This is a genomic window from Nonomuraea sp. NPDC049625 (genome assembly GCF_040675285.1).
In the GTDB taxonomy this organism is placed as follows: Bacteria; Actinomycetota; Actinomycetes; order Streptosporangiales; family Streptosporangiaceae; genus Nonomuraea; species Nonomuraea angiospora_A.
In genome coordinates, this window is sequence record NZ_JBFAOQ010000018.1 from 92,628 (window position 1) to 292,598 (window position 199,971).

194 protein-coding genes and 8 pseudogenes are annotated in these 199,971 nt (G+C 71.1%); 96 read left to right on the forward strand and 106 right to left on the reverse strand.

The features are described from left to right. A partial coding sequence (locus tag AB0J87_RS51070; RefSeq protein ID WP_363980054.1) for a LacI family DNA-binding transcriptional regulator occupies positions 1 to 617 on the reverse strand: 617 nt, incomplete at its 3' end. 112 nt (positions 618 to 729) lie between these two features. Here AB0J87_RS51070 and AB0J87_RS51075 point away from each other — a divergent pair. Continuing rightward, the gene (locus AB0J87_RS51075) at positions 730 to 1,815 is read left to right on the forward strand and encodes a helix-turn-helix domain-containing protein (protein WP_363980057.1); all 1,086 of its coding nucleotides are present in this window, start codon (positions 730 to 732) and stop codon (positions 1,813 to 1,815) included. A gap of 4 nt (positions 1,816 to 1,819) precedes the next feature. Here the strand turns inward: AB0J87_RS51075 and AB0J87_RS51080 are convergent, their stop codons facing one another. The 6 genes from AB0J87_RS51080 to AB0J87_RS51105 all read right to left on the reverse strand — a co-directional run bounded on the left by AB0J87_RS51080 (position 1,820) and on the right by AB0J87_RS51105 (position 11,107). Further along, positions 1,820 to 3,646 carry a rhamnogalacturonan lyase gene (locus AB0J87_RS51080; RefSeq protein WP_363980060.1) on the reverse strand — a complete coding sequence of 609 codons (1,827 nt, stop codon included), beginning with the start codon at positions 3,644 to 3,646 and terminating at the stop codon, positions 1,820 to 1,822. Between the two features lie 243 nt (positions 3,647 to 3,889). Further along, the gene (locus AB0J87_RS51085; protein WP_363980063.1) at positions 3,890 to 4,906 is read right to left on the reverse strand and encodes an aminotransferase class V-fold PLP-dependent enzyme; all 1,017 of its coding nucleotides are present in this window, start codon (positions 4,904 to 4,906) and stop codon (positions 3,890 to 3,892) included. Positions 4,907 to 4,937: 31 nt separating this feature from the next. Beyond that, entirely contained in the window at positions 4,938 to 6,443 is a 1,506-nt protein-coding gene (locus tag AB0J87_RS51090) for a serine/threonine-protein kinase (RefSeq protein WP_363980066.1), read from the reverse strand. Next, the gene (locus AB0J87_RS51095) at positions 6,440 to 7,774 is read right to left on the reverse strand and encodes a serine/threonine-protein kinase (RefSeq protein ID WP_363980069.1); all 1,335 of its coding nucleotides are present in this window, start codon (positions 7,772 to 7,774) and stop codon (positions 6,440 to 6,442) included. The genes AB0J87_RS51090 and AB0J87_RS51095 overlap by 4 nt, the downstream gene beginning before the upstream one ends. After that, positions 7,771 to 9,537 (reverse strand): protein kinase, encoded by a 1,767-nt coding sequence (locus AB0J87_RS51100; RefSeq protein ID WP_363980072.1) that lies wholly within the window; start codon positions 9,535 to 9,537, stop codon positions 7,771 to 7,773. Before AB0J87_RS51100 ends, AB0J87_RS51095 begins: the two co-directional genes overlap by 4 nt. Position 9,538: 1 nt before the next feature. After that, positions 9,539 to 11,107, reverse strand: a complete 1,569-nt coding sequence (locus tag AB0J87_RS51105; RefSeq protein WP_363980075.1) for a serine/threonine-protein kinase — start codon at positions 11,105 to 11,107, stop codon at positions 9,539 to 9,541. Between the two features lie 96 nt (positions 11,108 to 11,203). On the opposite strand from AB0J87_RS51105, the gene AB0J87_RS51110 reads away from it, so the two are divergent. After that, positions 11,204 to 12,202, forward strand: a complete 999-nt coding sequence (locus AB0J87_RS51110; protein ID WP_363980078.1) for a winged helix-turn-helix domain-containing protein — start codon at positions 11,204 to 11,206, stop codon at positions 12,200 to 12,202. A gap of 126 nt (positions 12,203 to 12,328) precedes the next feature. Here the strand turns inward: AB0J87_RS51110 and AB0J87_RS51115 are convergent, their stop codons facing one another. The 7 genes from AB0J87_RS51115 to AB0J87_RS51145 form a co-directional block, all read right to left on the reverse strand. After that, entirely contained in the window at positions 12,329 to 13,081 is a 753-nt protein-coding gene (locus tag AB0J87_RS51115; protein ID WP_363980081.1) for a helix-turn-helix domain-containing protein, read from the reverse strand. Beyond that, on the reverse strand, positions 13,081 to 13,758 hold the full coding sequence (locus tag AB0J87_RS51120) for a carboxylesterase family protein (RefSeq protein ID WP_363980083.1): 678 nt from the start codon (positions 13,756 to 13,758) through the stop codon (positions 13,081 to 13,083). Before AB0J87_RS51120 ends, AB0J87_RS51115 begins: the two co-directional genes overlap by 1 nt. 154 nt (positions 13,759 to 13,912) lie before the next feature. After that, complete coding sequence (locus tag AB0J87_RS51125; RefSeq protein ID WP_363980086.1) at positions 13,913 to 16,684, reverse strand: discoidin domain-containing protein; 2,772 nt, start codon at positions 16,682 to 16,684, stop codon at positions 13,913 to 13,915. Further along, positions 16,681 to 17,973 carry a Gfo/Idh/MocA family oxidoreductase gene (locus AB0J87_RS51130; protein ID WP_363980089.1) on the reverse strand — a complete coding sequence of 431 codons (1,293 nt, stop codon included), beginning with the start codon at positions 17,971 to 17,973 and terminating at the stop codon, positions 16,681 to 16,683. The genes AB0J87_RS51125 and AB0J87_RS51130 overlap by 4 nt, the downstream gene beginning before the upstream one ends. Positions 17,974 to 17,978: 5 nt before the next feature. Continuing rightward, complete coding sequence (locus AB0J87_RS51135) at positions 17,979 to 18,794, reverse strand: carbohydrate ABC transporter permease (RefSeq protein ID WP_363980092.1); 816 nt, start codon at positions 18,792 to 18,794, stop codon at positions 17,979 to 17,981. Further along, positions 18,791 to 19,690 carry a sugar ABC transporter permease gene (locus tag AB0J87_RS51140; RefSeq protein WP_363980094.1) on the reverse strand — a complete coding sequence of 300 codons (900 nt, stop codon included), beginning with the start codon at positions 19,688 to 19,690 and terminating at the stop codon, positions 18,791 to 18,793. Before AB0J87_RS51140 ends, AB0J87_RS51135 begins: the two co-directional genes overlap by 4 nt. Beyond that, a complete protein-coding gene (locus AB0J87_RS51145; RefSeq protein WP_363980097.1) occupies positions 19,691 to 20,959 on the reverse strand; it encodes an extracellular solute-binding protein in 1,269 nt (422 codons plus the stop codon). 103 nt (positions 20,960 to 21,062) lie between these two features. Between AB0J87_RS51145 and AB0J87_RS51150 the strand changes: the two genes are divergently transcribed. Genes AB0J87_RS51150 through AB0J87_RS51160 form a run of 3 tightly spaced genes read left to right on the forward strand, consistent with a single transcriptional unit; the run spans position 21,063 to position 24,497 of the window. Beyond that, positions 21,063 to 22,193: an ROK family protein gene (locus AB0J87_RS51150; RefSeq protein WP_363980100.1), complete on the forward strand. Its 1,131-nt coding sequence runs from the start codon at positions 21,063 to 21,065 to the stop codon at positions 22,191 to 22,193. Continuing rightward, entirely contained in the window at positions 22,190 to 23,302 is a 1,113-nt protein-coding gene (locus AB0J87_RS51155; RefSeq protein WP_363980103.1) for an ABC transporter substrate-binding protein, read from the forward strand. Before AB0J87_RS51150 ends, AB0J87_RS51155 begins: the two co-directional genes overlap by 4 nt. Positions 23,303 to 23,354: 52 nt before the next feature. Beyond that, positions 23,355 to 24,497 carry an FAD-dependent oxidoreductase gene (locus AB0J87_RS51160; protein WP_363980106.1) on the forward strand — a complete coding sequence of 381 codons (1,143 nt, stop codon included), beginning with the start codon at positions 23,355 to 23,357 and terminating at the stop codon, positions 24,495 to 24,497. Positions 24,498 to 24,516: 19 nt separating this feature from the next. On the opposite strand, the gene AB0J87_RS51165 is transcribed toward AB0J87_RS51160, so the two are convergent. Further along, positions 24,517 to 25,722: an erythromycin esterase family protein gene (locus AB0J87_RS51165; RefSeq protein WP_363980109.1), complete on the reverse strand. Its 1,206-nt coding sequence runs from the start codon at positions 25,720 to 25,722 to the stop codon at positions 24,517 to 24,519. A 42-nt stretch (positions 25,723 to 25,764) separates the two neighbouring features. Between AB0J87_RS51165 and AB0J87_RS51170 the strand changes: the two genes are divergently transcribed. Both AB0J87_RS51170 and rph read left to right on the forward strand, forming a co-directional pair. Further along, entirely contained in the window at positions 25,765 to 26,517 is a 753-nt protein-coding gene (locus tag AB0J87_RS51170; protein ID WP_363980112.1) for a TioE family transcriptional regulator, read from the forward strand. A 31-nt stretch (positions 26,518 to 26,548) separates the two neighbouring features. Continuing rightward, entirely contained in the window at positions 26,549 to 29,203 is a 2,655-nt protein-coding gene (rph, locus tag AB0J87_RS51175) for a rifamycin-inactivating phosphotransferase (protein WP_363980115.1), read from the forward strand. 43 nt (positions 29,204 to 29,246) lie between these two features. On the opposite strand, the gene AB0J87_RS51180 is transcribed toward rph, so the two are convergent. Then, complete coding sequence (locus tag AB0J87_RS51180; protein WP_363980118.1) at positions 29,247 to 30,380, reverse strand: epoxide hydrolase; 1,134 nt, start codon at positions 30,378 to 30,380, stop codon at positions 29,247 to 29,249. Positions 30,381 to 30,468: 88 nt separating this feature from the next. Between AB0J87_RS51180 and AB0J87_RS51185 the strand changes: the two genes are divergently transcribed. Together AB0J87_RS51185 and AB0J87_RS51190 are read left to right on the forward strand one after the other, a co-directional pair. Beyond that, complete coding sequence (locus tag AB0J87_RS51185; RefSeq protein ID WP_363980121.1) at positions 30,469 to 31,449, forward strand: YafY family protein; 981 nt, start codon at positions 30,469 to 30,471, stop codon at positions 31,447 to 31,449. Positions 31,450 to 31,459: 10 nt separating this feature from the next. Beyond that, positions 31,460 to 32,035 carry a TetR/AcrR family transcriptional regulator gene (locus AB0J87_RS51190; protein ID WP_363980124.1) on the forward strand — a complete coding sequence of 192 codons (576 nt, stop codon included), beginning with the start codon at positions 31,460 to 31,462 and terminating at the stop codon, positions 32,033 to 32,035. A 3-nt stretch (positions 32,036 to 32,038) separates the two neighbouring features. Here AB0J87_RS51190 and AB0J87_RS51195 read toward each other — a convergent pair whose 3' ends face one another. Then, positions 32,039 to 33,016, reverse strand: coding sequence for an Lrp/AsnC family transcriptional regulator (locus tag AB0J87_RS51195; RefSeq protein WP_363980127.1), 978 nt, complete (start codon positions 33,014 to 33,016; stop codon positions 32,039 to 32,041). A 131-nt stretch (positions 33,017 to 33,147) separates the two neighbouring features. Between AB0J87_RS51195 and AB0J87_RS51200 the strand changes: the two genes are divergently transcribed. The 3 genes from AB0J87_RS51200 (at position 33,148) to AB0J87_RS51210 (ending at position 38,377) form a co-directional block, all read left to right on the forward strand. Further along, positions 33,148 to 34,602 (forward strand): MFS transporter, encoded by a 1,455-nt coding sequence (locus tag AB0J87_RS51200; protein ID WP_363980130.1) that lies wholly within the window; start codon positions 33,148 to 33,150, stop codon positions 34,600 to 34,602. A gap of 132 nt (positions 34,603 to 34,734) precedes the next feature. Further along, positions 34,735 to 37,245 carry a DUF6493 family protein gene (locus tag AB0J87_RS51205; protein WP_363980133.1) on the forward strand — a complete coding sequence of 837 codons (2,511 nt, stop codon included), beginning with the start codon at positions 34,735 to 34,737 and terminating at the stop codon, positions 37,243 to 37,245. Between the two features lie 13 nt (positions 37,246 to 37,258). Beyond that, positions 37,259 to 38,377: a phosphotransferase gene (locus AB0J87_RS51210; RefSeq protein ID WP_363980136.1), complete on the forward strand. Its 1,119-nt coding sequence runs from the start codon at positions 37,259 to 37,261 to the stop codon at positions 38,375 to 38,377. Between the two features lie 166 nt (positions 38,378 to 38,543). Here the strand turns inward: AB0J87_RS51210 and AB0J87_RS51215 are convergent, their stop codons facing one another. After that, a complete protein-coding gene (locus AB0J87_RS51215) occupies positions 38,544 to 39,551 on the reverse strand; it encodes a hypothetical protein (protein WP_363980139.1) in 1,008 nt (335 codons plus the stop codon). Positions 39,552 to 39,892: 341 nt separating this feature from the next. Here AB0J87_RS51215 and AB0J87_RS51220 point away from each other — a divergent pair, with 341 nt between their 5' ends. Further along, positions 39,893 to 40,204 carry a hypothetical protein gene (locus tag AB0J87_RS51220; protein WP_363980142.1) on the forward strand — a complete coding sequence of 104 codons (312 nt, stop codon included), beginning with the start codon at positions 39,893 to 39,895 and terminating at the stop codon, positions 40,202 to 40,204. 16 nt (positions 40,205 to 40,220) lie between these two features. Here AB0J87_RS51220 and AB0J87_RS51225 read toward each other — a convergent pair whose 3' ends face one another. Further along, complete coding sequence (locus AB0J87_RS51225) at positions 40,221 to 41,198, reverse strand: NmrA/HSCARG family protein (RefSeq protein ID WP_363980145.1); 978 nt, start codon at positions 41,196 to 41,198, stop codon at positions 40,221 to 40,223. Positions 41,199 to 41,298: 100 nt separating this feature from the next. Between AB0J87_RS51225 and AB0J87_RS51230 the strand changes: the two genes are divergently transcribed. Beyond that, positions 41,299 to 42,120: a helix-turn-helix transcriptional regulator gene (locus AB0J87_RS51230; RefSeq protein WP_363980148.1), complete on the forward strand. Its 822-nt coding sequence runs from the start codon at positions 41,299 to 41,301 to the stop codon at positions 42,118 to 42,120. 304 nt (positions 42,121 to 42,424) lie between these two features. Continuing rightward, the gene (locus AB0J87_RS51235) at positions 42,425 to 43,321 is read left to right on the forward strand and encodes a LysR substrate-binding domain-containing protein (RefSeq protein WP_363980151.1); all 897 of its coding nucleotides are present in this window, start codon (positions 42,425 to 42,427) and stop codon (positions 43,319 to 43,321) included. A gap of 188 nt (positions 43,322 to 43,509) precedes the next feature. Here AB0J87_RS51235 and AB0J87_RS51240 read toward each other — a convergent pair whose 3' ends face one another. The 4 genes from AB0J87_RS51240 to AB0J87_RS51255 form a co-directional block, all read right to left on the reverse strand. Beyond that, positions 43,510 to 44,757 carry an FAD-dependent oxidoreductase gene (locus tag AB0J87_RS51240; protein WP_363980154.1) on the reverse strand — a complete coding sequence of 416 codons (1,248 nt, stop codon included), beginning with the start codon at positions 44,755 to 44,757 and terminating at the stop codon, positions 43,510 to 43,512. A 132-nt stretch (positions 44,758 to 44,889) separates the two neighbouring features. Next, positions 44,890 to 45,453 (reverse strand): YceI family protein, encoded by a 564-nt coding sequence (locus AB0J87_RS51245; protein WP_363980157.1) that lies wholly within the window; start codon positions 45,451 to 45,453, stop codon positions 44,890 to 44,892. A 62-nt stretch (positions 45,454 to 45,515) separates the two neighbouring features. After that, positions 45,516 to 45,956 carry a nuclear transport factor 2 family protein gene (locus tag AB0J87_RS51250; protein WP_363980160.1) on the reverse strand — a complete coding sequence of 147 codons (441 nt, stop codon included), beginning with the start codon at positions 45,954 to 45,956 and terminating at the stop codon, positions 45,516 to 45,518. A 188-nt stretch (positions 45,957 to 46,144) separates the two neighbouring features. Then, complete coding sequence (locus tag AB0J87_RS51255; protein WP_363980163.1) at positions 46,145 to 46,381, reverse strand: hypothetical protein; 237 nt, start codon at positions 46,379 to 46,381, stop codon at positions 46,145 to 46,147. Positions 46,382 to 46,558: 177 nt separating this feature from the next. Here AB0J87_RS51255 and AB0J87_RS51260 point away from each other — a divergent pair, with 177 nt between their 5' ends. Then, on the forward strand, positions 46,559 to 46,987 hold the full coding sequence (locus AB0J87_RS51260; protein ID WP_363980166.1) for a MerR family transcriptional regulator: 429 nt from the start codon (positions 46,559 to 46,561) through the stop codon (positions 46,985 to 46,987). Positions 46,988 to 47,068: 81 nt separating this feature from the next. Then, positions 47,069 to 47,632, forward strand: coding sequence for a dihydrofolate reductase family protein (locus tag AB0J87_RS51265; protein ID WP_363980169.1), 564 nt, complete (start codon positions 47,069 to 47,071; stop codon positions 47,630 to 47,632). A 173-nt stretch (positions 47,633 to 47,805) separates the two neighbouring features. Here the strand turns inward: AB0J87_RS51265 and AB0J87_RS51270 are convergent, their stop codons facing one another. The 3 genes from AB0J87_RS51270 to AB0J87_RS51280 form a co-directional block, all read right to left on the reverse strand. Continuing rightward, positions 47,806 to 48,834 carry a methyltransferase gene (locus tag AB0J87_RS51270; protein WP_363980172.1) on the reverse strand — a complete coding sequence of 343 codons (1,029 nt, stop codon included), beginning with the start codon at positions 48,832 to 48,834 and terminating at the stop codon, positions 47,806 to 47,808. A 123-nt stretch (positions 48,835 to 48,957) separates the two neighbouring features. Then, the gene (locus AB0J87_RS51275) at positions 48,958 to 49,374 is read right to left on the reverse strand and encodes a VOC family protein (RefSeq protein ID WP_350736462.1); all 417 of its coding nucleotides are present in this window, start codon (positions 49,372 to 49,374) and stop codon (positions 48,958 to 48,960) included. A gap of 10 nt (positions 49,375 to 49,384) precedes the next feature. Then, positions 49,385 to 49,759: a helix-turn-helix transcriptional regulator gene (locus AB0J87_RS51280; protein ID WP_363980582.1), complete on the reverse strand. Its 375-nt coding sequence runs from the start codon at positions 49,757 to 49,759 to the stop codon at positions 49,385 to 49,387. A 170-nt stretch (positions 49,760 to 49,929) separates the two neighbouring features. Here AB0J87_RS51280 and AB0J87_RS51285 point away from each other — a divergent pair, with 170 nt between their 5' ends. From AB0J87_RS51285 to AB0J87_RS51305, 5 genes are all read left to right on the forward strand, one after another. Next, positions 49,930 to 50,286: a VOC family protein gene (locus AB0J87_RS51285; RefSeq protein ID WP_363980176.1), complete on the forward strand. Its 357-nt coding sequence runs from the start codon at positions 49,930 to 49,932 to the stop codon at positions 50,284 to 50,286. A gap of 102 nt (positions 50,287 to 50,388) precedes the next feature. Continuing rightward, positions 50,389 to 52,782: an excinuclease ABC subunit UvrA gene (locus AB0J87_RS51290; RefSeq protein ID WP_363980179.1), complete on the forward strand. Its 2,394-nt coding sequence runs from the start codon at positions 50,389 to 50,391 to the stop codon at positions 52,780 to 52,782. Between the two features lie 72 nt (positions 52,783 to 52,854). Further along, entirely contained in the window at positions 52,855 to 54,285 is a 1,431-nt protein-coding gene (purB, locus tag AB0J87_RS51295; protein WP_363980182.1) for an adenylosuccinate lyase, read from the forward strand. Between the two features lie 6 nt (positions 54,286 to 54,291). Next, positions 54,292 to 55,023, forward strand: coding sequence for a GNAT family N-acetyltransferase (locus AB0J87_RS51300; RefSeq protein WP_363980185.1), 732 nt, complete (start codon positions 54,292 to 54,294; stop codon positions 55,021 to 55,023). 90 nt (positions 55,024 to 55,113) lie between these two features. Then, positions 55,114 to 56,166: a DUF4037 domain-containing protein gene (locus AB0J87_RS51305; RefSeq protein WP_363980188.1), complete on the forward strand. Its 1,053-nt coding sequence runs from the start codon at positions 55,114 to 55,116 to the stop codon at positions 56,164 to 56,166. A 56-nt stretch (positions 56,167 to 56,222) separates the two neighbouring features. Here the strand turns inward: AB0J87_RS51305 and AB0J87_RS51310 are convergent, their stop codons facing one another. Beyond that, a complete protein-coding gene (locus AB0J87_RS51310; protein WP_363980191.1) occupies positions 56,223 to 57,023 on the reverse strand; it encodes an SRPBCC family protein in 801 nt (266 codons plus the stop codon). Continuing rightward, complete coding sequence (locus tag AB0J87_RS51315; RefSeq protein ID WP_350736441.1) at positions 57,020 to 57,334, reverse strand: metalloregulator ArsR/SmtB family transcription factor; 315 nt, start codon at positions 57,332 to 57,334, stop codon at positions 57,020 to 57,022. Before AB0J87_RS51315 ends, AB0J87_RS51310 begins: the two co-directional genes overlap by 4 nt. 89 nt (positions 57,335 to 57,423) lie before the next feature. Between AB0J87_RS51315 and AB0J87_RS51320 the strand changes: the two genes are divergently transcribed. The 5 genes from AB0J87_RS51320 (at position 57,424) to AB0J87_RS51340 (ending at position 60,710) form a co-directional block, all read left to right on the forward strand. Then, positions 57,424 to 58,209, forward strand: coding sequence for a MerR family transcriptional regulator (locus AB0J87_RS51320; protein WP_363980196.1), 786 nt, complete (start codon positions 57,424 to 57,426; stop codon positions 58,207 to 58,209). Beyond that, the gene (locus AB0J87_RS51325) at positions 58,206 to 58,718 is read left to right on the forward strand and encodes a hypothetical protein (protein ID WP_363980199.1); all 513 of its coding nucleotides are present in this window, start codon (positions 58,206 to 58,208) and stop codon (positions 58,716 to 58,718) included. The genes AB0J87_RS51320 and AB0J87_RS51325 overlap by 4 nt, the downstream gene beginning before the upstream one ends. Before the next feature lie 203 nt (positions 58,719 to 58,921). Then, entirely contained in the window at positions 58,922 to 60,025 is a 1,104-nt protein-coding gene (locus tag AB0J87_RS51330) for a hypothetical protein (RefSeq protein WP_363980202.1), read from the forward strand. A 104-nt stretch (positions 60,026 to 60,129) separates the two neighbouring features. After that, the gene (locus AB0J87_RS51335) at positions 60,130 to 60,321 is read left to right on the forward strand and encodes a DUF5999 family protein (protein WP_363980205.1); all 192 of its coding nucleotides are present in this window, start codon (positions 60,130 to 60,132) and stop codon (positions 60,319 to 60,321) included. Continuing rightward, positions 60,318 to 60,710 carry an ATP-binding protein gene (locus AB0J87_RS51340; RefSeq protein WP_363980208.1) on the forward strand — a complete coding sequence of 131 codons (393 nt, stop codon included), beginning with the start codon at positions 60,318 to 60,320 and terminating at the stop codon, positions 60,708 to 60,710. Before AB0J87_RS51335 ends, AB0J87_RS51340 begins: the two co-directional genes overlap by 4 nt. Before the next feature lie 4 nt (positions 60,711 to 60,714). Here the strand turns inward: AB0J87_RS51340 and AB0J87_RS51345 are convergent, their stop codons facing one another. Beyond that, complete coding sequence (locus AB0J87_RS51345) at positions 60,715 to 61,323, reverse strand: hypothetical protein (protein ID WP_363980211.1); 609 nt, start codon at positions 61,321 to 61,323, stop codon at positions 60,715 to 60,717. Between the two features lie 205 nt (positions 61,324 to 61,528). Here AB0J87_RS51345 and AB0J87_RS51350 point away from each other — a divergent pair, with 205 nt between their 5' ends. After that, positions 61,529 to 63,853 (forward strand): LuxR C-terminal-related transcriptional regulator, encoded by a 2,325-nt coding sequence (locus AB0J87_RS51350; RefSeq protein WP_363980214.1) that lies wholly within the window; start codon positions 61,529 to 61,531, stop codon positions 63,851 to 63,853. Between the two features lie 230 nt (positions 63,854 to 64,083). On the opposite strand, the gene AB0J87_RS51355 is transcribed toward AB0J87_RS51350, so the two are convergent. Further along, positions 64,084 to 64,593, reverse strand: coding sequence for a hypothetical protein (locus AB0J87_RS51355; protein WP_363980217.1), 510 nt, complete (start codon positions 64,591 to 64,593; stop codon positions 64,084 to 64,086). A gap of 229 nt (positions 64,594 to 64,822) precedes the next feature. Here AB0J87_RS51355 and AB0J87_RS51360 point away from each other — a divergent pair, with 229 nt between their 5' ends. Then, positions 64,823 to 65,443: a TetR/AcrR family transcriptional regulator gene (locus AB0J87_RS51360; protein ID WP_363980220.1), complete on the forward strand. Its 621-nt coding sequence runs from the start codon at positions 64,823 to 64,825 to the stop codon at positions 65,441 to 65,443. Between the two features lie 348 nt (positions 65,444 to 65,791). Beyond that, positions 65,792 to 66,325 (forward strand): DUF1062 domain-containing protein, encoded by a 534-nt coding sequence (locus AB0J87_RS51365; protein ID WP_363980223.1) that lies wholly within the window; start codon positions 65,792 to 65,794, stop codon positions 66,323 to 66,325. A 122-nt stretch (positions 66,326 to 66,447) separates the two neighbouring features. Here the strand turns inward: AB0J87_RS51365 and AB0J87_RS51370 are convergent, their stop codons facing one another. After that, complete coding sequence (locus tag AB0J87_RS51370; protein WP_363980226.1) at positions 66,448 to 66,822, reverse strand: VOC family protein; 375 nt, start codon at positions 66,820 to 66,822, stop codon at positions 66,448 to 66,450. A gap of 316 nt (positions 66,823 to 67,138) precedes the next feature. Between AB0J87_RS51370 and rox the strand changes: the two genes are divergently transcribed. Next, entirely contained in the window at positions 67,139 to 68,665 is a 1,527-nt protein-coding gene (rox, locus tag AB0J87_RS51375; protein WP_363980229.1) for a rifampin monooxygenase, read from the forward strand. 64 nt (positions 68,666 to 68,729) lie between these two features. On the opposite strand, the gene AB0J87_RS51380 is transcribed toward rox, so the two are convergent. The 6 genes from AB0J87_RS51380 to AB0J87_RS51405 form a co-directional block, all read right to left on the reverse strand. Further along, a complete protein-coding gene (locus AB0J87_RS51380) occupies positions 68,730 to 69,014 on the reverse strand; it encodes a hypothetical protein (protein ID WP_363980231.1) in 285 nt (94 codons plus the stop codon). Positions 69,015 to 69,219: 205 nt separating this feature from the next. Continuing rightward, complete coding sequence (locus AB0J87_RS51385) at positions 69,220 to 69,921, reverse strand: hypothetical protein (protein WP_363980234.1); 702 nt, start codon at positions 69,919 to 69,921, stop codon at positions 69,220 to 69,222. Beyond that, a complete protein-coding gene (locus AB0J87_RS51390) occupies positions 69,912 to 71,354 on the reverse strand; it encodes a hypothetical protein (protein ID WP_363980236.1) in 1,443 nt (480 codons plus the stop codon). The genes AB0J87_RS51385 and AB0J87_RS51390 overlap by 10 nt, the downstream gene beginning before the upstream one ends. Further along, positions 71,351 to 72,187, reverse strand: coding sequence for an ABC transporter ATP-binding protein (locus AB0J87_RS51395; RefSeq protein WP_363980239.1), 837 nt, complete (start codon positions 72,185 to 72,187; stop codon positions 71,351 to 71,353). The genes AB0J87_RS51390 and AB0J87_RS51395 overlap by 4 nt, the downstream gene beginning before the upstream one ends. Then, entirely contained in the window at positions 72,184 to 72,972 is a 789-nt protein-coding gene (locus AB0J87_RS51400) for a zf-HC2 domain-containing protein (RefSeq protein ID WP_363980241.1), read from the reverse strand. Before AB0J87_RS51400 ends, AB0J87_RS51395 begins: the two co-directional genes overlap by 4 nt. Beyond that, a complete protein-coding gene (locus AB0J87_RS51405; RefSeq protein ID WP_363980244.1) occupies positions 72,969 to 73,541 on the reverse strand; it encodes an RNA polymerase sigma factor in 573 nt (190 codons plus the stop codon). The genes AB0J87_RS51400 and AB0J87_RS51405 overlap by 4 nt, the downstream gene beginning before the upstream one ends. Positions 73,542 to 73,809: 268 nt before the next feature. Here AB0J87_RS51405 and AB0J87_RS51410 point away from each other — a divergent pair, with 268 nt between their 5' ends. The 3 genes from AB0J87_RS51410 (at position 73,810) to AB0J87_RS51420 (ending at position 75,954) form a co-directional block, all read left to right on the forward strand. Next, positions 73,810 to 74,517, forward strand: a complete 708-nt coding sequence (locus AB0J87_RS51410) for an SDR family oxidoreductase (protein WP_363980247.1) — start codon at positions 73,810 to 73,812, stop codon at positions 74,515 to 74,517. A gap of 14 nt (positions 74,518 to 74,531) precedes the next feature. Further along, on the forward strand, positions 74,532 to 74,894 hold the full coding sequence (locus tag AB0J87_RS51415; protein ID WP_363980250.1) for a hypothetical protein: 363 nt from the start codon (positions 74,532 to 74,534) through the stop codon (positions 74,892 to 74,894). 85 nt (positions 74,895 to 74,979) lie between these two features. Continuing rightward, the gene (locus AB0J87_RS51420) at positions 74,980 to 75,954 is read left to right on the forward strand and encodes an aldo/keto reductase (RefSeq protein WP_363980253.1); all 975 of its coding nucleotides are present in this window, start codon (positions 74,980 to 74,982) and stop codon (positions 75,952 to 75,954) included. A gap of 51 nt (positions 75,955 to 76,005) precedes the next feature. Here the strand turns inward: AB0J87_RS51420 and AB0J87_RS51425 are convergent, their stop codons facing one another. Next, the gene (locus tag AB0J87_RS51425) at positions 76,006 to 76,491 is read right to left on the reverse strand and encodes a hypothetical protein (RefSeq protein ID WP_363980256.1); all 486 of its coding nucleotides are present in this window, start codon (positions 76,489 to 76,491) and stop codon (positions 76,006 to 76,008) included. Between the two features lie 92 nt (positions 76,492 to 76,583). Here AB0J87_RS51425 and AB0J87_RS51430 point away from each other — a divergent pair, with 92 nt between their 5' ends. The 7 genes from AB0J87_RS51430 (at position 76,584) to AB0J87_RS51460 (ending at position 83,007) form a co-directional block, all read left to right on the forward strand. Continuing rightward, positions 76,584 to 76,730 carry a hypothetical protein gene (locus AB0J87_RS51430; protein WP_363980259.1) on the forward strand — a complete coding sequence of 49 codons (147 nt, stop codon included), beginning with the start codon at positions 76,584 to 76,586 and terminating at the stop codon, positions 76,728 to 76,730. Positions 76,731 to 76,886: 156 nt separating this feature from the next. Next, entirely contained in the window at positions 76,887 to 78,623 is a 1,737-nt protein-coding gene (locus tag AB0J87_RS51435) for an NAD-dependent malic enzyme (RefSeq protein ID WP_363980262.1), read from the forward strand. Beyond that, entirely contained in the window at positions 78,620 to 80,080 is a 1,461-nt protein-coding gene (locus AB0J87_RS51440) for a class II fumarate hydratase (RefSeq protein WP_363980265.1), read from the forward strand. Before AB0J87_RS51435 ends, AB0J87_RS51440 begins: the two co-directional genes overlap by 4 nt. A gap of 146 nt (positions 80,081 to 80,226) precedes the next feature. Next, positions 80,227 to 80,982 carry a hypothetical protein gene (locus AB0J87_RS51445; protein WP_363980268.1) on the forward strand — a complete coding sequence of 252 codons (756 nt, stop codon included), beginning with the start codon at positions 80,227 to 80,229 and terminating at the stop codon, positions 80,980 to 80,982. 8 nt (positions 80,983 to 80,990) lie between these two features. Continuing rightward, the gene (locus AB0J87_RS51450) at positions 80,991 to 81,143 is read left to right on the forward strand and encodes a hypothetical protein (RefSeq protein ID WP_363980271.1); all 153 of its coding nucleotides are present in this window, start codon (positions 80,991 to 80,993) and stop codon (positions 81,141 to 81,143) included. Positions 81,144 to 81,292: 149 nt separating this feature from the next. Then, complete coding sequence (locus AB0J87_RS51455; protein ID WP_363980274.1) at positions 81,293 to 82,159, forward strand: hypothetical protein; 867 nt, start codon at positions 81,293 to 81,295, stop codon at positions 82,157 to 82,159. After that, positions 82,156 to 83,007 carry a hypothetical protein gene (locus AB0J87_RS51460; RefSeq protein WP_363980277.1) on the forward strand — a complete coding sequence of 284 codons (852 nt, stop codon included), beginning with the start codon at positions 82,156 to 82,158 and terminating at the stop codon, positions 83,005 to 83,007. Before AB0J87_RS51455 ends, AB0J87_RS51460 begins: the two co-directional genes overlap by 4 nt. A 311-nt stretch (positions 83,008 to 83,318) precedes the next feature. Here the strand turns inward: AB0J87_RS51460 and AB0J87_RS51465 are convergent, their stop codons facing one another. After that, the gene (locus tag AB0J87_RS51465; RefSeq protein WP_363980280.1) at positions 83,319 to 84,278 is read right to left on the reverse strand and encodes a zinc-binding alcohol dehydrogenase family protein; all 960 of its coding nucleotides are present in this window, start codon (positions 84,276 to 84,278) and stop codon (positions 83,319 to 83,321) included. Then, complete coding sequence (locus AB0J87_RS51470; protein ID WP_363980283.1) at positions 84,275 to 84,535, reverse strand: hypothetical protein; 261 nt, start codon at positions 84,533 to 84,535, stop codon at positions 84,275 to 84,277. Before AB0J87_RS51470 ends, AB0J87_RS51465 begins: the two co-directional genes overlap by 4 nt. Positions 84,536 to 84,616: 81 nt before the next feature. Here AB0J87_RS51470 and AB0J87_RS51475 point away from each other — a divergent pair, with 81 nt between their 5' ends. Next, positions 84,617 to 85,249: a TetR/AcrR family transcriptional regulator C-terminal domain-containing protein gene (locus AB0J87_RS51475; protein WP_363980286.1), complete on the forward strand. Its 633-nt coding sequence runs from the start codon at positions 84,617 to 84,619 to the stop codon at positions 85,247 to 85,249. Positions 85,250 to 85,296: 47 nt separating this feature from the next. Next, positions 85,297 to 85,482, forward strand: a complete 186-nt coding sequence (locus AB0J87_RS51480; protein WP_363980289.1) for a hypothetical protein — start codon at positions 85,297 to 85,299, stop codon at positions 85,480 to 85,482. 132 nt (positions 85,483 to 85,614) lie between these two features. Here AB0J87_RS51480 and AB0J87_RS51485 read toward each other — a convergent pair whose 3' ends face one another. From AB0J87_RS51485 to AB0J87_RS51545, 13 genes are all read right to left on the reverse strand, one after another. Next, on the reverse strand, positions 85,615 to 86,415 hold the full coding sequence (locus AB0J87_RS51485; protein ID WP_363980292.1) for a MerR family transcriptional regulator: 801 nt from the start codon (positions 86,413 to 86,415) through the stop codon (positions 85,615 to 85,617). A gap of 9 nt (positions 86,416 to 86,424) precedes the next feature. Then, complete coding sequence (locus AB0J87_RS51490) at positions 86,425 to 87,219, reverse strand: ABC transporter permease (protein WP_363980295.1); 795 nt, start codon at positions 87,217 to 87,219, stop codon at positions 86,425 to 86,427. Beyond that, positions 87,216 to 88,163, reverse strand: coding sequence for an ATP-binding cassette domain-containing protein (locus AB0J87_RS51495; protein WP_355203496.1), 948 nt, complete (start codon positions 88,161 to 88,163; stop codon positions 87,216 to 87,218). The genes AB0J87_RS51490 and AB0J87_RS51495 overlap by 4 nt, the downstream gene beginning before the upstream one ends. Positions 88,164 to 88,296: 133 nt before the next feature. Then, positions 88,297 to 88,548: a helix-turn-helix transcriptional regulator gene (locus tag AB0J87_RS51500; RefSeq protein WP_350736367.1), complete on the reverse strand. Its 252-nt coding sequence runs from the start codon at positions 88,546 to 88,548 to the stop codon at positions 88,297 to 88,299. Between the two features lie 77 nt (positions 88,549 to 88,625). After that, positions 88,626 to 89,630 (reverse strand): tyrosine-type recombinase/integrase, encoded by a 1,005-nt coding sequence (locus AB0J87_RS51505; RefSeq protein WP_350736364.1) that lies wholly within the window; start codon positions 89,628 to 89,630, stop codon positions 88,626 to 88,628. A 123-nt stretch (positions 89,631 to 89,753) separates the two neighbouring features. Further along, positions 89,754 to 91,352 carry a UDP-N-acetylglucosamine 1-carboxyvinyltransferase gene (locus tag AB0J87_RS51510; RefSeq protein ID WP_363980300.1) on the reverse strand — a complete coding sequence of 533 codons (1,599 nt, stop codon included), beginning with the start codon at positions 91,350 to 91,352 and terminating at the stop codon, positions 89,754 to 89,756. Further along, positions 91,300 to 93,003 (reverse strand): hydrogenase maturation protein, encoded by a 1,704-nt coding sequence (locus AB0J87_RS51515; RefSeq protein ID WP_363980303.1) that lies wholly within the window; start codon positions 93,001 to 93,003, stop codon positions 91,300 to 91,302. The genes AB0J87_RS51510 and AB0J87_RS51515 overlap by 53 nt, the downstream gene beginning before the upstream one ends. 521 nt (positions 93,004 to 93,524) lie before the next feature. After that, a complete protein-coding gene (locus AB0J87_RS51520; RefSeq protein WP_350736356.1) occupies positions 93,525 to 93,779 on the reverse strand; it encodes a hypothetical protein in 255 nt (84 codons plus the stop codon). A 663-nt stretch (positions 93,780 to 94,442) separates the two neighbouring features. Then, positions 94,443 to 94,817 (reverse strand): nuclear transport factor 2 family protein, encoded by a 375-nt coding sequence (locus AB0J87_RS51525; protein WP_363980306.1) that lies wholly within the window; start codon positions 94,815 to 94,817, stop codon positions 94,443 to 94,445. Between the two features lie 110 nt (positions 94,818 to 94,927). Then, positions 94,928 to 95,221, reverse strand: a complete 294-nt coding sequence (locus tag AB0J87_RS51530; RefSeq protein ID WP_363980309.1) for a DUF952 domain-containing protein — start codon at positions 95,219 to 95,221, stop codon at positions 94,928 to 94,930. Next, entirely contained in the window at positions 95,218 to 95,772 is a 555-nt protein-coding gene (locus AB0J87_RS51535; RefSeq protein WP_363980312.1) for a GNAT family N-acetyltransferase, read from the reverse strand. The genes AB0J87_RS51530 and AB0J87_RS51535 overlap by 4 nt, the downstream gene beginning before the upstream one ends. Positions 95,773 to 95,792: 20 nt before the next feature. Then, complete coding sequence (locus tag AB0J87_RS51540; protein WP_363980315.1) at positions 95,793 to 96,392, reverse strand: TetR family transcriptional regulator; 600 nt, start codon at positions 96,390 to 96,392, stop codon at positions 95,793 to 95,795. After that, positions 96,389 to 96,712 (reverse strand): multidrug efflux SMR transporter, encoded by a 324-nt coding sequence (locus AB0J87_RS51545; RefSeq protein WP_363980318.1) that lies wholly within the window; start codon positions 96,710 to 96,712, stop codon positions 96,389 to 96,391. Before AB0J87_RS51545 ends, AB0J87_RS51540 begins: the two co-directional genes overlap by 4 nt. 106 nt (positions 96,713 to 96,818) lie before the next feature. Here AB0J87_RS51545 and AB0J87_RS51550 point away from each other — a divergent pair, with 106 nt between their 5' ends. Continuing rightward, the gene (locus tag AB0J87_RS51550) at positions 96,819 to 97,796 is read left to right on the forward strand and encodes a radical SAM protein (protein WP_350736340.1); all 978 of its coding nucleotides are present in this window, start codon (positions 96,819 to 96,821) and stop codon (positions 97,794 to 97,796) included. 55 nt (positions 97,797 to 97,851) lie between these two features. Here AB0J87_RS51550 and AB0J87_RS51555 read toward each other — a convergent pair whose 3' ends face one another. From AB0J87_RS51555 to AB0J87_RS51585, 7 genes and pseudogenes are all read right to left on the reverse strand, one after another. Then, positions 97,852 to 98,133, reverse strand: coding sequence for a response regulator transcription factor (locus AB0J87_RS51555; protein WP_363980322.1), 282 nt, complete (start codon positions 98,131 to 98,133; stop codon positions 97,852 to 97,854). Between the two features lie 109 nt (positions 98,134 to 98,242). Next, positions 98,243 to 98,524, reverse strand: a pseudogene (locus AB0J87_RS51560) (response regulator); the annotation flags it as partial. A gap of 113 nt (positions 98,525 to 98,637) precedes the next feature. After that, on the reverse strand, positions 98,638 to 99,612 hold the full coding sequence (locus AB0J87_RS51565; protein WP_363980585.1) for a M20/M25/M40 family metallo-hydrolase: 975 nt from the start codon (positions 99,610 to 99,612) through the stop codon (positions 98,638 to 98,640). Next, positions 99,542 to 100,657 (reverse strand): AfsR/SARP family transcriptional regulator, encoded by a 1,116-nt coding sequence (locus AB0J87_RS51570; RefSeq protein WP_363980588.1) that lies wholly within the window; start codon positions 100,655 to 100,657, stop codon positions 99,542 to 99,544. The genes AB0J87_RS51565 and AB0J87_RS51570 overlap by 71 nt, the downstream gene beginning before the upstream one ends. A gap of 61 nt (positions 100,658 to 100,718) precedes the next feature. Further along, on the reverse strand, positions 100,719 to 101,237 hold the full coding sequence (locus AB0J87_RS51575; protein ID WP_363980325.1) for a GNAT family N-acetyltransferase: 519 nt from the start codon (positions 101,235 to 101,237) through the stop codon (positions 100,719 to 100,721). A 1-nt stretch (position 101,238) separates the two neighbouring features. Further along, positions 101,239 to 102,447 carry an Ig-like domain-containing protein gene (locus tag AB0J87_RS51580; RefSeq protein ID WP_363980328.1) on the reverse strand — a complete coding sequence of 403 codons (1,209 nt, stop codon included), beginning with the start codon at positions 102,445 to 102,447 and terminating at the stop codon, positions 101,239 to 101,241. Positions 102,448 to 102,569: 122 nt separating this feature from the next. Next, complete coding sequence (locus tag AB0J87_RS51585; protein ID WP_363980331.1) at positions 102,570 to 104,774, reverse strand: ATP-dependent RecD-like DNA helicase; 2,205 nt, start codon at positions 104,772 to 104,774, stop codon at positions 102,570 to 102,572. 554 nt (positions 104,775 to 105,328) lie between these two features. Here AB0J87_RS51585 and AB0J87_RS51590 point away from each other — a divergent pair. From AB0J87_RS51590 to AB0J87_RS51610, 5 genes and pseudogenes are all read left to right on the forward strand, one after another. Continuing rightward, complete coding sequence (locus tag AB0J87_RS51590; RefSeq protein ID WP_363980334.1) at positions 105,329 to 105,718, forward strand: hypothetical protein; 390 nt, start codon at positions 105,329 to 105,331, stop codon at positions 105,716 to 105,718. 743 nt (positions 105,719 to 106,461) lie between these two features. Then, positions 106,462 to 106,935, forward strand: a complete 474-nt coding sequence (locus AB0J87_RS51595) for a hypothetical protein (protein WP_363980337.1) — start codon at positions 106,462 to 106,464, stop codon at positions 106,933 to 106,935. A 398-nt stretch (positions 106,936 to 107,333) separates the two neighbouring features. Continuing rightward, positions 107,334 to 107,654, forward strand: coding sequence for a hypothetical protein (locus AB0J87_RS51600; protein ID WP_363980340.1), 321 nt, complete (start codon positions 107,334 to 107,336; stop codon positions 107,652 to 107,654). A 2-nt stretch (positions 107,655 to 107,656) separates the two neighbouring features. Continuing rightward, positions 107,657 to 107,959: pseudogene (locus AB0J87_RS51605) on the forward strand (SLC13 family permease); the annotation flags it as partial. A 30-nt stretch (positions 107,960 to 107,989) separates the two neighbouring features. Next, positions 107,990 to 108,088 (forward strand): annotated as a pseudogene (locus AB0J87_RS51610) (Tn3 family transposase); the annotation flags it as partial. Between the two features lie 329 nt (positions 108,089 to 108,417). On the opposite strand, the gene AB0J87_RS51615 reads toward AB0J87_RS51610, so the two are convergent. Next, positions 108,418 to 108,774, reverse strand: coding sequence for a metalloregulator ArsR/SmtB family transcription factor (locus AB0J87_RS51615; protein ID WP_363980343.1), 357 nt, complete (start codon positions 108,772 to 108,774; stop codon positions 108,418 to 108,420). After that, positions 108,771 to 109,685, reverse strand: a complete 915-nt coding sequence (locus tag AB0J87_RS51620; RefSeq protein WP_363980345.1) for a 2-dehydropantoate 2-reductase N-terminal domain-containing protein — start codon at positions 109,683 to 109,685, stop codon at positions 108,771 to 108,773. Before AB0J87_RS51620 ends, AB0J87_RS51615 begins: the two co-directional genes overlap by 4 nt. Before the next feature lie 133 nt (positions 109,686 to 109,818). Here AB0J87_RS51620 and AB0J87_RS51625 point away from each other — a divergent pair, with 133 nt between their 5' ends. Further along, on the forward strand, positions 109,819 to 110,139 hold the full coding sequence (locus AB0J87_RS51625; RefSeq protein WP_363980348.1) for a hypothetical protein: 321 nt from the start codon (positions 109,819 to 109,821) through the stop codon (positions 110,137 to 110,139). Positions 110,140 to 110,550: 411 nt separating this feature from the next. Here the strand turns inward: AB0J87_RS51625 and AB0J87_RS51630 are convergent, their stop codons facing one another. Next, positions 110,551 to 111,120, reverse strand: coding sequence for a TetR/AcrR family transcriptional regulator (locus AB0J87_RS51630; protein WP_363980351.1), 570 nt, complete (start codon positions 111,118 to 111,120; stop codon positions 110,551 to 110,553). 90 nt (positions 111,121 to 111,210) lie between these two features. Between AB0J87_RS51630 and AB0J87_RS51635 the strand changes: the two genes are divergently transcribed. Together AB0J87_RS51635 and AB0J87_RS51640 are read left to right on the forward strand one after the other, a co-directional pair. Next, positions 111,211 to 112,176 carry a 2-dehydropantoate 2-reductase N-terminal domain-containing protein gene (locus tag AB0J87_RS51635; RefSeq protein ID WP_363980354.1) on the forward strand — a complete coding sequence of 322 codons (966 nt, stop codon included), beginning with the start codon at positions 111,211 to 111,213 and terminating at the stop codon, positions 112,174 to 112,176. A gap of 135 nt (positions 112,177 to 112,311) precedes the next feature. After that, positions 112,312 to 112,950, forward strand: coding sequence for a hypothetical protein (locus AB0J87_RS51640; RefSeq protein ID WP_363980357.1), 639 nt, complete (start codon positions 112,312 to 112,314; stop codon positions 112,948 to 112,950). Here AB0J87_RS51640 and AB0J87_RS51645 read toward each other — a convergent pair. Then, the gene (locus tag AB0J87_RS51645) at positions 112,866 to 113,417 is read right to left on the reverse strand and encodes a tyrosine-type recombinase/integrase (protein ID WP_363980360.1); all 552 of its coding nucleotides are present in this window, start codon (positions 113,415 to 113,417) and stop codon (positions 112,866 to 112,868) included. The two genes, AB0J87_RS51640 and AB0J87_RS51645, sit on opposite strands and share 85 nt — an antisense overlap. A gap of 6 nt (positions 113,418 to 113,423) precedes the next feature. Beyond that, a complete protein-coding gene (locus tag AB0J87_RS51650) occupies positions 113,424 to 113,840 on the reverse strand; it encodes a hypothetical protein (protein ID WP_363980362.1) in 417 nt (138 codons plus the stop codon). Between the two features lie 478 nt (positions 113,841 to 114,318). On the opposite strand from AB0J87_RS51650, the gene AB0J87_RS51655 reads away from it, so the two are divergent. Next, on the forward strand, positions 114,319 to 115,716 hold the full coding sequence (locus tag AB0J87_RS51655; RefSeq protein ID WP_363980365.1) for an MFS transporter: 1,398 nt from the start codon (positions 114,319 to 114,321) through the stop codon (positions 115,714 to 115,716). A 38-nt stretch (positions 115,717 to 115,754) separates the two neighbouring features. Further along, a complete protein-coding gene (locus AB0J87_RS51660) occupies positions 115,755 to 116,144 on the forward strand; it encodes a cupin (RefSeq protein ID WP_350736276.1) in 390 nt (129 codons plus the stop codon). A 20-nt stretch (positions 116,145 to 116,164) separates the two neighbouring features. Here AB0J87_RS51660 and AB0J87_RS51665 read toward each other — a convergent pair whose 3' ends face one another. Then, positions 116,165 to 116,914, reverse strand: coding sequence for a hypothetical protein (locus AB0J87_RS51665; protein WP_363980368.1), 750 nt, complete (start codon positions 116,912 to 116,914; stop codon positions 116,165 to 116,167). Positions 116,915 to 117,172: 258 nt separating this feature from the next. Here AB0J87_RS51665 and AB0J87_RS51670 point away from each other — a divergent pair, with 258 nt between their 5' ends. Then, on the forward strand, positions 117,173 to 117,364 hold the full coding sequence (locus AB0J87_RS51670; RefSeq protein ID WP_363980371.1) for a hypothetical protein: 192 nt from the start codon (positions 117,173 to 117,175) through the stop codon (positions 117,362 to 117,364). A 163-nt stretch (positions 117,365 to 117,527) separates the two neighbouring features. Here AB0J87_RS51670 and AB0J87_RS51675 read toward each other — a convergent pair whose 3' ends face one another. After that, complete coding sequence (locus tag AB0J87_RS51675) at positions 117,528 to 118,133, reverse strand: YdeI/OmpD-associated family protein (protein WP_363980374.1); 606 nt, start codon at positions 118,131 to 118,133, stop codon at positions 117,528 to 117,530. Positions 118,134 to 118,303: 170 nt separating this feature from the next. After that, positions 118,304 to 118,741 (reverse strand): carboxymuconolactone decarboxylase family protein, encoded by a 438-nt coding sequence (locus tag AB0J87_RS51680; protein ID WP_363980377.1) that lies wholly within the window; start codon positions 118,739 to 118,741, stop codon positions 118,304 to 118,306. A 187-nt stretch (positions 118,742 to 118,928) separates the two neighbouring features. Here AB0J87_RS51680 and AB0J87_RS51685 point away from each other — a divergent pair, with 187 nt between their 5' ends. The 3 genes and pseudogenes from AB0J87_RS51685 (at position 118,929) to AB0J87_RS51695 (ending at position 120,443) form a co-directional block, all read left to right on the forward strand. Further along, positions 118,929 to 119,942: a YafY family protein gene (locus tag AB0J87_RS51685; protein WP_363980380.1), complete on the forward strand. Its 1,014-nt coding sequence runs from the start codon at positions 118,929 to 118,931 to the stop codon at positions 119,940 to 119,942. A 19-nt stretch (positions 119,943 to 119,961) separates the two neighbouring features. Next, a pseudogene (locus AB0J87_RS51690) lies at positions 119,962 to 120,024 on the forward strand (hypothetical protein); the annotation flags it as partial. A gap of 209 nt (positions 120,025 to 120,233) precedes the next feature. Then, complete coding sequence (locus tag AB0J87_RS51695) at positions 120,234 to 120,443, forward strand: helix-turn-helix domain-containing protein (protein WP_363980383.1); 210 nt, start codon at positions 120,234 to 120,236, stop codon at positions 120,441 to 120,443. Positions 120,444 to 120,473: 30 nt separating this feature from the next. Here AB0J87_RS51695 and AB0J87_RS51700 read toward each other — a convergent pair whose 3' ends face one another. Then, positions 120,474 to 123,272, reverse strand: coding sequence for a LuxR C-terminal-related transcriptional regulator (locus AB0J87_RS51700; RefSeq protein WP_363980385.1), 2,799 nt, complete (start codon positions 123,270 to 123,272; stop codon positions 120,474 to 120,476). Between the two features lie 204 nt (positions 123,273 to 123,476). Between AB0J87_RS51700 and AB0J87_RS51705 the strand changes: the two genes are divergently transcribed. From AB0J87_RS51705 to AB0J87_RS51715, 3 genes are all read left to right on the forward strand, one after another. After that, positions 123,477 to 123,833, forward strand: a complete 357-nt coding sequence (locus AB0J87_RS51705; protein WP_363980388.1) for a VOC family protein — start codon at positions 123,477 to 123,479, stop codon at positions 123,831 to 123,833. 80 nt (positions 123,834 to 123,913) lie between these two features. Then, complete coding sequence (locus AB0J87_RS51710) at positions 123,914 to 124,525, forward strand: glyoxalase (protein WP_363980391.1); 612 nt, start codon at positions 123,914 to 123,916, stop codon at positions 124,523 to 124,525. A 306-nt stretch (positions 124,526 to 124,831) separates the two neighbouring features. Beyond that, positions 124,832 to 125,056: an RICIN domain-containing protein gene (locus tag AB0J87_RS51715; RefSeq protein ID WP_363980394.1), complete on the forward strand. Its 225-nt coding sequence runs from the start codon at positions 124,832 to 124,834 to the stop codon at positions 125,054 to 125,056. Between the two features lie 191 nt (positions 125,057 to 125,247). Here AB0J87_RS51715 and AB0J87_RS51720 read toward each other — a convergent pair whose 3' ends face one another. After that, positions 125,248 to 126,540 carry a PQQ-binding-like beta-propeller repeat protein gene (locus AB0J87_RS51720; RefSeq protein WP_363980397.1) on the reverse strand — a complete coding sequence of 431 codons (1,293 nt, stop codon included), beginning with the start codon at positions 126,538 to 126,540 and terminating at the stop codon, positions 125,248 to 125,250. 1,527 nt (positions 126,541 to 128,067) lie between these two features. On the opposite strand from AB0J87_RS51720, the gene AB0J87_RS51725 reads away from it, so the two are divergent. After that, positions 128,068 to 128,403 carry a hypothetical protein gene (locus AB0J87_RS51725; RefSeq protein WP_363980400.1) on the forward strand — a complete coding sequence of 112 codons (336 nt, stop codon included), beginning with the start codon at positions 128,068 to 128,070 and terminating at the stop codon, positions 128,401 to 128,403. Between the two features lie 471 nt (positions 128,404 to 128,874). Further along, complete coding sequence (locus AB0J87_RS51730; RefSeq protein WP_363980403.1) at positions 128,875 to 130,170, forward strand: hypothetical protein; 1,296 nt, start codon at positions 128,875 to 128,877, stop codon at positions 130,168 to 130,170. On the opposite strand, the gene AB0J87_RS51735 is transcribed toward AB0J87_RS51730, so the two are convergent. After that, a complete protein-coding gene (locus tag AB0J87_RS51735) occupies positions 130,148 to 130,663 on the reverse strand; it encodes a DUF4158 domain-containing protein (RefSeq protein ID WP_363980406.1) in 516 nt (171 codons plus the stop codon). The two genes, AB0J87_RS51730 and AB0J87_RS51735, sit on opposite strands and share 23 nt — an antisense overlap. Before the next feature lie 194 nt (positions 130,664 to 130,857). On the opposite strand from AB0J87_RS51735, the gene AB0J87_RS51740 reads away from it, so the two are divergent. Beyond that, a complete protein-coding gene (locus AB0J87_RS51740) occupies positions 130,858 to 131,226 on the forward strand; it encodes a hypothetical protein (RefSeq protein ID WP_363980409.1) in 369 nt (122 codons plus the stop codon). A 9-nt stretch (positions 131,227 to 131,235) separates the two neighbouring features. On the opposite strand, the gene AB0J87_RS51745 is transcribed toward AB0J87_RS51740, so the two are convergent. Then, the gene (locus tag AB0J87_RS51745; protein WP_363980412.1) at positions 131,236 to 131,385 is read right to left on the reverse strand and encodes a hypothetical protein; all 150 of its coding nucleotides are present in this window, start codon (positions 131,383 to 131,385) and stop codon (positions 131,236 to 131,238) included. After that, the gene (locus AB0J87_RS51750; RefSeq protein WP_363980415.1) at positions 131,382 to 131,981 is read right to left on the reverse strand and encodes a helix-turn-helix domain-containing protein; all 600 of its coding nucleotides are present in this window, start codon (positions 131,979 to 131,981) and stop codon (positions 131,382 to 131,384) included. The genes AB0J87_RS51745 and AB0J87_RS51750 overlap by 4 nt, the downstream gene beginning before the upstream one ends. A 111-nt stretch (positions 131,982 to 132,092) precedes the next feature. Here AB0J87_RS51750 and AB0J87_RS51755 point away from each other — a divergent pair, with 111 nt between their 5' ends. From AB0J87_RS51755 to AB0J87_RS51770, 4 genes are all read left to right on the forward strand, one after another. Further along, positions 132,093 to 132,995, forward strand: a complete 903-nt coding sequence (locus tag AB0J87_RS51755) for an NmrA/HSCARG family protein (RefSeq protein ID WP_363980418.1) — start codon at positions 132,093 to 132,095, stop codon at positions 132,993 to 132,995. Then, the gene (locus AB0J87_RS51760) at positions 132,992 to 133,858 is read left to right on the forward strand and encodes a TIGR03620 family F420-dependent LLM class oxidoreductase (protein ID WP_363980421.1); all 867 of its coding nucleotides are present in this window, start codon (positions 132,992 to 132,994) and stop codon (positions 133,856 to 133,858) included. Before AB0J87_RS51755 ends, AB0J87_RS51760 begins: the two co-directional genes overlap by 4 nt. A 564-nt stretch (positions 133,859 to 134,422) precedes the next feature. Then, positions 134,423 to 135,988, forward strand: a complete 1,566-nt coding sequence (locus tag AB0J87_RS51765; protein WP_363980424.1) for a serine hydrolase domain-containing protein — start codon at positions 134,423 to 134,425, stop codon at positions 135,986 to 135,988. 131 nt (positions 135,989 to 136,119) lie between these two features. After that, complete coding sequence (locus AB0J87_RS51770) at positions 136,120 to 136,902, forward strand: MerR family transcriptional regulator (RefSeq protein ID WP_363980427.1); 783 nt, start codon at positions 136,120 to 136,122, stop codon at positions 136,900 to 136,902. 20 nt (positions 136,903 to 136,922) lie between these two features. Here the strand turns inward: AB0J87_RS51770 and AB0J87_RS51775 are convergent. The 15 genes and pseudogenes from AB0J87_RS51775 to AB0J87_RS51845 form a co-directional block, all read right to left on the reverse strand. Further along, positions 136,923 to 137,389 (reverse strand): annotated as a pseudogene (locus tag AB0J87_RS51775) (Tn3 family transposase); the annotation flags it as partial. A gap of 22 nt (positions 137,390 to 137,411) precedes the next feature. Beyond that, the gene (locus AB0J87_RS51780) at positions 137,412 to 138,320 is read right to left on the reverse strand and encodes a MerR family transcriptional regulator (protein ID WP_363980430.1); all 909 of its coding nucleotides are present in this window, start codon (positions 138,318 to 138,320) and stop codon (positions 137,412 to 137,414) included. 119 nt (positions 138,321 to 138,439) lie between these two features. Then, entirely contained in the window at positions 138,440 to 139,852 is a 1,413-nt protein-coding gene (locus AB0J87_RS51785) for an MFS transporter (protein WP_363980433.1), read from the reverse strand. A gap of 119 nt (positions 139,853 to 139,971) precedes the next feature. Continuing rightward, entirely contained in the window at positions 139,972 to 140,958 is a 987-nt protein-coding gene (locus tag AB0J87_RS51790; RefSeq protein WP_363980436.1) for an NAD-dependent epimerase/dehydratase family protein, read from the reverse strand. A gap of 124 nt (positions 140,959 to 141,082) precedes the next feature. Continuing rightward, complete coding sequence (locus tag AB0J87_RS51795; protein ID WP_363980591.1) at positions 141,083 to 141,592, reverse strand: N-acetyltransferase; 510 nt, start codon at positions 141,590 to 141,592, stop codon at positions 141,083 to 141,085. Positions 141,593 to 141,981: 389 nt separating this feature from the next. Beyond that, on the reverse strand, positions 141,982 to 143,064 hold the full coding sequence (gene rsgA, locus AB0J87_RS51800) for a ribosome small subunit-dependent GTPase A (RefSeq protein WP_363980439.1): 1,083 nt from the start codon (positions 143,062 to 143,064) through the stop codon (positions 141,982 to 141,984). A gap of 237 nt (positions 143,065 to 143,301) precedes the next feature. Next, positions 143,302 to 143,790 carry an Ohr family peroxiredoxin gene (locus AB0J87_RS51805; RefSeq protein ID WP_355203658.1) on the reverse strand — a complete coding sequence of 163 codons (489 nt, stop codon included), beginning with the start codon at positions 143,788 to 143,790 and terminating at the stop codon, positions 143,302 to 143,304. Between the two features lie 50 nt (positions 143,791 to 143,840). After that, positions 143,841 to 144,551, reverse strand: coding sequence for a hypothetical protein (locus tag AB0J87_RS51810; protein WP_363980442.1), 711 nt, complete (start codon positions 144,549 to 144,551; stop codon positions 143,841 to 143,843). Between the two features lie 168 nt (positions 144,552 to 144,719). Further along, the gene (locus tag AB0J87_RS51815) at positions 144,720 to 145,616 is read right to left on the reverse strand and encodes an RNA polymerase sigma-70 factor (protein ID WP_363980445.1); all 897 of its coding nucleotides are present in this window, start codon (positions 145,614 to 145,616) and stop codon (positions 144,720 to 144,722) included. 64 nt (positions 145,617 to 145,680) lie between these two features. After that, the gene (locus AB0J87_RS51820) at positions 145,681 to 146,400 is read right to left on the reverse strand and encodes an alpha/beta hydrolase (protein ID WP_363980448.1); all 720 of its coding nucleotides are present in this window, start codon (positions 146,398 to 146,400) and stop codon (positions 145,681 to 145,683) included. Next, on the reverse strand, positions 146,397 to 148,169 hold the full coding sequence (locus AB0J87_RS51825; protein ID WP_363980451.1) for a ferritin-like domain-containing protein: 1,773 nt from the start codon (positions 148,167 to 148,169) through the stop codon (positions 146,397 to 146,399). The genes AB0J87_RS51820 and AB0J87_RS51825 overlap by 4 nt, the downstream gene beginning before the upstream one ends. Before the next feature lie 34 nt (positions 148,170 to 148,203). After that, positions 148,204 to 148,434, reverse strand: coding sequence for a hypothetical protein (locus AB0J87_RS51830; protein WP_363980454.1), 231 nt, complete (start codon positions 148,432 to 148,434; stop codon positions 148,204 to 148,206). Further along, complete coding sequence (locus AB0J87_RS51835; protein ID WP_363980457.1) at positions 148,431 to 149,222, reverse strand: class I SAM-dependent methyltransferase; 792 nt, start codon at positions 149,220 to 149,222, stop codon at positions 148,431 to 148,433. Before AB0J87_RS51835 ends, AB0J87_RS51830 begins: the two co-directional genes overlap by 4 nt. Positions 149,223 to 149,377: 155 nt before the next feature. After that, entirely contained in the window at positions 149,378 to 150,133 is a 756-nt protein-coding gene (locus AB0J87_RS51840) for an SDR family oxidoreductase (protein ID WP_363980460.1), read from the reverse strand. A 140-nt stretch (positions 150,134 to 150,273) separates the two neighbouring features. Further along, positions 150,274 to 152,004, reverse strand: coding sequence for an FAD-dependent oxidoreductase (locus AB0J87_RS51845; RefSeq protein ID WP_363980463.1), 1,731 nt, complete (start codon positions 152,002 to 152,004; stop codon positions 150,274 to 150,276). A 179-nt stretch (positions 152,005 to 152,183) separates the two neighbouring features. On the opposite strand from AB0J87_RS51845, the gene AB0J87_RS51850 reads away from it, so the two are divergent. After that, entirely contained in the window at positions 152,184 to 153,041 is an 858-nt protein-coding gene (locus AB0J87_RS51850; protein ID WP_363980466.1) for a sigma-70 family RNA polymerase sigma factor, read from the forward strand. Here the strand turns inward: AB0J87_RS51850 and AB0J87_RS51855 are convergent. The 7 genes and pseudogenes from AB0J87_RS51855 to AB0J87_RS51885 form a co-directional block, all read right to left on the reverse strand. Next, positions 152,995 to 154,056, reverse strand: a pseudogene (locus AB0J87_RS51855) (adenosylhomocysteinase); the annotation flags it as partial. The gene AB0J87_RS51850 and the pseudogene AB0J87_RS51855 overlap by 47 nt on opposite strands. Before the next feature lie 18 nt (positions 154,057 to 154,074). Then, on the reverse strand, positions 154,075 to 154,872 hold the full coding sequence (locus tag AB0J87_RS51860; protein ID WP_363980469.1) for a Cof-type HAD-IIB family hydrolase: 798 nt from the start codon (positions 154,870 to 154,872) through the stop codon (positions 154,075 to 154,077). Next, a complete protein-coding gene (locus tag AB0J87_RS51865; protein ID WP_363980472.1) occupies positions 154,869 to 156,071 on the reverse strand; it encodes an MFS transporter in 1,203 nt (400 codons plus the stop codon). Before AB0J87_RS51865 ends, AB0J87_RS51860 begins: the two co-directional genes overlap by 4 nt. Next, positions 156,071 to 157,027, reverse strand: a complete 957-nt coding sequence (locus AB0J87_RS51870; protein ID WP_363980475.1) for a hypothetical protein — start codon at positions 157,025 to 157,027, stop codon at positions 156,071 to 156,073. Before AB0J87_RS51870 ends, AB0J87_RS51865 begins: the two co-directional genes overlap by 1 nt. Further along, positions 157,024 to 158,178, reverse strand: a complete 1,155-nt coding sequence (locus AB0J87_RS51875) for an NAD(P)-dependent oxidoreductase (protein WP_363980478.1) — start codon at positions 158,176 to 158,178, stop codon at positions 157,024 to 157,026. Before AB0J87_RS51875 ends, AB0J87_RS51870 begins: the two co-directional genes overlap by 4 nt. A 61-nt stretch (positions 158,179 to 158,239) precedes the next feature. Further along, positions 158,240 to 158,941, reverse strand: a complete 702-nt coding sequence (locus tag AB0J87_RS51880; protein ID WP_350742618.1) for an SDR family NAD(P)-dependent oxidoreductase — start codon at positions 158,939 to 158,941, stop codon at positions 158,240 to 158,242. Then, positions 158,938 to 159,627: a phosphoribosylaminoimidazolesuccinocarboxamide synthase gene (locus AB0J87_RS51885; RefSeq protein WP_363980482.1), complete on the reverse strand. Its 690-nt coding sequence runs from the start codon at positions 159,625 to 159,627 to the stop codon at positions 158,938 to 158,940. Before AB0J87_RS51885 ends, AB0J87_RS51880 begins: the two co-directional genes overlap by 4 nt. Before the next feature lie 290 nt (positions 159,628 to 159,917). Between AB0J87_RS51885 and AB0J87_RS51890 the strand changes: the two genes are divergently transcribed. The 4 genes from AB0J87_RS51890 to AB0J87_RS51905 are packed head-to-tail and all read left to right on the forward strand — an operon-like array spanning position 159,918 to position 166,390. Continuing rightward, positions 159,918 to 161,471 (forward strand): hypothetical protein, encoded by a 1,554-nt coding sequence (locus AB0J87_RS51890; RefSeq protein ID WP_363980485.1) that lies wholly within the window; start codon positions 159,918 to 159,920, stop codon positions 161,469 to 161,471. 18 nt (positions 161,472 to 161,489) lie between these two features. Next, a complete protein-coding gene (locus tag AB0J87_RS51895) occupies positions 161,490 to 162,821 on the forward strand; it encodes a serine hydrolase domain-containing protein (protein ID WP_363980488.1) in 1,332 nt (443 codons plus the stop codon). Between the two features lie 39 nt (positions 162,822 to 162,860). After that, entirely contained in the window at positions 162,861 to 165,944 is a 3,084-nt protein-coding gene (locus AB0J87_RS51900; protein ID WP_363980491.1) for a BTAD domain-containing putative transcriptional regulator, read from the forward strand. Next, entirely contained in the window at positions 165,938 to 166,390 is a 453-nt protein-coding gene (locus AB0J87_RS51905; RefSeq protein WP_363980494.1) for an SRPBCC family protein, read from the forward strand. The genes AB0J87_RS51900 and AB0J87_RS51905 overlap by 7 nt, the downstream gene beginning before the upstream one ends. Before the next feature lie 3 nt (positions 166,391 to 166,393). Here AB0J87_RS51905 and AB0J87_RS51910 read toward each other — a convergent pair whose 3' ends face one another. Then, positions 166,394 to 167,080 carry a gamma-glutamyl-gamma-aminobutyrate hydrolase family protein gene (locus AB0J87_RS51910; protein ID WP_363980497.1) on the reverse strand — a complete coding sequence of 229 codons (687 nt, stop codon included), beginning with the start codon at positions 167,078 to 167,080 and terminating at the stop codon, positions 166,394 to 166,396. Positions 167,081 to 167,150: 70 nt separating this feature from the next. On the opposite strand from AB0J87_RS51910, the gene AB0J87_RS51915 reads away from it, so the two are divergent. From AB0J87_RS51915 to AB0J87_RS51925, 3 genes are all read left to right on the forward strand, one after another. After that, a complete protein-coding gene (locus tag AB0J87_RS51915; RefSeq protein ID WP_363980500.1) occupies positions 167,151 to 168,017 on the forward strand; it encodes a LysR family transcriptional regulator in 867 nt (288 codons plus the stop codon). A gap of 72 nt (positions 168,018 to 168,089) precedes the next feature. Next, entirely contained in the window at positions 168,090 to 169,037 is a 948-nt protein-coding gene (locus AB0J87_RS51920; RefSeq protein ID WP_363980503.1) for an ATP-binding cassette domain-containing protein, read from the forward strand. Continuing rightward, positions 169,034 to 169,864 (forward strand): ABC transporter permease, encoded by an 831-nt coding sequence (locus tag AB0J87_RS51925; protein ID WP_363980505.1) that lies wholly within the window; start codon positions 169,034 to 169,036, stop codon positions 169,862 to 169,864. The genes AB0J87_RS51920 and AB0J87_RS51925 overlap by 4 nt, the downstream gene beginning before the upstream one ends. A 4-nt stretch (positions 169,865 to 169,868) precedes the next feature. Here the strand turns inward: AB0J87_RS51925 and AB0J87_RS51930 are convergent, their stop codons facing one another. Together AB0J87_RS51930 and AB0J87_RS51935 are read right to left on the reverse strand one after the other, a co-directional pair. Further along, entirely contained in the window at positions 169,869 to 170,984 is a 1,116-nt protein-coding gene (locus tag AB0J87_RS51930) for an SWIM zinc finger family protein (RefSeq protein ID WP_363980508.1), read from the reverse strand. Further along, on the reverse strand, positions 170,981 to 173,710 hold the full coding sequence (locus AB0J87_RS51935; protein ID WP_363980511.1) for a DEAD/DEAH box helicase: 2,730 nt from the start codon (positions 173,708 to 173,710) through the stop codon (positions 170,981 to 170,983). Before AB0J87_RS51935 ends, AB0J87_RS51930 begins: the two co-directional genes overlap by 4 nt. Before the next feature lie 101 nt (positions 173,711 to 173,811). On the opposite strand from AB0J87_RS51935, the gene AB0J87_RS51940 reads away from it, so the two are divergent. Genes AB0J87_RS51940 through AB0J87_RS51950 form a run of 3 tightly spaced genes read left to right on the forward strand, consistent with a single transcriptional unit; the run spans position 173,812 to position 176,133 of the window. Beyond that, on the forward strand, positions 173,812 to 174,429 hold the full coding sequence (locus AB0J87_RS51940) for a DedA family protein (protein ID WP_363980514.1): 618 nt from the start codon (positions 173,812 to 173,814) through the stop codon (positions 174,427 to 174,429). Beyond that, positions 174,413 to 175,498 carry a histidine kinase gene (locus AB0J87_RS51945; protein WP_363980517.1) on the forward strand — a complete coding sequence of 362 codons (1,086 nt, stop codon included), beginning with the start codon at positions 174,413 to 174,415 and terminating at the stop codon, positions 175,496 to 175,498. Before AB0J87_RS51940 ends, AB0J87_RS51945 begins: the two co-directional genes overlap by 17 nt. Continuing rightward, entirely contained in the window at positions 175,489 to 176,133 is a 645-nt protein-coding gene (locus tag AB0J87_RS51950; RefSeq protein WP_192784190.1) for a response regulator transcription factor, read from the forward strand. The genes AB0J87_RS51945 and AB0J87_RS51950 overlap by 10 nt, the downstream gene beginning before the upstream one ends. Positions 176,134 to 176,183: 50 nt before the next feature. Here the strand turns inward: AB0J87_RS51950 and AB0J87_RS51955 are convergent, their stop codons facing one another. Next, positions 176,184 to 177,686, reverse strand: coding sequence for an FAD-dependent oxidoreductase (locus AB0J87_RS51955; protein WP_363980521.1), 1,503 nt, complete (start codon positions 177,684 to 177,686; stop codon positions 176,184 to 176,186). Positions 177,687 to 177,811: 125 nt separating this feature from the next. On the opposite strand from AB0J87_RS51955, the gene AB0J87_RS51960 reads away from it, so the two are divergent. Next, on the forward strand, positions 177,812 to 181,012 hold the full coding sequence (locus AB0J87_RS51960; protein ID WP_363980524.1) for a BTAD domain-containing putative transcriptional regulator: 3,201 nt from the start codon (positions 177,812 to 177,814) through the stop codon (positions 181,010 to 181,012). Positions 181,013 to 181,085: 73 nt separating this feature from the next. Here AB0J87_RS51960 and AB0J87_RS51965 read toward each other — a convergent pair whose 3' ends face one another. Both AB0J87_RS51965 and AB0J87_RS51970 read right to left on the reverse strand, forming a co-directional pair. Continuing rightward, positions 181,086 to 181,298, reverse strand: a complete 213-nt coding sequence (locus AB0J87_RS51965) for a hypothetical protein (RefSeq protein WP_363980597.1) — start codon at positions 181,296 to 181,298, stop codon at positions 181,086 to 181,088. Between the two features lie 199 nt (positions 181,299 to 181,497). Next, positions 181,498 to 181,956 (reverse strand): annotated as a pseudogene (locus AB0J87_RS51970) (SDR family NAD(P)-dependent oxidoreductase); the annotation flags it as partial. 413 nt (positions 181,957 to 182,369) lie between these two features. On the opposite strand from AB0J87_RS51970, the gene AB0J87_RS51975 reads away from it, so the two are divergent. The 4 genes from AB0J87_RS51975 (at position 182,370) to AB0J87_RS51990 (ending at position 187,122) form a co-directional block, all read left to right on the forward strand. Next, on the forward strand, positions 182,370 to 184,775 hold the full coding sequence (locus AB0J87_RS51975) for a xanthine dehydrogenase family protein molybdopterin-binding subunit (RefSeq protein ID WP_363980527.1): 2,406 nt from the start codon (positions 182,370 to 182,372) through the stop codon (positions 184,773 to 184,775). Continuing rightward, positions 184,772 to 185,710: an FAD binding domain-containing protein gene (locus tag AB0J87_RS51980; RefSeq protein ID WP_363980530.1), complete on the forward strand. Its 939-nt coding sequence runs from the start codon at positions 184,772 to 184,774 to the stop codon at positions 185,708 to 185,710. Before AB0J87_RS51975 ends, AB0J87_RS51980 begins: the two co-directional genes overlap by 4 nt. Beyond that, positions 185,710 to 186,192, forward strand: a complete 483-nt coding sequence (locus AB0J87_RS51985) for a (2Fe-2S)-binding protein (RefSeq protein WP_363980533.1) — start codon at positions 185,710 to 185,712, stop codon at positions 186,190 to 186,192. The genes AB0J87_RS51980 and AB0J87_RS51985 overlap by 1 nt, the downstream gene beginning before the upstream one ends. 576 nt (positions 186,193 to 186,768) lie before the next feature. Continuing rightward, positions 186,769 to 187,122 (forward strand): transposase, encoded by a 354-nt coding sequence (locus tag AB0J87_RS51990; protein ID WP_363980535.1) that lies wholly within the window; start codon positions 186,769 to 186,771, stop codon positions 187,120 to 187,122. Positions 187,123 to 187,144: 22 nt separating this feature from the next. Here AB0J87_RS51990 and AB0J87_RS51995 read toward each other — a convergent pair whose 3' ends face one another. Continuing rightward, complete coding sequence (locus AB0J87_RS51995) at positions 187,145 to 187,927, reverse strand: SDR family oxidoreductase (protein ID WP_363980538.1); 783 nt, start codon at positions 187,925 to 187,927, stop codon at positions 187,145 to 187,147. Positions 187,928 to 188,037: 110 nt separating this feature from the next. Here AB0J87_RS51995 and AB0J87_RS52000 point away from each other — a divergent pair, with 110 nt between their 5' ends. The 4 genes from AB0J87_RS52000 to AB0J87_RS52015 all read left to right on the forward strand — a co-directional run bounded on the left by AB0J87_RS52000 (position 188,038) and on the right by AB0J87_RS52015 (position 190,573). After that, positions 188,038 to 188,445, forward strand: a complete 408-nt coding sequence (locus AB0J87_RS52000) for a helix-turn-helix domain-containing protein (RefSeq protein WP_363980539.1) — start codon at positions 188,038 to 188,040, stop codon at positions 188,443 to 188,445. A gap of 468 nt (positions 188,446 to 188,913) precedes the next feature. After that, on the forward strand, positions 188,914 to 189,453 hold the full coding sequence (locus AB0J87_RS52005; protein WP_363980542.1) for a winged helix-turn-helix domain-containing protein: 540 nt from the start codon (positions 188,914 to 188,916) through the stop codon (positions 189,451 to 189,453). Beyond that, positions 189,378 to 189,989: a transposase gene (locus tag AB0J87_RS52010; protein ID WP_363980545.1), complete on the forward strand. Its 612-nt coding sequence runs from the start codon at positions 189,378 to 189,380 to the stop codon at positions 189,987 to 189,989. The genes AB0J87_RS52005 and AB0J87_RS52010 overlap by 76 nt, the downstream gene beginning before the upstream one ends. Before the next feature lie 356 nt (positions 189,990 to 190,345). After that, positions 190,346 to 190,573 carry a hypothetical protein gene (locus AB0J87_RS52015; RefSeq protein WP_363980548.1) on the forward strand — a complete coding sequence of 76 codons (228 nt, stop codon included), beginning with the start codon at positions 190,346 to 190,348 and terminating at the stop codon, positions 190,571 to 190,573. A gap of 458 nt (positions 190,574 to 191,031) precedes the next feature. On the opposite strand, the gene AB0J87_RS52020 is transcribed toward AB0J87_RS52015, so the two are convergent. Further along, entirely contained in the window at positions 191,032 to 191,277 is a 246-nt protein-coding gene (locus tag AB0J87_RS52020; protein WP_363980551.1) for a hypothetical protein, read from the reverse strand. 58 nt (positions 191,278 to 191,335) lie between these two features. Then, positions 191,336 to 192,358, reverse strand: a complete 1,023-nt coding sequence (locus AB0J87_RS52025) for a hypothetical protein (protein ID WP_363980553.1) — start codon at positions 192,356 to 192,358, stop codon at positions 191,336 to 191,338. Positions 192,359 to 192,481: 123 nt separating this feature from the next. On the opposite strand from AB0J87_RS52025, the gene AB0J87_RS52030 reads away from it, so the two are divergent. The 5 genes from AB0J87_RS52030 (at position 192,482) to AB0J87_RS52050 (ending at position 195,478) form a co-directional block, all read left to right on the forward strand. Then, complete coding sequence (locus AB0J87_RS52030) at positions 192,482 to 192,778, forward strand: helix-turn-helix domain-containing protein (RefSeq protein WP_363980594.1); 297 nt, start codon at positions 192,482 to 192,484, stop codon at positions 192,776 to 192,778. A gap of 44 nt (positions 192,779 to 192,822) precedes the next feature. Next, positions 192,823 to 193,221 (forward strand): hypothetical protein, encoded by a 399-nt coding sequence (locus AB0J87_RS52035; RefSeq protein ID WP_363980556.1) that lies wholly within the window; start codon positions 192,823 to 192,825, stop codon positions 193,219 to 193,221. Next, positions 193,218 to 193,484, forward strand: coding sequence for a hypothetical protein (locus tag AB0J87_RS52040; RefSeq protein ID WP_363980559.1), 267 nt, complete (start codon positions 193,218 to 193,220; stop codon positions 193,482 to 193,484). Before AB0J87_RS52035 ends, AB0J87_RS52040 begins: the two co-directional genes overlap by 4 nt. 559 nt (positions 193,485 to 194,043) lie before the next feature. Beyond that, positions 194,044 to 194,445: a hypothetical protein gene (locus AB0J87_RS52045; RefSeq protein WP_363980562.1), complete on the forward strand. Its 402-nt coding sequence runs from the start codon at positions 194,044 to 194,046 to the stop codon at positions 194,443 to 194,445. 112 nt (positions 194,446 to 194,557) lie between these two features. Then, positions 194,558 to 195,478, forward strand: a complete 921-nt coding sequence (locus AB0J87_RS52050) for a hypothetical protein (protein WP_363980565.1) — start codon at positions 194,558 to 194,560, stop codon at positions 195,476 to 195,478. Between the two features lie 262 nt (positions 195,479 to 195,740). Here the strand turns inward: AB0J87_RS52050 and AB0J87_RS52055 are convergent, their stop codons facing one another. Beyond that, a complete protein-coding gene (locus tag AB0J87_RS52055) occupies positions 195,741 to 196,715 on the reverse strand; it encodes a helix-turn-helix domain-containing protein (protein WP_363980567.1) in 975 nt (324 codons plus the stop codon). A 95-nt stretch (positions 196,716 to 196,810) separates the two neighbouring features. Between AB0J87_RS52055 and AB0J87_RS52060 the strand changes: the two genes are divergently transcribed. Beyond that, positions 196,811 to 197,656, forward strand: coding sequence for a dienelactone hydrolase family protein (locus tag AB0J87_RS52060; RefSeq protein WP_363980570.1), 846 nt, complete (start codon positions 196,811 to 196,813; stop codon positions 197,654 to 197,656). A 149-nt stretch (positions 197,657 to 197,805) separates the two neighbouring features. Next, a pseudogene (locus AB0J87_RS52065) lies at positions 197,806 to 198,643 on the forward strand (Tn3 family transposase); the annotation flags it as partial. Between the two features lie 100 nt (positions 198,644 to 198,743). Here AB0J87_RS52065 and AB0J87_RS52070 read toward each other — a convergent pair. Then, complete coding sequence (locus tag AB0J87_RS52070; RefSeq protein ID WP_363980573.1) at positions 198,744 to 199,328, reverse strand: DinB family protein; 585 nt, start codon at positions 199,326 to 199,328, stop codon at positions 198,744 to 198,746. A gap of 155 nt (positions 199,329 to 199,483) precedes the next feature. On the opposite strand from AB0J87_RS52070, the gene AB0J87_RS52075 reads away from it, so the two are divergent. Beyond that, the gene (locus AB0J87_RS52075) at positions 199,484 to 199,882 is read left to right on the forward strand and encodes a hypothetical protein (RefSeq protein ID WP_363980576.1); all 399 of its coding nucleotides are present in this window, start codon (positions 199,484 to 199,486) and stop codon (positions 199,880 to 199,882) included. Positions 199,883 to 199,971 lie beyond the last annotated feature (89 nt).

A 199,971-nucleotide genomic window follows, 5' to 3' on the forward strand; every position in this document is an offset into this window, starting at 1 on the left:
TCCCGCCAGCCGCGCGCCCGGTCGCGCGCCGCCGGCCACCGGTGCGGCCCCGCGACGTGCCAGACGGTGGCGTGCCCCAGGCCGAGCAGGTGCTCGGTCGCCTGCCTGCCCGCCTCCACGCCGGACGGGCCGGTGACCACCACGCGCGGCCCGTCGAGCCCGGGGATCGGCCGGAAGCTCAGCACGGGGACGTCCGGGTCGACGCGCAGGTCCTGGTCCCCGTCGATCGGGTCGGAGATCACGACGGCGTCCACGCCCTGGGCCAGCAGGGACTCGACCGCGTTCGTGACGGCGGCGCCCTCGCCCGCGTAGGCGACCGCGAACGCGTACCCGACCTGCCTGGCCTGCCGCTCCAGGGCGACGAGCAGGGATGCCGGGCCGTAGAGCGAGCTGCCGATCGAGGCGACCCCGATGCGGTGGAAGCGGCCCAGGTGGAGCGCCCTGGCCGCGGTGTTGCGGCGGTAGCCGAGCTCGCGCGCCGCGGCCAGCACCCGCTCGCGGACCTCCTCGGTGACGTACGGCTCGCCGTTCAGCACGCGCGAGACCGTCTTCTGCGACACGCCCGCGAGGGCGGCGACGTCGGTGCTGCTCGGGGGCTTTCGCCTGGCGTCGGACACTCGCGGCTCCTGGGTTATGACTACGTAGTCAGATTCGCCCGTGGTACGCGTCGATGTCAAGAGCGCTATCATTCAGATGATGTGAACATCTGAATGTTGGGAGTGTGGCTCGATGGTCAGGCTGACCCGGGCGCAGCAGCAGGAACGCACCCGAGCGGCCGTGCTGGCGGCCGCGAGGGAGGAGTTCGCCGAGCGCGGATACGCCGAGGCCAAGGTCGACCGGATCGCTGAACGGGCCGAGCTGACCCGCGGCGCGGTCTATTCGAACTTCCCGAGCAAGCGCGCCCTCTACCTGGCGGTCCTGGTCGGCTCGATCGGGCCCGTGGCGGCCGAGGAGGGCCCGCCGCCGTCCGGCGTGGCCGAGGCGCTGGGGGCCTTCGCCCGCGTGTGGCTCGAACGGCTGCCCCTGACCGGCGACACGTCCGCCGGGGGCAGGCTGCAGTCGCGCTCGCTGGCCGGGGTGTTCGACGACGAACCCGGCCGCGCCGCGCTGGGGCAGCTCGGCAGGCTGGAGGCGCTGCTGCTCGCCCTCGCGCTGGAGCCGCGCGCGCCGGGCCACGCGCGGCGGGTGCGGCTGGCCGAGCTGGTCCTCACGCTGCTGAGCGGAGCCGCTCACCTGGCCGAGACGGCGCCCGGCTTCGGCGACCCCTTCGACGTGGCCCGCGCCTGCCGGCACCTGGCCGGCCTCGACCTCGCCGACACGTGGGACCCGCCCCACCTGCCCTACGTCACCCCCGCGCGAGCCGTCCAGGACGCCTGGGAGTCGCCCGCGGAGCTACCGGACGAGCTCACCGGCCGCCGGACGGGGTTCGACGCCGACGGCGTGATCGCCGTCCTGGGGACCGGCCGGCTGGAGGCGGCCGAGGAGGCCGTCCGTGCCGCCCGCCCGGAGGATCGCGTCACCATCGCCGTGGTGACCGGCGATCCCGCCGAACTGGGGCGGCTCGTACGGCTCAGGATCGGCGACCTCGCCGGCAGCCTGCGCCGGGTGTTCGGCCCGGATCCCCGGCCGGGCCTGCACCTCGTCCTCGACGAGCACGCCGCCGTCGCCTCGGCCGCCGGGATCCCGGACGCGGACGACGCCACCGAGGCCGCGGTACGCGTCCAGGCGGGCCGGATCGTCGCCCGCGCCCACGGCCGGGGAGCCGCCCACGCCGCGGCCGTCACCAGACCCGCCCTCCCCCGTACCGACCGGTAGTGCGTCAGCGGACGTAGATGTTCGGCCTGGGCGGGGTGGGCATGCCGTCGCCGATGAAGAAGCTCGTGTGCGGCGGCTGGTTGTAGGCCGTGTTCTGCCACGCGACCGACACCCGGTAGAGCGGGTCGTGCATCAGGGTGTAGATGCGGCGGTCCGTGGGCGTGGTCGTGGCGTAGATCCGCAGGGCGCGGTTGTCGCTGGTGGGCCAGACGACCTCTTCGCGCCAGTCGCCGAACAGGTCCGCCGACAGCGACGGGGTGGCCTTGGTGCCGTTGTTGGAGTGCACGCCGGAGGCGGTCAGCAGGCGGGTGTCGCCGCTGGTGCCGTACTTGTCGATCCTGGTCTGGTCGAGCAGCTCCCGGAGCGGGTCGGCGTCCCACCAGACGAGGAAGTTGACCGAGGACGGCTTGCGGCCGGCGTTGTTGCCGGTGACGCTGCGCAGGTTGCCGTCGGCCGCGGACCAGAACTCACTGGCGATCCTGACCGTCGAGATGTCGCCGGCCACGCCGCGGCCGTTGTCGCCGTTGGCGGGGGTGGACCAGAGGATCTGGCCGGTGCGCGGGTCGATGTAGAGCGAGGACGGCTGGGAGCCCGACTCGCTCACCTTGAAGTACTCCAGGCCCGCCCTGCCCGGGTCGAAGTCGCCCAGGTGCTGGGCGTCGCCGTGGCCGGTGCCCGTGGTCCACATGCCGGTGCCGTTGTCGTTGACGGCCATGGCGCCGTACACGATCTCGTCCCTGCCGTCCTGGTCGACGTCCCCGACGGACAGGCTGTGGCTGCCCTGGCCGGTCCACTGGGAGCCCGCCGAGTTGCTGTCGAACGTCCAGCGCTTGGTGAGCGTGCCGTTGCGGAAGTCCCAGGCGGCGATGACGGAACGCGTGTAGTAGCCGCGGGCCATGATCAGCGAGGGGCGTTCGCCGTCCAGGTACGCGGTGCCGGCGAGGAAGCGGTCCACGCGGTTGCCGTACGAGTCGCCCCAGCTCGACACGGTGCCCCGGGGCGGGTCGTAGGAGACCGTGGACCTGGCGGCGCCGGTCTGGCCGTCGAACATCGTCAGGTATTCGGGGCCGGACAGGACGTAGCCGCTGGAGTTGCGGTAGTCGGCCGACGCGTTGCCGATGACCGTGCCCACGCCGTCCCTGGTGCCGTCGGCGGTCTTCATCGCGACCTCGGCCCGGCCGTCGCCGTCGTAGTCGTACACCTGGAACTGGGTGTAGTGGGCGCCCGCGCGGATGTTGCGGCCCAGGTCGATGCGCCACAGGCGGGTGCCGTCCAGCCGGTACGCGTCCACGTACACGTTGCCGGTGTAGCCCGACTGGGAGTTGTCCTTGGCGTTGGTCGGGTCCCACTTGAGCACGATCTCGTACCGGCCGTCGCCGTCCACGTCGCCCACGCCGGCGTCGTTGGCGTTGTAGGTGTAGGCGACCCCGTCCGGCGTCGTGCCGCCCGACGGCGGCTGGATCGGCACGTCGAGGTACGAGCCGCCGGTGAAGCGGAGCGAGGCGGGCGAGGCGGCCTGCTCGGCCCCGCCGACCACCGCCCTGACCGTGTACGAGGCGTCGGCGGCGGCGCCGTTGTCGAGGTAGTTGGTGGAGGCGGTGAGGTTCGTGGCGACCCTGGTCGAGCCCCGGTACACGTTGAAGGCCACGCCGTCGGGGTCGGTGCCGAGCAGCCGCCAGGACACGAGGTTGCCCGAACCGGACCGGACACTGGTCAGGCCGCGGTCGAGGTCCTCCATCTGCTTCGTGGGCGGGGCGGCGTGGGCGGGGACACCGCTGATCGTCGTAGCCAGGGCGAGGACTGCCGCCGCGCCGGCCAGTCGTAAGCGCATTCGCTCGGTTCCCTTCTTGGTAAGCGCTTTCCCGATGGGCGAAAAAGAAAGTTTCATCGGGGTGTTAGCGTTAACGGACGCAGGCCGGGACCGCGGATGTCAGGGACGAATGTCAGACCTGCGGAAATGGCCACAATGTCTCCTCGCCGGCAAACGGGGTCGCCGCGTCCGCGGCCCGGCGTATTAAAGCGGCCCCGTCTCCCGCTCGCAAGGGTCCGCTGTCACGGCCGAGTCATGCCCGGGTCAGGTGAGGGCGTCCAGCGCGCGGTCGACGTCGTCGGCGGTGGTGTAGACGTGGAAGCTGGCCCGCACCTTGCCCGCCCGCACGGCCGCGCGGATGCCGGCCGCCTCCAGGCGCTCGCCGGGGGCGTCCACGGAGACGATGGCCGAGTCGGACGGTTCGAGGCCGAGCCCGGCCCTGAAACGGTTGGCGAGGGCGACGTTGTGGTCGCGGATCCGCTCGACGCCGAGCTCGTCGAGCAGCTCGATGGCCGGGGCGGCGCCGACGTAGGAGAACCAGGCCGGCGACAGGTCGAACGCGCGGGCGTCCGGCGCGAGCCGCAGCGGCGGGCCGTAGTAGGAGCCGCCCTCGTCGGCCCCGGCGTACCAGTTGGCGGCCAGCGGGCGCATGCGCTCGCGCAGGCGGGGCGACAGGTAGCCGAACGCGGCCCCGCGCGGCGCCATCAGCCACTTGTACGCGGCGCAGGCCAGCGCGTCGATGCCCTCGACCCGGACCGGCAGCCAGCCGCAGGCCTGGGAGGCGTCGGCGATGACCAGCGCGTCGTGGGCCCGGGCGGCGGCCACGACGTCCTGGAGCGGGGCGACGTACCCGGTGGCGGACTGGACGAGGCTGAAGGCGACGGCGTCGGTGGAGCCGGTGACGGCGTCGGCCAGCCGGTCGGCGGGCACGGTCTCGACCTCGGCGGCCACCGCCCACGGGAACAGGTTGCTGGTGAACTCGATCTCCGGCACCACGACGCGCGCGCCCGGCGGCAGCGCGGTGGCGACCGTGGACATGATCTGGGAGGCGGTGGAGCTGACGGTGACGTCGGCGACGGGCGCGCCGATGAGCCGGGCGAAGGCGGCGCGGGAACGGCCCACCGAGGCGTCCCATGGTTTCCAGTCGCCGCTGCCGTGCCGCCATTCGGTGAGGACGGCTTGGAGCTCTTCGAAGGCGTGGCGAGGGGGCAGGCCGTAGGAGGCGGTGTTGAGCCAGCCGGGAGCGGCGTCCCAGAGCTCGTGCGCCGAGGCGATGTCCATGGGGCCAGCCTAAGGTCGCCGGCCGCCGGTTTCAGTTGGGGCGTTTCAGCAGCCGGCCGATGACCAGGCGGGTGAGCTTCTCGGCGTTCCCGGCGATGGAGCCGTCCGGGTCGACGCCCACCGAGCGGCCGTACTCGACCGTTCCGTGGAGGTTGCTCAGCCGGAACTCGTACGTCACCTTGTACCGTCGGAGGCTGCTCGTCGCGGCGTCGGTGTAGGTGAACGCGTCGTGGGCCAGGCCGTCGACCTCGCGGTAGTTCGTGTGCAGCCGGGACGCGACCCGCTTCGAGATGTCGAACGTGGCGTCCGACATCGTCTCGCTGTCCAGCGTGTTCAGCGTGATGGACAGCTCGCCGCGCTTGGCCTCCGGGATCGCGTAGTCGCTCTTCCACGAGCATGAGGTGAAGTCGCCCTTGACGTACGTGAACGGTTTGCCCGCCGAGGGGGCGAGCTCCCGTACGAGGTCGTCGGAGACCAGCTTGCACGGTTCGGGGGGTTTGGCGAACGGCGGGATGTCGTCCGGCACGGGCGCGGCGGCCGGGCCCGTGCCGGAGGCGGCGGCCGGGGGCGCCGCGGTGGTGCCGACGGGGACGAGCAGCGCGAGGCCCGCGCCCAGCACCGCGGCGACGGCCACGGCAGGGACGAGGGCGGCCGGCCTGACGCGCGGCGAGCTCTTGGCCGGGGCCGGGGGAGGGACGGGGGCGTCGGCGGGGACGGGCCGGCCGACGATCTCGACGCCGCCGACCGTGACGGTCGCGACCTCGAAGGCCGGCCGCGCGGCGGCGCCCCGCAGGGCCGCGTGGACGGCGGCCGCGTCCGGGCGGCGGGCCGGGTCGGGGTCGAGGAGGTCGCGCAGGAGGGCGGTGAACGGGTCCTTCGCCTCGATCGCGATCCCCTGCCGGACGGCCTCCGCGGTGGCGGCGGGTGTGGCCCGGACGAAGGGCGGCCTGCCGAGCGCCGCCGCGTAGAGGATCGCGCCGAGCGCCCAAAGGTCGGCGGCAGGCCCCGTCATGCCCCCGTCACCGTCGTGGGGGGTGAGCTCCGGTGCCGTGAAGCCGGGCAGCCTGGCGGCCGTTTCGGTGGCCAGGGCCGGGATGGCGAAGTCGTTCAGCACCACGTGGCCGCCCGGGGCCAGCAGGACGTTGCCCGGGTGCAGGTTGCCGTGGGTGACGCCGTGCCGGTGCGCGTACGTCAGCGCGTCCAGCACGCGCAGGCCGATCGCGGCGGCCGCGGCCGGGCCGAGGGCGGCGCGCTGGTGGAGTTCGGCGCGCAGGGACCAGCCGTTGACGATCGGGGAGAGGATCCACACCTCGGCGCCGGCGCCGACGACCTCGTGGATGGGGTGGATCGACGGGTGCCGCAGGCTCCCCGCGGCCATGGCCTGCCGGCGTACCTCGTCGAAGCCGGCCCGGCCCTCCGGGAGCGGCAGGCGCTTGGCCGCCACCTCCATGCCGGTGCGGCGGTCGAACACCCGCAGAGCGCGGCCGGGCGCGCCCTGGGCGAGGGGGCCGATCGGGTGGAAGCGGTCGCCGCTCATGATTTCCCCTGGAGTCTGGCCGCGGTGGTGCGTGCCGCGCGCATGGCGGTGTCCCGCATCTCGGAGGTGACCGCGGAGCCGTTCCCCATCACGGACACCTCGATCACCATCGTGCGGACACGCAGCCAGACGTTGCTGCTCACGCTGGACAGGATGCCCACGGTGGTGTCCTGGGAGAAGCACTCGTCGCCGAGGCCGGGCACGTTCTTGACGGGGGTGGTGACCGCGCGCTCCACCTTCGAGGTGCCGGTCTGCGACTGCCGGCGTTTGCGGAGGGCGTCGAACACCTTGCGCGCGGTGTCCACGTTCGGCTGGGTCTTGATCGTGACGCCGGCGCCGTCCACGGTGACGGAGCACGTGGACGACTTGCTCGGCAGTACCCGGTCGGTGGGGACGACCACCGCGCACGGGTCGGGGGAGGGGGCCGCCGCCGCGGTCCGGGACCGGCTCGGGGTCGCGGGGGTGGTGGTGGCGGGGGTGGTGGCGGCGGCCGAGCCGCGGGTCGCGGTGCCGGGTCTGGCGATGGCGAGGGCCGCCACGGTGGCGACGAGCGCGGTCGCGGCGGTGACGGCCACCCACAGCGTACGGCGCCCGCTCGCGGACCTGACCTCGGTGGGCACGGTCCGCACCTCGGCCGCGACGGCCGCCGCGCGGGCCGCCGCCTCGGCGAGGACGGCACGGACCTCCGCCCCGTCGCGCGCCCGGTCGAGCGCGGCCCGGAACGCGGCCGCCTCCCGCAGCTGGGGAAGGAGCGCTGGGGAGGCGGCCGCGTTGCCCGGGTGGGGCGTGGAGCCCCCGTCCAGGGCGAACATGAGGGTGGTGACGAGCATGCGCACATCGACGGCGGGGGCGGCGTCCGGCCTGGTGGTGCCGAGGCCCGCGAGGACGGTCTCGCCGGTCGCGGCGATGAGGACGTTGCCCGGCGTGACCGCGCCGTGCACGTGCCCGTGCGCGTGGACGACGGCCAGCGCGTCGAGCAGCCGCAGCCCCATCGCCGCGACCCGGCCCGGCTCCAGCGGTCCCTCGGCGGCGGTGACCCGGTCGAGCGAACCGCCCCTGATGAGGTCCATGACGACCCAGGGCTGAGGGCCGGAGGCGAGGACGTCGTGCACGGTGACGAGCCCGGGATGGCTCAGCGACGCCGCGAACCTGGCCTCGGCCAGCACCCGCTCCCGCTCGCCCGCCCCCGAGCCCGGCCGGGCGGTGGTGAGGGGGATTCGCTTGACCGCCACGTCGCGGTGCAGGACCTCGTCCCTGGCCAGCCAGGTGCCGCCACCTGGGCCGAGCGGCTCGACCAGGGTGTAGCGTCCCGCCAGTACGGTGCCCCTCATCGCGTCAGCGCCTCGACGACCGAACGGGCCGCGGCACCCGCCTGCTCGGGCAGGGCGGGGTCCTGGGCGACCTCACGCCGCAGCGTCAGCTTGGCCACCAGGTTGCTCACCCGGAAGACGATCGCGACCTCGGTCTGCGGCCGGCGATCGTCGGTGACGGTCCATGTCATCGCCTCGTCGCCGAGCCCCTTGAGGTCGGTGATCTCGGAGCTCTTGCCCAGGGAGGAGTATTTCCTGCTCCGTTCGGCCTCGTCCCGCCGCGAGTCGAAGTCGTCGGCGGCCAGCGCGATCTCCGCGTGGGTGCCGGTCGGCTCCTGCATCTCCAGTTCGAGCCGCAGCGACCGGGATTCCTTGGCCAGGCTCTGATGCCAGGTGCATTCGGCGTTCTCCCTCGGCATGATCAACGCCTTCGGGACGGCTTTGGCGGCCTGCTCCGGGGTGAGGAGGCCGCACGCGCGCGGCAGGGCGGCGAACCGCCCCGCCCCGTCCGTCGCCGACGGTGCGGCGGCGACGGACGCGGGGGCCGCCGCGGAGGTTCTCCCGAGCTGGGGTACGACGACCGCGCCCGCGCCGACCAGGGCCGCGACGGCCAGGGCGCCCAGCACGACCGGCAGCCGCACTCCGGGCGGGGTGGCCCGCGGCGGTTCGGGAAGTACGGCTGTAGCGGCCGGCCCCTGCACGACCGCCTCCAGCCAGCCCCGGAGCCGTTCTGCACCGGGACGCTTGTGTGGATCCTTGTCCAGCGCGGCGGCCAGCACCGGCCACAGCACGCTCCCCGAGGGGGCGGGCGGCTCGGTGAGGACGGCGCTCAGCGTGGCGACGGCGCTGTCCCTGGCGAACGGGCCGCGCCCTTCGACGGCGGTGTAGAGGGTGGCGGCCAGCGACCACAGATCCGAGGCCGGTCCCGCGGCCCCTGACCAGGCATCCGAGCCGGGCCCGGCGGCTCGTGGCGACGTCGGGCCGGTCGGCTGGATGGCGGTCCGATCCGCAGGACCCGCACCGGTCGGGTCGGTGGGTGGAACCACGGTCCGGTCGGTGGCGTGACCATCGGTCGGGCCTGTGGGCTGGATGAGGGTGTGGTCCGTGGCGGGGACGTGGTCTGTGGTGCGGGCATGGTCCGCACTGGGAGCCTGCTCTGTACTGGGAGCGTGGCCTGTACTGGGAGCGTGGCCTGTGCTGGGAGCGTGGCCTGTGCTGGGGGCGTGCTCTGTGCCGGGAGGGTGCAGGCATTCGGGAGCCGTGTAGCCCGGGGTGCCGACCGGTGTGCCGGGCAGGCCGCCGACCAGGGTGGCGATGCCGAAGTCCGTCAGCACCACGCGCCCGTCCCCCGCCAGCAGCACGTTGGCCGGCTTGACGTCCCGATGCAGCACCCCCGCCGCGTGCGTGGCCGCCAGTGCGGACAGCACCCGCAGCCCGATCTCGGCCGCGCGGCGCGCGGGCAGCGGCCCGTTCTCGCGGAGGACCTGCTCCAGGGACGGCCCGTGGACCAGCTCCATCACGATCGCCGGATCCCCGTCCTCGACGATCAGGTCGTGCACGGCCACGATCGAGGGATGCCGCAGCGCGGCGGCCGTCCTCGCCTCGGCCAGCGCGCGGTCGCACAGGGCGGCCCGCGACGCGGCGTCCAGCCCGGGGGCCAGCCGCACCCGCTTGACCGCCACCTCCCGCCCCAGGCTCTCGTCGCGGGCGCGCCAGACGACGCCCATGCCGCCCTCGCCGACGGGCTCGATGAGCCGGTACCTGCCTCCGATCAGCGACGTCATGTCACCCCCGCCTGCTCAGCGCGGCGGCCGTCAGCTTGGCGGCCCGCAGCGCGGCCGAGCGCACCCGCGCCGCCTCCGTGCCGTCGAAGTCGACGTACTCGACCTCCACCACCATGTTGCTGACCCGGAACACGACGTTGGACCTCACCATGGTCCCCGACTTCCGCTCGGAGACGTCGTACTGGAACGCCTCCTCACCGACCCCGGCGACCGGGGCGGCGGCGGTGGACGTGGTGCCGATCGGCCACTGCATCCCGACGGCGCCCCACTGCCACACCCCGCCGCTGGACCCGTCGCCGTTGATGGTCCGCTTGTTGAGGAACTCCTCGTGGGCCTCCACGGGGAGGGCCTCCCAGTAGTCCTTGTTCTGGGCCTTCGTGGGCTTGACGGAGAGCCCGACCTTCCGTTTCGTCCAGGCGCAGCCGTCCTCCTCGTGGTCGCGCTTCAGCTCGCGCCCGTACGCCGTCTCCTTGACCTGCGCGCCGGTGAGCAGCGTGCAGAAGTCGACCGGCACCGTGAACCTGCCCTTCGCCGGCTCTTTCGACGGCGGGGTTGCGGCCGGGGGAGCGGCGGCGGACGCGGGCGGGGCGGCCGCGCGGGGCGGCGGCGGGTCAGGGGTGTCGCGGGCGACGCCGTACCAGGCGAGGGTCCCGACGACGGCGAGCCCGGTGACGGCGGCGGCCACCGGGACGGCCCTGCCGAGGTGCGGGCGCGGACGCCGGGGACGGTCCATGGGAGCCGGTGCACCGGAGGCGGCGGCCTCCAGCCACCGGCCCGCCAGCGCGGGGTCCGGGCGGTCGGCGGCCTCGCGCGACAACATGCGCAGCAGCACCGGCCCCAGCGCCGCACCCGCCCGCGCGGACGGCCGCGGATCCTCGGTGAGCACCCGGTGCAGCGTCGCCAGCGGTGACGCGGTGTGGAACGGCGAGGTGCCCTCCACCGCCGTGTACAGCGTGGCGGCCAGCGACCACAGGTCCGACTGCGGCCCGCCGCGTTCGCCCCGCAACCGCTCGGGCGCGATGAACCCCGGCGAGCCGATCAGCAGCCCCGACTGCGTGATGGTGACCTGGCCGTCGATCCTGGCGATGCCGAAGTCCGTCAGCACGGCCCGGCCGTCGTCACACAGGAACACGTTGCCGGGCTTGACGTCGCGGTGCTGGATGCCCTGCCGGTGCGCGACCGACAGGGCCGTCAGCAGGTCGGCGCCGAGCCGGGCCACCCGCTGCGGCGCCCACGGGCCGTCGTCGCGGATCGAGTCCTGCAGCGTGCGCCCGCGCAGCAGCTCCATGACGATCCACGGGCGGCCGTCCTGGGAGAACACGTCGTGGACGGTGGCGATGCCCGGATGGCTCAGCCGCGCCGCCGCGTACGCCTCCCGCACCGTGCGCTCGCACAGCTCGGCGCGCTCCTCCGCCGCGATGTCGGGCGAGAGCAGCACCTCCTTGACCGCGACCTCGCGGTTGAGCGTCTCGTCACGGGCGAGCCAGACGGTGCCCATGCCGCCTCGGCCGAGCGCCCGGATCAGCCGGTAGCGCTCGGATAACAGGGACTCGGGGGGATTGTCGATCATCGTTGGTCACATGGTGGTCGTTGGTACGATGCCTCGGCCAGACCCTTTGCAGCCTAGTGAAAACAAGCTGCTCGCCGGTGTCCGAGAAGAGGGTTCGTGGGGCTGCTGCGCATTCATTTCACGGCGGACGACGTGGCGCGCACGACAGTGGCCGCGGGCGCGGACCCGTTGTGGGAGGTCGTGCTCAGCAGTTTCCGGCTGCAGGACAAGGACAAGGCGCCGGCCTTCCGGCCCTGGGAGCGCGCCCTGCGCGAGAGCCCGGCCAGGCTTTCCAGGATGGCCTCCGGGCTGCGCTGGCTGACCGCGCTGGCGCCCGAGGCGCCGTACTTCCCCGACTTCCTCACGCCGGCGGCGGCCCGCGACGGGCTGCAGGCCGGGCTCGACGCGTTGCGCGCCACCCCGAGCCGCCGGTTCCGCCACGAGCTGGAGTTGCTCGCCCGGCACGTGCCCATCCCCGCCTGGCTGGGCGCGCTCGCCGACCGCCCGTCCGCGCCCGTGGCCGAGCTGGCCGCCGCCCTGGCCGGCTACCACGCCGCGGCCATCGCCCCGTACCACGACCTCATCCAGCCCGCGGTGGAGGCCGACCGGGCCTGGCGCGCCGGCCGCCTGCTCAACTCCGGCGTGGAGGGCCTGCTGAGCAGCATGAAGCCGATGATGCGCTGGCGCTCGCCGGTGCTGGAGGTCGACTACAGCGTGGACCGCGACCTGCACCTGCGCGGCCGGGGGCTGACGCTGGTGCCGTCCTTCTTCTGCCGCCGCGTGCCGGTCTCGCTGGCCGACCCCGAACTGCCGCCGGTGCTGATCTATCCCATCGACGCCGCGTTCCGGTGGCAGCCGGGCGAGCGGACGCCTGGCTCGGTGGAGGCGCTGATCGGCGCCGCCCGCGCCGCCGTCCTGCAGGCCGCCGACGGCGGGGCCACCACCACGGAGCTGGCGCGGCGGGCGGGCGTGTCGCTGGCGGCGGCCAGCCGGCACGCGAAGGTGCTGCGGGAGGCGGGCCTGATCAGGAGCGTGCGCCGGGGCCCCGCCGTGCTCAACCTGCTGACCCCGCTGGGCAGCGGCCTGCTCGGGCCTGTGCCGCCGGCCTCGAAGTAGCGGTCCTGTTCGACGTGCTGACCCTCCCCGCCGAAGGCCCCGCTTCCGACGAGACGAACGTCGCCTTGCTTCTCGATGGAGTCAGCCGGGTTGCCGCGTCGCTGCGGAAGGTGCCCATGCGGGAGTTCATCGATGGCGCCACGCGACGTCGTCGAGTGCGAGGAACGGCGAGAGCGCGACCGCGGTCGGCGTCATCCCGGCGAAGGCCACGACGTCTCTGTGAAGGTGCGACTGGTCGGCGTAGCCGCTTTCCGCCGCCACCGAGGCGGCACGGTGGCCGGCGGCGAGACGGTGGGCCGCGTGGTCGAAGCGGATGAGCTGGGCGACCCGCTTGGGGGTGAGGCCGACCTGGGCGCGGAACCGAGACCAGAGGCGCTTACGGCTCCATCCGGTCTCGGTGACCAGTCGTTCGACCCGGATCCGCCCCCGGGTGGCCACCATCTGCCCCCAGGAGAAGGCGACTTCCGGGTCGACAGCGCGGCCCGCTTCCTCCCGCCGGGCCAGCGCGGCCTCCGCGATCGCGAATCGCTCCTCCCACGACCCGGCGGCACGCAATTGCTCCTGGATTCGTACGGCGTCTCGTCCCCAGAGGTCATCGAGGGCGACCACCGTCCCGCTCAGCTCCGAGGAGGCGCCCAGGACCGCGTGCGCGACCATCGGCGAAAGCCGCAACTGCAGGCACTCGGAACTCCTGGCCATCCCCCGCCCTCGGGCCCCGTTGGGTGCGAGTCCGGCGACGACGCGTTCTCGCTGCCGCGCGCCACGGCCGTCCTCGACGACGAACGGCTGGTCGCCGAGGTCGAAGATCACCGTGACCGCGGGGTGCGGGACCAGCGCGACGTCGCGGAACTCGTTCGCCCGGTCGCTGAACCCCGCCATCACGACCCTCGGCAGCCGGCCGGGCCGCGACCGACCGCCTGGCGGAACAGTCCTCGGGCACGGGGCATGGCCATGAGAGTGACGACGCTCATGGCCCCGGCGGACTGGCCGGCGACGGTCACCCGCCCCGGATCGCCGCCGAACGCGGCGATGTTGTCCTGGACCCACTCGAGCGCGGCGATCTGGTCCAGCAGTCCCAGGTTGGCGGTGCCGTCATCGAGGTGGAGAAAGCCCTCGGCGCCGAGCCGGTAGTCGATCGTGACGCACACGACCCCGTCGCGGGCGAAGGACGTGCCTCGGTAGCCGGCGACGGATCCGGACCCCTGCGTGAACATGCCGCCGTGGATCCAGACCAGCACCGGCAGGCCGGATCCCCCGGGATCGGGGGTCCACACGTTGAGGTTCAGGCATTCCTCGCCAGGGATCACGACCTCCGGGAACAGCGCCGCGCTCTCCAGGCCGCCGTCGCCTTTCGGGCAGGTCGGCCCGTAATCGGCAGCGCGGCGCTCGCCTGCCCACCGCGCGGGTGGCTCCGGAGGCCGCATGTGGCGCGCCCCGAAGGGCGGGGCGGCGTACGGGATCCCGAGGAACGCCGCCACGCCCCGGTCCGTCCGGCCCCGCAGCCGGCCACTCGCCACCTGAACCCCTGGCGCGCTGTCCACGGTGTTCGTCATCATCTCTCCTGTCGCTCGGAGCTCCGCGGCCGTCGCACGTGGAGCCGTGCCTGACGCGAGATCGAGCATCACAAGCGCGGGGCCAGGGTGTCTTGGACGAATATTCCGTCGCGGGAGACGGCGCGGGCCCGCGAACGGGCCCGCGCAGGGGGCGTGGTCAGCGGGCGGAGGCGGTGTAGGTGTGGCCCGGCCGGGTGTCGAAGGCGAAGGTCGTCTCGCCGGTGTTCGCGGCGCGGCCGAAGGTGAGCGGCACGGGCCGGTGCGTGGCGGTGTCCACCACGACCGGGCGGCCCGAGCGCCACGGGCTCGCCAGGGTCGCCCGCCCGCCCTTCTCGCTGGTCAGCGTGATGGACGAGACCTCGCGTCCGGCCCGCCGCTCGGCGGAGAGCAGGAACGCGCCCTTGGCGCGCAGCCGTACGAACTTGCCGTCACGGCCGGCGGGCCAGTCCGGGAAGACCCGGATCACGTCCTCGAACCTCTGCAGGAACATCGAGTTCACGGTTTCGAGCGAGCCCGAGGTCTCCAGGCCGCCGCCCGACTGCGCCACGGTCAGGTTCGGCCGCCACAGAAGCTTGATCACGGCCGTGAACCTGCCGATGAGGTCCTCGGGATCCCAGCCCGCGCGGGCCGCGATGGTGAACGTCTTCGGGAACCCGTTGATGGAGGAACCACGTGATCCCGGCAGGAACGGATCCACCCAGTCCAGGGTGTTCCGGACCTTCCGCAGCTGTTCCGGGTCACCGCCGATGGCCAGGTTGTCGCTCGGGTGGACGACGCCCTCCAGGTTGATGGGCTGGTCGTTCTTGTTGAGCAGCGCATTGCCCTTGATCGGATTCTCGATCTTGGTGGCGAGCAGGATGACGTCCAGGCCGTCCATGGTCGCCGTCGGGTACGGCGCCAGGTCGTCCAGGTAGCCCTGCCAGACCGGCCGCAGCTCCGCGTCCACCCCGAGCACCCGGCTGTACTCGATCAGCGCGGTCAGCGTCCGCCGGATGTAGCCGAGGTCGTAGGTCGAGTCGACGTCGTCGCCGCCCTCGTTCACGGCGCTGTTCAGGACGTGGTACTTGCCGTCGTCGCCCTTGACCACGTAATCCATCCAGAACTCACCCAGTTCCTTGAGGAACGGGTAGGCCGTGGTGCGCAGGAACTCCTCGTCCCGGGTGTACTCCCAGTTCCACAGGAACGGGATGGCGGCGAATGTCCCGTTGGTCTTCTGGTCGGCGAGCTTCTTCGGCGACTTGGGGCCGGTCACCGGGACCTCGGCGGGGGCGGGACGGGTCTGGTTGTACGGGTAGATGGTCCGGCTGAAGGTCAGCCCCTTGTACCCGGCGGCATGAGTGGTGTTGCGTTGGTACGGAAGCTCGGCCACCACCGTCTTGTAGTAGGGGGCGGCCAGCTCGGGCCGGTTGGCGGAGTAGACGCCGTAGAACGGGGCCTGGGTGTTGTAGTTCAGCCAGTAGCGGTTGGAGCCGCCGGTCTGGTCGATGGTGCGCCACGGCGAATAGGTGCCGGGCAGGAACGAGCCCGCGCGGCTGGCGGCGCCCATCGCGTACAGGGCGCCGTAGTAGTACTTGTTGAGGATCGGGTCGCCGGTGTCGACGTACGACTTCAGCCAGAACCGCTTCCACCACTCGCGGTGCGCGGACCGGGCCCGGTCGAGGTCGCGGCCGTCGAGGCCGTGCACCCGGTCCACCGCCTCGGTGACGAAGTCGTTCAGCGGCGTGGGGTTGGCGTAGCCGCCGTTGCCGTGCAGCGTCGTGACCAGTCGCACGGGCCGGCCGGGGGCCAGCTCGAAGGCGAGGCGGGCGAGGTTGCCCGACGGCGTGCTCGCGGTGACCGGGGTGCGCGAGCCGATGACCCTGGCCGACGCGGCCGCCTTGGACACCCAGCCGCTCTCGCCGTCCGCGCCGGTCGTGCGGGTGATCCACACCTGACCGTCCCCGGCGACCCCCGTCGTGCCGGCGGGCACGGTCAGGTCGGCCTGGAGCGGCAGCGGCTGCGCGCCGTCGGGGATCGACAGCTCGGTGACCAGCAGGTTCTCGCCGTCGGCGGTCCAGGTGCGGGTGCTCAGCACCCGGCCGTCAACCGTCTGGGAGCCGCGGACCTCCCCGTTGAGGATGTCCTGCCGCTGGCGGTAGTTCGGGTCGTCGCCGAGTGCGCCGGTGAGGACGTTCCTCTGGCCGCCGAACAGCTGCAGGTCCCGGACGAAGGCCTTCTGGTTCGGGTCGGCGGGGTCGCGCACCGCACCCGTGACCAGCAGGCGCACGTGGCGGGCGGTGAAGGCGGGCACGGTCCGGTCGGTCAGCTCGGCCGTGTTGTCCGTGACCGTGTCCACGTCGGTCCAGGTGACGCCGTCGTCGCTCTTCTGCAGGGCGAAGCTCCGGGTGTTGAGCGCCTGGAAGTTGGCGGCCCTGCCCTGGTAGCCGTTGTGCCTGACCACCCAGCGGTCGACCGTCTTCACCCCGCCCAGGTCGACGGCGACCCATTGCGGGTCGGACGCGCTCGCGCCGGTCCGCGACACCCAGCGGGTCTCGGGGTCTCCGTCGGTCACGCAGGCGGCGGTGCACTCGAGGGTGTCCTTGGCGGCGGGGGTGGCCGCGGCGTGCGCGGGGCCGATGGAGATCGTGCCGAACGGCAGCTGCCCGTTGCCGCTGTGCCAGAAGTCGGACTTGGACAGGTAGTACGTCTGCCGCTGGTCGCGGGCGTCGGACGTGACGTGCAGGTCGCCGTTGCCCAGGAGCAGACCGGCGGTGTAGCGGGCGGTCTGCACGGCGTTGAGGGCCGGGGGAGCGGTGTAGGCGTCGTCGATGGCCGACAGGAGCCTGCGGATGTCCTGCCACTCCGACGCGCCGGCCTGGGCGGGCGCCGGGGTGAGGCCGACCACCGAGGTGGTCAGCACGGCGAGGGCGAGCAGGGCGCGGTGCCTCATAGGGGGTGCTCTCCGTTCAAGAGGGTTTGTACGGTCGCGGTACGGCGGGCCCGTTCGGCGGCGAAGACCACGCGGTGGCTGTCGACGCTCTCCTGGATCCCGGACAGGATCAGCTCGGGCCGCCCCTCGTGCAGGGCGGTGACGAACGACTCGATCAGGGCGGCGTCGCCGCCGGCGTGGCCTTCCGCCGCGCTGGAGCCGTCCAGCGAGGTGTCGATGATGGTCGTTTCTTCCGACAAAAAGTCATAAATGTGGATAAAGCGGCCGTCGCCGGTCAGCTGGCCCGCGGTGCCGAACAGCTTGGTGTGCCGGTTCTCCAGCGGCGTGAACGCGGTCATCGTGAACGACGCGGTGACCCCGCCCTCGTACTCGATGGTCACCACCTGGTGGTCCACCACGTCGTTGTCGCTGGCGTACACGCAGCGCCCGTAGGGGCCCTCGGCCAGCGCCGCGGTGACCGCCTCCTCGGTGAGCGGGCCGCCGGTCATGACCCGGGTGAAGTACTGCTTGGTGCCGCCGTCGCGCAGCCCGTCGCGGTAGAGCCGCACGGCCGAGTACGGGCACCCGGGCTCGATCGGGCACTCCAGGCACCGGTCGGCGGCGCCCGGAGGCCGCTGGTCGGCGCGGAAGTGGCGCAGCCCGCCGAAGGACGACACGCGCTCGGCCCTGCGCCCCACGACGTGGCCCAGCCAGTCGATGTCGTGACACGACTTGGCCAGCAGCGCGAACGTGGCCTCGTCCGCGCGCCGCCAGTTGCCGCGGACGAACGAGTGCGCGAAGTGGTACCACCCGACCGGCTCCAGGTGCTCCACGCTGACGACGTCGCCGATCCGGGGGAGCACCTCGCGGAGCCTGCGCGTGTAGGGGGTGTATCGCATGACGTGGCAGATCGCGATCATGGCGCCGGTACGGGCCGCCGCCTCGCCGATGGCCACCGTGTCCGCCTCGGTGGGGGCGATGGGCTTCTCCAGCAGGATGTCGTAGCCCTGCTCGGCGAAGACCTCGGCCGGCGCCAGGTGATCGGCGTCCAGCGTGGCCACGATCACCGCGTCGGCGATCCTGCCGAGGCCGGCCAGCTCCTTCCAGTCGCGGAATACCCGCTCGGGCGGGAGCGCGTGGCGTGCCGCGAACTCCTGCCGGGCGGCCGCGCGCGGCTCCGCCACCGCCACGACCCGCGCCCGGTCCGGCCGGCGCGCGGCCAGCTCGGCGTAGGCCGTGCCGCGCGCGCCCGCGCCCACCACGGCCAGAGTGATCGGCCGGTCGAGGGCCTCCCCGATGTGGTCCCTCAAGTTGATCATCCTTTGACCGCTCCCCCGGTGAGTCCCTTGACGAAGTGCTTCTGCAGCGCGAAGTAGAAGATGAGGATGGGCAGGGCCGACAGCACCATCAGGCCGAACATGTCGCCGTAGTCCCGCTGGAACTGGCCGAGCGCGCGGTAGACGCCCACGGTGACCGTGGTGCCGCCGGCCGGGCCGAGGATGATGAGCGGGTTGAGGAAGTCGTTCCAGATCCACACGCCCAGGAAGATCAGCACGCTGGCCGTGGCCGGGCGCAGCAGCGGGAAGACCACCCGCCAGAACGTGCCGAACGGGCCCGCCCCGTCGATCGAGGCGGCCTGCTCCAGCTCGACCGGGATGGCCCGGATGAAACCGGAGAAGACGAACACCCCGAACGGCACGTAGTACCCGACGTTGAACAGCACCAGCCCGCTGATCGTGCCCATCAGGCCGGTCAGGTTGAGCACCTGCGTGACCGGGACCAGGATCACCTGCGGCGGGATCATCAGCCCGGCCAGCAGCACCAGCAGCGTGATCCGCGCGAAGCGCGACGGGGTGCGGCAGATGTAGTGGCCCAGCATGGCCGACACGACCGTGAGGATCACGATCGACAGCAGGGTCACGGAGACGCTGTTGATCAGCCCGTTCCAGAACAGGTGGTCGGGGCGCGTCAGCGCCTGCGTGAGGTTGTCCAGCGTCGGCGGGATCGGCGGCGCCGCCGGGGAGGCGGTGATGTCCGGCCCGTGCTTGAAGACGTTGGCCACGACCAGGTAGAGCGGCAGGAAGAACGCGCCGGCCACCACGGTCGAGACCAGCGGGCGCAGCCACCTCACAGGTCCACCTCCCTGCGGTTGAGCAGGCGCAGCGCGACGGCGGAGACCGTCGCGACGATCACGAGCATGAGGATCGCCATCGCCGAGGACTCGCCCGTGCGGTTGGCGGTGAAGCCGACCTGGATGACGTCGAAGGCCACGGTCGCCGTGGTGCCCAGCCCCGGACCGCCCGCCGTCAGCACCTGGATGTGGTCGTACGCCTTGAACCCGGTGATCAGCAGCATCACCGTGTTCGTGGTCAGCGCGGGCGCCAGGAGCGGCCAGGTGACCTTGCGGAAGCGCGTCCAGGAGCCCGCGCCGTCGATGGCCGCCGCCTCGTGCAGCGACTGGGGCACGCCCTGCAGCGCGGCCAGGTAGACCACCGAGCAGAAGCCGAGCATCTGCCAGCTGATGATGAAGCCGATGGAGTACAGCGCCAGGTCGGGGTCCGACAGCCAGCCGACGCGGACCCCGAGCAGCCGGTTGACCAGGCCCTCGTCCTGCAGCATGGCCATCCACACCACGCTCACCACCACCGAGCTCAGCACGACGGGGACGAAGAAGACGCTGCGCAGCGCCCGGTAGAGCCAGCCGGCGCGGTCGAGCAGCACGGCCACGCCGACGCCGGCCACGTTGGGCACGATCACGATGATCAGCGTCAGGATCGTGGTCACCTTCAACGAGGTCAGGAAGGACGGGTCGGCCAGCAGGCGCAGGTAGTTGTCCGGCCCGACGAAGCGCGTCCGCGTGGCGAACAGGCTGGCGTCGGTGAGGCTGTAGCCGAAGCTGAGCAGGATCGGCGCGAGCACGAAGCAGGCGTAGACCAGCACGCCCGGGGCGACGAAGCTCAGCAGGTACGTCAGCCGCTGCCAGGGGACGGCCGCGGTGCGCGCGGCGGCCCGCTTGTCGAGGAACATCTACCGGCCGCCCGCCTTGACCCACTCCGCGTCCAGCGCCTTCGCCGCCGCGGCGCCGTCGGTCTTGCCCGCGATGATCTCCTGGGCCAGCGCGAACACCTTGTCGCCCATGCCCGGCAGCAGCGAGTCGTCGCCGGTCTCGACCGTGAAGGCGTTGACCGCCCTGCCCGCCTTGAACACCTCGAGCGTGGCGTTGTAGACCGGGCCCATCGGCGGCGGCCGATAGCCGTTGATCGCGATGATGGCCGCGTCGCTCCTGACGAGCACGTCGTTGTTGGCGGCGTCCTGATTGAACTCCAGCGCGAACGTCCTGGCCGCCTCGAGGTTCTTGGATCTGGCGTTCACGATGGGGCCGCCGCCCGTGTACAAGGGCACCACCACCTGGCCGTCGTCGGTGGGCCAGGCGAAGACGCCGATCTCGAACGGCGGCTTGCCTGCGTCGGCTGCGGCGGCGAACCAGGACCCCATCGGGTACATGGCGCCCTTGCCGTCCAGGAACGCCTTCTCGGTCGACGGGTAGTCGCGCGACAGCCCGGCCTTGTCGACGTACCCCTTCCCGACCAGGTCGGCGAACTTCTGGGTCGCCTTGACGAAGGCCGGGTCGCCGAACCTGACCTGCCCGGCGCGCCGCTTGACCAGGAAGTCCGGCTGCCGGGCGTAGACGTCGGCGCCGACGAGCGCGATCCAGATGTAGCCGGCCGCGAACGCGTCCTTGCCGCCGCCGCCCACCACGAACGGGTTGATTCCCTTGGCCTTGAGCCTGGCCGAGACGTCGAGCAGCTCCGCGTAGGTCTTCGGCGGCGCGTCGACGCCGGCCTCGGCGAAGAGCTTCTTGTTGTAGTAGACCAGCGGGGTCGGCTGGGAGTTGTAGGGGAGCTGGTAGATCTTGCCGCCCAGCGGGTTGGAGCGCGGGTGGGCGTAGTTCTTCAGCTCCTCCTCGCTCCAGGCGTACAGGTTGCCGCTCTCCGCGAGCCCGCTGGGCGCGATGGCCTGCATGACGTCGGGCAGCTGATCCGAGGCGAGCAGTTGCTTGGCGTAGGCGTTGCGCTCGCCCGCGCTCGGCGCCACGAGCTTCTTCACCGCGATGTCGGGGTGCTTGTCGGTGACGCGCTTGATGGCCGCGTCCCAGTACTCCGGCGTCAGGTTGGGCGTCTCGAACACCAGGAAGGAGATCTCCTTCTTGCCGTTCGCCACTGGCTGCTGTGACCCTGCCGGCGCGCATGCGGCGAGTGTCAGGGCAGCGGTGGCCAGCACGATGGCCTTGTTCACCTGGGGTCCTCTCTAGGGGGTGGCCGACCGGCGGCACCGCGCCGCGGGTGGGTCTTATTTTTAGTAGTTCCTCAAATAATTCGCAATGCCCTACCATCGGATCGTGACCTTGACCGGACAGGATCCGGCGCTCCTGCGCCGCCTCAACGCCGCCGCCGTGCTGCGCACGCTGCACGCCGCGGACGAGCTGACCCTGACGCAGCTCGTGAAGACCACCTCCATCTCCCGGGCGACCGTCGAGGACGTCATCGCCGGGCTCGACGAGCTCGTCGAGGAGGTCGGCATCAAGGTCGGGGATCCGCGCCCGGTCGGCCGGCCGGCCAAGCGCTACCGCTTCCGCGCGGAGGCCGGCCACGTCGTCGGCCTCGACATCGGCCCGCACAAGGTCCTGGCGCTCACCGCCGACCTCAAGGGGCGCATCGTCGACCGCAGGCGCACGGTCGTCACCCCCGAGACCGGCACCGCCGACAGGATCGCCGCGGCCAGGTCGGTGGTGCGCAGGACGCTCCGCGCGGTCGGCGTCGAGCCCGGCCAGGTACGCGCGCTGGGAGTGGCCACGACGGGCGTGGTCGACCCCGCCGACGGCCGGATACTGATCAGCGACCGGCTGCCCGGCTGGGCGGGCGTCGACCTGCCCGCCGCGCTTGACGGCCTCGCGGACGGCCCGGTCCTGGTGGGCAACGACACCAACCTGGCCGCGCTGGCCGAGCACTGGTGCGGCGCCGCCGTCGGGGCGAAGGACGTGATCTGCCTGCTGGCCGGGCGTAGCGTCGCGGCGGGCCTGCTCATCGGAGGCAAGCTGCACGCGGGCCGCAACGGCGCGGCGGGGGAGATCGGCGTCATGCGCGCCTTCGGGTGGTACACCGCGTTCGACCGATTCCTCGCCTACGGCGGGGACGCCCCCTCCGGGGAGGCGGCCAAGCGGGTGTTCGAGGCCGTGCGGGAGGGCGACGCGGAGGCCGCGGCCATCGTCCGCGCCTTCGCCCGCGACCTGGCCAAGGGCGTCGGCGCCGCCGTGCTCACGATGGACCCGGAACTGGTCGTCCTGGGCGGCGGCCTGTCGGGCGCGGGTGAGCTGCTGGCCGCGCCCCTGCGCGAGGAACTCGCCGAGCTCTGCCTGTTCCCCGTACGCGTGGAGAGCTCGGAGCTGGGCGGCGAGTCCGTCGCGCTCGGGGCGGTACGGCTGGCGCTCGACCACGCCGAGCACGCGATGTTCGGCGTGGGCCCCGCATGACCGGCGGCCCATCGTCACCTGGAGCGGAGCGGACCGACGGATCACCCGTCCAGATCGGCGCTCTCGTTCCGCTGACCCGGCCGGGCTGGGTCGAGGCGGGCCGGCACTTGCTCGCCGGACTCGAGCTGGCCGTTCGCGAGGTCAACGACGACGGCGGGATCGCCGGAAGACCGCTCGAGCTGGTGGTCCGAGACACCGCGGCTGATCCGCAGAAGGCCGCGGCGTCCGTGGACGAACTCGCCGGCCTGGGCGTGGCCGCCTTGGCGGGGGAGTATCACAGCGTCGTCGCGCGCGCCGCCGCCGCCCGGGCCGACGCCCTCGGCCTGCCGTTCCTCTGCTCGTCGGCGGTTCTCGACGCCCTCACCGAACAGCCGACGCGATGGGTCGCGCGCCTGGCCCCGGCGCAGTCCCACGGCTGGCAGATCTACGCGGACTTCCTCCTCGGCGCCGGCCACAGCCGCATCGCCGTAGCAGCCGACCCGAGCGTCTACTGGGCATCCGGGACCCGCATCCTGCGGGACCACCTCGCTCCACGCGGCGGCACCGTCATCGAGCTCGACATGCGCGCGCTCACCCCCGCGGCCGTGTGCGACGAACTCGCCGGCAATCGCGCGACCGCCCTCCTTCTTCTGGTCGGCCACCCGGAGCCGGCGGTGCCGATCGTCAAGTCCGTCCGCCGCGACCGGCGCCTCGCCGAGATCATGATCGGTGCTCCTGCCGGGCAACCGGAGTTCGCCGGATGGGCGAGGTCGCTGGGCGGCGACGGCGCCGCGATCCCGTTCCTGCGCTACCTGCCCGAGCGCCTCGGCCCACTCGGTACGCGAGTCGAGACGGCCCTGCGCGAGCGGCTGGCCGAAGTGCCCTCCTTCGTCGCCTTCGAGGGCTACGACACCATCACGGTCCTGGCCGAGACGCTGCGTACGTACGGCGCGGACCGGGCGCGCACCGCCGGATCCTGGCCGCACGTCGCGGTCGAAGGCACCCGCGGGCAGATCCGGTTCTCCCGCACGCCGGGCATCAGCGTCTGGCAATGGGCCTGGACGCCGGTCCAGGTCGTTGATAGAGATCCGGCGGAACCGGATCGCTTTCGGGTCCTTCACGCCGGCTGAGAGAGTACAGACGGTCACAATCGACCTCTGAGCGGAAGCGGAAGGAGTCAGCGTGCGAATCGTCGTCATCGGTGCGGGGGTGGTCGGAGCGGCGGTCGCGGCGGGACTCACCCGGCGCGGCGCGCAGGTCACCGTCCTGGAGGCGCGTACTCCGGGATCCGGTACGACCTCCACGTCCCTGGCGTGGGTCAATGCCAACGACAAGACGCCCAAGGAGTACTTCGACCTCAACCACGCCGCCGTCCGGGCGCACCACCGGCTCTCCGGCGACTGGTTCTTCCCCACGGGCAACCTCGAGTGCGCGGTCTCCGACGAGCACAAGGAACGCCTGGAGGCCCGCGTACAGCGGCTGACCGGCATGGGCTACCCGGTCGAGCGGATCACCGCCGCGCGCGCCTTGACCCTGGAGCCCGACCTGGTGCCTCCGCCTCCCGGCACCGAGTACGTGTTCTTCCCCGAGGAGGCGCACGTGCACCCGCTGCGCCTGCTCGGGAGCCTGCTCGGCGAGGCCCGCGACGCCGGGGCCGCGCTCGCGTGCGGGGCCGAGGTGACCGCGATCGAGACCTCGTCGTCGGGCGTCACGGTGACGGCGGCCGACGGGCGGGCCTTCGACGGCGACGTGGTGGTCACCTGCGCCGGTCGCTGGACGCAGGGGGTGGCGGCGCTGGCCGGGGCCGAGGTGCCCATGCTCGACCCGGCGGTGTCCGGCGCGATCACCAACGGTTTCCTCGTCACCACGACCCCGGTGCCCGCCCGCCTGTCCCGCGTGCTCCACTCCGACGGGCTCAACCTGCGGCCGGACGGGGGCGGGCGGCTGCTGCTGCAGTCGCTGCCGCTGGACGGGCGGGCGGACCCGGCGGTCCCGGTGCCCGGCGACGTCCAGGACTCGATCCTGGCCCTGATGGCGCGCGTGCTGCGGGCCGTGGACGGGGCCACGGTGGAGCGGGCGGTGGTCGGCCGGCGGGCGATGCCGGGCGACGGGCTCACGGTGGCGGGTTTCGCGGACGCGGAGCGGCGCGTGTACACGGTGGCCACGCACAGCGGGGTCACGCTGGCGCCGCTGCTCATGGGGGAGGTGGCGGGGGAGGTGTACGGCGAGGAGTCGCCGCTGCTGGCGCCGTTCCGGCCGTCCCGCTTCGCCGACGGCACCGCCGGGCCCGCCCCTGCCCCGGCACGGCGGCCGGGACAGCAGTAGGGTCCCCGGAAAGGCGTGGTCACCCGGCCGGCGGGATGTTCTTGAGAAAGAGGATGCCGTCGGTCGTGTGCACCTGGCCGGGGTCCAGGGCGAAGTAGCCGGAGCTCGTGTCGGTCTGGGGAGCCAGCTCGATGCCCTCCAGCGCCCCGGCCAGGCGTTCGGAGGCGATGAGGTAACCGCCGTGCGGCAGTGCGGCGTGCAGGACGCCTTCCAGGGTGTCCGGCGGGGTCGCCGCGCCGCCCATGGTCGAGGCGATGAAGGCGTACGCGTCGCCCAGCTGCGCCGCGACGATCGAGCCGGCGCTCCACCACTCCAGCAGCAGGTCGCCGCCCTGCCAGCCCGCCGTCTGCCAGACGCTCCTGTCCCGCTGGAGGTGCCGGTTGTGGGCGTAAACCAGCGTCGGGCCGTAGCGGAGTGCGATCGCCAGGAGGTTCTCGGCCATCATCGTGTCCCGCAGCCCCATGAGGCGCATGACCCTGGCCGGCGACGTGTCCGCCATCCCCGCGTGGTAGCGGAGCAGGCCCGTGGCCGTACGCCCGAACAGGCAGGCCCGCCACCACGCCTCCCGCGAGGTCGCGGCGATCAGGCGCGGTGACTCCGCCGTGAGCAGGGCCACGAGGTCGTCCGCCATGAGGCGCAGCTCGACGGCGTCGGGCGAGCGGCCGACGGACTGCGCGGGGTCCATGGTTGCGGCGGGGTTCGTCCACCGGGAGTCGGCGCCGAGCAGCCGGTCGACGGCGTCGAAGGACGGCACGTCGAGGTGGGCGGCGAGATAGCCGTGCAGCCCGGCGAGGGCCGGACGGGGGCTGCCGGGCCCGGCCAGCTCGAGCGGCCCGTCGAAGCCGAAGAAGCGGATCCGCTCGGCCGCGGGCCGGTGCCGGTTGTGCTCCCGCATCCAGCTCACGAGCTCCCGGTCGGCGGCCGAGCCGCCGAGCCCGTGACTGAAGCCGCGCCGCATGACGTCGTCGAGCGTCCCCACACCCTCCGTGACGTACGCGTCCACGACCAGCGCCGCGAGGCAGTCGCTCTCGATCGCGATCGACCGATGGCCCTCGTGCTCCACGAGGTGGCGGAAGGCCTCGTTGCGCTGCCGGAGGAACGCCTCCTCGCCGTGCGTGGGCTCGCCGAGGCCGAGCAGGCGCGGCGGGGCCGGGAACGACCTGAGCAGCTTCGTGATCGCGGCGCCCTCGAAGGACCAGCCGGAGTCAAGGATCGCGGATTCCATGCCTTCAACCGTATCGTTGAACCTTCTGTGTAAACTTTGCCCATGCCCCGCGAGCGACTCCGGCCCGTGGATCTGGCGCGCGAGCACGGCCTGTCCACGCAGGCGATCCGCAACTACGAAGAGGCGGGCATCCTCCCGCCGGCCGCGCGCACTCCCCACGGCTACCGCACCTATACCCCCGTCCACCGGGAGGCCCTGCGCGCCTTCCTCGCCCTCATCCCCGGCCACGGCCACCAGACGGCCACCTCGATCATGCGGGAGGTGAACGGAGGCGCGGTCGAGGAGGCCCTGCGGCTCATCGACGAGAGCCACGCGCAGCTGCTCGACGACCGCCGGACGCTGCAGGCCGTGGAGCGGGCGCTGCGCGACCTGACGGCGGAGGAGAGGCCCGGAGCGCCGGCGCCGGTGGAGCGGCCCGGGCCCGGCGGCGTCACCTTCATCGGCCCGCTGGCCAGGAGGCTCGGCATCAGGCCCGCGACGCTGCGCAAGTGGGAGCGCGCCGGGCTGGTCAACCCGAGCCGCGACCCTCAAACCGGCTACCGCGTCTACACGGCCGCCGACGTGCGCGACGCCCGGCTGGCCCACCAGCTCAGGCGCGGCGGCTACCTGCTCGAGCAGATCGCCCCGCTGCTCGCCCAGGTGCGCTCCGCCGGGGGGATCGCGCCCCTGGAGGCGACCCTGCGCGACTGGCGGACCCGGCTGACGGCCCGTGGCCGCGCCATGCTGACCGGCGCCGCCGGGCTCGACGCGTACCTGGGTCACCCCGGAGGTCCCGCCGCGGTCGCGGAGGATTAAGATACAGGTCAGCTCTGTATCCTAATTGGCCATGACAGGCAGACGGGAACACGCCATGGGTGCCTACGTGCTCGGCTTCCACGACATCGACAAGACGCTTCTCCCCCTGGTCGGCGGCAAGGGGGCCAACCTCGGCGAGCTGTCCGCCGTCGAGGGGGTGCGGGTGCCGCCGGGCTTCTGCGTCACCACCGAGGCCTACCGCGCGGTCGTCGAGTCGGACGCGACGATCGCCGCGCTGATCGACGGGCTCTCCGGGCTGCGCGCGGACGACCGTGCCGGGATCGCCGAGGCGTCCGCCCGTCTCCGGGAGGCCGTGGAGACGCTGCCCGTACCGGCCGAGATCGAGGACGACATCCTGCGCCGCCTCGGGGAGCTCGGCGACGTGCCCTGCGCGGTGCGCTCCAGCGCCACCGCCGAGGACCTGCCGTCCAGCTCGTTCGCCGGGCAGCAGGACACGTACCTGAACGTCAGGGGAGCCCCTGCGGTGCTCGCGAGCGTGCGGCGCTGCTGGGCGTCGCTGTTCACCGACCGGGCGGTGGCGTACCGGATCAAGAGCGGCTTCGAGCACCGCGCGGTGCGCGTGTCCGTGGTCGTGCAGCAGATGGTCTTCCCCGAGGCGGCGGGCATCATGTTCACCGCCGACCCGGTGACGTGCAACCGGAAGGTGGTCTCGATCGACGCCGGGTTCGGCCTCGGGGAGGCGTTCGTGTCGGGCGTGGCGAACGCCGACAACTACCGCGTACGCGCGGGCGAGATCACCGCGCGCAACGTCGTCACCCAGGACATCGAGCTGCGCCCGTCCCCGGACGGCGGCACGGAGGAGCGGGAGATCGAGCCCGCGCGCCGGCACGTGCAGACCCTGAGCGACGAGCAGATCCTCCGCCTCGAACGCCTCGGCCGCCGCATCGAGAGCCACTTCGGCCGCCCGCAGGACATCGAGTGGGGCGTGGCCGGCGGCGAGTTCCAGATCCTGCAGAGCCGCCCGATCACCACCCTCTACCCGGTGCCCGGGACGGCCGACGGCAAGAACCACGTCTTCATGTCGTACGGCCACCGCCAGATGATGACCGACGCCTTCAAGCCCCTGGGCCTGTCGCTGTTCGCGCTCCTGCACGACCGGCTGGGGCGCTCGGCGGGGACGGTGTCCGGCAGCCGGTTCTACAAGGACGTCTCACCCGAGCTGTCCTCGTCGTGGGCGCGCGCGGTCACGCTCAAGAGCCTCGGCCAGGTGGACGTCCTCATGGCCAACGCCCTGCGCCAGGTCCTGACCAGGAAGGACTTCGTGCGCGACCTGGCCCACGGCAAGACCTCGATGCTGGACTTCGGCGAGGGCGGGCTGCTGCCGATGGCCCGCCAATATCTGAAGATGTCCGGCAAGGACGACACCGAGGCCGTGCCCGAGCTGATCGCCGAGAACGAGCGGACCGTCGAGGAGCTGCGCCGCGGCATCGCGGGCAAGTCGGGGGACGGGCTGTTCGCGTACATCCTGGACGACCACGACGTGCTGGCCCGGCTCACCTTCGACCCGCGCAGCGTGGCGGCGGCCTTCGTCGGCATCCAGGCGGTGAACTGGGTCAACAAGCGCATGAAGGCCTGGCTCGGCGTGCAGAACGCCGCCGACGCCATCGCCCAGTCCGCCGACCACAACGTGGTGGCCGCCATGGGCCTCGACCTGCTGGACGTCGCGGACGCCGTCCGCCCGTACCCGGCGGTGGTCGAGCACCTCGAACGCGCCGGCCGGGACACGCTCCTCACCGGGCTCGACGGCCTGGAGGGCGGTCCCGAGGCCCGCCGCGCCCTTGAGGGCTACCTGCGCACGTACGGGATGCACTGCTCGGGTGACATCGACATCACCCGGACCCGGTGGAGCGAGGACCCCACCCAGCTCGTCCCGCTCCTGCTGAGCAACGTCCGCAACTTCGCGCCCGGCGAGCGCGCCCGCAAGGTCGAACGCGGCCGCGCCGAGGCCGAGAGCACCATCGCCGGCCTGCTGGAACGCCTCAGGGCGCTGCCGGGCGGCGAGCGGAAGGCGAAGAAGGCGGCCCGGCAGATGAGCCTCATCCGCCACTTCATCGGCTACCGCGAGTACTCCAAGCACGCCCTGCTCCAGCGCTACGAGCTGTACAAGCGGGCGCTGCTGGCCGAGGCCGCCGAGCTCGTCGCCCGCGGGGTGATCAGGGAGCCGCAGGACGTGTACTTCCTGTCGCTGGAGGAGTTCAGGGAGGTCGTGCGGAGCGGGAGGATCGACCCCGCGCTCGTCGACGGGCGGCGGGAGGCGTTCGAGGAGGACCGGAAGCTGACGCCGCCGCGCGTCATCACCTCCGAGGGCGAGGTGATCTCCGGCGAGTACGACACCGGCGCCCTGCCCGAAGGCGCGCTGGCGGGCATCGCCGTGTCGTCGGGCGTCGTCGAGGGGCGCGCCCGCATCGTGCTGAGCATGGACGAGGCGGACGTCGAGGAGGGCGACATCCTCGTCACCGTCTACACCGACCCGAGCTGGTCGCCGCTGTTCGTCTCGGTCAAGGGCGTCGTGATGGAGGTTGGCGGGGTGATGACCCACGGCGCCGTGGTCGCCAGGGAGTACGGCCTGCCCGCGGTCGTCGGCGTGGAGAACGCCACCCGGCGCATCGAGGACGGCCGGCTCATCCGCGTCAACGGCACCGAGGGCTACGTCGAACTGCTCTGACCCCGGTGCGGCCGCGTCACCGAACGCGCCGCACCAGGAAAGCTCAGCGGACCTTGGCGAAGAACGCGCGCAGGTCGGCCGCGAGGCGGCCGGGCTGCTCCATGGCGACGAAGTGGTGTCCGGCCGTGTTGTCCTCGGGCCAGTGCAGGATGGTGTTGTGCCGCTCGGCGAGCCGCCGGATCCCGGGCGGCCCGCTGTAGACGCCGGTCGGCGCCGCCGTCTGCCCCTTCGGCCAGCCGAAGCCCGTGCTCTCGTAGTAGGGCCAGGACGAGGTGCCGAAGGTTCCGGTGAGCCAGTAGAGGCTCACGTTCGTCAGGAGGAGGTCGCGGTCGATCACCTCGTCCGGCGTCTTGGCCGCGACGGTGAACTCCTTGAACTTGTGCGTCATCCAGGCCAGCGCCGCGACCGGGGAGTCGTGCCAGCCGTAGGCGAAGGTCGCCGGCGCCGCGCGCAGCAGCCCATGGTGGTCCACGCCGTTCATCCAGTCCTGCTCCTGCAGCCGCGCGAACGCCGCCCGCTCGTCCTCGGTCATCTCCGGGACGTCGTCCTGGGTGGGGAAGCCGAGCCCGCTGATGACGTAGACGCCGATCACGTGCTCCGGGTCGGTCGTGGCGACCTCCGGGGCGACGTACGCGCCGTAATCGCCGCCCTGGGCGCCGTAGCGGTCGTACCCGAGGCGGCGCATCAGCTCCGCCCAGATCCGCGCCACGCGCGTGACGTCCCAGCCCGTCTCGCGCGGCGGCGCGGAGAACCCGAACCCGGGCAGCGACGGCACGACGACGTGGAACGCCTGGGCGGGGTCGCCGCCGTGCGCGCGGGGGTCGGTGAGAAGCTCGATCAGGTCGGCGAACTCCACGAAGGAGTTCGGCCAGCCGTGCGTGAGGATGAGCGGCAGGGCGTCCGGCTCGGCGGAGCGCACGTGCAGGAAGTGGATGTCCTGGCCGTCGATCTCCGTCATGAACTGCGGGAACCCGTTCAGCCGCGCCTCGTGCCGGCGCCAGTCGTAGCCGTCGCGCCAGTAGGCGGCCAGCTCCTCGAGGTGGGCGGCGGGGACGCCGCGGCTCCAGCCCTCACCCGGCAGCTGCCGGGACCACCGGGTACGGGCCAGCCGGTCGTTCAGGTCGTCCAGGTCGGCCTGGGGGATGTCGATGCGAAAAGGGCGGATCTCGGTGCCCATGATTGTCCTCCTGCGGTCGCGATGACGTGCCGACAGTAGGAGCCATCTAGGTCGATCCATGTCCTACATGACGCCCATACTTGGAGTCATGAGCGACACCCCCGCACGGCTGCTCGCGCTGCTGTCGTTGCTGCAGACCCCGCGCGAATGGCCCGGCAGCGAGCTGGCCGAGCGGCTGGAGGTCAGCCCTCGCACGGTCCGCCGCGACATCGACCGCCTGCGCGAGCTCGGCTACCCGGTGCAGGCGACGATGGGGGCGGCGGGCGGCTACCGGCTCATCGCCGGCAAGGCCATGCCGCCGCTGCTGCTGGACGACGAGGAGGCGGTGGCCATCGCGGTGGGCCTGCGCATGGCGGCCGGGCAGCCGGTGGACGGCATGGAGGAGGCCTCCGTACGCGCTCTGGCCAAGCTGGAGCAGGTGCTGCCGGCGCGGCTGCGGCAGCGCGTCGGCGCGCTCGGGGCCGCCACGGTGTCGATGACGGCCGCGAACGGGCCGAGCGTCGATCCGCAGAACCTGGCGGTGCTCGCCTGGACGGCCGCCAACCGCGAACGCCTGCGCTTCGACTACCAGGCGAACGACGGCAGCCGGTCCAGCCGGCTGGTCGAGCCCTACCGCCTGGTGGCCGGCGGGCGCCGCTGGTATCTGCTCGCGTACGACAACGACCGCGACGACTGGCGGATCTTCCGCGTCGACCGGCTCAGCGCCCCGCGCCCGACCGGCGTCCGGTTCGCGCCCCGCGAACCGCCCGAGCCCGACGCGGCCGCCTTCATCACCCGCAAGATCTACTCGCTCGCCCCCACCTACGAGGTGCGGGCCACCCTGCGCCTGCCGGCCGAGGAGGCGATCGAGCGGCTCGGCGCCGCTCCGGGCGACGTCCGGCCCCTCGACGGGCACAGCTGCGAGCTGCACGGGCACGCCGACACCCTGGAGTGGCTGGCCGCGCGGCTGCTCATGCTCGGCTGCGAGTTCGAGGTGCACGAGCCGCCGGAGCTGCAGGCGTACCTGCGGGCGGTGGGCGGCCGCGCCGTCCGGGCCGCCGGTGTTGCCGCGGGCTTTACTGACCTGTAAGTATGAGCGGATGGAGGATCGGCGGCTCAGCCCGGGCGGGCAGCGGTTGCTGGAGGTGGCGACCGAGGTCTTCTACGCCGAGGGCATCCGCGCGACCGGCGTCGACACGCTGGTGGAGCGGGCCGGGGTGTCCAAGCCGACCCTGTACGCCCAGTTCGGGTCCAAGGAGAACCTCGTGGCTGCGGTCCTCGCCCGCCGCAGCGCCGCCCGGCAGGCAGCCCTGAGCGCGTACCTGGCCGGCAGCGATGTCCGGGGCGGGCAGGCGGTGCTGGCGGTCTTCGACTGGCTGGCCGAGGGACACGGCCGCGAGGGCTTTCGCGGGTGCCCGTTCACCAACGCGGCGGTCGAGCTGCCCGATCCCGGGCACCCGGCGCGGGCGGTGATCTCGGCCTACAAGTCGTGGCTGCGCGGGACGCTCGCCACGCTGGCCGGGCAGGCGGGCCTGGCGCGGCCCGAAGAGGTGGGCGACGCGTTGCTGCTGCTCATCGACGGAGCCAACGCGCGCGTGGTGGTCGACGACGACCGTACGGCGATGCTGCGCGCCAGGGCGGCGGCGGCCAGGCTGATCGGCGCGGCCGGCTCGTGAGGGTCAGACGCCGGGCCGGAGCGGTCCGGCGTGCTTGACGGTCTGCAGGACGGGGGCGGTCTCGATGGTGCGGATCTCGGGCAACGCCCCCAGCCGGTGGGTGATGTAGCGGTGCAGGTGATCGGTGCCGGAGCACAGCGCGTGGGCCAGCAGGTTGGTGGGGCCGGTGGTGTGGGCGACGGCGGCGAGCTCGTCGTGGCCCGCCAGGGCGGTGGCCACCTGGTCGAGGTGCGCCGGCGCGATCGCCATCCAGAGCAGCGCCTGGGTCGCGACGCCGAGGGAAACGGGGTCGATCTCGAGGTCGAAGAAGATCGTGCCGTGGGCGCGCAGGTCGGCCAGGCGCCGCGCCACCGTGGCCTCGGACCAGCCCGTGCTCCTGGCGAGGTCGGCGTAGCCGGCCCGGCCGTCATGGCGCAGGGCATCCAGCAGGGCCTGGTCGGCGCGGTCCAGTGACGGCCGGCCCGACGGCGCGGCGGGCACGTCAGCCGCGGCCGGCCTGAGCTGCCGCTGCTGTCCCTCGTCGAGGGTCTGGGCGATGCCCTGCCACGCGGTGGGCCCGCCCCGGTAGGGGTGGAGCAGGTACTGGGCGGAGACCGACGTGATCCCCGCCTTCCTGGGCAGGTCGTGCAGCAGCATCGAGGGCGGGTCGTCCACGCCGTGCGGGACGTGGACCATGGCGAAGATCTCGGTGCCGCCGGACAGCAGCTTGATCCATGACGTGTCGGGCCGCCGGGCCAGGGCCTGGGCGAGGGTACGGGTCGCGACCGGGCTGGTGGTGAGGCGGACCACCCACTGGCTGCGCCCCACCCGGGACGGGTCGGGCAGCCCGACGACGCGCAGGGAGGCGTTCGCGCGCAGCCGCTGGTAGCGGCGGGCCACGGTCTGGGTGGACACGCCCAGCACCCGGGCGATGCCGCTGAACGGCGCCCGCCCGTCGATGTGCAGGGCATGGATCAAAGCGCGGTCCAGGTCGTCGAGCATGAGCAAATCATGCATGAGATCCGGCTTCGTGGAAAAATTGCCCGAACATCTCGGGCATTGTGGAATCGCCGATGCCGGTGGCCGCAGCCTTGGTCGCGGAAGTCATCCGTACGACTGAGGGGGACTGGGACATGCCGGTTCGGGAGGATCCGACGGTGGCCTACCGGTGGCGGTGGGTCGTGCTGGGCGCGCTGCTGACCGCTGAGGCGATGAACGTGCTGGACTCGACGATCGTGCAGGTCGCGGCGCCGGTGATCCGCGCCGGGCTCGGCGGCTCCGAGTCCGCCATCCAGTGGTTCAGCTCGGCCTACACGCTGCCGTTCGCGGCGTTCCTGATCCTGGGTGGCCGGTTGGGGGACATGATCGGCCGCAAGCGGGTGTTCCTGGTCGGGATCGCGGGGTTCACGCTGGCGTCGTTGTGCTGCGCGCTGGCGCCCGGCGCGGGCGTGCTGATCGGGGCGCGGGCGCTCCAGGGCACGGCCGCCGCCTTGATCATCCCGCAGACGATCGGGTTGATCCGCTCGATGTTCGCCGGAGCCGAGCTGGCCAGGGCGATGAGCACCATCGGGCCCGTCATGGGTCTGTCGGTGATCTTCGGGCCCGTGCTCGGGGCCGTGCTCACCCACGCCGACCTGTTCGGCTCGTCGTGGCGGGCGGCGTTCCTGGTCAACGTGCCCCTCGCCGTCGCCGTGCTCGCCACCGGCCCCCTGCTCCGCGAGGACCGGGCCGCGCGGCCGCCCCGCCTGGACCTGCCCGGGACCGCGCTGGCGGTACTGGGCGCCGGGCTGGTGGTCTACCCGCTCATCGAGGGCGGCGACGCCGTCCCGCCGGGGTGGGGCGCGGTCCTGCTCGTCGCCGGGGTCCTCGTCCTGGTGGCGTTCGGGCTCCACCAGCGCCGCCGGGCCCGGCGCGGGCGTGCTCCCCTGGTCGAGCCGAGCCTGTTCGGCGAGCGGGTCTTCCCGGCCGCGCTGGCGACCTCGACGCTGCTGTTCGCGGTGACCAACGGGCTGATGCTGGTCGTCGTGCTGCAGGTGCAGCTCGGCCTGGGCCGCGACGTCCTGACCGCCGGGCTGACCCTGCTCCCGTGGTCGGCCGGGCTGGCGATCTCCTCCGGGATCGTGGGCGCGCGGATGACGCCGCGCCGCCTGTCACGGGTCATGTTCGCCGGGCTCGCCGTCCTGTTCGCCGGGGTCCTCGGGGCTCTGGCCGCCTACGCGGGCGCGTACTCGTGGCCGCTGCTCGTGGCGCTGGCGGTGTGCGGGGCCGGGAACGGCATGGTCACCGTCCCGTTCTTCACCGCCGCCCTGGCGCGTCTGCACCCCCATCAGGTCGGGTCGGCGGCCGGCCTGCTCAACGCCGTCCAGCAGTTCGGCGGCACGCTGGGGATCGCGCTGCTCGGCAGCGTCTTCCTGCACGGCCTGGGCGGCGGCTCGGACGGGAACGCCGCGGCGGTGCCGGCGTTCGGGCTCGGTCTCGTGCTGCTGGCCGCCACGGCCGTCGCGGCGGCGTTCATGAGAGCCCCCGTCGCTCCCACGCCGGAGCGGGAGCGCGCGGCCATGGGCGAGCCGACCCGATCCAGGCTCTGACCCCATCGAAGGGCTGGTCGACGCGCGGGGCCCGAGATTGTCGTGGGTGATCGCTAGGGTCACCGTCATGGTTGACGCAGCGGAGGTGTGGTCATGCGCCGGTTCTTTCCGGTCCGCATCGGAGGTGGCCGGATGAGCGCGTGGGAGCGCCTGGTCAAGCCGGCCAAGGGCGGTGACGTGGCCCGCGTCTTCCGCCTGCTCCTGGAGTTGGACGCCGACGATCGCAAGGCGGTGGCGGCGCAGCTGCCGCGCCACCTGTCGGGGCTGCGGATGGAGGATTGGTGGTCCTGGCGGCACCAGCTCAGGCCGTTGCGGCTGGCGGGCGTGGCGTGCCTGGGCGGCGCGGCGGCCGTCACGGCGTGGCTGTTCAGACGCGAGTTCCAGTGGGTCGAGAGCGACGACGAGCGCGTGATCCTGCTGCTGCGGCAGCGGCCGGCCGAGTGGCGGGCCGACGTGGCCCGCCGCATCGCCGGCCGCCTGCGCCTCAACGACATGCGCTACTGGGAGGTGGCCGCGGCGCTCGTGCGCGAGACCGGGATCGAGCCGCCGGACGGCGACGCGTTCATGGTGGGCTGGTTACGCGCGCTCCACCTGGGGACGGCGGCCACCGATCCGCTGTTCACCGCGTTCGCGCCGCGGCTCTTCGAGGTCGACGGCCTGGGCGAGGCCCTTCCCGCGCAGGTGGGGACCGTCGCCCGGCTCGTCGAGGACGGCCTGCTGGAGCGCAAACCGGTCATCGACGGCATCGTGGGGCGGCTGCTGCGTGACGGGCCGTCGGCGCTGAGCGCCCTGGCCGTCCTGCACGATCGGCTCGACCTCGACATCGACGAGTCCGCCGAGCGGGCCAGAGACTACACCCGGCTGCTGCCCGCCGGGCCGGTGGCGGTGGCCGACCTGGCGCTGGCGCAGCTGCGGCGGCTGGAGGAGGCGGGGCGGCTGGAGGAGGAGCTGTTCGCCGAGGCGATGGAGGCGCTGGCGTTCCGGCCGGAGAAGAAGCTGCTGCGCGCGGCCCTGTCGTGGGCGGGCGACGCCGTGCTGCGTGACGCCCGCCGCGCGGACGTCGTGCTGGCCGCCATGTCCCTGATCTTCGCGCAGGACACGCTGGCGTTGCAGGAGCGGGCCGTGCGGCTGGTCGTCAAGCTGGCCCCGCGGGCGGGGGAGGCCGGCCGGGAGGCGGTGCGGCAGGCGGCGGCCGGGCTGCCCGAGGAGCTGCTGGAGCGGGTCTCGGCGGCGTACGGGGGTGACATCGCCGCCGAGGAGGTGATCGTCACGCCGCTGCCGGCGGTGGGGCAAGGGCCGGCGTTGCCGCCGCCGTACGCCTCGCCCGACCAGCTCGTACGCGCGGTGAGCGTCCCCGAGGTGGACCCGCACACGTACGAACGCCTGCTGGCCGGGCTGGTCGAGTGGTCGCATCGGGCGCCCGACGCGCTGCGCGAGGCGTTACGTCCCTGGCTGGAGCCGTTCGATTCGATCTTCTTCGGTCACAACCGGGAGGACCCGGTCCATGCCGTGCGCCGGGCGTTCCTGGCGTTCGCCGCGCCCGGGGATGCGCTGCCCAAGGATGCCATCCGGCAGCCGCCGACCCTGGGCGGGTTCAAGCGGCTCTACTTCGGCCGCGCGGCCGAGCTCGCGCGCTCGTTCGAGGAGGGTGAGGGCTACCCGGTCCTGCTGGCCACGCCCACGGAGGGCAGCGGCCACGTCGATCCCGGGGTGCTGCTCGACCGCCTCGAGCTGCTGGAGGCCGCCGGGGCGCGGGCACTGCCCGGCGACCTGGTCCAGGCCCTGCTGCGGCTGCCCCGCGACCTCCCCGACGCGTGCGTGCGGCGGGCGCGGCGGCTGACCTCCGAGGCGGGCCGCACGTGCGCCGCCTGGATGCGCGACGGCGGGGCCCCCGATCCGCGGGTGACGGTCCACCTGCGCACCGAGCGCAACGGCTACTACCTGTCGGGTATGCCCGCCCTGCGCCCCGTGCTGGACGTGCCGGACGATCTTCCCGAGGAGCTCCGCCCGCTCTACCGGCCGGAGGCCGGCTACGCGTTCACGCTCGAATGGTGGCCGCTCGCCATGCCCTCGCACCCGGAGATCGTGGCCGCCCACATGGTCTGGATGATGTCGATCTGCATCGACTCCAGCGAGGCGCAGACGCAGTCGCTGGTCGGCCTGGCCCACGCCGACGGGCCGCTCGGCAGCGCCGTGGCACACGCGCTCGCCTGCGGCATGGGCCACGAGAACGCCGCCGACCGCGCCGCGGCCACCGACGCCCTCCTGACGCTGGCCGCCCGCGGCCGGGTGCCGGCGCAGGCGCTGGCGGAGACGCTCACCAAGCTGGTTGCCGAGGGGTTCCTCAAGCTCAACCGGGTGGTGTCGGTGCTCGACGACGCCACGCAGGCCGGGGCGCACGAGGCGGTGTGGGAGGTGGTCGTGCGGCTCCTGCCCGGGCTGCTGCCCCAGGAGGGCGAACGGCCCCGCGCGGGCGCGGCCGACCTCCTGGCGGCGGGGGCTCGGGCGGCCAGGATCGCCGGCGTACGGGCCGAGCTGCCGGACGTGGCGGCGGTGGCGGCCCGCAAGGGGCCGAGCAGGCTGGTCCAGGAGGCGCGGCGGCTGCAGCACCTGGTCGCCCTCCCTAAGAAATCTACTTTGTAAAGGCGCCGGGCCGATGATCATCCTCGATCCCACAGAGAACAGCCTTGTCAGCAAGGTGGAGAAACTGCTGTCGCCTGCCACCGTCGTCGGGTGGCGGCGGCTGGAGCCCTGGGCGGTCGCGCGGGCGGAGCTGAGCGGCTCGCACGGCTCGGTGATCGTGAAGTGGATGCGGCCCCATGCACCCGGCCCCGACCGCTCGGAGCCGTGGCGGCTGCGGAGCGAGGTGGCCGCCCTGGGGTTCCTGTCCGACGATCTCGGCGTGCGGCTGGCGCCGAGGGTGGTGGCCGCGGATCCGGCGGCGGGGCTGGTGGTGCTGGAGGATCTGGCGCCGCGGGTGGCGCTGGACGGCCTGCTGCGGGCGGACGGGGCGGCGGCGCACGGGGAGCGGCTGGCGGCGTTCGCCCGGGTGCGGGGTGAGCTCAACGCCGTGACCGCCGGCCGGGCGGAGGTCTATTACGCGCGCAGGGCGGCTCTGGGGGCGGTCGATCGGGTGGCGGACTGCGCGGGGAGGTTCGCCGGGTTCCGGGAGGAGGGGCGGCTGCAGGTCGCGGCCTTGGGAGTGGAGGTCTCCGGTGGTGCTGAGCGGGAGCTGGCGGTGGTGCTGGAGGAGCTGGGGGATCCGGGGCCTTTTCTGGCGTTGAGCAACGGGGATCCGGAGGCGAACAACGTACTGGTGCGGGCGTCGGGGGCGCCGGACGCGCGGGTGATCGATTTCGAGTTCGCCGGGTTCACGCATGCGCTGCATGACGCGGTCTGCCTGTACGTTCCGGGTCCCGCGTGGCTGTCGGTGGACGGGGGGATGGGGGAGGCGTATCGGCGGGCTCTGGCCGTGGGGGTGCCGGAGGCGGAGGATGATCGGCGGTTCGGGTTCGGGCTGGCGGCGGCGTGTTTCTCCTACGTGTTGCTGCGGTTGCAGCGGTTGTCGCAGGTGGATGGGCGGGCGGCGGGTGATGACAGCCGGGTTCAGCTGGTGGCGACGGTGGAGGCGGCGGCCCGGGTGGCGGAGTCGTTCGGCGTGCTGCTGGGGCTGGCCGGGTGGGGCTGGCGGGTGGGCGAGGCGCTGCGGCGGCGGTGGCCGGACGCGGATGTGGATGTGGCGGGGTTACCGCCGTTCGTGCCGCGCCGCCGGTGAGAGGACCGTCTGCGGTGTAGCGGTCCCGGTGGGGGCGGCCGTCCGCGGTATCGCCTGCGTGGTGTGGCAGGTCGTGCCGGAGCGGCCGTCCCTGGTACGGGAGCGCAGGCGGGGGTGGCGCTGCTGGTCGACGATGATCGCGGTGGTCAGCCCGTCCGGTACGGGGTCAGGTCGTGATGTCGGCTTCGATGTGGGTGACGGCGGTCATGGCGCCGTAGGCGAGCAGGAAGACGGTGCAGTGGTCGCTGAAGCGGCGGTCGGTGGCGCGCCAGGCGGCGACGTGCTCGTCGGTGATGGCGTGCGGCGCCAGGCCGGCGAGGACCGCGACCCGCGCCCCCGCCCGCTCGTCCGGTGTCAGGCCCGCCAGCGGCCGGTCGAGCCAGTCGCCGACCGGCAGCAGGCGGCCCCGGTGCTCGGCGATCACCTCGGCCGTCACGTCCGCGGCCTCAGGGGTGAGCAGGCCGGCGCCCTGGGCGGCGGTGGCGGTGAGGGCGGCGTACGCGGCGCCGATCGGGTGGTCGGCCGCCCACGGCGGGGGTGGCGCGGTGGGCAGCCCGTCCAGCAGGGGGAGCGTGGCGCCGGGGCGCAGGTCCTGGTCGAGCGGGCGCAGGACGGGGGCGCCGTCGAAGGGCGGTTCGTCGTCGGGGGCCAGGGTGCCGGGGGTCAGCCCGGCGGGCAGCATGGCGGCCGCGACCCGGTCGACGAAGTGCGTGAACAGGAGCGTGCCGAGGAATTCGGCGGCTTCGGGTCCGGCGGGGAACGGGGGCCGTTGCGGCTCCCGGGCGGCCACTCCGGTGGAGGCGGCCCAGTCCAGCAGGGCGGCGAGCCTGGCGTCGGCGGGCGGGTCGCCGCGTTCGATGGCCCCGGCCAGGTGCGGCTCGCCCAGCAGGCGCAGCACCGACAGGAACGCCTGGATGTCGTAGTCGAGGTCGTTGGCCTGTGCCGCGCCCAGCGCCACGACGGCCTTCTCCAGCGCAGGGACGTCGCCGGCCAGTTGGCTCTCGCGCATGAGCGACCAGCCCGCGGCCATGAGCTCGGGGGAGGGCGACATCATCATCACGGCCGGTCCGATGCTGCTGAACTCGGCGTTGACCTGCGCGTACACCTCGGCCACCACGCCGCGGGCGCGGTGCGGGAGGACGGGGGTGATGTGCCGTACCAGGGTCGATGACATGAGGCGATGCCTTTCTTCCGGATGAGGTGTCGAGCATCGCGGTCCGGGCGTGGTGGTGTCGTCGTCCCGGTGACGTCACCGCCCTATACTCCCCGGGGGGTATCGGGAGGTGCGGCTACGGCGGGTGGAGTACGGGACGACGACACCGCCATCGAGGGTCGGGCGTGGCCGGGCAGGCGACGGCGCTCGGCCACGCCGTCGGGTTCGCCCTCGACATGCCGTGGGAGAGGCTGCGGGCGCGACACCGCCCCTGCGCTTGAGGCGTCGAGGAGGGTCGTGGCCGGGCGTCCGTGAAAGGATCGTGGGTGGACGCCGTCGTCTCCCGTGAAGGACGTGGTCGGATGCGCCGTTACAGGAACGGCAAGGTCGCGGCTGTGCTCGCCGTCGTCTACGCCGCTCTGGTGCTGGTTCTCGGCGTGGTCTCGGTGGTGATCCTGCTGACGGTGCGGGATCCGATCCTGCTGAGCGGCGTCGCGCTCGTCGGCGTCACCTTCCCCCTCGGCTGGCTGATCTGGTGGGGATGGGACCTGGTGCCGCCTCAGATCGCGAACCCGGTGCTGCTCACCGTGGTCCTGGCCGGCGCCGGTCTGCTGCAGGCGTGGTTGATCTGGCGGATCTTCCGGGGGCGTCCGGTCCCCGGAGACGGAGTGTGATCGTAGGCCGCGGCCGTCAGATGGCGGCCGTGATCTCGTCGCGGTGCTCGTTCAGCCAGTCGTCGAGGGAGCGCAGCCGGGGGTTGAGCTCGCGTACCAGGCCGAGGTCGCGTACGCCGGTGAAGTAGGCGGACGCCTCGGAGTAGAACTCGAACATGTTGCCGATCTCGACGGCGCCGGGGAATCCGGCGGCCCGCATCTGGTCGTAGGTCAGCGGCGCGTAGGTCACCGGCTCGCCGAGCAACGTGGTGAACTTCTCCGCGAGCTCCTTGCCGTCGGCGTGCTCCCCGGCGATGCTCACGGTGCGGCCGACGAACTCCGGGCCCCGCCGGAAGATGCCGAGTGCGGTACGGCCGATGTCCTCGGCGGCGATCATGGACATCGGGTTGCCCGCCATGGGCAGGGTCAGCACGAGGCGGCCGCTCGCGTCGCGGTGCGGGCCCTGTCCCTGGAGGAAGGCCTCGTAGTAGAAGGTGGTCTGCAGGAACGTGGTCGGCACGCCGAGACCGGTGAAGGCGGCGTTGGCCTCGGCCTTGGCGTCGAAGTGCGGCACCGCGTACTCCCCGAGCAGCGTCGGCACCCGGCGGCCCAGGTGGGCGAAGTGCGGCCGGGTGTCCTCGAGCGTGGACCACACGACGTGCCTGAGCGCGGCGGCCCTGGCGGCGCGGGCGGCCGCGTGCGCCTGGTCGATCTCCATGCGGGCGGCATCGCGGGCGGCCTCCTGCTCGGGGGTGCGCCGGGCCCAGAAGTTGGTCACGACGTAGGCGCCCCAGGCCCCGGCGAAGGCGTGGTGCGCGCTGTCCTCGTCGTCGAGGTCGGCGTACACGACCTCGGCGCCCTGCTCGGCCAGGGCGCGGGCCTGCGGGGAGGCGGTGTCGCGGGTGAGGGCGCGGACGGTGAACGGTCCGTCGGGGTCGGCGAGGATGGCCCGGACCAGTCCGCCGCCCTGCGCTCCGGTGGCCCCGACCACAGCGATGATCTTCTTGTCGGTCATGCCTTCACCTTGGCGGCGTTCTCGCGCGGGCGCCTGCCCCTGTCCTGGGTACCCATGCCAGGGGATGGGAGCGCCCGGCGGATGCGGCGACAATGGGGGCATGGGAGAGCAGCTGGGGGAGTTCCTTCGCGCCCGCCGTGCCGCGTTGACGCCCGAGGCCGGCGGCGTGCCGACCTACGGCACGGCGCGCCGGGTGCCGGGCCTGCGCCGCGACGAGGTGGCGCAGCTGGCCGGGATCAGCGTGAACTACTACACGCGCCTGGAACAGGGCGAGAGCCATCAGATGTCGGACTCGGTGCTGGAGGCGCTGGGCAACGCCTTCCGGCTGACCGCCGATGAGCGCATGCACCTGGTGCGGCTCGCCCGTCCCGAACAGGTGCAGGTGGCGCGCCGTCCCTACGGCCCCGAGCAGCTGCGCCCGTCGGTGGTGGCGCTGGTGGAGGGGGTCGCCGACCAGGCGGCGATCATCCTCGGCAGGTACTTCGACCTGCTCGGCGGCAACCGGCTCGGCTACGCGCTGTACGGCCTGAACCCCGGTCAGCGGGTGAACCTGGCCAAGACGATGTTCCTCGACCCGGCCATGCGCGACCTGTATCCCGACTGGGAGACGCACGCCGACGAGGTCGCCGCCTACCTGCGCATGGCCACCGGCGACATGCCGGACGATCCCCTGCTGGCCGAGCTGATCGGCGAGCTGAGCATCAAGAGCCCCGACTTCACCCGCGTCTGGGGCGGCCAGCGGGTCGCCGAGTGCACCTACTCGGTACGGCGGATCAACCATCCCCTCGTCGGGCCGCTGGAGCTCAACGAGGAGACCATGCGCGTGCCCGACGACCCCGGCCAGCGGATCATCTTTTTCGGCGCGGCGCCCGGGACGGACTCGGCCGAGCGCCTGCGGCTGCTCGACTCGCTGAGCGCCTGACCGCGGGGCGAGGGCAGCAGCGCCACCAGCGTGGACGGACGCCGTGGCCGAGGTGGTGGCGGCCAGATCCGCACGTACGGACTGCCGGGTCCAGGCGGCTCAGCAGCGCAAATGTCACATCTGCGCTCCGTCCGGCTACCGTGATCGGGATGTGTTCGGTCTCATCCGACCCGTGGCATGTCGCACCGATCCTGAGGCATTCGCCGCATGCCTCCTCGATGTGCGAACAGATCCAGACACTATGGCTCACAGGCTATCTTGACTATGGTTGATATCGCCGGAGCGCTATGTATCTGGAGACGTGATGGAGTTGAACTCGCTCAGGCAGTTCCTGGTGGTGGCGCGGCTGGAACACCTCAGCGGCGCGGCCGAGGAGCTTCGCGTCGCCCAGCCGTCGCTGAGCCGTACCATCGCCCGGCTGGAGAGCGAGCTGCGCACACCGCTGTTCGACCGGAGCGGCCGGCTGCGGCTGAATGACGCGGGCAAGCTCTTCCGCGATTACGTCGAACGCTCCCTGGGGGAGCTGGATGCGGGGCGGCGAGCCGTCGCCGAGGCCGTCAGCGAGGGTGTGGGCACCGTACGACTTGCGTCGGAGACCTTCCTCACGCTCACCGGGCCGCTGGCGGCCTTCAAACGAGCTCACCCGACCATCGAGGTCGAACTCCGCTGGATGGCGGCCGAGGAGATGGGCCGTCACCTGCGGGCCCAGGACGTTGACCTGTGCGTCGCCTCCCAGCCGATTTCCGCTGAGGGCCTGGAGGCGGTCCAGCTGCTCGATGAGGCGGTTGGTCTGGCCACGCCGCTCGACCATCCGCTGGCGAGCCGTACGTCGGTGAGCATCGACGAGCTCACCGGCCAGCCCTTCGTCAGCGCCCGCAAAGGGCACTGGCAACGGCGCCTCCTGGACCGGCTCTTCGCCGCACGAGACCATACCCCGAAGATCGTCTGCGAGGTTGACGAGCCCAGCGCCATCGCGGCCCTGATCAGCGCGGGGCTCGGCATCGGTCTCGTCCCCGCATTCGCCCGGACCGGCTCCACGCGGGTCCCCGCCGCCTGGGTCCCCATCGACAGCCCTGACTGCCGACGCGCGGTCACCCTGTACTGGGGCGCCGGCAGCCACCTGTCCACCGCCGCCCGCCTGATGCGCACCACGATCGCCAACTGGAACTGGATCACCGGCGAACCACAGGAGAAGCGTTAAGGGGGTCCGGCCGGCGACGTCGACGATGTGAGGCGTGATCCGCTCGCCGCTTCGATCGGGCGGTGCGCGGTGACGACCGGCCCTCCGCCGTCGGTAGCCGCCCGCGGGGCTCGCAGCCGAGAGAGCAGCCTGGTACTCACGCCGCCCTGGCCTGGTTCGGCCCCTTTGGCCTGTCGTACGAAAGGGTCTCACGAGGTACGGCTCGGCGCGTTCGGCAGGAGGTTCGGCAAGGGGGTGTCGGGGTCGGCGAGCTGTTGCGGGTCGGCGGGGTGCCCGGTGGCGATGAGGGTGCGCAGGTGGTCGGCGGCGCCCCGGTTGTCGATGGTCAGGGCGGCCACGGGGATGCGGCGGTCGAGCCAGAACGCGGTGAATCCGTGAGTGGCGTGCTCGACGCGGGTGATGATGCGGTCCCAGGTCGTGGGGAGTCCGAGGTATTCGAGGGTGGAACCGTACTGGGTGGAGAAGAAGTAGGGGACGTGGCCGATGGTCGAGGGCTTGCCGACCATGGTGGCCGCGGCGGCGGTGCCGTGGATCACGGCGTTGTCCCAGTGTTCGATCCGTACGGGGTTCAGGTAGCGCGGGTGCTGGTGGCGGGCGACGTCGCCGGCGGCCACGGCGGCCGGGTGCGAGGTGCGCAGGTGCTCGTCGGTGAGGACGCCGCCGTCGACGTGCAGTCCCGCTGCCTGGGCGAGTTCGGTGTTGGGGGCGGCGCCGACGCCGACGATGACGAGGTCGGCGGGGATCGTCCGTCCGGTGATGGTCTGGACGGCTTCGACCGAGCGCGTGCCGAGGATGGCCTCGACGCCGTCGCCGAGGAGCAGGCTCACGCCGTGGTCGCGGTGCCGGCGGGCGATGAGGTCCCCGATCCGGTCGCCCAGCACGTGGTAGAGCGGTGTGGGCAGGGGGTCGATGACGGTGGTGTGGTTGCCGAAGGTACGACTGGCGGCCGCGAGTTCGGAGCCGAGCCAGCCGGCGCCGATGACGACGACATCACCGGCCGCGCTCAGGGCCGTGGCCAGGCGTTCGCTGTCGTCGCGGTTGCGCAGGTAGCAGACGCCGTCGAGATCGGCGCCCGGCACCTGGAGGCGGCGCGGGCGGGCGCCGGTGGCGATCAGCACCCGGGCGAAGGGGAACTCCGTGCCGTCGCCCAGCCGTACGCGCCGGGCGTCCAGGTCGAGGGCGGTGGCGGGGACGCCGAGTGCCAGAGTGACGTCCTGGTCGGCGTAGAACTGCGGCTTCAGGACATCGAGGTCGGCGGGCCCCGTGGTGCCCAGGAGGTAGCCCTTGGACAGGGCAGGGCGCTGGTACGGCAGGTGGGGTTCGTCGCCGACGAGGGTGATCGGCCCGTCGTAGCCGTGGTCGAGCCGCAGGGCCTGGGCGGCCTTCGCGCCGGCCAGGCTCGCTCCGATGATGACGATGCCGGGATCAGTGCTCATGGCGATCCTCCTGAGCTCGACGAGGCGCTGAACCGCAGGGGCGGTGTCCCGATCCCGCTCGGTCGAACCGCGGAATCGGGACACCACACGATCGGTGGATGGGGGCCTTGCGCGCCGCCCGTCCGGGCCGGGTCACTTCTGGAGAACGGCCTGGACCTCGAGGCTGATCGACACCTTGTCGCCGACCACGACGCCACCGGCCTCCATCGGGGTACTGATGTCAATGCCGAAGTCGCGCCGGTTGATCTCCGCGGTCGCGGAGAAGCCGGCCCGCTGTGCACCCCACTGGTCCGAGCCGAACCCGTTCACCTCGACGGCCAGCGGTACCTGCCGCGTGACGCCGTGCAACGTCAGCTCACCGTCGATGGCCCAACCGTCGCGGGTCTGGCGGATGCCGGTCGAGCGGTAGCTCATCGTCGGGTACTTGTCGATCTCGAGGTAGTCGGCGGTGCGCAGGTGGTTGTCACGAATTTCGTGGCCGGTGTCGATGGACGCGAGGTCGATCGTCGCGGCCACCGACGAGGCCAGCAGGTCCTCGCTTGTAACGATCGTGACGTCGTAGGTGGTGAACCGGCCACGCGTCTTGCTGATCATGAGATGACGGACGGTGAAAGCGATCTCGGAGTGCACCGGGTCGGCTTTCCAGGTGCCGACCAGATAACCCGGGATCTCGACGGTCGCGGGGACGGGGATCATGGCTTTCCTCCATGGATGGGGTGCCGCGGCGACGCGGCGCAGGCGGGAGTGGGGTGGCAGGATCAGGGCTCGAGATCGACGACGCCTTTGCCGCTGGAGATGTCGAGCGGCACCGAGACCTGGTCGTGCACGATCAACCAGGTGCCGTCGATCTTCTGGAGGCAGTAGGTGACCCTGACCCACATACCGCTCGTCGCCGTCCCGTACTTCAGCGTGCCGCTGAGACGAGCGAACGCGTGCCCGAACGCCACATCATCGCCCACAGTGAGCGCCAGGTCGCGAACCTCATAAGTCACACGCTCGAAGAACGTGAACACGGGCGCCCAGTTCTTGAGCTTCGCCTCGATCCCCACATGCTGGAGCGGCGGCTCGATGTCGAAGGACACGATGTCCGTTGCGTAAAGCCGCTTCAGACCCTCGAGATCCTTGCCTTGGAGCCCTTCGACGATCTTGCCGACCAGCTGGCGGATCTTGGCTTCATCTACCTCGCGTTGCGTGGGCATCGCTACCCCAGCCCTTCCCTTCGCGGCGGAATCTTGGCTTCTCACACCTCCGACGCTATGGCTCTGGAGTTATCTTGTCTAAGATTAATATTGCTATGGCGTTATGCTCTGGGTGGCATGATGGCGTGTGCAGTTCGAGTTATCTGTTCATGGCAAAGCCGGTCTTTGAAGGCATAAGCGCTTGTCCTCTACGGTCGCGATGGCCCCCACACCACGCCACTGCACCAGGAAGGCCGCTGGTCCGCGCCGGTCACCGCGACGTGCTTGCCGGCGCACTGGTAGCCGTGGCAGTACGGGCAGTGGAAGGCGGAGCGGCCCCACGGCGCCCGCATCCCGCGCGGGCCGGGCAGCTCGTCGGCCGGCCCGGTGGTGGTGGCAGGCAGCGGCCGCCGCGCCCAGGCCGTCTTGCCACCGGGCAGCTCCACGTGGAAGCCCGGGCAGCTCCAGCCGCCTGGAAGCCGCCGTCGTCCAGGGCGCGCGCCCCGGTGACCGTGCCGTGCCGCGCCTGGACCGACGGGCAGGCGGCCGGCTCCGCGCGGCCGAGCTCGCCTCCAAAGCGATGATCGCTTGACGTGGAGGCAACTCTGCAAGTTAATGTCAACATGAGGTCAAGCGAGTTCATGCAGATCGGAGAGCTGGCCGAGCGGTTCGATCTCGCGCCGCATGTCCTGCGCCACTGGGAGGCGATGGGCCTGCTGACCCCGGCCGCCCGGGTGAGCGGCCGCCGCCGCTACACCCGCGACCACGTCATCCGCGTCCTGACGATCATCCGCGCGAAGGCGGGCGGGATGAGCCTGGAGCAGATCCGGGAGATGCTCGGCGCCTACGGCCTGGCCGAACGCCAGGCGCTCCTCCAGCGCCATCACGCCGAGCTGGAGGAACGTCAGCGGGAGCTCGCGGCGTCCAAGGCGCTGATCGAGCACCTCATGCGGTGCACGGCCGACGACTTCACCCAGTGCCCCGACTACCGGCGCATCGTGGAGAGCGCGGCCGGGCTCCATGACCAGGGCCAGGACGGGTGCCTGGTCTGAGCGGAGGGAATCTCGAGCGAGTCGTACGGGCGCGCCGCTACGCTCTGGATCACCACCCCTCGGTCCGGAAGGAAGCACCTCGTGCGCACGTTCAAACTCCAGGTCCAGATGACCGTCGACGGCTACATGGCCGGCCCGAAGGGCGAGATGGACTGGCTGAACTTCCCGTGGACCGACGACATCAACGCCTACATCGACGCGCTCACCGACCCCGTCGACTGCATCGTGCTGGGCCGCAGGCTCGCCGAGGGGTTCATCCCCGCGTGGGCGGCCGGGCCGGAGGGCGAGGACCAGAAGTCCATCGACAAGATGAACGACACGCCCAAGGTCGTCATCTCCAACACCCTCACCGAGTCGCCCTGGGAGAACGCCGTGGTCGCGGGCGGCGACCTCGCCGAGATCGTCAACGGGCTCAAGGCCCGGCCGGGCGGCGACATGATCGCCTATGGTGGTGGCACGCTCGTGTCGAGCCTGATCGCCCAGGGGCTGCTCGACGAGCTCCACCTGTTCGTCAACCCGGTCGCCATCGGCTCCGGGATGCCGGTGTTCGGCGACGCCGGCGACTACAAGCGGCTGCGCCTGGTCGCGGCCCGGCCGTTCGACTGCGGGATCACCGCGCTGCACTACGAACCGAAGCGCGCCTGAACCCGCCGCCAACAGGCCCGGCGGCTTCCGCGCCGGCCTAACCGACGAGGTCGGCAAGCTCGTGCGCGGTGGCCCGGATGTGCCGCTGTCCGTTCTCCGTCTGCACCGTGATCGCGAACATGGCGCCCACTCTGGCACAGGCCACCGAGAATCCGGGCCGCGCGCGAGGATCGTCAGGTGGCGGGGACGCACTCGATGACGGTGTGCCACGGTGGGATGTCGTGCACGGCGGCGACCCGCAGTTCGGCGGCCGCGGCCAGCGTCCGGTAGTCGTCGACCGTCCGTTCCCGGCCGCCGGTCAGGACCAGCATCCGCAGGTTCATCTCCGCGAACATGGCCGGATCGACCTCCGAGGTGCTGGGCGACTCGAGGATCAGCACCCGTCCGTGCGGGCCCGCGGCGCCGGCGCAGCGGCGCAGGATGGCGGTCGCCTCGGCGTCGGCCCAGTCGTGCAGCACCCGGTTGAGGACGTACGCGTCGGCGCCGGTGGGCAGTTCGTCGAAGAAGCTGCGCCCGACCGTCTCGCACCGGTCCGCCAGCCCGTGCTCGGCCAGGTAGCGCTGTCCGCGTGAGACGGTGTCCGGCAGGTCGATCAGCAGACCGCGCAGGCCGTCGTGGCGCAGCAGCAGTTCGGCCAGCAGCCTGCCGGTGCCGCCGCCGACGTCGGCCACCCGGCCCAGCGCCGGCCAGTCGTAGCCCTCCGCCAGCTCGCGGCCCGCGGCGTTGACCGCCATCGTCGCGTCGAAGGACGCGCTCAGCTCGGGATCGGCGTCGAGGTGGTCCCAGAACGGCGCCCCGAACACCGCCGGCCAGGCGGGCAGGCCGGTCCGCACCGTGTCCTGCAGGCCGGTGAAGGCCAGGTCCATCCGGCCGCCGAACCCGTCCAGGTCCAGCCACCGCCACGCCGCGGACGGGTGGTCGCGGCGCAGCAGGGCGGCGGTCGCGTTCACCGCGAACGTGCCGGGCCGGGGCTCGGTGAACACGCCGCGGCCGACGAGGTGGCGCAGCACCCGGCCCAGCGCGTCGGGGTCGGCGCCGGCGCGGGAGGCCAGGTCGTCGAGGCCGGAGCCGTGCTCGTCCACCAGGTCGGGCAGCCGCAGGGTCACGGCCACCCGGAGTGCCATCGGGGTCATCAGGTCCATCAGCGGCGTCAGGGCCCGCCATGCGGCGGCCCCGTCCAGGGGGGTGTCGTCGCTCGTCATGCACTTATCATGCGCCCCAGCTTACGAATCTACATTGTAAAGGGCGTGGGGCTGTGGACAACCGACCGCACAAGACCAACCCCCAAAGCCCCGACATGAGGCGGCTGTGCTGCTCCGCGGGGCTTACTTGGCGAGAGTCTGGTTGAAGCGCAGCATGTTGCCGGCGGGGTCGCGGAAGGCGCAGTCGCGGACGCCGTAGAACTGGTCCATCGGCTCCTGCAGCACCTCGCCACCGGCGGCGCTGATGCGCTCGAAGGTGGCGTCGCAGTCGTCCGTGGTGAAGATGATGCCGCGCAGCAGGCCTTTGGCCATCAGCTCGGCCATGGCCTGTTTGTCGGCCGGTGAGGCGTTGGGGTCGGCGAGTGGTGGTTCGAGGACGATGTCCACGTCCGGCTGGGAGGGTGACCCGATGGTCACCCAGCGCATTCCCTCGTATCCGACGTCGTTGCGTACCTCAAGACCGAGGACGTCGCGGTAGAAGGCGAGCGCCTTGTCGTGGTCGTCGACGGCGATGAAGCAGGTGGAGAGCTTGATGTCCATGCGCTTCACTTTATGGGCGGGTGGAGGGGCCCGCTTCTCCGTTCCTGACCGGTCGCGTGTAGATCTTGGCCATGCAGGCGGGGATGTCGGCGGCGTGGTCGTGGTCGCGGGCCCGGTAGGCGCTGGGGCTCTCGCCGACCAGCTGGGTGAATCGGGTGCTGAACGACCCGAGTGACGTACAGCCGACCGCGAAGCAGACCTCGGTGACGGAGAGGTCGCCGCGCCGCAGCAGTGCCTTGGCGCGCTCGATGCGGCGGGTCATCAGGTAGCTGTAGGGCGTCTCGCCGAAGGCGGCGCGGAAGCTGCGGGAGAAGTGGCCCGACGACATCAGGGCGTCACGCGCCAGCGCCGGGACGTCGAGGGGCTCGGCGTAGTCGCGGTCCATCCGGTCGCGGGCCCGCCGCAGCCGGACGAGATCGTCGAGGTCCTGCCGTCTCACCTGGTCAGTTTCTCACAGGATCCGGGCGCGACCGGTCAGGAATGGAGAAGCGCGCATCGGTACGGTGCGGCTAGCGTGACCAGCACAGACCTCACCTTTTCGAACAGGAGTGAACCATGAGCGACTCTTCCACCCAGGGGATCAAGACGGTGCTGCACCCGGTGGCGGACCTGGCGAAGGCCAAGGCGGTGTACGCGGCGCTGCTGGGCGTCGAGCCGGTGGCCGACGGGCCCTACTACGTCGGTTTCGAGGCCGCGGGCCAGCACATCGGGCTGGTGCCGGCCGGTGGACCGCAGGCGATGACCTCGCCGGTGGCGTACTGGCACGTGCCGGACATCGAGGCGAAGCTGGCCGAGGTGACCGCTGCCGGTGCCACCGTGAAGGACGCCGTGCGCGACGTCGGCGGCGGCCGTCTGGTGGCCACCGTGACCGACGCCGATGGCAACGTGCTGGGGCTGCTTCAGGACCAGTGAGCGGGGGGTTCCCGCTCACCGTGCTGACACCAAAAAACCAGACATAATGCTCGAAACTGGTCGGATCGAGCCAGGCGGTCCTGCCCGACAGATGGAGAGACGATGAGCAAGGCCACGAGGACGGACCCGCAGTCGCCTGCGCCGCACGTTGCCGACAGCCACGATCTGATCCGCGTGCACGGCGCACGCGAGAACAACCTCAAGGACGTCAGCATCGAGATTCCGAAGCGCCGGCTGACGGTGTTCACGGGGGTCTCCGGCTCGGGCAAGAGCTCGCTGGTGTTCAACACGATCGCCGCGGAGTCGCAGCGGATGATCAACGAGACGTACAGCACGTTCGTGCAGGGCTTCATGCCGACGCTGGCGCGGCCCGAGGTCGACGTGCTGGACGGGCTGACCACCGCGATCATCGTCGACCAGCAGCGCATGGGTGCCGACCCCCGCTCCACGGTCGGCACCGCCACCGACGCCAACGCGATGCTGCGCATCCTGTTCAGCCGGCTCGGGCGGCCGCACATCGGCTCGCCCAACGCCTTCTCCTTCAACGTCCCCTCGGTACGGGCGAGCGGCGCGATCACCGTCGAGCGCGGCGCCAAGAGGACGGAGGTGCAGACCTTCACCCGCACCGGCGGCATGTGCACGCGCTGCGAAGGCCGGGGCGCGGTCTCCGACATCGATCTCACCCAGCTCTACGACGACTCCAAGTCGCTGGCCGAGGGCGCGTTCACCATCCCGGGCTGGAAGTCCGACAGCTTCTTCACCGTGCGGGTCTACGCCGAGTCCGGCCTGCTCGACCCGGACAAGCCGATCCGCGACTTCACCAAGAAGGAGATGCAGGACTTCCTCTACCGGGAGCCGACCAAGGTGAAGGTCGAGGGCGTGAACCTCACCTTCGAGGGGCTGATCCCCAAGATCCAGAAGTCGTTCCTGTCCAAGGACCGGGAGGCGATGCAGCCGCACATCCGGGAGTTCGTGGACCGGGCCGTGACCTTCACCACCTGCCCCGAGTGCGACGGCACCCGGCTCAGCGAGGCGGCCCGCTCCTCGCGGATCGACGGCGTCAACATCGCCGACGCGTGCTCGATGCAGATCAGCGACCTGGCCGAATGGATTCGCGGCCTCGAGGAGCCGTCGGTGGCGCCGCTGCTGGCGATGCTGCTGCGCACGCTGGAGTCGTTCGTGGAGATCGGTCTGGGTTACCTGTCGCTGGAGCGGCCGGCGGGCACGCTGTCGGGCGGCGAGGCGCAGCGGGTCAAGATGATCCGCCATCTCGGCTCCTCGCTCACCGACACCACCTACGTCTTCGACGAGCCCACCATCGGCCTGCACCCCCACGACATCCAGCGGATGAACGACCTGCTGCGCCGGTTGCGCGACAAGGGCAACACGGTGCTCGTCGTGGAGCACAAGCCGGAGGCGATCGCGATCGCCGATCACGTCGTCGACCTGGGCCCCGGCGCCGGTACGGCGGGCGGCACCGTCTGCTTCGAGGGCACCGTGGAGGGGCTGCGGGCCAGCGGCACCGTCACCGGCCGCCACCTCGACGACCGGGCCGCCCTCAAGGAGAGCGTGCGCAAGCCCACCGGCACGCTGGAGATCCGCGGCGCGAGCGCGAACAACCTGCGCGAGGTCGACGTCGACATCCCCCTCGGGGTGCTGGCCGTCGTCACCGGTGTCGCCGGCTCCGGCAAGAGCTCGCTGGTGCACGGGTCGATCCCGGCCGGCGCGGGTGTGGTGTCGATCGACCAGGGTGCGATCCGCGGCTCGCGGCGCAGCAACCCGGCGACCTACACCGGCCTGCTCGACCCGATCCGCAAGGCGTTCGCGAAGGCCAACGGGGTGAAGCCGGCGCTGTTCAGCGCCAACTCCGAGGGCGCCTGCCCCGCGTGCAACGGCGCCGGCGTCATCTTCACCGACCTGGCGATGATGGCGGGCGTCTCCACGGTGTGCGAGGAGTGTGACGGCAAGCGGTTCCAGGCCTCGGTGCTGGAGCACCGTCTCGGCGGCCGTGACATCAGTGAGGTGCTGGCGATGCCGGTGGCCGAGGCCGAGGAGTTCTTCGGCGCCGGTGAGGCGCGTACGCCGGCCGCGCACGCCATCCTCGGCCGGCTCGCCGACGTCGGGCTCGGCTATGTGAGCCTCGGCCAGCCGCTCACCACGCTGTCCGGTGGCGAGCGGCAGCGGCTCAAGCTGGCCACCCGCATGGCCGACAAGGGCGGCGTGTACGTCCTGGACGAGCCGACGACGGGCCTGCACCTGGCGGACGTCGAGCAGTTGCTCGGCCTGCTGGACCGGCTGGTCGACTCCGGCAAGTCGGTCATCGTCATCGAGCACCACCAGGCGGTCATGGCGCACGCCGACTGGATCATCGATCTCGGCCCGGGCGCCGGTCACGACGGCGGCCGGATCGTGTTCGAGGGCACGCCCGCCGATCTCGTCGCGGCCCGCTCCACCCTCACCGGTGAGCACCTGGCGGCCTACGTCGGCGCCTTCTAGTCAGGGCGTGATCGCGGCGCTCGCGTGGCCTGGTGCCGTGCGGGCGCGGGCGTGTGAATAGACTTGTCCGACGTGACGTCCAAGCCGCGTATCCCGAATGTCCTGGCCTCGCGTTATGCCTCGCCGGACCTGGCCCGCCTGTGGTCCCCCGAGTACAAGATCATCGCTGAGCGGCGGTTGTGGCTGGCGGTGTTGCGGGCGCAGGCCGAGCTGGGGGTGACGGTCCCGCAGGGCGCGGTCGACGACTACGAGAAGGTGGTCGAGCAGGTCGACGTCGAGTCGATCGCGGCGCGTGAGCGGGTGACGCGGCACGACGTGAAGGCGCGCATCGAGGAGTTCAACGCGCTGGCCGGGCACGAGCAGGTGCACAAGGGGATGACCTCACGTGACCTGACCGAGAACGTCGAGCAGTTGCAGATCCGTGACAGCCTGCTGCTGGTGCGTGACCGGGTGGTGGCGTTGCTGGGGCGTCTGGCGTCGCTGGCCGAGGAGCACAAGGCCACGGTGGTCGCCGGGCGTTCGCACAACGTGGCGGCGCAGGCGACCACGCTGGGCAAGCGTTTCGCGTCGGCGGCCGACGAGCTGCTGGTGGCCTACCGGCGGCTGGAGGAGCTGATCGGCCGCTACCCGCTGCGCGGGATCAAGGGGCCGGTGGGCACCGCGCAGGACATGCTCGATCTTCTGGACGGCGACCTGGGCAAGCTGGCCGAGCTGGAGGAGAAGGTGGCCGCGCACCTGGGGTTCGCGCACCGCTTCACCAGCGTGGGGCAGGTATATCCGCGTTCGCTGGACTTCGAGGTGGTGACGGCGCTGGTGCAGCTGGCGGCGGCGCCGTCGTCGCTGGCCAAGACGATCCGGCTGATGGCCGGGCACGAGCTGGTCACCGAGGGGTTCAAGGAGGGACAGGTCGGCTCGTCGGCGATGCCCCACAAGATGAACACCCGCTCCTGCGAGCGCGTCAACGGCCTGGCCGTGGTGCTGCGGGGTTACGCCTCGATGGCGGGCGAGCTGGCGGGGGACCAGTGGAACGAGGGTGACGTGTCGTGCTCGGTGGTGCGCCGGGTGGCGCTGCCGGACGCGTTCTTCGCCTTCGACGGGCTGGTGGAGACGATGCTGACGGTGCTGGACGAGTTCGGCGCCTTCCCGGCGGTCATCGCCGCCGAGCTGGACCGCTATCTGCCGTTCCTGGCCACGACGAAGATGCTCATGGCGGCGGTGCGGGCCGGGGTGGGCCGGGAGAGCGCGCACGAGCTGATCAAGGAGCACGCGGTGGGGGCGGCGCTGGCGATGCGCTCGCGCGGCGCCGGCAACGAGCTGCTCGACCTGCTGGCGGCCGACATCCGCTTCCCGCTGGACCGGGTCCGGCTGGAGGCGCTGCTGGCCGACCAGGTGTCGTTCACCGGCGCGGCCGCCGATCAGGTGGAGGCCGTGGCCCGGCAGGTGGGCGAGGTCGTGACGGCGCACCCGGAGGCGGCGGCTTACCGGCCCGGCGCCATCCTGTAACGAGCTGTGATACGGGAGTTACGCGACGACGCCGAGGTGCGCGCCGCGTGCGGTGACGACGACCTGCTGGTGTGGGTGGCGCAGGGGCTGCGCGGCGGCGCGCGGGCGTGGGCGCTGGGCGGGGCGGTGGTGGCCGCCGGCCCGGGGGCCTCGCGCCGCGACCGGCTGGGAGTGTGGGGTGCGGCCTCGGACGCGGTGGAGCTGGTCGGGTACGCGCTGGCCGAGCTGGGGCCCTCCTACCGGCCGTTCGGGGAGCTGGAGCTGGTACGCGAGGTGACGGCCAAGCTCGACGGCCTGCGCGAGTCCGGGACGTTCTCCTGGATGAGCCTGCCGGCGCTGGACGGCCCCGCTCCCGGCGGGGTGGGCTGGCTGGAGCCGGAGGCCGAGGACGAGGTCGCGGCGCTGCTGGCGGCTGATGCGCCCGACTCGTACGCGGTGCCCGGCATCGCCGGGGTGCGGCGGTGGGCCGGGGTGCGCGTCGGCGGCGAGCTGGGGGCGGTGGCGGCCGATGCCTGGCCGGCGCCCAGCGTGGGGCTGCTGGCCGGGGTGGCGACGAAGGCGGGCCTGCGGGGGCGTGGGCTGGCCGATCGGGTGTGCCGGTGGGCGTCGGCGGAGTTGCTGGCCGCCTACGGGCGGGCGGCGCTGATGGTCGACGACGGCAACGTGGCGGCCGTCACGGTCTATGAGCGGATCGGCTACCGGCGCCGGCGGGTGATGGCCTCTCACGTCGCCGGCTGACTCCCTGGCTGACCCCCCGGCTGACTCCAGGGCGGGCGCCGGGAAAATCGGGTGAGGTTCGGGCGGCGCTGGGGCAGAGTTGACGGCGTGATGTCCGATTTTGTACCAGGTATCGAGTTGTCCCGCGCCTTCTACGGCGAGGTGGTGGCGCCTTTGGTGTCCGGGGTCGCGCACAGTGCGGCGTTGATCGGGCCGGGGTCGGAGGTGCTGGAGTTCGACACGGCCCGCTCGGCCGATCATGACTGGGGGCCGCGGGTGCTGGTGTTCGTGGCGCCCGGGATGGCGCCCGAGGTGCGGGCGAAGGTGGTGGCGGGCCTGCCGGAGCGGTTCGGCGGTTTTCCGACCGTGTTCGGCTATCACGGCAGCGTGCAGCCCGGGGTGGCGGTGACGGAGCTGGGGTCGTGGCTGGTGGAGCGGCTGGGTTTCGATCCGCGTGAGGGGGTGTCGCCGCTGGACTGGTTGTCGGCGCCGTGGCAGAGCCTGGCCGAGGTGACGCAGGGCGAGGTGTTCCACGACGGGCTGGAGGCCGCCGTTCCCGGGGGCGGGCTGGAGACGGCCCGGGCGGCGTTGCGCTGGTATCCGGACGATGTGTGGCGTTATGTGCTGGCGTGTCAGTGGCGGCGGATCGCGCAGGAGGAGCCGTTCCCGGGCCGATGTGGCGAGGTGGGCGATGAGCTGGGCTCGGCCGTGGTGGGGGCGCGGCTGGCGCGGGAGGTGATGCGGCTGGCTCTGCTGTTGCGGCGGCGCTACCCGCCGTACGCGAAATGGCTCGGCAGCGCGCTGGCGCGCATGCCGGGCTCGACGGAGCTGGGGGAGTGCCTGGGGGCGGCGGTGGCGGCGCGCTCCTGGCGGGAGCGGCAGGAGGGACTGTCGGGGGCGTACGCGCGGGTGGCGGCGCTGCAGAACCGGGTGGGGCTGGCCGAGCGGCTGGATGAGCGGGTACGGGGGTTCTTCGACCGGCCGTTCGAGGTGATCGGCGGGGACCGGTTCGCGCAGGCGCTGCTGGAGTCGGTGTCGGACCCGGTGATCAGGGGATTGCCCCTGGTGGGGTGCGTGGATCAGCTGTCGGATTCGACGGACCTGCTGACGGCGCCTGGGCGGGCGCGGGCCATGACGGCGGCGGTTCTCGGCCTCCGAGGTTAGTGATCTACATTGTAAAGGGCGTGGGTGGTTGCACCACCCTCCTCACCCATTAAAAATCACAGATCCACCAGGGCGGAGGCCAGTTCCTCGACGTGGATGCGCCAGGCGTCGAGGGTGGTGGTGTCGCCGGTGTGGGTGACGATGAGCCGGGCGCCCTGGCCGGTGCCCTGGGTGAGCTCCCAGCGGACGGGGCCGGTCGGGGTGTCGTATTCGAGGAGTTTGGCGCTCTCGGCGCGGGTGACCGGCCCGGGTCGGAGGCCGGGTGCGGTGAAGGGGGCGGGCGGGGGGTCGCCGGGGGTGGCGTCGTCGCCGTTGAGCAGGTGCCAGACGTCTTCGGCGGGGCGGGTGAGCTGGCGTTCGACGCGTACGTCGCCGTTTGCGGCGGTGGCGGGGACGAGGCCGAGGATGGCGACGTAGTCCTCGTGGAGGCGGGCGAATTCGGCGGGTTGCTTGTCGGCTGGTTGCTGGGCGGGGCGTTCGTCGAGGGTGTGGAGCAGGGCCATGAGGCAGGTGTGCCAGCCGGAGGCGAAGCTGGCGGCGCCGTGGTGGTCGGTAAAGGTGTGGGTGAAGGTGAGGATGCTGGCGCGGGGGCCGTCGGGGTGGATTTCCCAGCGGAGTTCGTCCTCGCCCCAGGTGTGGGCGTAGGTGTGGGGTGGGTTGTTCTCGGTGATGTGGCCGTCGGGTCCGAAGCCGTAGTTGATGCGGTCGCCGTCGATGGTGATGGTGGCGGGGAACCAGTGGGCGAGGTGTTCGGGCTGGGTGATGGCGCGCCAGACCTTTTCGGGTGGGTGGGGGAGGCGGCGTTGCATGCGCAGGGTGGTGCGGCCGTCGGGGTGGATGGTGAGGTTTTCGTTCATCGGTCGTCTTCCTCTTCCATGGTGTCGAGGTGGTGTTCGAGTCGGTCGAGGCTGTGGTTCCAGAGTTTGCGGTAGGGGGTGAGCCAGGCGTCGATTTCGGCGAGGGGGGCGGGGCGGAGTTCGTACCAGCGGCGTTGGGCGTCTTTGCGGACGGTGACGAGGCCGGCTTCGCGCAGGACTCGGAGGTGTTTGGAGGTGCCGGGTTGGGTGAGGCCGAGGTGGGTGGTGAGTTCGCTGACGAGGCGGGGGCGTTCGAGGAGGAGGTCGAGGATGTGGCGGCGGGCGGGTTCCGCGAGCACGTCGAAGCGCATGGCTCGTTAATATACCCGCTTGGCTATATGCCTGCAAGGGCATGTATTGGTCGTGGAGCCGGCTGGACTCTCCCTCGGTGGGAGGGTCCATGCTGGTCGGCGTGGACGAGGAGTTGCTGCCGATCGGGCAGTTCGCCCGGTTGGGGCGGTTGAGTGTGAAGCAGTTGCGTCACTATGACGAGCTGGGGTTGTTGCGGCCGGCGCAGGTGGACGCGGTGACGGGTTACCGGTTTTACCGGGCGTCGCAGGCTCGGGTGGCGTTGTCGATCGCGTTGCTGCGGTCGCTGGATGTGCCGCTGGCGGTGGTGGGTGAGGTGCTGGCGGGCGGGGCGCAGGCGCTTGAGGGGGTCAGGGAGGAGTTGGAGGCGGAGCTGGCGCGGCGGCGTCGTACGCTCGCGTCGCTGGAGCGGGTGATGGCGCAGGGGTTGCCGTCGGTGCCGGTGCGGGTGGTGGAGGAGCCGGCGCGGCGGGTGGCGGTGGCGACCGAGCGGGCGGCGGGGCCGGAGGATGTGGGGCGGGCGGTGTCGGCGGCGTTGTCGCGTGTGCTGGGGCCTGCCGGGCCGGTTCAGCTGATCGGGTTGTTCCCGGTGGATTTCGGTGAGGTGTTCGACGTGGAGGCCGCCCGGGTGCTCGGGGACGGGGAGGGTGGTGGGGGTGCGCCGGTGCGGGTGTTGCCGGGGGGCAGGTTCGCTTGTGCGACGCATGTGGGGCCTTATGACCAGATGTCTCTGACGGCGCATGCGGTGCTGGCCTGGTGTGGTGAGCGCCGGTGTGCGGTTCGGGGGCCGATTCGCGAGGTGTACGTGTCGGATCCGGCCGTGACCTCGCCTGAGCGTCTCGTTACGCATCTGATGATCTGTTTGGAGGAGTCATGAATCCTGAGCTGGCCACGTACGGTCCGGTGACCTGTCTGAATGTGACGGGCATGGGTGAGCCGGGCGGGAGTGAGCACGTGTCGGCCATCGGCGCGCTGTATGCGGTGGTGGCGGGGATGGGCGGTCCGGCGGGGCCGCTGGAGGGGTTGTGGTTCGTGGAGGACGAGCGTCCGGGGTTGGAGGTGCCGCGGGAGTTGTGGCGCTGGCATCTGCTGCTGCCGCTGGCGGGGGTGCCGGAGGCGGGGCTGGTGGAGCGGGCGCGGGAGGGTGCGCGTTCGTCGGGGGCGGCGGTGGATCGGGTGCGGGTGGTGACGTTCACGGAGGGTGAGTGTGTGGAGGTGCTGCATGTGGGCGCCTTCAGTGAGGAGTATCGGTCGCTGGCGGTGATGGAGGCGTTCATGGCGGAGCGGGGGCTGGTGCCCAATGGGTTGCATCATGAGGTGTATTTGACGGCGTTCGATGATCCGGAGCCGCGTACGGTGCTGCGTCAGCCGGTGCGTCCGGGCTGAGGGGTCTCGCGGGGGCCGGTGGGGCGGGGTTAGCATGGCCGGTGGCGGCCGTCCCCGCCCAACCTCCGGCCACCCGCCCCCAGCCGGGTCACCTGATGGAGGCAAAGGGAGGTTCACCTCTCGGACGGAGGATCTGCCGGTTGGTCGTGCGTCTGCCGCGCCGGTCGCTGGGGGGGCGCCGCGGCGGCGTTCGGGAGATGTTCATGACCAAGCAGGCGGATTTCAAGCGGCGGGTGCGTGCCCGTATGGCCAAGACCGGTGAGTCGTACGCGGTGGCGCGCCGTCGGCTCCTGGGCGAGCAGCCTGCGGCCGAGCGGGACTGGCTGGGGGCGCTGCACATCAGTAACGGTGACGGCACCGATCTGGCGGGCACGGGGCTGGCCCGGCGCATCGTGTTCTGGCGGGATGTGCTGCATGAGGGGCCGGTTCCGGCGGTGGGGCGGGAGGAGTTGCGCCGGGTCAGGGCCGCGTTCCTGGTGGGGGCGGGTGCCGATGACCGCGGTGAGGGGCTGCGGATGTTCGTGGAGCGGGATGCGGCTGTGGAGGCCAACCGGGGCGGCGAGTATGTGCTGTGGTTCGAGGCTGATCTGTACGATCAGTTGCAGATCGTGGAGATTCTGGCCTGGCTGGCGGAGTTGGGGGTGCCGGCCGAGGCTGTCACGTTGATCTGTATCGGGGAGCATCCTGGCATCGCGGGGTTCGGTGGCTTGGGTGAGTTGCGTGCGGAGCAGTTGCGGGAGTTGCCGTCGACGCGGGCGTGCGCGAGGTTGTCGCCGGCGGCGCTGGAGTTGGCGACCCGGGCGTGGGCGGCTTTTCGTGCTCCGACGCCGGAGGGTCTGCCGGGTATCGCGGCGGTCCGTTCCGGTGAGTTGCGTTTCCTGGGTGAGGCGTTCGAGCGTCTGTGCCGGGAGTATCCCTCCACCCGTGATGGGCTCTCCCTCACCGAGCGTCGGGTCCTGGCCGCCGCGGCGCAGGGGGGTTCGGCCGGGGATGTCTTCGTGCGGGCCACGGCCCGGGAGGCGCGCCGGTATCTGGGGGACACGTGGTGTTTCGCGATGATGGAGCGCCTGGCGGGGGCGCCGTGTCCGCTGCTGGATCTTCGGCCGGCCGGCGGGCCGGTCGGATGGGCGACGGTGGTGGGTCTGACCGCGGTGGGTGCCCGGGTGCTGGCGGGTGAGGAGGATCATGTGCGGCTGAACGGCGTGGACCGCTGGATCGGCGGGGTGCACCTGAGTGGCCGCGATGTGCGGTGGCGGTGGGATGAGGGCCGGGAGGCGCTGACGACACTAGGTACCTACCAGACATAGGTACCTATAAGGGTATTTTTCACCTCTTCTTGGCGTGGTGTTGTGAGGCACGTTGGAAGCGTACGGATAACCAGCTGGATGCGAGGAACGGGGGAATCCGCACCATGTGTACGCACCAGCCTCCCTGTCCTCCGGCGAACTCCGCCGCTCACCAGGCCGCGCGCCTGATCGCCTACCACCCCGAGCAGGGATGGGGACTGCTGTGCAACGGGGTGGTGTTCTTCGACGACACCGGCGAGCTGCTGCCCGACGGGCGCAGCATCGTCCCGGCGGCCGTCCTGGAGCGGGCCGCGTGAGCGCCGCGCCGGCGTCGTGGACGTTCACCGCCCAGGCGCACTCGGTGCGCCGGGCCCGCCACGCCGCCCGCGCCCAGCTCGCGGAGTGGGGGCTGCAGCAGGCGTGCGACTACGCCGAGCTGCTGATCAGCGAGCTGGTCACCAACGCGGTCCGGCACGCGCGGGGCCTGGTGCGCATGAGCCTGTCGGCGGCCGACGGGCTGCTGCGCTGCGAGGTGGAGGACTCCAGTCCGGTGCCGCCGAGCCCGCGTGCCGCCTGCCGCGACGACGAGGGCTCGCGCGGGCTGCTGCTGGTGGAGGTGCTCTCCTCCGGCTGGGGCAGCGTTCCCACGGGCCGGGGCAAGCTGGTCTGGTTCGAGGTGCCCGTACGGATGCCGGCCCATGTGTGAGCGGTTAGCGCGGCGAGTACAGCCACGGCTCGCGCAGGTCGAAGAAGTCCACGTCGGAGACGAACAGCTCCTGCCAGGCCCGCAGCAGCTCCCGGACCGCCGGCGGTTGCAGCTTGGCCTCTCCCTGCCGGGCCGCCACCTCGCTGGTGAAGTAGGCGGTCTCGACGCAGCTGTCCTGACCGCACAGCGCGGCGGTGGCGCCGATGAGGTCCGTACGGAAGCCCGCCAGCTCCTCCTGCCCCTGCTGCAGCACCTCGCGCACCCGCGCGTGGTCGCGTACGCGCCCCTGCAGCACCTGGACGAACCCCGCCTCGTCGGACCCGCCGCCCAGGATTTCGATGACCTCGTCGGATTCGAGGAAGGTCACCTCGCCGGCGAACAGTTTCGCGGTCTCCACCCACCACTGCCCCTGCTCGGGCCGGTCGGCGTTGCGGTGGGCGGCCGTCCGGGTGGCGAAGCGGGCGACGTTGACGAACAGGCCGTCGTCGGTGACGCCGGCCGTGGTGCCCAGCCAGCCCTGCGCGCCGGGCGAGAGCTCGCGCACCCACCGCTCCAGCGCCTGGTGCAGATCGTCGACCTCGATCGCCCGGCCCTCGATGACCTGGATGAACATGGTCTGTTCCCCTCCCTCCCCCCACGCTAGGAGCGGCCGGCCGTCAAGGTCGAGACGCCGTTACACCATGCGATGGCCAAAACTTGTTGTGGGTTCTTGACCGTGCTCGTCTGGGATAACGGCCGCGACATAACCTGGGGGCGACGACGTGGGATGCGGGCCGACGGCAGCGCCGGCCGCGTCGCGGAAGGCGCCAATGACAGCGGTGACTGCCAGCACCTACGGAGGGCGGCCCAACGGCGGGCTGCCGGCCGAGGTGACGAGTTTCGTGGGGCGTCGGCACGAGGTGGCCGAGGTCAAACAGCTGCTGTCCGCCTCCAGGGCCGTCACGTTGACCGGCGTGGGCGGTGTCGGCAAGACGCGGCTGGCGGTGCGGGTCGGCCAGGACGTGCGGCGGGCCTTCCGGGACGGGGTGTGGCTGGTGGAGCTGGCCGAGCTGGACGGCCCGGCCATGCTCGCCGAGGCCGTGGCCGAGGCGCTGGAGATCCGCGACCACACCGGCGACACGCCGATGCGGGTGCTGACCTGTCATCTGCGCGACAAGCAGGCGCTGCTGATCCTCGACAACTGCGAGCACATGATCGCCGAGTGTGCGGCGCTGAGCGAGGCGCTGCTGCGGGCGGCGCCGGATCTGCGGGTGCTGGCCACCAGCCGGCAGGCGATGGGTATCGCCGGCGAGCAGGCGGTGCCCGTCTCGCCGTTGCCGCTGCCGGATCTTCAGGTGCCGCTGGAGAGGCTGATCCGGCAGGACGCGGTCCGGTTGTTCGCCGAACGTGCCCGCGCCGTGCTGCCGTCCTTCACCGTGACGGAGGACAACCGGGAGGTCGTCACCCGGATCGTGCGCCTGCTGGACGGGCTGCCGCTGGCGATCGAGCTGGCGGCGGTGCGGTTGCGGGCCCTGTCGGTCGAGCAGCTGCTCGACCGGCTCGACGACCGTTTCCGCCTGCTGACCGGAGGGTCGAGGGCGGTGCTGCCCCGGCATCAGACGCTGCGGGCGCTGATCGATTGGAGTTACGCGCTGTGTTCGCAAGAAGAACGCCTGTTGTGGGAACGGGCCTCGGTGTTCGCGGGGGGCCTGGATCTGGAGGCGGCCGAGGCGGTGTGCGGCGAGGACGGGATCGACCCGCAGGACGTCCTCGACCTGGTGATCGGCCTGGTGGACAAGTCCGTGCTGATTCGAGAGGACCATCCGGGCGGCGTACGCTACCGGATGCTGGAGACGCTGCGGCAGTACGGTCGCGAACGGCTCACGGGCTCCGGCTGCGAGCCCGCCCTGCAGCGACGGCACCGCACTTATTACCGCGATCTGGCGGCGCGGGCCAGGGCGGAGCTGTTCGGGCCCGGCCAGGTGGCGTGGTTCGCCCGGCTGCGGCGCGAGCATGCCAACCTGCGGGCCGCCCTGGACAGCTGGCTGAACACGCCGGAGGAGGCCCGCGCGGGGCTGAGCATGTCCGGCGACCTGCTGTATCACTGGATCACCAGTTATTACCTGGCTGAGGGGCGCGGCTGGCTGGATCAGGCGCTGGCCGCCGACACCGAGCCCAGCCGGGTGCGGGCCGGCGCCCTGTGGGCCGGCAGCTGGCTGGCGATCATTCAAGCCGACATGCCGGCCGCCACCGCGCTTCTCGAGGAGAGCCGCCGGCTCGGCGAGGAGCTGCAGGACGAGCCGGTGCTGGCCTACGTGGCCCTGTTCCGCGGAATGGTGGCCATGTGCGAGGGGCGAACGGAAGCCGCGATCGAGCTATACAGGGACGCCCTTGCCCGCCATCGCCGTACCGGCGACCCGGTCGGGATCGCGCTGTCGCTCATCCGGCTGACGCTCGCCCACTCGTTCCTGGGTGACTCCTCGGCCGCCATCGCGGCGGGCGAGGAGTGCCTGGCCGAGTGCGAGGCCTATGGGGAGGGCTGGCACAAGGCGTACACGACGATGGCGCTGGGCGTGCAGGTGTGGCGCCAGGGGGATCTGGAGCGGGCGACCGAGCTGGAGAAGCAGAGCCTGACCTTCAACCGCGCGGTCGGCGACCCGCTCGGCGCGGGCGTCAACATCGAGGCGCTGGCCTGGATCGCCGCCAGCCAGGGCCGTCACGAGCGGGCGGCCCGCCTGCTGGGCGTGCTGGAGACCATGTGGAGCTGTGCCGGGGCGCCGCTGTCGGGGTACGGTCATCTGGCCCGTTATCACGACGACTGTGACCGGGCGATGCGTGAGGTGCTGGGGGAGGCGGCGTTCGAGTCGGCCGTGCGGCGCGGGGCGCGTCTGCCGCTGGAGGAGGCTCTGGCCTACGCCCTGGAGGAGGACAGGCCCGAGCCTGCCAAGGCGGCGGAGGAGACGCCGTTGACGCGGCGGGAGAAGGAGATCGCCGAGCTGGTCGCCCAGGGGATGACGAACAAGGAGATCGCGGCGTCTCTGGTGATCGCGCAGCGTACGGCGGAGGGGCACATCGAGCACATCTTGACCAAGCTGGGGTTCAACTCGCGGGCGCAGATCGCGGTGTGGGTGGGGGAGCGGGCCCGGGCCAACGGGCACGACTGAGGGGATCGGTGCTGGGGAGGCTGGAACCGGCTCCAGGGTGAGGGCCGGTTCCGGCCGTCGGCGATGTCAGTAGGGCAGTGCCCGTCCTGACGGGGTCCGCAGGTCCACACCCTGGGCGGGGCGGCGTGTCGGCCGTTTGGAGACGCGGATCCTTGTGTGGCGCACGATGCGTCGTTCCTTTCCTTCGGTGCCGCTCGGGCGGCGGGTACGGGTGTACGTGCCGGGCGGGCTCAGGCGTGCTCGCAGGCGCGGTCGCCGGTGACGAGTTCGAACCAGACGACCTTGCCGGCGACCCCCCAGCAGCAGGCCAGCCGGGCCAGCACCGGGTTGTGCGCGCGATCGGCGGCCTTGCGGCACGATGCGGTGAAGGCGAGCGCGCTGCGGTCGTCCTCGATCTCGCAGCGCAGCAGGTCGTCCTCGACCCACAGTGAGAGCCTGACCTTGGCGGTGGCGTGCCGCAGGGCGTCGGCGACCAGCGCGCCGACCAGCAGGTCGGCGTTCTTGGCGTGTTCGCACAACCCCCAGGCGGCCAACCGGACCGCGGTCATGCGCCGCGCGCTCGGCACCGCCGAAGGCCGTGCCGACAGCAGCCACGAGGCCGAGCGGTCCTGCCCCGCCCACCCGGCGCGAACGGCCAGGCCGTCCCCCATGGCCAGGAGCCCGTTCCAGGACAGCAGGCGCAGCGTGGGCTGCTGTCCGGCGGTGCCGTGCTCGATGTGCGGCTGCAACATGGCTGGCACGTGTATCGTCTCCTCCCCGTGTTGGCGCATGTGTTCAGAGACACGTTTAGCTTCGCTCCGACCCGCCCACGAGGAAGACGGGATAAATCCCCATATGGGTACCTATTCACCCGTATGTCCGTACGGGGATGTCCGCGCCACGACCGGATGATCAAGGGCGTGACCTGCACCGGAAGGGCCGCGCAGGACGGCCCCGCGGATGGTAGTCGACCGGTCGTAAACTGGCCTCATGGGCCGAACCAGTGATGCTCGCGAGCGGATCCTGAGCGCCGCACGCTCGCTCATCGAGACACATGGTTACTCGGCCCTGGGGGTGGCCGAGATCTGCCGGGCCGCCGGCGTGCCCAAGGGCAGCTTCTACTACTTCTTCGACTCCAAGGAGTCCCTCGCGCTGGCCGTCATCGATGAGCACTGGGCCGCTCAGCAGCGCGCCTGGGCGGCCGCTCTCAACGGTGACGCGCGCCCGCTGCCCCGGCTGCGCCGCCTGTTCGAGGAGACGGAGGCCGGCCTGCGTGCCGCCCAGCAGAGCTGCGGCACCGTCTCGGGGTGCCTGTTCGGCAACCTCACCCTGGAGATGAGCAACCAGACCGAGGCCATCCGCACCCGGCTGCAGGAGATCTTCGACGCGCAGGTCGAGATGGTCGCATCGGTCATCGCCGAGGCTCTCGAGCGGCAGGAGGTCGAGGTGGCCGACCCCCGGGAGGCCGCGCGGGCGGTGGTCGCCCAGCTCGAGGGCCAGGTGCTGTTCGCCAAGCTCTACAACAGCACCCACCGGCTCGGCCCCTTGTGGGCGAACTGCCTTGCCCTGCTCGGCGCCCGTACGCCACAAGAGGCCGTGGCCCGCACCTGACCATCCGCCCTGCCCCTGTCCACCGGCGCCCTCGGGGACGTCCTCTCCCTCGCCACGATGGTGGCTGGCGCCCGCCCCGGCCGACGCCGATGATCGGCAGGAGACAAATTCGATTGTGGCGCTCGCCGGTGATCCAGTAGCGTGCAGCCAGCACTATCGGATTCGTCGTGGGGACTGTCGCGTGACGCCGCCTGCTCTCGCTGCCTGACATCTTCTTCTGCGCTTTCTCACCGGCCTCGTGGTCGGTCTCGCCGGGCTGCTCTGAACCTCTGAGCCGCCCCGGCCACTCAGCGTTTTGTGTCAGGTCTTAGAGAGATCATGTCTTCACAATCCCATAGAGATCATTTCGTGCTGCCCTGGACCGTGCGGAGGACTCGGCTGCCGCTGCTCACCGTGCGTTGCCTGGACTGCCAGGCGCAGGCGGCCACCGTCGGCGAGGGCAGGTTCCGGATCAACGCCAACGGCAAGCTGCTTGACGTGTGGCTGCTCGTCCGTTGCGTCGGCTGCGACCGGACCTCGAAGATCACCGTCCATGAGCGGGTACCGGTCCGATCGCTGGATCCGGCCAGGCTCCGCGCCTTCGAGGACAACGATCAGGCGCTCGTCGCTCACACGCTCCTGGACCCCGCGGTCGCACGGCGCAACCGGTTCACCCTCGATTGGCGTGGCGCCTGGCAGCTGGAGTCATCGGCTGCCGAGACGGCATGGCCATACCGGGTGGACGTCGGTTTCCTCGATCCCGTGCCCGTCCGCCCGGAGCGGCTGATCGCCCAGGGGCTCGGGATCAGCAGGGGCGAGGTCGGGCGCCGCATCAAGGGCGACCTCCCCCTCAACCGCACGACGACCGCGGACTTCTCGTTCGTCGTCATGCCCGCTGAATAGGGCCGGGAGAAGTGGTGGGTGGGACTGAGGCTACGACGGACGGGTGCAGTGCTTCTGCGTGCCGTCACGGCGACCGCCTCAGTCCCGCTCCACCGGCAACATGTACGTACCCAGCCAGAGGGTCAGCTCAGGCGCCTTCGCAGGAGGCAGAACTCGTTGCCTTCGGGGTCCAGCAGGACGTGCCAGGACTCCTGGCCCGTCTGGCCGATGTCGGCCGGGCGCGCCCCGAGCTTCAGGAGGCGTTCGAGTTCGGCGTCCTGATCGCGGTCGGTGGCGTTGACGTCGAAGTGCAGCCGCGGACTGCCCGCATTGAGCTCGGTGGCGGGGCTGAAGACCAGAGTCGGCTGCAATCCGCCGAACCCTTCCCGTGGTCCGATCTCCACCGCGCCGTCGTCGGTGTCGTCGAGCACGATGAAGTCCAGCACCTCGCACCAGAAGGCCGCCAGCCGTTGCGGGTCCCGGCATTTGATGATCAGTTCGGAAATACGACAAGCCATGATCGGCACCTTACGGGGCATCCACCCCACGCCGCCAATCCTTGAGAGGAGGACCGGTCCGGGTTTTGGCGAATGCGGGTGGGGCCGGCGGTGACCCACGGGCCCGTTCGGAGCCGTGATCACGTGGCCGGAAAAGGATTGGACGGGATGATGCTCGGGCTTGTAGCTTGCAGTCGACCGTGACGCCGCCCGAGGAGGTGAGACCCATGAACGCTGTATCGATGTGGGTGCTCCCCCTTCCCGTCACGGCCGGGCGATTGACGTAGGTGTCGCCGGGAGCGCCTCGCCAACAAGGCACTCCCGAAAGGCAACACCTATGCACTCTCAGTTCTCCGCCGGGCCGCCGTCGAACGACAGGGCCGAGCGCGACGTCCCCGGACTCCCCTCGCCGGCCTCCGGCGCCGATCGCACGCCCCTCAGGTACGACGTGATCATTGCCGGGTGCGGGCCGACCGGTGCGACCCTGGCCGCCGAACTGCGGCTGCACGACGTGCGGGTACTCGTTCTGGAGAAGGAAACCGAGCCCAAGTCGTTCGTCCGGATCGTCGGTCTGCATATTCGCAGTCTCGAGCTGATGGCCATGCGCGGACTGCTGGATCGCATTCTCGAACATGGAAGACAGCGCCCGGCCGCCGGTTTCTTCGCCGCCATCAACAAACCCGCGCCCAAGGGCCTGGATTCCGCGCACGCCTACCTGCTGGGCATCCCGCAGCCGGTCATCGAACGTCTGCTCGAAGAGCATGCGATCGCACTGGGTGCGCAGGTCCGGCGCGGTTGCGCGGTGGCCGGTTTCGAGCAGGACGACGAGGGTGTGACCGTCGAGCTGGCCGACGGGGAACAGCTGCGTTCGCGCTATCTCATCGGCTGTGACGGCGGGCGCAGCACGGTGCGCAAACTGCTCGGCGTCGGCTTCCCCGGCGAGCCCTCGCGGACCGAGACGCTGATGGGCGAGATGGAAGTGGGTGTGCCGCAGGAGGAGATCGCCGCCAAGGTGGCCGACATCCGCGAGACCCATCAGCCATTCTGGCTCCGGCCCTTCGGCAGAGGAATCTACAGCGTCGTCGTCCCCGCGGCGGGGGTCGGAGATCGCGCGGAACCGCCCACCCTCGAGGATTTCCAACAACAGCTGCGCACCATCGCCGGAACCGATTTCGGCGTGCACTCCCCGCGCTGGTTGTCCCGCTTCGGGGATGCCACCCGGCTGGCCGAACGTTATCGGGTCGGGCGGGTGCTGCTGGCCGGCGATGCGGCACACATCCATCCACCCATCGGCGGGCAGGGCCTCAACCTGGGCGTCCAGGACGCATTCAACCTCGGCTGGAAACTGGCCGCACAGATCCGCGGCTGGGCGCCGGACACCCTGCTGGACACCTACCAGGCCGAACGTCATCCGGTCGCCGAGGACGTGCTGGACAACACCCGCGCCCAGATGGAACTGCTGTCCGCCGAACCGGGCCCGCGGGCCGTGCGCAGGCTGCTCACCGAACTGATGGACTTCGACGAGGTGAACCGCCATCTGATCGAGAAGATCACCGCGATCGGCATCCGCTACGACTTCGGCGCGGGCCCCGACCTGCTCGGCCGCCGCCTGCGCGACATCGACGTGAAACAGGGCCGGCTCTACGGTCTGCTGCATCGCGGCCGCGGCCTGCTGCTGGACCGCACCGAAGGCCTGACCGTCGGCGGCTGGTCGGACCGGGTCGATCACCTCGCGGATCCCACTGCGGCACTGGATGTTCCGTGCGTCCTGCTACGCCCCGACGGCCACGTCGCCTGGATCGGCGACGATCAGCAGGACCTGGACGACCACCTGTCCCGCTGGTTCGGCAGGCCCGCCGGCTGATTTCGCCTGAGCAGCGGACAATGAATGCGAGCGAGGCTTCGGCGGCGTAACAGGCCGAAGGCCGTCAGCGGGTGGCGGCGAGGAGTCCGGCGAGGTCGAGTGCGTCACCTTTGACCTCGGCCAGCCACTCGTTGTGGATGTACTCGAAGGCGCCGGTCTCGGTGTCGAGCAGGCCGATGCTTGCGGCCGTCACCCGTTGTTCGGGGTTGCCGGGCTTCGGCTCCCACCTGGTGTTCTTGGGCTGTACCAGCTGGGCGAGCGCGTAGGAGGTCGTGCGGCCGTAGTGGCGTGGGCCGTTGGGGTGGTGGTAGCGGCCGCTGATGTGCAGGCTCGGCACCGGGTCGAGCATCGCACCCGCTCGGAAGACCGGTCAAGTCGAGCCCTGCGCCGGGGACGCGGCGGTGACCTCGCATCGTGGTCATTACCAGAGCTGAGGAGGATGCGCGGGACGTGCTCGGCGCCGGAGGGCCGCTGGACCGGGTTCTTGGCGTGCAGGCGCGTGATGAGCGCTTCGACCTCGGGCGGCAGGTGGGGGCGGGCGATCGCGCCTTGGGTCAGCGTCGCAGGTCGCGCCCCGCGATGGTCAGCCAGAGGTAGGGCAGGGGCAGCATCGCCAGCCAGAACAGGTGTGCCTGATCCCAGTACCCGAACCCGCAGGTCGGGGGCCAGAGCCGGACCTGCTCGGGGAGCAGGACGGTCCCCAGTACCATCGCCAGCTGGACCACCACGGCGGCCATGGCGGCCTGCCGTCCGGGTGCGAACCGCACGGCGGTCGCCGCGGCCGCCAGCGCGATGCCGAGGCAGACGCCCGCCTCGATGAGCAGGTCGCCGACCGGGAACAGGGCGCCCTCCGGCAGGCGGGTCAGGAGAGAGGAGAAGGCGGCCAGCCAGATCGCGATCGCGGCGCCGCCGGGCAACAGGCAGCGCAGCGCCTGCCGGACCCATCGGGGGACCGCGGCGGCGCCGAGGTCGGCGGACATGGTGTCGACCAGCCCGAAGGCCGCCGCCGCGCCGAGCAGAGTGCCACAGATGCGCAGGAGCACGAGCGCGTCGCCCCCGGCCAGCGCCTCCCCGTACTCCACCAGACTCACCAGCCCGGCGGTGAAGGCGGCGACCACGACCAGAGGCCCCCAGTCGATGGCCCGAGCGAGGGGGCGTACCAGCAGGAGCGCCACCCGCCAGCGGTACGGCGGCGGGGCGGGGACGGCCGTGCCGGTGGAGGAGGCTTGGGGGCGTGCGGGCAGTGTTACAGGCATGGCGTGGCTCCCGTCGGCGCGTTGAACGTGCGTTCCAGCCCGAGCAGCGGCAGGGCCTGGTCGATCGTGGTGGTGGGCTTGACGAGCGTGCCCCAGTTGGCCTGGACCTTCTCGCGGGCCCCGGGGGAGGCCAGCAGCAGCTTGGCGTAACCGATCTCGGCCGGGCCCCAGTCCAGACCGGACAGGCGTCCCAAGTTACGGTCGACATAGAGCTGCCGCCGGGCCTCGGGAGGGGAGACTTGGCCGATGAGCCAGAGCGCCACCACCGTGCGGGCCTGACCGCGCACGTCACACAGTGCTGCGCGCCGGGAGGGGCTGAAGTGCTTGGCGGCCGAGTCGTGCAGCCCGGCCCCCCAGAAGGCCACGTCCTCGGCCAGCATCCTGCGCTGGTCGGGATGCCCCCAGCTCATCGACGCACGGATCACGCCGAAATCGTCGGCGAAGCTCCAGGTCGGGCTCATCTGCCGCACCTGGGGCGCTCGGGCCCGCAGCGCGGCGGGCAGCGCCGCCACGACCGGCTGGACCGCCTGTTCCCACAGCGGGATCCACGGTTCGTAGCCCCGAAAGGCACAATAGGTCACGCCCTGCCGCGCCGTGCAGCGGTAGGCATGCGGGCCGAAGTAGCGTTCCCGTACGCGAGAGTCCACATGGCCGATGGTCAGCTCCACGTTGGTGGGGAGCCCTGCCGGTGGCCGGGTTGACGCAGCGGTGGCCCCCGATGGCACCGCGGCAGCCAGCGCCGCCACCGCAACCGCGGCGGGTAGCGGCCGTACCCGATGTCTGAGCAGCGCGATCCCGCCGAAGAACGTCGCGACAGCGAGCACGTACACCAGGTGGGCCGCCGACGGGCGGTCGGGCCAGTCCGGCTGGTGGACCTGCATCACCGGCAGCAGCCAGCGGTCCTGCCCGTTCGTCGGGTTCATGTAGATGAGGAAACCGAGCACGGCGACCACCAGTGGTCCGGCGATCAGCCACGGTGACCAGCGGCCGACGGCCACGCCCAGGGTTGCGGCGAGGACCGCGGCGGCCACCGCCGTCAGCGGTTCCCACACGTCCAACCGGCCCCCGGCGGGGCCGCTCAACAGCCGGATCGCCAGGTAGCCGCCCATGGCCACGGCCGCCGCGAGCCCCGCGATCAGCGGGGTGGCCAGCAGCAGGGACCGCGTTCGGTGCTCGGCCCGCCCGGGCAGGCCCGCGAGGCTCTCGGGCATACCGTGCCGCCCGTCGCGCGAGGCGGCCAGACTCGCCACGACCACGACCGCCGCGGCCAGGCAGGTGGCCAGCCCGGTGGCGTTGACCGGGTCCATCGTGAGGTCGGGCTGCTGGTCCCAGCTGAGGGACGTCTGCAGGGCCAGCACCAGGACGGTCGCGCCCCACACGAGCGGATGCCGCACCAGCCTGCGCGCCTCGAACAGGAACAGCCGCCGCGTCACGCCGCCTCCCCGAGCAGCATGAGGTAGCCGTCCTCGACGCCGGGCGCCGCCGCGTCCGCGGCCGGCGGGGGCGTGCCGAGTGTGCGGTAGCGGCCGTCGGCCGTCCGCCAGAACAGCTCCGTGGTGGCGGGGGGCGCGTCCGACAGCCACACCCGGCCGTCCGCCACGGCCGCGAGCTCGCCGGGGGTGCCGTCGAAGAGCGCCCGGCCGTCCCGCATGACCACCACCCGTTCGCACAGCGCGGCGACGTCCTCGATCTGGTGCGTGGACAGCACGACGGTACGGCTCTCGCCGAGCCGCGAGACCAGCGCGCGGAACATCATCCGCTGCTCCGGGTCCAGGCCCACGGTCGGCTCGTCGAGAATGAGCAGGTCCGGCTCGCCCAGCAGGGCCTGGGCCAGGGCGAGCCGCTGGCGCATGCCGCCCGACAGCTTGCGCACCTTGGTCTTGGCCTGGTCGGTGAGGTTCACCTCGGCCAGTACCCGGCGCACCTCGGCGTGCCGGTGCCCGCGGTCGGTCAGCTCCTTGAGGATCGCCACGTAGTCCACGAGGTCAAAGGCGGTGAAGTGCGGGTAGGAGCCGGGGTTTTGTGGCAGGTAGCCGAGCCTGCGCCGCAGCGCGGTGCGCTGCACGCGGTCGGCCGGGTTCAGGCCGAAGGCGTCCACTGTGCCATGGTCGGGGGCGAGGGTGGTGGCCAGGCAGCGCAGCAGGGTGGTCTTGCCGGCGCCGTTCGGGCCGAGCAGGCCGGTCACGCCGGTGCCGAGCGTCAGGTCGAGGCCGTCGAGCGCCCTTTTGGTGGCGTAGGTCTTGGTCAGTTGCTTGATCTGGATCATCTGGTGCTCACTCGGTAGAGGCGGTAGGTCAGCAGGAGGGCGGCCACGCCGTACCCGATCTGCGGGACGGGACCGAAGGCGGCGAGCCAGTCGCCGATGAGGCGGCCCGTGCCGACGATGGCCAGCCACACCCCGCCCACGGCGAGGGCGGCGATCGGCACGGGCAGCCGACTCGACAGGGCCAGGCAGCCCGCGGCGGCGGCGAGCGCGGGCAGCAGCCAGGCGGCTGCCAGCCCCGGCGGCGCCGGCAGCAGCGGCGAGGCGAGCCCTGCCAGCACGACCGACACCGCCAGCACCGCCGTGGCCCTGGTCAGCAGCAGCCGCGACCCCGACATCGGGGTGGCGGCCACCAACTCGTGGGCGGAATCGACGCGCGGCCCGTAGGCGAGCGCGATGCCCGCCAGCGGCAGCACCGGCGCGGCGATCAGGAAAGCGGGCAGCAGTTCGGCCTGCTCGCGCGCGGCCAGCACCGCGAAGGCCACTACCGCCACCACCGCGGCCAGCCAGGCCCGGCTCAGTGTCGGTGTCGCCGACAGCAGCCTGGCCAGGTGGTCAGGCACCCCGCCGTGGCGCAGGAACCGCTCGGACAGGCTCGGGCGCGGCGTGATCAGCTCGGCCTCCAGCCGCGCCCAGGACGCCTCCAGCCAGTCCTTCTCGTACGGCACCGCCGCCCGGCAGTCGGCGCAACGGCCGAGATGCGCATCCACGGACATGGCCTGCGCCGGTTCGAGCGTTCCTTCGAGGTAGCGCTCACGCAGATCGTCAGGGATGTGCCAGCTAGTCATGACAGCTCCTCGCGCAACCGGGCCCTGGCCCGCATCGCGCGGGTCTTGACCGTGCCTTCCGGGATGCCCAGGAGACCGGCGGCCTCCTTGGTGGTGAGGCCGTCAAGGACGGTCGCCTCGATGACGGCGCGCAGTTCGGGGGAGAGCCTGGTCAGGGCGGTGCCGAGATCGCCATGCTCCACGTTCAGCAGCACCACGTCCTCGGCCGAGGCGACCGGCGAGCTTTCGCCTGGTTCGATGCCGGAGCCGATCCAGCGTGAGCCGCGGCCGCGCAGGGTGGAGATCAGTCGGCGGATGGCGATCGTCCACAACCAGCCGGCCGGGTTGTCGCCGCGGAAGCCGCCCGCCGAGCGCCACACGGCCAGAAAGGTCTCCTGCAGCGCGTCGTCGACGGCGTCCGCGTCGGCGCAGCGGCGGGCCAGCCGGGCGCGCAGCCAGGGGGCGTGGCGCTGGTGAAGGATGCGCAGGGCGACGGTGCTCCGGGCGGCGACGGCGGTGATGAGGTCGGCGTCATCGCTTTCCGCGGTGACGTCCGGGGCCGCGCGCCGCCGGAAGGGAAACGGTCTCACGGTGTATCTATCGCACGACCCGTATGCGCCGGTTCTCCCAGGTCGGCCTTTTCGCGATTCGGCCCATGCACGCGCACCACGCCGATCGCCACCATCGGCGTGCGTTGGGAGTGCGGGCCTCTCAGGTGCGAGGAAACACGTCCCGGCGCAAGCCCTCCTGACCTTTGACTTCGCCCCGCCGGGACCCCTACGGTCGAATAGTCGACCGGTCGGCTAGCTACGAAGACGGCAGGCCGCGGCATCCCACCCCATCCCGGAGAAGGTCATCATGAGCACCCAGAAGGTCGCAGTCATCACCGGCGGCTCGCAAGGCATCGGCGCCCACCTCGTCGACGCCTACCGCAAGCTCGGCTACGCCGTCGTCGCCACCTCCCGCACCATCACCCCCTCCAACGACGCGGACGTCCTGACCGTCCAGGGCGACATCGCCGACCCCGCCACCGCCGAAGGTGTCATCACCGCCGGCGTGGAACGCTTCGGCCGCATCGACACCCTGGTCAACAACGCCGGAGTCTTCGTCGCCAAGCCCTTCACCGACTACACCCAGGGCGACTACGCCGCCGTGATCGGCGTGAACCTCGCCGGCTTCTTCCGCATCACCCAGCTGGCCGTCGAGCGGATGCTCACCCAGGGCGGCGGCCACATCGTCAACGTCACCACGAGCCTGGTCGACAACGCCGACGCCCGGGTCCCCTCCGTCCTGGCCTCGCTCACCAAGGGCGGACTGCAGTCCGCCACCAAGTCCCTCGCCATCGAGTACGCCACTCGCGGCATCCGCGTCAACGCCGTCTCGCCCGGCACCATCAAGACGCCCATGCACCCCGAGGGCACCCATGAGATCCTCGCCGGCCTGCACCCGGTCGGCCGGATGGGGGAGCCGGGCGACATCGTGGACGCGGTGACCTACCTGGAGAACGCCCCGTTCGTCACCGGCGAGATCCTCCACGTCGACGGCGGCATGAGCGCGGGCCACTGAGGGAGAACAGCGATATGACAGACACCGAAACGATCCTGTGTGGCGTCCTCGACCGGTGGAAGGCGGGCGTCGACGGCCACCAGCCGGATCGGGTCGCGTCGGTGTTCACCGAGGACGCGATCTTCCAGGGGCTTCGTCCCTACAGCGTGGGACGGCAGGGCGTCGCCGACTACTACGCCTCCCAGCCTGCCGGCCTGTCGGCCGCGTACCACGTCCTGGAAAGCCGGCGCCTGTGCGACGACATCGTGCTCGGCTACCTGAGCGTCGACTTCTCGTTCACGGACCGGCCCACGGTCAGCGTCAACCTCCTCGTCCTGCTGAAGCGCTCGCAGGCCGATTGGCTCATCAGCCACTACCAGGTCTCCCGCCTCGGCTGAGACCGGCCTCACGGGTCCGGGCGCGGCGATGCGCCCGCCCGGACCCGGCCGCCCCTCCGACCGACATACGAAGGCAGAACACCGCATGCGCACCACCACCCTGGGCACCCACGGACCGCAGGTCGGCGTCATCGGCCTGGGCGCCATGGGGATGAGCTTCATGTACGACATGGCGGCGCCCCGCGACGAAGCCACATCCGTCTCCGTCATCCACCAGGCCCTCGACCTGGGCGTGACCTTGATCGACACCGCTGACGTCTACGGCCCCCACACCAACGAGGAACTCCTCGGACGGGCCCTGACCGGCCACCGCGACCGCGCCGTGCTCGCCACCAAGGTCGGCCGGGTGGTCGCCGACCCCACCGGCGCTCCCGGCAACCTCCCGGTCATCGCCGGCAACGGCCGGCCCGAGCATGTCCGGGCCGCCATCGACGCCAGCCTGCGCCGCCTGGGCACCGACCACGTCGACCTCTACCAGCTCCACCGCGTCGACCCCGAGGTCCCCATCGAGGAGACCTGGGGCGCCATGGCTGAGGCCGTCGCGGCCGGCAAGGCCCGCTACCTGGGCCTGTCGGAGGTCACCGTCGAGCAGATCCGGCGCGCCCGGACCGTACACCCGGTCACCACCGTGCAGTCCGAATTCTCCCTGTGGACCCGCGACGTCCAGGCCGAGGTCCTGCCCTACTGCGAGCGGCACGGTATCGGCCTGCTGCCGTACTCGCCCCTGGGCCGCGGGTTCCTCGCCGGCCGCTTCACCTCCTTCGACGAACTGCCGCACCACGACCACCGGCGGCGGCTGCCGCGCTTCCAGCAGGACAACCTGCGCGCCAACCTCGCCATCGCGGCCACGGTCCGCCAGGTCGCCGACCGGATCGACGCCACCCCGGCACAGGTCGCCCTGGCCTGGCTCCTCGCCCAGGGCCCGCACGTGGTCCCCATCCCCGGCACCAAGACCCCGAAATACCTCGCCGACAACGCGGGCGCCGCACACGTCCGGCTGTCTGCGGCCGACCTCGCCGACCTCGACGCCGTCCCGGCCCCCGTCGGCGCCCGATACTGACCGTCCCACCCCCGCCGCCGGGGACCCGTCAGCCGCGGGGCGCGTACATGATCACCAAGCGCCACGCACACGGGGCTCACCCGCTCCACGACCAAGATCGTGACAGACCCTCGCCGGAACCGACATGATCGAACGCATGACAGCCGACGGGAACACCCGCTTCGACGAGGGCGCCACGGCGGTACGCCGCCACGTCTGGAACGGCAAGGTGTGGACGGCCGCGCCGTACCGGGTCCTCCAGGACACCGACGAGTACTTCGTGGTGGCCGGCTGGCCAGGGCTGAAGAGCCTCGCCTCGACCACCTGGATCACCTCCTTCCTCAACGGCGGCAGCCGCCGCGAGCAGACCATCGACGAGCTGGCCTCGGGCCGGTGGGAGCTCGGCTGGTGGACCTGGCGGGGCACCGTCGTGCGCAGCTGGTACGGCATCGACAAACACTTCACCGTCCGCCAGTTCTTCGACGCCGACCACCGCCCGCTGACCTGGTACATCGACTTCGACCTGCCCAAACAGCGCACCCGCCTGGGCATCGACACCTTCGACCTCCTGCTCGACCCTGTCCCGGCACCGGTGGAAGGACGAAGACGAATATCGGCACGGCAGACGGCTCGGGCTCATCGACGACCGGGTGCACCGGCACGTCACCGCGGCCCGCGAGGAGGTCGTCGGACTCGTCCAGACCCGGCAGGGCCCCTTCGCCTGCGACTGGTCGCCCCCGGCCCACGAGCTGTGGCAGACGCCGACGCTCCCCGGCGACGCCCTCGAAACCCTCTGAGAGCCCCGGCGGGAGACTCCATCCTGCGCGTCCACAATGGGTCATTTGCCGACATAGGGGATGGTCCTGACTTCAGCCCGGCATCCACCCCCGTGACAGGGGAAGGCCAGAGAGGGATGGCAGCCTTCGTCCCAGACGCTCAGGAGGGGGACGACCATGTCACCGGGCAAGAGGAAACCGGATCTGCCGAGCCCGATGTTCGCCGAGCAGCCGGACGGGAGCTTCGTGACGTCCCTGCGCGGGCTCGCGGTGCTGCGGGAGCCGCTGCTGAACAAGGGCACCGCGTTCTCCCCGCAGGAGCGGGCCGAGCTCGGGCTGCAGGGCCTGCTCCCACCGGCGGTCGAGACGCTGGAGGAGCAGGTACGCCGCACGTACGTGCAGTACGGGCGCCAGCAGACGAACCTGCTCAAGAACGTCTACCTGGAAGCGCTGCGCGACCGCAACGAAGTGCTCTACTACCGGCTGCTGAGCGACCACCTGCGCGAGATGCTGCCCATCGTCTACGACCCCACGGTGGCCGAGGCGATCCGCACCTACAGCCACGAGTACCGCCGCCCGCGAGGGGTGTACCTGTCGATCGACGACGTGGACGGGATCGAGCGGGCCTTCCAGAGTCTCCAGCTGGGCCCGGACGACGTCGATCTGATCGTGGCCTCCGACGCCGAGGAGATCCTGGGCATCGGCGACTGGGGAGTGGGTGGCGGGGCCGGCATCGCGGCCGGCAAACTGGCCGTCTACACCGCCGCCGCGGGCATCGACCCCGCCCGCGTCATCCCGGTCGCCCTCGACGTCGGCACCGACAACGAGGCGCTGCTGAACGACCCCGCCTACGTCGGCAACCGGCACTCGCGCGTGCGGGGGCGGCGCTACGACGACTTCATCGACGCCTACGTCACCACGGCCACCCGGATGTTCCCCGGCGCCATGCTGCACTGGGAGGACTTCGGCCCCTCCAACGCCCGGCGGATCCTGGAGAAGTACACCGAGCGCATCTGCACCTTCAACGACGACATGCAGGGCACCGGCGCCATCGTGCTGGCCGCCATGCTCGGCGCCGTCCGCGTATCCGCGACACCGATGCGCGACCAGCGCATCGTGATCTTCGGCGCCGGAACCGCCGGCATCGGCAACGCCGACCAGCTGCGCGACGCGATGATCCGCGACGGCCTGGACCACGACACCGCCACCCGGCGGATCTGGCCCATCGACAAGCAGGGCCTGCTCATCGACGACATGACCGGCCTGCGCGACTACCAGCAGCCCTACGCCCGCCCCCGCGACGAGGTCGCCGGCTGGTCCCGGGACGAACACGGCATCTCGCTGGCCGAGGTCGTCCGGCGGGTCAAGCCGACCATACTGCTGGGCACCTCCACCGTCCACGGCGCGTTCACCGAGGAGATCGTGCGCTCGATGGCCGCGCAGGTCGAGCGGCCGATCATCTTCCCGATCTCCAACCCGACCGAACGCATCGAGGCGATGCCCGCCGACCTGATCCGCTGGACCGGTGGCCGCGCCTTGATCGCCACCGGCATCCCGGTCGAGCCGATCACCCACAAGACCGTCACCTACGTCATCGCCCAGGCCAACAACGCCCTGCTGTATCCAGGGCTGGGGCTGGGCGCGGTGGTCTCGCGAGCCCGCCGGGTCAGCTCCGGCATGCTGCAGGCGGCCGCCGAAGCCGTCGCCGGCATGGTCGACGTCTCGGCCCCGGGAGCCTCGCTGCTGCCCCAGGTGGACAATCTGCGCGAGGTCTCGGCCACGGTGGCCGTGGCCGTCGCCAACCGGGCGGCCGAGGAGCACCTGGCCCGCACCACGCTGCGCGACACGGTGCAGCAGGTCCACGAGGCGATGTGGCAGCCGGCCTACCGCGCGATCCGCGGGAACGGGCGATGAGCACGCCACGGGTCCGGGACGTGCCGATCGGGCTGCACGAGAGCGGCACCCGGACGGAAAGCGACTCGCTCGGCGAGATCGAGGTCCCGGCCGGGCACTACTGGGGCGCCCAGACCCAACGGTCGCTGATCCACTTCGACATCGGCGACGACCGCATGCCCAAAGCCGTCTACCACGCCTACGGCTACATCAAGAAGGCCGCCGCGATCGTCAACGCCCGCGCGGGCCGCCTGCCCCGGTGGCAGGCCGACCTGATCAGCCGCGTCGCCGACGAGGTCATCCGCGGCGACCTGGACGGCGAGTTCCCGCTGTACGTGTGGCAGACCGGCTCGGGCACCCAGTCCAACATGAACGTCAACGAGGTGATCTCCAACCGGGCGATCCAGCTCGTCGGCGGGCGGCTGGGCAGCAAGGATCCGATCCACCCGAACGATCACGTGAACATGGGCCAGTCGTCCAACGACACCTTCATCACCGCCATGCACATCGCCGCCGCCGAGGCCATCGACGACCACGTGCTGCCCGCCGCCGCCAGGCTGCGCGACAGCGCCGAGAGCAAAAGCCGGGAATGGGCGCACGTGGTCAAGATCGGGCGCACCCATCTGGAAGACGCCACCCCGCTGACCGTCGGCCAGGAATGGTCCGGCTACGCCGCCCAGCTCGGCGACGCCATCGACCACCTCGAACGCACCCGTACCGGCCTGTACCGGCTGGCCGTCGGCGGCACCGCGGTCGGCACCGGCCTGAACACCCCGCCGCAGTTCGGCGAACAGGTGGCCGCGCAGATCGCCGAGCTCACCGGGCGGCCCTTCGTCAGCGCGCCCAACAAGTTCGCCGCCCAGGCCTCCTGCGACGACCTGGTTCGCGCCTCGGCGGCGCTGCGCACCCTGACCGTGCCGCTGTTCAAGTTCGCCAACGACCTGCGCTGGCTGGGCTCCGGACCCCGTACCGGCCTGCGCGAGCTGATCCTGCCGGCCAACGAGCCGGGCTCGTCGATCATGCCGGGCAAGGTCAACCCGACCCAGGCCGAAGCCATGCTGATGGTCGCCATCCAGGTGGCAGGCAACGACACCGCCGTCTCGATGGCCGGCGCTGAGGGCAACTTCGAGCTGAACGCCTTCCGCCCCGTCATCATCAGGAACGTGCTGCACTCGGCGCGCATCCTGGCCGACATGATGGACCATTTCCGCACCTACCTGGTCGAAGGGGCCCGGCTGAACACCGAGACGCTGCACCACAACATCGAGCACTCGATCATGATGGTGACCGCGCTCAGCCCCGTCGTCGGCTACGACCGGGCCGCCCACATCGCCCACCACGCCCTCGACAAGGGCCTGCCGCTCAAGGAAGCGGCGCTGCAATGCGGCATCTCCGCGGACCTCTACGACAAGATCGTCGATCCCGAACGCCTCACCCGACCCGGCGTACCCAGCCCTGACGGCGGCACCCGGCACTGAAGAACGGCGCTGAAGAACGGCGCTGAAGAACGACATCGGCTCCGGCCGCACTGAGTCGTGCACGCCCGTTGAAGATGGTCGACACCGCGACGTCCGACCTATGAAATGTGCTGATTCTATGCCGCTGCCCGATCTAGGGTGCGGGCATGTCGTACGTGCTGCGCGGTGTTGTCGGTGACTTCGACCATCTCCGGTTCCTGTCGGATGACGTGCCGCGGGCTGTGGTGGTGCCGCTTCGGCAACGCTTGGGGCTGCTGCCGGTTACCGACGAGGTTTTCAACGAGCTGACCGACGTACGGCGGGAGGCCGGGCCGTTCAGGTGGATGTCGCCGGCGTTCGCCGAGAGGCTGGAGGACTGGTCACGCGGCGGTCGAGTCGCTTACGTGGAGGCGGACTTCTGGGGTGGTGACGGCAGCCAGACCGCTGCCCTGTGGGAGAACGGCCGTCAGACCTGGGGTCCCGAGCACGCCTGGATCCCTGCGACTGCGGGACCGTGCGAGGACCGGCCGATCAACGCCGTGCTCGCGCGCCTCGGAGCGGTCGGGACGGCTGCGCTGGACCTCTTCGACGCGGTCGGCTTCGGGCAGGAGCGCGACATGGAGGGGTGGCGCCGGGCGGGCGTGCGTGCCCTGGACGCCGCCGACTACGACGCCTGGGAGGCGGCGCGCCGTGCGAAGGAGGAGGCCGATGCCCGCGCCGCCGCCGAACGTGACAGGTACGTCAGGCGTGACGATGTCCCCGTCGTACTCGACGGCAGGGCGGTGATGGAGGTGCTCGGCATCCCGTCGTCCCCGCTGGTGGGGGCCGCGATCCGGCATCTTCAGGAGGTTCACCTGGAACGCGGCTCCCTTGCCCCCGACGAGGCCGTCACCGAGCTTCGCCGCTGGGCCCAGAGCCTGTGAAGTGCTCGATGAGGCCAAAACCCAAGATAACGATTGCCGGCCGGACCCGTACGTACCGTCTCCTCGGCCTGAACACCACCGCCCGCTACGTCCGGATCACCGTCGAGCCGGCCGGCAGCGCCTGGTCGTTCACCGACGAGGTGGAGGTGCGCACCATCTGACTGGACCCCGGTTCCGGCGCCCATCCGGGTCCGTCCGAGCGCTGACCGTCCCCCGTCCGGCGACGTGTCCGGAATCGGCCGCGCCCGGGACGCGAAACTGGCGGGCCGGCTAGTAGGCGCCACCGGGACGCCCTACGACATTGGACCGCATGAAGAGAGGCAACCAGAAACGGGGAAGCCGGAGCCCGTCCCCCAAGAGGACCAAAGAGGCGGCAGGCGAGCAGGGCGAGCCCATCCGCGCCCTGGTCAAGACCAAGCGGGACGCACTGTCTGCAAACAGACCGCCGCCGAGCACCCTGGCGGAACTGATGTCGCTCAGGGATGTGTCAGAGTCGCATCTTCTGCCCTTTCTCGATATGAATGACCTCTTCGAGCTGGCCGCAACGAACAGCTCTTTTCTGGTCAAGGTGGCGGACTTCGTGTTCAACTCCGCCTCGGCGGGCCCCGGCAGAAGTTTACGGATCCCGCCGCCCTCCCTGGCGTCGACTCAGACCAGGCCCGCCACCCACTGGAACGCCTTGCTCAACGCACCCATCGATCTGTACCAGGCGATCTTCGGCGAGCGGACGGAACGGGAAGATGCCCTGTACTCCGCCGTGAAATATTGGCTCATCCACGTGGCCAGGCTCGGCCCCCGGGTGCCTCCCAGGCAGCTGCTGTGGACCTTGAAAGAAATGTACGGGCGCGGCCTGGACCGGCAACTCGTGACGGCCCACGATCAGAGATCCGATGACTCCGAGGACGCCGAGGTCGCCACTGATGAGCCCTACGACGGCGCTCGCAAGCTCTTCGAGATAGCGACCGACATCGTCGCCCCCACCGAGAACAGGGTCCAGCTTCCCCTGCTGGTCGCCGACCTCGCGGCGGTGAACGGCCTGCCCCTCGGTCAGCAAACCGTCGAGGAACTGAACGGCATGATGGCCGACCTGCCCATCTGGAACAGCGAGCGGGACGACCCGCTGTTCAAGGACCGGATGAACAAGCACGCAGCAGAAGCGGAAAAGGGGCAGAAGTGACCGGCGACCCGGTGGCCATCGCCGAGGCCGTACGCGGCCGGCTGCGCAGCAAGCTCGACCTGTCCAGGGGCTGGGTGACCGCCGCCGGGCACAGCGGCCTGGACGCCGTCTATCGCCGCGGCGCCCGGCGTGACCCGCTGCCCGAGCAGGCCGGCGCCGAACCGCTGGCCTGGGCGCTGGCCCATCTGCGTGACGCCGGCCAATGCCTGGGCACCCTGAACGGCTTCCTGGAGGCCGGCGCCTCCGCGCCCGTCAAAAAGGTGAGCGCGGCGATGCCGCAGGCCGTCACCGCGCTGAGCCAGGCGTACGACTCCTGCCAGGACCTCGCCACGTCACCACCGCAGACCGACGCCAGGACCAAGCGGCACGCTGACGTCAGCCGGCGACTGGACTCCATCATCACGACCCTGGAGGACCTGCAACTCGAATGCGAGGACCTGCGCGCGAACTTCGACCCCTCCGCGCCCGCCCAGCAGAACAACGCCGGGCGCGCCACGGTGCCCGCGCTCAACCGCCTGGCGCAGATCATCGACCAGGCGAAACGCTGCTGTCTCAAGGCCGCGATGGCGCTGCGGGGCGTCGCGGACGAGGCCGTCCTGGGCGCGGCAGAGGGTACGAGTGCGACCCCGTACGCCTGGCCCTTGCTGCCTTACCTCGACGATCAGGAGGTGGTGCTGGCCTATTTGGACATTCCCGCCGATGAGACGCGGCGCGACGCCACCGACACCCTTCTCGCCCAGGCCGTGCTCGACCCGGGGAACAGGCAGCACATCCACGAGGCCGTCCAGGCGGTCAACGCGGACCTGACGGCCCATCGCTCCATCCCAGCCGCTCCATGGCGAGGATGACCCGATCGAGCAGTTCGTCCGCAGACAGGCCGTCCCGCCTCGCTCCGTGGGCGTGCCTGACGCTCCATGTCGTCGTCATCGCCGGGTGCCGGTGAAGGGAGGAGGACGTGGCCCGGCTGTCTCTGCCGGGTCACGTCCCATCCCGGCCGCCCAGGGCCGCTAGGTGATCGCCTCGTGGGGTCCCGGATCGTGACCTGCGGCCGCTGGAGCCAGTCACCGCCGCTCGAGACGATTCCGTCGACGTCGTGGGTGGGGACGGCGCCGGAACGCTGACCGGTGATCACCGCTGGTGTGTCGTGGACGCGGGCCGATCATGGCATCACGACGAGCCGCCTGCCTTTGAGGTCGGTTCGCTGCCAGGCGGTCGCGATGTCGCTCAGCGGGACCTTCTCCACCTCGAAGGTGAGCTCGCCGGACCGCGTCCACGTCACGACCTGCTGGTACACCTCGTCCATGGTCTGCGGGTCGAGGCCCTTGGCCGCGCCGTAGATCTCCACGCCGGAGGTGCGCAGGCTCGACCCGGCGATGGCGACCTCGGTGCCGACCGACTCGCCGATCTGGACCACCCGGGTCGGCTTGCCGAACGCGAACGACCGCGGCACCAGGGCGCGCAGCAGGATCTCGCTGGGCCTGCCCCACAGGTAGTCCACGACGACGTCGTAGCCGTCCCCCCTGGCGTCGAGATACGCCTGCGCCAGCGCCTCGTCGGAGACCGCGGTGTTGATCACCGTGTCGGCTCCGATGGCCTGCACCTCGCGCAACTGGTTGTCGTCGCGGCCGGTGGCCACGATCCGGCCGGCGCCCAGCAGCCGGGCCACCTTGACCGCGAGCCGCCCGGCGACCCCGGTGGCGCCCTGCACCAGCACCGTCTCCCCGGGAACGAACCCCGCGGCCGTCTTCATCGACATCGCGGTGACGGCCGAGGCCATCACCGCTACCACGGCCGGGTCGATGCCGTCGGGGATCGGCATGTAGGAGCCCTGGGGCACCACGGTCTTCTCGGCGAGCGCGCCATAGGGCAGACGGATGTTGCCGAACCCGACGAGCGTGCCGTCCGGGAGGGCGCCGATGCCGTCGAAGGCAGGGATCACCGGAAGCCGGCCGATGTACTTCTCGCTGGCGTAGTGCGTACCGGCCGCGATCGCCCTGTCGACGTTCTCGACGGCGACCGCCTTGACATAGATGATCACCTCGCCGTCGCCGGCCACCGGATCGGGGAAGTCCTCATAGCGCGGGATGCCGCCGGCCTCGTGGAGCACCGCCGCCTTCATCCCAGTTCCTGCCCGAACAAGCGGGCGATCCGCGTCTGCCACGCCGCCAGGACGCGAGGCGGACGGGCCGGAGAGTGGTTGAACCCGTGGTGGTGCGAACGGTGGTGCGAACGGTGGTGCGTGAGCGAGCGCCGCCACCCATGGACGTGGCGGACCTGGCCCTGGTGCCCGGCCGGCTGCTCGATGTGCGCGGGAACCCCCGGTATGCGATGGGTCGCCCAGTGCAGCAGGTCGCGAAGCGAGTGCTGGTGTCTCATCGTTGCCTCCTCTGGCGCGCGAGTCTCTATCACCGATAGAGAACTCTATCACTGATAGACTCCGCAAGGGAGGTGCCGGAATTGGCTTTGGACAAGCAGCGGATCGTCACCGAGGCCGTCGCACTACTGGACGCCGAGGGTCTCGACGGCGTGACCACGCGCAAACTGGCCGCCCGGCTCGGCGTACAGTCGCCGACCCTCTACTGGCACATCCCGAACAAGGCGGCACTGGTCACCGCGATCGCCGAGGCGATTCTTGAGCAGCAGTTCCCCGAACTGGCATCGCCCGCGCCGGAGGAGCACTGGCACGACTGGCTGATCGGCCTGGCCGAACGGCTGCGCCGCGCGCTGCTGGCCCACCCGGACGGAGCCCGGATCATCGCGGCCTCCCAGCTGTCCCTCAAGATGGCCGCCATCTCCGAACTGGCGATGAGCACACTGGTCGAGCGGGGCATTCCCCTGCGGCAGGCTCGCCTGATCGTGTTGACGGTGTTGCGCTTCACCGTCGGCTACGTCCTGGAGGAACAGGCCGGCCGCCCCGACGCGGACGCCCTGGACGGCTTCGACATGGCCGCCTACGCCACGGCGTACCCCACCGTGATGGCCGGCGTGACAGAGTACTTCCAGGCTGGCAGGACCGTCGACGACCTGTTCCGCGACTGCCTGGAACAGATCATCCACGGTCCTGCCGCGCAGTCCGGCCCCACGTCCTGACCAGCCAGCCGCTCCGCAAGCGAGTGAGCGACGACGACTTTCCCCGCGTGGAAGCCTTCGACTGCCCGATGTCCTCCTGCGCCGCCCCGGCCGGATCGCCCTGCCGCACCGGCCGGGGCAAGGTGGCCGCCCAGCACCACACCGCCCGGTTCCGGCTCGTGCCGTCCCCGGCCAAGGTGCTCAACGTGCCGACCCCGGCGCAAGGCCATCGGCGGCGCCACCGTCACCGATGAGGCCACGACCCCAGCATCACCGAGCCGGGCGCCGGAGCCGACGACACGAAGCAACGCCCGTAGCCCCTGGCCGGTACCCGGGTCACGAACCGTCCTTGCTGTCATGATCCAACCGCGGGAACCCGCCCGCCGTCACCGGGAACGCCGCCCCTCTCCGGGTGGTGGGTCCACGCGCTCGAGCCGGGTCCAGCCCGTCCAGCCGCGCTCCTTCAGCAGCTCGATCAGCCGGCGGGCCGGCGGCGCCGAGTCGAACGCCAGATCGTCCATCAACTGGACGAACGGCGGCTCGACCTCCGCCACGTCCACGTAGTCCTCACCCTGCTCCTCGGCCATCCGCGTGATGTAGGCGGCCAGCTCGTCGGCCAGTTCGGCCAGCCTCGGGTCCCCGGCGCTCCAGTCCAGAGCCCGGCCCAAGGTGAGATAGAAGTCGGCGAGCTGCGGGTCGGCGAGCTGCTCCCGCTTGCGCGCCACCCACTCCGCCACCCGCGCGGGGGAGTGCGCCGCCAACGGGATCCAGCCGTCACGCTCGACCTCCACGATCCGCTCATCCACCCCGAGCGCCCGCAGCCGGTCCAGAAACTCCACCACCTCCGGCGGCAGCACCAGCTGGTCCCCGGCAGCGAGCCGGGCGATCCGCTCCCGCAGCCGCTGCCGCTCCCGGATCTCCGCCCGCAGCCGCCGGTCGATGTCCGCGACCGCCGCCGCGAACGCCTCCTCATCGGCCCGCAGCAGCTCCCGCACCCGCGCCAGCGGCACCCCGGCCCCGGTGAGCGTCCGGATCTTGATCAGCTCCACCACGGCGCCGGCGTCGTACCGGCGATAACCGGAATGGTCCCGCTCCGGCTCCGGCAGCAACCCCTTGGCGTGATAGTGCCGCACCGCGCGCACCGTCACCCCGGCATACGACGCCAGCTCGCCGATGGTCAGCATCATCCCAGTCTCCTAGCACGCGGCGCGGGTCCGGTAGAGGCGCCGCGACCACGCATAGCCGGCCGACCCGATCACCGCGCACCAGCCCACGGCCCACAACACGTCCGGCCCCGCCGGCGACCCGGCCAGCAGACCGCGGAAGGCGTCCATGATCGGCGTGAACGGCTGATGCTCGGCGAACCACCGCAACCCCGACGGCATCGACGCGACCGGAACGAACCCGCTGCCCACGAACGGCAGCAACACGAAGATCGTCGGCAGGTTGCTCGCGGTCTCCGGGTCCGGACTGGCCAGCCCCAGCGCCACGGCGAACCACGTCATCGCCAACGACACCAGCGCCAGCAGAGCGGCCAGGCCCGACCACTGCATCACCGACGCGCCGCTGTCCAGACCGATCAGGAACGCCACCCCCACGACCACCACGAGCGCGAACGCCGTCTGGATCAGCGCGCCCAGCACGTGACCGGTGAGCACCGAGACCTTGGCGATGGCCATCGTCCGGAACCGGTCGATGATCCCGTTCGTCATGTCGGTGGCGACCAGAACCGCCGTCCCGATGGACACGCTCGCCACCGTCATCATCAAGATCCCGGGCGTGATGAACGTCAGATAGTCGCCGCGACCCCCCGCAGAAGCCCCCGGCAGGCCGGCGCCCATGGTGCCGCCGAAGACGTAGACGAACAGCAGCAGGAACAGCAGCGGCTGGCCGACCAGCATCAGCGTCATCGACGGGTAGCGGGCCATACGCTTCAGGTTGCGCCGCAGCATGGTCGCCGAGTCACGCACGGCATAGCCGACGCCGCTCATGCCGGCACCTCCTCGGCGGCGGGGCGGCCGGTCAGGGCCAGGAACACGTCGTCCAGATCCGGGGTCCGCACGGCCAGCCCGGTGACCGCGCCGTCGTCCCCGATCCCGTCCAGCAGCCGCCGCAGCGCGGCCAGACTGCCGTCATGCGGCACGGTCACGGTCAGCGCCCCGGCGTCCGGGACCGCTCCGGGCAACCGGCGCGCCAGCTCCGCCACCCGCTCGCCGTCGGCGACCTGCAGCTCGATGTGACCGCCGGGGACCAGCCGCTTCAGCTCGGCCGCGCTGCCCTCGGCGACCAGCCGGCCCCCGTCCAGCACCCCGATCCGGTCGGCCAGCTGGTCGGCCTCCTCCAGGTACTGGGTGGTGAGGAAGACGGTGACCCCGCCGGCCACCAGCTCCCGCACGATGCCCCACAGGTCACGGCGGCTACGCGGGTCCAGGCCGGTGGTCGGCTCGTCGAGAAAGATCAGCCGCGGCCCCGCCACCAGGGTCATCGCCAGGTCCAGCCGCCGCTTCATGCCACCCGAGTACGTCACCGCGCGCCGGTCGGCGGCACCCACCAGATCGAAGCGCTCCAGCAACCGCCCCACCACACTCTCGGCCCGCCGCCGGTCCAGATGCCCCAGGGCGGCCATCAGCCGCAGATTCTCCCGCCCGGTCAGCAACTCGTCCACGGCCGAGAACTGCCCGGTCACCCCGATCGACGCGCGCACCCGCTCCGCCTCGCGGCGCACGTCGTACCCGGCCACCCGGGCCTGCCCGGCATCCGCGGGCAGCAACGTGGACAGGATCCGCACCGTGGTGGTCTTACCGGCCCCGTTGGGGCCGAGCAGGGCATAGACGGTGCCCGCGGGAACGCTCAGGTCGACTCCGGCGATCACCTCAAGGTCGCCGTACGCCTTGCGCAGCCCGGCCACCTCGATCGCACTGGTTTTCGTGGTCATGCCGACCATGCTGAGAGATTGACCCTGCGTCAGGGTCAATCTGCCGCCGCACGACCTCCACGCTGACGGCACCGCCATAGGCATGCGGGCACGGCAGGGGAGAGCACCACCATCGTCCCGGCCGGACGGCAGGTCAGGTGGCGGCAGGAGCGGAGCGCGTGGCCAGGTGATCGAGCGAGATGCCGAGCACATCGGCCAGGGCGGCGATCGTGAAGAACGCAGGCGTGGCGATCCGGCCGGTCTCGATCTTGCGAAGGGTCTCGGCCGACATCCCCGCCGCAGCGGCCACCTCGACGATGCTGCGCTCGCCACGGGCCCGGCGCAGCACCAAGCCCAGCTGCTCGCCACGCAGCCGCTCCTCGAGGGTCAACGGAGGTCGTACCATGACACCCACTCTATACCCAGGGATACAAATACCGGGATAGTTATCCACCCCGCGGACCGGGGGAGCACCCCCCGACCTCAGCGGCCCCGCAACAACGGATGAGCACGCATCGCCACCTCCAGCTCACCCGGCAGCTCATCCCGATACCGCCCCAACGTCGCCAGATCGCTGTGCCCCAGCACCCGCCGCACCGCATCCATATCCACCGCATCGGCCAGCAAATGCGTCGCCGTCGTATGCCGCAACCCATGCGGCGTCACCGAACGCCGCTGATCAGGATCCACCCGCTGCTGCACCCGATCGATCACCGCCTGCACATCACCCCGCGCCAGCCGCCGCCCCCGCCACGACAACAGCAACGCCTTCTCCGCCGCCGCCGGCCGCCCCCGCGCCAGATACTCCTGCAACACCGCCGCCACATCATCCGGCAACGGCACATCCCGCGTCCGCCCGCCCTTGCCGAAGATCCGCCAATACCGCACCCCGTCGTTGGTGAAGAAATCCTCCACATTCGCCCGCACCAACTCCGACACCCGCGGCCCCATCGTCGCCAGCAACAGCACGATCACCGCATCACGCAACTCCGTACGCTGATCACGCCGCTTGCCCTCCGGCGGAGGAACATCCCCCAACGTCCGCGCCGCCCCGATCAACCCCTGCGCCTGCTCCCGCGTCAACGCCCGCCGCTGCGGCCGCAACCCCCCACGCTCCTTCGACGTCACCGTCGAAGCCGTCATCGGATTGATCTGCACCCAGCCCGCCAGCGTCGCATGCTTGAACAACGCCGAGATCGACCGCCTAAACCGCGCCTGAGACGACGGCGACTGCCCCCCGCTCGGAGTACGCAGCCGCCCATCCGGCCGCCGGGCGAACGCCAGCAGCAGCGCATCCACATCCGCGCCCGTCAGATCGTCCAGCACCGCATCCGCGCCGGCCAGCTCCACCAGCGTCGCCACATCCCGCGCATACACCTCGGCCGTCGACGACGACAACGCCCCCGTCACCGTCCGCGCCCGCACCAGCTCCACATAGCGGTCACCCGCCTCCGCCACCGTCAACCGGTCGAGCTCCGCAGGCCGCACCGGCCACCCCTTCCCTCGCGCCACGACGAACCAAGCACGACGGTAGCGGCAGGCACCGACAGAAACACCGCCCCCGGACGGGCACCTCGACACAGGCAGAGGAGCCCACCCGGGACCGACGCCCTAGATGTCGCGGAAGGTCTCGATCCGCGCCCCCAGAGCGTTCAGCCGCTCCGCCAGATCCTCATACCCGCGGTTGATCACGTACACGTTCCGCAACACCGACGTGCCCTCCGCCGCCATCATCGCCAGCAGCACCACCACCGCCGGCCGCAACGCCGGCGGGCACATCATCTCCGCGCTACGCCACCGCGTCGGACCCTCCACCAGCACCCGATGCGGATCCAGCAGCTTCACCGACGCCCCCAGCCGCGTCAGCTCCGTCAGATAGATCGCCCGATTGTCGTAGACCCAGTCATGGATCAACGTCGACCCCTGCGCCGAAGCCGCGATCGCCGCGAAGAACGGCACATTGTCGATGTTCAGCCCAGGGAACGGCATCGGATGGATCTTGTCGATGGGGGAGACCAGCTTCGACGGCCGCACCGTCAGATCCACCAGCCGCGTACGACCGTTGGCCGCCGCGTACTCCCGCCCCCGATCACAATCGAGGCCCATCTCCTCGAGCACCGCCAGCTCGATCTCCAGGAACTCCACCGGCACCCGACAGATCGTCAGCTCCGACGACGTCACCACCGCCGCCGCCAGCAGGCTCATCGCCTCCACCGGATCCTCAGAGGGGGAGTAGTCGACATCCCGCTCGATCTCCGACACGCCGTGCACCGTCAACGTCGTCGTCCCCACCCCCTCCACACGCACCCCGAGCTGCTCCAGGAAGAAGCACAGATCCTGCACCATGTAATTGGAGGAGGCGTTACGGATCACCGTCACCCCGTCGTGCCGCGCCGCCGCCAGCAGCGCGTTCTCCGTCACCGTGTCACCCCGCTCGGTCAACACGATCGGCCGCGACGGCGCCGCCCCCCGATCCACCCGCGCGTGATAGAAGCCACCCGTCGCCGTGATGTCCAGCCCGAAATGCTTCAGCGCCGACATGTGCGGCTGCACCGTACGCGTCCCCAGATCACAGCCCCCCGCATAGGGGATCTGGAACTGCTCCGTACGGTGCATCAGCGGCCCCAGGAACATGATCACGCTCCTGGTACGGCGCGCCGCCTCCGTGTCCATCGCCTCCAGCTCCAGCCGGGCCGGAGGAACGATCTCCAGATCGCTGCCCTCGTTGATCCACCGGGCCCGCACCCCGATCGAGGCCAGCACCTCCAGGATCCGGTAGACCTCCTCGATCCGCGCCACCTTGCGCAGGATCGTCCGCCCCGAATTCAGCAACGACGCGCACAACAACGCCACGCACGCGTTCTTCGACGTCTTGACGTCGATGCTGCCCGACAGCCGGCGACCGCCCACCACCCGCAGATGCATCGGCCCCGCATAGCCCAGCGAGACGATCTCACTGTCGAGCGCCTCACCGATCCGGGCGATCATCTCAAGACTGATGTTCTGGTTGCCGCGCTCGATCCGGTTGACCGCGCTCTGCGACGTCGCCAGAGCATCCGCCAGCTGCAGCTGGGTCCAACCACGATGCTGGCGCGCATCCCGGATCAACCGGCCGATCCGTACAAGGTAATCATCTGACACAACACGAGACCATATCTCACATATGAGATGCCCCAGCCCCAGCAGACGCCGACGCGCCGGACAACCCACCAAGACGCACCAAATGCTCCGGAGTCGCCAGCGCCCGCACCTTATGCACGAACCCCCGCCGCGCCGCCCGGAACTCATGCCGATCGTCGAACATGTCCCGGCTCATCTCCGCCAGCTCCTCAGCCCGGTACGCGTCCAACGGCCTACGCCGCTCATCCACTTCCCGAACCTGCCGCCGACCCGCAAGCAGCCGATCATAACCCGGATCCACCGCCAACCGCTCCGCGTACTCCAGCACCCGCCGCTCGAAGTCCAACCGCGAACCCCCCAGCATCCGATCCGCCAACCCCAACTCCACCGCCTCGGCAGCACCCACCGGCAACGCCTGCCGCGTCAACCGCCGCGCCGTCTCCGCCCCCACCCGACGCGGCAACACATACGTCCAGAACTCACTCCCGAACAACCCCATCGTCCGATAATGCGGATTCAACACCACCGAATCCCGGATGATCACCCGGTCCGCCCCCAGACCCATCATCACCCCACCGGCACCCGCATTCCCCCCGATCGACGTCACCACCAGCTGACTCGTACACCCCACGATCTCCCGGCACACCCCGTTGATCGCATTGATGTTCATCCACGCCTCCAGCTCCGGCTGACGCGACGCCTCGATCACATTCAGATGAATACCGTTGGAGAACGTCTCCCCACCCCGAACCACCAGCACCTTCGTGTCCTGCGCCACCGCATACCGCAACGCCGACGCCAACCTCCGGCACTGATCCGACGACATCGCCCCGTTGTAGAAGTCGAAACTCACCACCCCCACACCATCACTACGGTCATACGTGATCTCGCTGTACCCCGAACGCTCCGGCGCCGAAGCCACCCGATCACCCAACGCCAACGCCGCCGGAAGCTTGATCGACCCCTCCTGCTCCAACCGCACATGCCCCACCCACACCGAACCATCACCGGTGTTCACCAGCACCGCGCCCTCACGCCGCGCCACCACCTCACCCGGCCGCCCACCCAGCTCCGGACCCCGATACACGTCGAACACCCGCACCGGCACCTCACACAACACCGACCGCCCACCAGGCGCACCATCAGCCGCCCGCACCCGCCGAACGATCTCCTCCGTCGACTCCTCCCACGAGAACTCCCGATCGGAGTGCCGCATCGCCCGCCGCAACCGCCCCCGCACCTCCGGCGACCGGTAATCCAACGGCGCCGGCACGAACGACGGATCCGCCGCCTTGGCCACCACCTCCACCACCAACTCCACCGCCGCATCCGCCACCGGCCCGTTGTACAACGCCGACTTACGCGGCGCCTCCGACGGCATCGCGAACGTCCGGAAACCCCAGATCGGACCCGCGTCCATCTCCTCCACCGCCTGCAACGCCGTCACCCCCCACTCGGACTCGGCCTCCAAAATCGCCCAGTCCAGCGACGACGGCCCCCGGTCCCCAGGAGGACCCGGGTGAATGATCACCGTACGATGCGCCTGCCACAGCCGCTCAGGCACCCGCTCCTTCAAGAACGGGCAGATCACCAGATCCGGCTTGGCCAGCTCGGCCGCCTCCACCATCGCCTGCTCCGACACGGCCAGCTCGACACCGACGTCATGACCGGCCCGGCGCAGCTCCAGCCAGCAACGCTGGGTCAGGCCGTTGAACGAGGAGCACAGCAGCAAGATACGCAACGGGGGACTTCTTTCCAGGCAAGGGGAACGACACGGGTTCGGGGCGGGGGACTGCTCAGCGGGAGGGGCGTTCCCTTCGGCCCCATGCATTTAAGACAGCCCCATTTGGCCCATACATACCTTTGATGCTGACACGAATCGTCGACTGGTGGTGACAGTTCCGGACAAAAACCCGCCCTGACCAGCCCCAATTGACCTACTTTGCCCGAAACATCCACCTGTGGTGGGAGCGCGACCGTGCGTGACACCCGAACCGAAACCCCCATCCCGGAGCTCCAACCCCGGGGGAGCGGCCTCGGATGAGGCGCCACGACCCCACGCGACCCGCAGCGGCACTCGCGGGCGCACGGCCTCGGCCGCGACCGACGGTGGGCGGCGGTCGGGCATGGACCGGCGGGGGGATGGCCCGTCCGGGCGCTTACGCCCTTTAAGCGCCGTTTGCTGCTTTATATCCCATACCAAACAGAATTCAGCTTCTGTTCGGTATGGGAGTAAATGTCGAGCTCAGGGCCGGGAGGGGGTCAGAGGCGGTTGACGAAGCGGGCGGCGGCCCGCTGGCTCATGCCGGTCTCACCGCGTACGAAGAACACGGCTTCCTGGATCTGGCCGAGCGACTTGAGCTCACGAGCTTGATCAACCATGTCCATGCTGACGCCTGGCCGGTTGCGCGGGTTCCTGGTGAGCCGGGCGGCCAGGATGATCAGCCAGATGGCCAGGGCGGTGATCACGCCTGTGAGTGCGACGAGACCGGGGGTTGTGATCTCCAGGGCAGGCATGTTAGGGCGTCTGCCCGCGCTCGGACGGTTCATGCCGTTTGCTTGATAATGAACATTATGTCAAGTAGTCGCTTTCGGAAGGGGTCCGCCGCTCCCCTCGGCGGGTGGGACCGGTGGGTCTGATGGGATTTTTTTCCCGGCGGCGCGGCGGTGTCCCGGGTGGTGTGGCGGGGGCCGGTTTCGGGGGTTGAGCGGGGGTTTTGGGGTTCGGTGCGGTGGTGTGGCGGGCTCCCCTGGATGCTTACGGAGAGTTTGACGTTCTGTCGATTCGCTGTCCTTGGCGCGAGGTGTGGTTTTAAGCTGGAAGTCCTGCTATTCGCGCCGCGAGAGGAGCAGCACGTGGGGAGCCAGTCGGTGTTATGCCCGGTGTGTCAGGGGGTCGTTCCTGCGACGGGCAAGGAGGCGTACACGGCGCTGCGGGGTCGTCTCATTCTGACGAACGGTTATTGCGCGGGTGGGTGCGCGGAGCGGCGTGCCGAGGAGCAGGCCCAGCAGCAGACGCAGCAGATGGCGCGTCCGGAGCCGGCTCCGGCGCCGGTGGCTCCTGTGCAGATGCCGGTGCGGACGCCGCTGCGGGTGGTGCGCTGATCGTTTCGGTGTGTTCTTCCCCGTGCGGGGGTGCGGGGTGACCGGTCGTGCGGGCCGGGTGTGGTGTTGTCGGGGTTATGAGTGGCCGTCGGTGGTGTGCCAGTAGTCGCGGGTCTCGGTGGCGAGGCCGTCGGGGTCGAAGTGGGCGAAGACGCAGCCTGCGAGGGTGATGGGGCGGCCGTTGTCGTGGGCGTGGACCCGGAATTCGATGGCGGCCGTGTCGCCGTCGACGATGGGGTCGGCGAAGGTGACGTGGGGGTCGGTTTCGCCGGCGAATGACCATTGGATGTAGTCGGCGATGGCTTGTCTGCCCTGGTGTGGGGGGCGGAAGGGCATGCTGGTGTGGACGGCGTCGTCGCGGTAGAGGGCGATGATGGCGGCGGTGTCGTGGTGGGTCCAGCCGTGTTGCCAGGTGTCGGCGAAGCGTTGGGCGGCGGTTCGGGTGTCCATGGGCCCATTGTGCGGGCGGGGGGTTGGCTGTGAGGCCGGTTTGGCGCGGGTTGGGGCTCGGGTTGGGGTGAGTGGCCGCTCCCCCGCGGCCGTCCTGCTTTCCTGTGGTGTCACCAGGGGTGTACGGCGGTTACGGCGGTGATGGGCAGGGGCCCGTACAGGTGGGGGAAGCCGTTTTCGAGGCGGATGTCGAGGCCTGTGGGGTCGATGTCGAGGATGAGCAGGGGTTCGGTGACGTGGGCGTAGAAGGTGGTGTGGACGCCGCGTAGCTGGGTCTGGTCGCGGCTGCAGTGGATGAAGCCGATCTCGTCGAGGGTGTGGCCGAGGGTGGAGATGCGGTACTCCCCCGCTTTCTGGGCACCTTCCCAGTCGGTTTGCAGGGCGAGGTGGTGGATGGGGGTCATGGCGTCCATTCGGCGTGGAGGATGGCGTAGATGGTTTCGCTGGTCCATTCGCCTTTGACGTATTCGTTGTCGATGAGGGTGGCTTCGCGGCGCATGTGGAGTTTTTCCAGGACGCGGGCGGAGGCGGTGTTGCGGGCGTCGAGGCGGCCGGTGATGCGGTGGAGGCCGAGGTCGTCGAAGCCGAGGCGGAGCATTTCGCGGGCGGCTTCCGGGGCGTAGCCGTGGCCGTGGTGGTCGGGGTGGAGGATGTAGCCGATTTCGCCTTGGCGGTGTTGTCTGCTGGTCCAGATGAGCAGGGTTTGGCCGATGAGTTGGCCGGTGTTGCGCAGGGTGATGGCCAGGTCGATGGCGTCGCCTTCGTCGTGGAGGGCGGTGCGGGTGGCTCTTTTGTCGAGGAAGGTTTGGGTGGCGTCGCGGTCGCGGGGTTCCCAGTAGAGGTAGCGGGCGACGTCGGGGCGGGATTCGTAGGCGTGGACGGCGTCGAGGTCGTCGGGGGTGAAGGGGCGTAGGTGGAGGCGGTCGGTGGTGATCGGGTAGTGGGGTTTGAGCACGGAGGAAGTGTAGGGAGGGGTCAGGGGGGCGGCAATGCGTTTTCGGCGGTTGTGACGGCGAGGGTGAGGAGGGTGCGGGCTTCGTCGAGGGGGCGTTGTTCGACGACTTGCTCGAGCCAGAGGGCGCTGAGGGTGGTGTAGAGGAGGCGGACGCGGGTGTCGGTCTCGGACAGGTGGAGGGTGTCGGCGATGATGCGGATGCAGCCGTCGGCCCAGCGGCGGGCGATCTGCTGGAGGACGGGGTCGCGGCCGGCGTGGACGTAGAGCTCCCAGAGGCCGAGTTGGCGGGTGCGGTCGGCGGTGGCGATCTGGTCGGTGAGGGCGGTGAGGCCGTGGTCGGTGATCCAGGTGCGGGTGGTGGTGAGTTCGGTTTCGACGAGTTGGGCGAAGGCTTCGGCGAGGAGTTGGTCGCGGGAGGCGAAGTAGTAGGTGGTGGCGGCGAGGGGGAGGTTGGCGTGGTGGGCGACGGCTCGGTGGGTGACGGCGGCGAAGCCGCCTTGGGTGAGGAGGTGGACGGCGGAGGCCAGGAGGGTGGCGCGGCGGCGGCGTCCGCGTGCTTGGGTGGGCGGGTGTGGTTGGGGCCGCTCCCCTGCTCGGGTGGGGTTCTGGTCCGGGTTCAATGGCCACCTGCGAGGTTGAGGATGACGACGCCGCCGATGATGAGGAGGATACCGCCGATCTTGGTTGGGGTGAGGGTCTCTCCCATGAAGGCGGCGCCGATGAGGGCGATGGCGGCGGTGCCGGCGCCGGCCCAGATGGCGTAGGCGGTGCCCATGTCGAGGTGGAGTTTGAGTGCTTGGGCCAGGAGGGTGAAGGAGGTGATGTAGCCGGCGGCGACGGTGATGGTCCAGCCGGGGTGGGTGAGGCCGTTGCTGAGTTTGAGTGCGGTGGTGGCGAGGACTTCTGTGGTGATGGCGAGGGCGAGCAGGAGCCAGGGCATGGGGGTCCCCCAGACGTAAAGTGGTACGTTCGTGCCAGTTTAGCTGGGGTGCCGGATCCGGTCCGGGGGCGGTGTGGTTGGCGGAACAGCTTGAAAAGGCTGTCGAATGCGTGTTCCATTGGTCGGTGTGGGTTGGGACGCGCTTGCGCTTGTCGACGAGGCCGCTGATGAGCGTCCGCTGATCGAGCGGCGTGCGGTGGTGCGTGACGGTTTCTACGAGTTGCAGGCCCGCACGATGATCGAGCGGGTGCCGCAGACCGCGGGCATCGCCCAGCAGTGGGCCCTGTCCCCTTACCGTGGGTGCGCGCATGCCTGCCGTGGTTGTGGTGCCCGGGCGGGTCATGGGCGGCTGGGGCTGGATGCGGGGCGTGATTTCGACACGCGGATCGTGGTGAAGCCGAACGCGGTGGCCAGGTTGCGGGCGGAGCTGGTGCGCTGGGACGGTCAGGAGCTGGCGGTGGGGGTCAGCGGCGACTGTTATCAGGCGGCCGAGGAGACGTATCGGCTGATGCCGGGGGTGATCGGGGCGCTGTCGCAGGCGGCGGTGCCGTTCACCGTTTACACCAAGAGCGCGCTGGTGTTGCGTGATGCGGGGTTGCTGGCGCGGGCCGGGGCGCGGGTGGCGGTGTCGATCGCGTTCGTGGACGAGCGGATCCGGCGGGCGGTGGAGCCGGGTGCGCCGACGGCGCAGGCGCGGCTGGAGCTGGTGTCGGCGCTGGTGGAGGCGGGGGTGGAGTGCCGGGTGCTGATGGCGCCGGTGCTGCCGTTGCTCAGTGACGCGGCCGATCAGCTGGGGGCCACGGTGCGGCGGATCGCGGCGGCGGGGGCGCGGGCGGTGGAGCCGGTGGTGTTGCGGCTGCCGCCGGGGACGCGCTCGTGGTATGGGGAGTGGCTGGCGGGGGCGCATCCGCAGTTGGTGGAGCGTTATGAGGAGCTGTACGACCGGGCGGGGATGCCGTCGCCGGATTATGAGCGGCGGATCACGGGGCAGATCGCGCAGTTGTGCCAGATGTACGGGATGGGGTGCGGGGCGCCGGAGGCGGGGCCGCGGCGGCCGCGGGCGGCGCAGCTGGCGCTGGTGTGAGGCGGGCGTCCGGGAGGCGGGCGTCCGGTTGGTGCGCGGCTGCGGGCGCGGGTGGTTACGTCCGGGTGGGCCCGTCGGTCGGATCGCCGCTGATGTGTGTGTGGTGGTAGAGGGCGGCCTGGACTCTGTTGCGCAGGCCGAGCTTGCGGAAGATCTCTTTCACGTGGCCCTTGACGGTCGAGTGGGCGATGCCCAGGACATCGGCGATGTCGGTGTTCGACAGTCCTTGGGCGATGAGGCCGGTGATTTCCTGCTCGCGTCTGGTGAGGGTCTGGGCCGTGTGCGCTTCGACGTCGTCGTCGTGGCGGGGTGTGAACGCGCTCGCCAGGTATCCCACGTTGCGGGCGGTCCACGATGGCGTAACCCGCGATGATCCGGCGCACGGCGGCGATCAGTTCGGTGGCGGTGAGCTGCCGTTGGGGCAGGGTGTAGCAGCCGAGCCGGAGCAGGTCCAGTTGGAGGCCGGCGGGGTCGGCGGTGACGATGAGGACCGGCACGCGCGAGGGCCGGTCGGTCATGAACCGGACCGTGTCCAGGGTCTGGGTGGTGACCGACGGGGAGTCCACGACGAACAGGTCGGGTCTGGCCTGGACGAAGATTCGGCCGGCCTGGGTGAGGTTGTCGGCCTCGCCCACGACCTGGAGGTCGGACTGCTGGGAGAGGATCGATCGCAGCCCGCTGCGCGCCAGCAGGTTGTCGTTCACGAGTAGGACTCTGCCTGGCCTCATCGTCGGTCCGCCCGTCGGAGGGTTGGAGTGCCCGTCGGGGCGAATATGTCAGCGGTCGATCACACCTCGTTTTCACGGCGTTCTCATCGGGCGGTGCCGGGCGGTGTGGGTTTTCAGGTGGGTAGCGCCGTCCGGCGGGCGGCCAGTTCGGCGTACATGGCGGCGCCGTCCGTCAGCACGGCGTCGTCGAAGGCGGCGTACGGGGGGTGGTTGGCGGGGGCTCGGCCGGGGTCGCGGTCGGCGGGGCAGGCGCCGAGCACCGCGATCGCGCCAGGGATCTCTTCGAGCACGAAGGAGAAGTCCTCGGCGGCCATGGAGGGTTGGGCGGCGAGCGCGGTGCGCTCCTGGCTGTAGAAGTCGCGGGCCACCGTGTGGACGAACGCGGTCTCGTGTTCGGCGTTGACGGTGGGTGGGTAGGCGGAGGCGGTGTCGATGTCCACGGTCAGGTCGTGGGCGGCGGCGATGTCGCGCAGCAGCCGTACGGCGCGGTCCTGGGTCTGGCGCTGCAGGCGCGGTGCCGGCGACCGGATGGTGACGGAGAAGCGGGCCTGGTCCGCTATCACGTTGTGGGTGGTGCCCGCGTGGAAGTCGGCGGCCGAGACGGTGACCGGGTCCTGGTGCGGCAGGCGTATGGTGCTCAGCGCGGAGACCACGTGCAGGCTGTAGGCGGCGGCCGGGCGGGTGCCGGCGGCGTCGAGCACGCCCTCCTCGATCATGATTCTGGCGCCCACGTGGCTCTGCTCCCCCGGCTGGAACATGAAGATGACGTTGCCGTGGAGGGTGTGGCGGCGGTCGCTGAGCAGTCGTGCGGCTCCGGCCAGCATCGTGGCGTGCATGTCGTGGCCGCAGGCGTGCATCCGGCCGGGGAAGCGTGAGGTCCGGCCGGTGTCGCCGTGTTCGTGGAGCGCGAGTGCGTCCATGTCGGCGCGCAGCAGTACGGTCGGGCCGGGCCGGGCGCCGCGTAGCACGGCGGTGATCGAGGTGGCTTTGTTGCCGGTGCTGATCTCCAGCGGCAGGTCATGGAGGGCTTGGAGGAGTTTGTGCTGGGTGCGGGTGCGCGTCAGTCCGATCTCTGGCTCTGTGTGCAGGTCGTGCCGGAGCCGTAGGAGGTGTTCGTGGAGGGTGCGGGCGCCGTTTGCGATGGTCACGGTGTGGGCCTCTCCCCCGGGTCGTCGGGGCAGCGGGTGCCGAGGGTGAATTCGCGCCGAGGCTGCTTTCGGTCATCGGGTCGACCGGGCCCTCCTGGCGTGCCGCTCCCAGCAACCCGCACAGGTGCTCGACCTCTGGCCTGCGCCCCGTGAACGTCGCCACGTCCATCGGCAGCTCGGCTGCCACCGGCCGGGCCCGCTCGGGCGGGGTCTGTGCCGCGGGCTCGGGGGCGGGCCGATGCTCGCGCAGCAGCTCCGCGTGCGTGGCGCGGAGCTCGTCGGAGGGGTCGACGCCGAGTTCGTCGGCCAGCCTGCGCCGGAGCTCCTCGAAGCAGCGCAACGCCTCGGCTCTGCGGCCGGTGGCGCCGAGCAGCCTGATCAGCCGGGTCTGGAGCGGCTCCTCGTACGGCATGTCCGCGGCGACCTCCCGCACGTGCGGCAGGGCCGCCTCCGGCCGGCTGGTGTGCAGCGCCAGGTCGGCGGCCCTGGCCGCGCAGCCGGCCGGGGCGGTCTGCAGCCGGCGGATCCCCGTGTGCGTGCGGACCTCCTCCGGGGCTCCTTCCAGTACGAGCCCGCGCCACTGCCCGAGCGCGGGGTCCGGCTCGCGAGCGGCGGCACGGTAGCGGCCGAGGAAGCGGGCCGCGTCCGCATGGCGCGCGTCCAGGTCGAGGACGTAGCCGCCGGACCTGGTGTACTTGACCGCCTCGGTCATCCCCGTGTGGTCGCGCAAGCACGATCGCAGCCGCGACACGCTGGTGCGCAGAGCCCGGAGGCTGACCTCGGAGGTGCCCCAGACGTGGCTCAGGAGCTGGCCTTCGGCGACCGGCTCCCCCCCGTGACAGCAGCAGCACGGCCAGGAGCCAGCGAACGTGCTGGCCGGGAAGCGGGACCTCTCGGCGGGACAGGCTGATCTCCAGTGGGCCCAGGATGAGGCGCTGTCCGGCAGGAATTCCGATATCGGGCGTATGGCTTCACCATGACACAGATCAAGATCGGCTCCAAACCGCGTGCCCCCGCAGGCCGGCCCGCCGCGACCGGGCGAGGGGTCAGATGCGGCGCTGCAGGAGCATGCCGGGCCATTCCCCGACGGTGAAGGGGGCGGTGCAGGTGAAGCCGCAGCTTTCGTAGTAGGCGACCAGGCGGCCGTCGTCGCCGGCGTAGCAGTCGACGCGCAGCAGGCCGACGCCGCGTTCGGCGGCTTCGGTGGCGGCTCGGTCGAGCAGGGCGCGGCCGACGCCGTGGCCGTGGTAACGGCGGTCGGTGACGAGGGCCTGGACGTAGAGCTCGGGTTCGGTGGCGGGGGCGACGTAGTCGTGGGCGCCGCCGACGACGATGCAGCCGGCGGGGTGGTGGTCGACTTCGGCGATGCGCATGCCGCCGAGTTCGAGCCAGCCGGTGACCTGGCGGGTGCGGCGTGGGTTGCCGGTGAAGGGGCTGCTGCCCCATTGGCCGGTGCGTCCTTGGGCGGTGAGCCAGGCGACGGCGCTGTCGAACATGCTCAAGACGACGGGGACGTCGCCGTCGCGGCCGTCGCGGATGCGCGGGAGGGTGCTGGGGTGGGTCATGTCAGGCCTTGCTGCTCTTCAGGGCGCTGCCCTTCTTCCACTCCTTGAACGGCAGTTGCCAGAAGCCCCAGCCGTTGTTCCATTCGAGTTCGCGGGTGGTGCCGGTGATGTCGACGACGTCGCCGCGCTGGAAGTTGTCGTAGAACCATCGGGCCTGGTCGGGGCGGGCGTTGAGGCAGCCGTGGCTGACGTTGCGGACGCCTTGGGCCCAGACGTTGTCCTTGGCGTGGACGTATTCGCCGGAGTTGGAGATGCGGACGGCGTGGTCGATCATGACGTCGTAGTAGCCGGGGTCGCCCTTTTTGCGGCCTGGGGAGATCATGCGGACGGGGTTGCCGCGTTCCATGGTGAGGTGGACGCCGGAGGTGGTGGTGTATTCGCGGGTGGTGGCCATGCCGGCGCTGATACGCATGGTTTGGACGCGTTTGCCGTCTTTGTAGACGTACATCATGTGCTTTTTGGTGTCGACCTTGCTGATCTGCCGGGCGCCGATCTTGAGGGTGGCGGAGTAGTCCTTGACCCCGTACAGGCCGTCGCCGCCCTTGATGCCGGTGATGCGGGCGTTGAGGGTGACCTTCTGGTGGGCGGGCCAGTATTTCGCGGTGCGGTAGATGGCGACGGTGTCGTTGATCCAGCGCCAGGCGCCGGTGACGGGCTTTTCGGCCTCGACTTCCAGGGCGCGTTCGATGGTGGCCTTGCTGGTGACGGGCTGGTTGAAGGTGACGATGATGGGGGCGCCGACGCCGATGGTCTCGCCCTTGGCGTGGGGGGTCACGTCGGCGATCTGCAGCGCGCGTTCGGGTTTGGCGGTGGTGAACGTGCTGGTGGCCGTGGTGGCGCCGGCGGTGGCGTTGACGGTGTAGTCGGTGGAGGGCTTGAGCGCGGTCTTGGAGACCCACTTGGTCTTGTCGGCGTTGTACTTGCCCTCGACCTGTTCGCCCGAGGCCTCGACGGTGACGTTGTCGAGGACGCCGCCGTCGGAGGTGACGACGACCTTCTTTTCGGGGCTGACCTTGCCGCTGCCCTCGGCGGGGCTGATCTTGACGGTGGGGGCCTGGGGGGTGGCGGACGTGGTGGCTTCGGGCGCGCCCGCTCCCCCGCTGCCGCCACCGGGGGTGGTGCCCGATGAACACGAGGCCGTCAGTGTGGCTGCGGTGAGCAGCGCGACTGCGGTGGCGGGCTTCCTCCAAGCGGGCGTAACGTTCAACACTGTCCTTTCCCCCACGGCACCAAACGCACCTCAAAAACCTTAATGCTGACGCATGTAAGACGAGGAATCATTTGGGAGAGTTCGGTCACATTTCAATCACTTGTGCCTGGGAAAGGGACCCGTCAAAGGCGGTGGGTCAGGCCGGTGTGCCGTCGTCCGGCGCCCTTGGTGCGGACGGCCTGGGCCAGGGCGCGGCGGGAGCCGACGATGACGACGAGTTTCTTGGCCCTGGTGATGGCGGTGTAGAGGAGGTTGCGCTGCAGCATCATCCAGGCGCTGGTGGCCAGCGGGACGACGACGGCCGGGTATTCGCTGCCCTGGGAGCGGTGGATGGAGACGGCGTAGGCGTGGGCGAGCTCGTCGAGTTCGTCGAAGGCGTAGTCGACGGCCTCGTCCTCGTCGGTGACGACGGTGAGCTTGTGCTCGTCGGGCCGGATGTCGGTGACGATGCCGACGGTGCCGTTGAACACCCCGGCGGCGCCTTTGTCATAGTTGTTGCGTAGCTGGGTGATTTTGTCGCCGACGCGGAAGACGCGGCCGCCGTAGCGGCGTTCGGGCATGCCTTCGCGGGCGGGGGTGAGGGCTTCCTGCAGGGCGGTGTTGAGGGCGCCGGCGCCGGCGGCGCCGCGGTGCATGGGGGCCAGGACCTGGATGTCGCGGCGCGGGTCGAGGCCGAAGCGGCGCGGGATGCGGCGGGCGACGACGTCGACGGTCAGGGCGGCGATGTCCTCGGCCTCCTCGCAGGGGAACAGGAAGAAGTCGTTCATGCCCTGGAGGATGGGGTGGTTGCCGGTGTTGACGCGGTGGGCGTTGACGACGACGCCGGACTCCTGGGCCTGGCGGAAGATCTGCGTCAGCCGTACGCGGGGGATGTCGTCGGCGGCGAGCAGGTCTTTGAGGACCTCGCCGGCCCCGACCGAGGGCAGCTGGTCGACGTCGCCGACGAACAGCAGGTGCGCGCCCGGCGCGACGGCCTTGACGAGTTTGTTGGCCAGCAGCAGGTCGAGCATGGAGGCTTCGTCGACGACGACGAGGTCGGCGTCCAGGGGGTTGTCGCGGTCGAAGGTGGCATCGCCGCCGGGGCGCAGCTGCAGCAGCCGGTGGACGGTGGTGGCCTCGTGGCCGGTCAGCTCGGCCAGCCGTTTGGCGGCGCGGCCGGTGGGGGCGGCCAGGATGACCTTGGCGCGTTTGGCGCGGGCCAGCAGGACGATGGAGCGTACGGTGAAGCTCTTGCCGCAGCCGGGCCCGCCGGTCAGGACGGCGACCTTCTCCGTCAGGGCCAGGCGGACGGCCTGGCGCTGCTCGGCGGCCAGGTCGGCGCCGGTCTGGCCGTGCAGCCAGGTCTCGGCGCGTTCCCAGTCGACGTCGGCGAAGGCCTTGAGCCGGTCGTGGCCGGAGCGCAGGAGGGAGAGCAGGCCGGAGGCCAGGGAGTTCTCGGCGCGGTGGAAGGGCGGCAGGTAGACGGCCGGTACGACGTTGTCGCCGGCCGGGATGGGCTCGCGTACGGCGCCTTCGGCTTCGATGAGGTCTTCGAGGCAGGTGGTGACGAGGTCGGCGGGCACTTCGAGGATCTTGACGGCGTCGGCGGCGAGGTTGGGGGCGGGCAGGTAGCAGTGGCCGTCGTCGGCGGCCTGGGACAGGGTGTAGCGCAGGCCGGCTTTGACGCGTTCGGGGCTGTCGTGGGGGATGCCGACGGCCTGGGCGATGGTGTCGGCGGTCTTGAAGCCGATCCCCCACACGTCGTCGGCCAGCTGGTACGGGCGGGTCTTGACGACGGAGATGGACGATTCGCCGTACTGCTTGAAGATGCGCACCGCGATCGAGGTGGACACGCCGACGCCCTGCAGGAAGATCATCACCTCTTTGATGATCTTCTGTTCCTCCCAGGCGGCGGCGATCATCTTGGTCCGCTTGGGCCCCAGGCCCGGGACTTCGACCAGGCGCTGCGGCTGCTGTTCGATGACCTCGAGGGTGTCGGTGCCGAAGTGGTCGACGATGCGCTCGGCCATCTTGGGGCCGATGCCCTTGATCAGGCCGGAGCCGAGGTAGCGGCGGATGCCCTGGACGGTGGCGGGCAGGACGGTGGTGTAGGAGCGCACCTCGAACTGGCGGCCGTAGCGGGGGTGGGAACTCCAGCGACCGAGCAGCCGCAGGGACTCGCCGACCTGGGCGCCGAGCAGCGGGCCGACGACGGTGAGCAGATCGGAGCCGGAGCGTTCGGTGGCGACGCGGGCGATGGTGTAGCCGGTCTCCTCGTTGGCGTAGGTGATGCGTTCGAGGACGGCGTCTAAGGCGACAACGACTGAACCGTCTGGACCATGCGCCACGTAAACTCTCACTCCCCTGCCGTTCTGGGCCCAGATTAGAGCAACTACCCGGCGGCCACGGAGTCCCCACGCGATGCCAGGGCGGTCGCGCTTTCGAGAACTTTCCCGCTTGTGCCGCCCGCGCCGCCTACGTCGAGGAGCTGGCGGCCATCATCCGCGAGCTCGCCGAGACGCCCTGTCCCCCGAAGAGGCCGTCCGCGCCGCCTACGTCCCCGGGGGGCCGCTCCATCGAGGAGCCGGCGGCCATCATCCGCGAGCAACGCCGCAGGGCTCGCGCACGCCAGCAAGCTGGCCTGAACTGATTTCGATTGTCATTTTGGGTTCTTAGCCCCTTTTTTGCAGGTCAGAGCGATGGGACGTGTAAGGCACGGCGCTGAACGGGGCAGCCGAAAGCGCGAGGTTCGCGGCCCTGTCCTCCCAGAGGTGCATCGAGCCGCGTTTCTGAACCCCGCTTGCGGCAGCCCAGCGAGGTGCGACGCAGGAGACCGGGGAAAGGGCGCCGCCCGCGAAGCGGCCATGGTGACGGGGCAACGCCCCTATGCCATGGTGATCACATGGCCGAGAACCCGATCCCCACGCCGGTCCCGCTTCCCCCGCCCATGCGCTACCTGACTGAAGACGAGAATAACCACGTCAAGAAGACCGCCTCCGAACAAACCCAGAATTATGAGGTGGATGAGACGGTGGCCATCGCAGTCGCCTACGCTGCTCTGGGCGCTATAGGCCTGTTCGCGACGCAGTCGATTCTTGCAGAAAGCAACGACGAGAACTGCAACGCGCTGAGACTGGCATGGGACACCACGCAGCCAAAGGAGAGGAAGTATCTCGGGTCGTGGTGGCAGTGCGTGGGAGAGCCCGGCCACTACGGCCGCCACTTCGCCTACAGCATAGTTGAGTGGTCTGACGGCGAGCCCGGCACTGTGCCCGCCACCAGGACGGCCTGACGGCCTCACGGCGCGCTGCGCAGCTCAGGGCCCGGACGGCGGCCCGTCGGCCGAGCCCTGAGCGAGGTGCTGGCAGCACTGCGCCCACTGACGGCCGATGCGGGGCCGCTGCCCCTGCTCCTCGCCGGAGCGGCAGGCTCCGGGATGGCCCGGGGCGCGAACCAGGCTGCAGGCCGTGGTGGGTTCCGTCCGTCGAGCTTGTAGACGCCGGGCTTGAGCGTCGTGGATGCGGCAGAGGTTCCCTTCATGCCGAACGAGTGCGGCCGTCCTCGGAAGGGGCCCGCTCGCAGCGCGCCGCCCGGGTGATGCCCTGATCAAGCCCGGCGTTCACGCCGACGTCGGCGAGCATCTGGCTGGAGGAGTTCAGTCTCGCCGGCTGCTCGCCATCGCCGAGATCACACCCTGATGGGGATTCAGCACTCTCGCGCGCTTTCAGCGCCTCCGGCGTCTCGCCTCACCGGTTTCGCCGGCAGGACACGACAGTGCGCGCAGACTAAACGACCGTGCACTCAGCCTTAAGGACCAACCCGAACGCGGCCTGCACGCTCAAGGAGGAAGCAAGCGAGCAAGCGTGGAGACATCGCACCGCCAACGAGTTCGTGAGTTGTCCGCCGGCGAGAGCAAGCCCTCACTGGAGCGGAGGAAAGCCTGGCGCCTCACGGATCGCAGGTGCCGGAACTTCACCTGGATCGTGTATTCCACCAGAAAGATCCAGCAGGAAATCACAAGGCGAAAGAGGGAAAATGAAGAAATGGGTGCCCACGGCTGCCCTGGCGGCCGCACTCCTGGCTGGTCTGACGCCCCCCGCATCGGCAGCCTCGCCAACGGACAACGAGGTCCATAATACCGGCACGGTCTGGGTCGGCGCCATCCAGGTCAGAAATTTCAATACTAATCTGGCTTACCGAAGCGGTAAATATGATGAGCTGATTCCAGCCGGGCTCTTTTCGGGCTACCGGCACACTGACGGCATCTACATCGGACCGGGATACTGCGGCAGATTCCGCCAATGGCTCCGGGGGACCGAGCAGAACCCTCCAGCTCCGGAGGATCTGGCGGACCCACAGGTCATCCGAGGGGAGAGATGGGTCTGGTTCCCGGAACCAACTATTGGCTGGGACGTGAGGGCATTGCCATTAAGTGATCCTCTCTGCGCGGGCGCGTCGCTGACCGCCAAGGACGGAAAGCTCCTTATTCAGCCCGAGCGGTCACGCTGAGGCACTGAACACGCCACAAAGTGCCTCACCGCTCGTTGGCGGCCGCTTATCCCCCGTCCCCTTCGAGGGATAAGCGGCCTCCCAAAACCCGCTGCGCAAAGTCGATCCCGGCGAGAGGCCATCGTCGCAACGGGCCATTGACCTGCCGCTGCGTTTCGGGCAGGCCGAGGCTTGAACACAAGCACGCCGCTGTCGCCGACCTTGACGCTCGTCGATAGGTTGCCTACAGGTGCGCCGGGAAGTCCGGTCAGCAATTTCTGCCGTCCATCCCGGAAAGGCGCCCGCCGTGCGCGCTCGCGACCTGCTCACCGACTTCCCCGCGGTCACCTTGGACACTGCAGTGATCGAAGCCCCTCGGCTGCTGGCCGAGCAGGACCTGCCCGGCGTGATCGTCGTTGATGGGTCGGGCCTGCCTGCCCGGCACCCAGGTGCTGCGCCTGGCTGTCCCCGGCTGTTGCGGGGACGATCCGGCGCTCGCGCACGTGGTCGACGAACGGCACGCTGATGCCTTCCTCACCTCGCTGAGAGACCGGGCTGTGCGCGAAGCCCTGCCTGCCCGGCCGCGGGAGCTCCCGGTCATCGACCCGGATGCAACCGCGCTGGAACTGGCCGCGCTGATGGCGCGCACCCACAGCCCGCTGGTCGCGATCGTCAGCGGGAGCCGTCTGCTGGGCGCGGTCACCCTCCAGGCGCTGTTGGACGGGCTGCTGGCCCCGTGAGCGTGCTGGCCTGGCTGTCGGTCGCGGTCTTCCTCGGCGCCTACGCGCTGATCGCCACGGAACGCATCCACCGGGTCGCCGCCCCGCTCGGCGGCGCCGGTCTGATGCTGCCCATCCACGCCAGTGACGCGGGTGCGGCGCTCTTCTCCGAGCAGACCGGCGTCGACTGGAACGTCATCTTCCTGCTGCTGGGCATGATGGTGATCGTCAGCGTGCTCAAGCAGACAGGCGTGTTCGAGTACCTGGCGATCTGGGCGGCCAAGCGGGCGCGCGGCCGGCCGTACCGGCTGATGGTGTTGCTGGTGGTGATCACCGCCGAGGCGCTGGTCTCCAACCGGCGGCAGATCAAGACCCAGGCCAACCTTCAGGAGGGCCGCCACGACCTGGCCCGGAAGATCTTCCACGGCCGCCGCGGGCAGCTCTACAATCGTTATCTTGGGTTGTTGGCCCGTTCTCGCAGGTCGAAGCTAGATGATCTTGTCAGGCACGTAAGGCATGTTGACCGGCGTTGAAGGCATGCTGCAACGCTGCCGGTCGGAGTCGATGTCGGCGCTGGGGCCTGGTCGGCCGCTGCGTCGCCGTCATCGTGGCGCGGGGTCGTGGTCGGCGGTGATGCGGGCGGAGGTCCCCTTGTCCAAGGGGGACGTAGCGGCCGAGGCCGGCCAGGTGCCGGTGACGGGACCTGGCCCGCAACTCGGGCGCGGGTCGCCCGCACGGCGACCATCCGTACCCAGCCGGTCAACATGATGATCAGCGCATGTCGCTACTGGCTGCTCGGCTGTTCCTCCGGGCCGGAAGCACAAGAGATGATCAACGTGATGAGGTCGCGCATCGGGGTCAGGAGGTCCGGGTAGGCCTTGGCGTTGAGGTCGTACAGGCGCAGGGCGCCGTTGCGCCGTACCGTCAGCAGATCCGCATCGCGCAAGATCTTGAGATGGTGGGAGGTGGCGGGCTGGGACAGCTCCAGGTGCGCGGCGATGTCACCGACGCTGCGTGGGGCCGCGGACTCCAGGAGGAAGACGACGATCTCCTGCCTGCGCTCATCCCCCAGGGCGGTGAACAGCGGCCGGGTCCGCGCGAACAGCGCGAGGACGTCCTGGGCCTCGATTGAGCCGCTCATGCGGGCAAGGAGTTACGCAGAGCGGACAGATGGCCGACCGGCAGCGTCCTGGCGGCGCCTTCGGCGATCCAGCCGTCCAGCATCAGCCGCGTCTGCGCGCTCACCTTCGTGAAATGCGTCTCCAGGTAGCTGCGCAGGTCGAAGGGGAGCAGCCATGGCAGCACGCGCAACGCCAAGCCCACGGCCCAGGACGGGACGGAGACGGGAGCGCGCAGCCCGTGCTGAGCGGAGACCACGGCGACGGCCTCCCGGACGGACGCGGTAGCGCCCCGCAACCGTGTGCTCGACGCGGGCAGCCTCCAGCCGGAGGCCTCCAACTCGGCGATGTAGGGGATCATGCGGGCGGCGGCGAGCTCCCCCGCACCGGCCCGCGTCACCCGCTTGGCCCGCACGCCACCGGCCTGAAGTGCGGCGACGACCTGCGGGGCGCGCGCTCCGGTGACGCCCACCGCCGAACCGGGTGGCACCCAGTACGCCACCCCCGGCGCGGGGACCTCTCGCTCCAGCGGCGCCTGGTAGGCGAGCAGCGTCGGGGCCACCTGGACGATCTGCTCCTGTGGCCAGACCCGGGCGAGGGTGCTGAGATCGCCCGGGTCCTGGCCGATGGTGACCACTGTCGCCGCTCCGGCCGCCGCATGCAGCGCGCGCGTCCACTCGCCCCGCAACGCGGGCGAATCCACGCAGAGCCACACCATGTCCCACTGTTCGCGGTGCGGTTCACTGATCACCTCGTACGGCACAATCCGCTCGCTCACCGGCGCTCGCCCCCGCCTGAGCCTGTACAGCGAAGCCCCTTCCCAGCTCTCCCGGCCCGGCCTCACCAGATAGCTGACCCGGGCCCCGGCAGCGGCCAGCCACAACCCGAAGACCTGCCCCAGTGCCCCGGCCCCGACAATCAGCACCTTTGACATTGCCGCTCCATAGATCTAAATATTTGGATATGTAGAACATTATCATCGCAGAAGTCCCCAGCTTCCGCCGCGACCACCAGCGCCCTGGCAATGTTCATGTTCGGGAGGCTCGGTGTTACCTGTCAGACTCGCGGTGCCCTTGCCGGTCGCGGCGTTAGCCCTCGTCTCGCTCCCCGCCAACGCGTTCACCGCTGACCATCCGGCCGGCGACGGCGCCCGTAACCGCCACCCGTCGGCGCAGGCCGTACGGCAGAGCACGCCACAGCCGGTCGCGGCGCCGCCGGACGGCAAGCGACCGCTGGTGCCGGCGAAGGGCTTCGTCCCTGCGGCAGCGGGATACGGTGTCAAGAACAGCTACATCGTCGCTCTCAAGCAGGAACTCGCCGACCGTCCCCATGATTTTGTTCGCGGTGTCTTCGCTGCGGTAGCGCGCCGTCGCTCCCGGCCTGCGTGAGCGCGGCCGCATCGGCTCGTCCACCAGCTACCGCATCATCGCCATCCACTGCGGCAGGCTCGACCAGTCCACGCCGTGCCCCGTGCAGTACGCCAAGTACAAGGTGATCCGGCCCGCGCACACCCGCCAGATACGCAGTGGTTATGTCAACAGGCAGGGTGTCGCAGACACGAAGCTGTCGCACCACAGCTTGCTACACAGGGTTAGACCAGTCTCACCTTCGGCGACGTAGGCGGATTTCGACAAGAGCGTCAGAACTGGCAGAGCCGCGCCCTCATCGCTCTCGCACGCATCCTGAAACTTCACAGGTGTAGCCGGCATAAGCTGGGTGACCACCCCGGACCGCATCTTCGCCGCCGTACCACTAACCGGATCCTTCGCTCGCAGCATGCGACCTCGTGTCGCACCTTGTTATAGCGGGCGGCGCAGCCCGTCCAGCACGAGGGTGATGACGCCGTCGGCTTCGGCCCGCCAGTCGGGGCGGTCATGGGCCGCACCGATGCCGTGCAGCGCCATCATCACGGCCCCGGCATCCACGTCGTCGCGAACCGTGCCGTCCCGCACGGCGGCGGCCACCAGGTCGGTGACAGCCTGCTCCAGCGCCCGGCTGCCCTCGGCGAGGACACCCGAGCGATCGGCCATGAGCGTGGCCAGCGTCCGGGCCAGACCCTCGTGGGCATCTATGTGGTCGACCATGCCGCGTAGGAAGGTCGCCAAAGCCTCCGCTGCGGGCAGCGTGGCCTGTAGCTGGCGGGCGCGGTCGCACAGCGCGGCGACTTCCCCGTGGTAGACCGCCTCGGCCAGTGCCTCCCGGGTGGGGAAGTGGCGGTACAGCGTGCCGGTGCCCACCCCGGCCAGGCGGGCGAAGTCGTCGAAGCGCAGGTCGAAGAAGTCTCCGGCGTCGAACACCTCCCGGGCGGTGGCGAGCAGGGCCTCGCGCTTGCGCCGGGCGTCGGCCCGCAGCGGCTTGTCGGCGGTCATGCGCTACCTCGCGTTGACAAGTGGAGATGACCTCCATATTTTGGAAAGTGGAGATGGCCTCCAAATCGATCGTACCCCACGAGGTGCAGCGTGAAGATCCTGATGTTCGGCCGAGGCGTGATCGCCACTGTCTACGGCTGGGCCCTGCAACAGGCGGGACATGACGTCGAGTTCTACGTCCGACCGGGTCGCGCGGCGACGTACGGGGACACGGTGGACCTCGACCTGTTCGATACGCGGCGCCGAGTGTGGGGGCAGCGCGTCGCCGAGAAGTGGCCGGTGCGCTACCGCGAGGCGCTGGAGCCGGACCACGGCTTCGACCTGATCGTGCTCAGCGTGCCGCACCACCGCCTCGCGGGCGCGACGGCCTTCCTGGCCCCGCGTGTCGGCCAGGCCACAGTGCTGATCTTCGGCAACATCTGGACCGAGCCGCCAGCCGCGATCGGCGCACTCCCGCTCGACCAGATCGCCTGGGGCTTTCCCCAGGCCGGTGGCGGTTTCGGCGCGGACGGCGTGCTCCACGGGGCACTGCTGCCGTCGGTCATCTTCGGCACACTCGGCCAGCCCCCGACCGACCGGGAACGGGCCGTACGCCAGGCGTTTCGCGAGGCCGGGCTCCGGATCAAGGAGCGGTCTGACTTCCGCGGCTGGCTGTGGGTCCATTTCGCGTCGGATGCCGGCATGTTCTCGCAGGGCCTGCGGCTGGGTTCCCTGTCCAAACTGGCCGGGGCCACGGGCGACCTGCGCGAGGCGCTGCTGGCCGGCCGCGAACTGCTGCCGCTCCTCCAGGCGCGCGGCCTCGACCTGCGACGGCACCGGGGCGGTGTGCTGCTGTTCCGGGCGCCCACCTGGCTGACGGCACCCGTGCTCGCCTGGCTGACTGCTCATGTCGCGCCCGCGCGCGTGAGCCTCACGGCGCACTCCGACCCCGACGCCGAGGAGCCGCGCGAGGTCTGCCGGGACACCCTGGCCGAAGCACGACGGTTGGGCATCTCGGTACCGCGACTGGAAGCGGCGGAACCGAACTTCGCCCGCGAGGGGACGGGTCGAGTCTGAATTTACCGATGTCGTCGGTCCCGGTGGTTCGTTGCGGCTCCTTGGTCCGCCGCATCCCAGAGCCAGACCCGGTCGCACCGGTCGAGCAACTGCCGTTCACACACGGCTTTTCGCTGTCCAGCCTCTAGCGCCTCCATGGCCCGTACGTGCCCGTTCACGCCGCGGCCGGCGTACGAAGAGATCCGCGAAGGAGAGCCGGTCTCGCGGGTTCGTCTGCCCGACGGCGGGTGGGCCTGGGTGGTCAGCCGCCACGAAGACGTGCGAACCGTGTTGAACGACCGGCGGTTCAGCGCAGACCGGCAGCATTCGGACTTCCCGCAGCTGGTCAAGGGCGAGGCGGCGTCCCGGCGGCCGGACGAGGAGCGCATGCTGATCGCGATGGACGCGCCCGTGCACGGGCCGGCGCGCAAGGCCGTACTCGGCGAGTTCACGGTGCGCCGGTTGGAGGCGCTGCGGCCGCGGATCCAGGAGATCGTCGACGGGCAGATCGACACGCTGCTGGCCGGGCCGCGGCCCGGCGTCGGTCAGGTCCTCAAGGCGCTCGAACACCCGGGATCGCGCGCGTTCGAAGATCGCGAGAATGTCCCGCGTGGCGGGGTCGGGCGCGATCATGTCAGCCATGTCAGCTCCAGGGCTCGGTGGTTTCGGGTCGGTCGGGATGATCAGGATCGACGGGTCGGCCGACTCGGTCACGTGCCGCCGCCTCGGCGTGTGTCGCCGGGTGCGAACAGGCTGGTGAGTTCGGCGATGGCGTCCGGCGACGGCTTGAAGTAGCGGCGGACGTTCTCCGCCTTCTTGTGCCGCGACTTGGCCATCAACATCAGCAGGCTCGCCCCCTGCTCCCCGAGGTGGGTCAGCCCGGAGCGCCGGAACTCGTGCAGATCCCAGCCTGTGCCCGCCCCGTGCAGCGCGGTGTGCTCGTCCAGCAGGGCGCGGGCCTGGCCGTACGACAGCCGGACCAGCCCGGAATCCGGGCACACGTCCCGCGACGAGACGACCTTGCCCGGCCCGGGGCGGCGGTGAGTGACGAACACCGGGCCGCGGGTGCGGTTCTTCAGCAGCCGCGGCAGCAGCCGGGCGGTGCCGGCGTCCCAGTACACGGGCTCCAGCACGAAATCCTCGCGGGCCTGGCCGCGGCGGCGGGCCTTGGACCGCGCGCCTTTGGCCTTCACCAGCGCGCGGCGGCCGGCGAAGTCCAGGTCTTCGATGTTCAGCGGCAGGATCTCCTCCGCCCGCGCCACGGTCTCCTACAGCATCCGGTAGAAGCACTTCTTCCGCAGGTGCACATCGCGGCGGGCGATCAGTCGGTCGATCGCCATCTTCGAGCGCGCCGGCGTCTCGGAGTCCGGCGGGGTCAAGCGCTTGGCCCCGGCCGGCACCTCCGGGCCGTCGAAGCCGCGCTCGGCGCACCAGGAGAGCCAGGACAGCACCGCCGCCCGGCGGGCGTTCCAGGTGTTCACCGCCGTCGAGCCCCACAGCGCTTCGAAGGCCTCGCCGATCTCCTCGTCCGCGACCTGCCCGAGCGGCCGGCCCTCGCCGACCCGTTCGGCGGTCTTGCCGACCCCGATCGCGTAGTTCCGCACCGTGTTCGGGTTGCCGAGCGCGTCGTGGAAGGCGTCCGCGGCGCCGCGGACGGTGAGCGCCTTCCCGGCGGGCAGCTGCACGATGCGCCAGGTAATAGGGCATTGTCCGTGGCAACTCTCGACCTCAACCATCGCGCACACCTCCCTCTACCCGTTCCAAGAGCATCCCAATGTGGGTTTTGGGCTTATGTGGGCCTCCCCTCCGCATCGGGGGTGGGGGTGGGGCAACCGAAGCGCCGCGTCCAGCGCGTCCGGCGGTGCTGTGGCGGCGACTACTCCCGGCGGCGTAGTCCGGTCGGTTGCTGGTCCCGGGGCGGTAGCGGCAGATGACTTCGCTTGCAGGACGCCCCCGAGCAGCAGTTGAACGACGATTGCGGTCATGACAACCCCAGCCCATACATCCTGCGGGCTCCCCGCCCGCATCGCCGCCGCGCAGCCGGGTCCGAACCGTGACGACCCCTCCGGCTCAAAGGACTGAGCCGCGTTGACCAGTAGACGATCAGCAGGCCGAAGCGTGCCCGCCGAGCCGGGTGCCCGGCCGGGGCTCACCCTCGCTGCGGTGGCCGTCGTGCAGTTCATGGTGTCGCTGGATCTGTCGGTCGTGAACGTCGGGCTTCCGCAGATGTCCGCCGGCCTCGGATTCAGCGCGGTGGGCCTGACCTGGGTGATCCACGCCTACGCGCTCACCTTCGGCGGGCTGCTCCTGCTGGGCGGCAAGGCCGCCGACCGCTACGGCCGCAAGCCGGTCCTGCTGCTCGGGCTCGCCCTGTTCGGCCTGGCCTCGCTCGCCGGCGGCTTCGCCCAGGAACCCGGTCAGCTGGTCGCCGCCCGGGCCGCGCAGGGCATCGGGGCCGCCGCCCTGGCTCCGGCCGCGCTGGCGCTGCTGACCACGACGTTCCCCGCGGGCAAGGAACGCGTGCGCGCCTTCGGGATCTGGAGCGCGACGAACGCCGCCGGGGGCGCGCTCGGCGTCCTGATCGGCGGCCTGCTGACCGAGTATGCCGGCTGGCGCTGGGTGATGTTCGTGAGCGTGCCCATGGCCGCCTGCGCGCTGGCGCTGACCTGGCGGGCCGTGGCCGCGGGGCCGCCTGCGGTGCGCGCCGCCCGTCCGGATGTGCTCGGCGCGGTCCTGGCCACGGCGGGCATGATGCTGCTGGTGTTCGGCATCGTCCGCATCGACCGGTACGCGTGGAGTTCGCCGGTCACCGTGGCGACGTTGGCGGTCGCCGCCGTGCTGCTGGCCGCGTTCGTCCTCGTCGAGCGGACCACGGCCCGCGAACCGCTGATCCGGCTCGGCCTGTTCGCCAACCGCTCGGTCGCCGGCGCGAACGCCTACAACCTCCTGGTCGGGGCGGCCATGGCCGCGGCCTTCTACTTCGCGTCCCTCTACTTGCAACGCGTGCTCGGGACGGGGCCGGCCCTGACCGGGGTCGAGTTCCTGCCGTTCGCGCTCGGCGTGGTCGCCGGATCCGTACTGGCCGTCAAACTCGGCTACCGGCTCGCGCCACGTACCCTTCTGGTCGTCGGCGGGCTGCTGACGGCGGCCGGGTTCGCCTGGTTCGGCATGATCAGCCCGGACGGCGCCTTCGTCACCGATGTTCTGGGGCCCTCGATCGTCGCCAGTGTCGGCTTCGGGCTCTGCCTCGGACCGGTTGTCTCCACCGCGACCGTCGGCGTCGCGGCACGCGAGACCGGCACCGCCTCCGGCCTGCTCAACAGCTCACGCCAGATCGGCGCCTCACTCGGGCTGGCCGCCCTCGGCACCGTCGCGCACAACCGCACCGGCCGGGCCGTCACGCCTGAGACCCTCAACGACGGTTACGCGCTCGGCCTGGGCCTCGGCGCCGTCCTCCTGCTCGGCGCCGTACTCATCGCGCTCACGGTCCTGCGCCGGACCGGCCCGCCCGCACGGGCCGAGCAGGCCGATGACCGCGTTCCGCTCTCCGCCCGGGATTGACCGGCGATCCACCCACCGCAGAAAAGGGGCGTCTCGGCATGTCTGTGAACCCGATCGATCTCTTCGCGTCCTCCGTTCACCTGCGCCAAGGCGGCAAGATCCACGCCGGGAAGGCGACCATGGACGCCGACCAGGACGGCTGGCAGCTGACGGCCTTCCACGCCAAGACCGGCGCCGACGTCCACGCCGACCACTGGGAGGTCCATCCCGAGGCCGAGGAGGTCGTGTCCTGCCTCGTTGGGAAGATCCGCCTCTACCTGCGGCCGGAGCGGCCGGGGCAGCAGGAGGAGGAGATCAGGCTGACAGCCGGGACCGCCGCCATCGTCCCGCGCGGGCGATGGCACCGCATCGAGCTGGACATCCCCAGCAACATCATGGCCGTCACCCTGCCGCGGGGCAGCCGGCTGGAGAAGCGCACCGAAGCCTAGGCCAGGTCGGGGTGGCGAAGTCACCGAAGGTGGCGTCGGTGCAGGCGCTGTCCGCCGGCTCGGGCGCTGTGCTTCAGGTCTTGCGAGGCGAGGACCTTCGTCGGGCTCATCCAGCCCTGCGAGGGTTTGTGAAGCGCCCAGCCGTGCCCGAGGGTGACCGCGGCGTGCTGAGCGGCTCCATCGGCACCCCGCCAGACCAGGACGGTCCCCGGCTCGTCGTCGTGCCCTCCCTTCGCGGTGTGCTCCGCGAGCCAGTCCTCGAACGGCTCGCGGAGCATCCACCTCTCCTCCGCGCTCTCGGCGCCGCAGGCCGCCATCACCGTGCCGAAGCAGTTCGGGCCGCTCCGGGTGGGGAAGGTCCCGGCGAGGTCCCGCGCTCCGGGCAGCGCGCAGGCGATGGCGTCCCACGTGGCGGGGGCGACGTCGCCGTGCCGGCTGGGGCGGCGCCCCTTCTCGACGTACGCGACGACCGTCTCGACCTCACGCCCGGCGATCGAGCCGGGCCAGCGGTGCGGCGCGGGCTGGCTGCGCCTGACCGAGGCCGGCAGCCGGCGCGCGCCGGCCTCGGTCAGCCACACGAGCGCCGACGAACCCAGGCCGTAGAGGTAGAAGGTGTCCCTGACCTCGGGCGTGAGCCGGTCCCGGTCATCCTCGAGATCGAGGGAGCCGGCGAGATCGGGCGGGATGACGAAGGGCTGCACCGGCGGCGCGAACCACCCGAGCCACCGTTGGAGCAGGTCGTCCGGCACCTCAATCCCCAGTACGAGCATGACGCCACCCTAAAACGGTCACGTGCTCATCACCGCCGCCCGCCGAACTCCCAGTCGTGCACCTCGATGGCGCGGGCCACGTCCGGGTCCGGCGCCCGGACCAGCAGCGCCGTACCGAGCCAGGTGGCGCCGTCGTCGGACAGCAGCGGCCCGTACGCGATCAGCTCGTCCCGGTCGGCTCATCGAAGACGAACGCTCGCGCGGTGGCCGGATCTCGACGCGCAGCGCCGCGGTGTCAGACCGGTCACGGTGATATCGGTGTCCACGCTCAAGGGGAAACTCCCCTACGCCCAGCAGGGCACCATCACCACGCCGCACCTTGCCGACCAGACCGACCAGACCGACCAGACCGACCAAGCGTGGTGCCTGACGGTGCTGACCAACGCGGTCATCACGTGGACGACCGAGTACTACCACTCGCCGTCAAAACCTGCGCGCCGGTGGCCGTGAGCTGCCGGCCCACATCTCCCCGGCCCACAGCGAGAACGTCAACTTCTTCGGCGTCATCACCGTCGACGTCGAAGCCGAGCTCGCCAAACTCGACGGAGGCGGCTGGCGCCCCCTGCGCCCGGCCGCTTGGAGGAGCGAGGCGGGGACAGGAGTGGGCCCGCATTCAACTGCCGAGGGCGCGCTTTTGTGGGTGGATCGCCTCGCCGCGGGCGAGCATGTCAACGAACTGGGTGATACGGCGGGCTCGGGTCTCGGCGCGTTTGGCGTTCGCGATCCGATAGAGAACGGCGTAGCGGTTTTGGGAGGTGAGGATGTCGAACATCGCTTGTGCCTGGGGGCTCGCGGCCAATGCGGCGGCCAGGTCGGCTGGCACCTCGATGCCGGCTTGTCCCGCGTAGGCCGTGTCCCAGCGGCCGTCGGCCTTGGCGCGTTCGACCTCGGTCATTCCGGCCGGATGCATCCGGCCCTCGCTGATCAGACGGGTGACGATGGAAACGTTCCGCGCTGACCAGGGACTTTGCCTTCCGCGAGGAGTGAAGCGCCGGCAGAAGGTGATCTCATCCCGCCGTCGTAGCCGACCATCGATCCAGCCGTGGCACAGGGCTTCGTCGAGCGCCTGGTCATAGGTCAGGCTGGTGGGCCGGGTCGTGTTCTGCTTGGCGAGGACCAGCCACACCCCTGCCGAGCTGTCGTGGTGCCCGCTGAGCCACTCCCGCCAGGCTCGGGCATCGGCAACGGTCAGTTCCAGTAGTTCGTCGCTCATCGTCATGTGCCCCTAGTGATCATCAAAGGGATGGTTGTCGGCGGTCACCCGAAGGTGGGAGCCCAGGACGGGGGCCTGCCGGAAGCGGCGCTGGATCGGTCAGCGGTGGAGCCGGCCGATCACGTCCTTCGCCACGTCGCCACCGTGGCCTCTGGACGGATGACGCCCGCCCGCCTTCACCAGGTCTTGCCGGCCTGCTCCCGGATCGTGTGGTTGATCCGGTTGAAGAAGTTGGTGATTGCGATGTTCAGGATGATCGCGGACATCTGGTTCTCGTCGAAGTGGGTGGCAGCAGCATCCCAGATCTCGTCGGTCACGCCCGGCGCGCCGTCCTGGATCCGGGTGGCGGCCTCGGTCAGCGCGAGCGCTGCCCGCTCCTCCTCGGTGAAGAACGGGGTCTCGCGCCAGGCGACCACGTTGTGCAGCCGCTCCTCGGTCTCTCCATGCTTCTTCGCCGACTGGACGCCGGCGAACACACACGGGCTGCAGCCGTTGATCTGGCTGGCCCGCAGATGGACCAGCTCGAGCACGAGCGGGTCGACGCCACCGGCGTGAATCGCCTTGTGGAGATGCTGGATCGCTGTGATCACGTCGGGATTCGCCACGCTCTTCATGCGTGCTTCCATGGGTCCTGCCCCTCGTCGGTTACGTACGCCCATCCGGGCCCGTCATCTGACGCACCTTGGCGGAGGTCATCGTCGTCGTAATGGACTTTTCGGCCGAGGAGTTCTCGGTCATGCCGGCGACGTTACGGTATGACCCGGTCAGAAACGGTCCTGGTTATCGAGCAGACTGTTAGCCGTGGTCAACACCTCGGCACGGCTGCTGCGGCTGCTGTCTTTGCTGTCAACGCGGCGGTCCTGGACGTGCGCGGATCTTTCCGCCCAGCTGGAGATCACCGAACGGACGGTTCGCCGGGACATCGCCCGGCTACGTGAACTCGGCTACGGCATCGAATCGGAGATGGGCCCGTGGGGCGGCTACCACCTCGGGCCTGGAACCAGCATTCCGCCACTGATCCTTGACGAGGAGGAGGCCCTCGCGGTCGCTGTCGGGCTGCGCACCGCCGCCTTCAGCGGAGTCTCCGGCAGCGACCAGGCAGCCCTGTCGGCGCTGCTGAAACTACGCCAGGTGCTGCCGGCCAGGATCGCCGACCGGCTCGGCGAGCTGGACGCCGCGTTCACCCACACCGCACGACCCGACGACAGCCAGATCTCCCCCGCGCTGCTGCTCGACCTGGCCACCGCGTGCCGGCGAGGCGAACGCACCCAGTTGACCTACCGCGACCGGGCCGGAACGACGTCCACCCGCCGAGTGGACCCCTACCGGCTCATCTACACCGGCCGCCGCTGGTATCTCCTCGCCTACGACCTGACGCGGCAGGACTGGCGCACCTTCCGTACCGATCGCATCATCGATGCCACAGCCACCGGGCAGGCCACTGCCCTGCCCGACCCGCCAGATCCGGCACAGATGGTCGGCACGGGCGTCGCGCTGAGGCCCTACCCGGTGCGGGTGACCATCCGCCTGGCCGTACCGGCCGATGAGGCCCGCAGGCTGGTACCACCAACGGTCGGCGTCCACCACCCGGACGGCGATGACGCCACGATCATCGACATCGGCGGGCCAGACGCCGACGGCCTGGCCCGCTACCTGCTCAGCCTCGGCCGACCACTCCGGATACTTCACCCAGAAGAGGTCCGCCAGGCATTCCTCACCCGCACAGAACAACTCCTCAAGGACAACCAGTGGCACAAACACCCGCCTATAGCTGACACGGCTACCTGCAGTGACGGATGTTGCCAGCCACCATGAAGTGCGACTGCAATCCTGACTGTCTCCATCGAGGCGCCCCGGCCTCGACCAGGCCCTCGCGGCCGTACGCGCCGGCGACACCCTACTGGCCCCGAAACTCGACCGGTTCGCACGCTCGGTCCCCGACGGCCCGCGACATCGGCGGCACCCTGGTCGCCCGGGGTGTCCGCCTGTCTCTGGGCGGGAGCATCTACGACCCCGCCGACCCCATGTCGAAGATGTTCTTCAACATGCTGGCCGTGTTCGCGGAGTTCGAAGCCGACCTGCTGAAGATGCGCACCCCGCGAGGGCATGGCCATCGCTTGCTCCCACGGCAAGCTCAAGGGCGAACAGCCCAGGCTCACCGCCCGTCAGCAAGCCGAGCTGGTGCGGATGCACGCCACCGGCGACCACACCATCGCCGATCTCATGGAGGTCTTCTCCATCGGTCGCGCCACCGTCTACCGCGTCCTCGACCGCACCAAGACGACGGGGACGACGGATGCTGAGATTCCGCCTTAGCGCAGGTGATCTGGCCGGCCTCGGCGACTGTCACTCTGAGGTCATCATGAGTTTGTCGGGCAGGGCCATCGGGGCGAGGCCAAGATCGGCCAGCGCGGCCGCGCCGCGGGCGGCGTGGTCGCCGCCGGCGAGCACCATGGTCCGTGCGGACTGGTAGTGGCAGCCAGCGGTGTCAAACGCGTCTGCCGCAGATAGCAACCGCTCCTGGTCATTGTCGAGCAGCGCTTGGGCCCGCTCCACCATGGCGTTGGCGACCGGGTTGTCGGCCACGATGGTCCGGGCCTCGGCCAGACGGTCGCGGGCGTCGGGGCTCGCGGCGAGCACGGCGGCCTCGGTGCGTAGCGCGACGTACCAGTGGTGCCAGATCCAGGTGACCCACTTCCACACCTGCCTGGGTTCGGGGGCCATCCGCTCCAGCGCCTTCGGTGCCTGCCCGCGGTGCAGCAGGAGTATCACGTCGAAGACGGCCCCGTAGCCGTAAGTATGCTCCTTTGAGGTGCCGAGCTGATCCAGGACCTCCTGCCAATCGCGTCGGGCGGCCTGGTCGTCGCGGAGGCCGTGGATCATCGCCACAGCGGCCACCGCCGGGCGGAGAAGCGACCGGGCAGGGCTGCCTGCCCGCCGCCACGCGTCGAGGAACCGGACGCTGCCGGTGAGCACCTCATCGACGTTGCCCATCAGCGCGTCGACCATCAGCAGCCGACACGTTGCGCGGTGACCGACCTCCGCCAGCGACGGATGGTCGGCCAGTTGGCGTGCCCATCGGCGGGCGCCTGACACATCCCCCGCGCCGAGGCTGGCCTCGGTGACGATGCCGAGCGCGTCGATCAGTTCGTGGGTGCCGGCCGGCGAGATCGGCAGGGACGACAGGAGCGTGATGCGGCACCGGGCCGTGGCCGCGGTGGCGGACGTGTCACCGGCCCAGCTCTGCGCTCCGGTGAGCGCGTCGAGTGCGGCCGACTCGGCGAGCGGGTCGCCGGTCCGGCGGGCGAGCTCGACCGCGCGCTCGGCTCGCGCGATCGTCTCCGGTACGGCGTTGCCGGGCGGGCCCTGGGCGGCGCCGAACGCGTCGGTGAGCACCGCGGCCTCGGCCAGTGCCACCGCGGCCTGCGCGGCCGGATCGTCGCCTGCCGGCTCTCGCGCCTCGCTGATCAGTGCGAACGTCTCCTCCCGGGGCGGGAGCCGCACGAACGTGGTCGAGAACCGGAACGCGATAGTTGCGGCAGTAGCCAGGTCGGCGGCGGCGCCGGCGCTGTCGCCGGAGCTGCGGGCGGCATCCGCGGCCGCACGGCGGAGACGGTACATGTCATCACCGACCGTCCGGCAGCCGGCCACAGCCGCTGCCTGCCGGAGCATCGACGCGCTGGCGGCGGGCTCGGTCGCGAGCGCGGCCGCCTGCTCATAGCGCCGCTGGGACTCGCCGGTCAGGTGACGGGTGAAGGTCAGCTCCGCCAGGTGCCGGGCAAGATCGTACGCTTCCGCGCGCTGCTCCGGGCGGTCTGCCGCCCACGCAAGCGCCGCCCGGAGGTCGTCGGCCACCAGGTCGAACCGGGTCCGCCAGTCCGCTCGTACCACCGCCAGGCCGGCGGCCTTGGCCAGGCACCAGCGAAGGTGCCGGGATCGAGCGTCGACCAGCTCACCGGCCTCGACGAGCCGCTCGGTGCCGTACTGGCGGATGGTCTCCAACGCCCGGTACTCCGTCCCACCCGGGGACGCGGTCACCACCAGCAGGCTCTGTTCGGCGAGGCGGCCCAGTCCGTCGGCGACGAGGCCTTCCTCGGACCCGGCTACCTCCGCGGCTGCCGCAGCGGTGAACGGCGCCACGAACACTGACACCCGGCGCAGCAGCGCCCGGTCGGCCGGCTCCAGCAGGGCATGGCTCCAGTCCAGCGCCGCCCGCACCGAACGGTGCCGTTCATCGGCACGGGAGCCGCCGGTGAGCATCCGCAGCGGGTGGGACAGGGCGGCGGTGATGCCGTCCAGCCCGAGCGTGGGATACCGGGCGGCGGCCAGCTCGATCGCCAGTGCCATCCCGTCGAGCCGCTCGCAGATCGAGGCGATCTGGTCGCGCAGCGGAGGATCCAGCGGCCAGCCGACCGCCGCCGCCCGCTCCATGAACAACGCCACCGCATCGACGTCCAGGGACAGGGGCGGGACCGGATACACCCGTTCGAACGGCACCATCAGCCGTGCCCGGCTGGTCGCCAGAGCCGTCACCCGAGGGCACGTCACCAGCAACCGCTCGAGAAACAGCGCCACCCCGTCCGCCACGTGCTCGCAATTGTCCAGCACCAGCAGCGCATGACGGTCGGCCAGCGCGGCGACCGCGGACGCGGTCATGTCGCGGCCGGGCTGCTCACCGAGTCCGAGCGCCCCGGCGACCGCAGTGGCGATCATGCCCGGATCGGTGACCGGGACCAGGTCGACGAACCACACCCCATCGGCGTACTCATCGGCCGCCTCCGCGGCCATCGCCAACGCGAGCCGGGTCTTGCCCACTCCGCCGGGACCGACCGCGGTCACCTGACGGTATGCCTTGATCATCTCGGTCAGCTCGGCCCGCTCGCTTTCCCGGCCGATGAACGAGGTCAGCGGGGCCGGCAGAACCGGCGCCGGGTGAGACGGGCCCGCACCGGCCGGCTCGGGGGCGCGCTGGGCGAGCGCCCGCCGATCCGGCACCTCCAGCTTGCGCAGCAGCGAGGAGACGTGACTTTCCACGGTACGCACCGAGATGCACAACCGCGCCCCGATCTCGGCGTTGCTGAGATGCGCCCCGACCAGTTCCAGCACCTCGGCCTCCCGAGGTGAGATGTCCGCTCCTGCCACCACCGTCCCAGTTTGCCGCATCCCCTCCGCGCTCCAATCCGTGCTCCAATCCGCAATGGCCACCGTGCGCGATCCGTGCCGTCGATCCGTGCCGTCGATCCGTGGCCGGGTTCCGTGGTCGCCACGGATGTGGACCGGTCAGGCCGGGAGGAAAGCTGTGGATGCGCACACAGCGGGTCGATATGACCCACAACTACAGGAGTGACCATGACCGGTTCTTCCACCCACGGGATCAAGACCATGCTGCACCCCGTGTCCGACCTGGCCAAGGCCAAGGCGGTGTACGCCGCCCTGCTCGGCGTGGAGCCGCAGACCGACTCGTCCTACTACGTCGGCTTCGAGGCCGAGGGCCAGCACATCGGACTGGTGCCGGGCGGTGGGCCGCAGAGCATGACCTCACCGGTGGCCTACTGGCACGTGACGGACATCGAGGCGAAGCTGGCCGAGGTGATCGCCGCGGGGGCCACCGTCAAGGAGGCCGCGCACGAGGTCGGCGGCGGCCGCCTGGTGGCCACCGTGATCGACCCCGACGGCAATGTCCTCGGCCTCCTGCAGGACCGGTGAGCGCCGACCTGTCCCTGCCCCATCCGCGGCGTAGCGGCCGCCGACAAGACGACGAACTCCCCTCGCTGAAAGGACCTGCCATGACCTCCTTCGAATCCGTCACCCTGGAAGTTCCCGACCCCACGGCCGCGGGCGTCTTCTACCAAGCCTTCGGTCTGGGCGCTTACGTGAACGTACGCGCCTGCGACGCGGCGACGACCGGCTTCCGCGGGTTCGCACTGTCCCTCGTGGCCTCCCAGCCGGGCAACGTCGATGCCCTTGTCAGCGCCGCCCTCGATGCCGGCGCCACGACACTGAAGCCTGCCACGAAGGGATTCTGGGGCTACGGCGGCGTCGTACGCGCCCCGGATGGGACGATCTGCAAGATCGCGTCCTCGAAGAAGAAGGACACCGGACCTGCCGCCCGGCACATCGATCAGGTCGCGCTCCTGTTGGGCGTGGTGGACGTCAAGGCGAGCAAGCGGTTCTACGTCGAGCGCGGCCTGGCCGTGGCCAAGAGCTTCGGCGGCAAGTACGTCGAGTTCGACACCCCGTCCTCGGCCGTCACGCTGGCGCTCTACCCGCGCCGCGCCCTCGCCAAGGACACCGGCGTCTCCCAGGAGGGCACCGGATCGCACCGGATCGTGATCGGCGGCGATGCCGGGCCCTTCACCGACCCTGACGGGTTCGTCTGGGAGGCCGCATCCGTCTGAGGCACGCGGCGGGGCGACCTCGACAGCATCCCCACGCAGGTACAGGTATTCCCGTGCAGGTGGATGGGCTCGCTGATCTTCGGTGGGTAAGGTCTGGTCGGCGCCTACCACCGTCTCCACCTGGCCGACCTTGCCGGAAGCGATGCGGTAGCCGGTCGCCCGGTCCGCCTCCGGGCTCCAGGCCGCCTTGGCGATGGCGGCCAGCCCCTAGCTTGATCAACATGCTTCTGGCATGTGGGTTCGCGGCCGATTCTGCTCAGCCGTCTCGCCTCGACCTGTGGTTCGGAAAGGACATCTACATGCCTCATGCCGGGGGGTCTACGTGCTGGTGAACGCGGACACCGGTACAAAGCGTGGGCGCCCAACGGCGGCGATAATCAGACGTGGGAGTTGGATCGAGATGGCCCCGGCCGCCGGTGGTGGCTTCGGAACATGCCGTCAACCGACTGTATGAGCGTGTCGGCTTCCAACGGCGGGAGTCGGTGGTTCACCGGTTCGAGCTGCAGGCAGCACCACGACAAGAACTCCTGACCGCTCCCCACGATCTTGTTCGCGGTGTTTTCGCTGCGGTAATGCGCCCTGGCCCCCGGCCGGCGCGACCGCGGCGCCGTGGGCTCGTCCACCGGCCACCGCAGTTTCGCCATCAGCTGCGCCGAGCTCGGGCTCGACCAGTCCATGCCGTGCCCAGGCAGTACGACGAGTACACGGCGATCCGTCTAAGCTCAGCCGATCACGGGGTAGCTGCTCGACCCGAGGCCGCCGCCGGGCCACGGGCCGATCGCCATGGAGCTGTTCACCACTGACGGTGCGACTCCCGGTTGGGTCTCCCGGTCCGTTCCGGTCCTGCCATCGAGGACGACGGGCCCGTTGGCGGTTCTTCCGTAGACGACCCCATGCCAGGCTCCGGTCACGAGGGGAACCAGGCGCCCGCCGCCCTTCGTGATCGACCACAGCCACGAGCCGGTCTGCGCGTCGAGCGCGCCGACCCAGTCACCGCCTGAGCAGACTGCGATGGCCTGCTCGTCGTACAGGCAATTCAACGGATGCGGGGCTGGTTTACCGGACTTCTCCTCGGTGACGGTCACCGCCTGTCCCGTCGTGATCTCCACGACCTCGACGTACTTCTTCCCGCCCGGGTCGGTGCGTCCTCGGACGACTGCCTTGGAGGGGCCGGCCGGGAATACCTCGACCGAGTAGGCGTCGCGGGGCGACGCCCATCGCTGCCGGCCGGTCCGCGCGTCGATCCCGCGGACCTGGACCTTCGGCGTCTGCCCGGTTCCGGGCTGTTGGCCCGTGACCATCCCCGCCGCCACGGCGCGGGCCTCGAACCCGCGCATGCTCCACCGCACCTTGCGGCTACTCAGGTCCAGCGCGTACGTGTCGCCGCGCCGAGCCGACAGCGACGGGTCCACGATCCGAACGACCCCCACCCCGTCGGCCACACCCGCGAACGAGACCTCGACGCCGCTCGACCGGCCCGTCCCGGTCCACCCCTCGATGGGGATCTCGGTACGCCAGTCGGTCTTCCCGCTCTCCGGGTCGATCGAGACGACCTCGACCAGCGGACGGCCCGGGGTAGTGCCCTGTCCCGGTGCCTCGCCGAGGAACGGCGCGAGCACGGTCGGCCGGCCTTGGACGGACGTGAGCGTCGGCAGCGCGATCACCGTGCCGATTTTCGGCTGCGGGTAGGTCGGCTTGATGACCTCCCGCACCTTGTTGGTGCGGGTGTCGATCAGGCGGATCTCCTCCCCGGAGGAGACGGTCGGCTTGCTGCCATGGATCGGGACGACCGCCGTGGTGCCGTGCAGCAGCACCTCATCCGCATTCGTAGAGACTTCCAGCGGCGCGGCGGCGGCGGCGTTGAAGCGGGTGGGCGGATCGATGGACTTGAGGTCGACCGGCGGCCTCGATGTGAAGCGGTTGCCGGGGTCCACTGGTTCGATCGGCGTGATCGGCGTGGACGTACACCCGCCAACCGCCGCCAGCACCAGCACGATTCCCGTGATAAATCGCATCGCATCCTCATCGTCGGCATTCACGTTCGCCAATGCAGCAAACTACCGGTTCGCGCGGGCCGGCCCGTTCGGCGTCCGCCCCGAATCCGACGCCGAGCACCCGCCACCGGATGACCAGCACTGAGGTCACCTCTCAAGCACCGGAACGGCCTCACGATCGCCATGCGGTGGTTGCCGATAGGGGCCCTCCGGGCGCTCACCTGGCCCTGAGAAACGGGTATAGGAGGACAAACACCACTCCTGGCGGGCCATTGCGGGTTCCGATTGGCGACAGTATTTTCCGACAAGTAGAACGGGGCTTCGTCCTTCCCCGAGGAGCGCCGGTGCGGATCGCCCACTCCCGCTCGTCCAATCGTTATCTTGGGCTCTTTGCCCCTTCTCGCAGGTCAGGGCGAGATGATCTTGTCAGGTATGTAAGGCACGGTCCTGAACCGGGCGGCCATAAGCGAGAGGTTCGCGGCCCTGTCCCTCAAGCGCGGTGATCACCAGGAGGTGGTCGGCGTTCCCCGGCAGCGGCGGCTGTGCCGCGGTATCGGTCATCCCTTGTGCATGGGTCCGGAATCCTCAGAGGTGCATCGAGCCGTGTTTCTGAACCCCGCCTGTGGCAGACCAGCGAGATACGACGCAGGAGACCGGGGAAGGGCGCCGTCCGCGAAGCGGCCATGGTGACGGCATGTCCGAGAATCGGACCACCACGCCGGTCCCGCTTCCCCCGCCCCTGCGCTTCCTGACTGAACGCGAGGATGTCCTCTTCGGGAATGCCGCCGTCGAAGCCGCCCAAGACTGGTCCGTGGATTGGTTTAGGGCCAGTCTTGTTCTACGCGTGTGGGTTGGCCCCACCTTCACCGCACAGTGCAGCCAGCTGATGACGTTCCGATGGCTTTTGGCCCCACCGCAGGTGTTGTGGTGAGCGCTGCTTGTGCTCCTGGTCAGGACGGTGCGCGAGGCGCTGACATCGCCTTGGCCACAGCCGCGGAAGAAGCCGCCGCCCCGTCGCTCGCGATTGGATGCGTTCAAATCGGCCACCGACCGGATGCTGCGAGAGGGCTTGGATACTCCGCGCAAACCGCGGCACACCAGGAGGCGCATCTATGACCGGCTGGTCATCGAGCACGACATGGAGGGGATCTCCTACTCGACAGTCTGCGCCTAAGTGGCCTGGCGGCGTCCTGCGATCCGGGTGGAGGTTGGCCGATCCCCTCCCGAAGTCCCCATCGATCAGGAACATCGGCCCGGCGTGGAGGCCGAGGTCGACTTCGGCGACGTCATCATCAACCTGGCCGGGGAACTCACGGTCTGTTACCTGTTCGTCTTCCGCCTGTCGTACTCCGGCAAGGCCGTGCTTCTATCCGAAAAGCGCGATCTTCGGGACGCGGCCCGGATAGTCGCAGGCCATGCTCCCCGGTTCAATTTAAGGTGCACCCAGCAGCCCGATGAGGGGGATGGCCGTTCCTGGCGTTCCGCGACGGGCCATGCGATCTGGGTGCGGAACGCGGTAAGTCCACGATCCCGCCGAGTAAGGAAAATATGAAGCCTGTCAAAAAGGCAATGATCAGCACGGCAATGCTTGGTACGGTCCTCTGTCTCACGTCCGTGCTGGGGGTCCCAGCTGCTCAGGCTGAAGTATGGCGTTGCGAGCCATACGTCGATACCACCCGCAACGTGGGACAAACCACCTGCTACGAAGGCTACGGCAACTATCGCGTAGTGGTCGAATGCAACTCGGCCCACTGGCCGTACACCAGAAACATCGACGGCCCGGTGGTGTACAAAAGCACAGAACAGCAGTTCGGGCCGACTTCCTCGGTCTATGGGCAACCAAATGGCTGCCATGTCGTTGACGCGTGGACCGTCGCCCTTTGACCTCAGCCCTCCGTGCGCCCAGCAGGGCGGAGGACGAGGGCGTGACGTAATGGCTGATCGAAAGCTCGTCTCGTCCGCGTAGCTGCCAGGAAACCCGTGACAGGCCGGCGGCTTCGGCTGGAAAAGCTGGTCCGCAGAGTCGCGAATCGGGCGTTTTGTCAGCGTGATCTGAGCGGCGACAAGGGAGCGCAGCTGCTTCCGGACATAGGGCCAGGCGGTCGGCAAGGGGTCCTCCAGGCAGGACGAAGGGCGGGGACCGTACGGTTCCCGCCCTTCGTTTCCGGAGGTCAGGCCACGGCCGCTTCCGGTGTCCGCAGCGTCCCGGCCGACTCGCGGTCGAGCGAGCTGGGGCGGGGCGTTGAAGACGGTCTCGTCCAGGCGGCTCTCCGAGCGGGCCACCAGGACCGGGACGACGAGTTGCCCGGCGACTTTGGTTGCGGACCCGGGCATGTCACGGCTCACCTGAAGGAGTTGGGCCTCGACACGTTCGGCATCGACCTTTCTCCCACGATGATCGAAGCGGCCCGACGTGACCACCCCCATCTGCGGTTCGAGGTGGGGTCGATGACCGATCTCGACCTCCCTGACGCTTCGGTCGTCGGCATGAGCGCCGCGCCGAAGGTCACCGCCCTTCGCGGTGGAGGCGTCAGCCTCGCCAAGATCGCCGACGCCTTCCTGACCACCCCGCGCACGGCCAACCCCAACACCCACCGCGCCTACGCCTCGGCCATCGACCGCGTCGCCGCGCTGCTCGACCGCGACCGGCCGCTCGCCGAGATCGGCACCGCGCTCACCGAGCCGTGGGGGACGAGCGCGCCGGCGACCTGGAATCGCAACCGCGCCGCCGTCACCTCCTGGCTGATCTGGTGCCAGGCCAAGAAGCACTGGGCCGCCCCGTCAGTCCCGGCCGACGCCGAACGCCGCAAGGAGAGCGCCGACGAGACCCGCGCGGTCACGAAGACCACCATCCACCGGCTGCTGTCCCGCCGCGACATCCCGCTGCGCGAGAAGACGCTGCGGCGGATGCCGTACGAGACCGCCGCCCGCCCCGCCGAAATCCTCACCCTGAACGTCGAAGACCTCGGCCTGGAGCACCGCCGCGCCCCCCGTCCGGTCCAAGGGCGGCGCCACCGAGTGGGTGTACCTGGGACAGCGGCACCGCCCACCTGCTGCCCCGGCTCCTCCGGCTCCCGAACGGCAGCACGCGCACGCACGGTCCGCTGTTCCTTTCCGTACGCCGCCCCGTCCCGGACCGCCGCCCGGCCGCCGCCGGCATCTGCCCGCACACCGGCCGCGCCCGCCTCGGCTACGACCGCGCCCGCGTCCTGCTGGACAAGCACGCGGAGCTCGGGTGTCCTCCGGCAGCGCCTGAGCCAGGGTGGCGTCCAGGTCAGTCAGCGCGGCGTGCAGCTCGGCTTTGCCCTGTTCGATCGCCTCGGCCGCGTCGGCGGGCTTGCCGACCAGCTTGCAGAAGTCGGCGCGCCGCGGCGCTCACTGCTCGGGCGTATACAGGTAGGTGGCCGGGTCGGCGTAGCGGCACGAACACGTTGCCGGAGCGCAGCCCGTCGCGCAGGCCAGCACTGTGCAGAGCTCCCGATAGTGGCGGTAGGCGGTCTCGTCACCGTCCTTGCGCGCCTTGGCCAGGTACTCGGCGTACCGGGCCCGCACGAACGAGGTCGGGGCGCTCTCGGGCACCTTCCGGCCGCCCCCTCATTCGGCCGCTTCAAGATGGCCACCGCCTCCATCAGGTCGCCGTGCCGCCCTTGAAGTCGATCGCCGCCAGCACCTGCGGGGTGAACTGGCGCAGGTAGGTGTGGGAGGCGTGCAGCGCCGACAGCCGCCCATGATCGCGGGGCAGCTTCTTCCAGCCTTCTGTGACGACCTCGCGCAGCTTGCTCATCCCGATCGTGTTGCGCAGCAGCCCGCCGATCTGCTCGTCCGGGATGGACGGGTCGGCCAGCACCGGCAAGATCACCTCAAGGAGCAGCTGGCGGGCCTCACCCGCCTTGGCCCGTTCGATCAACGCCTCGTCGGTCTTGGTCTTCGCGCGGGACTCGCGGGCCGACACGGCCTGGTCGAACAGCATCACCACCTCGTCCGGTACGAACCCCAACCAGGGCAACGTGGCGAGCTGGACGGCAAAGCCGAGGCGGTCGGTCGGGCCCCGGCCGCGGCCCGGGTCGATGAAGGCGACGTCGGCAGGCGTCAGGGTGAAGTACCGGATCAGATCGTCCCGGCCGATGTCGGGGTACGAGCGCAACGCTCCAGCTGGTCTTCGAAGAACATCCGGGTCGACATCGACCACCCCCACACAGCCACCGGTCAGGACCGTATGAACCGCAGCGGAAATGATCATGCTCCGATCTTGATTGTGCAGAATGCTCGGCCATGACGGTTTTGCAGGCCTAATTCGGCCTTGTCGTTGTCTACGGGGCCATGTGCTTGACTGGGCCGATGAAGAAGATCGTCTGCATCGCGGCCAGGGCGGCGCTGGTCGGTCTTGGGGTGGGTCTTGTCGCGTCCGCCGTCTTCATCGGCGCGTTCGTGGGCGACGAGGACAACCCTGGAAACCCCGCCCTCACCTTGAGCGCGCTGGTCTCCTTCCCGCTGGGCGCCGGCCTGTCCTGGCTGACCCGGCTGCCGCTCTGGTGGCTCGTGGCGATGGCCGGCCCGATTGCCGCTGTGGCCTTGTGCGTGGTGCTGGTGCCCGTGGCTCCGTTCTTCGGTCTCGGCGAGCTCGGGCAGATCGCCGGGATCCTCACGCTCAGTAGCACCCTTGGCTACGGCGTGGTGGCCTTGGTGGGCAGCACGATGGCCCGCTGAACCCTCCACTCACCGATACGACGGGGGCGCGGGCCGGTGCCCGGTCTCGCCGGGGCTGACGTGGCCGGCGACCTCTGTGGGTGAGGAGGCGTAGGTGGCGGCCTCCTCGATGACGGCCGGTTCGGCGGCACGTACGCCGCACCGGCCGTCCGGCGTCACATCTCCCCCGTGGGGCCCACTCCGGTGAGGGCGAGGTCGAGGAGCCGGTGGGCCTGGGCCGCGCCGTCGGGTTCGTGTTCGACGGCCAGGCAGATGGCGTTGACGAGGGTGAGCAGGTCGACGATGGCCACGTCAGCCCGTACGGTGTTCGCGCGGCGGGCGCGGGCCAGCAGGTCATCGCCCGCGCTCACGATCATCGTGTGGCAGGTGGTGCCCAGGGCGGGGTCTCCGTCGTGGGCGCCCCGCATCAGCGAGGCCGCCAGGCCGCGGTTGGAGACGACGTGCGTGGCGACGGCGCCCAGCCAGGTCACCAGCGCGTGCCCCGCGTCCGGGTCGCCGGCCAGGTCGGCCGCGGTGGCGCACAGGGCCTCGACCTTGTCCCGGAAGACGGCCTCCAGCAGCTGCTGCCGGGCCGGGAAGTGCCGGTGCAGCGTGGCCGAGCCGACGCCGGCGCGCCGGGCGATCTCCTCCAGGGACGCCTCGGCTCCCTGCTCGGCGATGGCCTCGGCGGCCGCGGCCAGGATGCGGTCGTAGTTGCGGCGCGCGTCCGCGCGCATCGGCCGCGTGGGCGACGTCGTACGGCTGTCGTGCGGCATGTGGTCTCCAGCGGGCTTGCAAAAACGGGGTGGCCCTCCATATCGTACTCACCCAGAACCGGAGGGCCACCCCGGTTAGCTGGATGGCCCCTAACCTCTGGAGACAGCATCGTGAAGACCATCGTCGTGATGGGGGCGACCGGCCTGCAGGGCCGCGCCGTGACGGCCCGGCTGCTCGCCGACGGCTGGCGCGTACGAGCGGTGACGCGCGACCCGGACTCCGCCGGGGCCCGGGCGCTGGCGAAGGCGGGTGCCCGGCTCGTACGCGCCGAGATGGACGACCCCGCCTCCCTCGCCGCCGCGGCCGAGGGCGCCTACGGCCTGTTCAGCGTGCAGCCCACCGTCGGCTCCCCCGGCACCCCGGCCGGCTTCACCGCCGATCACGAGGTCGCCTGGGGCCGCAACGTCGCCGACGCCGCCCACGCCGCCGGCGTGCGCCACCTGGTCTACGCCTCCGTCGCCGGCGCGGGCCGCCACAACACCGAGAAGCTGCCGCAGAACGTGGTGAGCAAGTGGCGGATCGAACAGCACATCACCCGGCTGGGCCTGCCTGCGACCTTCCTGCGCCCGGTCTCGTTCATGGAGAACTACACCGGCGCCTACCACCTGCACGACGGCGCCGTGACCACCGCGTTCGACCCGGCCGTACCGCAGCAGATCATGGCCGTCGACGACGTCGGCGCCTTCGCGGCCCTGGCCTTCGCCCGGCCGGAGGAGTGGATCGGCCGCGCGGTGGACCTGGCCGGGGACGAGCTGACCCCGCTGGAGATCGCCGCGGCCATGTCCGAGGCCGTCGGCCGGCCGCTGCCCTACGTACAGATCCCGATCGAGGTGATCGCCCGGGCGGGCGAGGAGTTCGCCTTCGCCTACACCTGGCTCAACGGACGCGGCTGGCGCGCCGACGTCTCCTTCGCCCGCGCGCTGCACCCAGGGCTGATGGATCTGCGCACCTGGCTGGCCCGCACCGGCGCGGCCGCGATCGACGGCTTCCTGACCGCCCAGAGCGCCCGATGACCGCACCCGAACTCGGACAGGTCGGCATCTGGGCGGGCGAACTGGACCGCCACCCGGCCCCCGTCCTGCGCGAAGCTGCCGCGGCCGTCGAGGACCTCGGATACCCGGCGCTGTGGTTCCCCGAGACGACCGGCCGCGAGGCCATGGCGCAGGCGGCCCTGCTGCTGTCGCTCACCCGGCGGACCGTCGTCGCCACCGGCGCCGCTGGCATCTACGCCCGTGACGCCGTCACCACCGCGGCCGCGCAGCGCACCCTCGCCGAGGCGTTCCCCGGGCGGTTCCTGCTCGGCCTCGGCGTCGGCCACCCCGCCCTGGTCACCGACATGCGCGGCCATCGCTTCGGCCCGCCGGTCGCGACCATGCGCGCCTACCTGGACGCGATGGACGCCGCCCCGTTCGGCCCGCCGGTCCCGGCGGGGCCCCGGGTCCTGGCCGCGCTGGGCCCGAAGATGCTCAAGCTCGCCGCCGAACGAGCCGCGGGAGCCCACCCGCTGGGCATGCCGGTCGCGCACACCCGCCACGCCCGCGGCCTGCTCGGGCCGCGGGCGCTGCTCGCGGTCACCCAGCTCGCCGTCCTCGATCCGTCTCGTCCCCGCGCGGCCGAGCTGGCTCGCGCCCACGCGGCCGCCGCCCTACCCAACCGGCTCACGCCGCTGCGCGATCTGGGCTTCGACAACCCCGAGTCACTGGACGAACGGCTGGTCGACGCGCTGGTGGCGACCGGCGGCCCCGAGGACGTCGCCCGCCGCGTCGGCGAGCACCTCGGGGCCGGCGCGGATCACGTCAGCCTGCACGTGCTCACGGCCACACCGGACCGGCCGCCACTGCGTCAATGGGAAGATCTCGCCACGCTGCTGCTGTGAACGGGGTCCCGGGGTCGAGGAACCCAGGAACAGCCGTTGTCGAAGAGAATGATCTTGTGCGGATGGCGACGGTTCGCATCGGGTTGGCCTGGAACTCCTGAAGCCCCGGCGAGCCGCAATGTAGGACCGGGACTCCTATGGCTGTGGCCAGGGGCAACGTAGAGCGTGAGCTCTGGTGGATCGTGGGGCCGCTTAGGTCTGTCTGTCGGCTGGGCCGTGGATGATGCGGTGGATGGTGGAGCGGCCGACGCTGTACTCGGTAGCCAGGTCCGCCCGAAAGACCTCGCCCCCGGCGTAGCGGCGGCGGATGGAGCGTCGGGCAGTTTGGGTTGCTCGCCCTTGACCTTGCCGTTCTTCTTCGCCAGGGCCATGCCTTCGCGGGTACCCAGGTGCGAGATGCGACTGTCACCCGGCGGGTGACGGCTTCCTCCACCCGAAGCTGTCTCAAACCCCAATGCAGCTGTGAGCTAGATCACGGTTGAGGTTGACCTTGGGTCAGGGTGGAAGCTCGGCGCAGCGGCGAGACGCCGACCCGGACCTAACGCCTTTGAAGGGCAGACCACCATGACGATCACCCTTTCCGACCAGGACAAGAGCACCCTGCGGATCGCCGCGTACGGCGCCGTGGCGTTGATGGCCGCCGCCGGCGCCGCCGGCAGGCCCCACAAGATCGCCACCTCCGGCAGCATCGCGCTGGGCTCGGCCACCGGCCTGATCGGGCATGTGCTCGCCGAGTACCCCAAGGTCACGGACCTGGCCGGCAGGTCCGTGGCCGAGATCGCCGACCGCGTGCTGCCGGCCCTGACGGCGGCCATGAACCTCCTGAAGCAGCAGGATCCGGCCGAGGCCGGCAACTTCCGTGGCGCCGTCCTCGTCGCTGTCGAGACTGCCCAGACGCACCAGGGCCGGCCGGGCCCCGCCACGGCCGCGATGGCCCGCAAGATCACCGAAGCCCTCGACGCTGCCAGGATGGCCGTTACGGGCAGCGGGGCCGTGCCGGAAGCCGCGGCCGGGCAGGATCGCCCGGAGCTGCGGAAGGCGATCGAGGAGATCGTCGAGTCCGGTTTCCTCGGGGTGTCGCTGCGCGTGCGCGATGAGCGGGGCGAGTGGACCGGCAGCGCCGGGGTGGCCGAGCTGGGCGGGACCGCGAAGCCGCCGGTCAACGGGCATGCCCGGATCGGCAGCAACACCAAGACCTTCACCGCGACCCTGGTGCTGCAACTGGTGGCCGAGGGCAAGCTGGAGCTGGACATCCCGGCGGCGGACTACCTGCCCGAGTTCGGGCTGGACCGGCGGATCACGGTGCGGATGCTGTTGCAGCACACCAGCGGGCTGTTCAACTTCACCGGCGAGGTCTACGACGACGGGACGGTCGTGCACGGGATCCCCGTCCCCTACAGCACCACCGGCAAAGAGTGGGTGGACAACCGGTTCCACACCTACCGGCCCGAGGAACTGGTACGTCTGGCGCTGTCCAAGCCGGCCCGGTTCGCACCGGGGACGGGCTGGAGCTATTCCAACACCAACTACGTGCTGGCCAGGCTGCTGATCGAGAAGGTCACCGGCCGCTCGCTGGCCGAGGAGATGCAGCGGCGGATCCTGGGGCCGCTCGGGCTGTCGGGCACCGTGGTGCCGGACGCCTCGCCGGAGATCCCCGAGCCGCACGCCCACGTCTACTACCGGTACGAGGACGCCGGCGAGCAGCAGACGATCGACATCACCCGCCACAACCCCTCCTGGGTATCCACCGGCGGTGACATGATCTCGACCAGCCAGGACCTGGCCACGTTCATCTCCGCGCTGATAGGCGGCAAGCTCCTGCCGGCCCCGCTGCTGGCCGAGATGTGCACCCCGCACGCCACGGGCATCCCGAACATGGACTACGGGCTGGGAGTGTTCATCCAGAAAACGGACTGCGGCGGCACCGTCATCACCCACAACGGCGGCACGGTCGGCTCCGCGGCGCTGATGTACGGCACGCCCGACGGCGGCAAGACCCTGACCGCCGTACTGCACTGGGTGGACGACGCCGACCTGTCCATCGCAGCAGCGTTCCAGACCGCCCAGCAAAAGCTCGTCAACGAGGTGTTCTGCGGCGAGCAGGCCGATCCGGCTCAGCCGACGGACTGAACACCTGTGACCCGTACGCCTCGAAAGGCTACCCCTTTTGGCCGTGCATCAAGGAGAACGCGAACGCGGGCCACCTGCTCGGCTGTGGTCTGCTCAGTCGCCGAGCTCGAGCACAAGGCAGGATTGCGCAGATGAACGGAGTCACGATCGGGCAGGCGGCGGCGTTCGTCGGCGTCACGGTGAAGACGGTGCGGCACTACCACAAGCTCGGCCTGGTGAAGGAGCCGGAACGCGACAGCTCCGGCTACCGCAGGTACGGATCGGCCGAGCTGTTGCGGCTGGTGCAGGTCCGGACGCTGGCCGCCGCCGGGGTGCCGCTGGCCGAAGTCGGGCCCCTGCTCGACGCCGACCCCGCGCTGTTCGCCGCCGCGCTCGCCGACGTCGAGCGGCAGCTCACCGAACGGATCGAGGAGCTGATCGCGCGCCGTGACACGCTGCATCGACTCGCCGACGGAGACCGGGCGCTGCTGCCGGACCGCGCCGTGGCGCTGCTGGAGCGGCTGTCCGGCCTCGGCTTCCCTGCGGACGAGGTGGCGGCCACCAGGGAGGGCTGGGTACTGGCCAGGGCCCTGGTCCCCGAGGGCTTCGACGACTACCTCACCCATGTCGAGCACGCCCTCGACGACCCCCGCTTCGTCGCGTTGAGCAAGCACGCAATCGAAGCCACGGCATGGAAGCCGGACGACCCGCGCCTGGCCGAACTCGCCACCGCCATGGCCGACCACTTCCTCGCCAACCCCGCACACCTGAAGATCGTGACCGGCCTGCAAGCCCGCACCGACGCCGCAGCCCGGTACACACTGATCGCCCACCACGGCGAAGAGCAGGGATCGGCCACGGCCCGGGGGATCGCGCTCGTCGAGGCCAAGCTCCGCGCCGCGGGCATCCATATCCCCAGACCAGAAACCCACTGACCGCGCCGGTCCCCCATCCTCTCGCCGAGCTGCCGCAGCCCTTCGGCCGGGGCGGAGGAGGCGATGACGTAGCGGCCCAGGACGTTGAGGTGGGCGTGACCAAGCGGGCTGAGCCGGACGGCGTCCTCGTCTTTGACCGGGATGCCGTGGGCGCGCAGCTGGTCGACGGCGGCCGACAGGTACTTCGAGTTCCACAGCGCGACCGCGTTGACGACAAGACCAAGAGCCGCCAGTTGGTCTTCTAGTCCTTCGCGGTAGGCCTGCCGGATCTCCCCGCCGTTGCCGTGGCAGATCTTGCGGGCCAGCCGGTGCCGGGATTCCTGCACGGTGAGCTGCTTGTTGAGCCTGCGCCCGTACAGCAGGTGTCGATGTGGCCGTACTTGGCGAACGCTTGCCCGAGCGGGGTCGGACGCCCGTTGCGTGCGAACATGAGCAGCAGGTCGTAGGCGCGCACCTGGTAAGTCACCAGCGATCCGGCGACCCGGGTCCGAAAGGAGGTGCCGGACGGATCAGCGGTGTGCGCGCAGCGCGGCCAGCACCCATGCGAAGGCCGGTACCGCCGGTGGGGACGGTTTCTGGCCCTTGAGGATGCTCAGGAGCTGCCAGTACCGCTCCACCCGGGGCTCGGCGACCATGTCCAGCCACATGACCAGAGCGGCGGTCTCCTCGGCGGGAAGGTCGTCGGGGATGATCCGCTTCAGGATCGGTCGTGCCCCGGTCGATTCCGGCGTGATGCCGCGCGACAGAGCGGCGCCCGCGTGCTCAAGGACCAAGGGCCGGAGGTTGAGGCCGTACTCCAGGCGGTTGTCGTCCTCGCCGCTGAGAACCATCCTTCGGACCGTCTGCCGGAAGCCGTCGTCGGCCACCAGTTCGGCCAGTTCCACCCACGCGTTGATCTGTTCGGAGGTGGGGTCCTCGGGGAGGTCCGGCGGCAGGTCGCGCATCCAGCCCGCGACCAGCGCGGCGTCCTCGTCGACGACGCCGGCGAACGCGCGGTCGACGAAATCGTCGATGATCTGCTGACGTTCCCGTGCCGACAGTCGGGCCAGTGCGTTGATCAATGCGATCTCCTTGGTTGAGCTGTCACGGTTGGCGAGCACGCGCAGGACGGACCGGCGTATCTTCAGGGTGCGGATCTCGGAGTCGAGCGCTTTGACGTGCAGGTCCGCCACTTCGCTCAGCGTGGCCCGCTGCTCCAGCACCTGCTGGACGGCGTCGAGACCGAGCCCGAGATCGCGAAGCGTCCGGACCAGGTCCAGCCGCGCGACCGCCTCCGCGTCATAGAGCCGGTAGCCGCCCCCCGACCTCTGGACCGGGGGAACGACGCCGCAATCGGACCAGAAGCGGATCGTGCGCGCCTGCAGCCCCGTACGCCGGGCCAGCTGCCCGATCGTGTAAAGACCCGTCGCGTCGTTCATGATTCGAATCTGCACCTTCCACCCGGTGGAACCTCAAGCGATTTGTCGGAGATTCTCGTTGTGGAGCAGCCGTTAGGGGGGCGCAGACCGAGGATGTACGAATCCTGACCACGGCAGCGTCAATCGCGATCGGCGGCGAGCGCGGGGTCCGTCCGGTTCGCCGCGTGTGCGGTCAGGGCGCCGAGTGCGCACAGGAGCGCGAGCCCGAACAACACGTACCTCGCCGAGTCGAGCATCGACCCGCCGCCCAGGTTGACCAGGACGCCCGCCACCGCCGTGCCGAACGCGATCGACAGACTCGTCACCGTGGCGATCCCCGCGGCCGCCTGCCTGCCCTCCTCCGGATCCCGCGTGCTGGACATCGCGGCCACCGACAGGTGCGGATAGGCCAGCCCGATGCCCGCCCCGGCCGCGAACAGCACCGGCACCCACACCGCCACCAGCCACAGCGGCGTCTCCTCACGCTGCAGCAGCCCCTGGACGAGCAGGCCCGCGGCCAGCAGCACCGGGCCGAGCACGCGCAGCCGGCGCACCGCGCGCCCGCTCGTCACCGACGCGCTGCCGATCTGGGTGAGCGACCAGCCCAACGAGATGGCCGCGGCGAAGAACCCCGCCACGAGCGGCGCCAGCCCGGCCAGCCGCTGACCGAACAGCGGCAGGAACGACTCGGCCGCGACCCCGCAGGCCAGCAGCCCCAGCGTCAGATAGACCCACTTCAACGACGAACCGCTCCGGTACGTCGCCTGCGGGAAGACCCGCAGGTCACTGCCCCGCTCATGGATGACGAACCCGGCCATCAGCAGCGCCGCCGCCCCGATGCCGGCCGCCTTCGCCGGCGTGCCCGCCAGCACCCCCGCCACGCTCACGGCCCCGGCGGCCGCCATGACCAGCAGCAGGGACATGACCGGGACCGGCGGGCGCAGGTCCCGGTCATGTCCGCGTCCCGGCAGCACGCGGGGCACGAGCGCGCCGCACGCCGCCGAGACCGCCGCCATCACCGCGAACGCCAGCCGCCACGAGCCCAGCTGGGCGAACAGGCCCCCGAGCGCCGGACCGGCGAAGTTGCCGACACCGTACATCGCCGACATCAGCGCGGTGCCGCGCGTCCAGAGCCGGGGCGGCAGCGCCGACCGGATGACGGCGAACCCCAGCCCCGACAGCAGCCCCGCCCCGAACCCCTGGACGCCGCGCGAGGCCAGCAGCACCGCCATCGCCGGGCTCAGCGCGCAGGCCAGCGAACCCGCCGTGAAGACGGCGAAGCCCAGCAGGTACGCGCCGACGTTCCCCCACCGGGACAGGAACCGGCCGGCGAGCATCGTCGCGATCACCATGGCGACGAGGTAGATGGTCATGTTCCAGGCGTAGAAGCCCGCGCCGCCGAGGTCGGCCACCGCGGTCGGCAGCAGGCTCGCCGCGAGGTAGATGTTGATCGCACCGACCAGCACCCCGCCGGCCAGCACGATCATCGGACCCGGCAGCCCCACCTCGGCGTGGGCTTGCCCGGATATCGGTTCGTAGTCGTCAGCACTCATGGCTTCAAGGCTGTCGTTGAACCGGTCCCGGAGAGTCTGCGCCGCCCGCCGGGCGACGGCGCTGGGCCGGGCGGCGGGAGAGCTTCAACCCGCGGTGGAACCCCGGCCCGCGCGGGCCGTCAGCCGAGGGCGTCGAGCAGTTCGCGCTCGCGCTGGGCGCTGAGGCCGGCGCGCCGGCCGCGCTCCAGCCCCTGCTCGCGCTCCCAATCCAGCGTGTCGGCCAGCATCTCCGCCCGGGGCCGATGGCGCAGCCCCGCGGCATGCGCCGCGGCCCCGGTCCGGGACGCGAACCCTTCCCAGCCCGGCTCGACCAGCCACATCGGCAGCGACTCGGGCCCCATCCACTCGGCCACGCCGTTGGCCAGCAGCCATGCCGACTCGGCGGTGACCACCGGGCCGGTGTGCCCGCCGGCGGCACGGGACAACTCGATCCACTCCCCGAACGGAACGACCGGCCCGACGGCGTCGAAGGTGCCGGCGACGCCCTTCTCGCCGGCGTCCAGCAGCCAGGCTGCCAGGTCGCGTGCGTCGATCGCCTGGGTCGGCAGGTGCGGCGCGTCGGGCACCAGCATCGGCCCCTGCCGGTCGCGGGCGGCACGGGCCGCCCAGTAGCCGGTGCGTCCGCTGTGATCGCCCGGGCCGCCGATGAGGCCGGCGCGGGCGATGAGCAGGCGCTCGCCCACGGCCGCCGTGGACGCCAGCTCGCAGGCGGCCTTCGCCTCGCCGTACAGGTCGCGGTCGACCTCGTCGCGATCGGTCGCGGGGAGCAGGGCCGTGGACTCGTCGGCGTCCGGCGCGGCGTGGGAGGCGTAGGCGCTGACGGAGGAGACGTAGGTCCAGTGCCGGGCCCGGTCGCCCAGCGCGTGCAGGGCCTCGCGGACGAAGCCCGGCTGCCATGACACCTCGATGACGGCGTCCCATTCCCGGTCGAGCAGCAGCTCGTACGCCGAAGGATCACGCCGGTCGGCGGCCACCAGTCTCGCTCCGTCCGCCACCTGGCCACTCTCGCCGCGCGCCAGGCATGTCACCTGATGGCCGCGCTCGATCGCCTGCCGCGACAGCTCCCGGCCCAGCCAGGCCGTTCCCCCCAAAACCAAGATCTCCATCCCGACACCCAATCATCGCGAACGCCGAGCACCCAGCCAGGTTCACTGACAGCGCACCGGATTCGCCGAGAGCGGAGCGGGGCCTGCCCGGGACGCGGTTCGCCCCGGGCAGGCCCGTTGAGCGTCAGACGCCGAAGGGCGCGGGGTAGACGATGGTGCCGCTGGGCACCGCGATGGCGTCGTCGAAGACGAGGGCCATCATCGCCTCGTCGGGCACCTCGAAGGAGGGGCGGATCCCATACGCCGAGGCCGGGGTGAAGCCGAAGCGCGGGTAGTACTCCGGGTGGCCGAGCACGAGGACGAGGTTCTCGCCCTTGTCGCGTGCGGCCTGGAGACCGGCGCGGATGGCGGCCGAGCCGGCGCCGGTCTTCTGGTACTCCGGCAGGACCGCGCACGGGCCCAGCGCCAGGGCCGGAGCGGCGCCGACGTGGCAGCGGGTGAGCAGCGCGTACCCGGCCACGGTGCCGTCGGGGGTCTGGGCGACGATGGACAGCTCGGGCGACCAGGCCTCATCGACGCGCAGCGCCTCGATGAGGTCGGCCTCCAGCGGCGTGGGGAAGGCGCCGAGGGCGACCGTGCGGATGGCGGGGATGTCCTGCGGGGTCTCGGCGCGGGTGATCCAGGTGTGCGACATGGTGTTCTCGTCTCTCGTCGTGGGGCTGGTGGTGGCGGTACGCAGGACGTAGCCGGTGTAGGCGTACCGGCTAGGCGCGCAGGTCCGGGGCGGGGTCGGGGTGGTCCATTCGCATTCGGTGACCACCAGGACGCCGCCGGGGGCCAGCAGCAGTGCGGCGCGGCCTGGACCGCAGCCCAGGTCCAGCGTCCTGGGCCCGTCGGGCAGCGGGCCGGCCAGGGTCAGCAGCCGCTGCGTGGTGGCATCGGAGCCGGGCCCCTGGCGGGGCAGGTCGCGATGCAGGTCGTAGAACGCGTTGATGATCGCGTCATCGTTGAAATCGGGCACTGTGCCAGATGTTCCTTCAATAGAAGAGAGGCAGCGGGCCGCGGGGCATGCCCGCGCCCGGGTCACGACCGGCGCTGCCGGTCCCGGAAGGCGTAGGTCTCACGCAGCGAGCGGGTGATCGCCTTCTTGCGATCGTCGTGCTGGGCGCGCAGGCGCGCGTCGCTGCGGGAGCTGGCCCAGGCGTTCTCGCGCTGGAGCTTGCGGTAGCTGTCGAGGCGGCGTTCGCTCAGATCACCTGAGGCGATGGCCGCCTGGACCGCGCAGCCGGGCTCGGAGTCGTGGTCGCAGTCGCCGAAGCGGCACTGCTGGGCGAGCTCCTCGATGTCGGCGAAGACCTGCTGCAGGCCCTCGTCGGCGTCCAGGAGGCCGACGCCGCGCAGACCGGGGGTGTCGATCAGCACGCCGCCGCCGGGAAGCGGGACCAGACTGCGGCGGACCGTGGTGTGCCGGCCCTTGCCGTCTTGCGCGCGTACGTCGCCGGTCTCCAGGACCTCGGTGCCCAGCAGCGCGTTGCCCAGCGTGGACTTGCCCGCTCCGGACGGGCCGAGCAGGACCACGGTGCCGGTGAGCGCCGCGGCGAGCGCGTCCATGCCCTGGCCGGTGGCGGCGCTGGTGGCGATGATCTCCACACCCGGGGCGAGCTCGGTGATGGCGGTCACCGCCTGGCCGGGATCGGCCGACTGGTCGGCCTTGGTCAGGACGATCACGGGCTGGGCGCCGCTCTCCCACGCCAGCGCCAGCAGCCGCTCGATCCGGCTCGGATTCAGCGGGCCGCCGAGTGAGACGGCCACGACCGCCGTGTCGACGTTGGCGGCCAGGGCCTGACCGTAGGAGGTACGCGACGCAGATGACCGGACGATGACACCGCGCCGTGGCAGCAGCGCGACCAGCTCGGGCGTGGGGCCGGGCCGCAGCGCCGCCCAGTCGCCCGTGCACGGGGACTCGACCGGATCCGGCACCGCCGGGAGCGAAAGGCGGGCCCGGAGCGGGCCGGTTTCGGTGATGACGTCGCAGGCGCCGCGATCGACGCCGACCACGCGGGCGGGAATGAGCCTCGCGGAGCGGTAGGAGGCGAAGGACTGTTCGAGCCCTGCGTCCCAACCGTACGCGGACAGGCCATCGTCAAAGGAATGCTCGAATGACAACGGAATGGAACCCTTTGCAGAAAAGGGGCCTTGGCGGATGGGACATGCCGCATCCGTGCCAGGGAAGGCGCCTCGAAAGGTCAGCCAAGGCCCGGGGACGTGAGGATGGACCGAGTGCCGCAGATGGCAGCCATCACCACGACGGTCATTTAACCTCACCTCCCTCGAAGAGTTCCTGTTGTCACGAACGTGTCTTGCGTTGGACAAGGTAGCAGCATGAGCAGCCACCCGCAAAGATCAGGGGGTGGCGAGGTTGATGGTGGCGGGGATGCCCTGGCGGGTCATCTTGGCGTACGGACACAGCGCGGTCGCCTGGGCGAGCAGCGGGGTGACCCGGTCGGGGTCGGCTCCGGGCCAGGTCACGACAAGGTCGGCGCTCAGCTGGTAGCCGCCGTCGGCCGGGTCGCGGCCGAAGGCCACGCTCGCCTCCACGGTGATCGACGCGGGGTCGAGGAGGTGCCGGCGGGCCAGCAGGCTGAGGGCGCCATGGAAGCAGGCGGCGTATCCGGCGGCGAAGAGCTGCTCGGGGTTCGGGCCGGGGTTGTCGCCGCCGAGCTCCTCGGGCATCCGCAGCTGCAGGTCGAGGGTGCCGTCGGCGGAGCGGGCCCGGCCGGTGGCCCGGCCGTGGGCGGAGCTGCCGCCGCTGACGGCGACGCGCGTGACATAGAGGGGTTTGAACGTGGAGCCGCTGTAGTCGTGCTCCGTGGACAGCATCGGTTCGTTCACCGGTCCGCCTTTCAGCGGCGCACGGGGCGCCTGGGGTGAGGGCATGCTGGTCATGGGCGGTGCCAGCGCTGCAACTTGTCGGGGTTCAGGACGATCCACACCGCGGTGATCTCGGCTTCGGCGACGCTCACGCCGACCACCGCCACGGCCCGGCCCGCCTGGCGCAGCACCAGGCCCGTCCGGCCGTTCACGGACTCGACGGCCACCTCGGTGCCGGGCCGGCCGGCCAGCAAGGACGTGACGAACCGGGCGACCGCGTCCGCGCCGTAGGTGGGGCGTACGGGGGCGCGCAGTTTGCCGCCACCGTCGCTGACGACGATCGCGTCCGCGGCCAGGACCTCCCGCAGCGCCGCCGTGTCCCCCAGGTCGCAGGCCGCGGCGAAGCGGCGCGCGACCCGGTCGTGCCGGACGAGCATCCCCTGGTCCGGCCTGGCCTGCTGGTGTGCCGGGCGCCTGGCGGGCTGGGAGCGGGGTGCCGGGGCGGCGGCGGGGGACGGCGCTCCGGGCGTACCCGGTCCGGGCAGGGGGCCGGGGGCGGCGAGCAGTTCCAGGCAGATGCCTCCGGCGACCCGCGTCAGCCAGGCGCGCGGCACCGCGATGCCGGCGCGTTCCTCGTCGTCGAGGGCGTACCAGCGGCGATAGGTCTCCTGGACGATCCGGTCAGCCGTGCTCTCCGAGCCGAACATCCACAAGGCGATCTCGAGCAGGTGCTGCCGCTCGTCGAGCATCTCCGCCAGCGTCCCGGCGCTCACGTCGGCCATGTCCGGCCACCCTCACGGCCAGGAGAGCAGGCCTGTATCCATGCTGTGAAGGTGCCGGCGTGGCCGCCGGGCAACGAGGTCGTCCGCACGATGTCCTCTGTTCTTTCGGAGTCGGCAGTTAAGACAGGACAGCCGCTCAAGTTGTGACACCCCACAGAAGCCGAACGTCTAACCTCCTCGTGAGCGGTCGTACGCGCCGAGTTTGGCCGGGTTGACGATCCACATGACGTGGTGGATGCCCTCCGGCGAGGCCTCGATGGTGAGCAGGGTGACCTCGGTCCGGTTGCGGGGGACGAGCACACCGGCGCGCCCGTTCACCTCGACCCAGGTCAGTTTGGCGCCCGGCCAGAACCTCGGCGCGTACGCGGCCAGGAACTTCGCCACGCGGCGGCTGCCCAGCAGGGGGAAGCGCGCCGCCCCTCGGATGCCGTTGCCGTCGGAGGAGCTGACGACGTCCTCGGCGAAGAGGCCTTCGAGGGCGGCGATGTTCCCCGTCTGCGCGGCGTCCAGGAAGACCGCCAGGAGGCGCCGATGCTCCGTCTTGTCGATGGGCTCGCGCCGTGCGGCGGTCAGCCGTTTACGGGCGCGGCTGACGAGCTGGCGCGCGTTGACCGTGCTGACCTGCAGGATCTCCGCGATCTGCGGATAGGGGTAGACGAAGGCCTCGCGCAGCACGTACGCGGCCCGCTCGGTGGGGGTGAGCCTCTCGAGCAGCAGCAGGAAGGCGAGTTCGAGCGCTTCACCCCGTTCGGCGCCCAGCGTCGGGTCCATGCTGGTGTCCACCGGTTCGGGGAGCCAGGGCCCGATGTAGGCCTCGCGCCGCGAACGGGCGGACTGGGCGACGTTGATGGCCAGGCGGGTGGTGATCAACGCCAGGAAGGCCGGAGGATTCTCGACGGTCGAGCGGTCGGTGTTCTGCCAGCGCAACCAGACTTCCTGAAGGACGTCCTCGGCTTCCACCGCGCTGCCGAGCATCCGATAGGCGATGCCGAACAGCCGCGGGCGCAGCTCGACGAAGGCGGACGCGGCCCGTTCGAGCGCGTTTGCCTGTTTCAGTGATCCCACTTGCATGATTCCCCCACGCCTTCGCTCTCCACATCGATCCGTCCCCCGGCCGGGCGAGCCCCGTTCAGCCCCGTACGTGGCCGACGGCGTCGAGGACGGCGGCGGCCACGGCGTCAGGCTGGGACGTCGCGATCGCATGCGAGGCCCCGGCGACCTCGCGGGTGCCCCGAGACCCGGCCCGTTCCGCCATGAAGCGCAACGCCGCGGCCGGGATGCTGAGGTCACGCTCGCCGTGGACGAACCACGACGGTTTGGTATGCCAGCCCGGCTCGCTCGCCGCCAGCCCGTCGGTGAGCGCCCGTTCGGTCACCGGCCGCTGGGTGGCGGCCATCAGGGCGGCCTCGTCGGCGTCCACGTCGGCGCAGAACTGGTGGTGGAACTTGTCCGCGGCGATGCGGAACTCGTTGCCGCCGGAGGCGACCGGGTAGGCTTCCAGCGCGCCGCCGAGGGTGCTCCCCTCGAACTTTCCCGACAGCAGGAACGCGCTCTCACCCGGCTCGGGGGCGAACGCGGCCACGTAGACCAGGGCCTGCACGGCCGGGTTGCCGGCCGCCGCCTCCGTGATCACCATGCCGCCGTACGAATGGCCGACCAGGACGACCGGACGGCCGATCCCGTTGATCACGTCACGCACGTACGCGGCATCGCCCTCCACGCTGCGCAGCGGGTTCGCCGCGGCGACGGCGGTCAACCCGCGATCGTGCAGGCGCCGGATGACGCGGTTCCAGCCGGCCGATTCGGCGAAGGCGCCGTGGACCAGGACGATGACGGGCTGCTCGCTCATGAGTGGACCTTCCCTGCGTTCAGTTCGGCGGGCCGGGGTTCCTCGCGGAAGCCGATCTCCCGGTGGGTGCCGTCGCACAACGGCTTGTTGCCGGAATGGCCGCAACGGCACAGCGTCATCCGGTTGCGGGCCTCCAGCGGCCGGCCGTCCGACCGCACGACCGGCACCTTGCCGGTGACCCACAGCGCGCTCGCCAGCCCGTCCTCTTCCTCCAGGACCGAGATCGCCTGCGGCAGGTCCGGCTCGATCGTCTCGCCGCCGCGCTCCAGGGCGTAGCTGTAGGAGCCGGAGGGGCAGTGGTCGATGCGGCCCATGACGGCGGAACGCACGTCGCTGTCGCCGGTGTCGGCGAGCATCGCGGCGATCGGCCTGGTGCGCCCGATGCAGAAGGCGGCATGGACGCACAGCTCCCCCACCCGCTGGGCCGAGATGCCCACCCCGTCGTGCACGTGCTGCAGCTCCTTGTACGGCCGCATGACCGCGCTCTCCGTGCCGTCGAACCCGATCACGGCGTGGGTCCCGTCGCAGAACGGCTTCGACGACGAGTGACCGCAGCGGCACAGCGCGTAGGTGTCCTCGGTCTCCAGGGGCTCGCCGGTCTTCCAGGTCAGCGCGTCGTTGTTCTCGGCAGAGACGATCTTGCGCTTGCGTCTGAGGGGGACGCCGCCGTACACGACGTACGGGCCGTCGCGCAGCACGACGATCCGCTGCCGGTCGCCGACGCTCCACCGGCGCAGCTCGGGCGGCACGTACTCGAAGGTGGGACCGGCGGTGGTGCCGTCTCCGTCGGGCATCCGCATCAGGGCCCGGGCCTGGCCCTTGAGCGCGTACATGGTGCCGGTGGCGGCCCCGAGCAGCTTCGGACTGCCGTTGAACGCCCGTTCAAGCAGGTGCAGGACCGCGCAGTAGGTGTGGTTGAACTCTTCCTGCGCGGTCCTGATCGCGCTGCCCGGCTCGTGGTCGGACAGCCGCGGGTTGTGGCGCATCGGACGTACGCCGGTCGGGTCCACCGAGATCGTCTCGCCGGTGGGCCCGGACTGGGGGGTGTCGCCCCGCTGGTAGCGGCGGCCGAGCTTGAGCTCCTGGAAGCGGTAGTAATGTCCGACTTCTTGGCGTTCGGGGTGGAAGACGTCCTGGTCGCCGTCCCAGACGCCGCCGCGGGCGGTGCCCTCGCCCTGCTCGACGATCTCCTCCAGCGCGGCCAGCGCCGAGGCGAGGTCACCGACCTGGACCAGGTGCCCGGCGGTGTGGCGGAAGTGGTCGGCGCTCACCTGGCGGGCCGGGTCGCCGCTGAAGACCGCCTGCTCGCCGAGCCGTTCGCACAGGTGGCGCAGACCCTCCTCGATGGCGGCGTAGAACTGGCCGATCGTCTCGTAGCCGTCGGCTTCGGCCGGGGCGCCGGGCGGTGCCGGTTGTTCGATCCGCAGGAACATCTCGAGGGCTTCCGGCCCGAAGGGCACCAGGGACAGCTCCAGCGAGCCGTGGGGCAGGGGGCGGGGGTGCGGCGGCAACATCCCCGGCGTGTCCAGCCGCGGCCGGCCGCCGACGGCGTTGAGCAGGTTGGCGGCCAGCGCCAGGTGCAGCATCTCCTCGACGAAGACACTGCCCACGACCTCGACCGCTTCGGGGTTGCGCTCCGGGTCGAGCGAGTACAGCGCGCACAGGTACGGCGGCAGGGTCGCGTGTTCCAGCTCGATCGCCCACTGCAGGTGCTCGCGCAGGCTTTCGAGGGTGTCGATCCGGGTTCGCTGGGGTTCCAGGTGTTTCATCGGTGTCCTGACTCGGTTGCCGGAAGGGGGCGTGTCACGCGACGTGATCGCCGGGTCGGGAGCCGTCCTCCAGCGCCTCGACCGCGTCGAGCAGGCCCCGCAGGCCGATCTCCTCGCGCTCGGCGTCCGTCGGGTCGAACAGCCACTCGGTGACCGGCAGCTCGGCGACCTCCTCCGGATGGCTCGCCTCGATCAGGGTCACCTCGGTCTCGACCTCGATCTGGAGCTCGTACAGGAAGCCGTCCTCGCTGTTGGGAACGCTCATCTTTCCTCCATGCGTGGCTTGAGCGGATGTCCGGAAGACCGGCTGACCGCGTGGATCAGCCGTACAGCGATCTGGCCGGAGGCGAACAGGCGGGTGAAGCGCTCACCCTGGTCAGCCGCCAGCGCGTACGCGGGCTCGGCCCGGTGGCGGGTCGCGATCATCGCGGCGACCTGCTCGGCGCGGCGCGACCAGGACCGCGGCGCCCCGCCGGGCTGGTCGATCTGCTCGACGATCTCGAATCCCGCGCCGGCGAGCAGATCGACAAGCTCCCCCTGGGTGGGGAAGTGGTTGCCGTCCGGCACCGGAAGGAGCTGCGGGCCCCGGGCGACGACCACCAGCAGCCCCAGTGAGGCGCCGGGCTTCAGCACCCGGTGGATCTCGCCGAGCACCGCGGCCTTGTCCTGTACGGTGCACAGCACCCCCAGACACCAGGCGGCGTCGGCCGACCCCGTACGGAGCGGAATCCGTCGCCCGTCCCCCGCGACGACCGGCAGCCCGAACAGCCGGGCGGCGGCCCGGCGCGCGGCCGGCATCGGCTCCAGCAGGATCGGCCGGACCCCGAACCGCTCCGCGGCCCAGGCCGCCGGCCCGCCGGCGCCCGCGCCCACGTCCAGCAGCGTGATGCCGGCCGACAGCTCGCACGCCTCGGCCAGCCAGGCCAGTGCCGCCGGACTCGCGCTGCCGCGGCAGGCGGCGGGTATGGCGTGCCGCTCCCCCAGCTGCTCGACGGCGTCGGCGGTCCAGCCGGCGACATCATCGAACTCGGCGACCATCGCCGATGCGGTCACTGCGTAACTCCTGTCCCGTCGCGGGCGCGTGCGTCGCCCGCCAGCCGTCCGGTCGCCGTCATGGCAGTCGTCGACGCTCGGGCCGGAGGCCGGGCATGACGGCCGGGCCCGTTGGTCGCCGCGTCGCCGCCGCACCTGGAACAACCCCTCCCGCACTACTTGCCGGTGGCGTTCCGGCGGGCCCAGTCGAGGTAGTGGATGGTGCCGAGGATCGCGTCCTCACCGGGCACCAGCGTCCGCTCGCCCGGCACGCTGCCGTAGTAACGGGCCTGCGGGTCGGCGACCACCGTGCGCGGGTCACCCCAGGCGGCCAGGGCATCGCGGAAGAACTCGTCCATCCGGACGTCATCAGGGCCGCCCACCTCGACCCGGCCGTTCAACGGCTGCCCCACCGCGACCCGGCCGACCGCCTGGGCGACCTCCTCACCCGCGATGGGCTGGAACCGCACCGGCGCGATCCGCACCGTGTCGCCGTCCGCGGCCTCCTCCGCGATGGCCCGTACGAACTCGAAGAACTGCGTCGCGTGCACGAGCGAGAACGGGATCCCCGACTTCTCGATCAACTGCTCCTGAGCGATCTTCGCCGCGAAATAGCCGTTGTCCGGCATCCGTTCCGTGCCCACCACCGACAGCGCGACATGATGACCGACCCCGGCCACCGCCTCCGCGGCCAGCAGATTGCCCGTGGAGGTCTCGAAGAACTCCATCACCGCCGCGGGCTCGAACGACGGCGAGTTCGACACGTCCACCACCACCTGCGCACCCGCCAGCACCTCCGCCAGCCCCTCACCGGTCAGCGTGTTGACACCGGTGCTCGGCGCCGCCGCCACCGCCTCGTGACCGTGCTCCCCCAGCATGGCCACCACCTTCGACCCGATCAGGCCCGTCCCGCCGACCACGACGACCTTCATAGGTGCCCCCTTATTTCTCCGCCGGGGCACCCACGTGCCGACCGGTCGCCAGCTAAGACAGGGCAGCCTTCAGGCTTGTGACAGCAGCCGTGAAATCTTTTCCTTTTTTCTGGATGAAGACCTCGTCAAGGCCGCCGGTGCTATTCGACGAGTTTTCCGGCGGTTGAGACCTCGCGCATGAGCGCCGCGATCTCGGCGGGAACAGGCGGGATGGCCTCCCTGGCCACCGATCCGGGACCGGACCACACCAGGTTGACCTGCAGCGCGGGGTCGAGCTCGGGGTAGTCGGAGCGGTTGTGGCAGCCGCGGGTCTCGCGACGTTCGAGGGCGGTCTCGATCGTCGCGCGGGCGGCCAGCGCCGCGGACTTCAGGTCGAAGGCGTGGGCCAGGTCCTGGAAGCCGGCCAGGTCCGGATGCACGCCGACGTCGGCGATGCGCGCCTCCGCCGCGCCCAGTTCGGCCAGGCCCTTGCGCAGGCCGCCCTCGTCGCGCACCACGCCGGCGTGCTCCGTCATGATGTCGCGCAGGGTCCGCTGCAGCGCGCGTACGTTCTCGGGGCCGTCCGCGGCCAGGAGGTCGTCCACCTCGGCCCGTGCCGCGTCGAGCGCCTCGGCCGAGCGGCGCTGGGCGTCGAGGCCCGCGGAGTACTCGGCCGCCGCCTGACCGACGATGCGGCCGAAGACGAGGAGCTCGATGAGCGAGTTGCCGCCCAGGCGGTTGGCGCCGTGCAGGCCGCTGGCCGCCTCCCCGATCGCGTACAGGCCGTCGACCCCGGTGCCGTGGTCCTCGGGCCGCACCCAGACGCCGCCCATCGAGTAGTGCGCGGTCGGCGCGATCTCGATCGGGTCCTTGGTGATGTCGAGCATCTGCAGTTCCAGGAGCGTCTGGTAGACGCGCGGCAACCGCGTCATGATCGTCTTGCGTGGCAGATGCGACACATCCAGCCAGACGCCGCCGTTCGGGGTCCCGCGGCCTTCTTTGATCTCCGTGTACGCGGCCAGGGCGATGCGGTCGCGCGTGGACAGCTCCATCCGCTCCGGGTCGTACCTGGACATGAACCGCTCGCCGAGCTGGTTGCGCAGGATTCCGCCCTCGCCCCGGGCGGCTTCGGAGACGAGGGTCCCGGCCGCGTTCTCGGGCGCGATGAGACCGGAGGGGTGGAACTGCACCAGCTCGGCGTCGCGGATGCGGCAGCCGGCCAGGACGGCGAGGCGGAAGGAGTCGCCGGTGTTCTCGTCCCTGCGCGAGGAGGTACGCCGCCAGATCCGGGTGTGGCCCCCGGCGGCCAGGATCACCGCGTCGGCATGGATGACGTAACGGCTGCCATCGGTCAGATCGAACCCGTACGCGCCGAAGACCGCGTTGTCGCGAACGAGAATGCGCGTGATGTACACGGTGTCGAGGATGGGGACATCGACCTGCGCCGCGCGGTTGATCAGGGTGCGCTGGATCTCCAGCCCGGTGTAGTCGCCGGCGTAGGCGGTGCGCCGGTAGGTGTGGGCGCCGAAGAAGCGCTGCGAGATGCGCCCGTCCTGTTCGCGGGCGAACGGCATGCCCCAGCGTTCGAGGTCCTCGATACCCTGCGCCGCCCCCTCGGTGACGATCTGCACCGTCTGCGGATGGGCGAGGAGATAGCTCTCCTTGAGGGTGTCGGCCGCGTGCTGCTGCCAGCTGTCCTCGGGGTCCATCGTGGCCAGCGCCGCGTTGATGCCTCCAGCCGCGAGGGAGGTGTGCGCGTCGGCCTTCGGCCGTTTGCCCACCGCGAGGACGCCGACCCCGCGCTCGGCGAGCTCGATGGCCGCCCGCAGCCCGGCTCCTCCCGTGCCGATGACCAGGACGGAGGTGGCGATCCGGTGCTCTGGCGAGTGCATGGTGCTCCTTTGACAGCGTCGATGGAAAGCCGTTACGGGAGCAAGACCGGGTAGTGCCGCGATTTGTGACAGGAAGAATCTTCCTGGCCTGTACCTGGCCACCGGCCTGTCCCCGCTGTCCCGGGGGTAGCAGTCGAGGAATCGCACTTCCGGCGAGGGGGACGCCGGAGCAGGGGGCGATGGCGGTGGCCGATCTGGAGCAGGCGGCGGCGGTGTTCGCCGGGGTGCGACCACGCCTGTTCGGGATCGCGTACCGGATGCTGGCCAGCGTCACCGAAGCCGAAGACCTCGTCCAGGACGTCTGGCTGCGCTGGCAGGCCTACGACCGCGCCACCGTCGACGACCCCGCCGCGTTCCTGGCCACCACGACCACCCGGCTGGCGATCAACGCCACCCAATCCGCCCGCGTCCGCCGCGAAACCTACCTCGGCCCCTGGCTGCCCGAACCCGTCGACACCGCCGCCGACCCCTACCTCGGCGCCGAACGCGCCGAAGCCCTGGAGTTCGCCGTCCTGCTCCTCCTGGAACGCCTCTCCCCCACCGAACGCGCCGCCTACGTGCTACGCGAGGCGTTCGACTACCCCTACCGGCAGATCGCCGACATCCTCGAACTCAACGAACCCGCCGTACGCCAGCTCGTCAGCAGAGCCCGCAAACGCGTCCTCATCGCCCGCCCCACCCCCGTCACCCAAACCGAACAACACAGACTCCTCACCGCCTTCGTCGCCGCCGCCCGCTCCGGCGACATGACCACACTCGAAGAGCTCCTCGCCGCCGACGTGATCGGCTACTCCGACGGCGCCGTACGGGCCTCCCGGCTCTGGAGCGGACTCGGCGTGGCCTGGGCGAGCACGAAGAGCCGAACCTGCGCACCGCTGAAACGCGTCATGTCGCCCGGTTGGCGAGGGCCCGGTTGGCGAGGGCTACGTAGGCGTGCGCCACCTTGGCGTCGATCTCAGGGGGCACAGGGACGACGCACTGCCCGGCCGGCACGAGCCCGCGCGCGATGGCCTCCAGGCAGCGGGCTTGGAGGGTGAACCCGAGATCCATCGATTCCACCGAGTTGCCCAGCGGGCGCGGCCCGGAGAGGTTCACCATGTGCCCGCCGGTGAGCACGTGAACGCGTCTGCCGTCGCCGAGGATCAGGCTCGTGACGCCTTCGGTCGGCTCGACGGTGCCGACCACGTCGGGCTGCCCCAGGAGGTCGGCCAGGTCGATCTCCCACGGGACGTGACCGGCGTTCGCCAGGATCGTCCCGTCGGCCAGCAGGCGGAGATCGGCCCCGGTGAGGACGCGCGCGGCCCCGGTGACGGTCACGACGAGGTCGGAGGACGAGATCGCCTGCTCCCGCTCCGGCACCGCGAAACCGTCGAGCAGCGCGTTGAGCCGCCGCACCGGATCCGTGTCGAGCACGGAAACGCGGGCGCGCGCCCGGCCGAAGTTGCCGGCGACGCCGCGTCCGCAGGCTCCGTAGCCGATGACGGTGACCCGGAGCCCGTTCGTGGCCCGGTTGGTGATGCGCATGAACGACTCGAGCACGCTCTGGCCCACCGCGTGCTCGTTCTCGGCGAACTGCTTGATCGGGCTGTCGTTGATGACCAGGAGCGGCCGCGCGATCCGCTCGCGCAGCGGCAGCAGCCTCGCCCGCCCTGAGGTGGTCTCCTCGGTCCCGCCCACAAGCGAGTCGTACGGGGCCTCCAGGAACCGGGCGAACAGCTCCCCGCCGTTGTCGAGGATCAGGTCCGGCCGGCAGGCGAGCACGTCGCGCAGGTGGGCGGCGTGAACCTCCGGATCGCCGGTGCGCTCGCCGATGACGTTCACCCCCCGATCCCGCAGCACGGCCACCGTCTCCTGCTGGGTGGTCATCAGGTTGCCGGTGGCCACGATCGTCGCTCCGCCCCGCCGCAGCGCGAGGAGGAGGGTGGCGGTCTTGGGTTCCAGATGGCTGGCCGCACCGATCGTCAGGCCGGCGAACGGACGAGTACGGGCGAACTCCTCAGCGGTCTCGGCCAGCAGCCGGCAGCTGCCGAGCACCCATTCCAGCTGCGGCATCGGCGTCTCCAGAAGCGGTCAGCGCAGGATGGCGTGGATCAGCGAGGCCACGCCGTCGTCGTCGTTGCTGGGCAGCAGGATACGGGCGGCCGCCTTGACCTCGGGGTGCGCGTTGGCGACGGCCGCGGGCAGGCCGGCCTCGCGGAGCATGGGAAGGTCGTTGGGCATGTCCCCGACGGCGGCCGTGGCCGTGAGGGGGATGCGCCGGTGCGCGGCCGCCCATCGCAGGGCCTCGCCCTTGTTCGCGTGCTCCGGCGAGATCTCCAGGAAGTGCGCGGTGGAGAAGGTGGCCCGCAGCCCGGTGACCGCCTCGCCGGCGAACGCGTCGGCGAGTTGGGGCGCCGACAGCTCGGGGTGGGCCAGGAGCACCTTGACCGCGCGGTTGCCGCGAGTGGCGCGGCCGATGAGGTCGGCCGAGACGGTGTGGGGCCAGCAGTCGGGCACCAGGTCGGCGAAGCCGGGTTGCAGCACCAGCTCGTGCTCGGTGTCGAGCCCCAGGACACCGCCTCGCACCGACCGTTCGGCCCAGACGAAGACCTGCCTGAGCTGGTCGGCGGTGAAGCAGTGGTCGAACAGCACCCGCTCGGTGCGGGTGTCCCAGATCACCGCGCCGTTGCTGCAGGCGAGCAGGCCCCGGAGGCCGGCCTCCAGGGCCCAGTCCAGAGCGTCCCGGGTGGGCCGCCCGGTGGCGACCATGACCTGGAGGCCGGCGGCGCGGGCGTCGGCCAGCGCCTTCCTGGTGTCGTGGCTGAGGCCACCGGCGCTGGTGAGCAGCACCCCGTCCAGATCCGTGCAGACCAGCTGGATCCGCGTCATACGGCGGCGCCCGCGGGGTCGTCGGCGGTGTCGGCGCTCCCGACCGCGAGGCACCGCTGCCCGGCCGCCAGCACGACGACGCCCACGGCCACGCCCAGCACCCCGACGGACGCGGCCCAGGACTCCGTGGCGTGTTCCAGGACGAGGCCCGCCGCGGTCGATCCCAGGGCGATCCCCGTCGTCATCAGCGTGACCAGCCAGGCGAAGGCCTCGGTGACCGTACCGGCCGGCGCGAGCTTCCCGACCAGGACGAACGCGGCCGTCAGCACGGGCGCGAGGAAGAGCCCGGTGAGGATCATGAGGCCGGCCATGTACGGCGGGGACGGCACCAGGCACAGCAACGCGTACGCGGCGGCCAGCCCGACCGTCAGCAGCAGCGTCCGCCGCGGCGGCGAGGACGACCAGCGCACGGCGCCGTAGCCGAGACCCCCGACCAGGGCGCCGAAGGCGTTCAACGCCAGCAGAGTGGCCGCCCCGCCCACCACGTAACGGTGCTCGGTGTAGAAGACCACCAGGACGTTGAGGCCGCCGATGGCGGCGCCGACCCCGGTCAGGCTCACCAGCAGCACGGTCAGACCGCGGCTGCGCAGCGGCCCGAGCCAGTCGGGCGAGCGGACCGGCGCCTTCCAGTCGCGGGTGGGCGACGCGGTGGCGACCACGAACACGCCCAGCAGGCCCAGCAGCGCCCCCACCCACAGGGCGCCCGCCGCGGACCCGGCCGCCACGCAGCCGGCCACGACCAGAGGACCGCCGACGAAGACCAGCTCCTGGGAGGCCGAGTCCATGGCGTAGGCCGACTCCAGCCGGGCGGGCGGAACGAGATCAGGCCACAGCACCCGGAGGCAGGGCTCCAGCGGCGGGGTCGCCGCCCCCGCCAGAAGGGCGCCCGCGACCACGGCCACCGGCTCGGAGGGAGCCATCGCGATCGCGATCAGGCCCGCGCCGGCCGCGACGGCGGCCGGCACCAGGACCCGGACCTGGCCGACCCGGTCCACCAGCCGGCCGAGCACCGGACCGCCGCCGGCGGCGGCGATGGCGAACGCTCCGGCGGCCAGGCCGACGAAGTCGTAGCTCGCGCCCGCCTGCCGCAGGACCAGCGGGATCGCCAGCGCCGCCATCGCGCTGGGCAGCCTCCCGGCCAGGGTCCCCAGCAGCAGCCGGGTCACGTACGGGGCCTGGAGCAGGCTGAAATAGCCCATCACTCGCCCCGCAGGTGCAGATGGAGCGCCACCGGTCGGTTCTTGCGCAGTTGCAGCTCGATGTCCCCGATCCCCTCGATGCGGTGGTGCGGCCGGCCCTGGGACAGGACGATCCGCCCGTCGGTGGCCAGCAGGTCCGGCACGTCCAGCAGGTGGACCGCCGTCGGCTGCCCCTGCTCGTCGAAGGTCAGCGAGACCGGCCCGCGGAAGCCGACCCGGACGACCGGCTCCTCGGCGTCACCGCGGGGCTCCTCCACCGACAGGAAGCGGGTACGCGGATCCCACCGGACCCGCGAGCCGGCGGCCTGCCCCCTGTCCCACTCGGCTCGGAACCCGGCGGCGAACCGGTGCAGCAGCAGCGCCCGGTCGGCCGCCATCCGGCGCGCGGGCTCCGTGAGCATGTCCTGCTCCAGCCGGATCAGCTTCTCGTAGAGATGGGCCAGCACCGACGAGGTCTCACCCTCCTCGTAAACCTCCTTGAGAGCGGTCGCCGGGTCCCACAACGGCTCGCCGAGCAGCCCGCCGTAGGCGAAGGCCCGGCCGATGCCGATGGCCCCCATCGCGTCGAGGTTGTCGGCGTCGTGCACCGCCGCGGCGATCGCGCACCCGTCGTCGAGCTCCTCCTCGGCGAAGCGGTAGCGGCCCGTCAGCTCGACCGCGCGCAGGATCGGCGGATGCCAGTCCTGCGGCACTCCGCACCCCTCCAGCACGTCCAGCACGGCCGCGCAGGCGTCCTCGGGCCGGATGGGCCGCCGGTTCTGCCGGGCCTCCTCCACCCGGTGATAATCATGAACGTACGCCGCCACCTGCGCGATGCACGGGTCGGCGCCCGTCCGGACCGCGATCTCCCCCGCCAGGGCGGCGACCCGGTCGACGTGGCCGATGTCGTGGGCCGAATCGGCGGTCGCGAAGTCGACGACCACCCGGGCCCGCACCTTCTCGAGAATCGCATTCACCGCTGTCCGTACTCCTCACGCCAGCGCTGCGCCAGCTCCTGCTGCAGCCCCGGGTCGAGGCGGTGCAGCCCCGGCGCCCAGGTCTGCCGAGCCAGCTCACGCGTGCACAAATACAGCTCGGTGTAGACCAGGTCAAGGACCGATCCGAGGATGCTGTGCTCCATGAAGTTCACGGGCTTGCCGTCGTTGAGCAGATAGACGGTGCGGTCGGCCACCCGCAGTTCGAGCACCTCGTCGACCTCGGCCGACGTCGACGCCGCGCGGCGCAGGCCCTTGACGTCGAACTCGACCTGCTTGGAGCTCCCGCTGGCCAGCACGACGCCGTCGCGCAGGTGCGGCACGTCGGCCGTGGTGAGGGCACGGTGGCCGGAGACGCCGATGATCACCTCGGCCCAGGAGAGCAGGTCCTGGCGCGGGCCCACGCGGAATCCGTGCACCAGGGCGGCGGACATCCGGATGTCGTCGGGATCGTAGACGGCGACCTGGACTCCGGTGCGTCGCAGGTGCTCGGCCAGGGCCGTTCCTATCCCGCCGTAGCCGAGCACGAGGACGCGGCGTTCGCTGAGGAGCCGGTAGAAGCGCAGCCGCAGGAGGCGTTCGACGCTGTAGGCCACGGACCGCCCGACCTGGACGTCCTCGAGGGCCTTCAGCGGGCTGTCGGCGATGGTGAACACCGGCAGGGGAAGCGGCGCGGCGCGCTCGTACTGCCACTGTCCTTGCTTGGTGTCCTCCACGATGCCGCGAAAGCCCGGCACCCCGGCCAGGTCCCGCACCGCCCCGGCGCAGTATCCGCCGACCTCCTGGATCATCACGGGCGGCCCGCCCTGCCGCGCGGCCCGCTGGGCGGCGGCGACCGCCATGGGCCCGACCTCCTCGATCGAGGCCGGCATGCTCACCGGAAGGTCTCCCAGCAGCGACAGCGCCTCCGGCTGGGCGCTGTAGGGCACCGGCACGATCTGGGCGAGCTCGGTGGATCGGCTCAGCGACCGCACGTACGGCACCGCGGTGTCCAGCAGGTGCGCGATCAGGATCGTGCGGGCGGGCGGCATCGGCCAGTCGGCCTGGGCGCTGCGCAGCACGGGCAGGTCGCAGGCACGCGACGCGTGCCCGGCGCGTGAGGGCAGGGGCTGGCGCTCGAGAATCGATGTCATGGGAGGTCCCCCTCGGAGAGATGGAGAGATTGCGGCGCGGCTCGACGCCGGGCGGGCGGCTTCAGACCGCCTGGAGCCGGTTCAGGCCGGTCACGGCCATGGCGGGCAGGTGCGCCGGGCGCAGTTCGATCTCGCCGATCGCGGTGTCGGCGGGTGCTTCGACAACCCACCGCACGGCTTGGGCGACAGAGGACGTCGACAGCTTGAACGGTGAGTCGTCACCGATCTCGTTGGCGATCGCGCCGGGATTGATCAGCGTGGTGCGGACCCCGTTCGGTCGCTCTTCCAGCAGGAGCACCTCGGCCAGCGCCTTCAGGGCCGCCTTGCTGGCGCAGTAGGCCCCGCCGCCCTCGAAGTAGCGGCTCCCGGCGTGGCTGCCCATCAGGACGATGCTGCCCTTGCGCGGGCGCAGGTACGGCAGGGCCGCCTGGAGCAGCGGCAGCACGGAGACGATGTTGACGTCGAACGCGGCCCGCCAGTCGGGCAGGCTGAGCGTGCCGATCCTGCCCAGTGACCGCGCCACCGCGTTGACGACGAGCGCGTCGATCCGCCCCCGCCGGCGCGCGACCGTCTCGACGGCGGCTGTCACCGCATCGGCCGACTCCAGGTCGCACCGGGCTTCGGGAAGCCAGGACCGCCCCGCCGAGGTGCGGTTGAGCCCCCATACGTCCCAGCCGCCCGCGTGGAGCTCCGCGGCGATGGCCAGACCGGTGCCCCGGTTCGCCCCGGTCACGATGGCGACCGGGCGGTGCGCCTCCGTCATGCCGGGAGCCTGCCGACCAGCTCGGACCAGACGGAGACGATGTGCTCGTGGCCGGCCCCCTGCCGGAACAGGTCCTTGTCCAGAGAGTTGCCCTGGCGATCGCGCAGCCGCATGCAGTCGGGCGATATTTCGGAGTTGATGATGAGATCGCCTTCGGACCTCGGGCCGATGATCAGGCAGAAATCCCAGAGTTCGAGCGGCTCCAGCCACTTGCGGAGGCAGTCATTGCATTCTCGGGCAATGCGGCGGAACTCCTCGACATCCACTCCGTAGGCCCACAGATAGTCTTCGCCGATGGGCTGATCCTCGGGATCGATCCGGAAGTCGAACTTCACCACCGGAGGATGGAAGACATGGCCTTCGGGGAAGAGACCGGGATACTTGCGGACGGTCGATCCGACGGACCGGTTTTTGACGATGACCTCGAAGGGCGGAGCCGGCACGTAGTCGGCGAGATAGGTGGTCTCGCCGAGCCGCTCCCTGAACACCGTGCGGATGCCGGAGGCGTGCAGCGCGCGGGCCGCACGCTCGTAGAAGTCGAGGCGCAGGCGCGCGGTCGCCGGCACGAGCTCGTCGCGGTCGAAGGTGTGGCTGCGCAGGCTGGGGATCAGTTCGACCATGCAGGTGCCGTCGTCGCGCCGCCAGATCCGTTTGCTGCGACCTTCGACGGCAGGCGGCCCGGTCATGCCATTCTTTGGAGGGGTCACAGAACAGCATGGTCATTCTTCTGACTGGCGATGTCAAGCACAATTCAGCCGGGAAATCTTCGGCCCTTTCCGGAGATATTCACAGATCAGGCTATTTGTATTCCTGCCCGCCTTCGCCTCAACGGACAAGCGAAATACGCGTCGATATCCGCTTTAAGCGGTAGGGCCGCATGAGCCTCAGGATCACCGCGGCGGGCTAACGTCGCGGCGTCTCGGCCCGATAACGCACCAGCGGCCCTTGCCGACCAGCCGTGCCGAGGAGACAGCCCATGAGCGACGATGTACGCGTCACGATCGAAGCGGTTCCCCGCACGGGCCTGACCGCGCAGCGGCTGCGCCAGGCGGTCGCCGAGCACCCGGACGCGCTGGCCGCGCTCGAGGTCGCCGACCCCGAGCGGCTCACCGTGGCCTTCGCGCCCGGCCTCGGCCACGACCCCGGGGGGAACGCCCCGTTCCAGGCCACCGTGTTCGACCCGGTCGGCAACCGCGCCGTCGAGCTGCGCGGCACCCTCGACCGGCCCGAACGCGCCGAGCTGCGCCCCAGCGCCTACCGGCCGCAGCCCAGCCGCGAGGAGCTGGCGGCCGCCGCCGAGATCCTGCGCGCCGACCCGGGCTTCCCGGCCGACGAGGACGTGGTCGTCTACCGGCCCATGCCGCCGCTGGCCGACCTGGAGAACCCCGACGGCACCACCGTGCGCCGCCCCACCCTCGGCGTCTACACCCCCGGCGAGCCCACCGGGCTGCGCCACCGCGTCGTCGCCGTCGACCTGGTCAACCGCGCCGTCGACTGGACGCCGTCCGGGATCAACGTGCGCATGCACCACGACTGCGAGCACAGCGTTCCCGAGGGCGTCGACGCGCTGACCGACCGCGGCGGCCCCGACCAGGTACGGGTACGCGTGCACCGCGGCTCCACCGAGCTGTGGAACCTGCTGGTGGTGCGCCCGCGCGCCTCGGCCCCGCAGAACCCCGGCGTCGGCGGCGGCGTCGAGCTGCGCGACGTGCGCTACCGCGGCCGGCTCGTGCTCCGGCAGGCCCACGTGCCCGTCCTGAACGTCGAGTACGAGGAGGGCACGACCTTCCGCGACGACGCGAGCTTCGAGACCCGCTTCAACGCGGTCGGCACGGATCCGGTCGGCTGGGGGTGGCGGTTGTGCGACAGCCCGCCCCGTACCATCCTGGAACGCCCCTCGACCGACGCCGGCAACTTCCAGGGCGTGGCCTTCCACCACGACGGCGAGCAGCTGCGGATCGTCAGCGAGCTGGCCGCCGGCTGGTACCGCTACGCCAGCGACTGGCGCCTGGCCGACAACGGCGACATCAGCCCCCGCTTCGGGTTCGCCGCCACCGCCAACCCGATGACGTGCATGGTGCACCGCCACCACGCCTACTGGCGGCTCGACTTCGACATCGAGGGCTCGGGCAACGACGTGGTCGAGCAGATCGACGACACCGGCTCGATCATCCCCGAACCCGTGCCGATCATCCGCGAGACCTCCCGCAAACGCCTCCACCCCGCCCTGTACTGGCAGGTGCGCGACAAGTCCTCGGGCCGCGGCTACCAGATCCACCCCGGCGAGTTCGACGGCACCGCCGACGCCTACGGCGTGTCCGACCTGTGGTTCCTGCGCCACCACCCCCGCGAGCTCGACGACGGCAACCCCGGCCCGCGCGACCGCGCCGCGCTCAACCGCTTCCTCAACGGCGAGAGCCTCGACGGCACCAACGTCGTGGTCTGGTACGCCGGGCACTACTACCACGACCAGGCCCACCCGCAGCCGCACCAAGGTGAGCTGATAGGCCCGCAGCTGGTGCTCATCTAGCGGCTAATCTTGTCGCTCATGAGCCAGGTGGGACAGGCGACGGCGCGCGCTCTGCTGCGCAGACTGGCCGTCGAACAGGCCGAATGCAGAGTGCCGTCGCTGGCGGCGGCGATCGTGCGGGACGGGAGGCCGGCGTGGTTCGGCGGGCGCGGCCGGGTGGACGGCGCGCCGCCGACCCAGGCCACCCAGTACCGGATCGGGTCGATCACCAAGAGCATGGTCGCCGTCGTGGTCATGCGGCTGCGCGACGAGGGCGCGCTGCGGCTGTCCGACCCGCTGGAGGCGCACCTGCCGGGCACCCCGCTGGGCCACCTGACCATCGCCCAGCTGCTGTCGCACACCGCCGGCCTGACCGCCGAGCCGCCCACCGCCTGGTGGGAGCGCACCCCCGGCGTCCCCGTCGCCGAGCTGCTGGAGCGCCTCGGGCCCGACGAGCTCAAGCACCGGCCCGGGCGGCGCTTCCACTACTCCAACGTCGGCTTCGCCCTGCTGGGCGAGCTGGTGGGCAGGCTGCGCGGCACCACCTGGCTCAAGGCGCTGCAGTCGGAGGTGCTCGACCCGCTCGGCATGAACGACACCACCGCCCGGCCGCGCATCCCGCACGCCACGGGATACGCCGTCCACCCGTACGCCGACGTGGTGCTGGCCGAGCCGGAACACGACGCCGAGGCGATGGGGCCGGCCGGGCAGCTGTGGTCCACGCCGCACGACCTGGCGCGATGGGCCGCGTTCCTGGGCGGCGACACCGCGGGGGTGCTGTGCGGCGACACGCTGGCCGAGATGCGCGAGCCGGTCGGGGTGGACGACGGGGACTCCTGGACCGTCGGGTTCGGGCTGGGCCTGCAGCTGTCGCGCCCCGGCGGGCGGCGGCTGGCGGGGCACTCCGGGTCGATGCCGGGGTTCCTGGCCACGGTGTGGGCCGACCCGGCCGACGGGGTGGGGGTGCTGTTCATGGCCAACACCACCTCGGGGATGAACGGCTCGCTGCTGACCGACCTGCTGGACATCCTGGAGGAGTACGAGCCGCGCCTGCCGGACGAGTGGCAGCCGGTCGCCGCCGATCCCGGGCTGCTGGCGCTGACGGGGCTCTGGCATTGGGGGCCCAAGCCGTACACGCTGCGGCTGCTGCCCGAGCGCGCGCTGTCGCTGGAGCCGGTCGGGGGCGGCGGGCGGGCCTCGCGGTTCGTGCCGCAGGCCGACGGGACGTGGCTGGGGCTGGACGGCTACTACGCCGGGGAGACGCTGCGGGTGGCCGCCGACCACCTCGACCTCAACACGTTCATCTTCACCCGCACCCCGTACGACCCGCAGGCGCCGGTGCCGGGCGGGCCCGGCGACTGGCACGCCTGAGGGACGGGCACGCGGCCGCGGAGGTGGCAGCATGGTCGTGTGCGCGTGGCGATCCTGGGGCCGCTGGAGGTCGAGTCCGCCGCGGTCGGGGGCGCCCGGCTGCGCCGGCTGCTGGTGCGCCTGGCGCTGGCGGCCGGCCGCGCCGTCACCGTCGAGGAGCTGGCCGCCGACCTGTGGCCCGAGGAGCCGCCCGCCGAGCCCGGCAACGCCCTGCAGTCGCTGGTCTCCCGCCTGCGCCGTGCGCTGCCGGAGGCGGGCGTGCTGGTGTCGGTGCCGGGCGGTTACCGGCTGGAGGCCGACACCGACGCGGGCGAGTTCGATCGGCTCACCGCCCGGGCCAGGCAGCACGGCGACCCGGCGGTCAGGGCCGAGCTGCTGGAGCAGGCCCTGCGCCTGTGGCGGGGGGCCGCGCTGGGCGAGGTGGCGGCGGCCCCGTTCGCGCTGGGGTACGCCACGCGCCTGGAGGAGGCCCGCCTGACGGCCGTCGAGGACCGCGCGGAGGCCGAGCTGGCCCTGCTCACCCGGCCGGAACCGCGAGAACCGCCAGGAGGGCTGGCGGCTCTGGCGAGCGAGCTCGGCGAGCTGGCCGCCCGCCACCCCCTGCGCGAGCGCCTGCACGCCCTGCGCGTCCAAGCGCTGCACGCCGACGGCCGGCGGGCCGAGGCGCTGGCCGCCTACGAGGAGTGCCGCCGCCACCTGGCCGACCAGCTCGGCACCGACCCCGGCGCCGAGCTGCGCGAGATCCACCTGGCCGTGCTGCGCTCCGAGCCGCCCCGCCCGCCGCGGACCAACCTGCGCGCCCCGCTGACCAGCTTCGTCGGCCGCGACGCCGAGCTGGCCCGCGTCCGCCGGCAACTGCGCGCCGGCCGGCTGGTCACCCTGGTGGGCCCCGGCGGCGCGGGCAAGACGCGGCTGGCCACCACCGTCGCCGCCGAGCTCCTGGGCGAGTCCGGCGCCGTCTGGCTGGTCGAGCTGGCCCCCGTCACCGACCCTGGCGACCTGCCCCAGGCCGTGCTGGCCGCCCTGGGCAACCATTCGGTGATCGGCCACCCCATCCGCCCGGTCGACACCACCGCCGCCCTGGTCGAAGCCCTGTCGGCCGGGCAGGTGCTGCTGGTGCTGGACAACTGCGAGCACCTCGTCGAGGCAGCCGCCCACCTGGCCGAGGAGCTGCTGGGCCGCTGCCCCGCACTGCGCGTCCTGACCACCAGCCGCGAACCCCTGGGCATCCTCGGCGAGACCCTCAGCCCCGTGCCGCCCCTGCCGCCCGAACCGGCCGTGCGGCTGCTGGCCGAACGCGCCGCCGCCGGCAATCCCGGCCTGAGCATCGAACCCGCCGTGGCCGCCGAGATCTGCCGCCGCCTCGACGGGCTGCCGCTAGCGATCGAGCTGGCCGCCGCCCGGCTGCGCACCCTGACGCCCCGGCAGCTGGCCGCCCGGCTCGACGACCGCTTCCTGCTGCTGACCGGCGGCAGCCGTACGGCACTGCCCCGCCACCAGACGCTGCGCGCGGTCGTCGCCTGGAGCTGGGACCTGCTCAACGGCCCCGAGCGCCGGCTGGCCGAGCGGCTGGCGGTCTTCGCCGGCGGGTTCGACCTGGCCGCGGCCGAACACGTCGGCGGCAGCCTCGACCTCGTCGCCGCTCTGGTGGACAAATCCCTCGTCCAGCCCGCCGACGACGGCCGCTACCGCATGCTCGAGACCATCAGGGAGTACGGGCTCGAACGCCTGGCCGCCGACGGCCGCATCGCCGCCGTCCGCGCCCGGCACGCCGCCTACTTCCGCGACCTGGCCGAACACGCCGAGCCGCGGCTTCGCGGCCGTGACCAGCTCGCCTGGATCGCCCGCCTGCTGGCCGACCACGACAACATCCTGGCCGCGCTGCACCACGCCGTCGACAGCGCCGACGCCGGCACCGCGATCCGCCTGGCCGCCGCCATGGGCATCTTCTGGACCATCCGCGGCACCCGCGCCGAGTCGGCCGGCTGGATCAGGCGGGCGCTGGACGTACCCGGCGAAATGCCCACGCGGGAGCGGCTGATCGCCACCTCCGTCTACATCATCAACGCCAGCCTTGACGGCGGCCACACCATGGTCGCCTCGGCCGCGCGCGAGCTGCGCCGGGCCGCGAACCTGCGGGAAGAGGAGGAGGCCGGGCATCCGGTGCTGGCGATGCTGCAGCCGGCGCTGGCGCTGTTCACCGACGACGCCGAGCTCGGCTTCGCCGTGATCGAGCAGCGGCTGGCGCACCCCGACCCGTGGACGCGCGGCATGCTCTACGTGACCAGGGCCGCGCTGAAGGAGAACGGCGGCGACATGGCCGGCTCGCGGGCCGACCTGCTGGCCGGCTGCGCCGAGCTGCGGCAGGCCGGCGAACGGTGGGGGTTGTCGATGGCGCTGACGTCGCTGGCCGAGACGCATGCCGTGTTCGGGGACTTCGGCCAGGGGCTGGAGGCGATGGACGAGGCCGTACGGCTGCTGCTCGAGCTCAACCCCGAGGCCGACGTCGCCCACCAGCGGGTCTGGCAGGCCTCCATCCTGGTGCGCCAAGGGGATGTGGGTCGAGCCAGGGCCGTGCTGCGAGGGCTGATCGACGCGCCGGAGGGCCGGGAGACGCCCGCCCGCAACGTCGCGTTCGCGCAGGTCGAGCTGGGCCACCTGGCCCGCCAGGAGGGAGACCTGCGGGCCGCCGAGCGCTACTACGCGGCGGCCGGGCACGCGATGGAGGACGGGAGGGCGATCGCGCCGCAGTTCCGGGCGCTGCTGCTGGTCGGGCAGGCCCACCTGGCGGTGGCCACGCACGACCACCAGGCGGCGGCCCGCCACGCGGAGCGGGCGGCCGAGCTGGTCACGGCGGCGGCCGACATGCCGGTCCTGGCGCGGGTCGCGGTGGCCGTGGCCGAGCTGCGCGCGGCGCGCGGGGACCTGCTGCCGGGCGCCACCGCGCTGGGCGCCGCCGAACAGCTGCGCGGCGCGCCCGATGCCGCCAACCCCGACGTGGCCCGCGTGGCGGCGCGCCTGCGCGACGACCTCGGCGAGGAGGCTTTCGCCGCGGCCTTCGCCCGCGGCCGCGCCCTCGACCGCGCCCGTGCCGTTGAGCTGGCCGCCGGAGGTCCATGGTGAGGTACGTCTACGCGGGCGCCGCCGTGCACGTCCCGGCGCCGCCGGAGCAGGTGTTCGCGCTGATCACCGACTGGCCGCGGCACCGGGAGTGGATGTTCATGACCGACGCCCGCCAGGTCGGCGAGCACGCGGTCGAGGCCTACACCGGAGTGCGGCCGTTCGGATTCCTGGACACCATGACGATCACGACCTGGCAGCCCCCGCTCCTGGTGCTGGTCACCCATACCGGCCGGTTCGTCCGCGGCCAGGGCGCCATCCGGATCCGGCCCCAGGACGGCGGCAGCCGCGTGATCTGGGCCGAGCGGCTGCAGGTGCCGTTCGGGCCGCTGGGCCTGGCCCTGTGGCCGCTCGCCCGCCCCGTCGGCGTCGCCCTCCTGCGCCACTCGCTGCACAATCTGTCCGCCCTGCTGGCCCCGGGACCCCAGGCACCGCGCCTGAACCCGTGAAGGTCAGGCGTGAACCGCCTGGCGGGCCACCGCGGCGGCGAAGGCGGAGATCACCGGGTGCGCGCGCCGCCCGTCCCCCGACAGCTCCGGCTGGAACAGCGTGCCCAGGAAGAACGGGTGACCGGGCAGCTCGGCCGCCCGCACCGCCCCGTCGTCGGCGTGCCCCGAGAACACCAGCCCGTGCTCGGCCAGCGTCCGGGTGTAGGTCTCGTTGAGCCCGTAGGAGCAGACGTAGGACTCCATCGTGACGGACCTGCCCATGATCTGCTCCATCAGCGTCCCGGGCGAGATCCGCACCCGCCCCTCGTGCCCGGCCAGCGAGCACGCCAGCGGCGTCAGCAGGAACTCCCGCGCGTCCGGCTCGTTCTCGGCGTGCGCCACGTCCAGCCCGCACACGTGCCGCGCGTACTCCAGCAGCATGTGCTGAAACCCCGCGCAGGTGCCCAGGAGCGGGATCCGATGCTCGCGAGCGACGCGCGCCGCCTCCACGGCGCCCTCCTCGTCCCGGTACGGGCTGCCGGGCACGATCCAGATGCCGTCGAAGCGCTCCAGACCGGACACGTCGGTGGTGGCGATCCAGTACGGGTCGAGCGCGATGCCGTCCCGCTCCCGCAGCGCCTCGACGACCAGCGGGATCCGGGCATGCGAACGAACACTGGGGGACCGATCCCCCACAAGGGCGATTTTCATGCCCTCATCCTGAGGGCCACCCCTGGTTAAGCGCCAACGATGATTTGTGGACCTGCTATAAGCAACACTGATGGATCCTCATTTGCTGACCACGTTCGTGACCGTCGCCCGGCACGGCTCGTTCTCCGCGGCCGCCGCCGAGCTCGGCTACACCCAGTCGGCCGTCTCCCAGCAGATCGCCGCGCTGGAGGCCGACCTGGGCCTGCCGCTGCTGCTGCGCCGCCCGGTCGAGCCCACCGAGGCCGGCCGGCGGCTGCTGGAGCACGCCGGGCCGCTGCTGCTGCGCCACCGCGCGGCCCGCGCCGACGTGCTGCGCGCCGCCGCCCGGCCCGGGCACCGGCTGCGGCTGGCCGCCACCCCGCTGGCCGTCAACCCCGTCGTGGCCGCCCGGCTGGCGCGGGCGCGTGCCGGGAACCCGCGACTGGAGGTGAGCCTGCACGCCTGCGGGCGCGACCAGGCCGTCGCGATGGTCGCCGAAGGGCGGGCCGACCTGGGCCTGGCCGACGGGCTGGCCGCACCGTCCGACCCGCTGCGCCTGCTGGACGCCGGGCCGATGACGGCCGTCGGGGTGAGCGAGGAGGAGCTGGTCGTGGCCCTGCCCGCCGGTCATCCCCTGGCCGGGCGGGCGGCGCTGGCGCTGGCCGACCTGGTGGACGCGCGCTGGCTGCAGACCCCGCTGTGCCCGCTGGCCCGGCTGCGCGACCTGGTGGGCGACGGGTTCCCGGTGGGGCTGGACTATCACGGGGACAACGTGCACACCGTGCTCAACCTGGTCGCCGCCGACCACGGCCTGACCCTGCTGCCCGCCTCCGCCCTGTCCGGCGCCGCGCGCGGGGTACCGCTGGCCGCGCCCCGGCTGGTGCACCGCGTCGAGCTGCTGCACGGCGCCCTGCCCCCGGGCCCGGCGGCCGACCTGGCCGCAGTCCTGTCCGGCTGACGACGAGCCGTCCTGTCCGGCTGACAGCGATCTGTGCGCGCGCTGACAGCGGCGCCTCCCACGATGCGTCATATGAACGCCGTCGAAGCCGAAGGGCTGGTCAAACGCTTCGGCGCGACCACCGCCCTGGACGGCATCACCCTTTCGGCCCCGCCCGGCACGGTGCTGGGCGTGCTCGGACCCAACGGCGCCGGCAAGACCACCGCCGTCCGCATCCTGGCCACGCTGCTGCGCCCCGACGCCGGCCGCGCCACCGTCAGCGGCCTGGACGTCGTCCGCCACGCCTCCCGCGTGCGCCGCCTCATCGGCCTGACCGGCCAGTACGCCTCCGTCGACGAGGACCTGACCGGCGCCGAGAACCTCGTCCTCATCGGCCGCCTCCTGGACCTGCGCATCGCGGACGCCAAGGCCACGGCCGCCCGGCTGCTGGCGGACTTCGGCCTGGCCGAGGCCGCCGACCGGCGCGCGAGCACGTACTCCGGCGGCATGCGGCGCCGCCTGGACCTGGCCGCCGGCCTCGTCGGCCGGCCCGACGTGATCTTCCTCGACGAGCCCACCACCGGCCTGGACCCGGCCAAGCGCGAAGACGTGTGGGCCATCGTCCGCCGCCTGGTCGCCGACGGCGTCACCGTCCTGCTCACCACCCAGTACCTGGAGGAGGCCGACGCGCTGGCCGACGCCATCTCGGTCGTCGACCACGGCAAGGTGATCGCGCACGGCACCGCGGCCGAGCTCAAGCGCGTCGTCGGCGGCCAGACCGTGCTGGTGCGCCCCACTGACCCCGCCCGGCTGGACGAGGCCGCCGCCATCGTCGCCGCCGTGGCCGGCCGGCCCGCCGAATCGCCCGGCCGCGACGTCGTCACCGTCCCGGTGGACGGCGACGCCGCCTTCACCGAGATCGTCGCCAGGCTGGCCGCCGCCGGCGTCGCCGTCAACGAGCTGTCGCTGCGGCTGCCCAGCCTGGACGAGGTGTTCTTCACGCTCACCGGCCACCACACCGAGCAGGAGGCCGCGGCATGAACCCCATCGCCGTACGAGAGGAGACGCTCCCCCCTCAGCCGGCCCGCCCGGCGCGCCCCGAGCGGCGGCCGTTCGGGCTGGCCCGCCACAGCCTCGCCCTGGCCCGCCGCAGCGTGCTCAAGACGCTGCGCACGCCCGAGCAGTTGCTGGACGTCACCCTGCAGCCGATCATCTTCGTGCTGATCTACGTGTTCCTGCTGGGCGGCGCCGTGTCCGGCTCGACCCACGACTACCTGCAGTTCCTGCTGCCCGCGATCCTGGTGCAGACGGTGCTGTTCGGCGGGATGGCCACCGGCGTCAGCCTCAACACCGACATCAAGAAGGGGGTGTTCGACCGGTTCCGCAGCCTGCCGATCGGGCGTTCGGCCCCGCTCATCGGGTCGATGCTCGGCGATCTGATCCGGTATCTGGTGGCGGTGGTGGTGCTGCTCGGGTTCGGCTTCGCGCTGGGGTTCCGCGCGCGGACCGGGCCACTGGAGGTGCTGGCGGCCTGCCTGCTGACGGTGTTCTTCGCCTTCTGCGTGAGCTGGGCGTTCGTGCTGCTGGGGGTGCTGATGCGCGAACCCGGCGGGGTGCAGGGGATGGCGTTCATGGTGCTGTTCCCGCTGACGTTCGGCACCAGCATGATCACCCCAAAGAGCACCCTGCCGGGCTGGCTGCAGGCCTGGCTGGACATCAACCCGGTCAACCACGCCATGAACGCCTCCAGGGCGCTGATGCTGGGCGGGCCGGCGGGGGCGTCGGTGTGGTGGACGCTGGCCTCCGGCGCGCTGTTCCTGGCCGTCTTCGCCCCGCTGGCCGTGGCCGCCTACCGCCGCCGCGCCTGACGGCTCACCCGCTGACCAGCGCCGCCGGGTCACGCTCCGGCGGGCCGGCGGGCCACCACTCCTCCTCGACCCGGGTGAAGGGGTACCAGCGGCCGTCGCGGCCGTAGCGCAGTTGCAGGGGGCCGAGGGTCCAGCGGTTGCGCCACGCCTTCAGCGGCGGCGGCTGCTCGCCCTCCCAACCGGCCTCCAGCAGGGCCTGCGACCTGGCCAGATCCTGGCGGGGCGGCGTCCAGGCGTGCTCGAGCACCTCCAGGCCGTGCGCGCCGCCGTACCGCCACGCCTGCACGGGCGCCTCCAGCCCGAGGTCAAGGTCGTGCTCGGCGGCCAGGCGGACGCGGTCCTGGTATTCGGACAGCTCCGGCAGCCGCCCGTGCAGCAGCACCTCGCGCGCCCGCCAGGCGGCCGAGGCGATGAGCACCCCCAGGGCGGCCACGTCCACGCCCGGCGCCGGGTCCAGCACGGGCGGAGCGAAGGCGGCCTCGAACGGCGGGGGCTCGGGCAGCGCGGCCACGCCCGCCGCGAACGCCTCCACCGCCGGCACCCCCGCGGCCGCGGCCGGCTTCTTCGGGGCCTCGCGCCCCTGCAGCGCCTCCAGCAGCTCCTGCTCGCCGCGCCCGCGCATCAGCAGCAGCACGAACGGGTCCGCGTCCAGCAGCCACGACGCCTGGTAGCACAGGGCGGCGGCGTGCTTGCACGGATGCCCCCAGTCCGGGCAGGAGCACTCCGGCTCCAGATCGCCGACGGCCGGCAGCAGCGGCACGGCGGCGTCCTCGGCGGCCTCCACCAGGTCGTGCGGCATGTCGCGGTCGAGCAGGGCCGCGATGTGCCCGCTCTTGGCGGCCACCTGGTCGAGGAAACGTTCCCAGGCGGCCTCGGTGAGCTGCTCGACGCGTACGACGGTGTCGTACTCGCTCTCGGTCACGGCGGCGATGCGGCCGGGGCTGACGGTGATGGGGCCGACCTGGCCGGTCTTGGCGTACGCGCGGCCCTTGCGCAGCAGCCCCTGATCCAGCGAGGTGTCCTCCATGGCCTTGACCCAGGCCCGCCCCCACCAGGAGGTGGCGAAACGGGCTCCGGCGCGTTGCGGCGGGAAGGCGGCGAAGCCGCGGGCGGCGGTCATCTGAGCTCCACGAGGGCGGCGAGTTCGGCGTCGGTCAGCTCGGTCAGGGCGGCTTCCCCGGAGGACAGCACGGCCTCGGCCAGCGCGCGTTTGGCGCCGAGCATCTCGGCGATGCGGTCCTCGATCGTGCCCTCGGCGATCAGCCGGTGCACCTGGACGGGCAGGGTCTGGCCGATGCGGTAGGCGCGGTCGGTGGCCTGGTCCTCGACGGCGGGGTTCCACCAGCGGTCGTAGTGGATGACGTGGTCGGCGCGGGTGAGGTTCAGGCCGGTGCCGGCGGCCTTCAGCGACAGCAGGAACACCGGCACCCGGCCCTCCTGGAAGCGCTCGACCATCTCCTCGCGGCGGGCGACCGGGGTGCCGCCGTGCAGCAGCTGGATGGCCACGCCCCTGGCGGTCAGGTGGCGTTCCAGCAGGCGGGCCATGGTGACGTACTGGGTGAACACCAGCACCGCGCCGTCCTCGGCCACGATGGTGTCGACCAGCTCGTCCAGCAGCTCCAGCTTGCCCGAGCGGCCGGCCAGGCGCGGCGCGGCCTCGTGCAGGTACTGGGCGGGGTGGTTGCAGATCTGCTTGAGGCCCGTCAGCAGCTTGACGATCAGGCCGCGCCTGGCCATGCCGCTCGCGTCGGCGATCTGGGCCATGCTCTCGCGGACGACGGCCTCGTACAGGCCGGCCTGCTCGGTGGTGAGCGCGACCGGGCGGTCGGTCTCGGTCTTGGGCGGCAGCTCCGGCGCGATGCCGGGATCGCTCTTACGCCGCCGCAGCAGGAACGGCCCCACCAGCCGCGACAGGCGTTCGGCCGCCTCGCCGTCGCCGGACTCGACCGGTTTGGCCCACCGCGCCCTGAACCTGCCCAGCGGGCCCAGCAGCCCCGGCGTGGTCCAGTCGAGGATGGCCCACAGCTCCGACAGGTTGTTCTCCACGGGGGTGCCGGTCAGCGCGACGCGCGCCGCGGCCGGGATCTCGCGCAGCGCCTTGGCGGTGCCGGAGGCGGGGTTCTTGACGTGCTGGGCCTCGTCGGCCACCACCAGGCCCCACGGGTGCGCGGCCAGGCGGGCCGCGTCCAGGCGCATGGTGCCGTACGTGGTCAGCAGGAACCCCTCGTCAGGCAGCGTGCGCTGCGCCCCGTGGAAGCGGCGCACCGGCACGCCCGGCGCGAACTTGCCGATCTCCCGCTCCCAGTTGCCCAGCAGCGAGGCCGGGCAGACCACGAGCGTGGGCCCGGCGTCGGCACCCGAGCGGTGCAGGTGCAGCGCGATCAGCGTGATCGTCTTGCCCAGGCCCATGTCGTCGGCCAGGCAGCCGCCCAGCCCGAGCGAGGTCATCTGGGCCAGCCAGCGCAGCCCGGCCAGCTGGTAGTCGCGCAGTGTCGCCGCCAGCCCTTCTGGAGGGCCGGCGTCGGCGGGTTCGGCCAGGCGTTCGCGCAGCTCGCGCAGCCAGGCGGTGGGCTCCACGGCGACCTGCTCGCCCTCGACCTCGACCGCGCCGGTCAGGGCCGCGCCCAGCGCCTCGATGCCGGTCAGGGGCTTGAGGTCGCGCTGGCGGGCCTTGCGGGCCAGGTCGGGGTCGATGAGGACCCACTGGTCGCGCAGCCGCACCACCGGGCGGTGGGCCTCGGCGAGCCGGTCCATCTCGGCCGCGCTCAGGCGCTCGCCGCCGAGTGCGAGCTGCCAGTTGAAGCTGGTCAGGTGCTGCCCGCCGAGGAACGACGGCAGGTCGGACGGCTTGGTGTCGCGCTCGCCGATGACGGCTCGCGCGCTCAGGCCGCGGACCAGGGCCTTGGGCCAGTGCACCTCGACGCCGGCGGCGGCCAGGCGTTCGGCGGCGCCGGCGAGCAGCTGCTCGACGTCGCCGTCGGTGAGCGCGAGCTCGTCGGGGACGGCGTTGTCGAGCAGCCGTTCCAGGCGCGGCCAGATACGGGCGGCCCGGCGCACGGCCAGCGTGGCCTCGATCCTGGCGCGCGGCCCGAAACCCGCCTCGCGGCCCTGCCACAGGTCGGCCGCGTCGACGACGAGCGAGGGGTCGGCCAGGCTGTGCAGCTGGACGATCGCGCGGAACTCGGCGGCGGCCAGGTCGTCGGCCTCCAGGCGCAGCGACAGCCGTACGCCCGAGTCGAGGCCGGCCGCGACCTCCTCGGCCCAGGGCCGCAGGTGCGGCACCTTGACGGGCTTGGCGGCGGCGAAGGCGGTGGCGCCGGTGGCCCGTACGGCGCCGGGCGAGCGCGGCATGGCGTCGGCGACGGCGTCGAGGAACGCGCGTACGAGCGGCTCCGCCTCCGGCAGCCACGGCTCCGCCTGCTGCCCGGGCTGCAGAGGGATGGCGCGGGCCGCGGCGGGCATGGCGGCGGCCAGCTCGCGTACCCGCTGGATGTCGGCGGCGTCGAGCGGGCCCGCGCGCCACGAGTCGTGCTCCCCCGCCGACACCCCCGGCAGGATGCGGCCCCGGGTGACCAGCTGGAGCGCCACCAGCGCGGCCGCCCCCCAGAAGCGCGTCGCCGGGTGGGCCCGCGAGTCCATACGGGCCCTGGCCAGCCCCGCCACCGCCTCCCCGACCGGGACGCGGGTGGCCGCGACCTCGCGCGTGCGCAACGTGCCGTCGTGCTCGTCGGCCACCGTCACCGCGGACGGCCCGTCCGGGTCGAGGAAGGTGACATGACCGGACCTGGGTGGGTCGCCGGGTTGGAACACTGCCGCGTGCTGGGCCAGATCCGTCGGGAAGCTCACGACCGTACAGTGTACGGTACGTAGGGGTGTGGTTTACCGCACCCCGCGATCAGAAGTCCTCCTCATTCCGGGCATATCCGATCATCCCTAGGCTTGAGCCCATGACTGATTGGCTGGTTGGACTGATGGAGACTCTCGGCGCGCCCGGGGCCGGGCTCGCGATCGCGCTGGAGAACCTCTTCCCTCCCCTGCCCAGCGAGGTGATCCTGCCGCTGTCGGGCTTCACCGCGTCCAGAGGCGAGATGGACCTGCTGGACGTGCTGGTGTGCACGACGCTCGGCTCCGTGATCGGGGCGCTGGCGCTGTACTGGGTGGGGGCGCTACTGGGCCGCGAGCGCACGCTGGCCATCGCCGCCAAGCTGCCGCTGGTCAAGACGTCCGACATCGAGAAGACCGAGGCGTGGTTCCTCAGGCACGGCCGCAAGACGGTGTTCTTCGGGCGGATGATCCCCATCTTCCGCAGCCTCATCTCCGTGCCGGCGGGCGTCGAGCGGATGCCGCTGGTGCCGTTCACGCTCCTGACGGCCACCGGCAGCCTGATCTGGAACACCATCTTCGTGATGGCCGGCTACCTGCTGGGCGAGAACTGGTCGCTGGTGGAGGCGTACGTCGGCATCGGCTCCAAGGTGGTGCTCGCGCTGGTGGTGCTGGCGCTCGTGGTGTTCGTCGGGGTGCGGCTGGCCGAGCGGCGCAAGGGCAGGCATGCGAGTCGCCGCTGAGGGGCTGCGGCTGCTGGGCGCGGTGACGCTGGGCGCCGTCACCGCGCTGGCCGAGCTGGTCTTCCTGCTGCTGGCGCTGCCGTTGCTGGGCAATCCGAACGTCACCGCCGCGGCCCGCAGGCTGGCCCGCCTCGAGGCGCGCCGCCTGCGCCTGGACCCCGACGCCCTCCAGGACGGCAGGCCCGTGCCCTACCTGGCCGCCCGCGTCCCGGTCGGAGTGCTGGGCGGGCTGGTGATCACGTTGCTCCTGTACGGGGCTCGCGCCTACGTCCTCCTCCTCACCGCCTGGGCGCGCGGAGAGCGGTTCGACGGAATGGCGCCCTCGCTCCCGCTGGTCTCCTACCTCGTGGTCGGCGGGATCGTCCTGCTGTTCCTGGCCCTGTCGGGCGTGGTGGGCGTGCACGCGCTGGAACGCCGGCTGGCGGTGCGCATGCTCGCCCCCGACCCGACCCAGGCCCTCGAACGCAGGATCGCCGAACTGTCCGAGAGCCGCGCCGGCATCGTGACCGCCGTGGACTCCGAACGCCGCCGGATCGAGCGTGACCTGCACGACGGGCTGCAGCAGCGGCTGGTGGCGCTGTCGATGCTGGTCGGACGGGCCAGGCGGGGCCGGCCGGAGCTGCTGGAGCAGGCGCACCAGGAGGCGCAGCAGGCGCTGGCCGAGCTGCGCGAGGTGGCCTGGCGGGTCTATCCCAGCGGCCTGGACACCCTGGGCCTGGGCGAGGCGCTGGCGGGGGTGGCCGAACGGTCGAGCGTTCCGGTCAGGGTAGCCTGCGACCTGCGGCGTCGGCCGCCGATGGCGGTGGAGACGGCGGCGTACTTCGTGGTGTGCGAGGCCGTCACCAACGCCGCCAAGCACGCCGGCGCCACGCTCATCACGGTCGAGGTGCACGAGGAGGACGCTGCGGTGCTCGTACGGGTGCGAGACGACGGCGCGGGCGGCGCGCGGGCGGCCGGCGGCGGCCTGTCGGGGCTGGCCAGGCGGGTGGCGGCGCTGGACGGCGGCTTCGAGGTGAGCAGCCCGATCGGCGGGCCGACCACGATCACGGCGGTGCTGCCGTGCGGGTGATCCTGGCCGAGGACTCCACGCTGCTGCGCGAGGGCCTGGTGCGGCTGCTGCTGGAGGAGGGCCACGAGGTGCCGGCCGCGGTCAGCGACGGCGACGCGCTGGTCACCGCGGTGGCCGAGCACCGGCCGGACATCGTGGTCGTGGACGTCCGCATGCCGCCGACCCACACCGACGAGGGCCTGCGGGCGGCGCTGGAGATCAGGCGGCGCTGGCCCGCCGTGAAGGTGCTGGTGCTGTCGCAGTACGTGGAGAAGCGGTACGCCACCGAGCTGATGAGCGCGGACGTCGAGGGCGTCGGCTACCTGCTCAAGGACCGGGTGGCGCAGGTCGGCGACTTCCTGGACGCGCTGGAGCGGGTTGGCGCGGGCGGGGCGGCCTTCGACCCGGAGGTGGTGCGTCAGCTGCTGGCCCGTACGACGCAGGTGGATCCCCTGGCCCGGCTGACGGCGCGGGAGCGCGAGGTGCTGGAACGGATGGCGCAGGGGCTGACCAACGCCTCGATCGCCCAGGCGCTGCACGTGTCGCAGAGCGCGGTGGAGAAGCACGTGAACTCGCTGTTCGACAAGCTGCGGCTGTCGCACACGACCGGCTACAGCCGCCGGGTGCTGGCCGTGCTGCACTTCCTGGAGTCCTGACCTGCCGCTCATCGAGGACCTCAAGGAGACGGCAGCTCCTCGACCCCCGTTCACGGGCTGCCGAACCAATGGCCGGCGGCCCGCTCGAACGCTTCACGGTCAGGGGCCCGATCCCCTGCCCAGGCGACCACGCCGTCAGGCCGGACGAGCACGGCACCCAGTCCGAGGTCGTCTCTCGCCGGCCCGGCCGCATACCGCATCCGGCTCTCCCAGCCCGTCGCCGAACCATGCAGGCGTCGGCCGACGCCGAAATCGAGGGCGACGCCTCGTCCGTCCTGCATCAGGTCGCCGAGGCGGGTGCCGTCCTCAAGACGGAAGTCCGGGGCGTTGCGGCCGACCAGCGGATGCTCGCCGCCGAGGTCGTGGCGGCTCGACGATCCCGAGATCCTGTCGAACACGTAGGTCGTTCCGTCGCGGGTCCCGAGCAGGTCGCGCATCAGTCCTTGGATCGCCTGGGCATGCGGGTCCGGCCTCATGACCGCCGTCTGGGCGCGCGTCCAGTCGAGCACCCGGGCGCCGATCGGATGGCGCTCGCGGGTGTAGGTGTCGATCAGCCCGTCCGGCGCGTGCCCGTGCACGGTCGCCGCGAGCTTCCATCCCAGGTTCATGGCGTCGCCGAGGCCGAGGTTGAGTCCCTGCGCCCCGAGGGGAGAGTGGATGTGAGCGGCGTCGCCGGCGAGCAGGACGCGCCCCTGTCGGTACGTCGTCGTCTGCATCGCCCGATCGGTGAAGCTCGAAGCGAGACGGACGTCGTTCAGCGTCACGTCGGTGCCGGACACACGGCGCAGAACCGCCTGGAGGTGTTCGCGGGTCGGCCGCTGCGAGCGGTCGAAGGCGCCGCCGTCGAACTCCAGCATGCCGACGTACCCTTCCGCGGGCGTGCGCAGGTACATGCCCGTCGGCGTCAGATTGAACCCGGGGCGCAGCTTCCCGGGATCGGCGAAGTCGGCGAGCACGACGTAGCCGGTGAACTGCGGCTCGGTGCCGGCGAAGCCGAAGCCCGCGAGCGCGCGCACCGCGCTGCGCCCGCCGTCGCAGCCGACGACCCAGCGCGCCGCGTACTCGTGCTCGCCGGCCCGTGCGACCGCGATCTCGTCGTCCTGCGCGATGGCCGAGACCTCGACGCCGCGCCTGATCTCCACGCCGAGCGCGGAGGCCCGCTCGGACAGCACCGTCTCGACCGCTTCGAGGTTCGTCATCACGCCCTCCATCGCCGGGCTGGGAAGCCGGAAGGGCAGGGCGGCGACGTCGACCTTGGCCGGATCGAGCATCATGCCGGCGAAGTGGCCCGCGCCGCGAGGGGGTCCCTGCTCGTCCGCGCCGGGATAGTCGTCGACGCCCGACGCCTTCAGCAGCGGGTCCAGCATCCCGCGGCGGTAGAACGCCTCGACCGACGCGGCGGACAGGCCCCGCATCCCGAGCGGGTCCGCCTTCCACGGGGAGCGCGGCTCCGGGTCCCGCTCCAGCACCAGGACAGAGCAGCCCGCGAGGCCAAGCTCGCAGGCGAGGAAAAGACCGACCGGGCCGGCGCCCACGATCACTACGTCATGCACGAGAAACTCCCTTCAGAAGCCTCTTCTCCGAGGCAGGTGAAGACTGACGCGGGCCGCTCACACGGGGCACACACGGCGCTGACACGGATTTGGGGACTCGAGGGTGCGTGCGCGAGGATCGAGCGATGGACGGGGATGCGCGGCTTCGCGTCACGCTGCTCGGCGCCTTTCAGGCGTCTCGCGGTGACGTGGCCCTGCCCGTTCAGGGTGCGCGGTTGCAGGGCCTGCTCGTACGGCTGGCGCTCGCCGGCGGGCGCGCGGTCGAGCCGGGCGTGCTGGTCGACGCGATCTGGGCCGAGGACCCGCCGGCCGGCCCGGCCCACGCCCTGCAGGCCCTCGTCTCGCGGCTGCGCCGGACCCTCGGCTCGGCCGGCGACGTCGCGCAGGTCGCGGGCGGCTACCGGCTGGAGGTGGACGCGGCCGACGTGGACGCGCTGCGGTTCGAGCAGCTCACCGCAGCCGGCCGTGACCGCCGGCGCGCCGGCGACCCGGATGCCGCGGCGGCCGTGCTCGGCGAGGCCGTGGCGCTGTGGGGCGACCGTCCCGGCGCCGAGCCCGCGGTCGTCGCCGCGGTGGCGCCCGCCGCCGCGACCCGGCTGGCCCACGCCTCGGTGGAGGCTGTCGCCGACCTCGCCGACGCCGAGCTGTCCCTGGGCCGTGCCGACGCGGCCGCCGCCCGCCTGACCGCCCTGCTCGCCGAGCACCCCGTCCACGAGCGGGCGGCCGCGCTGCTCATGGACGCGCTCGCCGCCCAGGGGCGCCAGGCCGAGGCCCTGGCCCTGTACGAGCGGGTCCGCGAGACCCTGGCCGACGCCCTCGGCGCCGATCCGGGCACCGCCCTGCACGAGCGCCACCTGCGCCTGCTGCGCGCCGAGCGGCCCGCCCCGGACGCCTCGCGGACCAGGTCGGGCAACCTGCCCGCGCCGCTGACCGGCTTCATCGGGCGCGAGGACGACCTGGCCCGGATCGACACGCTGCTCGCCACCGGGCGCCTGGTCACCGTGCTCGGTCCCGGCGGCGCCGGGAAGACCCGGCTCGCGCTGGAGGCCGCCCGTCGCCACCGCCACGAATACCGCGACGGCGCCTGGATGATCGACCTCGCCTCGGTCACCGAGCCGGCCAAGGTCGGCACGGCCGTGCTCGCCGGTATCGGGCTGCGCGGCGGCGCGATGTTCGAGGCCAGGATGCGGGTCGAGGGCGACGACCTGGACGTGCTCGCCGACCGGCTCGGCGGCCGGGAGAGCCTGCTGCTGGTCGACAACTGCGAGCACCTGATCGACGCCGTGGCCCACCTGGTCGCGGCGCTGCTGTCCTGCTGCGCCGGGCTGCGCGTGCTCGCCACCAGCCGCGAACCCCTCGCGGTCGACGGCGAGGCGCTGGTGCCGCTCGGCCCGCTCGCGCTGCCCGAGCCGGACGCCGGCGTCGAGCAGGCCCGGCGGGCGGCGTCGGTACGCCTGTTCACCGAGCGGGCCGCGGCCGTGCGCCCGGGCTTCGAGGTGGACGAGGCGACGCTGCCCGAGGTCCGGCGGGTGGTCCGCGGCCTGGACGGGATGCCGCTGGCGCTGGAGCTGGCCGCGGCCCGGCTGCGGACGCTGTCGCTGCCCGAGCTGGCCGACGGGCTGTCCGACCGCTTCCGGCTCCTCACCACCGGCAGCCGCACCGCGCTGCCCCGGCACCGCACGCTGCGCGCGGTCATCGCCTGGAGCTGGCAGCTGCTGAGCGAGCACGAGCGCACGGTCGCCGAACGCGTCTCGATCCTGCCCGGCGGCGTCACGCCGGCCTCGGCTGCCGCGCTCTGCGCCGGCACCGCGGTGCCGGCCGCCGAGATCCCCGAGCTGCTCGCGGGCCTGGTCGACCGGTCGCTGCTGCAGCTCGCGCCCGACCCGGGCCGCTACCGCATGCTGGAGACGCTGCGCGCGTACGGCACCGACCGCCTGGCCGAGACGGGCGACCTCGGCACCGTCCGCGACCTGGCCGCCAGCCACTTCGCCGAGCTGATGGCCCGCTACGACCCGCAGCTGCGCGGGCCCGGCCAGCTGGCGGCCATGCGCGTCATCAGCGCCGAGTACGACAACGCGCTGGCCGCCCTGCGCCGGCGGTGCGACACCGGCGACGCCCCCGGCGCGGTCGCTCTCGCCCTGAACCTGACCTGGTACTGGCAGATGTTCGGCCGGCAGCCCGATGCGGCCTACTGGCTGGGCGAGGCCCTGGCGGTGCCCGGCGGCGGGCCGACGCCCGCCCGCGACTGCGCGCACGCGATCTACCTGATCGACCGGCTCGAGACCTGGCCGGGGATGACCGCCGAGGAGGTCGCCGACGACCAGGCGCAGATGCGCGAGCTGGCCGCCCGGCTGCTCGCGTACCCGGAGCTGCCGGGACCGTACGGCGTGATCACCGCGCTCATGCAGGAGGAGAAGACCAGGCTCGCGATCATCGAGCGCCTGGCCGAGGGCGACGACGTCTGGCTGTCCGGGCTGGCCCGCCTGTTCCGGGCCCGGTTCGCCGAGAACGCGGGCGAGCTCGACACGATGCGCACCGACGTGGAGGCGGCCCTGGCCTGCTTCCGGCGGGCCGGCGACCGCTGGGGCCAGGCCGGCGCGCTGCCGATGCGCGCCCAGCTGCGGCAGTACGACGACGACCTCGACGGCGCGCTGGCCGACCTGCACGAGGCCCGGACGCTGGCCGGCGAGTTCGGCTCGCTCAGCCTGCGCGACGAGGTGTACAGGGACCTGCGCTGGATCGACCTGCACCTGCGGCGCGGCGAGACCGACGTGGCGATCGCCATGATCGACTCGACCCGGGAGCGGGCCCGGCGCGCGGCCTCGAACGAGATGCTGATCCTGGTCGACGCGCGGGAGTCCGGCTTCTGGCTGCGGCACGGCGACCTGGACCGGGCGCGGCAGCTGCTCGACGACGCCGAACGGGGTCTGCACGGCGACGCCGCGTTCCCCGGTGACCACGTGCGGACGCTGGTAAGCAACGTACGGGCCTCGCTCTGCCTGGAGCTGGGCGACCTGGCCGGCGCGGAGCAGGCGCTGGCGAAGGCGTACGCGGCAGCGCTGGAGACCGGGGACCTGCCGATCCTGTCGCTGGTGGCGGTGAACGCGGCCGCGCTCGCCGAGGCGCACGGGCGGCATGACGAGTCGGCCGTCCTGCTCGGCGCCGCCTCCCGGCTGCGCGGCACGCACGACCGCACCGATCAGCAGGTTCGCGAGCTCACCCGCCGGGGGCGGGCCGCGCTGGGCGAGGAGGCCTTCGCCGCGGCGTACGGGAAGGGTCTCGGGAGTAGAGACGCCCTGGACCGGCATTTCCTCGCTGGTCAGTGAGCCGTCGGGCTGAGGGCGAGTCCCGCTCGCGCGTGCCGGCGAAGGACCCGCGGTGGCCCGTAGCAGGGGCGGGTCAGCGGTGGTCCATGGACAGGGTGATCTCCTTGTTCTGCTCGATCTCGGCCGCCAGGTTCTCGATCTTCTGGGTCGCCAGGCGCAGCGCATCCGATCCGAGCAGGAGTCGCAGCGGGGCGGGAGCGCGTGAGGCTACGCCAATGATGGCTTCGGCCGCACGTACGGGGTCGCCGAGCTGATTTCCTTCCATCTTGTTGTGCTCCTCGGTCATGTCGCGAACCGCGGTGTAGGCATCGATGGTGTTCTCGGGCAGTGCGAGAGATCCGCCGCCGAGGAAGCTGGTCCGGAAGTATCCGGGCTCGATGAGAGTGACCGAGATGCCGAACGGCTCGACTTCCTGCGCAAGCGCCTCGGAGAGGTCTTCTGGTCGCGTTGTACAGACCCCATCCGGCCCCGGAGACCAGACCGAAGATGGAGGACATGTTGATGATGCGCCCCCTGCGCTGGGCGCGCATCTGCGGGAGTACGGCACGTGTCACGTTCCAGAGCCCGAAGAAGTTGATGTCGAACATCGCGCGGGCCCCGGCGTCGCTCGTCTCCTCCACGGAGCCGAGCAGGCCGTACCCGGCGTTGTTGACGAGGACGTCGATGGAGCCGAAGTGCTCGACGGCTCGATGCACGGCACTGTCGATGCTGCTCGCATCGGCGAGGTCGACCTGCAGGGGAAGGAACAAGTCGCTTGAGGCGTCCTCGCCGAGGTTCTCACGCAAACGGGCGGTGTCGCGGGCGGTGGCTGCCACGCGGCGCCCGCCGGCCAGGAGTTGCTTGACCAGCTCCAGCCCGAAGCCTTGCGAGGTGCCGGTGATGAACCACGGCGTTCCTGGTGAGTTGGCGTCCGTCGTGGGCATGTCGACGCACCCTTCGAACATATAGATGGCTGGTCTGGTGGATCCGTTCGCTTCGTACGCTAATCGCCCTGAGGGAAAGTCACAGTAACGCGCGCCTTATCACCGGGTCGTCCAAGGAGGTGGACGGTGGGGTCTGTGCTTTTCCGGGTCGGTGAATTCCGACGAAGGACATCGACGTGATCGGGCATGGGATGGAATGCCATTCGGGTAGGTGCTGGTGCAGTCGGCGGTGTCCGGCACGGCGCGGGCTCTTGAACAGGAACTGGGGGTGCGGCTGGCGCAGGAGGAGATGGGCTGCCTGGTGCGCCGTGAGGGCGGACTGCGTTGTACGTCCCTTATCGGTACAGGTCAGGCAAAATCGGTTCGAAGTTTTCCCACGGCCTATCGAGGACCCTTCGAGCTGACATGTACCGTCGAATCGGGACTAGCTTGCCATGGCGGGTCGGATATGGATATTCGATTCTTATTCACGTCGAAAGATAAAATCTGGCCAACCGTGGAACACGGGCGGAGCGGAGGTCTCGGTTGTGGAGCATTGGTCGAGGCGTGAGGACGAACGATTGCTCACCGGCGCGGGCCGCTATGTCGCCGATATGCACGTGTCGGACTGTTTGGACGCCGCTTTTGTGAGAAGCGATGTCGCGCACGGCATATTGCGCAAGGTGGACTGCTCCGTCGCCTGTGAGGTGCCGGGTGTGGTGGGGGCCTGGTCCGCCGCGGAACTCGCGGATCTTCCCATGTGCCCGCACTCGGCCGCCACGTTGCAGGATCTGCCTCCGGTGCCGCACACGCTGCTGGCCAAGCTGTCCACGGACGAGGCCGTGGCCGGCCGGGAGTGGCCGGTGCTGGTCAAGGATCGGGTGCGATACTCCGGTGAGGCGCTGGCGGTGGTCGTGGGACAGGACCGCTACCAGGCCGAGGACGGGGCCGCCGAGGTCGTCTTCCAGATTGATCCCCTGCCGGCGGTGGTGTCGCCGTCAGCCGCGGCGGCTGACTCCGTTCGCCTGTTCGACGGTCTGAGCAACATCGCGTTTCTAGGGGAGGCCGGGGAGCCGATCGAGGAGTCGGTGTGGCGGGAGGCGGCGATCGTGGTGGAGGCACGATATCGCCAGCAACTGCTGATGCCCACGCCGATGGAGTGCCGGGCCATTCTGTGCATGCCCGGACACGACCGGCTGACCGTGTGGTCGGGGCACCAGATGCCGCACCGGTTGCGCCGGGAACTGGCCGCGTTGCTGGGCTGGCCGGCCGAGCGGATACGGGTCGTGGTGCCGGACACCGGGGGCGCGTTCGGGTCGAAGAGCGCGGCGTTCCCGGAGTTCGTCGCGGTCGCCTTCCTGGCGGTGCGGCTCGGCCGTCCCGTTCGATGGGTGGAGGACCGGCTGGAGTCCATGCTGGTCGCCAGCCGGGGCCGGGGGCAGGATCAGCGGGTCCGGCTCGCCGCGGACGCTGATGGGCGCCTGCTCGCCTACGAGTTGACCATCGACGCCGACGTGGGCGCCTACCCCCACCTCGGGGTCGGCCTGCCCATGCAGACGGCCTGGATGGCGACCGGGCCGTACGCCACGCCCCGGGTTCATGCCGTCGTGCGCTCGGTGCTCACCAACACCATGGTGACCTACCCGTATCGAGGCGCGGGCCGTCCGGAGGCCGCGATCGCGCTGGAGCGGTCAATGGACGTGCTGGCCCGGCGGCTGGGGATGGATCCTGCGGAGCTGCGGCGGCGCAACTTCATCTCGCCCGACGACTTCCCGTACCAGACGCCCACTGGGCGGCGCTACGACAGCGGGAACTATGCCGCCGCGCTCGACCTGGCGCTGCGGACCCTCGATTACGACGGGTGGCGGGCCGAACAGGACCGCCGCCGGGCTGATCCTGACGCCCTGCCGGTGGGGATCGGCCTGTCCTGCTACGTGGAGCGCTCTGGAGGCGAACCCGGAGGGTTGCACGAGTTCGTCAGCGTCGAGGCGGGCGAGGACGGCACGTTCACCGCCCGATGCGGCGCCTCCCCCAGTGGCCAGAGCCACGAGACGGTCTTCCCCGAGCTGGTCGCCGAGACCCTCGGCGTGGATGCTGCGCGGGTGCGGCTGGTCGAGGGCGACACCGACGCCCAGCCCGACGGGCTGGGCTCCTTCGCCAGCCGTTCGGCGCAGGTCGACGGAGCGGCGCTGCAGCACGCCGCCACCTTGCTCATCGAGCAGGCGCGCGAGCGGGCCGCAGCCCTGTGGGGGGTGCCGGCGGAGGAGGTGGCGTGGTCCCACGGCACCGTGCACCCCGTCCGGGACGGCTCGGCGGCCATGGACCTGGCCGAACTGGTGAAGGCGACCGGGCCGCTGCGCGTGGACGACCGGTTCGAGGCGGGCATGGCGTTCCCGTTCGGCGCCCACGCGGCCGTGATCGAGGTCGATCCGGAGCTGGGCACCGTACGCGTGCTGCGGGTGGTGGCCGTGGACGACTGCGGACGGGTGCTCAACCCCATGGTGGTGCACGGGCAGGCCTTCGGATCGGTCGTGCAGGGCATCGGCCAGGCACTCTACGAGGGCATCCCCTTCGACCAGGACGGCGTTCCCCTGCTGGCCAACGGCCTGCTGGACTACCTGCTGCCGACGTTCACCGAGATCCCGCCCATCGAGATCAAGGACACCTGCACGCCGAGCCCCACCACACCGCTGGGTGCCAAAGGGGCGGGCGAGTCGGGCTGCATCGGCACGCCGGCGGCGATCGTCAACGCCGTGGCGGACGCGCTGCGCGTCGCCGACCCCGACCTGCTGCAGATGCCGCTCACCCCGGACGTGGTGTGGCGAGCGGCCCGCGCCCCGAAACTGGAGGAGGTCCGGTGAAGCCCGCCGCCTTCGACTACGTCGCGCCGCGCACCGTGCACGAGGCCGTCGACGCGCTCGCCGGCAACGGGCGCAGGACCCAGGTCCTGGCCGGTGGGCAGAGCCTCATCCTGGAGATGCACCTGCAACGCATCCGTCCTGAACTGGTCGTCGACATCAACCGCGTCGCCGAGCTCGACCGCATGGACGTGCAAATGGACGGGGACGACAGCACCTTGCGGATCGGCGCCCTGATCCGCCACGACGCCTTCGAGTCGGAGCAGGCCGTGCCGGGCCCGATCGGCAGGCTGTTCGCACGCGCTGTCGCCAACATCGCCCACCCGCCCATCCGCTCCCGCGGAACCATGGTCGGCAGCCTCGCCTGGGCGCACCCCGCCTCGGAATGGTGTGCCCTCGCCCTCGCGCTCGACGCCGACCTCGAGCTGCACGGCACCGGCGGCCCACGCGAGATTCCGGCCCGCGACTACTTCCATGGGCCGTTCCAGACCGCCCGCAGGCCGGACGAGCTCATCACCGCCGTGCGGTTCCCGCTGCTCACCGGCGACACCGGGGTCGGCTTCATCGAGCACCGGCGCACGCACTTCTGCTTCGCCCAGGTGGCCGTGGCGGCGACGCTCACCGCACGCGACGGGGTGATCATCGGGGCCAGGATCGGACTCGTCAACTGCGCCGACAGGCCGGTGCGGGCCAGGGCCGCCGAGCGGGCGCTGATCGGTACCGACCTCGCGCCCCCGGCAGGACGCCGGGTGCCCGGCGACCACCCGTTCGCCCGGGCGGGCCGCATCGCCGCCGAGCAGGACGCGGCTCCCGTGGCCGAGCCGTACGCGGACGTGGAGTACCGGCGGCAGGCCATCGCCGTCCTGGTCGGCAGGACCCTGCGCGAGGCGGCGCGAGATCAGCGCGCGCGGGTCGCCGCGAGCGAGGGAGGCCACTGATGAAGATCACTCTCACGGTGAACGGCGAGCAATACCCACTCGACGTGGAGCCCCGCCGGGTGCTGGCCGACGTGCTGCGTGACGACTGCCGCCTTACCGGCACGCATCTGGGCTGCGAGCACGGCGTCTGCGGGGCGTGCACGGTGCTGGTCGACGGCCGGGCCGTGCGATCGTGCCTCATGCTGGCCGTGCAGTGCGACGGCAGCTCGGTGCGTACCGTGGAAGGGCTGGCCGGTCCCGACGGCGAGCCCCATCCCCTGCAGCGGGCTTTCTCCGCCGAGCACGCCCTGCAGTGCGGCTTCTGCACGCCGGGCTTCTTGATGGTGGCCGCCGGGGCGCTGGAGCGCGATCCCGGCATCAGCGACGACCCGGAGCGCGTCGCCGCCCTGGTCGGCTCCAACATCTGCCGGTGTACCGGCTACGAACCCATCAGACGCGCGATCACGCGCGCCGCACGCGAGCGGCCGGGCAAGCCAACCTGAGACAACCCGCGCGAACGCGACGGCGACGACGGCTGCCCTGGCGGCCAGGAGCGGAAGATGGCGATCACAGGAGACCTCCGCGCGGGGATCATCGACGTCCACGCGCACTGGCTGCCGCGCGACCTGTTCGCCCTTCCGCCGGGCACTCCGTTGCACCGTCAAGAACGTGCTGGACCGGCTGGAGTCCTTCCACCAGCTCACCGGCCGTTGCCACCGCGGCGCCGGCCCGGCCACCACGCACCGCCATGCCCGGCCACTGCGTGATCGTGCCACCGTGCACACCATGCTGGGCACCAGGCTGCGCCGCGCCGAGAACGCCGGCCTGGACCTGGCCCAGCTGGAGCCACGCGACCGCGCCCAGCTACGGCGGGCGAAGAAGGCCAAGCTGAGCGGGGTGCGCGGCAAGGGCCGCACCAGCCGCAGCGTCTTCCTCGGCCTGGACACCCGCACCGCGCTGGCCGAGGACCTGGACCGGGCGATCCCTCTGTACGAGGCGACGCTCGCCGAGCGGGAGCGGGTGCTCGGCGACCACCCCGACACCCTGACCTCCCGCAACAACCTCGCCAGCTGCGTGACGTGCTGCCCAGACTGCCGTTACCGCGCTGGCCGGACGGGCGCATCGTACTCGCGGTGGATGTGTCGCCATGGCTGCGCTCGGACGCCACCTGCTCAGCCGAGTGGCTGTTCTGCCACGTCTACGGCCGGGCCAAGAGCGCCTCCCAGTTCATCCCGGGTTGGCCGTACTCGTTCGTCGCAGCGCTGGCGATGGGCCGCAGTTCACGGACGGCGCCGCTGGACGTGGTCCGGCTGGGACCGGCCGACGACAGCCGTAGGCCCGTCGGCCAGTGGAGCTCGGACATGAGCACGACCGCCTCATCAGCGCATTCCCCCGAGCTGCGGCCTGATCGACGTCATCAACCTGGAGGTTGAGCCGCACCCTCTGTTGTGAGGCTCACGAAGCCGTGGGGAACTGGGCCGGCAGGCCGTCCAGCAACTGGCTCAGCAGCGGGTATCCGCCATCGATGCGGATCACCTGGCCGGTGACCGTGGCGAACGCGCCGTCCACGAGCGCGGCGATCGGGCGAGCCAGGTCCTGCGGCCGCAGCATCGTGCCGGTCACTGACCGGTCGCCGAAGTGGCGCCGGATGCCATCGGTGAACACCTCGGCGGTGGCATCGGTACCAACCGCGCCAGGGGCGACGGCATTGACGGTGATGCCGTCCCGTATGGCCTCGCCGGCGACCTGCTGGGCGAAGGCGTTCACGGCGGCTTTGGCAGTGGACTGGGCGGGGCTGCCGATGATCAGCTCGGCCGCGGTAGCGGAGACGTAGACGATCCGGCCGGACCGCCGTTGGCGCATGACCGGCAGCACCCGCCGGGTCAGGTGGTAGACGCCGGCCAGCTCATCGCTCATCTTGGCTGCAAACGCCTCCCACGGCACATGTTCGAGCGGGCCGAAAGGCGGCGCCGCGGTGTGGGCGTTGCCCACCAGCACGTCGATCCGCCCGTGTTCGGCGACCACCCGGTCCACCAGCGTGGTCACCTGGGCCTCGTCAGTCACGTCGGCCTGGATCGCCTGTGCGGCGCCGATCTGCTTGGCCACCAACTCTGCGGACTCGGCGTCGCGCAGATAGTTGACGATCACGTGATAGCCGAGCCGACCCAGCTCGCGCGCGGTCGCGGCCCCGATCCCCCGGCTGGCTCCGCTAACCAGCGCCACCTGCTTGCTGTTCATCTGTCTCTCCTGACTCGTCGTACGAAGACGCGAGAGACGCTAGGTTTTGGGCTTACATTTTGTAAGTACGCACCTCAAGGTAAGCCCGAGAGACAGCAGTAGGTGAGCAGGTGGACGAGAGCGACGCCCGGTGGATCAGTGACACATTTCACAACGACTGCCCCGGGCGGGAGGTGATGGAACACGTCACCGGACGGTGGGTGCCGCTGATCCTGGCCGCCCTGACGCCTGGGCCAATGCGCTTCTTCGAGTTGCGCCAGCGCATCGAGGGCATCAGCGAGAAGATGCTTTCCGCCAAACTGCGGACTCTGGTCCGCGACGGGCTGGTAGAGCGCACCGTGGAGCCAACCACCCCGCCGCAAGTCAGCTATGAGCTGACCGAGTTGGGTCAAGGCCTGTCCCGCCCCTTCGCCCAATTGGTCCGCTGGATTTCGGCGCACACCCCCGAGGTCATCGCGGCCCAGCAGCGCTATGACCACAGCATAATTCCTGCCGGTCAGGTGATTCTGGGCCAGTAATGCAGATTGCGGCGATCTGCACCCCACATCATCCGCTCGCTTGCCTACGGCCTCCTGGCGTTCGACGCCAGGAGGCCGTCGTAATCGAGCGGCAAGCAACACTCGCGCCCTCGCACCGTCGGCAGTGCTGCGCAGAGGACTTCGGACGTCTGCGCAGCCGACTCCAGAAATCGACAAAGACCCGACGACGCAGACGGTCGCCAGCACCCAAGCCGCCACTATCTCGCACCCGGCCACATATCTCCGGAGGCCCTCAGCCAAGATCCGAGGTTGTTCAACACCCACTCAACAAACGTGTTTGGAGGTTGTTGAATCACCGGGTTGTTGAACGCGTTTTTGAAGGCGTTTCGGGGGCTCTGAAACGGCAGTTTCAAGATCTTCAAAAAACGATGGTGGTCTCAAATGGTCGATGCATCACCGCTGGTCAGAAGGTCACTATAGACCTCTGCCGGTGACCGGTATCCCAGGGTGTACGGGCAAAGGGGTGGGTATACGCCTGCCGAGCAGGAACGGCGGGAGCGTGTACGGCTGCAAGCGGCCGAGTGGTTCGAGGCCGGTGAGTCGACCAAGACGGTCGCTGCACGGTTACGGGTGCACGAGCGGTCGGTGACCCGCTGGCGTAAGGCCTGGCGCGAGGGCGGGACGCAGGCGCTGCGCTCCAAGGGGCCGGTGTCGAAGGAGAAGCTGTCGGACCGGCAGTGGCAACGGTTGGAGGCCGAGTTACGGCGCGGGCCGCTGGCCTGGGGATACGACGAGAACCAGTGCTGGACGCTGGCCCGGGTCAAGATGCTGATCGGCCGGCTGTTCCACACCGGCTACACCATCGAGGGCGTGGGCAAGCCGCTGCATCGCCATGGCTGGTCGGTCCAGGTCCCGGTGTGGCGGGCTCTGGAGCGGGACGAGGAGGCCATCGCTGCCTGGAAGGAGCAGGTGTGGCCGGTGGTAAAAGCACCGCGGCGGACCTGGGCGCCTACCTCTGCTTCGAAGACGAAGCCGGGCAAGGGCTGAGGCCACCGAAGGGACGCACCTGGGCGCCGGTCGGTGCCCGTCCGGTGGTGACGGTACGTGGCAAGGGCTCCGGCCGGGTCAACATGGCCGGCGTTGTGGCCAACCGGGACGGCGAACGCCCGCACCTGTTCTACCGCCTGCACATCTACCGCGGCCGCAAGGGCGAGCCCAAGTCGTTCTCCTGGATCGACTACCGGGACCTGATCGTGGCCACCCACCAGCACCTGGGCGCACCACTGGTCTGGTGCTGGGACAACCTCAACGTGCACCTGGCCGGCCAGCTCGCCGAGTTCGCCGCCGAGCACGCCGACTGGCTGCGCATCGTCCAGTTACCCGCCTACGCTCCCGAACTGAACCCCGTCGAGGGCGTCTGGTCCCTGCTCCGCCGGGCCCTGGCCAACTTCGCCGTCACCGACCTGCCTGGACTCGTCCGGATCGTCAAACGCAAACTGAAGAAGATCCAGTACCGGCCCCATCTGCTCACCGGCTGCCTGGCCCAGACCGGGCTCACCCTCGATACCCCGGCAAACCCATGACCGACCCTACGAATTCAACCTGTGTACGCGGCGAGTAACACCATGCCCCTCCAGAGGCTTGGCGGCCAACGTCTGCGGGGAGCAGGTGCGTCTGACTCTCACGAACTGCTCCTGTCAGCGACGAAATGTCCTATGAATGTCCTGCTGGTTACCTGGCGCCAAACCTTCTTGGACATTAGCGTAAATGACACACGGGTGACGAAATTATCGGCACCTCCAGACATACGTCTGTCTTCAATCGCGCGGAACCGAATTGGCTGTCGCTTCTCTGCTGGGCAAGTAGTGGTCGCCTATTCCGGTTCCGCGCTTGACATGGCCGGCCGTATGACGAAGAAACGACGAAAGGAAGCGGAGAAATGAAGCGAAACGTCACCGGAAGAATTGCCATTACCGCGATCGGCGGCCTCGCGGCTCTGCTGCTCTCCGTCAGTCCCGCACAGGCCAAGGAGACGGCAGGTCACTGGTACGGCCCCTACTCCACCAAGGGAATTTGCGAATACTGGAGGAACGGCGTGCAGGCAGGTGGGACACAGACCCATCCCTGCTTTGATGACCAGGGCTGGTACTTCTGGGCAGCGTCCTGAATAGTCCGTACTCCCGACCACATGCCCATCGCCAGGCAGGCAGATTACAGAAAGGTCCGTCCGGGGCACTGAGCCATCACCGTTGTTCCTCGTGTCACGGTGAGCCCGAAGTCCGTTTGGTGTGGGCAACTCGCGCGCAGCCGGGTCGAAATCACTTCCTCCACGGCATGCCATAGTTTCAGCGAGCCGTGCTGCCGGACCAGTCACCACTCACCCTTTGAGTCACGGCGAGTGGTGACTTGGGGCCGGTCGCCACGTCGAGCAGGGTGACGTTGTCCCCGAACCCCAGTTCTCGGCGACGGCGCGCCGAGCTGGGCGGCCGTAGGCCCATCCACCAGGGCAAACAGCTCTCGTCATCGAACCGAAAGAAGATCAAGTTCAGAGCGCCAACTTCCGCACTCAGCCTCCTCGAAGGTCGGCTCGCGCGAGCCGGGGGGTTCGGGTGGTGCACACGGTGGTCACGGAGTTTCGGCGTGGTCCGCCAGCAGAGCGTCCATCCTGGCCGGCATCTCGGGGGATGCCTCACTGTGGATTCCCGCGATCAGCGCGGCCCGGTCGAAGGAATGGTCGCTCGGGTGGCCGCCGAACAGCAGGCATTTTTCCGGGTCGTCAGCCGGGTCGTCAGCGGGGTCGCCCGCGACGGGGCAGGGCGCCAGGCCGGTCAGCTCGCGCAGGCCGCGCTCCCAGCGCAGCCAGACTCCCAATGACAGGCCGTTGCTCTGGCGTCGGCAGCCATCGAGCGAGCAGAAGCCATGCCCTGCCTCATCGCCTTGATCGCCGGTTTTCCAGCAGCAGTTCCCCCGCCCACGTGAGCGTCGACACGGCGGCGCCCGCCAGGAGACCGGCCCAGAACAGAGCCTGTTCGGCGGCCTGCTTGCCGGGGATGGAGATGAGCCGGGCGTTCGGTCCGGCGAGATATCCTCCCCGGTCGGAGTTCCCGGCCGGCTCATCGGGGTCAGCCCGCCACTCGAGGCCCGTCGTGGGCTCGGGGACGGTCTCCGGGCTGGGGTGGTACCAGGCCAGCCGCAGCGGGTCGGACCTGTCGCGGCCGTACTCGGTGCCGGACTCCACGACGCTGTCGAGCGGCATGCGGCCGAGCTGCCAGGAGATGTGCGTCTCGTCGGCGTTCGTGGCGCCCCCGTACATGACCGATGGAGCGGCGAGCACGGTCGTGTATCCGCGGGAGATCACAAGTGGCTTCCTCGCCCGCCCGCTGATGTGGACGGGCTCCAGGAGCAGGGAATCCGCGCGAGAGCGGCAGAGTTGCCCGTCGATCACCGATGTGACCCGCCGAGGCCGGTCGTTGAGCTCCATCTCCGACAACCGCGCATCGCCGTCGAGGGTGATGCGATAGCCATAGCACGGCGGAGCTCCCTTCGTCGCAAGGCCGGTCATCACGAACTCGTACGTGTCCGGCCCGCACTGCGCCAGCTCCTTCTCGTCGAGCGCGATCCCCTCCGCCTGGAGTTCGCCGCAGGGATCCGCCTTGACAGCCAGCGTGAGGAGGTCGAGGGCGCGTTCGCCCTCCGGCACGGTCACGTACACGCCGATGCTCCCGTCGAAGCGGGTGTACAGGGGCACGGGCGCGGCGGTCTGGTACAAGTTCCAGGCAGCCGCGCCGAGCAGCGTGGACAGCGCGAACATCCCGATGATCAGCCGGTGACTGCGCGGGCGCCTCGCCGCCGGCCCGGGCACAGGGAGATCCTTCTGAGGCGACCGAGGGGCGCCCTGGCACAGGTGCCGCACCGTCAGCCCCACGAGCACGGCGAGCCGGAGAAGTCCCACGGCTTTCAGGTTCGCACGGCCCGGCGCCCGGCGACGGAGAGTCCGCGGAGCTCCGGATAAAGAATTCGCCGCTCTGCCGCTATCGGCATCTGCGCCGGCATCCACAAGCCCAACAGGCAGAGCATCGCGGACAAGGTGCTGTTCATGGTCGCGGCCATGGCCGCCGAGATGGAACGCGACCTCATCCAGGAGCGCCCCCTGGAGGGCCTGGAGGCCGCCCGCGCTGCCGGCCGCGTCGGCGGTTGCCCGGTGATGGTGACCGTGGACGTGCTCGCCGCCGCCAGGGCCCGCCGCGACCGCGGCCAGTCCGTCACCCAGATCGCTCGCGAACTCGGCGTCGGACGCTCCACGCTGTACAGAGCGCTCGAAGGCGAAAACTCACCCGCCGCCGAGCTAGTCGACGACATCCACTGGCCCTGACAGCGTCCACCAGGACCGCGTTCCATCAAGGGGAAGGACACCCCATGAGCCCCACCATCCGAACCGTGCTGGTGCCAGACCTGAACAACGACCTGTGGCACGTGCTCAACGAGCTGGAAGAGCTGCTGCTCACCTACGCCGTGCGGGAGAACACCGACCAGGTCGAGCCCGGCGAGCTACCCGCCCCGCTCACCGAGCGGCGCCGCGCTGGAGGCACTGCGACGACTTCAGACCGCCCTCGCGCCCACGCGGGGCGAGCGCGCCATCAAGAGGCCGGCACCACCGGCCGCCTGCTCGCCCCGGACGGCCGCTACGAGTTCGCGCCGCTGCGCCTGGTCGACGTCGACCAGGCCGGCGTTCAGGTCCTGTCCGCCGCAGCCCGGGCGCTCGGTGCCCGCACGCGCACGAGCTCGTGCGCGTGCGCCTGGAGGACGGCGGCGTGAACATGTCCGGCCCCGAGCTCGTGATGGCGGCAGCCCGGCCGGCCGGGCTGCCGGACCTCGACGACACCGCCGACACCGAACTGCTGCGCGATCGCCTGGCCACCGCCGGCGACGTCGTGCTCACCCCGGTCGAAGAGGACGCCTACCGGCGTACCGTCAGCGGGTTGCCGAGCACCCGGTCGCCAGATTCATCTACGACGGCGGTCGCTGACCACCCCGCCCCACCTGGCAGAGGACCTGCACCTGAGGAACTGGAGGGCTAAATCGACAGCGCCCATCGATATGCGGCCCAGGTACGGGTGAGTCAGCCGCTGACGCCCAGCCCTGGCGGCCGTCAGAGAGCCCCAGGCCGGCGCATGCCCACCCCCGCCGCCACTCCGCGCTTGAGCTGGGGTTCCCAGTTCTCGCCCAGATGGGCGAACCAGGCGATCTTCGCGTTCCACGCCGCGTCGATGTCCGAGGTGCGTAAGGCCGCACGGATGGCCTGCTTGGCGGCCTTCGTGTCCGCTCAAATCTCGTCATGGTCGCGAGGGCTCGTTCCCTTGCTGTGGGTGTCCTGGTCCGGACCGCGACAGTGACGTGACAGTGAGAAGGCAGAGGGGCGAAAGGCCACCGCGATAGTTTCGCAGGCAGAAAGGCAAGTATCGCCCAAAGGGCGTGACGTTGACCTGCAAGGACCTGAGCATTCTCCAGGACCTCCGACGAGTACTGCTCTCTCCGCCCGCTCAACTCCGCCCGACTGACGACCGGCGTTGGTACCTGCAGACGGCTTCTGCGGCGTACCTGAGACGAAAGGGGCAACACGTGAACGGGAAAATCCGTGTGGGTATTGCTGCGGCGGCCCTCGGCATCGGCTTCGCCATGGCACCTACCGCCGCCTCGGCAGTGCAGCAGGCTCCCACCGCCGTGAAAGCGGACACCGGGGCGAAGAACGCCGCGGCCTGTTCCGCGGTACCCGACCGAGGGTGGGTCCTTTTCTACCAGCACTCCGACTGCCAGGGCGCCTACCAGGGCTGGACGACCTGCGGTCGGCACTTCTTCACCGGCCCCATGAAGATGCAGGCGAGCTCGTACTGGGACAACCAGTACGGCGGCGCCTACGTCTACGCCGATGTGACCGACGACTACGGGCACTTCGCCTTCCGCACCTGGCCGGGGACCGGTGTCCGCAACGTGGCCACGGGCGAGAACGACCGAAGCTATGCGGCTTGGCTCAACTGCTGAGGCTGGCCCGTCCGGAATGTAGCGCAAAGCGTCGTCCGGGGTCAGTCCCACTGGTCCCGGCGGCGCGCGGACCGTCCCCGTCCTTGGTCCCGGCTCTCAGGAGGTCGTCACCGTGGCCGATGGTCGCCTGCTCGGCGCCCTGATGCTGTCCGTCTTGGCGGTGCTCGTCGGTTGCGGAGGCGGCCCTCCGGAGGCGGGAGAGAAGCTCCTCGGGAAGACCATTGATCTTGACCAGGTCGACTACCCCTTGGCCGCCTTCGAGTTGACCGATGCGGAGCTCGAAACCACCCTTCGGGCGAGGTATCTGCTGACTCAGCAGTGTGCCGACAGGTTCCACGTCAAACTGCCTGCTTGGCAATCCGGTCGCCATCGGGTACCGCAGAACGACCGGTACGGCATGTATGACGTACGTACCGCCCGTACCTGGGCGTACTCCCTCGACGCGCCGCCGGTCACTGCCCCTCTGTGGGAAGACCAGATTGACAGGAAGTCCCGGCTGTTCCAGATCGTCAGCGGCGTGGACGAGCAAGGGCACCCGGCCCGGATCGCCGGCCTGCCCCAGGGCGGCTGCCGCGGTGCGGCAAACCGCCGGCTCGAGCGGGGTGAGACCGCCTCCGCCGCGGGCAAGGCGAGGAACCCGGTGCCAGAACTCGAATCCAGAGCATGGAAGACCTCGCGGAAGGACCCGGCCGTTCAGAGTGCAGCTGCCGAGTGGAAACGCTGCATGACCCGGAGGGGACACGACTACGAGGACCCCGTCGAAGCCCCCTACTCCTACTGGACCTCCCAACGGATGGCCGCGCATCCGAATCCGACGAAAGAGCAGCGGAAACACGGGATCCCTCCCACCGAAGCCGAACGCCGGGCCGCGCTCGACGACATCATGTGCAAAAACGAGTCAGGCTTTGTACGCAGTTGGCTGACCGCCGATCTCGCCGCGCAGCGGCGGTTGATCGCGGAGAATCGCTCCCAGCTCGAAAGGCATGGCCAGCGCCTCGACAACATGCTGAGGAACGCCGCAGAGGTGCTGTAGCCGCCAACGACTGTTCCTGGGTTCCTCGACCCCGATCTCCCCTGTCGTAGCGATGAGGGCTTTGGTGCCACCACGGCAGCCGACACCACGCAGCCCGACCTCGATACCGACGCGCTGACCGTGCTCACCGCGCTGGCCACCACCAGCATCCCGCTCACCCGGCCTCGGGGCTGGTGAGGTCGCGTATTCGACTGTCGATGCAGAGGGGGGCGGCAGTAACTGACCGTGATCTCCAGCGGCAAAACGGCTTCATGCGCCTAAATCAGTCAACACGGCGGAAGGCCGCGCGGTAGTCCCTCGGGCGTCGTCCAGTGTGCTTGGCGAAGAGGGTGGCGAACGTGCTGGGGTCCCTGTATCCGACCGCGGCGGAGATGCTGCCGACGGTTCGATTCGTGGCCTCAAGGAGGTGGCGGGCGCGACGGACACGCGACGATTGCAGGTATTCCAGCGGGCTCTGGCCGGTCTCGTCCGCGAAGCGCCGCAGCAGCGTCCGAGTGCTGACCTTGAACGTGTCCGACAACGCGGCGAGGTCGTATCGGGTGGCAAGGTTCTGGTCGAGCCATCGCATGACCTTGTGGGAGAACGCGTTTCCGGGCTGCGAAAGACATTGCGCGTCAACGTATGGGGTCTGGGACGATCGCGCATCGTCGACGAGCGCCACCCGCGCGGTTGTCCGTGCCACGCCGGCACCACTGTGTTGACGGATCAGATCCAGCGCGAAGTCGTACATGGCGCTGAAGGCCGCCGTTGTCGTCACCCCGGTGTCGGTGACGACCAGACGCTCAGGCCGGACGTCAGCGTCCGGATAGCGTCGAGCCAGTTCGTCCGCGAGGAGCCAGGCTGTCGTAGCACGGCGTCGGTTGAGGAGTCCAGCCTCGGCGAGCAGGAACGCACCGACACAGATCGAGACGACGACAGTGCCCGCAGCAGCGTGTGAACGGATCGCCGCAATTTCAGGGGCGAGGGGTGCGAGCTTCGCGTCCACGTCGAGGCCCGGCACGAGCTCGAACCCTGGCACAACAAGGACATCTACCTCGTGCAGCGGAGAGACGTCCAACACCGCACCACCCGATGCCGCGACACGACGACGAGGCGAAACGATCGACACCTCGTATCCAGAGCCGTCCGGACCGGCAACGTGCGTGGCCATCGTCAAGAGATCGGGTACGCCGAACACCTCGGACGCGAAGCAGCCTGGATAGGCCAGGACACCAACCCGCAGCGCGCTCGCGCTCACGCTCGCCTCCTCACCATCAGCCTATGGCGAGATTACCCGCATACATGGCGATGTCGCCTCTCGCCCTCGCGGGGGCATCGGTCCACGCTGTCACCATGAGCGCTGCCAGCGGACGACTTGACGACATGATCACGGACTTCTCCCGCCGACTCGTGGATGTGGAGGGGGTGGTGAAGACGGTGTACGCCGCGGGTTCCGGGCCGGCCGTCGTGTTGATGCCGGAGATGCCCGGCATCAGTCCTGATGTCCTTCGACTGGCGCGGTGGGTGCGAGATGCGGGCTTCACCGTTCATGTCCCCTCACTCTTCGGGATCGACGGTGCCTATCCCACGGTTGAGGGTGGTACGGAAGTCGTCCGCCGCGCGTGTGTCAGTGCCGAGTTCCGCGCGTTCGCCGGGGGCGGCACCAGCCCGGTCACGGCATGGCTACGTGGGCTGGCGCGCCAAGCCCATGCCGAATGCGGCGGTCCGGGAGTCGGCGCGATCGGACTGTGCTTCACCGGCAACTTCGCTCTCACCATGGCGCTTGAGCCGGCTGTCATCGCGCCAGTGGTCAACCACCCGTCGCTGCCGCTGGACGACCCTGCCGGACTCGAGATCAGCGACGAGGACGCGCGCGCAGTCCGAGACCGCATCGCGCGCGAGGGGCTGAAGGTCCTTGCCTACCGCTTCGACGACGACCGCTGGTGCACCGGCCAGCGCTTCGCCGCCTACCAGGCGCTCCTCGGCGACGCCTTCGACGGCCGTGTTCTTCCGGGCAGTTCCGCGAACACCAGCCCGCCACCGTTCTTCGGCGACGTGGTCGGGTCCCCCCACAGCGTGGTCACCGCCCACCTCGTCGACGAGGACGGACATCCCACGCTGAAGGCCAGGGACGAGATCATCGTCTTCCTGACCGACCGCTTGAGCCCGTTCGGACATTCCCAGACGACATACGGCTGAGCGGCACACCCGCCTGGGCGGCGGGGGTACTGGTGGAGTCACCTCTTCGACCATCGCGAGTTCTCGATGTCGAGGGCCGTGGTAGTGACTTTCCGTGATGTCGGCGGGCTCTCGGACAGCAGGTGCGCGCGGAAGGGCGAAGTGGGCCTGCGCCGTCGCCGAAGTACTTCGGGTTCAAGCGGGGCATCACCTGGCCCAACGCCGTCAACGACCAGGTCGCGGGCATCGGGCAGCTGGTCGTCCCGGGCACCCCGCGCGACTCCCCGCACATCCTGGACGCGCTGCTGAACCTGGACGGCTACAACTTCAGCCCGCGGTTTTCGCGACCTGGACGACCAGCGGTTCTGGCGGGCCACGATGCCCGGCGTCGAGACGGGCACGTTCGGTGGAGGACCTGGCGCGCAACCGCGTGAACCTGAACAAGGTGATCACGCACTGGCCGGACATGCTGAAGGTCGCCGATTCCCTGGTCATCAACCAGGTCCGTGCCTACGACCTGCTGCGCATGTCCGGACGCGAGCCCGACTCCGCTGGGTGCGGCGTTCGCGGAGTACGGGCGGATCGCCAAGACCGAGCACCTGCTGCGCGTGGTCGACCCGGTCGAGGGCACCTACCGGGGGCAGATGAACCGGCAGCTCACCGTCCAGGAATCCCGCCACAAGCTGGCCCGGGACGTGTGCCACGGCAAGCGCGGCACCATCCACCTGGCGTACCGGGACGGCATGGAGGACCGGCTCGGCTCGCTCGGCCTGGTCCTCAACGCCTTCGTGCTCTGGACGACCCGTTACATCGACGCCGCCGTCGCCCAGCTCCAGGCCGAGGGCCACGAGATCCGCGAGGAGGACATCACCCGGCTCTCCCCGCTCAAGCGCACCGCAACCTGACCGCTACAGCTTCACCGCCTCGACCCCGGCCGCCGGCGCCCTGCGCCCGCTGCGCGACCCGGACGCGCCCGAGCTGGACGAGGACGACGAAGGCGTGGACTGAACGCCCATATCGGGTGACGCGGGCATATCAGGTGGCCGGGGTGCTCGGAAATCGCAAGCGCCGGCAGGGGAACTGATGTCAGGCTGCCTGGTATGTCTACCTAAGCCTTGATTGGTGCGGCCGTCCTGGCGGCCTGCTCGATCTTCGCGCAGTAGGCTGCACGGGCTTCCTCGTCGATCTGCTTCTCGTGTTCGGGGCGCACCCCGGTCCGGCCGTCGAGGCCCTCGCGCAGGATATCGGCGTGCCCGGCATGCCGGTTGGACTCGCCGAGGACATGGACCATGACGGCGAACAGGTTCGTGTTGGGATAAGGCTCCGGCCACCACGGCACGTGGCCGGGGGCGTCGAGGGGAAGCTCGTTGATCGTCGCGTCCGAGTGTTCCCACGTGCGCCGGTAGAACCCGATGATCTGATCGCGGGTCTCGTCCTCGGTCGCCCACAGATCGCTGCCGTCGGAGTCCTGCCACCGGGGCAGCGGTTCCGGGGAAGGGCGGTCGAAGACCTCGCCGAAGTACCTGGCCTCCACGCCGGCCACGTGTTTGACCAGGCCGAGGAGGTTGGTCCCGGTCGCTGTCAAAGGTCGGCGGGCGTCGTATTCGGACAAGCCGTCGAGTTTCCAGAGCAGCGCCTTGCGGTCCCGCCGCAGCCTCCCGTGCAGGTTGTCTTTCGCGAATTCATCGATCATGCGGCATGAGCCTGCCATGAGCTGCTCGTGGTCTCAAATCCGTACATGGTCCGCAACGACCGGCAGAGCCGAGGCCTGGCCATGGCCGCCGTTGTTCACGCTCACGGACGGCACTGCCTCGGGGCGAAGAGCGAGCGACGCGGCCGGGCGACACCGTGCACATCTCCGAGATGTTCCGCCTCGTACGCGGCACCGGGCACATCCTCGACGTGCTCGACGTCCTCCACCGCGACCAGGTGGCGCTGCGCATCCACGACGGCGTGTTCTCCGCGATGGACCTCACCGCCCGTCACCCGCGCACCGGGGAGTCGCTGTCCACCGTGAAGTTCATGGGGCAGACCCTCGCCGCCGCCGGCGACCTCCAGCGCGAGCTGGCCTACGACGGACTGCGAGCCGCCGAGGCCAAGGGCAGCAAGGGCGGGCGCCGCCCCGCCGTGGGCGGCCGAGAAGACCGACGACGTCCGCACCGCGTACCTGGAGGGCCGCTCGATCGCTGCCCTCGCCCGCGACCACGGCGTCAGCCGCGGCCCCTTTCTTGCGTATTCGGTAACTAGCGGCAATTTCATTTGATGAAGAACCCAGATTGGTTGGCACACCGACCGAGAGCGACTGCCGGAACAGCGGATTTGTAGGCCCCGCGAGG

Coding starts and splice junctions, on each gene's coding strand:
- AB0J87_RS51075 (WP_363980057.1), top strand. CDS start 730: ATGGTCAGGCTGACCCGGGCGCAGCAGCAGGAACGCACCCGAGCGGCC.
- AB0J87_RS51080 (WP_363980060.1), bottom strand. CDS start 3,646: ATGCGCTTACGACTGGCCGGCGCGGCGGCAGTCCTCGCCCTGGCTACG.
- AB0J87_RS51085 (WP_363980063.1), bottom strand. CDS start 4,906: ATGGACATCGCCTCGGCGCACGAGCTCTGGGACGCCGCTCCCGGCTGG.
- AB0J87_RS51090 (WP_363980066.1), bottom strand. CDS start 6,443: ATGAGCGGCGACCGCTTCCACCCGATCGGCCCCCTCGCCCAGGGCGCG.
- AB0J87_RS51095 (WP_363980069.1), bottom strand. CDS start 7,774: ATGAGGGGCACCGTACTGGCGGGACGCTACACCCTGGTCGAGCCGCTC.
- AB0J87_RS51100 (WP_363980072.1), bottom strand. CDS start 9,537: ATGACGTCGCTGATCGGAGGCAGGTACCGGCTCATCGAGCCCGTCGGC.
- AB0J87_RS51105 (WP_363980075.1), bottom strand. CDS start 11,107: ATGATCGACAATCCCCCCGAGTCCCTGTTATCCGAGCGCTACCGGCTG.
- AB0J87_RS51115 (WP_363980081.1), bottom strand. CDS start 13,081: ATGGCGGGGTTCAGCGACCGGGCGAACGAGTTCCGCGACGTCGCGCTG.
- AB0J87_RS51120 (WP_363980083.1), bottom strand. CDS start 13,758: ATGATGACGAACACCGTGGACAGCGCGCCAGGGGTTCAGGTGGCGAGT.
- AB0J87_RS51125 (WP_363980086.1), bottom strand. CDS start 16,684: ATGAGGCACCGCGCCCTGCTCGCCCTCGCCGTGCTGACCACCTCGGTG.
- AB0J87_RS51140 (WP_363980094.1), bottom strand. CDS start 19,690: ATGTTCCTCGACAAGCGGGCCGCCGCGCGCACCGCGGCCGTCCCCTGG.
- AB0J87_RS51155 (WP_363980103.1), top strand. CDS start 22,190: ATGACCGGCGGCCCATCGTCACCTGGAGCGGAGCGGACCGACGGATCA.
- AB0J87_RS51165 (WP_363980109.1), bottom strand. CDS start 25,722: ATGGAATCCGCGATCCTTGACTCCGGCTGGTCCTTCGAGGGCGCCGCG.
- AB0J87_RS51170 (WP_363980112.1), top strand. CDS start 25,765: ATGCCCCGCGAGCGACTCCGGCCCGTGGATCTGGCGCGCGAGCACGGC.
- rph (WP_363980115.1), top strand. CDS start 26,549: ATGACAGGCAGACGGGAACACGCCATGGGTGCCTACGTGCTCGGCTTC.
- AB0J87_RS51180 (WP_363980118.1), bottom strand. CDS start 30,380: ATGGGCACCGAGATCCGCCCTTTTCGCATCGACATCCCCCAGGCCGAC.
- AB0J87_RS51185 (WP_363980121.1), top strand. CDS start 30,469: ATGAGCGACACCCCCGCACGGCTGCTCGCGCTGCTGTCGTTGCTGCAG.
- AB0J87_RS51190 (WP_363980124.1), top strand. CDS start 31,460: ATGGAGGATCGGCGGCTCAGCCCGGGCGGGCAGCGGTTGCTGGAGGTG.
- AB0J87_RS51195 (WP_363980127.1), bottom strand. CDS start 33,016: ATGCTCGACGACCTGGACCGCGCTTTGATCCATGCCCTGCACATCGAC.
- AB0J87_RS51200 (WP_363980130.1), top strand. CDS start 33,148: ATGCCGGTTCGGGAGGATCCGACGGTGGCCTACCGGTGGCGGTGGGTC.
- AB0J87_RS51205 (WP_363980133.1), top strand. CDS start 34,735: ATGAGCGCGTGGGAGCGCCTGGTCAAGCCGGCCAAGGGCGGTGACGTG.
- AB0J87_RS51210 (WP_363980136.1), top strand. CDS start 37,259: ATGATCATCCTCGATCCCACAGAGAACAGCCTTGTCAGCAAGGTGGAG.
- AB0J87_RS51215 (WP_363980139.1), bottom strand. CDS start 39,551: ATGTCATCGACCCTGGTACGGCACATCACCCCCGTCCTCCCGCACCGC.
- AB0J87_RS51220 (WP_363980142.1), top strand. CDS start 39,893: ATGCGCCGTTACAGGAACGGCAAGGTCGCGGCTGTGCTCGCCGTCGTC.
- AB0J87_RS51225 (WP_363980145.1), bottom strand. CDS start 41,198: ATGACCGACAAGAAGATCATCGCTGTGGTCGGGGCCACCGGAGCGCAG.
- AB0J87_RS51230 (WP_363980148.1), top strand. CDS start 41,299: ATGGGAGAGCAGCTGGGGGAGTTCCTTCGCGCCCGCCGTGCCGCGTTG.
- AB0J87_RS51235 (WP_363980151.1), top strand. CDS start 42,425: ATGGAGTTGAACTCGCTCAGGCAGTTCCTGGTGGTGGCGCGGCTGGAA.
- AB0J87_RS51240 (WP_363980154.1), bottom strand. CDS start 44,757: ATGAGCACTGATCCCGGCATCGTCATCATCGGAGCGAGCCTGGCCGGC.
- AB0J87_RS51245 (WP_363980157.1), bottom strand. CDS start 45,453: ATGATCCCCGTCCCCGCGACCGTCGAGATCCCGGGTTATCTGGTCGGC.
- AB0J87_RS51250 (WP_363980160.1), bottom strand. CDS start 45,956: ATGCCCACGCAACGCGAGGTAGATGAAGCCAAGATCCGCCAGCTGGTC.
- AB0J87_RS51260 (WP_363980166.1), top strand. CDS start 46,559: ATGAGGTCAAGCGAGTTCATGCAGATCGGAGAGCTGGCCGAGCGGTTC.
- AB0J87_RS51270 (WP_363980172.1), bottom strand. CDS start 48,834: ATGACGAGCGACGACACCCCCCTGGACGGGGCCGCCGCATGGCGGGCC.
- AB0J87_RS51275 (WP_350736462.1), bottom strand. CDS start 49,374: ATGGACATCAAGCTCTCCACCTGCTTCATCGCCGTCGACGACCACGAC.
- AB0J87_RS51280 (WP_363980582.1), bottom strand. CDS start 49,759: ATGGACCGCGACTACGCCGAGCCCCTCGACGTCCCGGCGCTGGCGCGT.
- AB0J87_RS51285 (WP_363980176.1), top strand. CDS start 49,930: ATGAGCGACTCTTCCACCCAGGGGATCAAGACGGTGCTGCACCCGGTG.
- AB0J87_RS51290 (WP_363980179.1), top strand. CDS start 50,389: ATGAGCAAGGCCACGAGGACGGACCCGCAGTCGCCTGCGCCGCACGTT.
- AB0J87_RS51305 (WP_363980188.1), top strand. CDS start 55,114: ATGTCCGATTTTGTACCAGGTATCGAGTTGTCCCGCGCCTTCTACGGC.
- AB0J87_RS51310 (WP_363980191.1), bottom strand. CDS start 57,023: ATGAACGAAAACCTCACCATCCACCCCGACGGCCGCACCACCCTGCGC.
- AB0J87_RS51315 (WP_350736441.1), bottom strand. CDS start 57,334: ATGCGCTTCGACGTGCTCGCGGAACCCGCCCGCCGCCACATCCTCGAC.
- AB0J87_RS51320 (WP_363980196.1), top strand. CDS start 57,424: ATGCTGGTCGGCGTGGACGAGGAGTTGCTGCCGATCGGGCAGTTCGCC.
- AB0J87_RS51325 (WP_363980199.1), top strand. CDS start 58,206: ATGAATCCTGAGCTGGCCACGTACGGTCCGGTGACCTGTCTGAATGTG.
- AB0J87_RS51330 (WP_363980202.1), top strand. CDS start 58,922: ATGACCAAGCAGGCGGATTTCAAGCGGCGGGTGCGTGCCCGTATGGCC.
- AB0J87_RS51335 (WP_363980205.1), top strand. CDS start 60,130: ATGTGTACGCACCAGCCTCCCTGTCCTCCGGCGAACTCCGCCGCTCAC.
- AB0J87_RS51345 (WP_363980211.1), bottom strand. CDS start 61,323: ATGTTCATCCAGGTCATCGAGGGCCGGGCGATCGAGGTCGACGATCTG.
- AB0J87_RS51360 (WP_363980220.1), top strand. CDS start 64,823: ATGGGCCGAACCAGTGATGCTCGCGAGCGGATCCTGAGCGCCGCACGC.
- AB0J87_RS51370 (WP_363980226.1), bottom strand. CDS start 66,822: ATGGCTTGTCGTATTTCCGAACTGATCATCAAATGCCGGGACCCGCAA.
- rox (WP_363980229.1), top strand. CDS start 67,139: ATGCACTCTCAGTTCTCCGCCGGGCCGCCGTCGAACGACAGGGCCGAG.
- AB0J87_RS51380 (WP_363980231.1), bottom strand. CDS start 69,014: ATGCTCGACCCGGTGCCGAGCCTGCACATCAGCGGCCGCTACCACCAC.
- AB0J87_RS51385 (WP_363980234.1), bottom strand. CDS start 69,921: ATGCCTGTAACACTGCCCGCACGCCCCCAAGCCTCCTCCACCGGCACG.
- AB0J87_RS51395 (WP_363980239.1), bottom strand. CDS start 72,187: ATGATCCAGATCAAGCAACTGACCAAGACCTACGCCACCAAAAGGGCG.
- AB0J87_RS51400 (WP_363980241.1), bottom strand. CDS start 72,972: ATGACTAGCTGGCACATCCCTGACGATCTGCGTGAGCGCTACCTCGAA.
- AB0J87_RS51410 (WP_363980247.1), top strand. CDS start 73,810: ATGAGCACCCAGAAGGTCGCAGTCATCACCGGCGGCTCGCAAGGCATC.
- AB0J87_RS51415 (WP_363980250.1), top strand. CDS start 74,532: ATGACAGACACCGAAACGATCCTGTGTGGCGTCCTCGACCGGTGGAAG.
- AB0J87_RS51420 (WP_363980253.1), top strand. CDS start 74,980: ATGCGCACCACCACCCTGGGCACCCACGGACCGCAGGTCGGCGTCATC.
- AB0J87_RS51435 (WP_363980262.1), top strand. CDS start 76,887: ATGTCACCGGGCAAGAGGAAACCGGATCTGCCGAGCCCGATGTTCGCC.
- AB0J87_RS51440 (WP_363980265.1), top strand. CDS start 78,620: ATGAGCACGCCACGGGTCCGGGACGTGCCGATCGGGCTGCACGAGAGC.
- AB0J87_RS51445 (WP_363980268.1), top strand. CDS start 80,227: ATGTCGTACGTGCTGCGCGGTGTTGTCGGTGACTTCGACCATCTCCGG.
- AB0J87_RS51450 (WP_363980271.1), top strand. CDS start 80,991: ATGAGGCCAAAACCCAAGATAACGATTGCCGGCCGGACCCGTACGTAC.
- AB0J87_RS51455 (WP_363980274.1), top strand. CDS start 81,293: ATGAAGAGAGGCAACCAGAAACGGGGAAGCCGGAGCCCGTCCCCCAAG.
- AB0J87_RS51465 (WP_363980280.1), bottom strand. CDS start 84,278: ATGAAGGCGGCGGTGCTCCACGAGGCCGGCGGCATCCCGCGCTATGAG.
- AB0J87_RS51470 (WP_363980283.1), bottom strand. CDS start 84,535: ATGAGACACCAGCACTCGCTTCGCGACCTGCTGCACTGGGCGACCCAT.
- AB0J87_RS51485 (WP_363980292.1), bottom strand. CDS start 86,415: ATGATGCTGACCATCGGCGAGCTGGCGTCGTATGCCGGGGTGACGGTG.
- AB0J87_RS51490 (WP_363980295.1), bottom strand. CDS start 87,219: ATGAGCGGCGTCGGCTATGCCGTGCGTGACTCGGCGACCATGCTGCGG.
- AB0J87_RS51495 (WP_355203496.1), bottom strand. CDS start 88,163: ATGACCACGAAAACCAGTGCGATCGAGGTGGCCGGGCTGCGCAAGGCG.
- AB0J87_RS51500 (WP_350736367.1), bottom strand. CDS start 88,548: ATGGTACGACCTCCGTTGACCCTCGAGGAGCGGCTGCGTGGCGAGCAG.
- AB0J87_RS51520 (WP_350736356.1), bottom strand. CDS start 93,779: ATGCCTGCCCTGGAGATCACAACCCCCGGTCTCGTCGCACTCACAGGC.
- AB0J87_RS51525 (WP_363980306.1), bottom strand. CDS start 94,817: ATGGACACCCGAACCGCCGCCCAACGCTTCGCCGACACCTGGCAACAC.
- AB0J87_RS51530 (WP_363980309.1), bottom strand. CDS start 95,221: ATGACCCCCATCCACCACCTCGCCCTGCAAACCGACTGGGAAGGTGCC.
- AB0J87_RS51545 (WP_363980318.1), bottom strand. CDS start 96,712: ATGCCCTGGCTCCTGCTCGCCCTCGCCATCACCACAGAAGTCCTCGCC.
- AB0J87_RS51550 (WP_350736340.1), top strand. CDS start 96,819: ATGCGTGTTCCATTGGTCGGTGTGGGTTGGGACGCGCTTGCGCTTGTC.
- AB0J87_RS51575 (WP_363980325.1), bottom strand. CDS start 101,237: ATGACCCACCCCAGCACCCTCCCGCGCATCCGCGACGGCCGCGACGGC.
- AB0J87_RS51590 (WP_363980334.1), top strand. CDS start 105,329: ATGGCCGAGAACCCGATCCCCACGCCGGTCCCGCTTCCCCCGCCCATG.
- AB0J87_RS51595 (WP_363980337.1), top strand. CDS start 106,462: ATGAAGAAATGGGTGCCCACGGCTGCCCTGGCGGCCGCACTCCTGGCT.
- AB0J87_RS51600 (WP_363980340.1), top strand. CDS start 107,334: ATGGGTCGGGCCTGCCTGCCCGGCACCCAGGTGCTGCGCCTGGCTGTC.
- AB0J87_RS51615 (WP_363980343.1), bottom strand. CDS start 108,774: ATGAGCGGCTCAATCGAGGCCCAGGACGTCCTCGCGCTGTTCGCGCGG.
- AB0J87_RS51620 (WP_363980345.1), bottom strand. CDS start 109,685: ATGTCAAAGGTGCTGATTGTCGGGGCCGGGGCACTGGGGCAGGTCTTC.
- AB0J87_RS51630 (WP_363980351.1), bottom strand. CDS start 111,120: ATGACCGCCGACAAGCCGCTGCGGGCCGACGCCCGGCGCAAGCGCGAG.
- AB0J87_RS51640 (WP_363980357.1), top strand. CDS start 112,312: ATGGCCCGTACGTGCCCGTTCACGCCGCGGCCGGCGTACGAAGAGATC.
- AB0J87_RS51660 (WP_350736276.1), top strand. CDS start 115,755: ATGTCTGTGAACCCGATCGATCTCTTCGCGTCCTCCGTTCACCTGCGC.
- AB0J87_RS51665 (WP_363980368.1), bottom strand. CDS start 116,914: ATGCTCGTACTGGGGATTGAGGTGCCGGACGACCTGCTCCAACGGTGG.
- AB0J87_RS51675 (WP_363980374.1), bottom strand. CDS start 118,133: ATGACGATGAGCGACGAACTACTGGAACTGACCGTTGCCGATGCCCGA.
- AB0J87_RS51680 (WP_363980377.1), bottom strand. CDS start 118,741: ATGAAGAGCGTGGCGAATCCCGACGTGATCACAGCGATCCAGCATCTC.
- AB0J87_RS51695 (WP_363980383.1), top strand. CDS start 120,234: ATGGCCATCGCTTGCTCCCACGGCAAGCTCAAGGGCGAACAGCCCAGG.
- AB0J87_RS51705 (WP_363980388.1), top strand. CDS start 123,477: ATGACCGGTTCTTCCACCCACGGGATCAAGACCATGCTGCACCCCGTG.
- AB0J87_RS51710 (WP_363980391.1), top strand. CDS start 123,914: ATGACCTCCTTCGAATCCGTCACCCTGGAAGTTCCCGACCCCACGGCC.
- AB0J87_RS51715 (WP_363980394.1), top strand. CDS start 124,832: ATGCCGGGGGGTCTACGTGCTGGTGAACGCGGACACCGGTACAAAGCG.
- AB0J87_RS51720 (WP_363980397.1), bottom strand. CDS start 126,540: ATGCGATTTATCACGGGAATCGTGCTGGTGCTGGCGGCGGTTGGCGGG.
- AB0J87_RS51725 (WP_363980400.1), top strand. CDS start 128,068: ATGAAGCCTGTCAAAAAGGCAATGATCAGCACGGCAATGCTTGGTACG.
- AB0J87_RS51740 (WP_363980409.1), top strand. CDS start 130,858: ATGAAGAAGATCGTCTGCATCGCGGCCAGGGCGGCGCTGGTCGGTCTT.
- AB0J87_RS51750 (WP_363980415.1), bottom strand. CDS start 131,981: ATGCCGCACGACAGCCGTACGACGTCGCCCACGCGGCCGATGCGCGCG.
- AB0J87_RS51760 (WP_363980421.1), top strand. CDS start 132,992: ATGACCGCACCCGAACTCGGACAGGTCGGCATCTGGGCGGGCGAACTG.
- AB0J87_RS51765 (WP_363980424.1), top strand. CDS start 134,423: ATGACGATCACCCTTTCCGACCAGGACAAGAGCACCCTGCGGATCGCC.
- AB0J87_RS51770 (WP_363980427.1), top strand. CDS start 136,120: ATGAACGGAGTCACGATCGGGCAGGCGGCGGCGTTCGTCGGCGTCACG.
- AB0J87_RS51780 (WP_363980430.1), bottom strand. CDS start 138,320: ATGAACGACGCGACGGGTCTTTACACGATCGGGCAGCTGGCCCGGCGT.
- AB0J87_RS51785 (WP_363980433.1), bottom strand. CDS start 139,852: ATGAGTGCTGACGACTACGAACCGATATCCGGGCAAGCCCACGCCGAG.
- AB0J87_RS51790 (WP_363980436.1), bottom strand. CDS start 140,958: ATGGAGATCTTGGTTTTGGGGGGAACGGCCTGGCTGGGCCGGGAGCTG.
- AB0J87_RS51795 (WP_363980591.1), bottom strand. CDS start 141,592: ATGTCGCACACCTGGATCACCCGCGCCGAGACCCCGCAGGACATCCCC.
- AB0J87_RS51810 (WP_363980442.1), bottom strand. CDS start 144,551: ATGGCCGACGTGAGCGCCGGGACGCTGGCGGAGATGCTCGACGAGCGG.
- AB0J87_RS51820 (WP_363980448.1), bottom strand. CDS start 146,400: ATGAGCGAGCAGCCCGTCATCGTCCTGGTCCACGGCGCCTTCGCCGAA.
- AB0J87_RS51825 (WP_363980451.1), bottom strand. CDS start 148,169: ATGAAACACCTGGAACCCCAGCGAACCCGGATCGACACCCTCGAAAGC.
- AB0J87_RS51830 (WP_363980454.1), bottom strand. CDS start 148,434: ATGAGCGTTCCCAACAGCGAGGACGGCTTCCTGTACGAGCTCCAGATC.
- AB0J87_RS51840 (WP_363980460.1), bottom strand. CDS start 150,133: ATGAAGGTCGTCGTGGTCGGCGGGACGGGCCTGATCGGGTCGAAGGTG.
- AB0J87_RS51845 (WP_363980463.1), bottom strand. CDS start 152,004: ATGCACTCGCCAGAGCACCGGATCGCCACCTCCGTCCTGGTCATCGGC.
- AB0J87_RS51850 (WP_363980466.1), top strand. CDS start 152,184: ATGGCGGTGGCCGATCTGGAGCAGGCGGCGGCGGTGTTCGCCGGGGTG.
- AB0J87_RS51860 (WP_363980469.1), bottom strand. CDS start 154,872: ATGACGCGGATCCAGCTGGTCTGCACGGATCTGGACGGGGTGCTGCTC.
- AB0J87_RS51865 (WP_363980472.1), bottom strand. CDS start 156,071: ATGGGCTATTTCAGCCTGCTCCAGGCCCCGTACGTGACCCGGCTGCTG.
- AB0J87_RS51875 (WP_363980478.1), bottom strand. CDS start 158,178: ATGACATCGATTCTCGAGCGCCAGCCCCTGCCCTCACGCGCCGGGCAC.
- AB0J87_RS51880 (WP_350742618.1), bottom strand. CDS start 158,941: ATGACGGAGGCGCACCGCCCGGTCGCCATCGTGACCGGGGCGAACCGG.
- AB0J87_RS51885 (WP_363980482.1), bottom strand. CDS start 159,627: ATGACCGGGCCGCCTGCCGTCGAAGGTCGCAGCAAACGGATCTGGCGG.
- AB0J87_RS51890 (WP_363980485.1), top strand. CDS start 159,918: ATGAGCGACGATGTACGCGTCACGATCGAAGCGGTTCCCCGCACGGGC.
- AB0J87_RS51895 (WP_363980488.1), top strand. CDS start 161,490: ATGAGCCAGGTGGGACAGGCGACGGCGCGCGCTCTGCTGCGCAGACTG.
- AB0J87_RS51905 (WP_363980494.1), top strand. CDS start 165,938: ATGGTGAGGTACGTCTACGCGGGCGCCGCCGTGCACGTCCCGGCGCCG.
- AB0J87_RS51910 (WP_363980497.1), bottom strand. CDS start 167,080: ATGAAAATCGCCCTTGTGGGGGATCGGTCCCCCAGTGTTCGTTCGCAT.
- AB0J87_RS51915 (WP_363980500.1), top strand. CDS start 167,151: ATGGATCCTCATTTGCTGACCACGTTCGTGACCGTCGCCCGGCACGGC.
- AB0J87_RS51920 (WP_363980503.1), top strand. CDS start 168,090: ATGAACGCCGTCGAAGCCGAAGGGCTGGTCAAACGCTTCGGCGCGACC.
- AB0J87_RS51925 (WP_363980505.1), top strand. CDS start 169,034: ATGAACCCCATCGCCGTACGAGAGGAGACGCTCCCCCCTCAGCCGGCC.
- AB0J87_RS51930 (WP_363980508.1), bottom strand. CDS start 170,984: ATGACCGCCGCCCGCGGCTTCGCCGCCTTCCCGCCGCAACGCGCCGGA.
- AB0J87_RS51940 (WP_363980514.1), top strand. CDS start 173,812: ATGACTGATTGGCTGGTTGGACTGATGGAGACTCTCGGCGCGCCCGGG.
- AB0J87_RS51945 (WP_363980517.1), top strand. CDS start 174,413: ATGCGAGTCGCCGCTGAGGGGCTGCGGCTGCTGGGCGCGGTGACGCTG.
- AB0J87_RS51960 (WP_363980524.1), top strand. CDS start 177,812: ATGGACGGGGATGCGCGGCTTCGCGTCACGCTGCTCGGCGCCTTTCAG.
- AB0J87_RS51965 (WP_363980597.1), bottom strand. CDS start 181,298: ATGACCGAGGAGCACAACAAGATGGAAGGAAATCAGCTCGGCGACCCC.
- AB0J87_RS51975 (WP_363980527.1), top strand. CDS start 182,370: ATGGCGGGTCGGATATGGATATTCGATTCTTATTCACGTCGAAAGATA.
- AB0J87_RS51985 (WP_363980533.1), top strand. CDS start 185,710: ATGAAGATCACTCTCACGGTGAACGGCGAGCAATACCCACTCGACGTG.
- AB0J87_RS51995 (WP_363980538.1), bottom strand. CDS start 187,927: ATGAACAGCAAGCAGGTGGCGCTGGTTAGCGGAGCCAGCCGGGGGATC.
- AB0J87_RS52015 (WP_363980548.1), top strand. CDS start 190,346: ATGAAGCGAAACGTCACCGGAAGAATTGCCATTACCGCGATCGGCGGC.
- AB0J87_RS52035 (WP_363980556.1), top strand. CDS start 192,823: ATGAGCCCCACCATCCGAACCGTGCTGGTGCCAGACCTGAACAACGAC.
- AB0J87_RS52060 (WP_363980570.1), top strand. CDS start 196,811: ATGAGCGCTGCCAGCGGACGACTTGACGACATGATCACGGACTTCTCC.
- AB0J87_RS52070 (WP_363980573.1), bottom strand. CDS start 199,328: ATGATCGATGAATTCGCGAAAGACAACCTGCACGGGAGGCTGCGGCGG.